This window comes from Vreelandella titanicae (assembly GCF_014697095.1).
GTDB lineage: Bacteria > Pseudomonadota > Gammaproteobacteria > Pseudomonadales > Halomonadaceae > Vreelandella > Vreelandella titanicae.
The window spans coordinates 739,717-970,402 of the sequence record NZ_CP059082.1 but is presented as its reverse complement, the minus strand read 5'-3'; the positions used below and the strand labels follow the sequence as shown (position 1 = coordinate 970,402).

The window sequence follows — 230,686 nt, the reverse complement described above, 5'->3', positions numbered from 1 at the left end:
AGTAGCACCCTCTTTTCTTGCTAAACTGAGTTTTATGAGTCTCTTAAGGTTGCGATAAGAATTGCGTGCAACTGTGGAGGTGCAAGGCGAGCCAGACACCCACGGCTCCCTCTTTTCTCCACATGGAGGTACCCTGATGAACCAAGTGACTTTTTCACCTAAACCCTTAATTCAACTAGGCTCAGCACCACTGCTAGCCAAGCCAACGGCGCGGCGGCTACTGCCTACTAGCCCAGCGATGACGGTACTGACCGACTTTTCCCAAGTCATGCCTCAATCCGTTGATGCCGACACGCCTATCGACGAGGCGCATCTCAAGATGCGTTATAGCGGTGTAAGACTGCTGTTCGTGATGGATCACCAAGCGCACTGCATCGGCATTATTAACTCAAAAGAAGTGATTGGTACGCGGCGTATCAACATCGCCATGCAGCAGCGTAACCTCAGCCGCGAAGAAGTGACCGCTGAAATGATCATGACCCCGTGGCACAAGCTTAGCGCCATGACCATCGCCCAGCTGGCATCGCTGACCATTGAGGATCTGGTGCTGTCGATGGAAGCCGTGACCGATCAACACCTGTTAATCACAGAGCAAAACGATAACCACGAACTTAGAATTCGCGGCATTATCTCAGCCAGTGATATACAGAGCGCGGTAGGTAAAGAAATCAACCCGGTGCCTATGGCGAAAAGCTTCGCTGATATTTGCCAAGTCATAACTGGCCACGATCTATAACGACTGATCGTTAACCCATTTAATTTACATCTAGAAACGCCCCTCACTGGTTACTCAGTGAGGGGCGTTTTCAGTTTGCTATACAGCGTTTAAAACAACGCGCCGTTAATCCAAAGATGCGTCGCAATGCTGGCGGCATAGCCCAGCAATATTGCCGGTACCCAGCGAAGGTGTACGGCAAAGGTATAAATACCTCGCGCCTGCCCCATAAGGGCAACCCCCGCGGCTGAGCCCATAGAGAGCAAACTACCCCCCACGCCTGCGGTTAAGGTAATCAACAGCCAGTTACCCTCCGTCATATCCGGGGCCATGGAAAGTACTGCGAACATCACCGGGATGTTGTCCACGACTGCCGAGATAAGCCCCAGCACCACGTTCGCCCACACCGGGTTCCAACTGCCGTAGAGCGTTTCGGAAAGCAGGCTGAGGTAGCCCATAAAGCCAAGGCCACCCACACACATTACAACCCCGTAGAAGAACAGCAGTGTATCCCACTCGGAACGAGCGATACGGCTGAAAATATCGAAGGGAACCACGCTACCCAGCTGCTCCAGCTTCTTCCAATCGCCCCGGCGGGAGTAGCGCTCACGCTTGCGTTCAAGCGAACGCGGCAGGCTGCGGCGTAGGTAGTAACCAAAGAACTGCAGCAGGCCTAAACCAAACATCATGCCCATGGCAGGCGGTAAGTAGAGGATAGAATGGCACAGTACCGAGATGGCCACGGTAATCAAAAACAGTACGATAATTCGCCGTGCGCCGCGCTTGAGCCAGACATTCTCTTTAAGCGAAGCAGGCTGACGATTGACGATAAAGAAATTCATGATAACCGCAGGCACCATGAAATTAACCACCGCCGGAAGCAGCAGCGCGAAGAAGCCTTCAAATGGTACTTGGCCCGCCTGCCACACCATCAGCGTGGTGATATCGCCAAATGGGCTAAAAGCACCACCCGCGTTAGAAGCTACCACCACATTGACACAGCAAAGGCCGATAAACTTATTATCACCCTCGGCCACTTTGAGTACCACGGCGCACATCAGCATGGCGGTGGTCATATTGTTGGCAATCGCCGAAATACCGAATGCCATGACACCGGTAATCCAGAACAAGGAGCGATAGCTGAAGCCTTTACGCACTAGCCAAGAACGTAGCGCATCAAATACCCGACGCTCTTCCATGGCGTTGATATAGGTCATTGCCACCAGCAAAAACAGCAGTAGCTCAGCGTATTCAAGCAGTGTTTCACGGAAGGCGGTTTCCGCCTCTTCCGGCATCCCCGCTTGTACATAGACCCAGGCCACTAGCGCCCAGATAAGCCCTGCCGCAACCAGCACCGGCTTAGACTTACGCATATGCAGTAGCTCTTCACTCATCACCAACGCATAGGCGAGCACGAAGATCACGACAGAAGAGATACCGGCAAGCGAAAGAGTAAGATCAAGGGGCCCAGCGGCGGCATAAGAGAGGGAAGGAAAGACAAAAAGCGTGCAGGCGAGCAACAACCAAGCGACCCGGCTAGCATAATGCCGGGTTACGTGGACGTTTGGTGGTTTCATGGCGATGTTATCCAATCAGAAGGGAAAAAGACCGCCACGATCATAAGCACCCTAATGACATGCTGCAACGCAACGGTTGCGCATAAGATGCGACTTATTGCCGCATCTCGTAAAGCGTTTTTATTAGTTCAACTACTCACAAGGTTTGGCGTCGTCGTCACTCCACCGTCACGCTCTTGGCCAGATTACGGGGCTGGTCAACATCTGTACCCTTGAGCACGGCCACGTGGTAACTCAATAGCTGTAGCGGCAGGGTATACAGCAGCGGCGCCAGCGCTTCGTGCACGTGTGGCAGGGTCAGCACACGAATATCTTCCTGAACGTCGATACCCACGCTTTCATCGGCGAACACAAACAGTTTGCCGCCGCGGGCACGGACTTCCTGAAGGTTGGATTTTAGCTTTTCAAGCAGATCATCGTTGGGGGCGACCGATATTACTGGCATTTCGCTATCCACTAGCGCCAGCGGGCCATGCTTTAACTCCCCTGCGGGATACGCCTCGGCATGAATATAGGAAATCTCTTTGAGCTTTAACGCCCCTTCAAGGGCAATCGGATAGTGAGCTCCGCGCCCCAAGAAGAGCGCATGATGTTTCTCTGCAAACGCTTGGGAAAGTATTTCGATCTGGCTATCCAACGCCAACACCCGCTGACACACCTCCGGCAACGTGCGCAGCGCAGCGATAATATCCAGATACTCAACCTGATTTTTGGCTTTACTGACCGAAAGCGTCAGCAGCATTAACGCCACTAACTGGGTAGTAAAGGCTTTGGTAGAGGCCACGCCAATTTCAGGGCCCGCGCGGGTCATCAGAGACATATCCGACTCCCGCACCAGCGAACTACCGGGCACGTTACAAATCGCCAGCGAGCCCACATAATTGAGGGTTTTAGCAAAGCGTAACGCGGCCAGGGTATCGGCGGTTTCGCCGGACTGGGAGAGGGTGACAAACAGCGTGCCTTCGGGCACGACCGGGTGGCGGTAGCGATATTCAGAGGCCACCTCGACCTGCACCGGCACCCCCGCATAGCGCTCCAGCCAATAACGTGCCACCAGCCCCGCATGGTAGCTGGTGCCGCAGGCAATGATATGCATGTGGCGAGTGCGCTGGAAAAGCGCCAGCGCATCGGGGCCAAAGCTCTCTATTAACACGCTTTGAGCACTCAGCCGCCCCTCTAATGCCGCCTCAATCACCGTTGGCTGCTCGAAAATCTCTTTGAGCATATAGTGGCGATAATCGCCCTTACTGGCCGCGCCATCGCCGTGCTCAAAGGTATGGATAGGGCGCTCGACGTCGTTACCGTGGCGATCCACAATGCGAATGGCACCCTGCTCGCGCAGCTCGACCAAATCGCCCTCTTCAAGGTAAATAAAACGATCTGTGACCGGCAGCAGCGCCAGCGGGTCAGAGGCTAAAAAGGCCTCATTAATCCCCACACCGACCACCAGCGGACTACCTTGGCGCGCGCCAACCACCACGCCAGGTTCTTGAGCACACATTACGCCCAGTGCGTAGGCGCCGCCTAAGCCGTTAACGATCTGCTGGGTAGCATCAAACAGGCTGAGCCCATCAGCCAGCTTTTCGGAGAGTAAGTGAGCAATTACTTCGGTGTCGGTTTCTGAGCTAAACGCATAGCCACTGCGCTGGAGGCTCTCTTTTATAGCCTCGTAGTTCTCAATGATACCGTTATGCACAACGGCAACCTGATCGCTACTGTGGTGCGGGTGCGCATTGGCCTCAGAGGGTTTACCGTGGGTTGCCCAGCGGGTATGCGCGATACCCGAAAAACCCGGTAGCGCGGCCTTATCCAATTGAGCGGTAAGCGCCGCCACTTTTCCAAGCGCACGATGGCGGGTTAATACGCCGTCGTTGAACACCGTCATACCGGCTGAATCGTAGCCGCGATATTCCAGGCGTTTTAGTCCTTCTAATAGAATTTCTTGGACGTTGCGCTGGGCAACGGCGGCTACAATGCCACACATAATCACTCTCCTAGTTTATTAACCAGAGCTCTTCACAAACGCTACTCGACCAACCCGCTGAACGGTAGAACGACGACCATTGATTATAAATACGTCTTTTTAATGATTCTTAGCACCATTTAAAAACGATTTTAAGCGCTGTTTTAAGGACTGACTCAAGAGCCCTCTTTAATTGCTTCCTTCCCGCCCTATGGCTTTGTCACTTTACTAGGACGCAGCCAATCAATTTTTTCTAGCTGACGGCCTCGCGTAACGGCCAACGCATAGTCGGTGACATCTTTAGCAATCGTAGATCCAGCCCCTATGGTAGCGCCTTTGCCTACCGAAACAGGTGCGACCAAGGCGGTGTTCGAACCGATGAAGGCGTTATCACCAATATCGGTGTGGTGCTTGTTAGCGCCGTCGTAGTTACAGGTGATCGTGCCTGCTCCCACGTTCACGTCACGCCCCAATCGGGCATCACCGACATAGCTTAAGTGATTGATCTTACTGCCCTCACCCACATCGGCATTTTTGGTTTCAACGAAATTGCCCACCTTGGCTTTTACCGCCAACCGCGTCCCTGGGCGAAGTCGCGCAAAGGGGCCAACCTGGTTCAGGCCAGCTGCCACGGTGCCGTCTATCACGCTGTGGGGTTCTATCACGCTCTCTGCACCAATGGTGCTGTTTTTGATCACACAGTAGGGGCCAATTCGTACGCCCTCACCTAGTTCAACCTCGCCTTCAAATACACAACCCACGTCGATAAACACATCGTGACCGCAGGTCAAATGCCCGCGCACATCGAGCCGTTCGGGGTCGGCAAGTGCCACTCCTTGTGCCATTAACTTATCGGCCAACTGGCGTTGATAAACGCGCTCCAAGCGGGCCATTTGCGCTCGATTATTAACCCCTTCCACTTCAACAGCGGAGGCCGGTTGGGCAGTGCATACCTTGATGCCTTCCGCTGCGGCCATGGCAATTACATCGGTCAGGTAGTACTCACCCTGGGCATTTTCTGCGGAGAGCTGCGGTAACCAGCGTTTAAGCTGGGCACTCGTCATGGCCATAATACCGGTATTGCATTCGGTAATTGCAAGCTCGGCGCTACTGGCATCTTTTTGCTCAACAATCGCCACTGCTTCGCCTGCGTCGTCACGCACAATTCGCCCATAGCCCGTGGGGTCAGCTAGCGTTACCGTCAACAGCCCCATGTGCTGCTCATCCACATGGGCCAACAGCTCGCTCAGGGATTCCCGCTGCAGCAGCGGTACATCGCCGTAAAGGATTAACACCTTACCGCTCCCTAACTGCTCGAGCGCTTGCGCCACCGCGTGTCCGGTGCCCTTCTGCTCGGCCTGAACGGCAAACTTTACAGGCTTTTCTGCCAGCACTTCGCGCAGTTGGTCAGCGCCATGACCAATAACGACATGGGTGCGATCCGGCTGCAACCCTGAAGCGGTATCCAGCACGTGCTGCACCATTGGCTTGCCGGCCAAGGGATGCAACACTTTAGGAATTTGTGAACGCATCCGCGTGCCTTTACCCGCGGCGAGAATGACAATATCCAGTTCTTGCATACTATTCACCTATTACTGATGGGTCAGCGGGCGCCGGGCTGTCTGTGGCGGGGCTGTTGGTCGCTGGGGCTCGTCGTTGTTCAATGCCCAACTCATTAACCAGTGTTTCCCCAAAATAATTAACAAATTCCGGGCTAGCAATGCTGCGCCACTGCTCGCCATCACGCACGAGCAAAAGCACTTTAAGGTTATTCTCAATGGCCAGTTGCATCGCCTCCTGTTCGCCAACCACCAGTAGCGCCGTCGCCCAGGCATCTGCCCAGGCATTGGAGGGATGGAAAACAGACACCGAGGCAAGCTGGTGGGTCACCGGCCGCCCCGTGCGCGGATCAATGGTGTGGGAAAAGCGCTGGCCATCCACTTCAAAATAGTTGCGGTAATCACCCGAGGTGGCCACCGACATACTCTCTAACGGGATAATATGCTGAGCACGCTGCTGGCCATTTTCAGGCACCTCAATGCCAACCTGCCAGGGCGTTTGTTCTTCCTCATCACGCAGGCCGCGGGCGATCAGTTCTCCGCCAATATTGACTAAGTAGTGCTCCAGCCCCTGCTGTTCCAGGTAAGCAGCTACGCGGTCAGTTCCATGGCCTTTGGCCACGCCGGAAAGGTCGACAAACACATCGCGGGTACGCCGCGCCTGCATATTTTGGGTGTCGATTTCTAGCGCATCAATGCCTACCTGGGCAAGCTCCTCGGACAGGGCATCGTCGGAAGGGACGGTTTCAGGCCGTGCACCGGGGCCAAAGCTCCATAAATTGACCAGGTCGCCTACAGTAATATCAAAAGCGCCGTGGCTGGCTTCCGCGACGGATTGGCTAATCGCAAGCACGTCAATAAGCTCATTGGAGAGCGGCTGCCACTCATCTAAAGGCGCTTCGTTGAAGGCGATCAGCTCCGAGTCATCCCGGTAGGTCGACATCGCCTGATCAACGCTCTCCAGCTCTGCTTTAAAGCCCTCTTCCAATTCAAGAGACTCGCCCTGAGTAAGCGGATCCATAATGGTCACCTGGTAGAAGGTGCCGAAAATATTGCCATCAAAGCGTACCGGTGGTTCCAGCGGTCGATCACTCTCTGAGCAGCCTGCCACGCCTAACCCCAAGCCCAGCAGTGAGCCCGTTACGATCAGTGCACGTCCCCACCTTGCTGTGCGTTCAACAGCCTTTTTCATCGTTGCTTTATCCTAAAAATAAAAGAACCACAGCAGCCAGGCGCCGAACAGCACGCGATAAATCACAAAGGGCTGCATTCCCAATTTTTTTATAACCACCAGAAAGTAGTGAATACACAAATACGCGCTTACTCCCGATAACAGGGTGCCCGCCAACATCGCGATCCAATCAATCGACTGTGGAGCGCTAAACAGCCCTACTGCTTCTAGGCCACCTGCCAGCACAATCACCGGGATTGATAATAAGAAAGAGAAGCGCGAGGCGCCTTCTCGGTTCATGCCCACCATCAGCGCCGCGGTAATGGTAATCCCCGAGCGCGAGGTTCCTGGGATGAGTGCTAGCGCCTGGGCACCACCAATAATAAGCACATCCTTCAAACGCAGTTGGTACTCGCTGCGCGTACCCTCTTTACGCCAATCGGCATACCCCAACAATAGCCCGAAACCAATTAAACTGAAGCCGATAATCAGCGTAGAGCGCATAAAATGAGAAATAACATCGTGCATTAGTAACCCAATAAGCCCCACCGGGATGGTCGCTAACGTCACCCATAAAGCCAGTCGTGCGTCTTCGTTCACTCCTTTGCCGCTGAGCGCAGCCAAGCTGCTAATGACCATCTGCCAAATTTCCTGCCGGAAATAGATAATCACCGCGGAGAGGCTGCCTAAATGCAGGGCAACATCAAAGGCTAGGCCTTGATCTTGCCACTCTGTCAGCACAGGCACCAAGATTAGGTGGGCAGAGCTTGAAACGGGTAAAAATTCTGACACTCCCTGAACAACCGCTAACACCACCACCTGGAGCCAATCCATAAAAAAATCCTGTGCATAGAAACAATTTAATGGTTGCAATGGCGCTTAAGGATACACATCCACCTATTCGTTGTCCGCCATTGCCTTTGCTGAGACTAGCCACCACTGACACACAAAGGTATCGTTTCACAGCCTGAAAGCAGTGGAGGCTATAGAGGATATAAGGAGTGCGCTACAATAGGCGTCTATTGAATGCGTGCGTCCTTGCAAGGTACCCATGACTCAGACCATCGATACGCCAGTGGTTCACGACCAAGCGCGACTTAGCCAAGAGGCCAAGCGCGTTACCTACATCGGAGCATGGCTGGATGCCCTGTTGAGCATCGTCAAAGTCGCGATCGGTTTTATGGTCGGCTCAGCGGCGTTGATTGCCGACGGCATTCACTCCCTATCAGACTTAGTCACCGACGGCTTTGTCCTGGCGGCCATTCACTATGGGCGTCAGGAGCCCGATAAAGACCACCACTACGGCCACGGCCGTATCGAAACCCTGACGACCCTGCTGCTGGGAAGCGTACTGATTTTCGTGGCTGGCGCGATTGCCTGGTCGAGCCTGGATCGCCTGTTTAGCGGCGCCGACGTTAACGCCCCTGGCGCGCTGGCAATCGTGATTACTGTCATCGCGCTGTTTAGCAAAGAGTGGATTTTTCGCTACACCATGCGGGTTGCCAAGCGGGTAAAGTCAAAGTTACTCGAAGCCAACGCCTGGCACTCGCGCAGTGATGCATTATCCACTGCCGTGGTGTTAGTAGCCTTGGTGGGCGCCCAGTTTGGTTTGGGTTGGCTGGATGCCGTGGCCGCCATCATTGTGGGTTTATTAGTCGGCAAGGTAGGTTTGGACTTGCTGTGGGAGTCGGCGCGGGAATTGGTGGATACCGCGCTACCAGAGGACGTACAGGATCAGATGCACGATGTTGCCTGCAGCGTTCCGGGTGTGGATAGTGTTCACGATCTGCGTACCAGGCAATCCGCCGGCTGGGTAATGGTCGACCTACACGTGGTGGTCGGGCCGAAAATTACCGTGTCGGAAGCCCACGAAATAGGTAATGAAGTCAGCCGTCGCCTACGCCATGAGTTTCCCGCACTCACCGACGTGATATTCCACGTTGACCCCGAAGACGACGCCGGGGCGGGTGATCCTAGCCGCCTTCCCGGCCTTCCGCTCCGCCCTGAAGTAGAGGCAGCCCTGGATGCACGCTGGTACAAACACCCTGTGTGGCGCACCCTGAACGAGCTCCAGTTGCACTACTTGGAAGATAAGGTGTCGGTATCATTGATCATTGATGACGCAGTGCATCAGCCGCCCCAGTGCCTCGCTAGCCAACTAAAAGCGCTGGCTAGCGATATTGAGTGGCTCGGCCACGTCGAGGTGCTGTTTATCACCCGCGCCGCCAGTAGCTCGATGCGCTAGAGCCTCTACCCGCTGGTTGTTTCCTCTTATAACCCTGTCAACAGCAGTGTGGCGATGCTGAAGTAGATCACCACCCCAGAAGCATCAATAAGCGTGGTCACCAGCGGTGCCGATGCCGTGGCAGGGTCGACCTTAAAGCGCTCGAGTACGAACGGCAGGCACATCCCCAACAGGCTGCCAAACAGCACGATGGTCACCATGCTCAAGGCGACCACCATTGCCAGCTCTTCTCCCCCGCGCATAATGCCAATAGGCGTTACCGCGATGGCCATGGTGATACCCAGTGACCCGGCGACAAGTAGCTCGCGGCCCAGTAGTTTGCCCCAATCTTTGACGCCAACGTCACCGGTCGCCATGCCGCGCACCATCAACGTGGCTGCCTGAGCCCCGGCGTTACCGCCACTACCGATCAATAACGGTAAAAAGAATACCAGCGCTACCTGGGCGGCAATGGTCTCTTCAAAATAGGCAATCCCGGCCCCCGAAAACAGATTGGCAAAGACCAGCAGTACCAGCCAGAACACGCGCTTACGGTAGAGGCTCCAGAGCTTCACACGGCTTACGCCATCTTCCAGTTGGCCGATCGACATCCCCTTGTGGAAATCCTCTGTCGCCTCGGATTCAGCGACATCCATCGCGTCATCGTGGGTCACGATACCGACCATGCGTTCATCGGCATCGATCACTGGCAGCGCCAACAGGTCATACTTCGCCACAATACGGGCGACATCTTCCTGGGCACTATCAACCCGTGTACTGATGACATCCTTGATCATAATGTCATCAACAATGGCGCCGGGGCGTGCCACCATAAGCTGACGCAGCGACATGGTACCGATCAGTTGTCCGTCGCTATCCAGGATATACAGCTGATAGACCGTTTCCGCATCCGGAGCGGTCTGGCGTACCCTCATCATCGCCTGCGACACCGTCATGCCACTGGCTATGGAGACATAGTCAGAGGTCATGATGGCGCCGGCGGTACCCTCTTCGTAGCTGGCAAGCCGCTTCAGGTCTTCTCGCTCGCGGTGAGCCATGCGACGCAGCAGTGCCTCACGACGGTCTTCGTTGAGAAGATTGAACAGATCGGCACGTTCGTCCGACCCCATTTCTTCGAGCAGCTTGAGAACCTGGCTGTCATCCAGCTTTCCTACCACCTCGAGCTGGCTCTCCCCAGGCAAATAGCCCAGCACATTGGCTGCCCGTTCCGCAGAAAGAATATCCAGAAGGGCGAGCGCCGCAGGCAGCTCTTCGTCATCCTCAATCATCTCTTCGAGCACTTCACCGATATCCGCGGAGCGGGTTTCGGCCAAACGCAAAGAGAGCACCGATTTACTGGGCACTTCCTTGCCCAACTCGTCGAGCAGCTCGGCTTTTAATTCCTGTAGGCTTTCATCATTCAGTGCCATGATTCTCCCCCCTTGCGCTTACAAGCGTCGTGCTGCCGAGCTAATCCATCACCCAGCCCATTCTACTGACCAAACTCATCATACTTACTTATTTGACTGCCAAACAAAAAAACGCCCCTTAAACCCTGGTAGCGGGTTTAAGGGGCGTTGGACACACGCCAAGTGCGTGAGTATTAGCCTTTACCCGCCTTTTTACGCAGCTGCTGAATCGTTCGCAGCTGTGCAACGGCTTCGGCAAGTTCAGCGGCAGCACGAGTATAATCGAGCTCCGATGACTTCTCATTAAAGGCTCTCAGCGCCTGCTGACGCGCTTCTTCGGCAGCGGCCTCGTTGAGGTCGCTGGCACGTGATGCAGAGTCGGCCAGAATCGTCACGACATTCGGCTGGACTTCCATGAAGCCCCCCGAGACAAAGAAGTTCTCTTCCTTGCCGCCATCGTGAATCACGCGTACCGGACCCGGCTGAAGCTCGGTCAGCAACGGGGCATGACCCGGCAAAACACCCAGGTCACCCATAATCCCGGAAGCAATCACCTGCTCAACGGTACCTGAGAAGATCGATGCTTCAGCGCTGACGATATTGCAAGTAAAGCTATTCGCCATAGCGAATCCCCCTAATGGACGGGATTACTTCTTCATCTGGTTGGCTTTCTCGACGGCTTCGTCGATGGAGCCGACCATATAGAAGGCCTGTTCCGGCATATCGTCGTATTCGCCAGCAAGAATGCCCTGGAAGCCACTGATGGTGTCTTTCAGTGAGACATACTTACCTGGTGAACCGGTAAATACTTCGGCCACGAAGAACGGCTGCGACAAGAAGCGCTGGATTTTACGCGCCCGGGAAACGGCCAACTTGTCTTCGTCAGACAGCTCGTCCATACCCAGAATGGCGATAATATCCTTAAGCTCTTTGTAGCGCTGAAGAACGTTCTGCACACCACGAGCGGTGGCGTAGTGCTCTTCACCGACGACCAGCGGATCCAACTGACGTGAGGTGGAGTCCAACGGATCGATCGCCGGATAGATACCCAGCTCGGCGATAGAACGTGCCAATACCACGGTAGCATCCAGATGCGAGAAGGTGGTCGCCGGCGACGGGTCGGTCAAGTCATCCGCAGGTACGTAAACGGCCTGTACGGAGGTGATTGAGCCGGTTTTCGTCGAGGTAATACGCTCCTGCAGAACGCCCATCTCTTCAGCCAGCGTAGGCTGATAACCTACCGCTGATGGCATACGACCCAACAGTGCCGATACTTCGGTACCCGCCAGGGTGTAACGGTAGATGTTATCGACGAACAGTAGAACGTCGCGGCCTTCATCACGGAATTTCTCAGCAATGGTCAGGCCGGTCAACGCTACGCGCAGACGGTTACCCGGAGGCTCGTTCATCTGACCATAAACCAGCGATACCTTATCGATAACGTTGGATTCAGTCATTTCGTGATAGAAGTCATTACCCTCACGCGTACGCTCACCAACACCGGCGAATACAGAGTAGCCACTGTGCTCGGTGGCGATGTTGCGGATAAGCTCCATCATGTTAACGGTCTTACCGACACCGGCGCCGCCGAATAGGCCAACTTTACCACCCTTAGCGAACGGGCAGACCAAGTCGATAACCTTGATACCGGTTTCCAGCAGCTCGTTAGAAGCTGCTTGGTCGGCATAGCTCGGTGCTTTACGGTGGATCGGCATACGCTCTTGCTCACCGATCGGTCCCGCTTCGTCGATCGGTTCGCCGAGTACGTTCATAATACGGCCCAGCGTTTCCTTACCTACCGGTACGGAAATGGCGGCACCTGTGCTGGTCACGTCCATGCCACGCTTCAAGCCCTCAGTGGAGCCCATGGCGATGGTGCGCACCACGCCGTCGCCCAGCTGCTGCTGGACTTCGAGGATGGTCTCAACATCGGAGACCTTCAGCGCGTCGTAGACCTTGGGCACAGAGTCCCGCGGAAACTCTACGTCAATCACCGCGCCGATGATTTGTACGATACGTCCGCTCATCTTGGTTCCTCTCTAAAACCTGCAAATGAAACCTGTCTGCCGGGAGCCGCTAAAAGCGTCGGCTCCCTAGGCGTTATACGGCAGCAGCGCCGCCGACGATCTCAGAAATTTCCTGGGTGATGGCGGCCTGGCGGGCCTTGTTGTAGACCATCTCCAGATCGTCGATTAGGCCGCCTGCGTTGTCAGTGGCACTTTTCATAGCGATCATTCGGGCGGCTTGTTCACAAGCGCCGTTTTCCACTACCGCCTGATACACCTGCGATTCGATGAAACGAACCAGCAGGCTATCGAGCAACGCCTTGGCATCCGGTTCATACAGGTAGTCCCAGCTTCCGGGACGGGCGTTTTCGTTGTCTTGCTCAGCGTCTGCGCCCATATCAGGCGACAGCGGAAGAAGCTGACGAACCACTGGCTTTTGGGTCATGGTGTTCACAAACTCGTTGTGCACCACGTAAAGCCGGTCGAGACGTCCTTCATCGTACGCTTCGAGCATGACCTTAATACTGCCAATCAAACCTTCAACGGTCGGGGCTTCGCCTAAACCACTCTTCGCCGCCACCAAATTGCCACCGTAGTTGCGGAAAAAGGTGCTGGCCTTAGCGCCCAAAGCGCAAAAATCCTGCTCTGCGCCCTGCTTTTTCCACTCGCTGGCCTGTTTGAGCAAGGCTTTGAAGAGGTTGTGGTTCAAGCCACCGCACAGACCACGGTCTGTAGAGACCACAATGTAACCAACGCGCTTAACCTCGCTACGCTCGACCATATAGTCGTGCCTGTACTCGGGGTTCGCGTCGGCAATGTGGCCGACCACATTGCGGATCTGCTTAGCGTAAGGCTGACTAGCCCTCATCAGATCTTGCGCTTTACGCATTTTAGATGCAGCCACCATTTCCATGGCGCTGGTGATCTTCTGCGTATTTTTAATGCTCCCGATCTGGGTGCGTATCTCTTTTGCAGCTGCCATAGCGATCTACCCTTCGTTCGTGGCTCTCAGAAAGCATGCAAACCCGCCCGCAGGCGGGCCAGACATTACCAGCTCTGAGTCGCCTTGAACTTCTCGAGACCCGACTTCAAGCTGTCTTGAATCTCACCGTTGTAATCGCCGGTCTGGTTGATCTTGTCGAGTAGATCACTGTGTTCAGACTTCATGTAATCGTGCAACGCACGTTCGAAGTCCAGCACTTTGTTCACTTCGACATCATCCAGGAAGCCTTCGTTGGCGGCATACAGCGACAGCGCCATTTCAGCGATCGACATCGGCGAGTACTGGTTCTGCTTCATCAGCTCGGTGACACGTTGGCCGTGCTCAAGCTGCTTACGCGTGGCTTCGTCAAGATCAGAGGCAAACTGCGAGAACGCCGCCAGTTCACGGTACTGAGCCAGCGCCAGACGGACACTACCGCCGAGCTTCTTGATGATTTTGGTCTGCGCCGAACCACCTACACGAGAAACCGATAGACCGGCGTTAATCGCCGGACGAATACCCGAGTTAAACAGGTTGGTTTCCAGGAAGATCTGACCATCGGTGATCGAGATCACGTTGGTCGGTACAAACGCGGAGACGTCGCCGCCCTGGGTTTCGATGATCGGCAGCGCGGTCAAGGAACCGGTTTTGCCTTTCACTTCGCCGTTGGTGAACTTCTCAACGTAGTCGACATTAACCCGTGCAGCACGCTCAAGTAGACGCGAGTGGAGATAGAACACGTCACCAGGATAGGCTTCACGACCCGGCGGGCGACGCAGCAGCAGCGATACCTGGCGGTAGGCAACAGCCTGCTTGGAGAGATCGTCGTACACAATCAGCGCGTTCTCGCCGCGGTCGCGGAAGTATTCGCCCATGGTGCAGCCAGAGTAAGCGGCCAGGAACTGCATGGGAGCCGGATCGGCAGCGCCAGCGGCGACGACGATGGTGTGCTCCATGGCGCCGTGCTCTTCAAGCTTGCGTACCACGTTGGCAATGGTCGACTGCTTCTGGCCAATCGCCACGTAGACACAGGTCACGCCTTTGCCTTTCTGGTTGATGATCGCATCAATGGCAATGGCGGACTTACCGATTTGACGGTCACCGATGATCAGCTCACGCTGACCACGACCGATCGGCACCATGGCATCGATCGATTTCAGACCGGTTTGAATCGGCTCATCGACGGACTGACGGGTAATAACGCCCGGCGCCACTTTCTCAACGGCGTCGGTCATGGTGGTGTTGATGTCGCCTTTACCATCAATGGGGTTACCCAGCGCATCGACCACACGACCAATCAGCTCAGGGCCTACCGGCACTTCGAGAATACGACCGGTACACTTGGCGGTCATGCCCTCTTCGAGCTGCAGGTAGTCACCCAGCACGACGGCACCCACGGAGTCACGCTCCAGGTTGAGTACCATGCCAAAGATGCTGTTGGGGAATTCGATCATTTCACCAAACATCGCGTCTTCGAGGCCGTGAATTTTCACGATACCGTCGGAAACGGTCACGATGGTGCCCTGATTATGGGCTTCGGATGCGACGTCAAGCTTTTCAATTCGCTGCTTGATGATGTCGCTGATCTCGGAAGGATTCAGTTGCTGCATGCCATGTCCCTCAGACTCAAGCGGTTAGCGCTTCGGAAAGGCGGTTCAATCGACCACGTACGGAGCCGTCAATAACGGTATCGCCAGCACGCAGGATGACACCGCCAATAAGCGACTTGTCCACCTGAGTAGTAATAGAGATTTCGCGATTCAGACGTTTCTTAAGCGCGTTCGCTAGTTTGGTCTTCTGCTTACTATCTAACTTGTAAGCAGAGGTGACGTTCACTTCAACCCGCTGCTCGTGTTCGGCACGCAGGTGCTCGAACTGATCAGCAATGGAGGCCAACGCCATCAGGCGGCCCTGGTCAGCCAAAACAGTCAAAAATCGCTGTAAAGCCTCATCCTGTTGCTCAGGAATAAGCTCGACAAGCAGCGACACTTTTTGCTCGCTGTCTAATTTGGGACTGCTTAGCCGATGGCGCACGACGTCATCTGCTACCGCAACACTTAAAAAACCTAGCGCTTGTGACCAACTATCAAGCGCCTCATGATCACGCGCGTATTCAAACGCTGCCTTAGCGTAAGGACGAGCGACGGTAAGTAATTCCGCCATGGTTCACCTCCTTACAGTTCAGCAGCAAGCTCATCGAGTAACTTGCGATGGGCTTGTTCGTCGACCGACGCTTCAAGAACACGCTCGGCACCCATAACGGCGAGATAAGAGACCTGGGCACGAAGTTCATCCTTAGCGCGATTCACTTCTTGCTCAATCTCGGAACGTGCACTCGCTACTAGGCGTTCGCCTTCGGCGCGGGCCTGTTCGCGGGCTTCTTCAACTATCTGGGCAGAGCGTTTGTTGGCCTGCTCAAGAATCTGAGAAGCTTGCTCCTTGCTTTCGCGCAGCGTCTGCTCTGCCCGCTCTTGAGCAAGCTCAAGATCACGGTTAGCACGGCTGGCTGCGTCCAAGCCATCAGCAATTTTTTTCTGACGCTCATGAAGCGCGTTGCTGATCGGAGGCCACACATACTTTAAGCAAAACCAGACAAAGATCGCGAAGGCGATCGTCTGCCCGATTAGCGTCATGTTGATATTCACAGGAATGTACCTCTGACAAGTTCGTGGCGACCGGAGTGAAACAAAACCGAGCGCTTAACGCTCGGCTGAGCTGTCATTAACCGGCAACAACGAAGATCAGGTACATTGCGATACCAACACCGATCATCGGAACGGCATCCAACAGACCTGCCATTAGGAAGGTTTTGGTTTGCAGCTGGTCGCCCAGTTCAGGCTGACGCGCTGTAGATTCCAGCAGCTTACCACCCAAAATAGCGAAGCCAATGCCGGTACCTAGAGCGCCGAGACCGATCATGATGGAAGCGGCAATGTAGATAAGTTCCATGGTAATGCTCCTAGTTTTTCAAGTTAAAGGTCGAGGGTTGAGGTTAAGGGTTAATGTGTTTCAAGCATTGCTCGGATTAGTGATGCTCGTGTGCAGCGCTTAGATACACCACGGACAGCACTGTAAAGATGAAAGCTTGTAGTACGACGATCAAAATATGGAAAATGGCCCACGGCACATCCAGCACCCAGATAGCCCAGAACGGCAGCATGGCGATCAAAATAAAGATCACTTCGCCGGCAAACATGTTGCCGAACAAACGCATCGCCAAACTAAACGGTTTAACCAGCAGCGCGACGATTTCCAGTAGGAGGTTGAAGGGAATCAGCGCCCAGTGATTAAACGGCGTCAGTGACAGCTCTTTGGCGAAACCACCTACGCCTTTAACCTTAAAGCTGTAGTAAAGAATCAATCCGAATACCCCTAGTGCCAAACCTAGCGTGGCGTTCACATCGGTGGTGGGGACAATTTTCATGTAGTCCACGCCCAGCTTACTGAACAGCACGGGGAAGTAGTCGACCGGAATAATTTTGAGCGTGTTCATGAACAGAATCCACACGAACAGCGTTAAGGCCAGAGGAGCAATGATCGGGTTATGCCCTTTGAATGTTCCTTTGATCATGTCCTCGACAAATTCAACAACCATTTCAACGGCATTTTGCAGGCCACTGGGTACACCCGTGGTGGCCATTTTGCCGGCTTTGCGGAAAATCCAGATAAACAGCAACCCCATGGCAATCGACCAGCCCATGGTATCCAGGTGAATGGCCCAAAAGCCCATTTCACTTGCTTCTTCTGCTGAATGCGCCAGCGACCAGCCGTTCTCAGGATGATTGCCAAAGGTCAAATTCTGTAAGTGGTGCTGGATATAGTAAGTCGTTGAGACTTCGTTTCCTGCGGCCATGGATGTGTCACCTCAATCAGTTGTGCAATTTTCTAGGCATTAGCGTTTTTTGGCATTAACCAAGGCGTAAGCCAATGCGTTAGAACAACTGCAACATAAGCATAAAAAAAGAAAGTAGGGTTTGAGGGAGGCGCTGCCACGAACACTGCAACAAACAGTGCCACCGTCAAACCAAACTTGCCTGCCTCGGCGCGAAACAGGCGCATCGCTGCCTTTGAAGGGCTACTCGCGCGTAAAACCCCCATTCGTTTGATAAAAAAGGCGTGCGGTAATAAGGCTACCAGCGCCCCTTTAAAAACCGATGACACGCCTTCTAAATCGGCGACTAGATAGGCGGCCAACATACCAACGAAGGTGATCATCAGTTGCGCGATCGTTAGCCGAACGATGTAGGCTTTTCGACGCTGGGTTTCGTATCGCTGCATACCGGCCCAGCCTCACTGATAAAAACCAATACCTCGACCAGCTAATAGCTAGACAAACCAAGGCAACCTGCACAAATCTTGCGCGATTATAGGGAAGCGCTATCACACCTTCAACCGAAGTCGCACCGATTTTGCCCGCTTAAGGGCTGATTTGCGACCAAAGGGGGAAAACGTGTGCGCTTCTTACGTGATATTGAATAGCCTGCTATTTAATATGATTCAAGATGCCATCCAATTCTTCGAGGCTGGTATAACGTATCGTTAACTTACCTTTGCCTTTTTGACCATGATCAATGGAGACAGGCGCACCGAGCAGTTCGCCAAGATGTGTTTCAAGCTTGGCCACATCGGGCTGCTTGCTTTGACGGTTAGGCGTTTTGGTTGGTGTTTGGCTGGTTTGGACTTTTTTCACCAGCGCTTCGGTGGCCCGCACCGTCATATCGTTATTGACCACCTCATGAGCCACCTGCCGCTGCTGGGTGCTGTTCAGCGTCAGCAAAGCTCTTGCGTGGCCCATATCCAGGTCACCCCGTTCGAGCAGGGTTTGCACTTCCGGATCTAACGCCAGCAGGCGCAACAGATTGGCCACCTGGGTGCGCGATTTACCCACTGCGTCGGCAATCTGCTGCTGGGTTAGCTCAAACTCTTCGCCCAGGCGCTTGAGCGCCATGGCTTCTTCGATGGCGTTGAGGTTTTCACGCTGAATGTTTTCGATCAGCGCCAGTGCCAGGGCAACTTCATCGCTGACTTCCCGGATAACTGCCGGGATAACGTCCAGCTCGGCGAGCTGAGCTGCCCGCCAGCGGCGCTCACCGGCAATAATTTCGTAGCGATCCACGCCGATTGGGCGCACGACGATGGGCTGCATCACGCCCTGGGCGCGAATGGAGTCTGCCAGCTCTTCTAGCGCTTCGGGCTGAATATCCCGGCGCGGCTGATATTTACCCCGCGTTAATTGCCCTAACGGCAGACGTTCAAGGCGATCTTCGCTAACGTCATCGGCCGCGGCACTACGCGCGGCGTCAGAAAGCTCCAACGGGGTGCCGCTACCGGCAAGTTCTAAGCTGTCACGGCGACGGGCACCGGCACCAATCAGGGCATCCAGGCCACGTCCCAGCGCGGGTTTACGCGTCATTCGCTTTTCCTCATTTTATAACGCTAGGCGACGAATCATCTCTTTCGCCAACACACGATAGGCCTGGCTACCACGGGAGAACCGGGCATATTGCGTAACGGGTAATCCGTGGCTTGGCGCTTCGGCAACTTTGACGTTGCGAGGAATGGTCGTTTTCAACAGCATGTCGCCAAAATAGTCACGCAACTGCTTATCCACTTCCCGCGTTAAGCTGGTGCGCTTGTCGTACATAGTGCGCAAAATGCCCGCAATGGCAAGATCAGGATTCACATTTTGCTTAATCTGCTCAACGGTATCGAGCAGGGCCGACAGCCCCTCCAGGGCGTAAAATTCGCACTGAAGAGGGATCAGCACGCTATCGGAAGCCGTTAATGCATTCACGGTCAGCATGTTCAATGAGGGCGGGCAGTCGATCAGCACTACGTCATACGCATCCGAGACCGAGGCAAGCGCGGTGGTTAAGCAACTCTCGCTTTTATCGCGATCTAGCAGCTCGACTTCGGCGGCGGTGAGATCACCGTTACCCGGCAGTACGTCGTACTTGACCGCCAGCTTTTTGACAATCGTATCAGCGGCCGTTGCTTCGCCCAGTAGAACGTCAAGCACGCTTTTATCGAGCTCGTATTTATCGATGCCGCTGCCCATGCTGGCATGGCCTTGGGGGTCAAGATCCACCAGTAGTACGCGACGGTCGAGCGCAGCGAGACTGGCCGCCAGGTTAACGGCCGAGGTGGTCTTGCCCACGCCGCCTTTTTGGTTGGTCAGGGCAATGATCTGGCTCACTTACTCAACTCCTTCTGGGGGTCAGAATCAACATTCAGCTTTCACATTTAGCTTTCAACATCCAAGATCAGCAGCTGCCGCTGGGCCGCTTCAAAGGGTACTTCCAATAGGTGACGCTGATATAAACGTATACCGGCGGGCAGGTCGCGCAGTTCATCATCCGCCCCCGGGCCTTTCATGGCTAACCACTGGCCATCGGCGCTGGGTAGCTGGCGGGTCAAGGTGACAAAATCGACCAAGCTGGCAAATGCTCGGGAAATCACCTGATCAAAAGCGGCGGCTTCAAACTGTTCCACCCGCGCCTGTACGGGAGTGACGTTTTCAAGCCCTAACTCCATTACCGCCTGACGCTGAAAGCGCACCTTTTTGCCATTACTATCCAGCAGTGTTACATCAAGCTGGGGGGCTAATATCGCTAATACGATACCAGGAAGCCCAGGACCCGCACCTACATCCAGTAGCCGCGGCCCCTGCACATAGGGCAACACAGCGGCGCTATCCAACACATGACGCGACACCATGTCGTCCACATCGCGCACCGCTGTGAGGTTATAAGCCCGATTCCACTTGTGCAACAGTGCCAATAAGCCTAGCAGCTGTTGGCGTTGATGTTCGTCAACGGCGATGCCTAATTGGGTAAGGCCTTGATCGAGCCGTGGTGCAACGCTTGTAGGTAGCGTCTTCAACAGTGGGTTCAACGAACTCATCCGTTAACTACCTCAGCTGCGGCTACCAACCGGCGCTTTTTCAGATGCACCAGCAAAATAGAGACGGCCGCCGGTGTAACGCCTGAAATCCGCGCCGCATGAGCAAGCGTTTCCGGCCGCGCTTCAGCCAGCTTTTGGCGAATTTCGTTAGACAAACCTTCGACTTTTAAATAATCCAGCTCCGCAGGCAGTGGCGTGGCTTCGTGGCGCTTGAGTTTATCGATCTCATGCTGCTGACGATCGATATAGCCTTGATACTTAGCCTGAATCTGCACCTGCTCGGCGACTGCTGGGTCAGTGACCAGGGTGCCCTCAATGCCGGGCAGATTGGCCAAATCGCTGTAATTCAATTCAGGGCGTTTAAGCAGATCACTCAAGCAATACTCGCGAGTGAGCGGTGCCCCGGTTTTTTCGGCCACTTGCTCAGCCGCTGGGCTTCCCGGTTGTATCCACAGGGTGCTTAGCCGCGCGCTCTCTTGTTCGATAGCCTCGCGTTTTTGGCTAAACGCTGCCCAGCGCGTGTCGTCGACAAGACCCAATTCCCGGCCCGCTTCGGTTAAGCGCAAATCCGCGTTGTCTTCCCGCAACAGCAGGCGGTACTCCGCACGGGAAGTAAACATCCGGTAGGGCTCTTTGGTACCCATAGTGATCAGATCATCAACCAGTACACCGAGATAGGCTTCATCGCGGCGGGGATACCAGGCGTCCAGCTCCTGAGCGCGGCGGGCGGCATTCAGGCCTGCGAGCAAACCTTGAGCACCGGCTTCTTCGTAGCCGGTAGTGCCGTTGATTTGACCGGCAAAAAACAGGTTGTGGATAAATTTAGTTTCCAGCGAGTGTTTTAAGTCTCGTGGGTCAAAAAAGTCGTACTCAATGGCGTAGCCAGGCCGGGTGATATGGGCGTTTTCCAAGCCTTTGATGGAACGCACCACCTGAATCTGCACGTCAAAGGGCAGCGAAGTCGAGATACCGTTGGGGTAGAGCTCATGGGTATCCAAGCCTTCGGGTTCGATAAACACCTGGTGGCTGGATTTATCGGCAAAGCGATGAACCTTGTCTTCTATCGATGGGCAGTAACGTGGCCCAATCCCTTCGATGACGCCGGAATACATCGGCGAGCGATCAAGATTGGCCAGAATCAGATCGTGGGTGTGCTGATTGGTGTGAGCAATGTGGCAACTCACCTGCTGAGGGTGCATCTCCCGCGATCCCAGGTAGGACATAACCGGCGTTGGGCTATCACCGGGCTGCTCTTCCAACTGGGAAAAATCCACGCTTTTGGCATCGATGCGCGGCGGCGTACCGGTTTTTAGGCGGTCAACCCGAAACGGCAGGGCGCGCAGACGTTCAGCCAGCGCGTTGGAAGGCGGGTCGCCCGCTCGGCCGCCTTTGCTTTGATCCAAACCAATATGAATCACGCCACCCAAAAATGTCCCGGTACACAGCACGACGCTGTCGGCATGAAAGCGAATGCCGGTTTCCGTGACGACGCCTCGTACGGTGTCGTTATCCACAATCAGATCACCAGCGGCTTGCTGGAAAATCGTTAAGTTGGGCTGGTTTTCCAGCATTCCGCGGATCGCTGACTTGTAACGGATGCGGTCAGCCTGGGCACGGGTGGCCCGAACGGCGGGCCCTTTGCTGGCATTGAGCACACGAAACTGGATACCACCCAAGTCCGTGGCAAGCCCCATGGCGCCGCCCAGTGCATCAATTTCCTTGACCAAGTGACTTTTGCCGATGCCGCCAATCGCGGGATTACACGACATTTGGCCCAGAGTTTCGATGTTATGGGTGAGCAGCAGGGTCTGACAGCCCATGCGAGCAGAGGCCAGTGCGGCTTCAGTTCCCGCATGGCCACCGCCGATGACAATCACGTCAAAGCGGTCGGGGTAATTCAAGAGACACCTCGTCTTGTGCCTGTCGGCACGGATGATGTGGCCAATGCAGTCGATTCTAGACGCAGCCACCTTAGATCAATGAGTCGGCAAGTATAAACCCCCTGTGGGTAACCGTCAGGTTTTTCCACACCCCAAATCGCTAAACCGCCTCTATTAATAACAACATAAATATAAAATAAGAGAAGTTCTGTAAATGTTGTAACTACTAGTGTGGACAATTTCTGTGTATAAGCGATTAATTATTAATTATTTCATCAACTTATATTGTTGACTTCTACATGTTTGAAGGCGGGAGTGCCTGGGTAGAAAGGGTGCTAAGCCTGTGGATGAAATAGCGCCTTATCCACAGATGCAATTGGCCACGGCTTATCCACCGGCCAGTACCTGGGTTGTTACCGCAGCTGTGAACAAGCAACGTTGGGTGTGGAGCTAACGCTGAGAGACGCCCATGGTAGTCCTTGCGGAGATAAAAACGATTAATGTAAAAAAAGTTTATCCACAGGCAAAAAAATGGCCTGTCGTGTCGACAGGCCGGTAAAAAAGCGTCATTTCGCATTAGCGAACGCGTTATTTAGGTGCCAAGCGCAGGTCTACGCGAGGGCATTGAGTGTTCACATCTAGTGTTTAAGCACCCGCGCAAGGAAGGATTGAGTACGTTCATGTTGCGGTGAATCGAACAGTTTTTCCGGGTGTCCCTGCTCGGTAATCTCGCCTTTATGGATAAAAATCACCCGGTCGGCAACCTCACGGGCAAAGCCCATTTCATGGGTAACAATCACCATGGTCATGCCCTCTTTGGCCAGTTCACGCATGGCATCGAGCACTTCACCGATCATTTCCGGATCAAGCGCCGATGTGGGCTCGTCAAATAGCATCAGCCGGGGTTCCATGGCCAAGGCACGAGCGAGCGCCACACGCTGCTGCTGGCCGCCTGAGAGCTGGCTGGGGTACTTATCGGCCTGGTCGGCGATACCCACCCGGTCAAGCAAACGTTTGGCATTGCTGACCGCGTCGTCACGGCTTAAACCGCGCACTTTCATCGGCGCCAGTGTGACATTATCGATGACGCTGAGATGGGGAAACAGGTTGAATTGCTGAAAAACCATGCCCACTTCGGTGCGGATGGTTTGCAGTGCTTGGGTGCTCTTTCCATAGGGCAGCAGTTCATTGTCATCGACCACCAGACTGCCTGATTGGAACTCTTCCAGGCCGTTAATACAGCGAATCAGCGTCGATTTACCTGAGCCACTGGCGCCGATGATCACGACAACTTCACCGGGCACAATCGTAAGGTCAATATCGTTGAGTACGTGAAGGCTGCCAAAGTGCTTGTTGAGCTGCTGCATACGCACAATTGGTTGCGTTGTGTTGTTCAATGTCTCGCTCATTGCGCGTGTCCTTATTGTCCGGCCAGGCCTCTGCGCTCAAGTTGGCGCAGGATGATGGAGAGCGTCCAGGTGATCGCGAGATACATCAGGGCGACCATAAAGTAGACCTCAAGGGCCGTGAAGGTGGTGGCGATATAGATCTGCCCTTGGCGCACCAGCTCACTGACGCCAATCACTGAAAACAGGGAGGTGTCTTTGATGCTGATGATGCCCTGGTTACCAAGAGGCGGGATCATGCGCCGAAACGCCTGGGGCCAGATAACGTAGCGAAACGCCTGAGTGCGGGAAAGGCCCAGAGAGAGCGAAGCTTCCCCTTGACCGCGCTCAATTGACTGCACACCGCCACGCACGATTTCAGAGATGTAAGCGCCGGAATTAACGGCGATCGCGGCAATACCGGCGACCAGGGCGTTAATTGGCCCACCCAGCAGTTGTGGTAAGCCGTAAAAAATAAACAGTACTTGAACCAGAATCGGCGTGCCGCGGAACACTTCGACATAAATGATGGCCGGCCAGCGTAGCCAGCGCAGGGGGCTAATGCGTAACAGGCCAAAGAATATGCCGATAAAAAAACCAATGGCCAAGCCGCCAAATGAGATAAGTAGCGTCCAGGGAATACCCGGCAGCAGGTAAGGGATAGACCCAAACGCCGCCGACCAATCAAACTGAAAATTGACGTCCACGCGTAGACTCCTGAAACAAAAAAGCAGTTGGCAAAAAACACATGATCAACGCAGCAGGGCCGGGGGTTTTGGCCACCCGGCCCTGTAATGGCGTTACGCTATTATAGAGGTTTTACACTCACTCTTCGCTGGGGGCTTCACCAAACCATTTGGTGTAGATCTCATCGTAAGTGCCGTCTTCTTTCATCGCGGCGAGCGCTTCGTTGGTGGGTTCCACCCACTCGCTGCCTTTGTGGAAGACGATGCCGTACTGCTGACCTTCATATAGCGGGCCAACAACCTTGGTACGGCCTTCGCCACGGGTTTGCGAGAAGTAGGCAACGTTAGGGGCGTCATAGAGCACCGCGTCAACGTTGCGGCCTAGCAGCGCCATGTACATGTCGGCAGTACCCGGGAAGGGGGTGATGTCAGCATCTTCTCCAAGCTCTTGCTGCAGGTAGTCGTAGCTGGTGGAACCAATTTTGGTACCAACGGCGAGATCCTGAAGGTCTTCTAGTGTTTCGACGCTGTCATTGTCGGCACGCACAATAATGCGAAGACCGGAATCGTAGTAGGGGTCGGAGAAGTCGACAACTTCGGCACGCTCTTCCGTAATGGTGGTACCGGCAATGGCGATTTCCTGGCTGCCGGTTTGCACGGCGGGAATGATGCCGGAGAACTCCATGGTCGTGAGGTTGACTTCAAAACCTGCGCGTTCGGCGACTTCGTTGATGATATCCATATCGAAGCCGACCATTTCGCCGGTCTCTTGATCCATCATTTCAAACGGCACAAAGCTTGGGTCAGTGGCCACGTTCACCGATGGCGTTTGGGCCATGGCGGCAGTGGCGCTGCCCAATCCCAGTGCAAGCGCCAGCGTTGTTTTGGTTAGGCTGAGTGGTAGTGCTATTTTCATAAGTTTCCCCGTGCTTTATATGGCTGATGGCGGGTTACAAAGCGGTTTTTTACCGTTTGATGCTCTTTATAAACCGTTATTTAAGCCGTTGTTGACCTATTAACCTTGGCGAGAAACCGTCAGGGCGTCAAGTCACGGGGAGCGCTGCGGGCCAACGCTGTTTAGACCATAAAGGAGGCGCCGCAGCCGCAGGTGGTGGTGGCATTAGGATTTTGAACGCGAAAACGTGCGCCCGCCAGGCCCTCTTCGTAGTCGACGGTGGAGCCTACCAAGTATTGGTAGGAGAGGGGGTCAACCACTAGGGCTGCGTTACCGAACTCTATTACGGTGTCATCGTCGGCGACGTTTTCTGCAAAGTCGAAACCGTACTGAAAACCTGAACAGCCGCCACCAGTTACATAGACCCGCAGTTTAAGGGATGGGTTATTTTCTTCTGCAATCAGCGCATTAATACGTTTTCGTGCGCTATCAGAGAGCAGTAGTGGAGTAGGAACAAAGGCTTCTGCACCGCTCATGGGTACCTCCCGCGAGCTTTAAGAACGAATAAATCGGCATTGGGGGATGATTATGGGTAATTCCCAGCAAATTGGTCAACTATTGCTGGGAATTAGTTAGGAACGTCTAGGTTAGCTACCGATCCCCTCGGTGGCGAGGACAGGTTTGCGCGAGGGCGCTGTGAACCCGTCCATGGGCGCTACTTTCGACATCCATGTCGAAAGACCCTCGCTCCAACCTGCCCTCGCATCACGTTAACTGCCTTGGTAAAGAACCCCTTTGAGGTATTCTCTGAATGCTGGTGTTTTGTTTGGTTCAAGGCATCAGCGCAGGGGCGGTGAGTCCTGTATTCTCGTCAAAACCGAACATCAGGTTGAGGTTTTGAATCGCCTGACCCGAAGCGCCTTTGACCAGGTTATCGATCACCGATAGCACGACCACAGTGTTGCCGTTGTTAGGCCGGTGGACTGCCAAGCGGCAGGTATTGATGCCTTTGACACTGCGCGTTTCAGGATGGCTTCCCGCAGGCATCACATCGACAAAGGGTTCGTCGGCGTAGCGCTGCTCAAAGAGCGCCTGCAGATCACCGGGGTCAGCGGTTAGTTGGCCGTAAAGGGTGGAGTGAATGCCGCGAATCATCGGCGTTAAATGGGGCACAAAGGTTAAACCCACCGTGGATTGCTGGATATCCCTAAGTCCTTGACTAATTTCCGGCAGGTGGCGATGGCCCGAGGCGCCGTAGGCCTTCATCGACTCGCTGGCTTCGGCAAGCAGTGAACCTACTTTAGCGCCACGGCCTGCGCCGGTAACGCCGGATTTGCAGTCAGCAATGAGTTGGCCTGGGTCGATCAAACCCGCTTCCAGAAGCGGCAGGTAGCCCAGCTGAACGCTGGTGGGGTAGCAACCGGGAACCGCAATTAAACGTGCGTTTTTGATTTTCTCTCGGTGCATTTCCGGCAGCCCGTATACTGCCTCTTGCAACAATTCCGGGGCACCGTGGGCCTGGCCGTACCAACGGCTCCACTCGTCAGCATCGCGCAGCCGGAAATCGGCCGATAGATCAATCACCCGAGTGCCGTTTTCGAGTAGCTCACCGGCTAGGGCATGGGCAACGCCATGGGGTGTGGCAAAAAATACCGCATCCATGTCGCCCAGCTGTTTGGCGTCCGGCTCGCTAAACGCCAAGGTGTCGTAATGGCCGCGCAGGTTGGGGTACATATCGCACACCTTGACGCCGGTTTCCGAGCGCGAGGTAATCATGGCTACGTTGACTTGGGGGTGCTGGGCGAGTAGCCGCAGTAGTTCAACGCCGGTGTAACCTGTACCGCCAACAATGCCGACCTTAATCACAAATCACTCCTTACGGATGCTGCTGAGTAGAAAACCAAATTCGCTATTAGCTTAAGCATAGGACACCAAGCTGTTTAAGCGTATCCAGCTATGATACACAAGAGTGTAAAGATACAAGAGTAAGGAAGGTCGCTGTGGCGCGTTTTTCCCGATCGGATTTTACCTTAGAGAGTTTTCGTCGCCAGTTGGCCAATGTCGACGCCCTTCCGCAACTCTGTTTGCTGGGCCTTGTCTCGGGGGTTATTACCGGCGCTGTGATGGTGGCGTTTCGGCTGCTATTGGAAGCGGGCGCCGCGCTCTACATGACCGATGGCGACCCAGAAGCGTTTGAAAGCATGGTGCCCTGGCTGCGTGCGCTGCTACCTATGTTGGCGGTTACCCTTGTGGGTGTGCTGCTGTACCGGCAAAAACCGGCAGCGCGCAAGCTGGGCGTTGGCCATGTAATTGAGCGGCTTACCTATCATCAGGGCCGTTTTCCGTTACGCAATTGGTTAAATCAGTGGTGGGTAGGTGTTGTGGTGGTATTGGGCGGGCTCTCTGCTGGGCGCGAGGGCCCGGCGATTCATTTGGGCGCGGCGGCGGCCAGTGGACTAGGCCAACAGATGCGTTTGCCCAATAATAGTCTCAGGGTACTGGTGGCGTGCGGTACCGCAGCAGCTATTTCCGCTTCTTTTAACACGCCTATCGCGGGTGTCATCTTTGCCATGGAAGTGGTGATGATGGAGTACACCTTGGTGAGCTTTATGCCCGTGATTTTGGCCTCTACCATGGGTGCGCTGGTAGCACAGTTGGCTTATGGCAATGAACCCGCTTTTCGTATCCCCGAGATAGCACTAGGTTCACTGATCAACTTGCCGTGGATTGTGGTTACCGGGCTGGTGATTGGTCTGTTAGCGGGGCTGTTTATTCATATTTCACGCAACCAGCGGATTATGCTGTGGCCGCTCTGGATGCGCCTTGGCTTGGTGGGTGTGGCAACTGGCGCGGTGGCTTGGTGGTTCCCTCAGGTTCAGGGCATCGGTTATGACAGCGTGGCGGCGGCGCTCAATAACCAGCTGGAAATTAAAGTGCTGCTGGCGCTGATGATCGTCAAACTACTGCTTACAGCGCTAACTGTCGCTGGCGGCGTACCCATCGGTATTATCGGCCCGGTGTTGGTCATAGGTGCTGCCACAGGTGCACTGTTTGGTTTACTGGGAGGCTGGCTTTGGTCTGATAAAGCCGCGGATCCTGGTATTTACGCGATGCTAGGCATGGCCGCAATGATGGGGGCGGTGTTACAAGCGCCTCTTGCTGCCCTAATGGCGCTTTTGGAGTTAACCCATACGCCGAGTATCATGCTTCCCGGCATGTTGGCGGTGGTGGTGGCGTGCTTAACCTCGCGTCAATTGACCGGCTGTGAAGGTTTCTTTATTAGCACGGTGCGCTACGGGCTTCACCCGCTTCAGCAGCCTTTGATGCAGGCACTCTCACGGGTTTCGGTGCCTGCGGTGATGGAGCGTCAACTGGTGCGCACCGAGCGAATGATCACCCCTGATCAAGCGCGGCTTTTATTAGAGAAGAACCCAGTGTGGTTAGTGATTGAGCGGTCAACAGAGGAAAAACCTGTGCTGGCGCTAAAAGCCGCTGAATTGGCACGCTGGCTACTTGAGCACGATGAGGCGCTGCAGGGGGATGAGCCGCCTGAGGATGAGCTGATTGATCTACTGGAAATCCCCGGCCAGCGTTTAGAGCTGGCGCCGATTGGTTTACAGGCGACGCTTTCCGAAGCGTTTCTAAAACTGCAGGATAACGCTCTGGGGGCGCTCTACGTCGTTCATGGCTATCGCCCAAAGCAGCGGCGTATTTCAGGTATTATCACCCGTGGCGCCATCGAACGTTATTATCACTACACTGACCCCCGTGGTGCCGACCTTCGTGACAATGAAGTACGAGAGAATGATACCCGTAAGAAGGACTCATCACTTTAAGGAGCGACAATGTACCTATGGGTAAAGGCCATTCACTTAATGGCCGTAGTGACGTGGTTCGCTGCGCTGTTCTATTTACCCCGCCTGTATGTGTATCACGCCACTGCGCGGGATAACGGCGACGAACAGGCCATCAGCTATTTCAAAACCATGGAGCGTAAGCTCTACCGTGGCATCATGACCCCATCGATGATTGCGGTACTCATTTTTGGTGGCTGGATGCTCTATCTGGTGCCCGAATGGTTTAGCCAGGGCTGGATGCATGCCAAGCTGGCGCTAGTGGTTCTGCTTATCGCCTATCATCACGTTTGTTTGATCTATTTGAAGCAGTTTGCCCAGGATCGTTGTACCAAAGGCCATGTGTTTTTTCGCTGGTTTAATGAGGCGCCGGTGATTGCGCTCGTGGCGATTATTCTGCTTGCCGTTGTGAAGCCCTTTTGATGCGCCAACCGCTTCCCCCCGTGGTGTTGGTACTCGCCGGACATGATCCGACTGGTGGCGCTGGGTTGATCGCTGACAGTGAAGCCATTGCGGCCTGTGGTGGTTGGGCGGTAACGATCCCCACTGCGCTGACGGTACAGAATTGTCATAATGTGACCCGCGTGATCCCTGCTGAGCCGACCGCGATGCGCCAAATGGCCGAGGCAATTAGTGAGATGCAGGTCGCGGCGATTAAGATTGGCCTACTCGCTGACGAAGACACCCTGCGCGCAGCGGAGCAAATTATTCGTCGTTTTCCAGGCATTCCCGTGGTGGCCGATCCGGTCTTTAAGGCCGGTGGCGGAACTGAGTTATCCACACCTGCTTTGCGACAATTGTTTATTGATCGCTTGTTACCGCTTGTGGATATCTTAACCCCGAATCGCGCTGAGTTGGCTCAGCTTACGCCCGACATCATCACTCCTTTCGATGATACGGCCCGTGCGGTGGCACTGATGTCACAGGGGTGCCAAGCCATTCTGGTCACTGCCACGGATGAGCCGCTGCCCGGCAACGACCAACAGGTGGTGCACACCCTGCACTCGCCTGATACTACTCGCCAGTGGCAGTGGCCACGTTTGCCTGAATTGTTCCATGGTTCTGGCTGCACGCTGGCATCGTCTCTAGCTGCTCGTCTCGCTGTTGGTGAGCGCTTACCAACAGCTTGTGAGCAGGCTCAGCACTTTACTTGGCAAAGTTTGTCTCAAGGCTTTCAACCGCCCAGCGGCCAGTGTTTGCCACATCGTTTTTCACGGGCTGCCCGTTTTTGATCCTATCTTCTGTACGCCATTGACCGAGAGGATGCCATGACTACATCAGCTGAACTGTTCGATCTTGCCAGTCGCCATATACCGGGCGGAGTAAACTCACCCGTCCGGGCGTTTAAAGGGTTGCACCGCCCGCCGGTCTTTATGGAGCGTGCTCAAGGTGCCTTTCTGTTTGACGTCGAAGGCAATCGCTACGTGGATTATGTCGGCTCCTGGGGGCCCATGATCACTGGGCATGCCGACCAAGACGTATTGGCAGCCGTACGGGCGCGATTAGACAACGGCCTGTCCTTTGGTACCCCTACCGCAGTCGAAACCACCATGGCGGATTTGATCTGCGAGATGATCCCCTCCATGGATATGGTGCGTATGACCAGCTCGGGCACCGAAGCCACCATGTCGGCGATTCGCCTGGCGCGAGGTACCACCGGCCGCGATAAGATCGTTAAGTTCGAGGGTAACTACCACGGCCACTCTGATTCACTGCTGGTTAAGGCGGGCTCTGGCGCGCTTACCCACGGCGAACCCAGCTCACCGGGCGTGCCCACGTCGCTGGCTGAACACACTATTACCCTGTCGTTTAACGACCCTGAAGGGGTTGAAGCGTGTTTTAGCGAAATTGGCGATCAGATTGCCTGCATCATTGTTGAACCCGTTGCCGGCAATATGAATTGTATTCCGCCTCAACCGGGCTTTTTGGAAACGCTGCGCCGAGTATGTAACGAGTATGGCAGCGTGCTGATTTTTGACGAAGTGATGACTGGTTTTCGAGTGGCATTGGGCGGTGCCCAAGCCCACTACGGTATAGTGCCTGATCTAACCTGCTTGGGAAAAATTGTCGGTGGCGGCATGCCGGTGGGCGCCTTTGGTGGCAAGCGCGAGATAATGCAAAACATCTCCCCCCTGGGGCCGGTTTACCAAGCGGGCACATTGTCGGGTAACCCGTTGGCGATGGCTGCAGGTGTGGCACTGCTAACCAAACTACAGGTACCGGGCTTCCACGATGCGCTTACCCAGCGGGTTAACACCCTTTGTGCGGGCCTTCAGGAGCGTGCCAATGCCGCACGGGTGCCGATGATGACGCAGTCGGCGGGCGGTATGTTTGGACTTTTCTTCACCTCTCAAAGCCGTGTGGATAACTTTGCCCAAGCCACCGCCTGTAACCCGGATGCCTTCCGCCGCTTCTTTGGCGCGATGCTCGATCATGGCGTTTACTTGGCGCCTTCTGCTTACGAAGCAGGCTTTATGTCCAGTGCTCATACCCCGGAAGACATTCAGTTCACGCTGGATGCAGCAGAAAAAGCCTTTGCGGTAATGTAACGGCACGTAACCTAAAGCCAGCTATACTGTCAAGAGCCGCTCAACTTGAGCGGCTCTTGGCTTATATGAGAGTTACACTCATGGCACGACCAACGGCTTGGCGATACATGATCTGCGCAGCGGGGCTGCTGGTTTGCTTCCCGCTGGCTGCTCAGTCGCCTCAGGAGCAGGACATGACCCAGATCCATATCACCATGAGCGGTTCGCCGGGGGCAGAGTTTTACGCCCACTGGCGAATTACCCATGAAGGCGAAACCACCGAACACGTTGAGGAGAGCGGTACAGTGCCTGCGGAGTACACCTTTACTGGTACAGAGCTTGAAGGCACCGTTAAATTGTTAAGCGATGACGAACGGTTAGAAGTAGATATTCAAAAAGGCAGCAATCGGTCGCGTTCGTCGACTCAGGGGGCCGGGGGTACATTAACGCTGATGATTCGTTAACTTTTGCATTCTTAAAGTAATAAAAAACCGCCCCAGAAGGGGCGGTTGGCAATCACTAATTTAACAGTTTACCACTGTAAGCTGCTGGCATAGTTATTAGATCCATTTACTTGAGTATGCGTAGCGACAGCGGCGCCACCCATATTGGTATTTTGACGAATCATAGAGAGGCTGTTAGATTCGTCACGTTGAACGACTGTTGCTGTATGTGCTTCGGTACCATTTTGGAAGATATACGAAGCTGAGTTATTAGCACGAATCTGCGTTACATCTGCATAATTACCGTCACCGGTTTGAGAAATATGACTCCAAGTGGTGTCAGAATTATCAAGCTGCGAGACATATGCATCATTATCATAACCATCTTGGAAGATAACTGAATCGCTTGAATCAGTGTTATTTAACTGTTCAACGTCTGCAGTGTTATCTCCAGTTCCTGTTTGACGAATATAAGAGTCGTTAAGGTTGCCGGTTTGTGTAACCCTTGCCAGGTTATTTTCACCACCAATTTGGAGCACTTCAGATTCATTTTGCTCGTTGCCGCCATTTAGGCCTTGATTGACAAACGCTTGGTTCCCAATGCCATCACTGATTTGACGAATACGGGAATACTGCTCCGTACCTTTTTGCGTGGCGTTGGCAACGTTATCACTGCCGCCATTTTGTAGTATGATTGAGTCCCGAGTATTTGGGTTAGTTGTCGTAGCATAACCATTTAAACCATTGCGAATTCCTGCTTGGGCGTCAAAAACACCCTTGCCACCATTGAAAGTATTACCATCATGGTCGTAATTAGGATCACGAGGGTCAGCAGATACGCCCATGCTTAATGCAACAGCAATAGCAGCAGCGATAGTAGTAATTTGAGTTTTCATGGTGTTTCCCCTGTATCACGATTTACTTGCTTTGGTTATAACTGAGAAGCTGGCTGCGACTCAGTTGGTATCGATAGTGACCGGTCGTGCATAGCCCGAATAATTTTGTTGTTCGACACTTATGCTGCGAAGGCCACTGCCCGATTGAGAAAGAGCTATATCACTGTTCCGTCCAAACTGGGTTACTTGTGCTTTAATTTCAAATTGGCCACCAGTTTGACTGATATTTGCGGTATGATTTGAACCTACCTGTTTTATTAAACCAATGTTAGCGCCATTATTTTGAGAAATACTGGCTTGATTGTTATATCCATCTTGATAGATATAGGCGATGTTACCCATTTGATAACTCGCTGAGCGAGACTGTGTAACATTAGCTTGGTTGTCATTGCCATTTTGACTAATAATGCTAACGTTACTTTTTAATAGATTGTTATGGTATGTACCTGCTGCATATTGAGTTATTCGTGCGTTTTCTTCAGACAAACGTGTAAAGTCATTACCAGCGGCTAATAAGGTGGAAGCGTTGGTTAAAGAAATAGCGGCCACTAACGCAGTAAAATAGATTCGCATGTGCTTACTGTAACTGAACGTTTTCATATTTTTCCCTTTGAAACTTTTAGTATCAGTTTGTATTCATGCGTTGAGTTTGGCTTGTTTTTAGAAATTAACCATAGCGAATTTTTTTGAGATGACTATTGTTTTTTTTAACAATTATTAAAACAATAATAACTATTAAAAACACCATAAGAGAATTAGTTTTTTAGTCACTTTAGGTATTGCTTACGTATGCAACGGCCACTTTTAATGTGGCCGTTGTTAATTTTTTATATAAGAAATATTAAAGCATGGGTGTTGGGGAATTTAGGTAGTCATTAAGTACAGTATCTTGAATATTCGTACCTGGTGCGAGGTTCCACAGTCGGTTTTCAACGCCTCTGGCGATAAGATGAATAACCGCCGACTCAATCGCTGACATGACCGCCAACTGTACAGGCTCATTCGTGGTAAGGCCTACTTCGGCCTCTAGCAAACGACGAAAATCAATAAAACGATAGACACCCGCTCGCATCTCTTTCGAGTAGATCGTTTTCGTTGTGGTTACGTTAGCCAGTACTTCGCCGGTGGATATTTCAACCGCGCGTAAATTGACCGTTACCTGGTCAACTTGGTACTGCCCTGAAGCACCAATACCAAAATACTCAGCGCCAGCGCCGCCAGTGCGCACGTTGGATTCGTAGGCGATGATACCGCCTTCCAACATCACCGAGGCAGCACGCAGGGATGGCAGCGTATCGGGCTGGCCAAAGCGTTCAAACTCTGCGCGTATAATGCGTCTTTCGGTAAGCAAGTTTTGTAAACCGACACGCTCAAGCGGTATAAACCAGCCTGAATCCGCCAGCGCACCGGTTAGCATTGCTGCCGCACCTTGGGTGACAGCGGTTGAAAAAGTACTGGCAGGCGCAGGGCGGTATTGGCCTGTTTGATCGCGAAAGTCATAAACAGACACAAAAATTTGCCCAGCTGTGGGGGGGAGTGAAATTAAATCTTGGTAGGTAGCTCCACGGGGGGTAAGCGTTGCGTCTGCACCTTCTAAATTTTCCGATGTAGCGACCATGCCGGCGCAGCCGCTTAGTAAACTAGCGACGATAAGTGATGCGATAATTTTCATGGTGTTCCCCTGAGATGACGGATAATTTTTAGTGAGCTATTTTGTTGTTTTAAGGATTGAATAGCCCACCCACGCTTATTTCAGTCACATCTCCAGTTAACTTATCGACTACTCTAACTACTAATTGACCACCATTGTCGCTAACCACTACGCCAAACTCATCACTATCAAAGCTACCTTCGCTAACATCGCCCGAACTGACATCCGCTATTAATTGAGAAATGAGTCGGCTCTCTAAACTTTGTAGTAATCTTTCTGTCGCGGAAGTGGGAGTTGATCGGCTAGCGCTGGAGTCTTTATTGGTATCTTGAGCCTGCGCTTTTCCTAGTAAATAACTACCCACAAAGGGATCACCTCCAAAAGAAGGATTAAGTGGCTTATAGATTAATTCCCCAGCTTGTGCTGTTGTGGATAGCACCAAGGCCATTCCCATAACGACTAAGCAAGTTCTTTTTATTGGGTTCATTAGAAAATCTCCTCTTTTCCCAAGTCTTTGTCGGAAGATAGCGAAGCGGATATTTGCCGTTCAATCAGGGCTCTTTCGACGGTTTGCACTGCTTCCTCAGCGGTACGATCGGCTTCATTGATCCTGGGGGAGAGCTGTGTACGGAAATACATACGGTTGCCCTCCATCACCCATACTTGGCTGCCCCAGCGTGCATCGGGGCGCTCTTTAATGGTGATGGTGGCATTGCCGATAATCAGGTTATCCATCGCCCGCTGGCTGAAGGCTCGGTAGAAGGTCTTACCGGCCATGGTGATTGTTCTATCTACCATCACGCCAGTTAGCTCACTTCCTCCATTAGCGCTTCCTTGCACTCCAGGCCCATCAGGACTGGAGAGCTGATTAATAGCGTCGATCGCTTCTTGTTCGTTGGCAGGCAATGCATCGGTTGGGGCTGTTGGTTCGTTAGCTAATGCTAAAGATGACCCGATCCATACCGCCATGAAGAAAAAGTTGATGGATAAACGGTGCATTGATGGCATGACAGTTACCCTTGCGCATTAGCGCTAACGATGTCGTTGAAGACTGCGTGCGGTCTCAATATTGGGCAGAATCGGGCCCAGGTTCTGATGAATCCAGTTGAGCGCTTGAATGCGGTTGTGAACGTTAATTTTGCGAAAAATGTTGTATAGGTGTGACTTAACGGTGTGTTCGCTAACAAACAGTTTTTCGGCAATTTGTTGATTGGAAGAGCCAGCACTAAGTAGGGAAATAATTTCCATTTCCCGGTTAGTGAGTCCGCAGGCTGGGCGGAAGGCATTACTCTGGTATTTGCGATAGAACAAAATCAAACGCGCCATCAAATCCCGCGACATCCACAGCTCTCCTTCAAGTAGCGCATGTATGCCTTTACAGATGACCTCGAGACTTTCATTACGATAAAACACGCCTTTTAGCTGTGCACATGAGAGTGCTTCAAGGGCGTGATCCATATCGTGAATGTTGAAGGCGGCGAGGGGGGTTTTAGTGAGCGCATCGGGTAGTTTGTCTTGCCACTCGGGCATTGCATCAATGCCGATATGATCACTATCGATAAGTATCAACATGTTGCCCGATGCAGAGATTGGTAACGCTGCGTGGGGGGAGTGGATACTAATTTGACAACCGGTGTGCTTGTTCAAGTATTCAGCGAACAGCTGGACTTGGGGACTTTTTTCGGTAACGACATACACCGTTCCGGTAGATTTTTCCTGCGACATTGGGTAGCCCTCGTGGAGAGAAAGAGTGAGCAGGTCACACTTGAAGTGTTGACTATAAGATACGTTCCGTAAAGTTTTGTTACTAATTATTTGGTCTATTTATAGTTTTAGACTCCTCTTATGTTTTAAGTTTATTTTAAAAAACAGATGCTTACTAATATTAATGGGTTTTAGTAATTATTTATACCTAGACACATTTGATAACATTGTGCTGGCTTTTGATACGTTCAATGAGCGCGTAAACTGATGCTCTACTGTTAGGAGTACATACCATGGCCGCCGTCAATACCCTTGTACTTGCCAGTGGCAATACAGGAAAATTAAGAGAATTCAATCAGTTACTTTCACCTTTGGGGTTCGATGTTCGCCCCCAGGCGGATTTTGGCGTCACGGATGTGGAAGAGACGGGGCTAACCTTCGTCGAAAATGCACTGTTAAAAGCGCGTGAAGCGAGCCTCATCAGTGGATTACCTGCATTAGCTGACGATTCTGGGCTTGAAGTAGACGCACTCAATGGTGCGCCCGGTATCTATTCCGCTCGGTATGGCGGTGAGCCGAGAAGCGACGAGAAAAATAACCAAACGTTGTTAGCCGCATTAAGTGACTGTGCGGAAGGGCAGAGAAGTGGACGTTACTGGTGTGTGCTGGTTTATTTGCGCCATCCGAAGGATCCGGTGCCGGTCATTGTGCAACGGAGTTGGGAAGGCGAAATTCTTGCTCATCCCCGAGGGAAGGAGGGGTTTGGCTATGATCCGCTTTTCTGGTTACCTGATCAGGGTATGAGCGTCGCCGAGCTGCCCAGCGAAAGTAAAAATCGCCTTAGCCATCGTGGTCGCGCGTTGCAGGGGTTGGTGGAGTTACTGAAGGTGGCGCATGGCTGATACGTTGCCGCCACTCTCTCTCTATATCCACACGCCATGGTGTGTCCGTAAATGTCCGTACTGTGATTTCAATTCTCATGAGCCGGGCACACACGGTTTTACTCCGCGGGATTTACCTGAAGCCGCCTATCTAGATGCGCTGTTACAAGACCTGGATAGTGATCTTGACCTGACGGCTGGTCGAGAAATTAAAACCATCTTTATTGGCGGTGGGACTCCAAGCCTGCTGTCGCCCGCGTTTTATGAACGATTACTGAAAGAGATCCAGATCCGTTTACCCTTCTCTAAAGAGATAGAAATTACCTTAGAGGCTAATCCAGGTACCACGGAGCAAGAGCATTTCATTGGTTACCGGAAAGCAGGCATTAACCGTCTTTCGCTGGGTATTCAAAGTTTTCAGCCTGATCAACTGCATGCGCTGGGGCGAATTCATAGCGGTGACGAAGCGATTACTGCGGTAGCGCAGGCGCGCCAGGCAGGCTTTACCAACATTAATATTGACCTTATGCACGGTTTGCCTGATCAAACGCCTCAATTGGCGATGGATGATATTACCCAAGCGCTGGCATTGGCACCTGAACATCTCTCTTGGTATCAGTTGACCCTTGAGCCGAATACCGCCTTTCACTCCCACCCCCCGATACTGCCAGAGGAAGAGGCGCTTTGGGATATTCAGGATAAAGGTCATCAGCTCCTGGAGCTGGCGGGCTTCAAGCGCTACGAGATCTCGGCTTACGCTAGTGCTGGTCACCAGAGCCGCCATAACCTTAATTACTGGCAGTTTGGTGACTACCTCGGGATTGGCGCTGGTGCTCATGGCAAGCTTAGCCGTATTGACTCAAATGGGGAGTGGCACATTGAACGGCGCTGGAAAACTCGCCAGCCAGACGCCTATCTAAAGCGCGTAGATGATCTGCGTGGCTTTATAGCCGGTAAACAGCTGATAAAAACGGATGAGCTACCGTTGGAGTTTGCCATGAACGCTTTACGGCTCACTGGCGGGGTGTTGCTTGAGACATGGAGAGCCAACACTGGGCAAGCGCCTGCAATGTTACTCACGCGTTTACAATCTGCCGAGAAAAAAGGACTTTTGATGCAAATGCCTGAAAAACTGCGTGCATCGCCTCAAGGTCTATTATTCTTGAATGAGTTGCTAGCTTTGATCAGCGATGATTGACCAGCAATCTACAGAAATTCTTTTTTTCTGAAATAACAGACTTGAACCATCAAGCTTGACGACTTACAAGGAGTGAGTGATGCGTATTTCTCGACTACTGACACCGTTGGCGGCTGCTATTCTACTGGCCGGTTGCGCTACATCGGATCCTTACGGTGGCCAAACGCAGCGCTCTAGCACCGCTATGGGCACCGGGATTGGTGCCGCCGTGGGGGCCGCTGCAGGCGCTCTGTCTGGCGATGGCAGCACCAGCCGCCGTGACCGTGCACTAATTGGTGCTGCCGTAGGCGCAGCAGCGGGCGCTGGTATTGGTGTCTATATGGATCGCCAAGAGCAGCAGCTACGTGACAACCTACAGGGGTCACGCATTGAAATCGATCGCCGTGGCGACGATATCGTGCTCAATATGCCCAGCGGCGTTACCTTTGGCTTTGACTCTGCTGAGCTGACTAGTGAAGCGCGTGGCTCACTCAATGAAGTTGCTAACGTACTTTCTCAGTACCAGGATACCCGCGTTAGTATCGCTGGCCACACCGATAGTACCGGTGACGCGAGCTATAACCAGCGTCTATCTGAGCGCCGTGCCCAAGCCGTCGCCAACTACTTGTCTCAGAATGGCGTTTCATCCATGCGCCTGAATACTTCTGGTTACGGTGCTACTCAGCCAGTCGCCAGCAACGACAATGAGCAGGGTCGTGCTCAAAACCGTCGGGTAGAAATTACCTTGACGCCTACCGGTAACGGCCAGGGCTAAGTAAGCCTCTTAAAGCTGCGCATTGCCGCTCAAAGCCCGCTATGCTCCTATAGCGGGCTTTTTTCGTTCACCTGTTTACGAGCTACCATGCTGTCCTACCAACACGCCTACCACGCCGGTAATTTTGCCGATGTACACAAGCATCTGACGCTTTACGCCGTCACTGATTACCTATTACGTAAAAAAACACCTATTACATATATAGATACACATGCCGGTAGAGGGCTTTATCCACTAGCCACCAAAGAGACCCAGCGACTCCAAGAGTACCGTGAGGGCATCTGGCCGCTGTGGCAGAAGCGTGAACAGCTAACCGACGCGCTGCTGGGTAGCTGGTTAAACGCTATTGTTGGGGCACAGCCAGATCGTAATGAATTGACCCTCTACCCAGGCTCGCCCTGGTGGCTGAGCCAGCCGCTGCGCGAGCACGATCGTCTGTGCCTGTTTGAGCTGCACCCGGGCGAACACCAGCACTTGAATGGCCAGGCGCTCCCTGCGCAGGTCAAGCGCGTGTATGGCGACGGGCTGGCAGAGCTTAGAGCGATGCTGCCGGTAGCAACACCCAGGGTATGCGTGCTGATTGACCCAAGCTTTGAGCGCAAGGTGGAGTACCAGGAGGTCGCTGACACTGCTATCCAGGCGCTGGAAAAGGCTCGCCATGCGGTGATGATGATCTGGTACCCGCTGTTGCCTGCCGGGCATCACCAAATGCTGCTGGACGTGCTGAAGGCCAGCGGAATACGCAAGATATGGCGCAGCGAACTGCTGCTGCGCGAACCTGGCGAGCAGGCTCACGGCATGTTCGGTAGCGGTATGCTGGTGATCAATCCGCCCTGGGGATTGGATAAACGCTTGGCAGCAGCGATGGCAGAAATTACCCCGCTGCTCGGCGCTGATAGCCGCTATCAGGCGGATTGGTGGGTGGGAGAGTAGTTGTCGAAAAAAGTAACTCTATTTGCCGATGCAAAAACTGCCAAAAATTTCGCCCAATAAATCATCGGCGCTGAATTCGCCAGTGATCTCGCCTAAGGCTTGTTGGGCGTCGCGCAAATCTTCCGCCAGCAGTTCCCCTGCGCCATATCCATCCAACTGAGCACGGCCGGTATCAAGGGCTGCCATGGCGCGATCTAGGGCGTCCAGGTGCCTTCGGCGGGCGGAGAAGCGACCCTCGGTGGTGGCGGCAAAACCCATCACATCCTTCAGATGCGCTTTCAAGTTATCCACACCCGTACCGGTTTTCGCCGATAGGCGCACAATGGGTATGGTTGTGGATAAATCAATGCCCGCCGGCTCGGCACTGGTATCGATTTTATTACGCACCAGGGTTAAGCGGCTCTGGTCGGGCAGGCGAGCGACAAACTCCGGCCAGATGGCCATGGGGTCGGTTGAAGTAGTGGTGCTGGCATCAACGAGTAGCAGCACTCGGTCGGCTTTCTCTATTTCGGCCCAGGCACGTGCGACACCAATTTTCTCCACCGCATCAGGCGTATCGCGCAATCCAGCGGTGTCGATGATATGTAGGGGCATACCATCAATATGAATGTGCTCACGGAGCACGTCCCGGGTCGTGCCCGCGATATCCGTCACAATGGCGGTATCTTGTTCGGTCAGCGCATTTAGCAGGCTCGACTTCCCCGCATTGGGTCGCCCGGCAATGACCACGCTCATTCCTTCTCGCAGCAGTGCACCTTGGCCTGCCGCCTGGCGTACGTCGCTCAGCGCTTGCTGGACGCTGCTTAAGTGCTGGGCAACGTGACCGTCGGCAAGAAAGTCGATCTCCTCTTCGGGGAAGTCGATCGCCGCTTCAACGTAGACGCGCAGTTCGATCAACCGCTCCACCAGCGCAGAGACGCGCTTCGAGAACTCACCCTGGAGCGAGCGTACGGCGTTTTCTGCCGCCGAGCGTGAGGTGGCATCGATGAGGTCGGCAATCGCTTCCGCCTGGGCCAGGTCGAGCTTGTCGTTTAAAAACGCCCGCTCTGAAAACTCTCCTGGCCGCGCCAAACGAGCACCCAAGGCGACACAACGCTCCAGCAGCATATCCATAATAATTGGGCCGCCGTGTCCCTGGAGTTCCAGTACGTCTTCACCGGTAAACGAATGGGGGCCGTTGAAGAACACAGCGATGCCTTCATCAATACTGCCTTCTGCGCCTTGGAAGGGGCCATAGTGAGCGTATCGTGGGGCAGGGCAATGCCCAACCATGGCCTGAGCGATTTCACGGCAGGCAGGCCCTGAGACGCGGATAATACCCACGCCGCCACGTCCGGGAGGTGTTGCCAGTGCCGCAATGGTGTCAGGCGTGTAGAGGCGTTCGGCCATGTTGAATCTCTTAGTCAATTGGCAGAAATAGCATTTGATCGGTCTAGTCTGGATTTATCGACCTTAAAACGCCAGACCCCCGCTCGGGGCGGGGGTCTGAAGGGCGATGACAAAGGCAGTCTATTTGGTTTTCATACCTTTGCCTATACTCGGATCATTTTCGATTTTGCGCGTAATGTAGTACTGCTGCGCCACCGAAATGATGTTGTTGACCACCCAGTAGATAACCAGACCGGCCGGGAACCACAGGAAGAAGAAGGTAAAGATGATAGGTAGCATCTTCATGATCTTCGCCTGCATGGGGTCTGGAGGTGTCGGGTTCAACATCTGCTGAACGAACATCGAAATGCCCATCAGAATCGGCAGAATGAAGTACGGATCCTTCACCGATAGATCCTGAATCCAGAAGATAAACGGCGCATGCCGCAACTCAACCGACTCCAGCAACATCCAGTAGAGAGCGATGAAGACAGGCATTTGAATCACAATAGGTAGACAGCCCCCCAGCGGATTGATCTTCTCCTTCTGGTAGAACTTCATCATCTCTTGTGACATTTTCTGCCGGTCGTCGCCATACATCTCTTTCAGGCGCTGCATTTCCGGGCCGAGTTTACGCATCCTACCCATGGATTTGTAAGCTTTGGCTGAAAGCGGGAACAGCACTGTCTTAACCAGTATGGTCAACAGAACAATCGACCAACCCCAGTTACCGACTACCTCGTGGATATGATCCAGCAGCCAGAAGAGGGGGTTAGCAATAAACCATAACCAGCCATAATCTACGGTTAATTGCAGGTTGGGAGCGACTTGTTCCAGGTAGTCCTGCACTTTTGGCCCGACGTACAGAGTGGCGCCTAGAGTGGTTTCACTATCGGCGGCCACAGTGCTGGTGGGGCCAGCAAAGGCTACGACGTTACGATTACTGGAGTCGGTGGTGACGTAGAAAAGGTTTTGCTGATCCTGCTGAGGCGCCCATGCCGACACAAAGTAGTGCTGAATAATGGCTATCCAGCCGCCCTGTGCTTCACGGTTTTCGAAGTTATGGCTTTGAATATCCTCAAAGTCGATCTTCTCGTAGCGTGCATCTGGCGTTGAGTAAGCGGCCCCTAAGTAGGATTTCATACCCATGGAGACACCGCTTGATGGGTCAGGGCTATTGTCGCGTGCCAACTGACCAATAAAGCGCGCACTAACCGGTGCGTCGGTGTTATTGGCCAGGTAGTAGTTGACGTTGACCGCATAGCTGCCGCGCTCAAAGGTAAGCCGCTTAATGACCTCAACGCCGTTAACATCAGCGGTTAGATCAACGCTTAGCTCGTCATCGTTATCGCCTAAACGATACTCCGAGTTTTCAGGCGTGAACGCGATACGGCTGGCTTGGCCATCGAGCTGCAGGCCTGAGCGAGCCACGTAACTACGGCTGCTGTTATCGGATAACAGCACATAGTTACGGTCTGAATCCAGAGAGAGTTTGTGCTGCGGTAACGCGGCATAAACAATATCGCCACCGTGTGGATCAATACGCACATCCAGAACATCGGTGGTCACGGCAATGAAGTCGCGGCTTGATGTCTCGCTTTCGGTATCAGGAATACCTTCACCTACCGCACTTTGCTGTGAAGACGTGCTCGGCACCGCTAAGCCGCTTTCTCCATCTTCAGCATTGCTAGGAGACGTGGAATTGCTGCGTTGCGTCGTTTCAGGCACTGAATCGTAATTCGGCTGCCCGTAATCCTGATTCCACTGGACGACTAGCAAGTAAGCGAGTACGGCTAGTGGAATCAGTAATAAAAGTCGTTTTACGTCCATGAGGGTTCTGCCCGCTGGGTGGTGAACATGCTAATGGCGCAGTGTCATTTACTCGACTCTTGACACACGAAAGCCTGCCAGTTGGCAGGCCGAGGTCGAGCGGCGAGGGGTGCACCAAAGGTCACGTGTCACGCTTAGGCGTTGGTGCTGCGATCACCGCCTGTGCGTCACGCTGTAGTCGTTTCCACATGCCGTGTAACTGGCGATGCAAGGTGTCGTTATCAAGATCCTGAACGCCACGTCGCGCAAGTACCACTATATCCACAGAGGGTAGGTGATCTTGACGAAGGCGAACGGATTCTCGAACCAGACGCTTGAAACGGTTGCGATCTACGGCGCGTTTAACATTTTTTTTGCTGACCACCAGTCCAAGGCGGGGGTGTCCCCGAGTACTAAAGCGAACTAACGCCATCATACCTTTGCCATGCACTTTCAGGTCGGCTTGCTCAAACACGTGACTAAAGTCCCCAGCATTTAGTAACCGTAATTGCCGGGGAAAGCCTTGCTGCGGTACACGCAATCTGAGATCAGGCGCTCAGACGCTTGCGGCCCTTGGCACGGCGACGTGCGAGGACGGCGCGACCGTTTTTGGTTGCCATACGAGCACGGAAGCCATGCGCGCGCTTGCGCTTGAGAACGCTAGGTTGAAAAGTGCGTTTCATAACTCGTTATTCCCACGTGGTTTAGGACGGAAAGTGAATTCCAAAAAGCCCGGTCCAGTGAGGAACTAGCCGGGGAGATTCAATTCAAGACCGGAAATTGTAGAGACTTCCTCTGCTGGGTGCAATTTTTCCTTGCATAAAAGCGTTATCACGCCTCAACCAGCGTGCTTGATACGGTAAGAGTAGCCATTAATAAAGTCACTATTATTACTAATAGGTAGTTCTAAACCTGTTGTTATTAATAGTGGGGATACTATTTGTGGATAAGTGGTTTTAAACGATATTTTTCAATTGCCTATAACAATAAAAAATCTGTGTGTAAGTCCCGTATAAGCCGTCTACAAGGTGTTGGCGAGATGTGATTAACCCGTGTGTAAGGCACGTATTTAAGGATTATCCCCGTCCCTCCACAAGGTTTTCCCATGGGCTCATCGCTAGTTGTCCACAGGCCAATATTGAGGGCTAAACCCGTGTGGATAACCGAGGCTTTGGGCGCTACAATGGTCGGCCGTTTTCAACCGATGGTGAGATGAGTGTCACTGACGCTTTGGCAACAGTGCCTGGACAACCTGCAGGATGAGCTGAATTCACAGCAGTTCAATACCTGGATACGCCCGCTGCAGGCAGAAGAAGGAGAGTCCAACGAGCTGCGCTTATTGGCGCCGAATCGTTTTGTGCGCGATTGGGTGAGCGATAAGTATGCCAAGCGGATTAGTGAGCTGATGCGTGAACTCGCACCGGCCAAGCCGCCAAAGGTCAGCCTGACGGTGGGTAGTCGCCGTTTGGCAACCCAGGCCCCTCAGCATCGTGATTTAGGTAATCCTGTATCGGCTTCGCTGTCGCGGCCAGCATCACCAGCGGTACATACGCCGCCACGCGGCGATATTGCTGATGAGCGTGAAATCGATAGGCTGCGCGATGAAGCGCCGAGTCGGCGTAATAATGAACGTCAGGTACAGGTAGAAGGCAGTCTGAAACATGGCAGCGGGCTCAATCCGAATTTTACTTTCGATACGTTCGTGGAAGGTAAGTCTAACCAGTTGGCTCGTGCTGCCTCCCGCCAGGTGTCTGAAAACCCTGGTGGCGCTTATAACCCCTTGTTTTTATACGGCGGCGTAGGCTTGGGTAAAACCCACTTAATGCATGCAGTGGGGAACGCATTGGCAACCCGGCGTGAAAACGCCCGGGTGGTATACCTGCACTCAGAGCGGTTTGTCGCCGATATGGTTAAAGCGCTCCAGCTTAATGCGATTAATGATTTTAAGCGTTTTTATCGCAGTGTTGATGCGTTACTTATTGATGACATTCAGTTTTTTGCTGGAAAAGAGCGCTCTCAAGAAGAATTTTTTCATACCTTCAATGCGTTATTAGAAGGTGGTCAGCAAATGATCCTGACCTCTGATCGTTATCCTAAAGAGATCAGTGGGGTAGAGGAGCGCCTTAAATCACGCTTTGGTTGGGGGCTTACGGTCGCGATAGAGCCGCCTGAGCTTGAAACCCGTGTGGCCATCTTGATGAAAAAGGCCGACCAGGCTAAGGTCGATTTGCCTCACGATGCGGCTTTCTTCATTGCGCAAAAAATTCGTTCCAACGTGCGCGAATTGGAAGGTGCGCTGAAAAAAGTCATTGCTGATTCGCACTTTATGGGTAAAACGATTACCCAAGACTTTATTCGTGAGTCTCTGAAAGATCTGTTAGCGCTTCAGGATAAGCAGGTAGGGGTAGATAATATTCAGCGTACGGTCGCCGAATATTACAAGATTAAGGTGGCGGATCTGCTTTCGAAGCGCCGTTCACGCTCAGTTGCCCGCCCTCGTCAGGTGGCGATGGCGCTTGCTAAAGAGCTCACCAATCACAGCTTACCTGAGATTGGCGATGCCTTTGGCGGGCGTGACCACACAACGGTGTTGCACGCTTGCCGAAAAGTGAAATCATTGCAGGAAGAGAGCGCGGATATTCGTGAGGATTACAAGAATTTACTGCGCCTGTTGACCAGTTAATCATTCCATGGGACGGGCCTGTTATACGCAGGTCTTTCAGGATATAGAACCGGAGTATTGATGAAATTTTCGATTTCCCGAGAGGCGCTGCTACGTCCGCTGACTCTGGTCGCTGGTGTTGTTGAGCGCCGTCAAACGCTGCCAGTACTGTCTAATGTGCTGATTCAGGTAGAGGGTGACCAGGTGTCGCTCACCGGTACTGACTTAGAAGTCGAGCTCGTGGGCCGCACGGTGGCAAGCCAGGTCGATCAGGCGGGCTCCGCGACAGTGCCAGCGCGTAAGCTGATGGATATCTGCAAATCATTGCCCGATCAGTCCGACATTCAGCTCGCCGTTGAAGAGGGCCGCGCGGTACTACGCAGTGGCCGTTCACGTTTTACGTTGTCGACGCTCCCGGTCGCTGAATTCCCCAATATCGAAGATGCGGACGGCAGCCAGGAGATTAGCGTACCCCGCGGTACCCTAAAGCACCTGATAGAAGCGACCTCGTTTGCCATGGCGCAGCAGGATGTGCGGTACTACCTCAACGGTATGCTGCTGGAAATTCAAAGCAATTTGCTTCGCACGGTCGCTACTGACGGGCACCGTTTGGCGATGTGCTCGCGGCCAATCGAGGTCTCTGTGAGCCAGTCTCAAAAGCTGATTGTGCCCCGGAAGGGGATTTTAGAGCTGTCGCGCTTGCTAGACGATAGCGATGAGCCTGTCAGCCTGACGCTTGGCTCCAGTCATGTGCGTGCTCATACAGGCGACTTTACCTTCACCTCCAAGTTAATCGACGGTAAATTTCCTGACTATGAGCGTGTCGTGCCGCGCAATGGCGATAAAGTATTGATTGCCGAGCGTGCGGAGCTTCGCCAAGTACTTTCACGTACTGCTATCCTCTCTAATGAGAAGTACCGTGGTGTGCGCCTTTATCTTGAAGAGAACAACCTTAAGGTAATGGCCAACAACCCCGAGCAGGAGGAAGCGGAGGAGAATATCGCCGTTGAGTATAACGGCGGGGCAATGGAAGTTGGTTTTAACGTCGGCTATTTAGTTGATGTACTAACAGTGCTAAATGAAGATCGCGTGCAGATTACCCTGGCTGATCCCAATAGTAGCGCGCTGCTGGAAGAGCCCGGCGGCGGTGATGCGCTTTATGTCGTTATGCCGATGCGCCTGTAAACGCTTTGGGCGGGTAACAGCAATACGTAAGCAAGCTACGTTAGCGGCGCTTCTGGTAGCAGAAGCGCCGCTAACGCGTTGGAATACTCCCTTTTTTCGAGGATATTTTAAGTGGTGATAATAGGATGAGCCTGACACTGCTTAATTTCCACGCTTTGCGCAATCTCAGGCCGGTTGAGATGACGCCCTCTTCGCATATCAACGTCATTAGCGGTGCTAATGGCAGCGGTAAAACCAGTCTGTTGGAGGGGGTACATATTCTTGGCATGGGCCGCTCTTTTCGTACTCGCCAGTTAAAAAGCGCGATCCAAACGGATGAGCCGTATATGACGCTGTACGGACGTTTAAGTGGTGAGCCTGAGGTTACCCTTGGTGTGCGTCGTTTAAGAGCTCAGCGGGAGCTGGAGCTTCGTTTAAAGGGAGATAAAAACGCTCGGTTGGCGGAACTGGTAGAGGCTATGCCGCTTCAATTAATTAACCCTGATGCTTTTCGATTGCTTGAAGGTTCTCCAGCCGGACGTCGTGAGTTTCTCGACTGGGGCGTGTTTCACGTGAAACATGACTTTTTAGCAATCTGGAAGCGCACCCGGCGTGCGTTGAAACATCGGAATGCACTGCTCAGGCGTGGTAGAATACTACCTCAGGAAATGGCGGTGTGGGAGCATGAACTAGCCCTTTGGGGTGAACAGATGGACTCGTTACGCCGTGCTTGGTTTAGTGACTTTTTGCCTGTCTTTGAAGAGACACTTAAGGTGTTGCTTCCCTTGCCGGGATTGTCGCTTCACTACGCCAGAGGTTGGGATAAAGATCGAACTCTTGCGACTGTGTTACATGATAGTCGGCCAACTGATCAGCAGATGGGGTTTACTCAGCAAGGTCCGCAGCGCGCTGACTTACGTATCAGGATAAACAAACAGCCTGCTGTAGAAGTGCTTTCCAGAGGCCAGCAAAAGTTAGTGGTGAGTGCATTAAAGCTTGCCCAAGGGCGGTTTCTGGAAAGAACAGCACAGCGGCACTGTATTTATCTTATCGATGATTTGCCCGCAGAACTTGACGAGCAAAATCGTTACCAGTTTTGTGGTTTACTCGAAGATATGCAGTGCCAAGCATTTATTACCAGTGTCGAACCTTCTGCATTGAAGAATGCCTGGCGAACTGATACCCCCGTAAATATGTTTCACGTGAAACATTGCAAGGAGGGGTTTAGTGGTTTAGAGAAAGTCAGCTAGCGCAGGAAGAAGGGTAGGACGATACAGGATGAGACAGACTTCACAACGGAGTGGTCAATGAGCGAGCAGGCTTACGATTCATCAAGCATCAAGGTGCTCAAGGGGCTGGACGCGGTGCGTAAGCGGCCAGGTATGTATATTGGTGACACCGACGACGGTACTGGGCTCCACCACATGGTCTTCGAATTGGTGGATAACTCCATCGACGAGGCGTTGGCTGGGCATTGCAGTGAAATTCGCGTTGTCATCCACCCGGATGAGTCGGTCACCGTGAGTGATAACGGCCGTGGCGTACCTACCGAGCTTCATGAAGGGGAAGGTGTTTCCGCTGCAGAAGTTATTATGACGGTTCTGCACGCAGGCGGTAAATTCGACGATAACTCCTACAAGGTTTCCGGTGGGTTGCACGGCGTCGGTGTTTCTGTTGTCAATGCGCTTTCCGCTGAGCTGCGCTTAACGATTTGGCGTCAGGGTGAAGTGTTCGAACAAATGTACCGTCACGGTGTTCCTCAAGCACCATTGGGCGTTGTGGGCAAAACCGAAAAAAGCGGTACCCGGGTTCACTTCCGCCCATCGCCAGAAACCTTTGGCAATATCGAGTTTCATTTTGATATTTTAGCCAAACGACTTCGCGAACTATCCTTCTTGAACTCTGGTGTGGCTATCCGTTTACTGGATGAGCGCAGCGGCAAAGAGGAGCTGTTTCACTACGAAGGTGGCTTGAGAGCCTTTGTTGATCACCTCAATACCAATAAGAGTGTGATTAATCCGGTATTCCACTTTAACGCTGTTCGTGATGACGGCGTTGAAGTAGAGGTAGCCATGCAGTGGAGCGAAGCCTTCACTGAAAATATTTTCTGCTACACCAATAATATTCCGCAGCGAGACGGCGGGGCGCACTTGGCGGGGTTCCGGGCAGGGCTTACCCGTACGCTCAATAACTATATTGAAGCTGAAAACCTGCTGAAAAAAGCCAAGGTGAATACCACGGGAGATGATGCTCGTGAGGGGCTAACAGCTATTATTTCAGTTAAAGTCCCGGATCCTAAGTTTTCGTCTCAAACAAAAGATAAGCTGGTCTCCAGCGAAGTGAAGACAGCGGTTGAGCAGGAAATGAGCCGTCTCTTTTCCGAGTATCTTGTTGAAAAGCCTAACGAAGCCAAGGCGATCGTCAATAAGATGCTGGATGCCGCGCGTGCACGTGAGGCGGCACGCAAAGCGCGGGATATGACCCGCCGCAAAGGCGCGCTGGATATTGCCGGTTTACCTGGCAAGTTGGCGGATTGCCAAGAAAAAGACCCCAGTCAGTCAGAGCTTTACTTGGTGGAGGGTGACTCGGCAGGTGGCAGTGCCAAACAGGGCCGTGACCGCCGTACACAGGCTATCTTGCCGCTTAAAGGTAAAATTCTGAACGTGGAAAAAGCACGTTTCGACAAAATGCTCTCCTCTGCAGAAGTGGGCACGCTTATCACTGCCCTGGGTTGCGGCATTGGCCGTGAAGAGTTTAACCCCGATAAGTTGCGTTACCACTCGGTTATTATCATGACCGATGCCGATGTCGATGGATCGCACATTCGTACGCTGCTGTTGACGTTCTTCTTCCGTCAGATGCCGGAGTTGATTGAGCGTGGTCATATCTTCATCGCTCAACCACCACTTTATAAAATTAAGCGCGGCAAGCAAGAGCTTTACCTGAAAGATGAACAGGCGATGGTGGATTATTTAACCACCACGGCCTTGGACGGTGCCGGCCTGCATGTTAACGCTAATGCACCGGGTATTTCCGGCTCACAGCTTGAAGCGTTAGTGAACCAGTACCGCAACGTGATGAAGCGGATTGATCGCTTGTCGCGGGTTTATCCTAATGAAGTACTTAAGCAAATCGTTCATGCTTCGGCACTGAAAGGTGAAGAGAGCCTGAAAGATCGTGTGACCATGCAGAACTGGATTGATGAACTCCAGAAGATCATGGATGACATGGTTGCCTATGAAGGCGGGCCCCGTTACCACTTCCATCTTCACGAAGATTCTGAGCGCGGGCTTTTCCTACCTACCGTCTCGCTGGTTGCTCACGGTGTGACGACTGAGTATAGGTGGGGCCTCGACTTCTTTGAAAGCGCCGACTATCGCGGTATCGCTGAGCTGGGCGAAACCCTGGATGGCTTCCTGGAAGAGGGCGCCTTTATTGCTCGTGGCGAGCGGCAGAAGCCGGTATCGCACTTCTCGGAAGTACTGGCGTGGCTAATGCAAGAGGGCCAGCGCGGGTTGTCTGTACAGCGCTATAAAGGCTTGGGTGAAATGAACCCGGATCAGCTCTGGGACACCACCATGGATCCCGATAGCCGCCGCATGCTGCGGGTGACGATCGAAGATGCCGTGGGTGCCGATATGATGTTCAACACCTTGATGGGTGACGATGTAGAACCGCGCCGTGACTTTATTGAGACCAACGCGTTGGTGGCCAATTTAGACGTGTAAGGTGGATTGCTTTCGTTAAGATGTTTCACGTGAAACACTGCTTTAACGATCATTAGCCTCAGTATGGTTTAATGCCACTATGACAGGCGTCGCTATGAAATTCATAGCGACGCTTTTTTTATTGATAGATAGATTGGCAGGATCAGGATACGTGTAGCAGAAGAGGGTAGTTAGTTTCAGCCAAATTTCTCATGCAACAGTTACTCATGCAACGCAGAGCGATCTATGACTACCAGCTCGGTGTCGCTTAGCTATTTAATGAGCCATTCAACAAATTGCGCTAAATCATCGAAGATATTGGTCTTTTCAAGACCAGCGCCTGCTTGCTCCGTTTTACTTCCCTTCCCAGTTCTCACCAGCGCTGTTTCGCAACCTACGGCTTCGCCCGCCCGGAGATCGCGAAGGCTATCACCGACCATCCAGCTTCCCGTTAAACTTTCTAGTCCCAGGATCTGCTGGATCTGTATTAGGATTCCTGGCAATGGTTTACGGCATTGGCAATTATCATTTGGCCCATGGGGGCAGTAAGCAATATGAGCAATATGCCCGCCTTCCGCTTCTACTAACGAAATTAAGTGTTCATGCATCGTATGGAGGGTTGCTTCATCATAATAGCCTCGGGCAATCCCGGATTGATTCGTTGCGACGGCAACGGTGTATCCCTCGCGGGTGAGGCGGGCAATGGCAGTGATTGAAGAGGGGTAGGGTACCCACTCCTCGAGAGATTTGATGTAGTTATCAGAGTCATGGTTGATGACGCCGTCTCGATCCAGGATGACAAGGTTATCGGCACTTAGCATAGTGATCCTATTGGTACGGTTGTCGGCGATACTTTCTGCCCGCGAGATTTAAGACTATTTTACCCCGATCTAACAAAGATGTTTCACGTGAAACACGTACTCCCCAAACAATAAAAAAAGCCCAGCCGTTAGGGCTGGGCTTGGGGATTTGCGATCCATTAGCCGACGACTACTGAGGGAGCAGCGAAATATCGGCGACTTCTAAAAACAGCGCTTGAAGGCTTGCAAGAAGCGCTAACCGATTACGCTGAATAGCCGGGTCATCCGCCATCACCATTACTTGGTCAAAGAAGGCATCTACTGGATCTCGCAGTGTGGCAAGTGCGTCGAGTGCACGCTGGTAGTCACCCGCAGCAAATAGGGGTGCCACCTGTGCTTGGCTACCTGTCACAGCGTCGAACAGTGCCCGCTCGGCATCTTCCTGCAGCAAGTGTTGATCGACCTGTGTGCTGCCGTCATGCTCCTGCTTGCTTAAAATATTCGAAACGCGCTTGTTAGCCGCCGCCAGCGCTGTGGCTTCGTCACGCTGGGCAAAGGCCTTCACAGCGCGCAGGCGGCGAGCGAAGTCGAGCGGGTTTGTGACTGGGCGCGCACGAACAGCAAGGTACATTTCTGCGCTGATGCCTTCATCCTGGCCCCAGGCGCGGAAGCGATCCAACATGTACGTCAGCACGTCCTCAACCAGCCCGTCAGCTTTGGGGAGGCCCTGGTGCTGCTCAGAGGCAACCGTAAGCAGCTCGCGCAGGTCAAGATCCAGCTCGCCTTTGACCAGAATGTTAAGCACGCCAATCGAAGCACGACGTAAAGCGAAAGGATCTTTCGCACCGGTTGGGCGTTGGCCTATCCCGAAGATGCCTACCAGGGTATCCAGTCGATCCGCCAGGGCTAATGCCTTGCCTGTAGCACTTTGGGGAATCGCATCAGTAGCAAAGCGCGGCAGGTATTGCTCTTCAAGGGCTTGGGCAACCTCCGTGGGTTCGCCATCTTGCTGCGCATAGTAGCGTCCCATAATGCCCTGAAGTTCAGGGAATTCGAGCACCATCTCCGTCACAAGGTCGCACTTGGCGAGTGCCACGGCGCGCTGAGCGTGAGCCACGTCGCCATTGATACGTTCGGCAATAAATGTCGCAATAACCGAACTGCGGCGAGCTTTATCCGCCAGGGTGCCTAGCTGCTGCTGGAATACCACGCTCTCTAACTGTGGGATGCGTGACGCTAATGTGTACTTGCGATCGGTGTCGTAGAAAAACGCTGCATCGGCTAAGCGCGGACGAATGACTTTCTCGTTACCGGCAATGACCTGGTCGGGGTCAGCGCTGTCGATATTGGCAATGGTGATAAATAGCGGTTTCAGCTTGCCAGCGTCGTCCAACAGGTGAAAATATTTCTGGTTAGCCTTCATCGAAGAGATCAAGCACTCGGCGGGCACTTTCAGAAAGCGCTCATCAAAGCTCCCGGTAAGGGCGACTGGCCATTCCACCAAGCCGCTCACTTCTACCAGAAGCTCTTCGTCGATAACCGCATTGGCCTCCTGCACTTCGGCCTCTGCTAATACCTGTTCGCGGATGCGCTCGCGGCGTTGCTCACGATCCACCAGTACATAGGCATTTTCCAGCGTAGCCACATACTCATCAGCGTGCGCCAACTGAATGGCATCAGGGGCGTGGAAGCGGTGACCGTAGGTCGTGCAGCTAGCCTCTAGGCCAAGTGCCTCGGCGGCCACTACGTCGCTACCGTAAATGGCTACCAGCCAATGAACGGGACGGGAAAACTCAACCCGTGAAGCGCCCCAGCGCATGTTTTTAGGCACAGGGAGGGTGCTGATTGATTTGCGGATAATCTCAGGCAGCAGCGCTTGAATAGATTCTCCCTGCTGCTGCTCACGAAAACCTAACCAAGTACCTTTATCGGTTTCTAAATGAATCAGCTCGTCGACGCTTACACCGCAAGAGCGGGCAAAGCCTTCCGCGGCTTTAGTGGCAACGCCATCCTTAAAGGCAGCCGCCAGCGCTGGGCCACGGCGCTCAACGTTACGATCAGGCTGTTTGTCGGCCAGTTCATGCACCTGTACCGCTAAACGCCGTGGTGTCGCAAAAGCGGTAACGTTGGTGAAGGGAACATCGGCTTCTTGCAGGCCTTTCTCGATGCTCGCGGCGAACGCATCGGAAAGAGCGTCCAGGGCCGTGGGCGGCAGCTCTTCTGCACCGAGTTCTAGTAAAAGCGTATTAACAGCCATTAGTCGTCTCCCTGATCGGCGAGTAGCTCTTGTAACAGTTCTCGGCGAAGTATTTCTGGCGCCATGGGGAAACCTTCGGCCTTACGCGACTCAAAGTAAGCAGTGGCGACATCCCGGGCCATAGTGCGAACGCGCAGGATAAAGCGCTGACGCTCGGTGACCGAGATAGCGTGACGGGCATCTAATAGGTTGAACGTGTGTGATGCCTTCAGGACTTGTTCGTAGGCTGGCAGCGGCAGGCTGGCAGCGAGCAGCTTGCTGCACTCTTTTTCCTGATGGTCAAAGTTAGCAAATAGCTGATCGACATCGGCATGTTCGAAATTGTAGGCGGACTGTTCGCGCTCATTTTGCAGATAGACATCGCCATAAGTCACTTTGCTGCCATCGGGGGCAATGGCCCAGACGAGGTCATACACACTGTCGACGTCCTGCAGGTACATGGCGATGCGCTCAAGCCCATAGGTCAGTTCGCCGGTGACCGGATAGCATTCGATGCCACCGGCCTGCTGAAAGTAGGTAAACTGGGTCACTTCCATGCCGTTTAACCAGATTTCCCAGCCCAGGCCCCAGGCGCCCAAAGTAGGAGATTCCCAGTTATCTTCGACAAAGCGCACATCGTGAACCAGCGGATCAAGACCCAGGCGTTTGAGTGAGCCCAGGTAGAGATCCTGTAAGTTGCTTGGCGATGGCTTCATCACCACCTGGAACTGGTAGTAGTGCTGAAGGCGGTTAGGGTTCTCGCCATAGCGGCCGTCAGTAGGGCGGCGGGAAGGCTGTACATAGGCAGCATTCCAGGTTTCGGGACCAATCGCCCGCAGGAAGGTAGCGGGGTGGAAGGTGCCCGCGCCGACTTCCATATCGAGCGGCTGAAGGATGACACAACCCTGTTCTGCCCAGTACTGCTGCAGAGCAAGGATCAAGCCTTGAAAGGTCGACACATCGGGTGTCGATTGGTTTGTCGAGACACTCATCGCGGAAAGCACCGTTGGCCATGAATTCATAAGGCGTCAAGTATACAATCCTAGGCAGATGGGTTATAGGCACGTATGCCAACAAGCTGCTTTAGGTAAGGAGAACAGTATGATTGTGGTAACAGGCGGTGCCGGTTTTATCGGGGCCAACATAGTTAAAGCATTGAACGCCCGCGGTCGAAACGATGTGATGGTCGTTGACGATCTACGCGATGGTACCAAATTCGTCAATTTAGCCGACTGCACGCTGGCGGATTATCTTGATAAAGATGATTTCCTCGCCAGGGTAAAAGCTGCCCTGCGCGGTGAAAGCGTCGAGCTACCTAAGATCGATGCTATTTTCCATGAAGGCGCCTGCTCGGATACTACCGAATGGGATGGCCACTACATGATGGAGAATAACTTCGAGTACTCCAAAGTGCTGCTTAATTACTGCGAGCAGCAGAGTATTCCTTTTTTATACGCCTCGTCAGCCGCCACCTATGGCGGCAGCGAGGTATTTAAAGAGGTACCCGAGTGCGAAAAGCCGCTTAACGTTTACGGCTATTCCAAGCTGCTGTTTGATCAGCACGTGCGTTCGCGCTGGAGCGAGTTAACCACTCAAGTAGTGGGCTTTCGTTACTTTAATGTCTACGGCCCCCGTGAACAGCATAAGGGCAAAATGGCCAGTGTGGCCTATCACAACCACTTGCAAATTCGTAATGGTGAAACGCTCAAGCTGTTTGGCGGCTATGACGGCTACGAGGCTGGCATGCAGAGTCGTGACTTTGTTTATGTGGGCGATGTAGTCGATGTGAATCTTTGGTTTTTGGATCATCCTGACAAGTCAGGAATCTTCAATCTTGGCACTGGTCGGGCTGAACCTTTTAAAGCCATTGGCGAGGCGGTTATCGACTTTTACGGTAAAGGTGAGATCGACTACATTGCCTTCCCCGAAGAACTCAAAGGACGCTATCAGAGCTATACCCGAGCTGACATTGGTCAGCTACGTGAGAGCGGCTGCGATGTTGAGTTTAAAACCGTTGCTCAAGGGGTGAAGGCCTACTTGGGGTGGTTAAATGGCTAATTCAGCTCAGCGCTTGCTGGTGATTGGCCCTTCGTGGGTCGGTGACATGGTCATGGCACAAAGCCTGTTTATGACCTTAAAAGCCCGCCAGCCAGGCGCGACGATAGGGGTGGTTGCACCAAAGTGGTCACAGCCTATTTTAGAGCGTATGCCCGAAGTGGATGAAGTGCTGCCGCTGGCAGTGGGGCACGGTGAATTTGGCTTGGCCAGCCGCCGTGAACTGGCCAACCGTTTGCGTGGCCGTTTTGACCGAGCCATTGTCTTGCCACGCTCTTGGAAGGCAGCGCTGGTGCCCTTTATGGCGCGCATTCCTGAACGCATAGGCTTTTTAGGCGAACACCGCTATGGGCTTCTCAAGGAGCGCCGCAAACTCGATAAACAGGTGCTGGATCAAACGGTAAAGCGCTTTGTATCGCTCGGCCTGCCTCTGGAAGAAGCGGCTAGCGGCGCCTTTGCGCTGCCCAAACCGAGACTGCAGATTGACCGTGATAACTTGGTCAATTTGCGGCTAACTCACTCGCTTTCTTCGCGCACGGCGATTGGTATGATGCCGGGCGCTGAATACGGTCCCGCCAAGCAGTGGCCGGTCAGCTACTTTCACAGCTTAGCCAAACGGCTGGTGGAAGAGGGTTTTGAAGTACGCGTACTCGGGGGGGCAAAGGATCACCCGGCGGGCGAGGAGATCACACAGGGGCTTTCCCATGCCCATAACCTGTGTGGTAAGACGCAGCTGGCTGATGCGGTCGATCTGTTGGCGGATTGCCAGCAGGTAGTCACCAACGACTCGGGGTTAATGCATGTGGCTGCAGCGGTAGGTGTTCGTGTCCATGCGCTGTATGGCTCCTCATCGCCCGCCTACACGCCGCCGCTGACTGATAACGCCGTCATTCACTACCTAGCGCTCTCTTGCTCTCCTTGCTTTCAGCGTACCTGCCCATTGGGGCATACCAATTGCTTGAATCTGCTCAGCGTTGAGCAAGTCTACCAACAGATTCACGCGGCTCATCAGTGGGAGAGCGTGATCGTTAATGGATGAGCTCGACTTCGTCTGCCGCGTCAGCAGGCGTCTCTAGGGTTTGCTCTTGAGTAACTTCTTGAGAAGGCTCGTCGGACTCACGCCGCTGAGGGGAAATGCCCTCCCAAAGGCGGTGCTGAAGCGCCGTCTCTTCCCGTAAACGCTCATTAAGCACTTCGATACCGTGGGCCTCTACCAGCGTACGATTATTACTGAAAAGCGAAGTGCCCAATCCAGCGCGGTCGCGCTCTAAACTAAAGCCCAGCGCATCGAGTATCGTGGGGAAAACATCCAGCATGGTAGCGTCTCGGCGAATACGCTGTGGCTCGATATCGTTGCCGAGCATTATCAGCGTGTTGTCGCGGTCTAGCGCGGTCAATTGATCCCACACAGAAACGCGCATCGTCAGATGGTCGCTCAGTATGACCACCAAGGTATTATCGAGAAGACCCTCAGAATCCAACCGTTCAACCAAATCTTGAGCCAGCCAAGTCGCGCATTCCACCGAATAAAGAATATCCTGGCCGTCAAACTCTCCTTGACGTTCCACGCACGACTGGGAGGGATAACCATTAGGCGCATGACCCGCCAGATTGAGGCTAATTACACCCCAGGGGCCGCTATTCTGGCTATCTAAATGCCGGATCTCATCGGCGGTGATGTCATACAGCGTGTCGTCATACAGGCCCCAGCTATTTACATACTCAGGATTCTCTAGCAGGGGCTCTAAATCTTCACGTCCTTTCACCGTATCGAATTGGTGGCCGCGATAGAATAGTCCTTTACCCGCGAATTGTGTGCTAGCACCGCCTAGATAGCTTAGTTGGTAGCCCTGTGCAGCAAGAATGTCGCCGAGACAATCGACCCCGGGAACAACCTTGGAAAGAGGCTCGAACTGGCTGTCGTGAAGGAGTCCAGCAGGCATCAATGGCACGCCGCACTGGCTGGCAATCATGCCCGCCATTGTCCAGCCCGTATTATCCATCTGGCGCACGCCCTCAAAAACGGCACCTCGTTCCCCTAGGGCGTTGAGACTGGCGTAGGCATCCCCAAATATGTCATTAGAGTAGGTACGCTCTATGCTTTCCAAATACAGAATGAGTAAGTTAGGGGCGTCCCTAAGTTCCTCGGCAGGGGGCGGCTTGTAGCGTCGATCCAGCCAGGCGCCGTCATCAGTGACAATGGCCGCGCTGCGTTGGCTTATGCCATAAAGTAGCGGGTTGCTAGCCAATAATATAATAGCGAAAAAGCGCTCGGCTAACCGCCAGCGCTGGTCGTGGCGTGATAGCCACGTCACGGCCGCCAGTACGCCAATCATTATTAACGTATAGAGCACCGCGGAAATCATTTTGCCTGCGCCACCATGCTTGGCTATGCCTGCCTGGAGGTGAAAAAACACCGCACCCAAATCGACAATGCCAAAGCTGTCCGCCAAGTAAACGTACACACCCCAAAGACTTAACGGTACAAGCGACCAGGGCCACATTTTACGATAGCGAGCATTGGCAGGCTGGCCCCAGCGCAGCTTAAGCCCCACACCAATCCATGCGGCCGCTACTAAAAATAGTGTCCACCAGGGCAGACGGGTCATTACCGTGACCGTGTAACCCAGGCTGAGGCCAATTAGTGTCAATGCAATGGTGGCTAGCCTAGCGGTATCCCATGCAATGAAAGAGCGATAACGTATGATGACATTTACCTAATATAAACAGTGAAAAAGGGGATGTTACAGAAAATTGATAGCTCTGATGATAACGGCTACTACGGGAGAAGTTGATGGGTGCGCTCGAAATATTTCTGCATAACCAAAAGACCCATCAAGCGTTCTTTATCAGCATTCATAAATTGAGCGAAGTAGCGGTTAGCATTACCGATAATTTTTTTTGCCGCCGCGGGGTTTTCAAGGTAATAGGTGACTTTCTCCTCAAGGTCTGAGTAATCATCTTTGAGCTGCACATAGTGATAGTCAGGTAACAAAGTGCCTTCCATAAACCATGTTTCAAAGCGCGGTTGTCGCATAAAACAGAGTGAATTAGAGGCCATTATCCATTTGAGATTCGTTGCAACATCTTTGCCTTCGATACTGAGTACGAACTTATATTTCAGTTGCTCCAGTACCGACATAAATTGGCTATGCCAGGGCTGACCTTGCGCATTTTTGTGAATATCGCCAACATTACATAGCGGGTGATCATAAAAGTCTCGAATGAATTGTCGCCGATGTTCTTGATGACAAGAACCACGCCATACCACAAGGTCAAGCTTGTCATCATAGCGGTGAGGATCTTTCACCGTGTAGTAATGACGAACACGGTTTAACTTAAGTAAAACTGAGTTTTGATTGTGGTCATTAATGGGCCGGCTTTTCACTAAGGTAGGTGCGTCTGGCACGGTAGTTACATCACCAAAGCGATGGCAGAAGCGTAGTTCAGGCGGAAAATAGCGCAACACACTGAGCAAATCCAAGTAATAAGTGCCGCTTTTCTCGCGTTTGAAACTAGATAAACTTATAGCCTCCTTAGGCAGTTCAACGTTGTTTTCCAGTTGATTACAGTAGTTAACTCGGAGAAGTAGCTGCTGCTGCTCCTCTTTTGACAATTGCTTTAATGAGCGAAGTAAATTTAATCTTTGCCGTTGCAGAAACGTACTGGGAATTAGGCGGTGAACGGTATGTTGCGCATAAAAGCCTAGTTTATGAAGATTTTTATGCGCTTTTGCAGAAGCTGCAAGCATAATCATTAACTCACTATTGTTTGATAGAGGTGCCAGTACGCTGCAGTCATTGACTGAGGGCTATAATGATCTAAACGTTCAGTGGCTCCTTGGGCCAATCGTTGCCGAAGAGCGGGATCCTGCCTTAATCGCATAATGTCGTTAGCCAGTGCATCGGCGTCGCCGGACGGTATCAGCAACCCCGTTTGTTCGTGCTTGACGATATCGGGTATGCCGCCAACCTTGGTAGCAATGACAGGAACGCCTAGCTGCATGACATCCAGCAGCACAGAGCCCAGGCCTTCATTGCGTGAAGGAAATGCAAACACATCCAGGCCAGCTAGATAGTCGGCAATATTGCTTTTAAATCCCAGCCAGGAAACATTGCTAAGTGACGAGGATTCTGCTTTTAGCGTTTCTGCATCTTCACCGTCACCTAGAAAAATAAACTGTATATCAGGCGCTTGATGCTCAAGCTTCTGCGCAGCCTGCAATAGCACTCGCTGACCTTTATGACGGTCAACCATGGCGCCTGCATGACCGACCAAAAATTTATCGGCAAAATCATTGCGAAAACTTTTGGTCGCCTCAGGCGAGGGCGTTAAGCGCGCATAGGCACTGGGTATCAAGGTAACGTCGCCACACTGATTGTCTTCCAGCAGACGCTTTATGACGTGGGAGAGGGCAACCCTGGCGGATGCTTGAGAGTAACACTGCTGATTAAACCACTTACGTTTGACGGGCGAGTCGACACGGCGTGTAATTAAATAGGGCGTGCCTTTTAAACGGTAGTGTAAGTAAGCCCAATGAACGCCTTTTGCATCGTGGGCATGTACCAGCTGTGTCCCGCCGAGATCAAAATGCCCCGCTAACTGGTGATTGGCTGCTTGAAAGTTGAGTCGCGCTACACTCTGCAGGTGCTGGCGCATGGGCGAGTCTCGACGGCAAACCAGCGTTTGTGCAATATCGTTTGGTGCATGCTCTGCTAACGTTTTAATTAATAACTCAGTTTGACGCTCTCCACCGCGAAAACCACGCGCCAAATTTACATGAGTAATATGCATCAATCACCAAACCTTATTAAAGTCTTCCGCTTCAAGCACTTTGGGATCGCGTTGATATTCGAGCAGCTTGGCATACTTTAAGTAGCTATTTAGCCCTGCGCTGATCGCAACGGTCATGCCATCTACTCCGCCCATGAAGCCTCGCTGAAATATATATTTGCGTACGAAGGCATTCAGGCCATGTGCAAACGGTGAAAAAGCGTTTGCCCGCTTCCCCTTTTGAAACATGATTTTGGCCGCACGACCGCTGAAGTTTCGCCCTGGCTTGGCAAATAACTGACCTAAGTTAGCAAAGGAGTAATGCACTATATCTGCGTTAAGTCGCTTGGGGTTGGCAGCCCCTATGCTGGCATGCTGTTTTACATCAGCAAAGCGAGCATGGTGCCGGTTGTAGAGCCGAATACAGTAATCGGGATACCAGCCACAGACTCTAATCCAGCGTGAGCCAATCATATTGCGGCGACGAAAGGCAAAGGCGTCATGCTCGGTTGCAGCTAGGTCTAGTTGTCCAATCGCTTCGACCATCTCCGGGGTTAGGCGTTCATCGGCGTCTAAGCTGAGCACCCAGTCGTACTTTACGTGCGCTAGCGCGATATTTTTTTGAACGCCGTCACCTAAATAGGCTTGTTGAACCACCTTGGCACCTAACTCACGCGCGATAGCGGTGGTGCGGTCCTGGCTGCCTGAATCCACCACAACGATGTCTTCACATACTTGGCGAGCGGAAGCAATACAGTCCGCAATATTGGCTTCTTCGTTAAAGGTAATAATATTAGCCGATATCATGAAGCAGGCATCTCTTGCAAAAAGGCAGTAGTAATGTGCGCTGGAGAAAAACGTTCCAGCCAACGTTCATCAATAGCATAGCCGTCAGCATCAAGAATGGCATCGACACGGGCTGCTAACGCCTCCGGTGTCATTTCACACAGATAAGCTTCCAGCTCACCGGTCATAATATCACGTACCCCGCCTGGGCAATCGACCGAGACAATAGGCGTTTGGCAGGCCAGCGCTTCAAGTAATACGATGCCAAGACCTTCGTGGGCAGAGCTCAAGATGAATAGGCGAGCATGATGCATCCAAGGGTAAGGGTTTAGTTGGCGACCGGTAAAAGTAACCCGTGCCGCAATACCCAGCTCAACGGCTAGCGCTTCCAGCTCTTTGCGCAGTGGCCCCTCGCCGACAATCACCAGCGGAAGCGTTGTGCGCATCTTGGCGTACGCCCGCAGTAGAAGGTGATGGTTTTTCTGCGGTACCAAGCGGGCTACATTGAGTAGATATGGAGAATTGGGCCGCTCTGGGAAGTCTTCGTACATAGCCTTTCGAATAGCCCCTAAAGGGCATGGATTGGTAATGGTTCTCAGCGAGGACGGTTTGACTTGTAGCGTCTGCATAGCAGTGGCGATTTGCTTTTCGACGCCGTGGGATACGGTTACTAAGTGTTTGTTATGAAACAGACAGCGTGCTTTTAGTCGCTCTAGCCAAGGGGCATGACTTCCGGTAGTTTTGACGATATTTTCCAGCACATAACAGGCGCGGGGGTCTTGGAAGGACCATACCGTTTCAAAGGTACCAATGCCGCGGAAAATAATCCGATCAAAAGCGCCATATTGGCGCTCAAGGCGACGTACTTCGCGACGAAAAAGTTTTCCACCCCACCAGCCTGATAATAAAAAATAGCTTTTCCTTAACACGCTATTGAGCAGGCGTGCTACCACCTCAATAATGCCACCCACACCCGATGTCCACATGGCACGAGACAGTGCGAAATGGTGAACTTTGACTTGCTCATTGCTTGGTTCTAACTGAGGGGGGCGCGGCTTAAAGTACATCAAATGGCTCTCATGGCCGTGTTCCGCAAAGGCGTCAGCAAGGTTTACCGCAACCCGTTCCATGCCACCAATTTTTAACGTACGCACGACAATCAATACCTTCATGTGGGCGAGTCCTTTTGGTGGGGCGGAAGTTGCATCACAGGGTGGCAATGCAATCGCTGGCGGCGCCGCCGATTCTTAAACCACGCCAGCATTTGCTTCAGACGTCGTTGCAAGGAAGGTCGAGTAGCTTGTACAGATGGCTGCCACGGTGTTAACGAAAGATAGTGCCGATACAAATAGGCAAGTGGGTGGCGGCTGTCGGCGTGCCATGGTTTACGTGCGCCAATAAAATGTATGATCGCGGGTTCACGGATAGCGTGTTCAAGTTCCTTCTGCCAATCAGCATAGTGAGCTGCTTTTTTTTCTACGGCCGGATAAGCGTACGGCTGCATATTCCAGCGCATGGGTAGTCGATACCAGTCTTGGAAAATGAGATTTAATGCGTCCTGATCGGGATAACTTAAGGTGTAATCGTGCTGCTTTAATATTTGCTCTACTTGATCTAGCACATTGCGAGCTTTCCATCCTTCTAGATCCACCAGAAGGACGCCGGAATTAAAATAGTGTTGATAACCAAGGCCCATTCTACTCTGCTCGGTTCCTTGTAGATTAGCCACACTAGCGATGGGAGCGCCCTGTATGTCGAATGCCAACAAATTGGCGATATCGTCTAGCACTACAAGGTCACAGTCTAAATAAATAACTTTCTGGCAGCTTGGTGGCAGCCAATTGTGCATGCCTAGGCGCAGCATGGCGGCAGGCCCAAAACGGCCCAATGTTAACTCGGGCCAGCGACTATTCTCAGCTTCAATGATCGTTAGCTCAGCAGGCAGTGTCGTAAACCAGTTGTGCAGCTTTTGATGAGTATTTGTAGATAGTTTGTATCCTAATATATAGAAATGCAGCGCCTCAGGTGTCTCGCTGTGACAAACGGTTGACGCTATCACGGCAGCGGCTTTATCTATATAAACCTCATCGGAGCACAGGACAATATTAATCATTTGCGATCCTTTTCTGATATAACAGAAGGTGTTGAACTGTTAGTGCGCAATGTGGGTTTCCATATATGGACGAGGCCGCCCGCCATAACAACATTAAACAGAAATACACCTGTCCAAAATATCAAATATGATTCAAAAAGATTAATCACACTCCAAAAACATAGAAAAGCATAGAGAAATAGCAGGACATCACCTGGCATATCCCCCCGCTTCCAAGCAAACCATGCGTTTGCTATAAACCACCCTAGTAGATAAAAGTAAGCAGCTAGACCTAACAAGCCATACTGTAGTGTGATTTCAAGATAGAGGTTATGTAGATGACCAAAATTTAAAGCTTGATAGTGTGCTTGATTATATTGGATGTTATCAAATAGATAATCAATTCCTTGCTCACCCCAGCCTAGCAAGGGGCGTTGGGCAATCATATCGATCGCGGCGCGCCAACTATATAGTCGCTCCCCTACACTAGAGCGTACTTCACTGGTTGATAGGGGAACAGAACTCCAGTCACCTCTCAGTAGTGCCTGAATGGTATCCAATTCTGCAGTAGCTCTTTCAATGACTAAAGAGCTATTGGTAATAATAAGAATCGCCAGGCATGCTGATAAAATAAAAAATATGAGTAGATATTTTTTTGAAAAACTTTTCCGATGCTCAATAAAGATTAAGAAAAGTGCCGTTAATAAGCCTGCTATCACACCCAGCCAAGTGGCGCGAGTTTGTGAAATGATAACGCCAGCTATAATGATAATAAAAGCGAGTACCCATAAACTTAGTTTGCCATAGTGTTGTAGAGGAGCCCTTAACAGCCGTGGTAAAAAAATAAGCAATCCAAGCAGTACTGTGCCGAAAAACATCGCTGAATGCTGAACGTTACGAATACCAAACCCAATGCGTTCGCCGAGAAAACCACGCTGAAAATCAGCGAGGCCATCGCCAGCGATCCATGGCGCCAATACGACAGCTGCGCTAGCAATACTCCAGAAAAGTAGCGTGTTCTGTGTGCTGCCAGCAAGCCACCATGCAAATATAATAAATACAAACAGTCGGGCAATGTGATCCAGTTTAGGGTAGTCACCTGCCAGATCAGGAAGTGCTAGTGTTAAAAAAAACCAATGACACACTGCTAATAGTAAGGCCCACCAAAACATATGAAAAACAGGGTGTTTCCATACTGGTGCGGCATAAATTTTAATGCTAATTAAACCAGAGACAGATAGTACTAATTTATTGAAGTCGCTAAAATCATCAAAGTGAGGCTTTGAAAAAACATAAAACAACGTAGTTAATACGCCTATCGCTATTAAGGGTAGGGGCGTTTTTCCAAAATAATGTGTTTCCCATAAGCCTGAAGGGATCTTTCTTAACATATACTCAGTTTCTCAGTTGTTTTCTGCATCTATGAAAAATTAATGTTCATTGGTGAACTGACAGGTATTTTAAAAGCTGTTTTAACGAGTCGCGATAAAAATTTAACTACAGTAGCCTTGTCGAATGCTGCCCATTAATTCTGAGCTGTGGGAGATGGCAGAAAACTTTCCTAGCGAGCGCTCTAAGCGAGCTAAATTCTTTTCCTGCCACTTTCCCGCCGCACGGAGGCGGCAGCGATCAAGGTCAATCAACCAAGGTGCGCTACTGGGGTCGATCAAAATATTGCGTGCGTTCAGGTCAACATGATCAAGCCCCGCTTGATGAAAGCGGTAAATCATAGCACCTACACGCTTTAACAACGCTTCATCCGCCAGATCGTCGGCGAGTAGCTCAGCGAATGCTTTGGCACCAGCAATGCGCACGGTAATCAACGCGGCTTCATACGTAAGCCCATAGCGAGTAACACAGCTTGCTACGGGGCGAGGTACCGGCAGCCCTTGCCCAAAAAGCGTGGCGGTTAAGCGCAGTTCACGAAATGCCCGGGTGCGCTCAGCGCCAGTCCATAGGTAGCGTTTCTCACTGAGTTTGGCCGCCATGCCCCCCCGGCAATAGGGCCTTAATACCCACTGCTCGGTCGGCGTTGCCTGTAAAAACAGACTGCTGCCCCGGCCTGGTGCTTCGCCCACAATTAATCCGCGCTCACGCCAGTAATCGCGCGTGAATAAGTCTGGATCAATTTGGTGTGTTCCCGGCCCGTCACATAAACTGTCTACATCATGTAAAATCAGCCAATTTCTCTGCCGGAGTGCCGCTAAGCGCATGAAGCCCTCTCTGCCTGTTCAGCCTAACCACATTGCCATTTTGCGCCTCTCCGCCCTAGGAGATGTGTGCAATCTCGTGCCCACGGTGCGGGCGTTGCAGCGCCAGTGGCCCGATGCGCGCATTACCTGGATTATCGGTAAGGGGGAGCACAGTCTACTGGCGGGGCTTTCCGGGGTCGAGTTCGTTGTTTACGACAAGTCGACAGGTATTGCCGGAATGCGCGCGTTATGGCGGCAGCTTGCCGATACGCGCTTCGATGTGTTGCTACATATGCAGCAGGCCATTCGGGCCAGCGTGCTGTCGCTTGGGCTGAAGGCCGACGTACGCGTGGGCTATGACAAGGCGCGTGCCAAAGATGCTCAGCACTGGTTCACCCAGCATCAGCTTGCGCCGCACCCCAATGCCCATGTGTTGGAGTCCTTTATGGACTTCGCCCGGGTGCTCGGGGTAGAGGATGACCGCTTAGCGTGGGATTTACCTGTGCCCGATACGGCACGTAATGAGGCTCAGGTGATCAGCGGTGAGACCCCTTACCTCGTCATTAACCCGTGTAGCAACGTTCGCCTGCGTAATTTTCGCAACTGGTCGGTAGAGGGCTACGCGAGCGTGATTGAACACGCTTGGGTGCAGCACGGTCTTAAAAGCGTATTGACCGGTGGCGGCAGTGCTCTGGAGCGTGAAATAGGCGAGCAAATTGAAGCACTCTGTCAGCCAGCCAGTGTCATTAACGCCATCGGCGGCACCTCATTGAAAGGGGTTTTAGCGCTGATCGATCAAGCCCAAGCGGTGATAGCGCCGGATACCGGCCCTATCCATATGGCCAATGCCATGGGAACGCCGGCATTGGGTCTTTATGCATCGACCAATCCCCAGCGTGCCGCACCCTATCTGTGGCGCGATTTTGCTGTCAACGCATACCCTGACGCGGTACGTACTTATCTGCATAAGTCGGTAGACGAGGTGAGCTGGGGCCAGCGGGTGCGTCACCCAAGCGCCATGATGCTGATTAAAGCAGACGACGTTATCGCTAAACTGGATACATTGCTGGCGCATACCGCTTTGACTGCCAGCGCAGGGAGCACCGATGAAGATTGATTTAACCGCGTTAGAACATGCCCGTGTACTGGTGGTCGGCGATGTCATGCTTGACCGCTATTGGCATGGAGGTACCTCGCGGATTTCCCCCGAAGCGCCTGTGCCAGTAGTTCGGGTAGAAGATGTTGAAGACCGCCCGGGCGGAGCGGCTAATGTGGCGCTGAACATTACCTCCCTGGGCGGCCACGCGGTGCTGGCGGGTGTGATCGGAGACGATGACAACGCGCAGATTCTACAAGCTAGTTTGATTGCTTCAGGTGTGAGTACTTACTTTCAACGTAGCGTTGAGATACCCACGATTACCAAGCTGCGTGTGATGAGTCGTAACCAGCAGTTGTTGCGCCTGGATTTCGAGCAGCGCTTGGACAGTGTCGATACCAGTGAGCTGGTGACTCAGGTAGAAAAGGTGCTCCCCGACTGCGACGTAGTGATCCTTTCCGACTACGGCAAAGGCACGCTGAACCAAGTGGAGAACCTGATAGCCAACGCAAGAGCTCAGGGCAAGCGCGTGCTAATCGATCCGAAAGGGCAGGATTTCAGCAAATACCGTGGGGCAAGTTTAATCACTCCCAATCTGACCGAATTTGAAGCCGTGGTGGGCCATTGTGCGTCCGATGCCGAGTTATCCCGACGGGGTGAAGCGCTACGTGCTGAGTTGGAGCTGGAAGCGTTGCTGATTACTCGCAGCGAAAAAGGCATGACGCTGATTCGTGAAGGGCATGCGCCGCTACACCTACCCACCCGCGCTCAGGAAGTTTTCGATGTAACAGGGGCAGGCGATACCGTTATTGGCTTAATGGGGCTAGCGCTAGCGGCAGGCCACGCCTTTCCCGAAGCAATGATGCTGGCTAATTTGGGGGCAGGGTTGGTAGTGGCCAAACCGGGCACGGCCACGCTCTCTATCGCCGAGCTCTACACTGCCTTACACGGCGATAAGCTGGCCGAGTTTGGGGTGATTGAACCGAATGTATTGATTGAGGCGGTGCGTGCTGCCCAGCTACGCGGTGAGCGGGTGGTCATGACCAACGGCTGCTTTGATATTTTGCATGCGGGCCACGTCGCTTACCTGGAGCAGGCCAAGCGCCTGGGTGACCGTTTAATCGTCGCGGTTAACGACGACGCCTCTATTGGTCGCCTGAAAGGGCCCAAACGTCCGATTAATCCGCTTAACCGGCGGATGCAGGTGTTGGCGGGGTTAGGGGCTGTCGATTGGGTTGTGCCGTTCAGTGATGACACCCCTCAGGCGCTGATCGAAGCGGTGCTACCCGATATTTTGGTCAAAGGTGGCGATTATCGTCCAGAAGATATCGCCGGGGGCGCGGCCGTTATCGCTAATGGTGGTGAGGTTAAAGTACTGGGCTTTGAAGATGGCGTTTCGACCTCGGCGATGATTAGTTCGATTCTAGATCGTGAACGCTAAGAAACCTCTGATGTCTTCACCTGCCTGGCCTCGGCTTGCCTACTCAGCGGCACTGTATGCGCTCTCACCGCTGATTGGCTGGCGCATATGGCGTGAGCAAGTACCCACTTACTCACGCCTTCAGCGGCTGGGTTTACGCCTCGAACCGCTGCCTTCCGCGCCACGTATTTGGCTGCACTGTGCCTCGGTGGGAGAAGTACGCGCTGCTCGACCGTTGATTGAGGGGCTACTAGCGCGTTATCCAACGCATAGCCTGCTGCTCACTACCATGACTGCGACAGGTGCTCAGCAGTCTCAAGCGCTTATTAGCGAGCAAACCCCAAGCGATCAAGCAAGGCTTACCCATCGCTTCCTACCGTTGGATTTTCCCGGTGCTGCCAGACGCTTTGTACGCAGCGTTCAGCCCGAACTTGCGATCCTGTTTGAAACCGAGCTGTGGCCCAACCTGATCCACGCCTGTCGCCAGCAGGGTGTGCCGGTGGCAGTGGTGAATGGTCGCCTATCGCCCCGCGCCTTTAAGCGCTACCAACGCCTGCGCCCGCTAATGGCCAGCACGCTCGCCAATATTAGCTGGCTAGCCGCAAAATCACCGGCAGATGCCGAACGCTTTAATGCCCTTGGCTGCGGCACGGATATTACACGCATCGTTGGTTCGCTGAAATTTGAAATAGCTTGCCAAGATAAGGTGTCTGAAGAGAGTGAGCGCTTACTTCAAGAATGGGAAGGGCGTCCGGTTTGGGTAGCGGGCTCCACCCGAGACGGCGAAGAAGCAGTGGTGCTTCAAGCCCATCGTCAGCTACTTAGGCGCTATCCGAACGCGTTGCTGGTGCTGGTGCCCCGTCACCCCCAGCGCTTTGAAGAGGTGGCTAAGCTCTGCCAAACAGAAAGCTGGACACTAAGCCGCCGCAGCCTACAGCAGCCTGCCACAAAGAAAACTCAGGTTTACCTGGGGGATACGCTCGGTGAACTGGCCGTTCTTTATGCAGCAGGTCGTGTGGCCTTTGTGGGGGGCAGCCTAGTGCCGTTGGGCGGGCACAATGTGCTTGAACCAGCGGCGCTCGGTAGGCCGGTGCTTAGCGGTTCCTCAATTGAGAACTTCGCCGATGTCGCTGAACCGCTTCAAGCGGCAGGTGCGCTAACGCTGGTCGATAGCTCGGATGCCCTGGCAGATGCCTTGGCGGACTACTTTGCTAACCCTGAGCGCGCCCAACAGGCTGGGCGCGCTGGCCGCGCGGTGATTGAGACGCAAAAAGGCGCACTTGATCGCACCCTGACAGGATTGGCGTCGTTACTGTCTCGTTAGCCAGTGCCTGTATCGAAGAATCTTTATTTAAGCGCTATGCGCTCCACACCATCTTCTTTGCCCAGCAGCAGAACATCGGCGCCGCGGGCGGCAAACAAGCCATTGGTCACCACACCGACGATAGCGTTGATACGCGCCTCCATGGCTACCGGGTCTTCGATCATAAATTCAAAGCAGTCGATGATTTGGTTGCCATTGTCGGTGACTACCCCCTGGCGATAAACCGGCTCGGCACCAAGCGCTACCAGCTCGCGGGCGACATAGGAGCGAGCCATGGGGATGACTTCTACCGGTAGCGGAAAATGACCTAGCTGAGGCACGTACTTTGAACCGTCGGCAATGCAGATAAAGCGTTCGGCACAGGCAGCCACGATTTTCTCGCGGGTAAGCGCAGCACCGCCGCCTTTAATCATATGTAAGTTAGCATTTACTTCGTCTGCACCGTCGATGTAAAAAGGAACTGTGCCAACGCTATTGAGCTCAAAAACTTCAATGCCCAGTTTTTCAAGGCGCTCGGCACTTGCCTTAGAGCTCGCCACCGCGCCTTTAAAGTGATGGCGCAGGGGCCCCAGGCGATCAATAAACAGGTTAGCCGTGGAGCCGGTGCCAATGCCTAAGATGGTATCCTTTTCCAACTGAGATTTAATTTCTGCAATGGCGGCGTCCGCCACGGCGGCCTTTAATTCATCCTGGTTCATAGCTTGGTTCATAAATAGCCTTGTGAGTCAGAGGAGAGTTAGAGAAAAGAGGTAGTGGCGTTAGTATAACGGCCTAAACGTTGCCTGCCGATGGAAACGCGGCTAGACGCCGCTATACGTAATCTGCTACCAATAAAAGCTTTGTCCGTTCACGTTCTTCCCTTGGGATACCCGCATGCTCGAAGCAACCGTCAAAAAGATCCTCCAAGCCCGCGTTTATGAAGCCGCTTGTGAGACCCCGATTTCCCCTGCACCCTTTTTGTCGCGTCGTTTCAACAACCAGATTTTGATTAAGCGCGAAGATCTACAGCCGGTGTTTTCGTTCAAAATCCGTGGCGCTTATAACAAAATGGCGCAGCTCACCCAGGATCAAAAAGATAAAGGCGTGATTGCCGCCTCCGCCGGTAACCATGCTCAAGGGCTGGCCATGGCCGCGAAGCTGATGGGTGTCAAAGCCGTCATTGTGATGCCGCGTATTACCCCCGATATCAAAGTGCAGGCGGTGCGCGCCCGGGGCGCCAAGGTCATCCTCAAAGGGGATGCCTTCGCTGCTGCAGCCGAGCATGCTCAAGAGCTGATCAAAGAGCACGGTTACACCTATATTCCGCCGTTTGACGATATTGATGTGGTGGCCGGTCAAGGCACCATCGGCGTGGAAATTCTGCGCCAACACGCTGGGCGCTTAGACGCCATCTTCGTGCCGGTTGGCGGCGGTGGTTTGATCGCCGGTGTCGCGGCCTATGTGAAGTACCTCCGCCCGGATATCAAAGTAATCGGTGTCGAAGCCGAAGACAGCGCCTGCCTCAAAGCCGCCTTAGAGGCGGGTGAGCGTGTGGTGCTCGAGCAAGTGGGTGTATTTGCCGAAGGCGTCGCGGTGGCACAAATTGGCGAGGTGCCGTTTTCGTTGATCAAAGATCTGATTGACGGCGTTATCACCGTCAATACCGATGAAATGTGTGCAGCGGTGAAAGATATTTTTGAAGATACCCGTGCCGTGGCGGAAACCTCTGGCGCGCTCTCGCTGGCAGGGCTAAAAAAATACGTGCAGCAGACCGGTGTCGAAGGCGAGACGCTGCTGTGCATTAACTCAGGCGCCAATACCAATTTTGATCGCCTACAGCACATTGCCGAGCGCACGGAGCTAGGCGAGCAGCGTGAAGCGATCCTGGCGGTGACCATTGCCGAGAAACCCGGCAGCTTTAAGAAGTTTTGCCGCACGCTAGGCAAGCGCATGGTAACCGAGTTTAGCTATCGCTACGCTGACAGCAGTGAAGCGCATATCTATGTGGGCGTGCAGGTTAAGCCCGGTGGTGAAGATCGACAGGCAGTGATCGACAAGCTGCGTGAGAGTGGCTATCAAGTAGAAGACTTGACCGACAATGAGCTGGCGAAACTGCATATTCGTCACCTAAGTGGTGGCCGCCCCAGCGAACGTTTCGAAGAAGAGGTATACCGTTTTGAGTTCCCCGAGCGCCCCGGTGCGCTGATGAACTTTTTGACGCAGTTACCACACGACTGGAACATCTCGCTATTTCATTATCGCAACCATGGCGCTGCCTACGGCCGAGTGTTGGTGGGAATGCAAGTCCCAAACGGTGACCGTACTCATGTGGCAGAGTACTTAGACGCCATCGGCTACCGTTACTGGCGTGAAAGCGATAATCCGGCCTACCGATTATTTATGGCTTAGCGCTGCCCTGCGGTAAGCATAAGACGTGCGTAAATAGTTGTGTGTAAGTGGTTGCTTACCTTTAACGTCAGAGCTGCTAGTAACATAACGTAACTTAATCCTCAGAAATGAGGCTAAAAAAGGTCGCTAAACTAGTTGTCAACGATGGCCTAATAGCCCTATAGTCGTGAACGAAATTAAGCAAATCTGCCACCCTTTTGAAACCGTAAAGTGTGGTGGATTTAGCACATTCGGCAACGGTAAAGGTGTTGGAGAAGCGGCATGCGGCGGAAGAAGCCTGATATGGTAATGGCGTTGATGGTGGTATTTGCATTAGGAGTGCTGGCTACCGGCTATGCGCAGGCGTTGTCGGGAAGCTAATTCCCCGCAAGGTGACAGATAGCAGACGAGAGGGGCTGATCCTTTATGGGGTCAGCCCTTTTTTATGGCCAGTTTTTAAGGACAGCGATTGCCGACGAACGTAGCCTTGGTCACTGACCACCACCTGTAAAGGCACATCCCATGGCTCCACAGGCAGAGAAGCCACCTGTTGGCAGGCATGGGCGACGCCAATCAAAGTAGGCGATGGGCCGGGGCGGTGCATGAACGCTAAGCTGCGGTCGTAAAATCCACCCCCCATGCCCATGCGGTTTGCATTAGCATCAAATCCGACTAGCGGCACAATCAGCGTATCTAGCGCCCAAGTGGGCAGCCGATTACGCCGCTGGGCACTGAATCTCACGTCAGGCTCCCAAATACCAAAACGGTTTTTTATCATTGGGGTGTCAGGACGGTAGGCAACAAACCACAGGCGGTTAGCGCTAAACGGACGTAAAACCGGGAGATAAATATTGACGTTACGCTGACGTAGCCAGGGAATAAGCGGGGTAGGATCGATTTCGCCGTTGACAGGCAGATAAAGACTTAAGCGCCGTGCGCGGCGTATTTCAGGCAGGGTTTTCAATCGTTGGCACAAGCGCTGTGCCGCAAGGCGTTGCTCATGCTCAGAAAGGGCTCGGCGTTGGTGACGTAAAGAGCGGCGGAGCGCGCGCTTATCGTCGTCCAGATAGAGGCTTTCCATGCAGATATTCTTTTATCCTCTATATTTTCGCATAGCCTAGACTTTGGGTGTTCTCCAGAGTGCCGCTGTCATTCTGGCCCTGAACCTACTGGTTCAGGTGGGTGGCCGCAGCCAGACCGTCAGGCTTTCCGACGCACGGACATGCACACGGGCCTGGCTAGCATTTGGCCCCCTGGGTATTACGCATAGGCTCGAGGGACTATAACGACTGGCGTACACCCCAGAGAACCCCGCCATCCTAACAGAGCGACGGCTAATGCCAAAGGTCTGGGTTAAACGTTCGCCGAGTCTTTAGATCGTTGACAGCGCTTTCAGGTAAAGCCTAAGACTGGCGCGTTTTGGATAATGCCCGCTCAAGGCGCTCATTTAAACGGTTCAGGCTCTCTTCACCGGCACGGTGCTCATCCATGGCTTCAAGAAGTTCGTGGGTGATATTGAGGGCCGCCATGATCGCCACACGCTCACTCCCCAGCACGCTGCTTTGGGCATTGATACCCTGCATGGCGCGGTCTAAGTAGCGCGCGGCGCGATCAAGTTTGGCTTCTTCGCCCGTGTCGCAGGCAATGATATAGCCGCGCCCTAATAGGGTTATTTCTTTGGTTGGCCGCTTGGCGTTGCTCATCAAAGACTCCAGCACGGGCCAGCAAGGGGCCCAATGCGTTAACATCACAGCATAGGAAGATAGGTGTCACTCACTATAAGAGAGGCACTTGTGCGCGGTCAACGCGCGGGCGAGTGCATCTCGTACCATTGCCGCCACCCTATCCCCCACACGCCCAGTAAATACGAGGTTATTAAATACTATGTCATTGATTGATGAGCGTCAGGACTTCTCCGATGTCGCAGATGTCTTTCTTCTCCATGGCAGCATGCAGTCGCCGGCGTTTTTGGATGGCCGCTTATGTGCGCTGCTGGCGTTACGCGATGTGAATGCAGAGGCTTGGTTGGACGAAGTCTGCCAGAGCCTTGGTGTTGAGCAGCCCCGCGATCAGGCAAGTGCCGAGCGGCTATTAGGCTGGCGGCGGCAAACCGTAGAGGCGCTTAGCGCCAGCGACCTGGACTATACCCCACTGCTACCCGACGAGCTGTTCTCCCTGGGCGAGCAGGCGCAGGGTCTTAAAGAGTGGACGCTGGGCTTTATTGAGGTGGTCGATGAAGTGGCCGACAACGAGCTGCGCGAGCGTTGGTCTCAGGCGCTCCGTGAGGCGATTGATGACTTGCAGGCGCTGGGTCGGATAGATACCGATATCGACGACAGCCCCGAAAACGAAAACGATCTGTTTGCGCTTACCGAACATGCCCGCATGGCCGCTATGCTGCTGTATACCGAGCAGCACCCCGGTATGCCGCAAGTCGAGCAAACTGACGCACCCGTTCACTAATCCCGTTGCCTAGATAGGAGCCGCTATGCTGTCCGACCCTGTGTTGCCTACGTTGTTACCTCGCCCCCCTGCGATCAGTATGGGCGAGTACCGCCACCGCCGTGACGCCTTAATGGCCCAGCTGCCGGATAACGCAGCGGTGGTGCTCCCCGGTGCCGGACTGATGACCCGCTCCCGGGACAGCGAATTTGCCTTCCGCCAGAACAGCGATTTTTACTACCTGACAGGCATACGTGAACCGGATGCGTTGCTATTGCTGCTACCAGGGCGCGCTGAAGGTGAAAGCGTGGTGTTCTGTCAGGATCGAGACCCTACGATGGAAGCCTGGACAGGGCGCCGTTTGGGTGCCAAAGGCGTGGTCGCTGAATACGGCATCGATCAGGCGTTTGAAAACGCAGTACGTGATGAACGGCTGCCTGAATTGTTGGCAGGTCGTGAGCTACTTTATCTGCCGCTAGACAATGCTGAAGCTGTCAGCATGGCTGAAGATGCTTTACATGAAGCCCTGGTCGGGCTTAGACGCGGTCGGCCACCGCTAAAAGGTTGGCTGGATATCAACCCGTTGGTTCACGCCATGCGGCTAATCAAAAGCGATGCTGAAATTGCCCTGCTCAGACATGCGGCGCTGATATCTGCCCATGCTCACCGGCGCGCCATGCAGGTGGCGCGCCCAGGGCTGAGCGAATTTCAGCTCCAGGCAGAGTTAGAGCATGAGTTTGTCTGGCATGGGGCCAGTGGCCCTGCCTACAGTACGATTGTGGGTAGCGGTGCCAACGCCTGCGTACTGCACTATATTGAAAACAGCGCACCGCTGTGTGAAGACGGCTTGGTGCTGATCGATGCAGGTGCCGAGTTTGAGTTATATGCTGGTGATATCACCCGCACATTCCCGGTGTCCGGGCAGTTCAATGATGCCCAGCGGGCGCTCTACCAAGTGGTGCTCAACGCCCAGCAGCGCGCTGTGAGTGCCGTCCAGCCGGGTGCCACCCTTGCTGATATCCACCAGGGCGTGGTGCATGACTTAACTGCCGGGCTGATTGAGCTTGGCCTGCTGGAAGGCGACGTTCAGGCGCGCATCGATGATGAGAGTTATCGACGTTTTTACCTGCACTCAACGTCACACTGGTTGGGGCTGGATGTGCACGATGTCGGCACTTACCGGTTGGATGAGCAAACACCTCGGCCACTGGTTGTAGGTATGGTGCTCACCGTGGAGCCTGGCCTGTATATTCCTAGTGAAGACGATATTCCTGATGCCTATCAGGGGATTGGTATTCGTATTGAGGACAATGTGGTCGTCACTAACGAAGGCCATGAAGTACTGACCGCAGACGTGCCTAAACAGGTCGTTGAAATCGAAGCATTGATGGCTAAAAAGTAACCAGTCATCAATGTCTATAAAAGTCTTTATGTAAATTACGTTACGAAATTATTATTACCTCTTTATGAGTCGGCGTCGTGGCCGGGAGAAGCCAATGCAGCAGTCTAATCAGGCGGTTAAGGGAGCGCTGACGCATGACATTGTGATTGTGGGCGGGGGGCTGGTAGGCGCCAGTTTAGGCTGCGCCCTGGCGCCGCTGATTGAACGCTATGGCTGGCGTGTGGCGATCATTGAGTCGGCGCCTATGGCTGTTCAGCCACAGGAAACGACCTGGCAGCCCAGTTTTGATGCCCGGGCCAGTGCGATTGCAGAAGGTTCAGCCCAGCGCTTCCAACAGTTGGGTGTGTGGGAAGCGATGCGTGATGAGGCCACGCCTATCAAGCGCATTCACATCAGTGAGCGAGGCCGCTTAGGAGCGACACGGCTGAGTGCTGACGAGCTGGGTGTCGCCGCGCTGGGGCATGTCATCCCCAATGCGTGGATGGGACGTGTGCTGCACCAACGGCTTGCCCAACTACCGCTGGAGTGGCACTGCCCGGCGAAGGTTGAGCAACTTACTCCCGTGGCTAATGGGCATGATCTGCAGCTCTCAGACGGTAGCCAGTTGACGGCAGGACTAACGGTATTGGCAGATGGGGGACGCTCTGGTCTTAAAGAGCAGTTAGGCATTGGCAGCCGCCATGAGTCTTACCAACAGACGGCGCTGATCGCCCACGTGGGGGTAAGCCAGCCCCACATGGGCGTCGCTTATGAGCGCTTTACCTCCCAAGGACCAATGGCGCTGTTGCCGCTCCCCGGCCAGGCCATGGAGTTGATCTGGACGCACCCCACTAGCAGTGAAACAGCGCGTATGGCGCTTCCCGAGCGTGAATTTCTGTTGCAACTTCAACGTGCCTTTGGTGATCGAGTGGGTCGCTTTACCCAGGTAGGCACCCGACACGCCTATCCGCTTTCACTGGTCACCGCTGAAGAACCGGTGCGTCCAGGGCTGGCGGTATTGGGTAACGCTGCTCATGCCTTGCACCCGGTCGCGGGGCAGGGGTTCAACTTAGCCCTGCGTGGGGTAATGGATCTTGTCGAGGCCCTGGAGCAGGGTGAGCAGGCCAAGCGGCCGTTGGGCGATATGAGTACGCTGCAAGCCTTTGAAAAGCAGCGCTCCCGAGACCGCGCCAATGTGATTCGCTTTAGCGACGGGCTGGTGCGGCTGTTCGGGCTCTCCTTCCCGCTGCTGCCCCATGCTCGGGCCGCGGGGTTAATAGGTTTGAATCTGGTTGGGCCCTTGCGGCGAGGGCTGGCTCGCCGCGCCATGGGCTTAGAACGTTAAGCTTATACATCCTAGCCCACGAACAAGGGAACGCTATGCATACGGACTCATCTATTGCGAAGCCGTCGGTGGAAAGCTTTGAAGCGATTATTGTTGGCGGTGGTATGGTCGGTACCGCGCTCTGCGCGCTGTTAGCCCAGGCAGGCATGCAGGTAGCGCTTGTTGAGGCAAAGCCCGCGCCGTTAAGCCTTGAAGATGCTACTAGCGTGCTGCCAGCCCCGCGGGTTAGCGCGTTAACGCCGGTCTCTCAGCGTTTGCTAACCCATTTGGGCGCTTGGCCTGCGATGCAGAAAACCCGAGTGACTCCTTACCAAGGCATGCAGGTATGGGATGCCGAAGGCAGTGGTGAAATTGCCTTTTCTGCCGACGAGGCGGGTGTCGCGGTGCTGGGCCATATCGTTGAGAACGCGGTCACGCTGGCCGCGCTCAATAGCCAGGTCGTTGACCATCCCAATGTCACCCCATTTTTTGGCGCTCGCCTACAGGCGCTGCAGCGCCCAAGCTCATATCCTTCAAAGCAAGCCTCAAGTGGCGACTGGCTGATACTTGACGATGGGCGACAGCTACATGCGCCGTTAATCATCGCCGCAGATGGTGCCCACTCGGTGCTACGCGAAATGGCCGGTATTGAGGTGGCCAGTGACGATATGCAGCAGGAGGCTGTGGTAACCACCGTTAAGTGCGCCAAGCCCCATGGTGGGGCGGCTCGGCAAGCGTTTATTGATGGTCGCCCACTGGCGTTTCTGCCGTTAACCGTGGAAGGGGATGACCATTACTGCTCAATTGTATGGTCGACTACGCCGGAGCACGCCGCTGAACTGAGTGAACTGCCCCGCGAAGCGCTTGGGGAGGCACTGGGGAGAGCATTTGGTCATCGCCTAGGTGAGGTAACGGTCTGCGATAAGGCCCACCGTTTTCCGTTAGTGCAGCGCCATGCCCGTCACTATGTGCAACCGCATTTCGCATTGGTGGGGGACGCTGCCCACAGCATTCATCCGCTGGCGGGCCAGGGCGTCAATTTAGGCCTTATGGATGCGGCGGTCTTGGCAGAAGAGGTGGTGTATGCCTGGCAGCGCGGTGCGCCCTGGGGAGAGTTAAGCACCTTGAAGCGCTATGAACGCCGGCGGCGCTTTGATAACAGCGCCATGCTGGGGCTGATGAAGGGGTTTAAAGTACTGTTCGGCAGCCACGACCCGGCGTTGACGCTGGCGCGTAACCTGGGAATGAGTGGCATGAACCAGTTGGTGCCGCTAAAACGGGTATTGATGCGGCAGGCGACCGGGGAGCGCGGCCGCCTGCCGCTTAGCTGTCGTTAAATCAGGTTGCCGTCAACGCCGTTGACGGTCGACTACGTTGAGTGCTTTAAGCAGATTAAGCGCCTCGCTGAGTTGGTAATCATTGAGTAGTCGCTCGGCCATCTCCTGGCGATCCCGTGGCGCCTGCTGAGCGCTTAGGTGGCCCTCGAGGTCGGCTTCACGAATCTCCCGGCGGCTCTCGGCGACTTCCAAGCGACCACGCACAACGTCTACATCGGGCTCAATGCCTTGGGCCTGAATGGAGCGACCGTTGGGAGTGTAGTAGAGCGCCGTGGTAAGTTTGAGTCCTTCGCCATTACCGAGTGGCATAATCTGCTGCACTGAACCTTTACCAAAACTATCGGTGCCCATAATCACACCACGCCGCTGATCCTGCAGCGCCCCGGCGACGATTTCCGCCGCTGACGCACTGCCACCATTGATCAACACGACCAGCGGCACATCGGCAGCGGGCGTGGTGGGTGAGGCAGAGAACGACATTTCGGTATCTGAGAGGCGCCCCTCGGTATACACGATCAAGCCCTCATCCAGGAACAGGTCGGCAATGCCGACGGCGGCCTGTAGCACCCCACCGGGGTTATTACGTAAATCGAGTACCAACCCTTCTAAAGGCTGTTCGCGAGCCATAAGCTCAAGCGCATCGCGCGCCTGTTCCGGTGTGCGCGCCTGAAACTGACTAACGCGCAGGTAGCCATAACCGGGCTCGAGCAGCTCATGTTTAACGCTTTCGCTGCGAATAACCTCGCGGGTCAGAATAAATTCCCGCGGCGAATCTTCGCCTGAACGCAGCACGCTAATGCGTAGATCGGTGCCCGGCTCACCGCGCATCAGGGTGACGGCCTCTTGCAGCGACATGCTGTCGGTGGGGGTGCCATCAATGGCGACGATAATATCGCGAGAAAGTAGCCCCGCGCGGGAAGCGGGGGTGTCGTCGATAGGCGTAATCACCATGAGCTGACCATTCTCGGTGCCCACTTCGATACCGATGCCGCCAAATTCGCCCTGAGTCGACTCGCGCAGGCTCTGATACTCCTCCTCATCCAAGTAGGCGGAGTGGGGGTCTAGCTCGCTCAGCATGCCACGCATAGCGTTGCGCAGCAGCGTACTGTCATCGACCTCCTCAACGTAGGCACGCTTAATGCGTTCAAACACCTCGGCGAAGGTCTGAATATCTTCCAGGGGTAGTTGGTCGTAGGATGGCTCATCCACCGCACCACTACCGGCTGGCTGGGCGAGCAACGGTAGCGGGGCCGCCAGTAAAGCAATCGGGAGCAGGGTAGCCAAGAAGCGCTTGGCGGGGGCTGATACCCCGGTAACTGATAGCGTCATGCAGACTCCGCAGGGCGATAGGTGGCGCCATAGCGCGCACCCTGTCGTGGAAAGTGTTTAGTTGAAAATGAACATTGAGACATCAATAGTCATGCAGCTTATCCCGTCAGCGACGCGCAATCCAACGCTGTGGATTAATTGGTTCACCCCCGCGGCGAACTTCGAAGTAGAGTGCCGCGCGGGTTTGACCACCGCTATCACCTACGCGACCAATTTCATCACCGCGACTGACCTGCTGACCAGGCCTGACGCTAAACTGTTGCAGGTGAGCATGCAGCGTCATGATCTGGTCACCGTGGTCGATAATCAACAAGTTACCAAACCCCCGCATCCAGTCAGCGAATACCACCCGGCCAGTGTGTACGGCAGTGACCGGGGTGCCCGCGCTGGCCTGAATCACAATACCGTTATAGTGCACGCCGTCGCGATGGTGAAAACTGCTGCTGATTGAACCCTGTACCGGCCAAGGCAAATCACCTTGGGTGCTTACAATATGCGTAGTAGGCGTGGGTTCAGCAAGTTTTGCCATCTCCGCCTGGATATTACGCAGTACCCTTTCGGCCTCTTCGCGGCTCTGATTGAGGTCGGCCAGCCGCTCCTCTTCGCTTCCGTAGCGGTCATCCAGATTGGAAACAACGCCTCGCCGTTCGGTGGTGCGTTGGGCTAACAGCGCGCTTTGCTCTTCTAACTCGTCGGCCAGCGTATCGAGGCGGGCCTGCCGCTCGCTTAGTTCCTCCTGAGTATCGGCGAGCGCCGTATCGAGGCGGGCGATAGCATTTAAGCGGCGATTGCGTGCTTCGGTCAGCCGATTCATATACGCCTGCATACGATCAAGCTCGGACGGGTCGCCCTGGTTAAGCAGCAGTTTGAGCTGCGGCGTTGGGCCAAGGCGGTAAAGTGCTGAGAGCTGCTGGCCCAAGGCTGCATATTGGTCGGCACGCTCGCTCTCCAGTCGGTCACGATGTTGACGGAGCTGGGTCGTTTCATCATTCAACTGGCGGCGCTCAGCTTGTAGCGTGTCTAAGCGCTGATGAGTCTCGGCAAGCTTGGTTTCGACTTCCTTGAGCTCACGTTCGGCGCTATCGCGAGCCTCGCCAGTGGCGCTGAGGCGTTGGGCAACGGACTCGATCTCTTGGCCAATTGCATCCAACTGCCGACGCGCAGCACTTTCATCCTGCTGGGCGAAGCCTGCTGGCGCATAACTTAGCGCCAGCAGGAGGGTCATTGCCAAATAGCGCCAAATAGACATTACTTGAAATGAATCAGTGCTTTACCCGTCATCGCCTCGGGCTGTTTCTGATCCATCATGGTCAACAGCGTGGGGGCTAGGTCGCATAGCTTGCCCTCCTCAAGCGAGGCTGGGCGCTTGCCAACGTAAATAAGCGGTACCACAAAGGTGGTGTGGGCGGTTTGTGGTGCACCCGTTTCAGGATGAACCATCTGTTCGGCATTACCGTGGTCGGCGGTAATTAAGCAGGCGCCGCCTGCACGCTCGATGGCTTCAACGACACGACCCACGCAGGTATCGACGGTCTCAATGGCTTTTACCGCCGCATTGAAGTCGCCGGTGTGGCCGACCATATCGCCGTTGGCGTAGTTACAAACGATCAGGTCGAAGCTGCCGCCGTCAATGGCATCGACAAGCTTATCGGTAATCTCAAAGGCGCTCATTTCAGGTTTTTCGTCGTAGGTGCGCACATCACGGGGAGAGGGCACCAGGATGCGCTCTTCGCCTTCGTACTCGGCTTCGTTACCGCCTGAAAAGAAGAACGTCACGTGGGGATACTTTTCGGTTTCGGCAATACGCAGCTGCTTCAAGCCACGCTTGGCGACGACCTCCCCCAGAGTGTCATTAAGATCAGATGGCGGGAAGGCGGATGGCGCAGGAATGTCAGCGGCGTACTGGGTCATCATTACCAGCCCTTTACCGGCAAGCTTAGGGCATGCCCGCCGCTCGAAACCGTTGAAATCCGGCTCGGCAAAGGCACGAGTTAACTCACGGGCGCGGTCGGAGCGGAAGTTAAGGAAAATTGCTGCATCGCCATCCTGCAAAGTAATTGCATTTTCTTTGGAACCATCTTTGAGCGGTATGCTGCTAGCCGATACGAATTCGTCGGTTTCACCGCGCTGATAGGCGTCACGCAGTGCGGTTTCAGCGCTGGTGGCGTAGTACTCTGCTTGGCCATCGGTAAGCAGACGGTAGGCCTGCTCGACGCGCTCCCAGCGGTTGTCGCGATCCATGGCGTAGAAACGGCCAATAATCGAGGCGACAAAGCCATTGTCAGCGCCCACCAGCTCGGCCAGGCGAGCATTGGCGCGCTCTATTGAGGCCAACGCACTTTGCGGTGGCATGTCACGACCATCGAGAAAGGCATGAATAAAAATACGCTGCGCCCCACGGCGTGCCGCAAGTTCGGCCATGGCAATGAAGTGGTCTTCATGGCTGTGGACACCACCGGGGGAGAGCAGGCCAATCAAGTGTACCGGCCGGCCATTGGCGACAGCTTCGTCAATCGGCTGGGTGAGGTTGTCATTAACATCCAGGTCACCGTCTTCAATCGCCTTGCTGATACGGGTAAAGTCCTGATAAACGATACGTCCGGCACCAATATTCATATGGCCAACTTCAGAGTTGCCCATCTGACCTTCGGGGAGCCCCACGTTAAGGCCATCGGTGTGAACGAAGGCGTGAGGGCGGCTTTCCCACAGTTTATCCATTGTCGGCGTATGGGCAGCGGCCACCGCATTATGGTCGCTCTCGGGGTTGTGGCCGTAGCCGTCGAGAATAATCAGCGCCACGGGGCGCGGGGTGCGAGAAGTATCCATAAAAAAACCTCGTTAAGATTGGCAAGCCGAACGACTCGAAAATTCGGGGTCGCGACAGGCGCACGCTTGGGGCATCATAACGCAGGCAACTGCCAGGCGTCATGATTTAGGAGCCTGTCCGGCTTAACACTGATCTACTGCGAATCCCGGTATTTTGGCCAACTTTAGTCGATCGATTTCGTTAAATAGCGCGCTATTCGCCTCAATCGATCGATAAATTTGGATCAGAATCCGTGCTTCTCGCGACGATCGGTCAAGCCGTACAACCTCCTGGCCTGCGCGGGAAGCTATCTGACGTGTATACTTGTCGCGTTTTGGCAGCGGTTAGGCCGCTTTTTTCTGCATAGACCAAGAGATTGTGTTCGCGATGATCGATCAGGTGTTCGAATTCGTACAGAACCACCCCCTGCTAGTTGGGGCATTTTTGCTGGTGCTGATAGCGTGGATTATTTATGAAACGCGCAGCGCCGCCACGAATGCACTGACTGCCTCGCAGGCCACTCAGCTTATCAACCGCGAAGACGCGGTGGTGCTGGATATCCGTGAAAACAAAGACTTCAAAGCCGGGCATATCGCGGGGGCGCGCAACATTCCGCAGAGCAACCTCGATAGCCGCATGAGCGAACTGGATAAAGTAAAAGCCCAGCCGGTCATCGTGGTTTGCAAGCACGGTCAGAGTTCTGGCGCCGCACAGGCCAAGCTCACCAAAGCAGGCTTTGAGCGTGCTTACAAGTTGAGAGGCGGTATGGCGCAGTGGCAAGGCGACGGCCTTCCGGTGGTTAAAAAGTAAGCAACGCTACCTTTATTTAATGAACAATCAGGAGTTTTCTCATGGCGGAAGATAACAACACCCCGCAGGCTGGTGCCGCGGCGGACGAAAAACCGCAGCTCAAATTCTCGCTGCAGCGTATTTATGTAAAAGATATTTCGTTTGAAGCGCCCAATTCGCCCTCGGTGTTTAAGCAGGCGTTCAAACCTAAGGTGAACCTGGATCTTAATACTACCAGCACTAAAATTGCTGATGACCAGTATGAAGTGGTGGTCAAAGTCACTGCCCAGGTGAACGACAACGAAACCGGTACCACCTCTTTCCTGGCGGAAGTAGAACAGGCGGGCCTTTTCCGTATTGCCGGTATTGAAGGTGCGCAGTTGGATCAGACCTTAGGTGCCTTCTGCCCTAACCTGCTGTTCCCCTACGCCCGCGAGTGCGTGGATAACCTGGTCAACCGTGGTGGTTTCCCGCCACTGATGCTGGCACCGGTTAACTTCGAAGCGATGTACGCTCAGCGTAAGCAGCGCGAAGCTAAGCAAGCCGCCGAAAACACTCACTAAGCGATGCCAAAAGCCATGTCAGAAACGCACGCCGCTGATTGGTACGCCCTGCATGGCAAAATGCCACGTCTCTATGTGCCTGCTGCTTTCGTAGCAGGCAGAGAACTTGCATTGCCTGATGGCCCGGCGCGCCACATCACCCGCGTGTTGCGCATGGGCGAAGGTGCACCGTTGGTGCTATTTGACGGCCAAGGTCTTGAGGCGGGGGTGCGCTTGGCGGACGTTAGCCGCAAGCAGGCGCTCGTGCGGGTCGAAGCGGTATGGTCGGGCAGTGGTGAATCGCCGCTGTCTGTCCATTTAGGCCAGGCCATCTCTAAAGGCGACCGAATGGATTATGCCATCCAGAAGGCCGTCGAGTTGGGCGTTGCGGCGATTACTCCGCTGTATACCGAGCGCGGTGATGTGCGCTTAAAGGGCGACCGTGAAGATAAAAAGCTAGCCCACTGGCAGGCAGTGGCTGCCAGCGCCTGCGAGCAGAGTGGCCGTGCGGTGGTGCCCCAAGTGAATTCACCGATGCCGTTATCAGCATGGCTTGAAGAGCGCCAAGAGCCGCTGCGCTTGATGCTGCATCTAGCGACCGGCAATGCGTTTGATCGCCAAGACCGACCGGCTTCGGTAGCGCTGCTTATCGGCCCTGAAGGCGGTTTAAGCGAGAGTGATATCGCCGCTGCCCAAACCGCTGACTTTACGCCGCTGACTCTCGGCCCACGGGTTTTGCGTACGGAGACGGCACCGGTGGTGGCGCTTTCGTTGCTGCAGCACTACTTTGGCGATTTGTAAGTACTTACTACCTGCCAAGGCCTTATCAAACTGCTTTTTCCCTTCGTTCGCTTGCCTCTGAACGCTTTGTCTCTGATTCCGGCCCATTTCGATATGCCTGCTGAAGGCCCTTAAGCACGATGGGTTTAAGCATCGGCAGCGGTTCACCTGATAGCCCACTGATCACCAGCAAGCGGTGTTGCCGGCCGCGCGCATAGCCCAGCCAGCAAGGCAGCCATATCGGCGTCGGGGTGCTACCCAGCACCTGGATTCGCCAGTGACGTGGTGTCGCCATACGCTCCCATAGCCACAGCCGGTTCAGTGCTTCTGGCGTTGGCGGTAAACCGCTATCAATGTTAAGTGCTGAGCTGGGTTCTTCGACCTGGGTGGGTAGTTCGGCACCCACTAATAGCAGTGCGCGGCGCATTTCCTTAGCACACAGTAGCCAAGCCCCCGGCGTGCCATTAGGCAGGCCAAGTGCGGTCGCCCAGAGGCCAACCCAGGCAGGTTCGCAAGCCGTCGCGCCAAGTCGCTGTAAGCACCGTTTAGCAGTATCTTCTTCAATCCGCCGCGCAAGTGTTAAGCGTTCAGCCATTTGCCCACCCCTGCAGCAGCGCTAGCATGCCCAGTATGAGACAAAACCAAGCGAATAGGCCGATACAGCGACGGCGCGTCAACCGTGCCTCTTGACCAATCACCTGGGCGTTATCGGCTCTCGCGGCCAATACGGCCTGCATATCCGGCGCGGCTTCGGCCATCATCACATCGCTTAGCTGATCTTGGCTGGGGGCGGGCGCTGTTAGGCTAACGAGGTAGCCAACGCTCATCGAAACCACTACCCCCACCGTGTTGTTATACAGCCACGAGATATCGAGGAGCGCAGAGACAGCCCATACGGAGAGCATACCGGCAATCAGTCCGGCCATCGCTCCTCGTGCGTTGGAGCGGTGGCTAAAAATAGCCAATAGGAAGGTACCTAGTAGCGCCCCATAAAACCACGAGCCGATTTGGTTGACCGCCTCGATCACAGGGCCAAGATTACCGGCGAAGAAAGCAAACAGGGTGGCATAAAGCCCCCAGAAAATGGTGGCCATGCGTGATGCTTTCAGATAATGAGCATCGCTGGCATTGGGGTTGATATAGCGACTATAAAAATCCCGCACGGTTACCGCCGAAAGCGAGTTGAGCGCCGAGTCGAGGCTCGACATCGCCGCGGCAAACACTCCGGCAATGACTAGTCCCGCCATGCCTGAGGGAAAGGCACTGACGACATAGCGGGGCAGCAGCTCATTGAGATCCTCGGGTGGTGTTAGCCCATGCTGCTGGTAATAGGTGGCCAAAATGACGCCAATAAATAGAAACAGCAGCATCTGCGGAATCAGCAGGTAGCCGCCAATCAGCAGCGAGCGCTGAGCATCGAGCACTGATGGGCTTGAGAGCACTCGCTGGATTTGGCTCTGGTCGGTGCCGAAGTAGGCCACATGCAGGAAAAAGCCACCGAACAGTCCGGCCCATAGCGAGTAGGTCACGCTGGGGTCGAAGGACAAATCGATGGCGTTGAACATCCCGCTGGCCGCGCCAAACTCGAAGACATCGCCCCAACCGCCAGGCAGGCTGGTCACTAAAAAGAAGATGCTTAACAGCGCGCCAAGCCAGAGCACGAACATTTGCACCACGTCAGTCCAGATCACCGCGCTGATACCGCCCAGCACGGTATAGCTGATCGCCAGTACCGCCATAATGATAATGGTGAGGTTCACGCTCCAACCGGTCACCACCGCAAGCACGAGCGCTGGCGCATAGAGCACCACGCCAGTGGCTAGGCCGCGGGCAATCAGAAACAGCAGGGCGGTAAGGGTACGCGTCGCTGGGCCGAAACGACGCTCCAGCAGTTCGTAGATACTATAGATGCCCGCGCGGTGGAAAATAGGTACCAGCACCAAAATCAACACGATCATGGCCAAGGGCACATTGATAAACGTCACCAGGCGTTCAAGGCCTCCCTCGAAGCCCCAGCCCGGCGCCCCGATAAAGGTGATCGCGCTGGCTTGGGTTGCCATGACCGAAAGACCGATGGCCCAGCCGGGGATTTTGCGACCGCCTAGAAAATAGTCTTCGGGGTTATGCTGATCTTTGCCGAAGCGTGAACCAATCCAGGCGATTAAGCTGATGTAACCAATCAAAACTACCGTATCAAAAAGCGTGAACCCTTCCATGTTCGCTCCTCTACGCCTAATTTTGTCTAGTGTTTTGAGAGTAGCAGGTTGTGTGGTGTTTGCTTTTTCAGGCGGCAGACATGCTTTCAACCACTAAAAAATGCTATCTCGCTTTGCCCTGTGGGTGTCAGGCACCATAATGTTGGTCTATTTTCTTGAAGGACGTTACCCATGGTGCGTGAGTCATACTCATCCCCCCGATCCGCCAGCGATGCAGCCGCCCAGTTGGGAGAAGTGGCGTACCTAACGGTTACGGCCGTCAATAACATCGGCGCGTTTTTGCAGTGGGGGCAGCCAAAAGATGTGTTGCTACCGTTTAGCGAGCAGCATTTTCGCCCTGATCCCGGTAAACGTGTTCTGGTTATGCTGTACAGCGACGACCAGGGGCGGCCAGTGGCGTCGATGAAGCTGGATCGTTTTTTGACCGATGACGCCTGGGCCATGGAAAAGGGCGACGAAGTCGCCGTAGTGGTGGCGGAGCGAACTGACCTGGGGATGAAGGTGGCGGTGAATCACCGCTACTGGGGGCTAATTTACCAGGACGACGTCACTCAGCCATTGCGCCGTGGCCAATCCGTTAAAGGCTATGTGAAGCAGCGTCGTGAAGATGGCCGCCTCAATATCTCGCTGCTACCGCCAGGCGCTGCGCGTTTAGATGTAGTCGGTGACAAAATTATGCAGGCGCTACGTGAAAGCGGCGGCTATTTGGCACTCGGGGATAAAAGCCCTGCCCATGAAGTTAAAGCACGCTTAGGGGTGAGTAAAAGTGCTTATAAACAAGCCATTGGGCGGCTTTATAAGCAGCAGTTAATCACTCTGGAGCCTAATGCTATTCGCATAGTGCCTAGCGCGCTCGGCGAGTAGTTAGCTGGGGCAGTTGGAGCCTAGCGGGCAGTACGGCATACTGGGCCTCTATTGTTCATGTTTGGATAGTGCCCCCGATGAGCCAATCAAATCTGCATCTCGGCGTTGTGATGGATCCCATCAGCGACATCGCTTACAAGAAAGACACCACCATGGCCATGCTATGGGCCGCCCAGGAGCGCGGTTATACCCTGCACTATATGGAGCAGGAAGACCTTTTCTTGAATGCAGGGCAAGCCTACGCACGTATGCGGCCGTTAACGGTGCATCGTGATCCGAACCACTGGTACGACCTGGGCGAGCCCTCTGCGCGTCCAATGGTTGAGCTGGATGTGGTGTTGATGCGTAAAGACCCGCCCGTCGATGCCGATTTCACTAACGCCGTGCATTTATTAGGTTTTGCTGAGCGTGAGGGTGTGCTGGTGGTTAACCCCACGGCAGCGCTGTTGCAGTGTAATGAAAAGCTGTTTGCGCAACAGTTTCCTCAGTGCTGCGCGCCGACGCTTGTGGCCAGCCGCGACGATGTACTGCGCGCCTTCCATGCGGAGCACGGCGATGTAATCTTCAAGCCACTGGATGGCATGGGCGGTACCGGCATTTTTCATATTGGCCCGGAAGGCCGTAATATCGGCGCGGTCATTGAGCAGCTTACCTTGCGCGGGCAGCGGCAAATTATGGCTCAGCGCTACCTGCCGGAAATTAAGAATGGCGATACGCGTATTCTGTTAGTCGATGGTGAGCCCGTTCCTTTTGGACTGGCGCGTATACCCTCTGCGGGCGAGACTCGTGGCAATCTAGCTGCCGGAGGGCGGGGCGTGAGTCGCGAGCTTACTGATCGTGATCGCTGGCTAATTCAGCAGGTACAGCCCATGATTCGGGACAAAGGCTTAATGTTTGTCGGCCTCGATGTCATCGGTGACTATATTACTGAAATCAACGTCACCAGCCCCACCTGTGTGCGTGAAATTGATGATCAGCGGGGCACCAATATTGCCGGTTTACTGCTGGATGCCATCGAGCGCCGCTTAGCCTAGGCACGGCTTCACTCTTATAATGACACTTATTACGCTATGTCTGCTGAGATGCCAGCAGGCAGTGGGAGACGCATGCAAAGTTTGAAACATCACTTTCTAATGGCTATGCCGCATTTAGAAGATCCTAATTTTGCCGGTAGTCTGATCTATCTTTGCGATCACGATAACAACGGCTGCATGGGGGTGATTACTAACCGACCGTTAGAGATCACGCTTGAGGCGCTGTTTGATCAGCTGGAATTAGGCGGTGAAACAAGCCCACATCGTAATGCGCCGGTTTATTATGGCGGGCCTATGCATAAAGACCGTGGCTTCATTCTGCATGTCGGCGATAGCCAGCAGTGGGACTCGAGTATCCAGGTGGAGGACGGTATTGCGCTGACCACCTCGCTGGATATTCTTCAGGCCTTTGCCGCTGGCGAGGGGCCAGAGCACTTTTTAGTCTGCTTAGGCTGCGCGGGCTGGGAAGTCGGGCAATTGGAAGAGGAGTTGAAGGAGAACAGCTGGCTAACGGTAGAAGCCGAGAGCAACGTGCTCTTCAATACCCCACCTATCGAGCGTTTAACCGCGGCGGCTGGTTTGTTAGGTATTGATCTTAATTTAATGACCCGAGACGCGGGGCACGCCTGATGGCCGAGGCGGGGCAACGCTTAATCCTGGCCTTTGACTATGGCACCCGGCGTATCGGTGTGGCGGTAGGCAACGAGCTACTGCACAGCGCTCGGGAGTTGACTCCCTTGACGGCACGGGATGGGATTCCCGACTGGAATGTCGTTTCACGGCTACTTAACGAGTGGCAGCCGGATCTGCTAGTGGTGGGGTTACCGCTGAATATGGATGGTAGCGAGTCAGAGATGAGCGCTCGCGCTCGTAAGTTTGGTAATCGTCTGCATGGCCGTTTTGGCAAGCCATGTGAAATGGTTGATGAGCGAGGCACCACGCGGGAAGCGAAAATAATCGCTCGCGAGGCAGGCCATAAAGGTAACTATCGTCAAGATAGTGTCGATGGTATTGCGGCTATTCTTATTCTTGAAGGCTGGTTTGCCCACCAGGAAGGTTTACCTGGCGGGCGTCTATCCCTATAACCGCTATCTTTAAATTCTCTTCTTAAGTTCTTGAGCTTTAACGATCCAGCGTGCCCGTTTGGCTTGGAACGTACCAGCGCACAGGGCGCAAATCTTGCTCGATCAATTTGTCGACATCTAACAACGTTGCGAAAATCGCCATCCGCATAGGAATGCCGTTATCGGTTTGTCGGAAAATCGCCAGACGTGGGTCGCCATTAAGATCCACATTTAAATCATTCGCGCCGGGTCGGCTATCTCTCGGCAGCGGGTGCATCACAATCGTGCTTTGACTGCAGCGGTGATCCAAGAAGTCGCGATTGACCATAAAGTCATCGGATAACCCCTGAAAGCTCTCATTCATTTCGTCGGTGAAGCGCTCTTTTTGGATGCGCGTGGTGTACACCACATCTAAATCTGCAAAGTCGGTGGCCAGTGAGTCGCGCTGCTCAATGCGGTGACCGCGAGACGCCACTAAGTCAATGAGCTTGGAAGGCATCTCAAGACCCGGCGGTGATACCAGGGTAATACGCAGCGGGTCATAGAGTGACAGGAGCTTAATCAGTGAATGGACAGTACGGCCGAATTTTAAATCGCCAGTGAGAAGAATGTGGGCGCCACTGAGTGATTTGCCCAGTCGCTGAAACTCCTTATCAATGGTATAGAGGTCAAGCAGCGCTTGGCTGGGATGCTCCCCTGGGCCATCGCCGCCATTAATTACCGGCACATTGGTCGCCGCGGCAAACTCAGCCACCGAGCCCTGGTCGGGGTGACGCATTACAATCGCATCACAATAACCGCTCATTACCCGGCTGGTATCGTATAGCGATTCTCCCTTGGCCATAGAGGAAAAGGTAAAGCCGGTGGTATCGCACACGCTGCCGCCTAAGCGGCAGAAAGCGGCATTGAAACTCACCCTTGTCCTGGTGCTTGCTTCAAAAAAAAGATTACCCAGTACTGCTCCTTCTAACACCCGCGTTACTTGGCGCCGCTGAGCAATCGGCTCCATGCGTGCAGCCACACGCAGTAAATGATCAACGCTTTCGCGGTTTAATGAGTCGACAGTTAGCAGGTGGTGGCTCATGGCGGACCTCAGTAAGGTGGTAGATAGCGCTAGTGTAACCGCCAATGAGGGTAGTGCCGAAGGGCTTTCATTCACGCATGGCGGACAATCTGTAATTTTTCTACAAAACCGCTTGCCAACCCGGCAGCGAATCCGTAAAGTACGCATCCGCTGCCGGGGACGCCAAGCGTTACCAGCGGTGAATGAAGGTGAAAACTTTCGGTTTGTCAGGAGGTTAGAGCAGGTTGTATCGCTCGCCTCGCTCGCTAAAAAAACAGCGATTGACAAACACCAGGAAATGCGTAGAATACGCCTTCCTCGCTGAGGCAAGCCAAGTCAACGGCAGCCCGGTTGCTTTCACAGCAACCTAACAGCGAAACAGCTCTTTAACAATTTGATCAGGTAATTCATGTGGGCGCTTGCTGATGTTGGTGACAAATCACCCAATATCAAGGCAAGCGACTCAAGCAATAAGGTTTTAAAGGATTCGTCCTTTGGGATCTGTTTTGAATGAATTCGTTTGAACCTTGAGCCAAGTTTGATCCGCTTTTGTTGCCTTCGGGTGACATGTAAGGATCACATAGATCTTAAACTGAAGAGTTTGATCATGGCTCAGATTGAACGCTGGCGGCAGGCCTAACACATGCAAGTCGAGCGGTAACAGGGGTAGCTTGCTACCCGCTGACGAGCGGCGGACGGGTGAGTAATGCATAGGAATCTGCCCGATAGTGGGGGATAACCTGGGGAAACCCAGGCTAATACCGCATACGTCCTACGGGAGAAAGGGGGCTTCGGCTCCCGCTATTGGATGAGCCTATGTCGGATTAGCTAGTTGGTGAGGTAATGGCTCACCAAGGCAACGATCCGTAGCTGGTCTGAGAGGATGATCAGCCACATCGGGACTGAGACACGGCCCGAACTCCTACGGGAGGCAGCAGTGGGGAATATTGGACAATGGGGGCAACCCTGATCCAGCCATGCCGCGTGTGTGAAGAAGGCCCTCGGGTTGTAAAGCACTTTCAGCGAGGAAGAACGCCTATCGGTTAATACCCGGTAGGAAAGACATCACTCGCAGAAGAAGCACCGGCTAACTCCGTGCCAGCAGCCGCGGTAATACGGAGGGTGCAAGCGTTAATCGGAATTACTGGGCGTAAAGCGCGCGTAGGTGGCTTGATAAGCCGGTTGTGAAAGCCCCGGGCTCAACCTGGGAACGGCATCCGGAACTGTCAGGCTAGAGTGCAGGAGAGGAAGGTAGAATTCCCGGTGTAGCGGTGAAATGCGTAGAGATCGGGAGGAATACCAGTGGCGAAGGCGGCCTTCTGGACTGACACTGACACTGAGGTGCGAAAGCGTGGGTAGCAAACAGGATTAGATACCCTGGTAGTCCACGCCGTAAACGATGTCGACCAGCCGTTGGGTGCCTAGAGCACTTTGTGGCGAAGTTAACGCGATAAGTCGACCGCCTGGGGAGTACGGCCGCAAGGTTAAAACTCAAATGAATTGACGGGGGCCCGCACAAGCGGTGGAGCATGTGGTTTAATTCGATGCAACGCGAAGAACCTTACCTACCCTTGACATCTACAGAAGCCGGAAGAGATTCTGGTGTGCCTTCGGGAACTGTAAGACAGGTGCTGCATGGCTGTCGTCAGCTCGTGTTGTGAAATGTTGGGTTAAGTCCCGTAACGAGCGCAACCCTTGTCCTTATTTGCCAGCGAGTAATGTCGGGAACTCTAAGGAGACTGCCGGTGACAAACCGGAGGAAGGTGGGGACGACGTCAAGTCATCATGGCCCTTACGGGTAGGGCTACACACGTGCTACAATGGCCGGTACAAAGGGCTGCGAGCTCGCGAGAGTCAGCGAATCCCTTAAAGCCGGTCTCAGTCCGGATCGGAGTCTGCAACTCGACTCCGTGAAGTCGGAATCGCTAGTAATCGTGAATCAGAATGTCACGGTGAATACGTTCCCGGGCCTTGTACACACCGCCCGTCACACCATGGGAGTGGACTGCACCAGAAGTGGTTAGCCTAACGCAAGAGGGCGATCACCACGGTGTGGTTCATGACTGGGGTGAAGTCGTAACAAGGTAGCCGTAGGGGAACCTGCGGCTGGATCACCTCCTTAAACGATGCGTCACAGTCGGTAAGCGTCCACAATGAATTACCTGATCAGAATACTGTTGATACGCAGTGATAAGTGGCTCTGTTTTTTTCACGTTAAAAAGAAAAAATAGCTTTTAAGGTCTTAAAGGTCTTTTTCTTTTTTAATATGAAAGAACGCTTATCACTGCTTATAGCAGTCGCTCTTTAACAATGTATATCATGCTGACAAGAACACTTCGTAAGAAGTGGTCTTAAATTGTGATACGTCTCAAGCGTATCCGGCAAAATGAAACGTGATCATTGCGAGATGCCAGACTCCTTCGGGTTATAGGGTCAAGCAATGAAGCGCACACGGTGGATGCCTAGGCAGCCAGAGGCGATGAAAGACGTGGTAGCCTGCGATAAGGCTCGGTGAGGTGGCAACAACCTGTGACCCGGGCATTTCTGAATGGGGAAACCCACTCATCACAAGATGAGTATCGTGCACTGAATACATAGGTGTACGAGGCGAACCAGGGGAACTGAAACATCTAAGTACCCTGAGGAAAAGAAATCAACCGAGATTCCCCTAGTAGCGGCGAGCGAACGGGGACCAGCCCTTAAGCATGAGACTGATTAGGCGAACACGCTGGGAAGCGTGGCCGTAGCGGGTGATAGCCCCGTAGTCGAAAATCTGATCATGTGAAATCGAGTAGGTCGGGGCACGAGAAACCTTGACTGAAGACGGGGGGACCATCCTCCAAGGCTAAATACTCCTGGCTGACCGATAGTGAACCAGTACCGTGAGGGAAAGGCGAAAAGAACCCCGGAGAGGGGAGTGAAATAGATCCTGAAACCGTGTGCGTACAAGCAGTAGGAGCAGACTTGTTCTGTGACTGCGTACCTTTTGTATAATGGGTCAGCGACTTATATTCAGTGGCGAGGTTAACCGTATAGGGGAGCCGTAGGGAAACCGAGTCTTAACTGGGCGACACAGTCGCTGGATATAGACCCGAAACCGAGCGATCTATCCATGAGCAGGGTGAAGATTGAGTAACATCAATTGGAGGCCCGAACCAGGATCTGTTGAAAAAGATTTGGATGACTTGTGGATCGGAGTGAAAGGCTAATCAAGCTCGGAGATAGCTGGTTCTCCTCGAAAGCTATTTAGGTAGCGCCTCACGTAGTACCGCCGGGGGTAGAGCACTGTTTCGGCTAGGGGGTCATCCCGACTTACCAACCCGAGGCAAACTCCGAATACCGGTGAGTAGAGCGTGGGAGACACACGGCGGGTGCTAACGTCCGTCGTGAAAAGGGAAACAACCCAGACCGTCAGCTAAGGTCCCGAAATCCTGGTTAAGTGGGAAACGATGTGGGAAGGCTCAGACAGCTAGGAGGTTGGCTTAGAAGCAGCCATCCTTTAAAGAAAGCGTAATAGCTCACTAGTCGAGTCGGCCTGCGCGGAAGATGTAACGGGGCTAAACCAGGTACCGAAGCTACGGGTGAGTTTCTATTTCGATAGGAATTCGCGGTAGAGGAGCGTCGTGTAAGCCAATGAAGGTGAATTGAGAAGTTCGCTGGAGGTATCACGAGTGCGAATGCTGACATGAGTAACGATAAAGGGAGTGAAAAACTCCCTCGCCGGAAGACCAAGGGTTTCTGTTCGACGCTAATCGGAGCAGAGTGAGTCGGCCCCTAAGGCGAGGCCGAAAGGCGTAGTCGATGGGAAACGGGTCAATATTCCCGTACCGGACATGGTTGCGATGGGGGGACGAAGAAGGCTAGGTGAGCCAGGCGTTGGTAGTCCTGGTGAAAGTGAGTAGGCCGAGACCTTAGGTAAATCCGGGGTCTTAAAGCCGAGACACGAGACGAACTGACCACGGTCAGGAAGTCACTGATGCCACGCTTCCAGGAAAAGCCTCTAAGCTTCAGATCATGTGCGACCGTACCCCAAACCGACACAGGTGGTCAGGGTGAGAATCCCAAGGCGCTTGAGAGAACTCGGGTGAAGGAACTAGGCAAAATGGTGCCGTAACTTCGGGAGAAGGCACGCCGGCGTAGGGTGAAGAGACTTGCTCTCCTAGCCCGAACCGGTCGAAGATACCAGGTGGCTGCAACTGTTTATTAAAAACACAGCACTCTGCTAACGCGCAAGCGGACGTATAGGGTGTGACGCCTGCCCGGTGCCGGAAGGTTAAATGATGGTGTTAGCCGCAAGGCGAAGCTCTTGATTGAAGCCCCGGTAAACGGCGGCCGTAACTATAACGGTCCTAAGGTAGCGAAATTCCTTGTCGGGTAAGTTCCGACCTGCACGAATGGCGTAATGATGGCCACGCTGTCTCCACCCGAGACTCAGTGAAATTGAAATCGCCGTGAAGATGCGGTGTACCCGCGGCTAGACGGAAAGACCCCGTGAACCTTTACTATAGCTTCACACTGGACGCTGATGTTGCCTGTGTAGGATAGCTGGGAGGCTTAGAACTCTGGACGCCAGTTCGGAGGGAGCCAACCTTGAAATACCAGCCTGGCATCATTGGCGTTCTCACTCAGGTCCGTTATCCGGATCGAGGACAGTGTGTGGTGGGTAGTTTGACTGGGGCGGTCTCCTCCTAAAGAGTAACGGAGGAGCACGAAGGTACCCTCAGCACGGTCGGACATCGTGCAATGAGTGCAAGAGCATAAGGGTGCTTGACTGCGAGACAGACACGTCGAGCAGGTGCGAAAGCAGGTTCTAGTGATCCGGTGGTTCTGTATGGAAGGGCCATCGCTCAACGGATAAAAGGTACTCCGGGGATAACAGGCTGATACCGCCCAAGAGTTCACATCGACGGCGGTGTTTGGCACCTCGATGTCGGCTCATCACATCCTGGGGCTGAAGTCGGTCCCAAGGGTATGGCTGTTCGCCATTTAAAGTGGTACGCGAGCTGGGTTTAGAACGTCGTGAGACAGTTCGGTCCCTATCTGCCGTGGGCGTTGGATGTTTGAGAAGGGCTGCTCCTAGTACGAGAGGACCGGAGTGGACGACCCTCTGGTGTTCCGGTTGTCACGCCAGTGGCATTGCCGGGTAGCTATGGTCGGACGGGATAACCGCTGAAAGCATCTAAGCGGGAAGCCCCCTTCAAGATGAGACATCCCTGAGGCCTAGAGCCTCCTGAAGGGCCCAGCGAGACCAGCTGGTTGATAGGCACGGTGTGGAAGCGCTGCAAGGCGTTGAGCTAACGTGTACTAATGGCCCGTGAGGCTTGACCCTATAACACCCAAGGGGTCTGGTCGCGATGATGACGTCAATGAAAACCGGATACGCAGCGTGTGGCCCAAGCGACATAACGCCAGGGCGACAGGCGATGAGACGCACACAATTAGCAAGCAACGCTAGAGTCAGCATGATGTACATTAACAGTTACGCCTGACGACCATAGCACGCGTGAACCACCTGATCCCTTGCCGAACTCAGAAGTGAAACCGCTTAGCGCCGATGGTAGTGTGGGGTCTCCCCATGCGAGAGTAGGTCATCGTCAGGCACTTATTTGAAAAAATCCCCCAGGGCTGATGCCCTGGGGGATTTTTTTTGCGTGAGGGGTAAATAGTGAGGAGTGAGTAGAAAACGTTGGCGAATGGCTATCTCCCGAATATCCTGTTCCGCCTCACGCCTCACGCCTCACGCCTCACGCCTCACGCCTCACGCCTCACGCCTCACGCCTCACGCCTCACGCCTCACGCCTCACGCCTCACACCTCACACTAACGTGCGGTTTTCCGGCGTTTTATGTCAGAATGCACTCCTCAGGAGGAATGCCCATGACTCAGATGCGCTGGGAACAGTTACTTTCCCCACGACGTCTTCACGATCAACGCTCAACAAGTACCCGTGAAATCGGTCGTAGCCCGTTTCATAAAGATCACGACCGTATTGTTTTCTCAGGTTCATTTAGACGCCTAGGGCGCAAGACCCAGGTGCATCCGCTAACCGAAAACGATCATATTCATACGCGCCTAACTCACTCGCTGGAGGTTGGCTGTGTAGGCCGCTCCTTGGGCATGATTGTGGGGGAGTTGCTGCGCGATCGCCTGCCTGAATGGATTACGCCTGCTGACCTTGGCGTCATTGTCCAAACAGCGTGCCTGGGACATGACATCGGGAATCCCCCTTTTGGCCATGCGGGAGAGTATGCAATCCGTGATTGGTTTCAGCGCGCTCAAAGCAGTGGCCTGTTAGAAGGCCTTTCAAACGCTGAGCGCGAAGATCTGTTGACCTATGAAGGCAACGCCCAGGGTTTTCGGGTGATTACCCAGATCGAATATAACCAGTTTAATGGCGGTATGCGGCTTTCTGCGGCCACCTTGGGTGCATTGCTTAAATACCCTTGGACGGTTCGTTATGGTGGTCGAGCGGGCAAGTTTGGCGCCTATCAGTCAGAGCAGGTGCTGCTCAAAGAGGTGGCTGAAGCGGTAGGGTTGTTGCCCCAAGGCGAGCAGCGCTGGTGTCGCCATCCACTGGCGTGGCTGGTCGAGGCGGCAGATGATATCTGCTATGCCCTGTTGGATCTGGAAGATGGTTTGGAGATGGGCATCTTGCGCTATGAAGAGGTTGTCGAAATACTGCGCCAAATTGCCGGAGAGTTTCCGCCCGAGTATGCCGAAATGCAAGATCGTAATGTGTCACAGCGGCGCCGCATTGCACTGCTGCGAGGAGCTGCGATGGAGCGCGCGGTCAATGATGTTGGCACGGTGTTTGTGCAGCACGAGCAGGCCCTGCTGAGCGGCACACTCAGTGAGGATCTGTTGGAGCTGTGCCACCCTGACCTGGGATGGGGTGTTCAAGCGGCGAAGCAGTTGGCTCGAGAGCGCATTTTCCAGAATGAGCGTAAGGCGAAGCTCGAGATTGGCGCCTATACGACACTGGGTATCCTGTTGGAAGCCTTTATTGGCGCTGCACACGAGCTTCACCACACAGGGCACTCATCGTTTAAACACCAGCGTGTACTGGCCCTGATAGGTGAAAACACGCCCCTGCCATCTTGGTCACTCTACGATAGCTATCGGCGAATGCTGGACTTTATCGGTGGGATGACAGACCACTACGCGGTGGATCTAGCCCAGGAGATGGGCGGCCGACTGCGCGGTGATTGAGTACTGTTTAATTAAACCGAAGGTTGGCTCAGGTGCTTCAACTCCATCAACTGAGCGCGCTCAAGAAGCACATTAATGACCTTGTCATGGATGGCATCGTTGAGTGGGCCTGGGGTCAGCTCGGTCAGCTGCTTAGCAAGCGTGTCCCCGCTGACCACTAAAATATCAGGAGCGGCTTCGCTGTTATCTATTTTCCAACCCGGCAGCACCAATACGCCCCGTACCGGGACGGGCACGCCACAGCGCCGCTCTAACCAGTGAGTCAGCCAGTTAACCCCTTGGCGAGTTTTATGCAGTGGCCGACGTTCTTGCCCATGGGGAAAGCGCAACCGCTCGCGTTCCACCGCGACTGTATTGAGCTCATTGCCATCGGTGCCGATAGCGAGTGTTCTTGCCCGTGTCTCAACCACAAATACGCCATGGGGCGTTACTACGACGTGATCGATCGTGAAGCTATCGGTAGGCACATCGTGGAATACATAGTAAGGGTGTGCATCAGGGCGGACTAAGCGCTCCAGCTCTTGGCCAACGGCGAGCTCACAGGCTAAGCCTAACTTTAGCCGTCGGATACGCTGATAGTCGCGTACCAGCAATAATGAAAAAGTCAGTACCAGCAACGTACTAAGCAGCCCATACAGCGCCCACTCAACCCAGTCCTGCTTATCCACAAACAACATACGGCCCATTCCGTAAACTAGCGGAGCGAGGCTGATAATGGGCCCTAATGCACCATTTAAAAAAAGGCTGGAAAACGCTTGGTCAAGGCGGTGCCGTAGCGCTTGACCCGGCTCATGAAGGGGGGCGTTGAATGGAGAGTGAACGCGAGCATCGTGCAGGCTGCGCAGCGCGAGGACAATACTGGCCATTGCCGCCATGGGGAATAAAAAAATCAGGGGTAGCACGTATTCCAGCCAAGCCATTGCAGTGCCTTGCTCTATAGTGACTTACCCGATGGTAAGCCCCGATGGAAAGTTATAGTGGCGTAGAGGAGGCTAACCCCCAGCGAGTTTAACTTGGTAGCCAAGGGCGCTTAACTCCTGACGCAGGGTGTCGCGGTGGTCGCCTTGAATTTCAATAATACCCTCTTTAACTGCCCCACCCGTTCCACACCGCTTTTTAAGCGTTTTAGCTAACGTTTTAAGCTCTTCGCCAGGCAGAGGAATGCCACTGACGGTGGTCACGCCTTTACCTTTACGGCCACTCGTTTCGCGGCGAATGCGTACTACGCCATCAAGCGCCGCCAGCCGCTGCTGTTCGCTCAGATCATCGCAGTGGCAGTCATTGAGTGGCTCGCGGCAAGTGGGGCAGGTTTTGCCATGTTCGGTGGAATAAACCAGCCCACCGAGCTGGTCTCGTAAAGAGGCCATTTTTATCCTCCAATTGAGTGTTGGGGCACAGGGGTTTGCCAATACTCACGGGTGAGTCGCTCCACTACAGCGGGTAGCTGATACATATTACTGATCATGATAGCGTTTTCAGGCGTTGTCTCGGCATCCGGGAAACGGTTTAAGTGGATCACCGTCATTCCCGCCTGAAGCGCCGCGCGTACGCCTACTAAGGCATCGTCTATGGCAATGCAGTCATGCGCTGAATAGCCCATGATACTCGCTGCGTGTAGATGTAAACAGGGTTCGGGCTTCCAGCAATTAGCGGTATAGCCACTGAAAAAACGTTTACCGAAGTAGTGGCTGAGCCCTGTCGCTTCTAAAGCCGTATGAATTTTGCTTTCAGGCCCATTAGAAACCACTGCACTGGGATAAGCCGCCAGAGTATCCAGCGCTTCTTGGGCGCCGGGGATGGTGGTCAGCTCTTGGGCAAGCCGGGTGGCTAGATTGGCTCGCATAGAGACTTCCATGCGGTCAAGCTGGTCAGGGTCAACGTTACCGTAGCGTTGTTGCAGTTCAGCAACGATGCGTCGAAAGCGCGCTCCACGAAATTCGCCAAGATAATCAGTAGACGCGAAAGGCAGGCCTACTGAATTGAGCCCGGCAGCCATCTCTTCAGCCAGTAGCGGCTCGCTATCGACAAGAGTGCCATCACAGTCAAACAGCAAAAGTGGGAGCGGCATTGTGGTTCCTTGCAGCGGCTTATGCACTGCCAGTGTTAGTTGAAGCCATCCATACTGCTATTGAACGGGATTTTACGTCATTTGTGAACACTGTTTTGTTATTTTTTGCTTGCCTGAACGTGACTCTTGAGCCAGCTTAAATGGCTACACTCATTTTGCTGGCTACTGTTGTAGGCCATCTAGCGTCAGCAGACGCAGTAGTACAAGCGATGGAAATGCCTCAGCTGCGCTGAAGAGATAGTGGGGATGCACTATTCTTTCATAATCACAACATGGAGAATGCCTAATGCGATTAACCCCTTGGTTTCTACCCTTTGCACTTAGCGCTGCCTTATTAACGACCACTGGCTATGTGTTTGCTGATAATCATGCGTCTGAGGGTGAACAGCACGAACCTCTGGATGATGAAACGCTTGAAGAGGAGTACGGCATTAAAGCGGGATCAGTAAAGCGTGATGAAGGTGAAGGCGCTTCTTCTAGCGATTCCGAAGGCGCTGATGAGCAGGCACGCGTCCGTGAAGAAGAAGAGGAGGAAGAGAAAAACGAAGAAGTAGCCACTAGCGAGGGCGAGGCTGACGTCGAGTTAGAATCTGGTGAGAGTGAAGAGCGAAACCCAGAGGCGGGCACGGGCGGCACTGGTAGTCCCGACGATGCTATTCACAGTAGCGAAGAAGAGAATAGCGAAGATGACGAGGATGACACCGACGATAATGAATAACGTCAGTGCCTAAGCGTTACTGGGCGAGTCGGCGCGAGTTAGCGCTACTACGCTGATGGTAAGGCTTCATTGTGCGCTGGCTGGTCACCCACCAGGGAGCCTGCTTGCCGCTCATTGAGTTGAGCAGCGCTTTTTGCATGACGAGGCCAGCTTCCATGCTGGCCTCGAGTTTTTCGGTGACCATACGTTGATTTTCTTGCATCATTTTGGGGCTGAAAAACGGCTGTGTTTGCCATAAATGATTTCGCATAGTGATCGTCGACAAAGACGTCGACCATAGCTCAAAGGCCATGATACCGACTTTCCATATATCGAACATCGCTACCGGGGGAGTGGGCATTAGGGGAAGGGAAGTTGTGGGTTTCATCAGCGTTGTGGCCTCCTTGCTGGAACACGAGACATCGTGACCTCATCTCCAGTGTTAGCGCATCTATGCTGCATTGCAATATCTATTTAATTAGCCACAAAAAAAGACGACCGGTTGGTCGTCTTTTTCGAAAGTGGGCCAATTACAAGCTTATTTTACCTTGGGAGCCAGTTCGCCGCGCTCATAGCGCAGGAACATCTCTTCCAAGCTGATCGGCTTAATCTTACTGGCATTGCCGGCCGTACCAAAGGCTTCGTAGCGGGCGATACATAGATCGCGCATCGCGGTAACGGTCTCTTTCAAGAACTTACGTGGGTCGAATTCTGACGGGTTCTCAGCCAGGAAGCGACGCACGGCACCGGTAGACGCCAAGCGTAGGTCGGTGTCGATGTTGACCTTACGCACGCCGTGCTTAATGCCCTCAACGATCTCTTCGACTGGCACGCCGTACGTTTCGGGGATCTCACCGCCGTGCTGGTTAATCACTTCCAGCCACTCCTGGGGAACAGAAGAAGAGCCGTGCATGACCAGATGGGTGTCCGGAATTCGCGCGTGGATCTCTTTAATACGCTGGATAGAGAGCGTGTCACCGGTAGGCGGCTTAGTGAACTTGTAAGCGCCGTGGCTGGTGCCAATGGCAATCGCCAGTGCGTCCACATGGGTCGCTTTCACAAACTCTGCGGCTTCTTCTGGGTCGGTAAGCAGTTGCTCCATATCCAGCTTGCCTTCCGCGCCAATACCGTCTTCTTCACCGGCCATGCCGGTTTCCAGGCTGCCCAGGCAGCCCAACTCGCCTTCGACGGAAACGCCACAGGCGTGAGCCATTTCCACCGCGCGGCGGGTAACATTGACGTTATAGTCGTAGTCGGTGGGCGTTTTACCATCTTCACCCAGCGAGCCATCCATCATCACCGAGGAGAAGCCGAGCTGAATAGAACGCTGGCAGACCGCAGGGCTGGTGCCGTGATCCTGGTGCATGACCACAGGGATATGCGGAAACTCTTCGACGGCCGCCAAAATCAGATGGCGCAGGAAGGGCGCACCCGCGTACTTGCGTGCACCGGCAGATGCTTGCACGATGACCGGCGAATCGGTGGCATCAGCGGCTTCCATAATGGCGCGCATCTGCTCAAGGTTGTTGACGTTGAACGCCGGAATGCCGTAACCATATTCGGCGGCGTGGTCGAGCATCTGGCGCATGCTGATCAAAGCCATGAAGTTACCTTATCTATGTTGTAAAGACTGGGTTGTCAAAATTGGGTTTAAAGACTGAGCTACCAGTTTGAACGATGGTGAGTGTTTAGATTCAAGTCGTGTAATGTTAACCGCGTTTGGCGGCGGCTTCGAGTGCAGCAACGGCAGGCAACTGCTTGCCTTCGACATACTCAAGAAAGGCGCCGCCACCGGTTGAAATGTACGAAACGCGATCCGCAATAGCATATTTATCAATGGCCGCTAAGGTATCGCCGCCACCGGCAATAGAGAAACCTGCGCTATCAGCGATAGCCTGGGCGATTACCTGGGTACCTTTACCGAATTGATCGATTTCAAAGACGCCGACAGGCCCATTCCATAAAATAGTGCCAGCATCCTTAAGCATGCTGGCCAAATGTGCAGCGGTGTCTGGGCCAATATCCAGAATCATCTCGTTATCAGCCACCTGGTCGACCGGCTTGACAACGGCCTTGGCCGACTCAGAAAACTCGGTGGCAACGACAACATCGGTAGGAAGTGGAATCGAGACCTTCTCCATCAGTGCTTTGGCTTGGCCCACCAAATCAGCCTCATGGAGTGATTTACCGACATTGTACCCCGCGGCGGCAATAAAGGTGTTGGCGATGCCGCCGCCGACAATCAGTTGATCACATTTATCAGCCAGCGCGGTGAGGACATCCAGCTTGGTAGAGACCTTCGAGCCGCCGACGATGGCTGCCATGGGCCGAGCCGGGTGTGCCAGCGCTTTCTCAAGTGCATCGAGTTCCTGGGCAAGCAAAGGGCCAGCGCAGGCGCTAGGGGCAAAACGCGCCACGCCATGGGTAGAGGCTTGGGCACGGTGGGCGGTGCCAAAAGCGTCCATCACAAAGATATCGCACAGCGCGGCGTACTGTTTCGCCAACTGCTCATCATCTTTTTTCTCGCCGCTGTTAAAGCGCACGTTCTCTAGCAGTACGACGTCGCCATTGGCGAGATCCAGCGTTTCGCCGACCGTTTCACCGAGATAGGCTTTGATCAGCGGCACTGGGCGGCCTAACAGTTCACCCAAGTGCTCAGCCACCGGCGCGAGGGAAAACTCCTCAGCGGGTTCACCTTCGGTGGGGCGCCCTAAATGGCTCATCAACATCACCTTCGCCCCAGCCTTTGCGGCGGCTTGAATGGTCGGCAGTGCGGCGCGCAGGCGGGCATCGCTGGAGACGCGGCCATGTTTGATGGGCACATTCAAATCTTCACGAATCAGCACGCGTTGTCCTTCCAGGGGAAGGTCAGTCATCTTTTTTACATTCATGGAAGCGGTTTCCTCGTGTTTAGGCCGTGGAACTCAATATAAACAGTTAATGCAAATAGGTTACGTTTCTGTCGAAAGTCTGGCCAGTCGCTGGCTAATATCGAGCATACGGTTAGCGAACCCCCACTCATTGTCGAACCAGCACAGCAGTTTGATAAGGCGCTTGCCAGCCACTCGGGTTTGGGTAGCGTCCAGGATGCCTGAGCGAGGGTCGTGATTAAAATCAACCGACGCCATAGGCGCTTCAGTATAGCCAAGCACGCCCTTTAAGCGCTGCTGACTGGCGGCCAGCAGCAGGTTATTTACATCGTCGCGGTGAGTGTCGCGGCTGACGGTGAGTGCCACGTCCATGGCAGAGACATTGATAGTGGGAACACGTACGTGCAGGCACTCAAAGCGGTTCGCAAGATTGGGCATCAAGCGGCTAATACCCAGCGCCAAGCCGGTATCCACCGGCACAATGGAGTGCATTGCCGAGCGGGTCAGACGCAGGTCGGTCTGGTGGTAGGCATCGATCACCGGCTGGTCATTCATCGCCGAATGAATCGTCGTGGTGACACCGTGCTCAAGGCCGAGAGCTTCATCCAGAACGGTCAACAGCGGCACCAGGCAGTTGGTGGTGCACGAAGCGGCAGAGAGTATGCGCTGGGAAAGCGCCAGCTCACCTTCATTAATGCCCCACACAATGGTGGCATCGACATCATTTTCCGCTGGCTGGGAAAACAGCAGCCGCTTAGCGCCTGCCGCTAAGTGCAGCTCAGCGGTGGCACGATCTTTAAAGCTCCCGGAGCACTCCAGCACCAGATCCACATCAAGCGCCTTCCAGGGTAACTTGTGTGGATCTTGTTCGCAGAGTACCTGGATGCGCTGGCCGTTGACGATAAGGTACTGACCGTCGTTATCGACGTCACCGGGAAAGCGGCCATGGGTGGTGTCGTAACGGGTTAGATAGGTGATGGTCGCGAGATCAGAGAGTTCATTAATGGCGACCACTTCAAGTTCGGGATGTCGCCGCTCGACGAGCGCCCGCAACACGCATTGGCCAATGCGTCCGTAACCGTTAATGGCGATGCGATACTTGGGAGCAGAATTAGCCATGCAGAAGGGTGGCTCTTAAAAGTGAATCAACAATAATCGAAATAGGCTAGAACTCGTTGCGATGATAACGTATTTCAGCGGACGATTCTTATCAACTGCTGGTGCCTATCAGCTGCCCATGCTTATTAATCGCCAGGCGAGTGGCAGCAGCACTGCAGTGAAAATACCGGTAAGGCTCATGCCCAGTGATGCAAAAGCCCCAGCGGTGGGGCTGATCTCAAATGCTCTTACCGTGCCAATGGCATGGCCGTTAAGCCCCAAGGCGAAACCGATCAAGCGCTCATCGTCAATATGCAGCCAACGCGCAGCGAGGCTGACACAGGGAATCGTGATCACCCCGGTGACCAACAGCGCACCCAACAGCAGGGCTACCGTACCACCAAGCTGTTCCGTAATGCCGATAGCGATAGGCGCGGTTACCGATTTAGCGGCAATGGAAGCGAGTATGGTGTCCGAGCTGCCCAGTAACCAAGCAATTGCCAGTGAATAGCAAGCCGCCAGCGTTGCGGCGATGGGTAAACAAATCGCCAATGGTCGCCATAATTCAACAATCCGCGGCAACTGTTGATAAAGCGGCATACCCAGCGCCACCGTGGCTGGCCCCAATAGCACCGTTAGCCATGTGGCCCCCTGCTGATAGGTAGCGTAAGGCAGCCCTATCAGCGCTAACGCTCCCGCCAGTAGCAGCGCCGCGATCAAAATAGCGGGAAGCCAAGAAGGGCGCTTTAAACGCTGGAACAGAGCACTACCAAGCAAATAAGCGGCGAGCGTTAACCCCACCGCAAATAGCGGGGTGGTGGTTAATAGAGTGAGCAGCGGTGTATCAGCGGACATGCGGCTGCCCGATTAGTCGCTTGAGCAGCCACAGCGTGGTTATCACGCTGAGTAACGTACCCAACACCAAGGCAATAAGAATGGCACTCCACTGCCCGGCCAGTTCACCGATGATGAAAAACACACCCACAACGCCAGGCATAATCAGCATGGCGAGTAGCGCAATGAGTGGTTGGGCGGCAGCGGCAATGCTAGTAGGGACTCGGCCTCGAACGGCGAGCGTAGCGCAGAGCAGCAACATGCCGATCACGCCTGACGAGATCGGCAAAGCGGTGAAATGGATTACCACTTCACCGATAAGCCAGTAGCTAATCAGCCATAGAAAGCCACTGAGTGCTGGCATGGCTTAGCCGAGTAGTTCGTTGGCTTGCTTGACCACATTGTCGACGGTAAAGCCGAAGTGCTTGAACAGATCCCCCGCTGGTGCGGATTCACCGTAGGTGGTCATGCCGATCACGCGGCCGTCAAGACCCACATACTTGTACCAGTAGTCGGCATGGGCGGCTTCGATGGCGATACGCTTGGTGACCGCCTTAGGCAGTACGCTCTCACGGTACTCGGCATCCTGGCCGTTAAAGCGATAGGCCGAGGGCATGGAGACCACGCGTACCGCTTTGCCTTGCTGCTCGAGCTCGGCGGCGGCGTCCATGGCCAGGCCGACTTCAGAACCAGTGGCAATCAGAATCAACTCCGGCGTACCTGCGCTATCTTTCAGAACATACGCCCCGTTTTGAATCGCTGCCAACTGCGCCTTCGTGCGCTGCTGGTGAGGCAGGTTCTGGCGTGACAGTACGAGCGCCGTGGGGCCGGAGTGACGCTTAATCGCCGCATCCCAGGCGGCGGCGGTTTCGACCGCATCACAGGGGCGCCAGGTGTTTAGATTCGGCGTGGTGCGCAGGCTGGTGAGCTGCTCAATGGGCTGGTGAGTCGGGCCATCTTCACCCAGGCCGATGGAGTCGTGGGTAAACACGTAAATCACCTGTTGGCCCATCAGCGACGCCATGCGAATCGAGTTACGCATGTACTCCATAAAGATCAGGAAGGTTGCACCGTAAGGTACCAGACCGCCGTGCAGGGCGATGCCGTTCATGACCGCCCCCATGCCGAACTCACGCACACCGTAGTGCAGGTAGTTGCCGCTGGCGTCTTCCGGGGTGATCGCTTTGGCGCCTTTCCAGAAGGTCAGGTTAGACGGCGCCAGGTCGGCACTGCCACCCAGCAGTTCCGGCATTTGTGGGCCAATCACATTGAGTGCTTCGAACGAGGCTTTGCGTGACGCAATGGTCTCGCCACGCTCTTGGGCCTGCTCGATCAAGGCTTCGGTGGGCAGTTCCGCGGGTAACTGGCGCTTCATCCGGCGGGTGAACTCCCGCGCTTCCGTGGGGAAGGCTTCAGCATAGCGGGCAAACCGCGCGTCCCACGCCTGCTGAGCCGCTTTGCCCGCTTCACGGGCATCCCAGGCGGAGTAGATCGGCTCGGGAATATGGAAGGGCGCATGGGGCCAGTCGAGCTGAGTGCGTGCCAGGGCCACTTCGTCGTCGCCTAAGGGGGCGCCGTGGGCGTCTTCCTTGCCCTGCTTGTTGGGGGCACCAAAGCCAATGATGGTCTTGCAGATAATCAGGCTCGGCTTATCGTCGTGGCTCTTGGCCAGCTCAATAGCGGCTTTAACCTCTTCAGGCTTGTGGCCATCCACATTGGGCACCACGTGCCAGCCGTAAGCTTCAAAACGCTTGGCGGTATCGTCGGTAAACCAGCCTTCCACTTCGCCATCAATGGAGATGCCGTTATCGTCGTATACAGTGATCAGCTTACCCAACTGCTGGGTACCGGCCAGAGAGGCCGCTTCGTGGGAGATACCTTCCATTAAGCAGCCGTCACCTACAAAGCACCATGTGTGGTGATCGACGATGGTGTGGCCGGGGCGGTTAAATTGCGCCGCCAGGGTTTTTTCCGCGATGGCAAAACCCACGGCGTTAGCAAAGCCCTGACCCAGCGGGCCAGTGGTGGTCTCAATGCCCGGCGCGTAGCCGAATTCCGGGTGTCCGGCAGTAGGCGAGTGCAACTGGCGGAAATTCTGCAGCTGTTCCAGGCTCAGCTCGTAGCCGCTGAGGTGGAGCAGCGAGTAAAGCAGCATGGAGCCGTGGCCATTGGAGAGCACAAAGCGGTCGCGATCGGCCCACTTGGGGTCTTCGGGATTGTGCTTGAGGTAGTCATTCCATAGCACCTCGGCGATATCAGCCATACCCATGGGGGCGCCCGGGTGGCCGGATTTGGCCTTCTGAACGGCATCCATGGACAGGGCGCGAATGGCATTGGCTAGCTCAAAACGGGACGGCATGGGGGTGCTCCTCGCCTGAAAACAGAAATTATAAAGGCGCTATTGTCGCTGACTTCCCATGTTGCGGCAAATGTAGCGGCAAATTCTGGGGATCACGTTCTGGGAAGCATCGCCGACAGCGTGTAGACTCTGCCTCCCGACGCGGTAGAAAAGTAATGCTATCGCTTCACTAATACGGGCAGGGGACACCTGCCATGATTTCCTGCTGATGCTGTGGATTAAATACAGCCGTCATACAGAGGGTAGAGTGCGCGATGAGCGAATATTCCCTGTTTACCTCCGAGTCCGTCTCCGAAGGTCATCCCGATAAGATTGCCGATCAGATCTCTGACGCAGTGCTAGATGCCATTATCGCCCGCGATAAACAGGCCCGCGTTGCCTGTGAAACCATGGTGAAAACCGGGGTGGCGATCATTGCCGGTGAAATTACCACCTCCGCCTGGGTCGATTTAGAAACCCTCGTGCGTGATGTGATTATCAGCATTGGTTATAACTCGTCCGACGTGGGCTTTGACGGCGCGACCTGCGGCGTGGTTAACCTGATTGGCAAGCAGAGTGTCGAGATTGCCCAAGGCGTTGACCGCAGCAAACCGGAAGATCAGGGCGCTGGCGACCAGGGCTTGATGTTTGGCTACGCGACTAACGAAACCGACTCTTTTATGCCGGCACCGATCCACTACTCTCACCGGCTGGTCGAACGTCAGGCCGAACTGCGTAAAAATGGCCTGTTGCCGTGGCTACGCCCGGATGCCAAGAGTCAGGTAACCTTCCGCTATAACGCCGAAGGCCAGCCCTGCGGTGTCGATGCCATCGTTCTCTCTACCCAGCACGACCCAGATATTGATCAGGAAGACCTGCGCAAAATGATCAAGCGCGAGGTCATCGAGCAGGTGATCCCCGCTGAGTGGTTGGATGACAGCACCCAGTACCATATCAACCCGACCGGCAAATTCGTGATTGGCGGCCCGGTAGGTGATTGTGGGCTGACTGGACGTAAAATTATCGTCGACACCTATGGCGGCATGGCACGCCACGGTGGTGGTGCGTTCTCGGGCAAAGACCCCTCTAAAGTGGATCGCAGCGCTGCCTATGCGGGCCGCTATGTGGCCAAGAATGTGGTGGCCTCAGGCCTGGCTGACAAGTGTGAGATTCAGGTCTCCTACGCGATTGGCGTTGCCGAGCCGACGTCGGTCTCCATCGATACCTTCGGCACCGGTAAAATTGACGATGCCAAGATCGTTGCACTGGTTCGCGAGCACTTTGATCTGCGCCCCTACGCGATCACCAAAATGCTTGACCTGCTGCACCCGATGTATCAGCTCACCGCCGCTTACGGCCACTTTGGCCGGGCACCGTTCGAGCACAGCTACACCTGGAACGATGATAAAGGCCAAGCGCATACCGAAACCTTTACCGCCTTCCCGTGGGAAAAGATTGATAAGGCTGAAGCACTGCGTAAGGCCGCCGGTTTGTAAGAGATTCGCTACACCGTTTGTAAGAAATGGATTAAATCGCCCCTTTGGCTTCGGCCGAGGGGCTTTTTTTATGTCCGTTGCGTTAGGCTAAGCCTAAAAGCTGATGTGTTACCGCGGGGGTAAGCAATGTTGTTGAGTGTACGAACTTGGCTATTGGGTAGCCTTATCTGGCTTGTCACTTTTTCCGCACAGGCTGCCCAATGCCCTGATTGGCCGGAGGAGCGCCTAAGCCGCGAAAGCAAGGCGCTGGCTGAGCAGGTTCACCGCTGGGACACTGCCTACCATGACGAGGGCGCCGCGCTGATCGATGATGCCCTTTACGACCAAGCGGTTGAGCGCCTAGCCACTTGGCAGCGTTGCCTGGGCACTGTACCGGATCATCGCCCGCTTACACGCGTTACACGTAGCAGCGGCACTCTTGAGCATCCGGCTGCGCAGCGTGGGCTTGATAAAGCCGATGACGATGGCGTCAGACGTTTTACCAGCCGCCGCGAAGACCTGTGGATCCAGCCCAAAGTGGACGGCGTGGCGATTACGTTGCGCTATGAAAATGGCGAACTGGTCGAAGCCGTTAGCCGTGGCGATGGCGAGCGGGGCCAGGATTGGACGGCCCGTGCCCGGCAACTCCCAGCCATTCCCAATACGCTACCCGAGCCTATTTCTGCAGTACTCCAAGGCGAGCTGTATTGGCGGTTAAGCCAACACGTGCAGTCGCGTTCACCCGCATCGGGTGCACGGGGTGCCGTGGCGGGAGCAATGGCACAAGCCTCCCCCACAGCGGCCACCCTTGAGCGTATTGGCCTGTTTGTCTGGGGCTGGCCCGATGGCCCTACCGCAATGCAGGAACGTTTAGCACGGCTAAGTGAACTGGGCTTTGATAGCGCTGACTACACTCATCCGCTGGATGACCGCCATGATGCCGGTTATTGGCGCGATAGTTGGTTTAACGGGCCGTTGCCGTTTGCTACCGACGGGGTGGTGATTAAGCAAGCCGAGCGACCCGGTGTACGCCGCTGGTCATCATCACCGCCTGAATGGGCCATTGCCTGGAAATATCCCGCCCAGCAGGCGCTAGCGGAAGTGCGCGGCATTGAGTTTCGCGTTGGGCGCACTGGGCGTGTGACGCCGCTGGTGTGGCTTAATCCGGTGCTGCTGGAGGGGCGGCGTATTAGCCGCGTCTCGTTAGGCTCACTGGAGCGCTGGGAGTCACTGGATGTCCGTCCCGGTGACCAAGTGGCGATTTCGCTAGCGGGATTAACGATTCCCCAGTTAACCGAGGTGGTGTGGCACACCCAGGAGCGCTCGCCGCTGTCACCGCCTTCACCCCAGCGCTTTAACCTGCTGAGCTGCTTTGAATTAACGCCCGGCTGCGATGATCAATTGCTGGCGCGGCTTAGCTACCTTGGCGAGCAGCTTGGTATGCAGGGTATCGGTGAAGGTACTTGGCAAGCGCTAATGGATGCGGGCGTAGTCACGCATTTACTGGACTGGCTGGATGTCGAACCGCGCCAGCTGCAACAGGCCTACGGCATTGGTGAGGCGACCGCTGAAACGTTACTGGAACAGTTTCAAGTCGCCAAGGGCAAGTCGTTTTCGGCCTGGTTAAGCGCGCTGGGGGCGCCGCCAGGTAGCGAGTCGGTTCGCGGGGATTGGGATGAGCTAGCGGGCTACCAGCGCGAACAGTGGCAAGCCGTTCCCGGCGTTGGCCCGGTTCGCGCTGACGCGCTGGTAGCATTTTTTAGCCACCCCGAGATACAGCACATGGCTCGACAGCTTAACGAAGCAGGTGTGGCTGGTTTTTAGCCTAGTCCTGTGAGACGCAGCATCAAACCCAGATAAAGCGGAATCAGCAGCGGCGCGAGCAGTGTCGTCACCAGCACCGCTAATGCGCCTTTTTGCGGTTGAATGCCCAGCTCCATGGCCACCACCACTACGTTGGAAGCCATGGGTACTACGCCTATCAACAGCAGCGCCATGGCCAGTTCCGTGGAAAGAGGCGCCGCCCACTGTAGTATTAAAGCGGCCCCCAACATAACGAGCGGCCAGAGCAGGTAGCGAAGACCCAGGCAGGTGGCTACAAAGCGTGAATCCCAGGCGGCAAGCGTTACTTGGCTAAGCGTCATGCCAATAATCATCATGCCCAGCAGCGTGTAGGTGGCGGGGAAGACTTGCAGCGAACTCATTACTGCAGCGGGTATGGTTATTTCAAGGGCGCTAAGCAGTAACGCGAATAGGAACGCATAGATAAGCGGTAAGCGAGAAATTTTGATCAGACTCTCACGTACGGAAAAACGTCCGCGTGCGCTAAGGTAAAAGCCCACGGTGAATTCGTAAATATTAATCCCCAGCATACAGAACAGGTAAAGAGTAACGCCTTCAGGGGGGAGCAAAATCAGCGCAATCGGTAGGCCGAAATAGCCGGTATTACCCGTTCCTGAGGAGAACGCCAACAGAGCAGCCTCCTGTTCACCAAAACGGTGGCGAGTAATACGCTGTACCACCAGTGCCATCAGGCTTGCCAGAATGAACAGTGCTAATGTGAGTAAGAGGTAGTCAGGTGTTGGGCCGCCGTTCATCAGCGCGCGAAAAATCGTAAAAGGCGCTATCAGGTAAACCAGCAGCGTCGCAATCGGGCGAGGATCTAGCTTGAGTCGTTGGGCGGCGAGCCAGCCTAGCCCCACGTAGCTGAGTAGCATGAGTAGCGGCCCAACGAGCGCCCCAGGTGCAAGATCCATTTATCCTCCCGTCGTATGTGGTGGCCCGCTAACATGAGCCGAATTAAAGGCCAAGCGTGGAATCTTTCATTAGCCCCAGCGCGCTGGAACAGCGAGAATACCTCAAAATATCATCACTTTTGATCACTAATAAGGAAACCCCATGAGCAGCCATGAGCATCCGCTAGGTATCAGCTTTGAATTCTTTCCGCCCAGTACCGATGCTGGGCGCGACAAGCTGATCCACGTTCGCGATGAACTGGCCGCCCGAAAACCACGTTTTTTCTCAGTTACTTACGGTGCTGGTGGGTCTACCCAAGCGCGTACTCGTGAGGTGGTGCGTGCGGTCGGTGAAAGCGGTATTAATACCGCTCCGCATCTCTCCTGCATTGGCAGTGAAAAAGCGCAGTTGCGTGATCTGCTGGCGCAGTACCGCGAGGAAGGGATCGAGAGCCTCGTCGCGCTGCGTGGTGATATGCCCTCAGGTATGGGAAGCATTGGTGAGCTACGTTATGCCAACGAACTGGTTGAGTTTATTCGCACGGAGACGGGCGACCATTTCGACATCGCAGTGGCTGCTTATCCTGAATCTCATCCACAGGCGCCTAATCTTGATAAGGATGTGGAAAACTTTGCGCGTAAAATGAAGGCGGGCGCCAATATGGCCATCACCCAGTACTTCTTCACCGCTGACGCCTATTTCAACTTCGTTGATAAAGCCCGTGCGCTGGGCGTCGAGCAGCCGATTATTCCCGGTATCATGCCGATTACCAACTACACCAAGCTGGCGCGTTTCTCTGACGCCTGTGGAGCCGAGATCCCGCGCTGGATTCGCAAGCAGCTGGAGTCCTATGGCGACGACAGCGAAGCGATTGCTGCCTTTGGCACCGATGTAGTGAGCCGTCTTTGCCAGCGATTGCTGGAGGGCGGCGCGCCAGGCCTGCACTTCTACACGCTTAACCAAGCGGCGCCGGTGCTGAAAATCGTCGATAACCTGGCTGGTTAACCAAGCCTCTTTTCTTTGCCTACCTTGCAGCCATTAAAAACCCCGCTCAACAATTGTTGAGCGGGGTTTTTTTACGCTTAGCATTTAACGGCTTAAATCAATCAGCCAGCTTGCGCCGTTTTGCTACCACCACCGTGCATCTTACGCTGCATCATGAATAGCACGATACCAATCGCAAGGCCGGCAATGTCGGTATAGATACCGCCGTAGATTAAAAACAGCGCGCCCACCAGCATGACGACACGCTGCACTAGGTTAACGGGGCCAAAGAACCACGCTTGAACCATACCAGAAAGCAGCACAATGCCCAGCGTCGCGGTTAACCCAACGCGCAGAATCTGCATCGGTGAGCCTTCCATCAGCATGGCCGGGCTGTAGAAGAACATAAACGGCACAATGAACGCGGCCAAGCCAATCTTGAACGAGGCCACCGAGGTGCCCATGGGGTTGTCGCCGGAGATACCGGCCGCGGCATAGGAGGCCAAGGCAACAGGGGGTGTAATCGCGGAGACGACCGCAAAATAGAACACAAAGAAGTGAGCAATTAGCGGTTCAATGCCGATATTGATCAAGCCGGGAGCGACCACGGAAGCGGCCACCGCATAGGCAGCGGTAGTAGGCATACCCATGCCGAGTAGAATACTGATCAGCATGGCGAACACTAGTGCCAGCAGTTGGCTCACGCCCGCTAAGCCAAGTAGCAGTGACGAGAAACGCGCGCCCACACCGGTCAGCGAGATAACCCCGACGATTAAGCCCGCGCAGGCGCACACAGCGATAATCTGAATCGACATAGTGCCCGCTATTTGCAGCGCTTTAAGAATCGCCCGAAAGCCCATTTTATTGGGTGAGAGCCAGCTAACCACTGCGGCTGACGCCGTGGCCAAGGTGCCCGCGCGGATCACCGAGTAGCCCATAAACAGGGCGACAATCAGGATAATAATCGGCGCGAACAGATAGACCTGTTTTACCAGCTTCGAGAACAGCGGAATCTCATCTTTGCGCATGCCACGCATGCCTTTACGGGCGGCTTCAAAGTCGACCATAAAATAGATAGAGGCAAAATACAGAATCGCCGGAATAACAGCGGCAAGGGCGATTTCGGTATAGGGAATACCGGTCACTTCGGCCATGATGAACGCGCCCGCGCCCATAATCGGCGGCATGATTTGCCCACCGGTTGAGGCGGCTGCCTCAATCGCGCCTGCGCTACGTGATGGGTAGCCGACTTTCTTCATCAGGGGAATGGTCAATGAGCCGGTGGAAACCACGTTACCTGCCGAAGTACCGTTAATCATACCCATCAAGCCAGAGGCAAAAATGGCCACCTTGGCAGGGCCTCCACGGGCACGGCCAGCTGCGGCAAAGGCAAAGTTAACGAAGTAGTCGCCTACTTTAGAGGCCTGTAGGAAGGCAGCAAAAATAATGAACAGAATAATATAGGTCGACGACACGGCGGTGGTGGGGCCGAGAATGCCTGCGTCGGTATACACCTGGCTAAAGAAGCGCTGTAGTGACAGCCCCGGATAGCCTAAAAAGCCTGGCAGATAGGGCCCGGCGAAAACGTAGGTCAGGAAAACCGCAGAAATAACCACCAGGGCCAGGCCTGCGACCCGGCGAGTGAGCTCCAGAATCAGTAGTGAGCCCGCAATCGCCGCCCAGGAAATGCCTGACGGTGCGAAAGAGGTACCCGTCGACATGCGGATATTGGTGTTGTAAGCCACTAACAAATAACCAGCGCTGGCCAGCGCGCAGACCATCAGTACCAAGTCTGCAGGATTGAAGCGATGCCGTGCCTGACGATAAAACCATGACAACACAACAGCCGCCGCTGTCGTCGCCATTAGCGGGTAGCCGTAGTGCCAGTTTTCAATGCTCGGGTCGATGCGCATGGCGCCGCCGCTGAGCGTTTGATACATCAACAGAACTTGCGCCAGAGTATAGGCGGCAGGAATCAGTAACGCGTAGCTAATCCATTTGATCCAGGCACCTGACGCCTGGTGATCGTCGTCGGCAAAACGGGCACCAGAAAAGAGCCCGTAACCGAGAATAAGCGCACCGGCAATATGCACGATACGAAACGACCAGGTTTCCATCGGATACACGTTGAGTGAAATCAGATGGAAACTTGAGTAAGCGATCGCTAATGCCGCAAACAGTAGGAACTGCCAGCCCGTAAACAGGCGGCGATTGGGTTCAACAACGTCTTCATCGACACCATCGGCAATGGACTCTGGTATCACTGACGCCGCGTGGGCATCATCCTTGAGATCATTGGGGTCTTGGTCGGTTTTGTGACTCATTAGAGTTCACCCTCACAGCAAAAGCAGACAAAGGGGTAGCAGCAGCGAAAGCTGCCCCGCCCGGCTGGGCCGGAAACGGGGCAGTCAGAACGGTAAACGTTGCTTAGTTGATCATGTCATCAGCAATTTCATAGCCGTTCTCTTCGTACCAGCGTGCAGCGCCGGGGTGAAACGGCAGCACGGTGTTGTGCTTGATGTTTTCTGGAATGGTGGTTTCAGCGCTGCGGTGCACAGAGCGCATGCGGTCGTTGTTTTCCATGGTCGCCTTGGTGACTTCATAAACGAAATCTTCCGGCAGGTCGCAGCCTGCGATAGCGAAGTTCCACATGGAGACAGCGCGGGCATCTTCTTCCAGCGTCGTATAGGTGTTGGCCGGAATCATGAATTCAGCTACAGGGAAGTTTTCCAGCACCGTGGCCAGCTCTTCCTCGTTAAACTCAATAATGTTGACGTCAGTTTGTACTTCTAACTGGCTAACGGCGGGAATCGGAATACCGGCAGCGAAGGCGACCACGTCAAGCAGGCCATCCTGCAGTTGACCGCCCAAGTCTGACCAACCGCCGTTGCGACGCTCAAAGTTAACGCCCAGGGTTTCTAGAATCGCTGGGAAGTAGGTGTCAGAGGTTGAGGCAGCCGGGCCAAAACCGATGCGCGCGCCATCAGGAATATCGGAAATTGACTCAATACCGCTGTCAGAAAGCGCGGTAATGGAGAACGGCGTTTCATACATGGGGAACATGGCGCATACATTGTCCATCTTCATTCCAGGCGCTAGCGGACTTTCACCTTTAACGGCATCAGAAGCCGGGCCCATGGTGGTTAAGCCAAATGCCATATCGCCTGTGTGCACCAGTGCCAGGTTTTGAGTCGGGCCACCGGTGACTTCACCACCGCCAGATACACCCAGCTCATCAGCGATAAAGTTGGCCCAGCCTGAACCGTAGACGAAGTAAGTGCCGCCTTGGCTAGCGGTGCCCACGGTAAAGTTGTCGGGCCAATCAGAACGGTCTGCTTGCGCTTGGGCACTGCTGGCAGCGGCTACAAGCAGGGCGCTGCTGGCGAGAAGAGTGAACGTTTTAGGCATATGTTTGCGCATGGCGAAAATTCCTAGCTGTTATTGGGGTTATATACTGACAGCGTCGATAAATGCGGCCAGTCGATACTGCGTTAAGCAGGGTATCCAAGGTATATAACAGCGATAGTTGTGCCATTTAAGGGTTATGATTTTTAAATCAGATGCTTATGATTTTTTTATTCAACTTTGGTGGAAAGCACTTTTTGTCATAGTGTCCGATTGTTCGCACGACAATGGTTATTTAGTGTGCGGATAACCGCACACTAAATGGTGTTGCCTGTACGCTATCGGCTTGTGGGGCGTTAAGGAAAGAATGAACACGCCATCCTTGGCGGGGAGGGAGTTAACGCGAGGATTTACCTGGATCCAAAATACGTACGGGTTGCACATCCTGCTGCTTCTGATCGTCACGTACCTGGTTGACCCGGGTGGTCATTTCGGTAAGCGCATCCTCTTCGATGGGCAGTTGCTCGAAGAAATCGCAACTGACGCATTCTCGGTAGCGAATACCGTTTTGCTCCCAGGCACGGATCCGATCCATCGCTGCGCAGCGCGGGCAAGTAACACCGGCGATAAAGCGTTTCACACTAGACATCATTAGACTCCAAGAGCGCGCTCTCTAAGTGGAGGGCGCGCATAGGTTTTGCAGATTTAAGCAGCGCGAATGCCGCTATGGCGCAGTAGCGGTTCGACGCTCGGCTCTCGGCCTCGAAAGGCGACAAAAAGGTCGGCTGCATCGCGGGCGCCGCCCTGCTCCAGGATTTCGCGACGAAAGCGCTGGCCCGTTTCAGGATCGAAAATACCGGTCTCTTCAAAGGCGCTCCAGGCGTCCGCCGAGAGCACTTCAGCCCACTTGTAGCTGTAGTAACCAGCCGCATAGCCACCGGCAAACACGTGGCCAAAACTATTTTGGAAGCGGTTGAATGGCACTTTCGGCAGCACAGACACCGCTTCGCGCACCTCATCTAACAAGGCTTGCACATCGCTGGCGCTGGGGGCGCTAAGTTCATGGTGCAGACGCAGATCAAACAGCGAGAACTCGATTTGGCGCATCATACCCATGGCTGACTGGAAATTCTTGGCTGCCTGCAGGCGCTCAAGCAGCTCTGCTGGCAGCGGTTCACCACTATCCACGTGTTTGGCGAGTAGATCTAAGCCTTCACGCTCCCAGCAGTAGTTTTCCATAAACTGGCTGGGCAGCTCTACGGCATCCCAAGCGACGCCGTTAATGCCGGAAATATCGGCGATCTGCTGCTGGGTCAGCATATGGTGGAGGCCATGGCCAAACTCATGGAACAGCGTGGTGACTTCGTCGTGGGTGAGCAGTGCCGGGCGGCCGTTTACCGGGGCAGTAAAGTTGCAGGTCAGGAAGGCGACGGGCAGTTGCAGACCCTGCTCGGTTTGACGACGCACCCGGCAATCGGCCATCCAGGCACCGCCACGCTTACCTTCGCGGGCGTAGAGATCCAGATAGAAACCGGCAATGGGTTGGCCGTTTTCGGTGATGCGGAAATAGCGCACGTCATCATGATAGCGGGGTGCTTGGGTATCTTCTTCAAAGCGCACGCCGTAAAGGCGTTCAACCACCTGAAACAAGCCATCGATTACCTGGGGTGCTGGAAAATAGGGGCGTAATTGCTCCTGGGAGATCGAGTGGCGCGCTTCGCGTAGTTTTTCGCTGGCATAGGCAACATCCCACGGTTCCAGCGTCTCTAGGCCGAGTTCTTTTCGGGCATAAGCACTGAGTTCTGCAAACTCCTCTTTCGCCTGAGGCAACGCACGGCGGGCTAAGTCGTTGAGAAAATCGAGCACCTGCTCGGGAGATTCCGCCATTTTGGTGGTGAGAGAGTAATCGGCATAGGTGGCAAAGCCGAGCAATTGGGCCATTTCATTGCGCAGTGCCAGGATCTCTTCCATGATCGCCGCGTTATCGAATTTGCCCGCATCTGGGCCTTCATCAGACGCACGGGTAACAAAAGCGGTATAGACCTCCCGGCGCAGCTCGCGGTTATCGGCATAGCTAACCACCGGGAAGAAGCTGGGGAAATCCAGGGTAATACGGTAGCCCGCAACGCCTTTCGCCTCGGCGGTGGCTTTTAAGGTGTCGAGAGCACTTTCCGGCACCCCCGCTAACGTCTCTTGGCTATCGATGTCCTTGTGCCATGCCTGGGTAGCATCCAGCACGTTATTGGAGAACTGATTTGACAGCAGTGAGAGCCGCGACTGAATCTCGCCGTAGCGGGCTTTCTGGTCAGCAGGAAGATCAACACCGGCAAGGCGGAAATCGCGTAGGGCGTTCTCCACGGTGCGCCGCTGTGCGGCATCCAGGTGCTTCCAGGCCGGGCCATCTTTCAATGCTTGCCAGCCACGAAACAACCCTTCGTGCTGGCCTACCCAGGTGCCGAAGTCGGAGAGCTTCCCAAGGCATGCCTGATACGCTTCGCGCATTTCCGGCGAGTTCATGGTGCCATTGAGGTGCGAAACCGGTGACCACGCCTTGGTGAGCCGATCATTCACCGCTTCAAGGGGCGCTGCAAAAGTGTCCCAGGTAGGCGGGGTAGCGGCTGCCTGCTCGGCGAGGCGATCAATGGCCTCTCGGCTTTCGCTTAGCAGTGTCTCCACGGCAGGCTCCACGTGCTCGGCGCGAATCTCAGCAAAGGGGGGCAGCGCGTGCGTTTCAAGCAGCGGATTGGTGGACATGGGCACCTCGATTGGCATCGTTTTAAAAACCGTTAGTGAGCGCAAAACGCGCAATAATAATGACACAGTGCGGGCGGTGGTGCTGTGTTTCAATGTTAGCCTCAACAACTATGTTTAATGCCAGGGTTTGGCCTGCACGCAAGCGCCTGCTAGTCTTGCCGCCTTTTAATGCCACCAATGGCAGGAGCATGTGATGAGCGAAACGCTGGAGCGCTGGGGGTCGAAGCGGGCCTTTATCTTGGCGGTAACAGGTGCTGCGGTGGGGTTAGGCAACATCTGGCGCTTCCCTTACGTGGCCGGAGAGAACGGCGGTGCGGCGTTTTTACTGATTTATATGGCGTTTGTGCTGCTGCTGGGTATTCCGGTCATGATGGCGGAGATTCTGATTGGCCGTGCCGGGCGACGCGGGCCAATGCAAGCGTTGAGTGTCTTGGCGGCCGAGGCGGGGGCTTCGCCTCGCTGGCGCTGGTTGGGGCTATTCGGGGCGTTCACCGTGTTCTGTATCTTGTCGTTCTACTCGGTTGTGTCGGGCTGGTCGATTGAGTTTTTGGTGGCCTCTGTTAACGGCCATTTCAATGGCGCGAGTGCCGCAGAGATTGGCGCCGGTTTTGAAGCCTTCTTGGCCAACCCTGGGCTGCTGATCTTCAACCACTCGCTATTTCTGTTTATGACCATGACGGTCGTGGCGGCGGGTGTTGCCAAGGGGTTAGAGCGGCTCAATAACCTGCTGATGCCTCTGCTGTATCTGTTGTTGCTGCTATTAGCGGGCTATGCCGCGACGACTGATGGCTTTGCCCCCGCCTTGGCGTGGCTGTTTTTACCCTCTTTCGAGGCGATAACCCCCGCGGTGGTGGTGCACGCCATGGGGCACGCGTTCTTTACGCTGGCGGTGGGCGCCTGTGCTTTGATGGCGTATGGCGCTTATATGCCGGAAGAGCAAAGCCTGCCTAAAGCCGCTGTGGCAGTCGCCGTGCTCGATATTAGTGTGGCGTTACTGGCGGGGATCGCTATTTTCTCGGTGGTGTTTGCTCAAGGCATGGATCCCACTGATGGCCCAGGGTTAATGTTTGTCACCCTGCCCATTGCGTTTTCTGAGCTGCCCTGGGGCTCTGTATGGCTGAGCGTGTTCTTCTTACTGCTGCTACTGGCCACCTGGACATCGGCCATTAACCTCGCGGAGCCGATGGTCGCAACGTTACAGGGTTTGGGGCTGCGTCGCAGTATCTCGACTGCCATTGTGGCGCTCAGCGTCTGGTTGATCGGGCTGTTATCGGCCTTCTCTTTTTCAACCCTGGCGGAATTTCGGCCGCTATTTGGACGCAATGTCTTCGAGCTTGTCAGCAGTATACCGCCGGATGTTTTCCTGCCTTTGGGCGGCCTATTGATAGCCGTTTTTGCGGCTTGGGTAATGCCTCGCGATAAAGTGGTGAGCGCGTTAGGCATTGGTGAAAGTGGCTATCTGGTGTGGCGTAATATCATTCGCTGGGTGTCGATTCCGCTGACCTTTATTGTTCTGCTGGCCGGGTTGCTATAGTGGGGTAACTGAATTCTCTAAGCTATCCAACAACCCTAGGAGCGAGTTATGAGTAGTGCATTAAGGCCCTATCAAGGTATGGAACCCCAATTGGGTGAGCGCGTTTATATTGATCCGGCCAGTGTGGTCATTGGTGATGTGGTGATGGGTGACGACTGCTCTGTCTGGCCGATGACGGTTATCCGTGGCGATATGCACCGTATTCGTATCGGTGCGCGTACCAGCGTGCAGGACGGCAGCGTGCTACATATTACCCACGCCAGCGATTTTAGTCCGGAGGGGTTTCCGCTCACCATTGGCGATGATGTGACCATCGGCCATAAAGCGATACTGCATGGCTGCACCTTGGGAAGTCGGATCCTGGTAGGGATGGGCGCGATTGTAATGGATGGCGCGGTCGTTGAGGACGAGGTCATTATTGCTGCAGGCGCCGTGGTAACGCCGGGTAAGCATTTGGAGAGTGGCTATGTGTATGCCGGTAACCCCGCCAAAGCAATGCGACCACTCAAAGACAAAGAGCGTGCTTTCTTTCCCTATACCGCAGGTAACTACGTTAAATTGAAAGACCGCTTTCTGGCCGAAGTCACCCGCTAGCGACTTTTTCTAGGCTTTCCCTAAGCGATTGCTAAGCCAACCTTTTTTCTTAAATTAGTCATGTCGCGAACACTAAAAGTCTGTTAATTTATACAGTTTTCTGTTTTGCAGACTTTAGGATGCCGCGTCATGGCTAATTTTCGCACGCATATTACGGTGGCAGCGGCGGGCGGCATGCTGATAGCTTACGTAGGTTGGAAAGGCCAGTGGTGGCCACCCTCCCAAGCGCTGGTGATGATTGCATTAGTCACCTTTGGCGGCATTTTGCCCGACATTGATGCTGATCGTTCCCACTCTATCCGTTTGATATTCAATCTGCTTTCGGTGCCCGCCTTGGTATTAGGCGCCTTGTTGTTACAGCCATGGCTCACGCCGGGGGCGTTGTTGATTGCCTGTGGCGGAATCTACTTCTGTGTGCGCTATTTGGCGGGGGTGCTGTTCTCGCGTTTTACCGTGCACCGCGGTATTTGGCATTCACTGCTAGCGGGCGGGCTATGCAGCCTGCTCACCGCCGCGTTAAGTTTTAATTTGCTCAGCCAACCAGCGTGGCTAGCGTGGTCTCACGGTGCGGCCACCTTAGTAGGGTTTTTGATCCACTTGAGTTTGGATGAGATATACAGCGTTGATCTTGAAGGCGCGCGGCTAAAACGCTCGTTTGGTACGGCGCTCAAGCTAGGCGACAGCCGGCGGCCAATGTCTAACCTGCTAATGTTGATTGCCACATTAACGCTGGTGCCCTGGGTGCCGCCCTGGTCTGTCTTGGGGGAGTTGTTGCATCAAGGCTCGCTGCTGTGGCGATAGTCGTCGGCATTGAGGCCGTGCTTTTTAAGTTTGTCGTAAAAGGTTTTGCGCGGAATGCCCAAGTGGTGACAAACATCGGTTACCCGTCCATGGTAGCGCGACAGAGATTGGCTGATCAGGCTCTTTTCAAACAGCTCTACCTGGCGCGGCAAAGTAGGCTCTTCGGTGTCGGCGTTGACCCCTTCCAGCAGCGCATCCAGACGATAGTCAAAGGCGGCGCCCAGTAGCACGTAACGCTCGGCAAGGTTCCGCAGCTCGCGCACGTTGCCGGGCCAATCATGGGCCAGCAGGGCGGCAATGGCGGGGCTGTCGAGGGTCGGTGCTTCTAGCCCGCTACGATTGGCAGCGACCACGGCAAAGTGCTGGAACAGCAAGGGGATATCCTCACGCCGCTCGCGCAGAGCAGGCAGCGGCAGGGTGACAACGTTTAGCCTATAGTAAAGGTCTTCGCGAAAACTCCCCTCTTCGGAGGCGGCTTTGAGATCCACCTTGGTGGCCGCAATCACCCGAATATTGAGCGGAACTGTTTCATTGGCGCCTAACCGCTCAACGCTGCGTTCCTGCAGCACCCTCAGCAGCTTGACCTGCAGCGCCATGGGCATCGATTCGATCTCATCCAGAAACACGGTGCCGCCGTTAGCGTGTTCAAACTTGCCGATTCGCCGCTCTACTGCACCCGTGAAAGCGCCTTTTTCATGGCCAAACAGCTCGGACTCAATGGTGTTTTCGGGCACCGCGCCGCAGTTGATCGCCATAAAGGGGCTGTTGCGCCGGCCGCTGCGTTCGTGAATTGCACGGGCCACGAGGTCTTTACCGGTACCTGTTTCACCGAATAGCAGAACGTCGGCTTCTACTTGGCTGATACGCTGAATCATCGCCGCGAGCCTGGATATGATGGGTGTGCGCCCAACGAGTCGCGGTCCCAACGCGGCTTGTTGCACTTCAAGTTCAGCTTTAAGACGGTGGTTTTCCAAGCTGAGTTGGCGCTTCTCTATGCCTCGGCGTACTACGTCCAGCAACTGATCACCGGCAAACGGCTTCTCAAGAAAGTCCCATGCTCCTGCGCGCATGGCTTCTACGGCCGTGGAAATGTCGCCGTGACCGGTGATTAAAATAATCGGCAGAGTGGCGTCGCGACTGTGTAACTCATGGAGCAGTGCCATACCATCCATTCCCGGCATGCGGATATCACTGACAATGACACCTGGGAAGTCCGGTGTTAATGCTGCCAGGGCTTGTTCCGCTGATTCGAAGCAGTAGGGCGTGTAGCCTGCAAGCTCGAGGGTTTGGCTGGCGGTGATCCGCAGATGCGGTTCGTCGTCGATCACCATGACCGGCAGCGTCGACGGCTCATGCATACGAGGAGTTCTCCTGGGGGTGAGTTAGCGGTGAGTGGGGCAGGGCGATAGTGAAGCAAGCGCCGCCTTCGGGTCGATTAGTTGCCTGTAACTTGCCGCCTAAATCGTCCATGATACGCGACGAAATCGAGAGTCCTAGGCCTAAACCACTCCCCGGCGCTTTGGTGGTAAAAAAGGGTTCAAAAATATGCCCTAAGTGCTCCTCGGGAATGCCAGGGCCATTATCGGTAACGCTAATAATGACCTGCTGCTGGTGTATTTGGGCGCCCAGAGTAAGTTGTGGCGCAGGTACGCCTTTCATGGCCTGCAGCGCATTACCGATTAAATTGACCAACACTTGTTCCAGACGCACTAGATCGCCTTGCACCCATAGTGTTTCATTGGGCCACTCCTGAGTAATGGAGATGTTGCCTTCGCGCAGGCGGCTTTGAAACAGGCGAAGAGCATAGTCGATACAGGCTTGTACCGAAATCGCCTCCTGGTGCTCGCTGCTCTTACGTGAAAACTGGCGCAGCTGAGCGCTGATGTCCGCCATACGCTCGGTCAGTTCAACAATTTGTTCAAGGTTGGCATCCGCTTTTTCGTGGCGTGCTAATGCCATAAAACGGCGGGCGTTTTCCGCGTAAGCGCGAATAGCCGCCAGTGGTTGATTAAGTTCATGGTTGATGCCCGCGGCGAGCTGCCCCAACACAGCGAGTTTGGCGGCTTGAATAAGCTCGTCTTGGGTCTGGCGTAAATTGGCCTCTGCACGGCGGCGCTCTTCAATTTCATCCGATAGGCGTTGGTTGCTGGCCACCAGATCACGGGTGCGGCGCTCTACGCTTACCTCAAGTTCGTCACGCACGCGTGCCAAGGTATTGCGCTCGCGCTCGGCAAACGCTTCGCGTTCACGGCGCAGCCGTAGGCGCTGCCAGCCAATACCTGCGCCGAGAGTGACCACTCCGTAGAGGCCGCCTGCCATGAGGGCGGCAATCCACTGAGCGCTAATCACCGGTGTTAGCGGCTTTAAAATATGCATTTGCCAGCCAAATTCAGGGACATGTCGGGTCAAACTAAGATAGTCGCTACTGCTCAATGGGCCTTGGGAGAAACTGACCAACTGGCTTCCCTGTCGGTAAGGTGCATTGATTTCAATACCCGAGGGTGACAATGGCTCCATGGCATAGCGGCGCGTTTCTCTTAGGGCTTGACGCTGCTCATCGGTGAGTGGGTAGAGCGCGTTCATGCGTAGTTCGGGGTGGCTGGCCATGAAAATGATGTCGTCGCTATCAGTGACAAATAGCTCGGCATCCTGCTCAGCCCAGCTCTCTTCAACATCATCTAAAAGCACTTTAACTACTAGCACGCCGTCTGGCTGTGCATCGGGCGAGGTGTCGTCTAGCCATATGGGCGATGAAAAGTAGTAGCCCCGTTCAAGAGACTTGATGCCCAAACCAAAAAAGCGCCCCTGGCCTCCGGCAATGGCATCGGTGTAGTAGGAGCGGAAAGCATAGTTCTGGCCAATAAAGGTGTTAGGGCGGTGCCAATTGCTGGCGGCGATCGTGTCGCCATCGTGATTGAGTAAATAGACGTCTGAAACCCCCGCTGTAAAGCGGAAACGATCCAGTAGCATATTTAGCGGCATCGGGTCTTGGCTATCGGGAGAGGCCAAAAAACGCTGCACGCCTTCCCGAGTGGCAAGCATTTGCGGCAAGTAGTCGTAGCGCAGTAAATAGCCGTTTAAGTTGGCGGCAGACAGCCGCAGCTCGTTTTCGGCATCATCCTGTAAGTTGGAAAGCGCTTGTTCACGCGCCAACTGGGCGGCCTGCCACATGCAAAACAGCAAGCCGAGTGAAATAACCAGCAGCCACAGGCGCCGCCAGCGTGGCGGCAAGGGGGTGGGCGCTTGGTTATTCATACCAGCGCTGTTCATGCTGACGTCTTACTACTGCCTTGAGCGCGGCGAAGGGCACGCTGGGCGCGCGTCTCAGCCCTCGCCATCTCAAGTAGACCTTCTTCGACAAACACTAAGTGCTCATGGGCGCGAGTGCGGGCATCCTCCGCGCGGCCTTCCAAAATGGCATTGAGTAGGGCGCGGTGCTGTTGCATTAACTGACTGCGCGAACCCTCCTTGGCGAATAAATGGGCCAGGTTATTTACAATGCTCTTCTCTAGCAGGTGAAAAATGCCGCGAATGGTATGCAGCAGTAGAACATTGTGAGCAGCTTCGGCAATCGCTAAGTGGAACGCTGCATCTAGTTTGGCTTCTTGGATAGGGTCGGCACCGGCAAAACCGCCGTCGAGCTCTTCAAAGCGCTGAATAAGCACGGACTTATCGGCGGGTGTTGAGCGCAGCGCAGCGTAGTAGGCGGATATACCTTCCATAGCGTCGCGGAATTCAAGTAAGTCTAGGTTAAATTCGCCGTGACGAGAGAGCATCTCCAGCAAGGGGTCGGTATAACCATTGCTGAGGTCATCGTTAACAAAAGTGCCGCCGCCTTGGCGGCTGGTTAGTAGGCCACGAGCGGCTAGTTTCTGAATAGCTTCCCGTAAAGAGGGGCGCGAAACACCAAACCGTTCGGCTAATTCACGTTCGGGAGGTAAGCGCTCGCCTGGTTTTAGGCTGCCTTCTAGCATCATAGCTTCAAGGCGTTCAGTAATTACATCGGCCAAGCGCTGCTGGCGGAGCGGTGGGTAGCTCATATTGAATAGCTCATGTCGATTTGCGTCCGCAATTGGTAAGACCAATATTAAGATCTTTGAGGTTTGATCTCAAGCGTCTGCGAAGTAGGATTTAACGCTAATAAAACGCATTAATAGCGACTTTAAACTAAAGTATAGCGGGATGAGGTGCTAAGGAGTGATATCACCGTTTGACACACTTAGGGCGGCTCACTACTGTTGGTGCTAGTTTTTTTGTCAATTGGTAAAACCAATTTTCCACTTTGGGGCGCCGGTGTATAGCGCATCCATTGTATAGGGCTATTACACAGGGCTATCCATGATCATTTCTGCTTCCACTGATTATCGCCAAGCGGCCAAGCGTCGTATCCCCCCTTTTCTATTTCACTACGCTGACGGTGGTTCCTACGCGGAGCATACGCTGCGACGCAATGTTGAGGATCTTGCTGGTGTCGCTTTGCGTCAGCGTGTGTTGAAGGATATGTCTTCACTATCATTGGAGACCACACTGTTCGGCGAAGCGCTTGCTATGCCGGTCGCCTTGGCGCCGGTGGGGTTGGCAGGAATGTATGCTAGGCGTGGTGAAGTGCAAGCTGCGCGGGCAGCTGCTAATAAGGGGGTGCCGTTTACACTGTCGACAGTATCGGTGTGTCCAATCGACGAAGTGGCCTCTGCGGTTGATCGGCCTATCTGGTTTCAGCTTTATGTGTTGAAAGATAGAGGATTTATGAAGCATGTCTTGGAGCGAGCCAAAGCCGCTGGCGTCAAGACACTGATCTTTACCGTCGATATGCCCGTGCCGGGGGCACGCTATCGAGATGCACATTCAGGCATGAGCGGCAAGCGCGGCCCAATGCGGCGTATGCTTCAAGCAGCAACACACCCTTTTTGGGCCTGGGACGTGGGTGTTAATGGCCGTCCCCATGACTTGGGTAACGTGTCTGATTATCGCGGCAAGCCAACGGAGCTAGAAGACTATATTGCCTGGCTGGGTGACAACTTTGATCCGGCCATCTCATGGAAGGACTTGGAGTGGATTCGTGAGCTCTGGGAGGGTCCAATGATCATCAAAGGGATTCTCGACCCCGAGGATGCTCGTGATGCGGTTCGCTTCGGCGCGGATGGTATCGTTGTTTCCAATCATGGTGGTCGTCAGCTAGACGGTGTCCCCTCTACCGCGCGTGCGCTGCCTGCTATCGCTGATGCGGTTAAGGGCGATTTGGCCATTCTAGCCGACTCCGGCGTACGCAGTGGACTTGATGTTGTGCGCATGATCGCCATGGGGGCGGATACCGTATTGATTGGGCGTGCTTTTATCTATGCACTTGCTACAGCCGGAGAGGCGGGCGTTTCCCATCTGCTTGAGCTGTTTGAAAAGGAGATGCGGGTTGCAATGACGCTCACCGGGGCGCGTAGCATTGCCGACCTAGGGGCTGATTCGCTGGTGCCAGACTCGCTCCGCGGTATCTGAGGGCCATTGTCAGTACCTCTATCAGTATTAGGGTTAAAAACCGCTTGCCAACCCGTCAGCGAATCCGTAAAGTACGCATCCGCTGCCGGGGACGCCAAGCGTTACCAGCGGTAAATGAAGTGTAAAATCTTCGGTTTGTCAAAGAGTTAGCGGTTTTGGATGTGGTCAGGTTTGCATCGAAAACAACGCCCTTGACAACCGCCAGGAAATGCGTAGAATACGCCTTCCTCGCTGAGGCAAGCCAGTTCAACGGCAAGCCGGGTGGCCCAGTTGGTTTATTAGCTAGCCACCGCAGCGAAACAGCTCTTTAACAATTTGATCAGGTAATTCATGTGGGCGCTTGCTGATGTTGGTGGCAAATCACCCAATATCAAGGCAAGCGACTCAAGCAATAAAGGTTTTTCGGAACCTGTTTTGAATGAATTCGTTTGAACCTTGAGCCAAGTTTGATCCGCTTTTGTTGCCTTCGGGTGACATGTAAGGATCACATAGATCTTAAACTGAAGAGTTTGATCATGGCTCAGATTGAACGCTGGCGGCAGGCCTAACACATGCAAGTCGAGCGGTAACAGGGGTAGCTTGCTACCCGCTGACGAGCGGCGGACGGGTGAGTAATGCATAGGAATCTGCCCGATAGTGGGGGATAACCTGGGGAAACCCAGGCTAATACCGCATACGTCCTACGGGAGAAAGGGGGCTTCGGCTCCCGCTATTGGATGAGCCTATGTCGGATTAGCTAGTTGGTAAGGTAATGGCTTACCAAGGCAACGATCCGTAGCTGGTCTGAGAGGATGATCAGCCACATCGGGACTGAGACACGGCCCGAACTCCTACGGGAGGCAGCAGTGGGGAATATTGGACAATGGGGGCAACCCTGATCCAGCCATGCCGCGTGTGTGAAGAAGGCCCTCGGGTTGTAAAGCACTTTCAGCGAGGAAGAACGCCTATCGGTTAATACCCGGTAGGAAAGACATCACTCGCAGAAGAAGCACCGGCTAACTCCGTGCCAGCAGCCGCGGTAATACGGAGGGTGCAAGCGTTAATCGGAATTACTGGGCGTAAAGCGCGCGTAGGTGGCTTGATAAGCCGGTTGTGAAAGCCCCGGGCTCAACCTGGGAACGGCATCCGGAACTGTCAGGCTAGAGTGCAGGAGAGGAAGGTAGAATTCCCGGTGTAGCGGTGAAATGCGTAGAGATCGGGAGGAATACCAGTGGCGAAGGCGGCCTTCTGGACTGACACTGACACTGAGGTGCGAAAGCGTGGGTAGCAAACAGGATTAGATACCCTGGTAGTCCACGCCGTAAACGATGTCGACCAGCCGTTGGGTGCCTAGAGCACTTTGTGGCGAAGTTAACGCGATAAGTCGACCGCCTGGGGAGTACGGCCGCAAGGTTAAAACTCAAATGAATTGACGGGGGCCCGCACAAGCGGTGGAGCATGTGGTTTAATTCGATGCAACGCGAAGAACCTTACCTACCCTTGACATCTACAGAAGCCGGAAGAGATTCTGGTGTGCCTTCGGGAACTGTAAGACAGGTGCTGCATGGCTGTCGTCAGCTCGTGTTGTGAAATGTTGGGTTAAGTCCCGTAACGAGCGCAACCCTTGTCCTTATTTGCCAGCGAGTAATGTCGGGAACTCTAAGGAGACTGCCGGTGACAAACCGGAGGAAGGTGGGGACGACGTCAAGTCATCATGGCCCTTACGGGTAGGGCTACACACGTGCTACAATGGCCGGTACAAAGGGCTGCGAGCTCGCGAGAGTCAGCGAATCCCTTAAAGCCGGTCTCAGTCCGGATCGGAGTCTGCAACTCGACTCCGTGAAGTCGGAATCGCTAGTAATCGTGAATCAGAATGTCACGGTGAATACGTTCCCGGGCCTTGTACACACCGCCCGTCACACCATGGGAGTGGACTGCACCAGAAGTGGTTAGCCTAACGCAAGAGGGCGATCACCACGGTGTGGTTCATGACTGGGGTGAAGTCGTAACAAGGTAGCCGTAGGGGAACCTGCGGCTGGATCACCTCCTTAAACGATGCGTCACGCGTTAGTAAGCGTCCACAATGAATTACCTGATCAGATATAGAGCAAACGGTAAAAGCACGATCCCCTCTTGGGTCTGTAGCTCAGTTGGTTAGAGCGCACCCCTGATAAGGGTGAGGTCGGCAGTTCAAGTCTGCCCAGACCCACCAAATTTTATCTATCGCTGCGTTATTTTATAACTCGCATAGTAGGCTATGCGTCGTCATAAAATGCCTTGCGCTAAATAAAATTGGCCAGAGGTGAGTGTGACTAAGAGTGACTAGATGGGGCCATAGCTCAGCTGGGAGAGCGCCTGCCTTGCACGCAGGAGGTCAGCGGTTCGATCCCGCTTGGCTCCACCATTACGTTACTACCCTGTTTAATCTTCAATGCCGTTTGTGAATGTTTCGTGACCATTGATAAGTCGCTGTGCTGTAGCCGTTGTTTTAGTTATCGCACGCCGCCTTATCACTGTTCATTGAACAGCTGCTCTTTAACAATGTATATCATGCTGACAAGAACGCTTCGTAAGAAGTGGTCTTAAATTGTGATACGCGTCAGCGTATCCGGCAAAATGAAACGTGATCATTGCGACATCCAGACTCCTTCGGGTTATAGGGTCAAGCAATGAAGCGCACACGGTGGATGCCTAGGCAGCCAGAGGCGATGAAAGACGTGGTAGCCTGCGATAAGGCTCGGTGAGGTGGCAACAACCTGTGACCCGGGCATTTCTGAATGGGGAAACCCACTCATCACAAGATGAGTATCGTGCACTGAATACATAGGTGTACGAGGCGAACCAGGGGAACTGAAACATCTAAGTACCCTGAGGAAAAGAAATCAACCGAGATTCCCCTAGTAGCGGCGAGCGAACGGGGACCAGCCCTTAAGCATGAGACTGATTAGGCGAACACGCTGGGAAGCGTGGCCGTAGCGGGTGATAGCCCCGTAGTCGAAAATCTGATCATGTGAAATCGAGTAGGTCGGGGCACGAGAAACCTTGACTGAAGACGGGGGGACCATCCTCCAAGGCTAAATACTCCTGGCTGACCGATAGTGAACCAGTACCGTGAGGGAAAGGCGAAAAGAACCCCGGAGAGGGGAGTGAAATAGATCCTGAAACCGTGTGCGTACAAGCAGTAGGAGCAGACTTGTTCTGTGACTGCGTACCTTTTGTATAATGGGTCAGCGACTTATATTCAGTGGCGAGGTTAACCGTATAGGGGAGCCGTAGGGAAACCGAGTCTTAACTGGGCGACACAGTCGCTGGATATAGACCCGAAACCGAGCGATCTATCCATGAGCAGGGTGAAGATTGAGTAACATCAATTGGAGGCCCGAACCAGGATCTGTTGAAAAAGATTTGGATGACTTGTGGATCGGAGTGAAAGGCTAATCAAGCTCGGAGATAGCTGGTTCTCCTCGAAAGCTATTTAGGTAGCGCCTCACGTAGTACCGCCGGGGGTAGAGCACTGTTTCGGCTAGGGGGTCATCCCGACTTACCAACCCGAGGCAAACTCCGAATACCGGTGAGTAGAGCGTGGGAGACACACGGCGGGTGCTAACGTCCGTCGTGAAAAGGGAAACAACCCAGACCGTCAGCTAAGGTCCCGAAATCCTGGTTAAGTGGGAAACGATGTGGGAAGGCTCAGACAGCTAGGAGGTTGGCTTAGAAGCAGCCATCCTTTAAAGAAAGCGTAATAGCTCACTAGTCGAGTCGGCCTGCGCGGAAGATGTAACGGGGCTAAACCAGGTACCGAAGCTACGGGTGAGTTTCTATTTCGATAGGAATTCGCGGTAGAGGAGCGTCGTGTAAGCCAATGAAGGTGAATTGAGAAGTTCGCTGGAGGTATCACGAGTGCGAATGCTGACATGAGTAACGATAAAGGGAGTGAAAAACTCCCTCGCCGGAAGACCAAGGGTTTCTGTTCGACGCTAATCGGAGCAGAGTGAGTCGGCCCCTAAGGCGAGGCCGAAAGGCGTAGTCGATGGGAAACGGGTCAATATTCCCGTACCGGACATGGTTGCGATGGGGGGACGAAGAAGGCTAGGTGAGCCAGGCGTTGGTAGTCCTGGTGAAAGTGAGTAGGCCGAGACCTTAGGTAAATCCGGGGTCTTAAAGCCGAGACACGAGACGAACTGACCACGGTCAGGAAGTCACTGATGCCACGCTTCCAGGAAAAGCCTCTAAGCTTCAGATCATGTGCGACCGTACCCCAAACCGACACAGGTGGTCAGGGTGAGAATCCCAAGGCGCTTGAGAGAACTCGGGTGAAGGAACTAGGCAAAATGGTGCCGTAACTTCGGGAGAAGGCACGCCGGCGTAGGGTGAAGAGACTTGCTCTCCTAGCCCGAACCGGTCGAAGATACCAGGTGGCTGCAACTGTTTATTAAAAACACAGCACTCTGCTAACGCGCAAGCGGACGTATAGGGTGTGACGCCTGCCCGGTGCCGGAAGGTTAAATGATGGTGTTAGCCGCAAGGCGAAGCTCTTGATTGAAGCCCCGGTAAACGGCGGCCGTAACTATAACGGTCCTAAGGTAGCGAAATTCCTTGTCGGGTAAGTTCCGACCTGCACGAATGGCGTAATGATGGCCACGCTGTCTCCACCCGAGACTCAGTGAAATTGAAATCGCCGTGAAGATGCGGTGTACCCGCGGCTAGACGGAAAGACCCCGTGAACCTTTACTATAGCTTCACACTGGACGCTGATGTTGCCTGTGTAGGATAGCTGGGAGGCTTAGAACTCTGGACGCCAGTTCGGAGGGAGCCAACCTTGAAATACCAGCCTGGCATCATTGGCGTTCTCACTCAGGTCCGTTATCCGGATCGAGGACAGTGTGTGGTGGGTAGTTTGACTGGGGCGGTCTCCTCCTAAAGAGTAACGGAGGAGCACGAAGGTACCCTCAGCACGGTCGGACATCGTGCAATGAGTGCAAGAGCATAAGGGTGCTTGACTGCGAGACAGACACGTCGAGCAGGTGCGAAAGCAGGTTCTAGTGATCCGGTGGTTCTGTATGGAAGGGCCATCGCTCAACGGATAAAAGGTACTCCGGGGATAACAGGCTGATACCGCCCAAGAGTTCACATCGACGGCGGTGTTTGGCACCTCGATGTCGGCTCATCACATCCTGGGGCTGAAGTCGGTCCCAAGGGTATGGCTGTTCGCCATTTAAAGTGGTACGCGAGCTGGGTTTAGAACGTCGTGAGACAGTTCGGTCCCTATCTGCCGTGGGCGTTGGATGTTTGAGAAGGGCTGCTCCTAGTACGAGAGGACCGGAGTGGACGACCCTCTGGTGTTCCGGTTGTCACGCCAGTGGCATTGCCGGGTAGCTATGGTCGGACGGGATAACCGCTGAAAGCATCTAAGCGGGAAGCCCCCTTCAAGATGAGACATCCCTGAGGCCTAGAGCCTCCTGAAGGGCCCAGCGAGACCAGCTGGTTGATAGGCACGGTGTGGAAGCGCTGCAAGGCGTTGAGCTAACGTGTACTAATGGCCCGTGAGGCTTGACCCTATAACACCCAAGGGGTCTGGTCGCGATGATGACGTCAATGAAAACCGGATACGCAGCGTGTGGCCCAAGCGACATAACGCCAGGGCGACAGGCGATGAGACGCACACAATTAGCAAGCAACGCTAGAGTCAGCATGATGTACATTAACAGTTACGCCTGACGACCATAGCACGCGTGAACCACCTGATCCCTTGCCGAACTCAGAAGTGAAACCGCTTAGCGCCGATGGTAGTGTGGGGTCTCCCCATGCGAGAGTAGGTCATCGTCAGGCACTTATTATGAAAAATCCCCCAGGGCTGATGCCTTGGGGGATTTTTTTTGCGTAACACCTCACCAGTCGATAGATTTGCCATCCCAGGCCCAGAAGGTTCCACTATCTTCGGGCGTTCGCTGAGCGATGACTGCCAGCAGCTTCTCTGCTACAAATGCGGGTGCAAATAGCTTTTCGCTAGGTACTCGGTTTTGAAAAGGTTTAGAGAGGGCTGTGTCGGTGGTGCCAGGATGAAGACAAAGCACTAGCGATTGCTTATTCAGTCGCTTGAGCTCAATGGATGCTGTCTTAAGCAGCATGTTATGCGCTGCTTTGCTGGCACGATAGCTGTACCAGCCTCCTAACTGATTATCTTCGATTGAGCCAACGCGAGCCGAAAGGCTGGCAATCACTGCAGGGTGTGACCCTTTGAAAGAGTCTTTCAGTGCCGCTAGCAATAAAATTGGCACATAGGCATTGATGTTCATTGTTTGTGCAAGGCTTTCGACACTAAGCTGGTCGAGGCACTTCTCGGGCAAGAGTCGTTGCGCGTCATCATGAAGGGTGCCGATGGCATTGAAAAAGAAGTGGATTGGCTGCGAGGCTAGTTCTGTTTTAAGCGCCTGCCGGCCCTGCTCTTGAGAAACATCGAGCATTAGGTGTGTAAGATGGGGGTTGTCAATTCGTGGTGGCTGCCGGCTTACCGCAATAACATGGCCGACCTGAGAGGAAGAGAGTAGCTGATTAATAATAGCAGCACCTATTCCCCCCGAGGCGCCTACAACCACCGCTGTATAATGATGAGGCAATAAATTGAACATGATCGTCTTTTGATTTGCCGCTGAGAGTGGGTTTTCATTGAAACGTCATGCTGATGGCTTGTCGAGGGAGGTATCAGGCGGAAGCGTTGATTCTGCCGGGTTGGGCGCTGTTGCGTCCATCAGGCTTATAGAGTGTTTTTTCAGCGATTTGACGAATATAATCAAGCATTGCCTGATTATGCTTCATTCGTACGGACAACATCTGGCCCGTTAGGTCATTCATACGCGCGGCTCGCTCGCTTTTTTCAAGCAAGCTTTCCCAAGCTGCCAGGCAGCCGGCATCATGAGCTGCCGCTCTGGCGCCGTTTGCGCCTTCGGCATAACCAAGACGTTTTTGCACATTGCGCCGCACAGTCTCAATGCGCTCGAGTTCGGCCAATAAAGACTGTTTGTCTAGTGCAACTTGCGATAATGCATCACCGTCAATATCACCTTGCGTCAATAAATTTTGCTCGCTGGACAACAACGAAATTAACGCCTCAAGGCGCTGTTGCTGGTCGGTAAGCAAGGATGCAAGGCTCATTTACAGCGTCCCCTTATAGATCTTTAAGATTGGCAATTAAGCCCTCGGCGATACGGTCGGCGCGCATTTCAAGGCGACCTTCACGTATAGCATCGCGAATTTCTTCAACTTTAGCAGTGTCGACGTCCTGAGATTCATCGATACTTGATTGGCTCAGTTGAGTCGATTCGCGAGCTGCGGCGCCCGGTGCGACGGGTGATACGCTATCAGCCTTTTGCGTTTCATCACGCTGCTGGGCCTGGCTTGAGCGTAATAGCGAATTAATGTTATCAATTTTCACGTTGTCTGCCTCATCGTCAACGTCGATGCGCTTGGCGCTTAGTGTAGCTTGTATAACAGTATATCGGCAGCATTGGGCCTAACTTTAGGCTGCGAATTAAAAATCCACTACCAAAAGACCACGCTCGGCGACACGAGCGGTCATGATTTCTCGTGGGCCAAAACGAACTCTAATTTGCTCACCAAGAGCACCATCTTCCAATGCTTCGCCTTCGCGTGAAACTCGGAAGGCAGAACCTTGAGCTATGACAGTAACGCGCTGTCCGCGTTCAACTAAATGAGGCGCTTGTAAGTAATGCGCTAAAAAGACACTACCACTACGAATAGGACGCTGAGCTATTTTACCCACGATATCCTCTTCAGCTGTCAAAGCCTGAGCTGAGAGATCGCCGAGATTGCCCCCGCGTTCGCTAAGCATGCTTGATGTAATCAGTGTACCTCGCTCAATATCCCTGGCTGCCACCACATAATCACCAATGACATCAATCTGCGCCTGCAAATAGCGAACTTGCCGGCCATCTTCACCGCAACGCACCCCAACGGAAACGCGGCCCAAGGGTGCTTGATTGGCGTTGGCCAAAAAAGGTTCTGGCTGAACGCACTCTGGCAAATGCGGAGAGGGTGGTCGTAGGTCAATGACCACTTCCTCGCCTAATGCCTGTGTCTCTTCGTACAAAAATTGATGCACTTGTTGGAGAAGATTGTCGTCATCAGCTTGAATCCTGGTGAAGGCAGTAACGCTTAGGATTGCCCAGAAGAAGGCTAATTGCCAAAAACGAAGCGTGCTTGGCTTAGTAAAGCGCAGTCGGAGCATGGGGGAGGCCGCTTACTTGGGAGCTGAAGAAGAAGGAACGTAACGAGGAGAATCCATCGTTCAGTGTAGCGAAAAGGTAGTAGCCGTATCACGCGAAATGCTGGTGGAAACGCCAGCTGTTCCATGCTTTAGGCTGACAGCTCCAGACGTATTCTTCACCATCAACAAAATCCATTTTATTTTTTGCCTCAACGCGAGGGTCGGCATGATTGATCAACTGGAATCTGCCTTTAATTTTCATCAGCAAGCAGTAGGGTTACGTCAAGCGCGTCACGAGGTGTTAGCGGCTAATATCGCCAATGCCGATACGCCTAACTATAAGGCGCGTGACATTGACTTTGCTAGTGAGCTGAAAAAAGCAGTCGAAGGTACTCAGAGTGCATCTAGCCATACCGGAGGCGGTCTGACTTTAGCGCGCACTTCTGGTAGCCATATTGCTGGAGAAGGCCCTGCATGGCGTGGAGCGGGCAACCCCGATTTGCTTTACCGCATTCCCGACCAGCCCAGTTTGGATGGAAATACGGTCGATATGGATCGTGAGCGCACGCAGTTTGCAGATAACGCTGTTCGTTATCAAGTCGGCCTCACGATGCTCAACAGCCGTATTCAGGGGCTGAAGAATGCCATGCAGCCCGAATGATTCTGTCTAAATTAGTGAGGAGTTAATCCACGATGTCGATGTTCTCTGCGTTTGATATTGCCGGGTCGGCAATGAGTGCCCAATCCCAGCGCATGAATGTTACTGCTAGCAATATGGCCAATGCCGACAGCGTTGCCGGGCCCGATGGTGAAACCTATCGAGCCAAGCAGGTGATGTTTGAGACCCAGTCACAAGGTAACCGCTATGGCGTTGGCGGTGTGCGCGTCACCGAGGTAGTGGAAGATGACTCACCTCTGCGGATGGAGTACATGCCCAACCACCCGGCGGCAGATGAAGAGGGTTATGTGGCAAAGCCCAACGTTGAGCCAGTGCATGAGATGGTCAATATGATTTCTGCCTCGCGTTCCTATCAAGCCAACATTGAAGTATTTAATACCAGCAAGCAGATGTTGATGCAGACGCTGTCGCTAGGTGAGGGGTAACCGATGAGTAGTACTATTGATTCTAGCTTAGTAGACAAAATAAATGGCGGTGGTGCCAATGGCCTCTCTGCCCGCCAGTCTGATGAGCTGCGTGAAAGCTTTATGACGTTGCTAATTACACAGCTGGAGAATCAGGATCCGCTCAATCCGATGGAAAATGCGGAGATGACCTCCCAGTTAGCGCAAATTAACACGGTGAGCGGCATTGAAGAGCTGAATAGCACGCTAGAAGGCATTACCAGCCAAATGGATGCCAATCAGGCTCTGCAGGCGAGCGGCCTAATTGGTAAAGGCGTTATGGTGTCCGGCAAGGATGTTTTAGTAGAGAAGGATGGCGACGGGAATTCTTACACCACGCCCTTTGGCATAGAGCTAGCCGAGCCGGCGGCGAATGTTAAAGCGACGATTGTGGGAGAGGGGGGGCAGGTCATTAGAGTTCTTGACCTCAAAGCGCTAGATGCAGGCGTTCAATCTTTCCAGTGGGACGGTCTCAATGAGCAGAAAGAGGCGGCTGCCAGTGGTCGATATTCGGTTCAGTTAGAGGCGACCGACGCTGAAGGTGAAAAAATCGAATCCACAGCTCTGCAGTACGCCGTAGTCAACAGTGTTACGCCTAATGACGGTAGTGGCAGTGTTCGGCTTGATTTGGGCGCTATTTACGGTCAAATCAATCTAAATGACGTTAAACAAATTCTTTAACTGCTGGCTAAACACAGTCATAAACCACAGCATTTGATTAAACACAGCTTTATTAGGGGAGCATCATGAGTTTTTCACAAGCACTCAGTGGTCTAAGCGCACAGCAACAAAAATTAGGTGCGGTGGGTAATAATATTGCCAACTCGCAGACGGTTGGTTTTAAAAGTTCTGGCGTCCAGTTCGCTGATGTATATGCTGAGTCGCGTATTGGACTTGGTGTTCGTACCTCTACGGTGCTGCAGAATTTTAGCCAAGGTAATGTGGAATCCACTAATCGCAATATGGATCTAGCCATTGCGGGCGAAGGCTTCTTCCGCTTTCAGCAGTCCAACGGTGAAGTGGGTTATTCCCGCAATGGCCAACTGACCATGACTGCTGATGGACGTCTAGTGAATGCCCAAGGTGCTCAGATCATGGGTTATGCAGCCAACGCCGACGGTGTTGTTCAGGCGGGTGGTGATGTAAACCCATTAACGGTTGAGGCTGGCGACCTACCTGCAAGCGCTACCACTGAGCTAAATGTATCGCTGAATTTAGACTCGGGTGAGGGTGAATTGGTTGCTCCTACCGAAGCGGAAATTTTGGCAGGCTTAGATTCGGATGATTACTCCTATTCAACCAATGCCACAATTTATGACTCTCAAGGTAATGCGCGTAATCTGACCTACTATTTTACTAAAACTGATGCAGCAACTAACCAGTGGGATGTCAGTCTTAGAATGTCAGGTGGGCCTGAGGGCGCTGGAACCTACGCTGTTGCAGGGCTTACGACGCTTGATTTTGATGCCAGCGGTAGGCTTGAAGGTGGTGAGCAAGCTACATTTACGTTTACAGCAGATGAGTTCGATGGAACTCAGCTTGAGAATCTTGAAGTTGCCGTGGATTTCACTGGCTCATCACAATCTGCCAATAACTCTACAGTTAATAATATTGAACAAGATGGCTACACGGCGGGTTCTCTTGTAGGCGTTACTATCGAAGATGATGGTACCGTCATGCGTAATTATTCTAACGAAGAGTCGCGTGCTGCGGGTCAAATAGCATTGGTTAGCTTCCGTAATCCTGAAGGCTTAAAGCCTGATGGTGATAACCTGTGGACGGCTACCGGCGCTTCGGGCCAAGAGCTGGTGGGCGCACCCGGTACCGGTCAGCGCGGCTTAATTGAGCCAAGTGCAGTTGAAACATCCAATGTCGATATGGCTCGTGAGCTAGTCGATATGATCGTTGCGCAGCGCGCTTATCAGGCTAACTCACAAACGATCAGTACCCAGGACGAGCTCCTGCAGACCATCATTAACCTTTAATGATCGGTCACTAAGTTAAGGAGTAAGTACCGTGGATCGAATGCTCTATACCGCCATGAGTGGTGCTAAGCACACCATGGATCAGCAGTCGGTGGTGAGTAACAACCTGTCGAATGTGAGCACTACCGGTTTTCGTGGGCAGCTACAGGCTGCCCGAGCGGTGCCCGTTCAGGGTGAAGCTCTGCTTGCCACGCGTACCTCAGCGGTGACCACCACGCCTGGCAGTGATTTTTCCCAGGGCCCGGTCGAGTATACCGGGCGCACGCTTGATGTCGCTATGCAGGACGATGCATGGATGGCCGTGCAAGCGAATGACGGTACTGAAACCTATACACGGCGTGGCGACCTGCAGATAGACAGTGACGGTGTGCTGCTCAGCGTTGGGCGACCGGTAATGGGCGAAGGTGGCCCCATTGCTATCCCGCAAGGGGCGCAAGTATCGATTGGTGCCGACGGGACGATTAGCGCCATTCCCGAAGGTGTAGGGCCGGAAGCGCTGGTCGAGATAGGCCGAATTAAGCTGGTGACGCCTGAAGAGGGGGCGTTAACGCGTGGTGAGGACGGGCTCTTCCGTGCGCCTCCTAATGAAGAAGGTGAGCCAGGGGCCTTGCCTGCCGATGAAAATGCCAAGTTGGTGAGTGGTGCACTGGAAGGCAGTAATGTCAGCGCTGTCGATGCTATGGTCTCAATGATCGATGTGGCACGCCGCTATGATATGCAGATGAAAGTGCTGAGCACCGCTGACGAAAACGCTCAGCGCGCCAACGGGATTCTATCCATTCAAGGTTGATGTTGGCCACTCAGTGCTGATGTGAGTCAGTCGGTCAAGGGAGCATAATTATGATTAAGTCCTTATGGACAGCTAAAACGGGTTTGGAGTCTCAGCAAACCAAGTTAGACGTGATTTCGAACAACCTAGCTAACGTAAGCACCAATGGTTTCAAACGCTCACGTCCGGTGTTTGAAGATCTGCTATACCAAAATATGCGTCAACCCGGCGCTCAAAATAATATCCAAGATCGGTTGCCGTCCGGCATGCAGGTGGGCACCGGCGTACGTGCCGTGGCCACTGAGCGTTTGCATACCCAAGGTGGGCTAGAGCAGACTGAAAATTCGCGCGACCTCGCGATCAATGGCGAAGGTTTCTTTCAGGTGTTGATGTCAGATGGTACGACTGCCTATACACGTGACGGCAGTTTTCAGCTTAATGAGAATGGCCAAATGGTCACTGCCAATGGCTACCCTGTTGAGCCTGCCATTTTCTTACCGGCCAATGCGTTGTCGGTAAATGTTGGTGAAGATGGCACGGTGAGCGTACGCCAGCCAGGCGTTACAGTTGATAATGAGGTGGGGCAAATCAGCGTCAGTACCTTTATTAATCCAGCCGGTCTACAAAGTATTGGTGGCAACCTCTATCTAGAGACGGGAGCCTCAGGCGCACCCAATGAGAATATACCGGGTATGAATGGTGCGGGGCGGCTGTTCCAAGGCTATGTGGAAACGTCTAACGTCAATGTCGTTGAAGAGATGGTCAATATGATTCAGACCCAGCGAGCCTATGAAATTAATAGCAAAGCGGTGTCCACTAGCGATGAAATGTTGGCACGCTTAAGCCAGTTATAACGGTTGTTACTCACCGGGCTTACTTATAGGTTGCGTTATGCTGGAGTTGCACCACATGTCACGTCGTATTGCGCTAGCAGGACTGGTGCTTTTTTTATTGGTTGTAGCCGGCTGCGCTCAAGTTCCAAGAGCTTCAGTGGTGGGTGAGCAAGAGCAGATCAGCATTGTTGATCGCCCGCCACCCATCCCCAATGGCTCTATTTACCAGGCTAGGCAAGGTTATCAGCCACTTTTTGAAGATCGTCGGCCGCGCGCTATGGGCGACATCTTGACCATTGTGTTGGATGAGGAGGTCAGTGCGAGCAAAAATTCGCAATCCAATGCAGGGCGTAGCGGTAGCGCTAGCCTGGAGTTAACACAGTTGCCTGATGTCCTTGATACGCTTGCAGAATATGGCTTTGATATTTCAGGTGAAAACGACTTTACCGGTAGTGGTGGGTCGCAGGCCAATAACTCCTTTACCGGTACTATCACGGTTTCGGTGTTAGAAGTAATGAATAACGGCAATTTACGTGTGCGTGGCGAGAAGCAAATTGCCATCAATCAAGGTACTGAGTTTATTCGTTTTTCCGGCGTGGTTAACCCACGTACGATTACCGCTCAAAACACCGTTCCTTCCACTCAGGTAGCGGATGCGCGGATTGAGTACGTCGGTGACGGCTATATTAATGAAGCGCAGCACATGGGTTGGCTACAACGTTTCTTCTTAAACGTCTCGCCGTTCTAGCTCTATGGGGAGCCATCAATGACAGAGCTACGCCAGGCAGGCCCTTCAATGGCAGGTCGACCAATGAACGCGGGACAGCGGGTTATCGTGATGCGGTTAAGAAATGTGTGGATTAATTGTCGGCAAGCCATCAACGCCGGGCTTATTCAACTGACCACCTTAGCGCTAATGTGCGCGCTGGCTATGCCTGTTCAGGCGGAAAGCGTTCGTGAACTGGCGAGCTTTGCCGGCGTTCGAGATAACCAACTGGTCGGCTATGGCTTGGTCGTCGGCCTCGACAGTACCGGCGACCAAACGACCCAGGCGCCCTTTACCAGCCAAAGCCTGACTAATATGTTGTCCCAGCTTGGGGTGACCGTGCCTGCAGGCACAAACTTGCAACTGCGCAACGTAGCTGCGGTGATGGTGACCGCTGATCTCCCGCCGTTCTCAATGCCGGGCCAGCGTCTAGATATAGTCGTTTCGTCGATAGCCAACGCACGTAGCTTGCGCGGCGGCACGCTGTTGATGACACCTTTAAAGGGGGCCGATGGTGATACCTATGCTATTGCCCAGGGCAACATGCTCGTGGGCGGCGCTGGCGCCCAAGCGGGTGGCAGTAGTGTGCAAATCAATCAGCAGGCATCGGGGCGTATTCCCAATGGCGCACTGGTTGAGAAGGAAGTGCCGCTTAACCTAGGTGGCAATGGTGGCATGCTTGAATTACAGCTTAACGACTCTGATTTTGGCACCGTTCAGCGCATGGTAACGGCGATCAATAACGAGTTTGGCCAGTCGGTGGCATATGCACGTAATGGCCGAGTAATCGCCCTGGACGGTCCTGCTGATGATAATGCGCGGGTCAACTTTATGGCGCGCATTGAAAACGTTCAGGTCACACCAACGGAGGCTCCGGCACGCGTTGTGCTGAACTCACGTACCGGTTCGGTAGTGATGAACAGTGCCGTCACACTGCGGGAAGCAGCCGTAGCTCACGGCAGTCTGTCGATCATGATTGATACTCAGTTTGGCGTTAGCCAGCCGAATCCGTTTGGCGAGGGTGAGACAGTTGTGGTGCCCGACGCAGATATTGATATTGAGCAGCAAGAGGCTTATCTGCAAATCGTAGAGGGTGCCCAGCTCAACGAAGTGGTCAATGCATTGAATGCGTTAGGCGCTACCCCTCAAGACTTGATGTCGATTCTGGAGGCGTTAAAAGCATCGGGATCGCTACGTGCAGAACTGGAGGTCATTTAATGAGCGCGAGTGATATGACCAGCCAGTTTGCCCTGGACATGAACGGTTTTCAGCGGCTCCAACACACTGCACGCGTCGACCCTGAGGCTGGCGTGGGTGGCGCAGCCCAGCAGTTTGAAGCGCTATTTATTCAGATGATGATGAAGAGTATGCGCGACGCGACACCCAGTTCAGGACTAATGAACAGTAGTGCGACGGATACCTATCAATCAATGCTGGATCAACAGTGGTCACAGGTGATGGCTTCGCGTGGAATGGGCCTTGCGGATGTGCTTGTTGAGCAACTGGAGCGCCAAGGAGCCATCTCTAAAGCGCGGCCAGATGCGGATCAAGAGTTACAAGCACTGATAGCAGGCATCCCCCGTGGCACCCCGCGTGTGCTTGACGGTTCATTCGCGGCTAATCCTGACACGATTGAAACCCAGCGTGAGCAGGGCAGCGGTCGATTCTTAGCCGAGCTAGAGGCCATTCGCCAAGGCGTCGAGAAGGGGAATGCGGTAGATGAGTCTGCGTTAAACCCGCGAGCGCAAACGACGGCTTCTGCTCACGTAGATCAATTTATTCAAACGTTAGCGGCACCCGCCCAAGCGGCCAGTGAGTCCACCGGCGTTCCTGCTGAACTCATTTTGGCCCAGGCGGCGCTAGAAACAGGCTGGGGACGGCACGAAATCGCGACTCGCAATGGCAACAATAGTCATAACCTGTTTGGTATCAAAGCCGGTAGTCATTGGCAGGGTGAAACCACCGATATTGTGACTCATGAATATATTAATGGTCGGCGAACGCAGGTGGTTGACACCTTCCGTGTTTATGACTCGTTTGAACATGCTTTTACTGATTATGCCAGCCTAATCGGCAATAACCCTCGCTATGCTGGGGTTGTTCAAGCACCCACCGCTGAGCAGGCCGCGCGTGAGCTGCAGGCCGGCGGGTATGCGACTGATCCGCTCTACGCTGAAAAGTTAGTCGCAGTGATGAATACCATGGGGCCGCTTAACGCTGAGGGAAATTTCCTGGCTGACGCTCGCTAGCCCTTTCCTCAAGTTTTTCTGTGCAGCGCCGATAATTGCATTAGTGATAGGTATCGGCCTAAGGAATTGAACCATGAGCATGTTTTCGATCGGCTTAAGCGGCCTCAATGCCGCGCAGAATGCCCTGAATACAAGCAGTAATAATATTAGTAATGTCTATACGCCTGGCTATAACCGAGAGTTGGCCCAGTTGGGTGAGGGGCGTGTAGGTGGCGGGGTTCGTGTCAATGATATCGAGCGCCAGTTCAATACGTACGTAGCTGATCAGTTAAATAGTGCAAAAACTCAGTCAAGTGCCTTAAACACTTACTATAGTCAGGTAACGCAAATCGATAACCTGCTGGCTGATCGCGCGGCAGGCTTAGCCCCTCTGATGCAGAATTTTTTCTCATCGCTAGAAGACCTGGCGGCCTCACCCTCTGACCCAGCGGCTCGCCAGGGCGTGCTTGGCCAAGCTAATACGCTGAGTTCACAGTTCCGCTCCTTTGATGGCTACCTGCAAGATATGCAGGGTAATATTAATGGCCAGATCAAAGATGAAATTACCCAGATTAATAACACCACCGAGCAGATCGCTGGTTTAAATAAAGAGATTGCTTTGGCTCGCGCTCGGAGTGGGGAGGCACCCAATAGCCTGCTCAACCAGCGCGATCAATTGGTATCAGAGCTTAATGAGCGTATGGATTTGCGCCTTAATATTCAGGATGGCAAAACCTACAATATTAGCCTGCCCAATGGTCAGCCGCTGGTGACAGGAACCAATTCGTTCCAACTAGAAGCAGTTCAAGCGGATTATGACCCTCAGCGCACGGTGGTGGGGTATCGGGATGGTGGTGGTAACGTCGTTCAGTTAGATGAGTCGACGATAACAGGCGGGGCATTGGGGGGCTTGATGTCCTTCCGTTCAGAAACCTTAGATAAGACGCAGAACCAAATTGGTCAACTGGCTGTGTCGTTGGCGACTGCTTTCAATGAACAGCATAAGCAAGGTGTAGATCTTAACGGTGACCAGGGCGAAGACTTCTTTGCAGTGCGCGCCCCGCAAACGTATGCCGATAAGAATAATAGCTTACCCGCCGTCAATATCACTAGCGCTGAATTTAACCCCGATCAAGTTGATGCCCTGAGGGCAACTGACTATACCGTCAGCTTTGAGGCTGGTGAGCCCGTGGTTACCCGTAAAGACAATGGGCAGGTTGTAGATTTTGATCAAGACGCCTGGGATGACGATGGCGAATTAAATTTTGGTGGTGTCAGCATTGAGTTCAGCGGTGTGCCGCAAGATGGTGATCGCTTTGAAATTCAGCCGGTACGGCGCGCCGCCAATGGTATGGATACTAATATCGCTGACGTAGACAAGATTGCTGCAGGTGACGCAGGTTTTATTAATGTAGGAAATAACACGGGTAACTCGTTTGAACGTGAGGGTGATTTAAACGTTAGCGATTTGGGTATATCTTCAGACGCTTTTGCGGATAACAGAAAATATCAATTTGAGGTAGATTCGGACGGTAGCCTGACGCTGACTCCGGCAGTGAATATAATGGTTAACGGTACCAATGTTGATGCATCAGACTTATCTGACGTTGAGTTGGAAGCGGGCGATGAGATTGAAGTTGATGGTATCAGCTTTACGGTTGACGCCCTTCCTGATGCAGGTGAAACATCATCATTAACCGTTAGCCAGACTATTTTTGCCAGTGGCGATAACCGTAATGCTTTAGCGCTGCAAAACCTGCAGTCCCAATCTATTGTCGGTGCTAGCGCAACGGTCACCGGTGCATATGCATCCATAGTCAGTGATGTTGGTAACCGAACCAACATTACAGAAGTTAATTTGGATGCTCGTCAAGGCCTTACCGATCAATTGCGTGCCGTACAGCAATCAGAGTCTGGAGTTAATCTAGACGAAGAAGCTGCTAACTTGATCCGTTACCAACAGTACTATCAGGCCAATGCGCGTGTGATTGACACCGCAGGTACGCTGATGGACACCATCTTGAACCTGCGCGGTTAATTCGGGAGCTTAAGTGATGCGTATTAGTACCGTAACCATGTTTGAGCAAAGCACGGCGTCCATGAACCGCCAACAAAGTGACCTGATGAGGGTCAGTCAGCAGATTGCCAGCGGCCGACGTGTGGTTAACCCGTCCGACGACCCACAGGCCGCCTCGCGGGCGATTGGCGTTGATCAGGCAAAGGCAGTTACTGAACAATTTTCAGATTCTCGTGTATCTGCCCGTAATTCCCTGTCGCAGACTGAAAGCATTATCAATAGCGTTAGTGATGCAATAACAAGTGCCAAAGGATTGTTGATTCAGGCGTCTAGCGACACGCTAACTAGCGAAAACCGCGAGTCCATCGCCAGCGAGCTTAAAGGCGTTTATGAGACACTGATAGGCCAAGCGAATTCTACCGATGGTAACGGTCGTTATTTGTTTGGTGGTTATAAAGATAATACTCCACCCTTTGTGAAGTCTGCTGACGGTAGTGTGGAATATAGAGGCGATACGAATACACGCGAACAGCGTGTAGATTCTACGCGCTTGATACCGGTAGCTGATAATGGCGTGACTATCTTCCAAAGTGTACCCAGCGGTGCTGGATATGTAGCAGAAGCAAAGAAAGAAGATGGCACTCTGAATCAAGGTAATGTGACATTTCGCGGGCCCCAAACTCTTGACGTCAATGACGCTGATTACGGTAGTGATTACCGTGTCAGTTTTGATGGAACTGCTGCTGATCCAACATATCAGGTTCAACGATTTGACAATGAAACGGATACTTGGGTGGACAACGACACGGATGGGGCAGCATTAAGCTCTGGCAACTGGACAGATGATATTAGCGAAGAGGGTTCTCTCTCATTAGAGTTCGGTGGCTTATCGATTAGCCTTGAAGGTACTCCTGCGCCTAATGATGAAATACTGGTTGCTAAATCAGGGGGGGATGTTCGTGGCGCCGACCTGTTTCGCACTATGGAAGAAGCCATTCGCGTATTAGAAAACCCTGCTGATAATGCCACCAAAAAAGCCGATCAGCGCAATACTTTGAATACTGCTATGCGCGATCTGGACAACAGTTTGGATAATGTTCTGACTGCGCGCGCTTCCGCAGGGGCCCGTTTAAATGAGCTTGATGTTATCGATTCGGTAAGCAGTAATCGAATGCTGAACTACGAACAAACGCTATCGGATTTAGTCGATTTGGATTATACCGAAGCAATTTCTGAGTATAGCTTGCGCCAAGTAGGTATGCAGGCAGCACAAAAAGCGTTTGTAGATATTAAAGGCTTATCGCTGTTTAACTATATGTAGTAGTTCAATTATATACGACATTTTATCACTTACGTGTTGTAGAGTTCTGCTTATTCCCTTGTTTTTATGGCTAAAACGTCATGAAAACAGGGGACTTTTAGTTTAAGGGCGCCATCGTTTCGATTAACGTCTGCATAAACCCTAGGCCTTGCGTAAACAACCGCTGTAGAAAGCGGTTAATGTCGGTCATGAGCACCATCATTAATATTAGCCCCACGATAAGAGAGGTAGGAAAGCCGATATTGAAGACGGTGAGCTGGGGGGCAGAACGGTTCAGTATGCCCAGTGCCAGGTTGATGGTCAGCAGGGAGCCCACCAGCGGTAGCGCCAATAACATTCCTGACGCAAAAATCGTGCCCGCATAACGAGATAACAAAATAAACGCATCTGGGTTGAATGTCCCAATGCCAATGGGCAACGTTTGGAAGCTCATAATCAAGGTTTCAAGCACCATCAGATGACCATTCATGGCCAAAAACATGAGCAGAGTGATCATGTAGAGAATGCGCGAGAGCACCATAATATTGGTACCACTCGAGGCATCAAAAAAGCTCGCAAACGCCAAGCCCATTTGCAGACCAATAAAATCCCCTGCCGCTTGAACAACCGCAAACATGATATGCATGACGAGCCCCATCGCCAAGCCGATCAGAATCTGTTCTATCATAATCCCCATGCCTGCCCAGGACATTACAGCTATATCCGGCATGGCTGGTAAAATCGGCGCGATGACAATGGCAATTAGGGCGGCCAGGCCCACTTTGGCTTGGTTGGGAACGCTGGAGTGGCCCCATAGAGGCGACGCTGCCATGAAAGCTGTAATGCGCGCAAACGGCCATAAAAAAGCCACTAGCCACCCTTGCAGCTGTGCGAAAGTGACTTCCACCATAGCGCTACATCACCATGCTGGGGATATTAGTAAATAGGCGGTGAGTAAAATCGGTAATTAAGCCAATCAGCCATGGGCCTGCTAATACCAGCACCGCGAACACAGCCAGAATTTTAGGAATAAAGGTTAGTGTCATTTCATTTATCTGAGTCGCGGCTTGGAACAAGCTGATGATAAGGCCGGTGAATAGCGCCGCCAAAAGCATGGGGCCAGCAAGCAGAAGCGTTACTCGCATTCCTTGATAAGCAATGCTCATCACCATCTCGGGTGTCATAGCTGGGTTCCTGTGGGCTGTATAAACAATGTGCGGTATAAAGCGTTATATCATGTAAAAGCTTTCTGCCATTGAGCCAATAATAAGCTGCCAACCATCCACTAAAATGAACAGCATCAGTTTAAAAGGTAATGAGATAGTGATGGGCGGAACCATCATCATCCCCAATGCCATCAATGTGCTGGCCACCACGAGGTCAATGATCAAAAACGGAATGAAAATGGTAAAGCCGATTTGAAAGGCCGTTTTTAGTTCACTGGTGACAAAGGCGGGCAGCAAGACACGCATTGGCAGTTCTTCCGGGCCTTGCATGGGGCCCACATCGGCTAGGCGAACAAACAGTGCCAGATCCGGCTCTCGGGTTTGAGCGAGCATAAATTCCCGAAATGGATCCTGAGCCAGCAGTAAAAACTCTTCAAAATTTATCGTCTCATTAGTCAGCGGCACCCAGGCGTTGTCATATACCTGGGCCAATACGGGTGACATGATAAAAAAAGTTAAAAACAGCGCTATCCCTAACAGCACTTGGTTGGGCGGCGTTGCCTGGGTGCCCATCGCTGTCCGCAATAGGCTAAGCACAATGATGATACGAGTGAAGCTCGTCATCATCAGCAGCATGGAGGGCAAAAACGCTAGAGAACTTAGGAAAAGCAGGGTTTGCAGCGACAATGACCACTGCTGGCCCCCGTCATCAAGCGGCTGAGAAATAATGCCGGGAATCTGTTGTGCATGCACAGGGCTGGCTATAAAACACGCGACAGCAAACACAAGCCACATCATGAACGGTTTAGCCGTTTTGCTATTCAAAACATGGCTCTTCAAAAAAAGGTTCTTCAAAACACAGGGCCAAAAAAGGTGCATCCGGTACCTCATGGCGTCTGATGTGGATCGGTGGGCGCAGACGAGTCGCGACGGCCTGCGGCTAGCGCTTTGGATAAACGACGCGCAAAGCGTGAGGAAGGCGGAGCTGATGCGGTTGGCGGGCGCTCTTCAGGGGCCGGGCGCTCGTGGAGTTTAGTAATTCGGCCACCTCCCACTCCAACAACCAACCAGGTATCTTCTACTTCAACAATCACGATACGCTCACGATTTCCCACAGCCGTACTGCCCACAATGCGCAGGTGGGCGCCATGGCGAGTGGTATGGTTGCTCCAGCGCTTTAAAAGCGCTGTACAGATTAAAATGATCGCAATAACGAGAGCTAAAGCCGCGGCAGTCTTGCCCAAAACGGCCATCCCTACCAATGCCTCGCCACCGTTACCTAGTGCATCGAGCGAACCATTCTGCGCCGAAGAGGTTGCAACGCTCATCGGTTCAATTTATGAATACGTTCAGAAGGCGTGATGATTTCAGTAATCCGAATGCCGTACTTATCTTCGATCACAACAACTTCGCCTTGAGCAATCAAGTAGCCGTTAATCAAGATATCCATCGGCTCTCCGGCGAGTCCTTCGAGCTCAATAACAGACCCTTGTGCCAACTCCAGTAACTGCTTAATAGTTAGCTTTGTACGGCCGAGTTCCACGGTGAGCTTCACCGGGATATCCATGATCATCTCAAGCTCACGCGCCTGGGAAGAGCCGCTGTCTGGGCTCAACGGACGGAAGATATCCTCACTTGCCGCTTTCGCTGCAGGTGCTTTGGGCTCTTCTGGGGCAGCGGCTGTCTCTTCTTCGCTCTCTTCAGCAGCTTCTTGTTCCGCCATTGCGGCTGCCCAAGGATCTTCCTCTTCGCTGGCAGCATCGGCGCTGGAGGTAGGTTCTTCTTGCTCGGACATGGCATCCGCCCAATCGTCGTCAGAGACGTTCTGATCAGGCTTATTGGGATCAGTCATGCTTTGGATTCCTTGGCTTTCTGTCGCGTAGACCCTTTAATGAAGTCCTTGGACGATGCATTATTCATAGCGGCATGGTCAATCATATGTAACACACGCAGTGCATGCTGTTGACGTTGACTTCCGTACTCGCACTCCATGACGGGCACCCCGTCAACGCTTGCGGTGATTGAACTTGGAATGTCTAACGGCAGCACGTCGCCTTTTTTCAATCCCATCACATGGGCGATACGGCTGGGTATCTGAGCAAATTCAGCGACTAGCTCCACTTCCGACTGACGCAGCTCACTTGCCATTCGGCGTGACCAACTGCCGTCTTGGTCGTGATTGCTGTCATTAATTGGGTTAGCTAGTAAGTCGCGTAGCGGCTCAATCATGGCGTACGGCATGCATATCTGAAAATTGCTAGATAGGTTGCCCACTTCAATGTTGAACTTGGTGTTCACCACAATTTCATTGGGTGAGTTGGTAATGTTGGCAAACTTTGATTGCACTTCTGAGCGTAAAAAACTGACATCCAGCGGATAAACGACTTTCCAGGCCTCTTGGTATGCCTCAATAGCGAGATTGAGCAGGCGCTGGATAATACGCTGTTCAGTATTAGTGAACTCCCGGCCGTCCGATTTAGTGACAAAACGACCGTCACCACCGAAAAGGTTATCCACCACCATAAAAACGAGATTGGGGGGGAATACGACGAGTGCTGAACCCCGCAGTGGCTTCATCGACACAATGTTCAGGTTGGTAGGCACGGGAACATTACGTGAGAACTCGCTAAAGCTTTGATAGCGAACTGACTCGACGGTAATGTCCGCGCTACGCCGCAGTAGGTTAAACAGGCCAGTACGAAAGTAGCGAGCAAAGCGCTCGTTGATAAAATCAAGCGCATGCAAACGCTCACGAATAACGCGATGCTGGGTCGACGGATCGTAAGGGCGAACCCGGGCTTCATCTGACTCATGGGAAGATGAAGCCGATGGCTCATCGTCTCCACTAACGCCCTTTAGCAGGGCATCTATTTCTTCCTGGGACAGTAGATCGTCCTGTGACATGAACGGCTCCAGTTCCCGAGGTTATTGCACAATAAATTCGGTGAATAAAACTTCACGCAAATCAAGTGGCGGCTGATTCTCCGTCAGCGGGACGTTGAGTCGATCAACAATCGCTTGTGCAAGCTGCTGCTTACCTTCCGAGGAAGTAAGTTCATCAGCCTGCTTGCCGGATAGCAGCATCAGCAAACGGCTGCGCACTTGAGGCATATGCTCTTCTAGAATGGTTTTACTCTCTTCATCACCCACACGAAGAGTCACGCCTGTATAGAGCAAGCGTGAACCATAACTGTCATCGGCAAGATTGACGGTAAAGGGTTCAATACGCATAAAAATAGGCGGCTCGCGCTCCATCGCTTGCTGCATCTCAGCGTCTTCTGAACCGTCATCACGCTGATCCATTACCATATAAATAGCTGCCGCTGCGCCTGCTGACGACAGCAAGACCAGGATGATCATTATCCAGAGCAGTTTTTTTGACCCGCCGCTTTTTTCTGCCATTTGCGATTCCTGTGAACTCCATGCGTATCACTAGCAATGTATTATGCCTAAAGCGCATGCTGGTGATGAAATGAACAGGCTTATTTGGCAAGCCTATCTTTTGGTTTAGCTATTTCACGTACGTATTTATGAGCGTATTAATCGATGTAGTTCTAGAATGGTCATGCACTCTGTCAATGCTTAGGCGTATAGATCGACCCGCCCATCCAGTCTTAGCGGGCTGCGCTCGGTGCTTTGGGTAAGTGATTCATCCAAGCCTATATCGCCGTTGCCGCTCCCAGCCTCGGCACCCTGTTTGCCGCCTGATTGAGCAAAAGCCTGCTCGTTGGGGTCACGCTGTTCGCCAACCGATGTCTCGCCTAGCGAAATGCCTTGCTCAGCCAGCGCTTCCCTCAGCTGGGGAATCGCTTGTTCGAGCACTTGGCGTACCTGGGCATGGGCGGACAAAAAGTGCGCTTGCGCCCCCTGTTCACCAAACTTCAGGGAGATAGACAGCGGCCCTAATTCTGCAGGGTTTAATTGCATCTGAACGTGCTGTTCGCCACCACGCTGTGAAATCTGTACTAACTGCTGGCTCAACTGTTGTGGCCAGGCGGGGCTGTTGACAGGTGTCGCTAAAGTGGCCGCTGTCGGTGTGACATTGGGCGAAAAGCCTTGGGTAGATTGCGATGTAGCTAACGGACTGCTGCCGGTATTTAACGATAATCCAGTAAGTAAGTGCTCACTGCTTGGGCTTGCTTTCGAAGCCCCGTCTCCTGTCAATAGAGCGGACATTAGGGCTTCGCTGCTGATCTGGGTGGCTGCAGTGGGGGAGTTAATCTGCTGAGCTGCATTACCAGTGTTCATTTGAGCAAAGAAAGTATCAGGTTGTGGCCTTAGGGCTGCCTGGAGCTCGGCAACAGGCGAGCGGACATTGGTTAACTGAGCCGACTCTGCTGATTGGGGGGAGGCACTTTGTAGCTGACCAGCCAGCGCATTTAGCGCGGAGGCAAGCTGTGCTGCTTCCGTTTGACTAATATTTAACTGCTCAGCGACGACCTTCAGCTCTGCTGGGACGATAGGCTGCGCAGCATCCGTTTGATTAATATTTAACTGATCGGCAATGGCTTCCAGCGCGGCTGGGTCGATAGACTGCCCAGGCCCACTTTTATCCATACTTAGATACTGGGCAATTGTCTTGAGTCCCTTGGAATCGACCAGCTGTGCCGCTTCCGATTGACTAATATTTAACTGTTCAGCGATTGCTTCCAGCGTGGCTGGGGCAGCGGGTGAAGCCAACTCAGGCCTGTTTTCCGTAAAAGATGCCATTAGCGCGAGACGGCCGGCAATTTCGTCAAGGGGAGTCGATGCTTCTCCAGCATCTAGACCTAGCGTTTCTAGGCTGACCTCTGAGCTTGGCTGTTGCAACTGAGCCAATAATTCAGACAAATCGCGCTCACTGACATCCAGTCCCAGGGTTTGCAGGACTTCGTGCAAATTTTCTACATCGTCAGCTGATGCATTCGACAAAAGAGAGCTGAGTTCATTTAGCTGAGCTTTCGATCGCGGCGTATGAGAAGCAGCAGCTTCACTGAAAGCAGACGCTGATAATCGCTGAGTGCCAGACGCTTGCAACAGCGTTTGATGAAATACGCCCTTAGCTGTGTCTTGTTGGCCGAAAGTGCCTTGAGACTGCGTCTGAGGCGAATTTTGGTTGACCGAAAGCAACTGGTGAATGTTCATGTTCAGTTCCCTGGCCCCGCTAATGCGGAGTGTCGTTATGCTGACGAGCCGCGCGGCTTGTCACCAAGTCATCGTTAGTTTTTTGTTCATGACGTTCACTGCGGCGGTGCTCTTCAAGTAGTCGACGCGACGCCAGTGTATCGTAGGAAGAGAGCTTTCGCTGCTCTTGTTGCCAGTTCTTTTTACTCTGTTCAACGCTTGTCTGTTGAGACGCTAACGCTTGTCGAGCGCGGCTTAGGGCCGCGTCCAAAGAGGCTAAGAACTGCTGATAGTTGTACATAGTGGCAGGGTCAATGCCGTCACGCATCGCTTTCTGTAAGCGCTCAGCGTACTCCGCCCGATAGCTCAGTAGCGACTGTAACTGAGCGGTCGTTTGTTGCTCCGTTTGTCGCTCTTGTGCCAGTACTTTACCCGCTTGGTCGCGGGCGCCTCTGGCTAGGTCGGTTAACATTTCAAGCTGGGAAGTACTCATGCGCGTCCTCCTACCAGTGCGTGTAGCGCTTGGCGAGCATCGGCAAGCGTTGCACACTCATCAATATTCTGTTGAAGGAAGTTTTCCAACGAGGGAAAGCGTTTCACTGCTTCGTCGAGCTGTGGATCATGGCCAGGGCTGTAGGCTCCCACGCTGATCAGATCCCGGTTACGCTGGTAGCGTGAGAATAGTTGCTTGAAAACCCGCGCCTCCTGAAGCTGGTCTGCTGAGGCGATGGAGGTCATTGCTCGGCTAATTGAAGCTTCAATATCGATGGCCGGATAATGACCTGCTTCCGCTAGCGTTCTCGACAGCACGATATGCCCGTCTAGAATGGCGCGAGCAGAATCGGCAATAGGATCTTGTTGATCATCGCCCTCGGTTAGCACGGTATAAAACGCCGTAATGGAACCACCACCACGCTCAGCATTACCTGCGCGCTCCACTAAGCCGGGTAGCTTTGCAAAAACCGACGGCGGATAACCTTTAGTAGCGGGTGGCTCACCAATGGCCAGGGCAATTTCCCGCTGTGCCATGGCGTACCGGGTTAACGAATCCATGATCAGCAGGACATCGCGACCTTCGTCACGAAAACCTTCTGCCAGGCGAGTCGCATACGCGGCACCCTGTAAGCGCTGTAGCGGTGAGGTATCAGCGGGGGCGGCGACGACAACAGCACGCCGTCGACCCTCAGGGCCCAAAATGTTATCGATAAAGTCTTGTACTTCACGGCCCCGCTCACCAATCAAGCCCACCACAATGACATCGGCCTTGGTGTAGCGTGCCATCATGCCTAGCAATACTGACTTGCCCACACCGGAGCCTGCAAATAGCCCCATACGCTGACCGCGACCTACGCAAAGCAGCGCATTAATAGCGCGAATGCCTACGTCAATTTGCGCATCAATTGGCGCGCGAGAAAGCGGATTAAGCGGCGGCGAGCTGAGTGTTGCTCGAGGTATCTCATCGATGCCCTCCCGATCATCAAGCGGATTGCCATTGCCATCCAGTACCCGGCCCAGCAGACTATCGCCCATAGGGAAGCGGCGGGCACTGTTGTTGCCGCTTTCATCAAGAGGCGCGACGCGAGCGCCAGGCATTAGCCCTATGACCTCTTCCAAGGGCATCAGGAATAGCTTATCACCAGAAAAGCCGACGACTTCCGCTTCGGCATGCCTATCGCTGTCGGACAAGCGACCGTCGCTGCCCGGCAATTCAATCCGACAGGCGCTACCTACGGCGACACGTAGCCCAACCACTTCAATCACCATTCCCGTCGCACGAATGACGCGGCCGTTATTGCGGTAGCGAGGCAGATGGCTAACACGCTGCTGCGTGCGTCGCAATGCCTTATTCCAGCGATGTTGATGGGGACAGGTGGTATCTGCCATAGCGTATCCGCCTAGGATGAAGGGACGTTAGAGGAGGGTGGAGAATTGAGACCGCGTTTGCGCGATTGGGCTTGAATAGCGTGCCAACGGCTTTCAAAGGTTGCGTCAATTTCACCCTGAGCACTGGTTACCCGGCACCCGCCACGGGCCAGTTGGTCATCAGGCTGGAGCTTCCAATTGGCGGCCCTGAGCTCATTACCCAAGTGCTCCTCTACTAAAGCGTGATCATCGGGGTTAAGCCAAAGACGTTGCTGGCCTACCAAGGGAGGCTCGGTGTGCAGAAGCTCGCGGACAATGGCCAAAACTTGTTCAGGTGTGTCCTGTAGGGCATCGCTAGCAAGTTGTTTGCCGGTGGCCAGTGCTAACTCAACCAGGTCGTAGGCGATGGTGTCATCAAGGCGTTCAAGCGCATTTGAAAACTGTTTGCCCAGTGTTTCCAGCGGCGCAACGGTCTTGTGGATTTGTGCTTCTAGCTCTTTTTTGGCCTGTTCGGCAGCGTCTGCTAACCCCTTTTCCAACCCCTCTTTGCGACCCTGCTCAAAGCCTGCGTCATAGCCCTCTTTTTCGGCTTGCTGACGAATACGCTCGTGCAGTGCCTGGCGCTCATCCTCTTCACGTTGGCGTGCCAGTTCAGCCGCTTTTTGTGCCGCCTGTACTTTGCGTTGATGGGCCGTGGGTACCTCGCCCTCTGAGGCATGGCTACTCTTCGTGGACGCCAGTTCTTCCATTTGCCAGCGGCGCCAATCGCCATGGCGATCAAATTTCGGCGAGTGAGTATTAGACATACTCGTCGTCTCCACCTGCCAAGACGATTTCACCAGAATCAGCTAAGCGCCTAACGACCTGCAATATAGCCTTCTGCTCGGTTTCCACCTGAGAGACGCGGATCGGGCCGCGGGCTTCCATATCTTCACGAACTAAATCGGCAGCGCGCTGTGACATATTGCGCAGGAATTTGTCCACCAAGGCGTCCTGAGCCCCTTTAAGGGCCACCACCAGCGAGTTGGTATCGACTTCTTGGAGCACCATTTGAATAGCGCGGTTGTCGAGGTCGAGCAGATTCTCGAACAAGAACATTTCGTCGATAATTTTCTGAGCCAAATCCTCGCTGTGCGCACGCACGGTCTCGATGGCGGTCTCTTCTTGGGAGGAGTTCATCAAGTTGAGGATCTCGGCCGCGGTTCTTACGCCGCCCATTTTGCTGCGCTTGAGGTTCTGACCGTCCAGCATGCTAGTGAGTACTTCGGTCAGCTCTTGCAGTGCGGCGGGCTGAACGCCGCTGAAAGTAGCGATACGAAGAACCACGTCATTGCGCAGTTTTTCCTCGAATAGCTCAAGGATGTCGGAGGCTTGATGACGATCCAGGTGAACTAGAATGGTTGCGATAATTTGCGGGTGCTCGTCGCGAATGAGTTCGGCCACCATGGAGGCTTCCATGAGGTTAAGCGCGTCAATGCCCGAATTATTGCCAGTGGTCTCTAGAATATCTTCAATCAGACTCGTCGCGCGTTCGCTGCCCAGTGCTTTGGTCAGCACTGAGCGAATGTGATCGCTGGAGTTAAGATTAAGCGCTACAAACTCTTCGGTCTCTTTATGGAATGCTTCGAGCACCGCCTTCATGTCGTCATGGGAGACCTGGTTCAGCCGGGCCATCTCCATACTGATTTCTTGCACTTCCGCAGCGCCGAGGTATTTAAAGACCTCAGCGGCACTGTCTTCATCGAGTGCAAGCAATAAGATGGCGCTCTTGCGAGCCCCGTTCATTTCAGCAATTGAACTACTCATTGGCATTCATCCAGCTACGAATGATCATCGCGACCATGCGGGGGTCTTCTTGAGCCATTTCACGCAGGTCATTGAGGTTATGCTCATAGAGTGAGGTTTTACGCCGACGCTTCGGCTTGGCGTAGGTCTCATCGCTCTCGCCTGATGGCTCTTCGCCTTCTTCGTCATCATCTTCACCGCCTACGCTGGCGGCCAGCGTGCCGCCGGGCGTTGCTGCCGCCATAACCGGTGTTTGGGTATAGCGTTTAATTAAGGGGCGCAAAATCAGCAGGTAGAGCAATAGAATCGCCAGGGCAACCAATAGGTAGCGACCTACCTTGCCAGCCAGTGACAGAACGCTGGGATCTTTCCACCATTCGACCTCCGCGGTTTCCTCGACACTGCGCGCGAAGGGAGAGTTGACGACCTCCACTTCATCGCCTCGCAGTTGCGAGAAGCCCATTGCTTGACGAACTAGACGCTCAATCTGGGCAATTTCTTCATCGGTTAGCGCAACGTCGACCCACTCGCCTTCATCGTTCATTTCCGAACGGTAGTTTACGACCACCGCGGCGGATAGCCGCTCTATCTGACCAAGGCGATGCTGGACATGCTCAATGCTGCGATCAACTTCGTAGTTGATGACGTCATCCTGACGCAAGTTGCGCAACGCTTCGGGGGGCACATCCTCTTGCTGATTAGCATCCTCTTCCTCGCCCTCCGGCTGGTTGATGGGGGAGGGCAGTGTGCCTGGCGGCGTGTTGCTCAGCGCGCCTGGAATGCCGGTGGCCAATGGGTCTTCACCGTCAAATGTAAGGCTTAGCTGGCGGCTACGTACGGCTGCTTCGTTGGGGGGTTGATTGGGCCCGTAGCGTTCAGAGGTCTGCTCGCGTCGAGAGAAGTCGATTTGCGCTGCAACCTGGGCGCGCACATTATCACGACCCAAGATGGGCGTTAGAATATGCTCAATACGCTGCTGGTAAGAGCGCTCAACCTCGACAATATATTCAAGCTGTGAACCATCCAGGTCATTACCGTTGCTTGTCTCGGCAGACAGCAGTCGGCCATCCTGATTAACCACCGTGACATCTTCAGCGGCTAGGTCAGGCACGCTGCCCGAAACCATATGAACGATCGCGCTGACCTGACCTTCACCTAAAACCCGGCCTGGTAGAAGAGTCATCACAACGGATGCTTTAGCTGGCTCACGGTCGCGAATAAAGACTGATGGCTTGGCCATGGAGAGGTGCACTCTCACGCTTTCCACCGGCCCCAGCGATTCGATTGAGCGCGCAAGCTCACCTTCAAGACCTCGCTGGTAGTTAATTTGCTCGGCAAACTGGCTAATCCCAAATGCCTGGCTGTCCATTAGTTCAAGGCCAAGGTTGCCCCCGCGGGGTAACCCCTGCTCAGCAAGCTGCAGGCGCAGTGTGTGGACTTGATCACTAGGCACCATTAATGCCTGGCCACCTTCGCTGAACTGGTAAGGAATGCCGCGGGTATCGAGCTCATTGATGATGCTGCCACCATCAGCTTCGCTTAGGTTGCTATACAGCACGCGGTACTCAGGGCTACTGGCCCACATAAATAGAGCCGCCACAATAGCAATTGAGGCGGCGCCTGCGATAAGCAGTGCGACTAGCGGATTGCCACGCAGCTGTTTCAGCGTACGCTCAAAAGCTGAGCCGCTGGTGTCGCGTTCGGTATTTCCACTACCGGTGCTTCCACTATTGATATTTCCACTGCGGGGAGCGGCTTGATTCGTACTGTTTTGACGGCCTGCCGTTGCACCGGTTTCGCTCATGCGACCCTCCAGAGGGGCAGGCAAAACTGGTGTCGGCCCAGGCGCATCACCAAAGAAGGCATAGGCTATATCCGTCGATCGCGGTTATCCGCCAAAAAGATGAGGCGGAATTGTGATGACAGTCATTATCCGGTGACTAGTCGAGCATAAAGGAACGATAAGCTTCGCTTTTTATGCGCATTTGTCCGTATGAGGCGGGGCGCTTTGGTGTTAGGCTTTTTGCATTAGATATTTTTTGCGAATTGAGGTGAGCGTATGAGTACTCCCGCAATACAGGCTGCGCTACAGCAGATGCAAGGCATGGCGACTCAAGCGGCATCCACGCAGCCCCTTAGTGGTGCGCAGGCGTCAGCGGCTGTCGGGCAGGGCGGTTTTGGTGGTGAGCTGCAGGCCTCGATTCAGCGCATTAACCGACTTCAGCAGACGGCTAACAGTCAGGCGATGGCTTTTCAGGCGGGTGATCCTGATTTGCAGCTCAATGACGTGATGGTTGACATGCAGAAGGCCAGCGTTGCGTTTCAAATGGGGCTTCAGGTTCGCAATCGTTTGGTATCTGCATATCGTGATGTTATGAACATGCAAGTGTAGGGTTGTCTACGTCACGCATTAGGCTTCAATTGAGATTATTCGTCCCTGCATTTCTTCAAGTCGCTCGGCAATCTTGAGTACTTCTTCTGCTGGGATCTGGCGTATGACGTCGCCAGACTCCCTGTCTACGACTCGCGTGATCACGCGTGATGTTTCTTCGCTTAATTCGAATTCTAAGCCATGTGGGCGCATTATCTCGTTGATGCGTTGAATGGGTGCGACGAGTTCGTTGGCAGAAGTTTTCTGTTTGACAGAAGTTTCCTGTTCGGTGGTATCTGCGCTTATAAGCTGAGTGTTGGTTGTCGCTAGCTGAGCCAGTGTGTTTTCTAGCCGCTGGCGGGGATTTAAGTGAGTTAGGGGCGATGACAGTGGTGTTATTACTTCGGTGGGTAGTGAGCTCATGGGGCACGTTCCTTTTTAATGTCAGCTTTGGCAGCCAGTTAGTGGTGCGATAGCGTGAAACGGCAGCCATAGCTCGGTTTTTTGCTAGTTAGTAAGCGTTTCTACATTGGTATCGGCAGGATGCTGAAAAACTTTACGCTTACTGGCATGGCATTGTGTTTGCTTGTTATTGGTAGCGTCGACACTACACGCTCTGTCTCTTTGCTTTTCTATAGCCCGCCTAATAAGCATGAGAAAGATGGCTTTTTGTGCATACGCCATGCTGTGGGCATCTGATATGCTTCTCGAGTTTGCGGTGAACTAATTAACGCATAAGAGTAAGCGAGGCGAGAATGGTGGCGCAGCAGGATGAGTTTGAAACAATAGTAAGTACAACAGTGATCGAGTCTCTGCTGAATACCTTGATCGAAACCGGTGGCGTTTCGCTCTGTCTTGCTGCGACGGGAGCTCGTCCAGAGCCCATTGTCTTGATGGAGCAGCACCAGGGCCAAGCATTGGTGATGGATCTTTCCTCTGTTGACTATTTACTTCACCATTTACAGGGTGGTGCTGCGTTTTACTTGCGCGGGCAGGCGCAGGGGAAAGTGCTGCAAACGCCGCTCCTGCAACTGACGGAGACGCGTCAGGCCGGGGGGCGCTTTTTGTGTTGCAGTGATTATCCTGCATCGTTGGAAGTGCTGCAGCGTCGTGAGTCCTTCCGTGCTGAGCTGCGCATGGGGATGGTGGTGTCGACAGGTTTGTATGGTGGTGATGCCGAGATAGAGGGTGAGTTGAGGGATTTGTCCCAGGATGGCTGCCAGCTTGAATTGCCATTGGCCGCTAGCGGGCTGCTGGCGGGAGCCGCTAGCCCCCTAAAGTTGGCGTTTACCTTTCCCGACGGCACCTACTTTGAAGTGCTTGGAGAGGCTCGTCATCAAAAAACCGACGCTGAGCGTCATCTACTGCGCGTCGGTTTTAACTTCGTTGAGTGTAGTGCGGAGCAAGAGCGGCAAATTTGGTATTTCGTGTGCGAAATAGAGCGCGAAGCGGCACGCTATAAAAAAGAAGAACAAAACGAGCGTCAGCCCTCACCGCTGTTCGCGCTGCCAAGCAAGCGACCGGGTGCAGGAGAGTTGCTTGGGCGGCGTGATGTCAAGCGCTACGCGACCCCTATGGCGCGTCGGCTTGTCAAGGTCGCTGCCTATCTGGATACACAGTTGCTGTCGTTACAACAAGGTAGCGATATCGATGGGCGTCAGCTCTCCCGCTATGCTGATCGCATATTGGGTCTTCATGAAGAGGATCGTGAGGCGTTGCTGTTCGCTTCACGTTGCTTATCTCCCGAGCCTTTAATAGTGCGCCACGGTATTGCTGTGGCTGTGCATTTGCTCGATTTTGTGGGAGCCAGCATGCCTCGCGAGTTGCGCAAGGCGATAGTGGCCAGCGGTCTTATTCACGATCTTGGCAAGGCGCTTGTGCCTCAGGTGCTGTTCAAGGCGCCGCACTTTGAAGCTAAGCATCGAGAGGCGATCAGTGAGCATGTCCAGCTGTTGCTAGACCGTTTACATAACTGCCAATGGCTGTCGGCGGGTATTGTCCAGGCGGTGATTGGGGGGGTTAACGAGCGTATGGATGGTAGTGGGTATCCAAGTGGGTTGAGTGGGGCTGACCTCAGTGAGCTGGCTAAGGCGAGTGCCGTTGTCGACGTAGTAGAGGCTATGCGGCGTGATCGTGCAGATCGTCCGGCTAAAACAGCACAGCAAATTTACCGGCATTTATTGCAGCACCCACACCATTTTGATATGCGCTGGGTTAAACGCTATATCGATCATTTCAAGGGATTGCCAATAGGTTCGCTGGCGCACTTCTCTAGCCAGCAGAAGGGGTGGATCTTACGTCTTGATGCTAAAGGTAACCCCACGGAGGTATTGCTTGCGCCACAGGTCGAGCCGCCAATGCGTGACAATGTGGGAGTGGTCGTGCAGAGCAATATCGCTGAGCGACTTGGGCGAACCGTCGGTGAGATCGCAGTGTCTACTTGAGTGGCAATGAAGTGAATGCGTGATGGCAGTTGGTCGATGTCATGGGCTGCGCTGAAAAAAGCGTTGTAAGCCGTTAAAGTCCCCCAGACTCACGCCGATAGTTACTAGTAGTGCCGTTTATTTTTACCTTTTAATAATCGTGGTCTCACCCAATCGAGGGTGAGCATAAAATCACGCACAGGAGTTCCGCTTATGACTTACTCTCGCGGTGGCGCCGCCTATGGGCGGGGAGCTAACGCTTATGCGCGTGTTGGCGTAGAAAGCGGAGTGATGTCGGCAGATCCTCATCAGCTTATTGTGATGTTGTTTGACGGCGCCCAGGCCGCTATTCGTGCTGCACGCATCCATATCCAGGCGGGTAATACAGCCGAAAAAGGCAAGTCGATAACGAAGGCGTTGGATATTGTGAATAATGGCCTCGCAGCGGCTCTTGATCAAGAGCAGGGCGGCGAGATTGCTGAGCGCTTAGCGTCGCTTTATGACTATATTTCGCGCCTACTGTTGGCGGCGAATCTGCGTAACGATGAAGAGAGCTTAAATCAGGCCGAACGCCTGCTCGAAGATATCGCCTCAGCCTGGCGTGATATTGGTCAACAGCAGAGCGCGTGAGGCAATAATGTCAGCTCCTATATCCGCTCGTGATAAAAATGCTCAACAGACGCTGCTCACTAGCTATGAAACGCTATTGAGCCGCGTTGAGCACATGCACGAACTGGCTAATGGCGAACAGTGGGCAGAGCTAATTGATCAGCGTACCAACTATGTAATGCTGGTGGATCAGTTGCGTGAGCTGGATACCACCGTTGTGCTTGATGCCGCTGCTCAGCAGCGTAAGGCAGAACTGCTGGAGCGCATCCTTGAGCACGATGTGGAAATACGGCGTCGTTTGGTGGCGCGCCGTGATGAGCTGGGTAAGCTCATAGGGGTATCCCAGCGTCAGCGGAATTTACATAGGGCCTACGCACCACAGCAAGGGGCTCCGGTAGCTTATGACGCCGATGATGCTGATTCCACGAGGTCATCGTGAGTGGTATTACCCCTCTGATTGATACGCTCTTGCACCAAGTGCTTGGGCGCCAAGGCGAGTTGTCGCTGCAGCGAGCATTGAGTCAGCCTGTGAAGCCCGTTTCACCCGGCGAGGGGCCGCGTGCCGTAATGGGTGATGCCAATCTGGATGGCCGTGCGTCGACATCGCCGCTAGGCGACCTAAAGCGTTTACCGCATCCTCTTGATGGGGGGCGAACGTTACCCCGAGGTGAGGCGCAGCCTTCGACGACAGGTTCAACACAGACCCATTTTAGTCCTGCAGCGCGAACAATCGCCGACGTGCTGCTGCGCTTTCCAGCCCCTCCCTCGGTAATGCGGCCCGAAGCACCTCTTATCACCAGTCAGGACGCGCCAGCAGCGAGTACAGTGGCAACACGCTTAGAGGCAAGTATTCGCGATAGTGGTTTGTTTTATGAGTCGCATCTAAAGCGCTGGTTTCAAGGTGAGGGAACCCGCCAGCAGCTAATGAACCAACCGCAAATGCAGCCCGGCCCTCGCCCGCTTACTCCTCTTTTATCGGCAGGCCCGAATGTGTCGCTCCCAGCTGCAGCGCCTTCGACGGCGTCTGCTTTGTCTACAGCTGTCTCAGTTGGGGTGCCACTGACCCCACAAATGCCTACGCAGTCAGCTGGAACGCCCCTGACAGCACAGGCGCTTATGCAGGTGGGGGCGGGGGCGCCTTTGGCAGCTCCCCCGGTAGGGCAGGGAGGCATGGCTATTTTACCCAACGTGCCGCTAGTGCCTGTTACTCATGAACAAGGCTTAGCGGTTCGGTTGGCGAGCGCGTCCCATTTTTTAGCAACTGGCTCGACGGCTGCTGCCCCCACTACCCCCGCTCAAGGGGCTGCTTCGCAGGTGTCGACTAATCCTGCCCAGCCGGCCCCTATGCCTGGCGAGGCGCGCGACAGCCATCAAGCAAGGGCGGAGTATAGCCAGGCTAGGGAGATGAGCGATCTGATGGCCAATCGACCGGCTCGCGAGGTCGTTCACGAAAGTCTGCAGAGCCTGGTGCGCCACCAGCTTGAAATGTTGGTGATGCCGTCTATTCGCTGGGAAGGTGATGTCTGGGCAGGCATTTTTATGGCTTTAGTAATCAATTTGCCTACTCGTGAAGAGGGCCAGGAAGGAAAACAGCAGGGGGGAGAGCCAGACGGTGGATGGCGTTCTGATATGCAGCTCGATGTTCCCAGTTTAGGGGCATTCAGCGCGTCGCTATGGCTCTATCGAAACGTGTTAAGCATCGATTTCACCACCGAAAGTACGCACGTTTATCAGCGTATTGACGCTGGACTGCCCGCGTTAGAGAAGCGCCTTAGCGCCTTGGACTTACAAAAAGTGCAGCTTCGCGCGCGCCATATCGAAGCGGAGGCACCCCATGGCTACGCCGGGTGAGCGACGCCGTCAAGCTGTTGCTCTGGCTTACCAGGATAATGACCGTGCTCCACGGGTAGTGGCGAAAGGCTATGGTGATCTGGCCGAACGTATTATGGCTGAAGCTCAGCGTCAGGGTATTTATGTGCACGATGCGCCTGAGTTGGTAGCGCTTTTAATGCAGCTAGATCTGGATGCGGAAATTCCGGCAAGTCTCTATCAAATTGTCGCAGAACTGCTGGTGTGGGTGTTCGAACTATCAGAGGAAGGGCTAACTCATCGTGAAACGCCTGAGTAGCCATTTACAGACATTGTATGCAACCATGAGGGTAGGTAATAAAAAGTCATTAATGGCGCCAGTATAATGGTCACAACACCGCGCCTGAGTCGTTTAATGGGACATTATGAGTCAAACCAACTTTCTCGATGAAATTCAGGAAATTAATTTAGCTTATTTGCTTCTGGCGCAGCGCTTGCTTGATGAAGATCGTGAGGCTGCTATGTTTCGCTTAAAAATAGACAGCGATGTTGCCGAGCTGATTGTCTCGCTTAATGCTCGCCAGCTTACCAAGTTGGCGCGAACCAGCCAATTATTGTGCCGGTTTAGCCAAACGAGTGCCGAGCGGCTTCGACAGCTTACAGATAATCCCCGCGATCAGGGGTTGGCAGGGCTTCATGCATCACTGCTGTTGGCAAGCGATGCATTTGAGCCAATGCCATCGGGAGGCGAGAAGTGAGCCAGAAAAGCTTGGTCGATGAAATGCACCAAGTGCAGCTGGCAATCGAATTGATTGAGCTGGGTGCGCGCCTTCAGGTGCTGGAAACAGAAACGGAATTAAGCCGCACGCGTTTGATCAAGCTGTATAAGGAAGTGCGTGGCATGTCACCGCCTAAGGGCATGCTGCCTTTTTCCACCGACTGGTTTATTACTTGGCTTCCCAATGTTCATTCGTCGCTGTTTTACAACATTTATTTAAGCCTGAAGGAGGCGGCAGGCTGTGATCGCATCGATGCCTTTGTCAAAGCATATCGGCTCTATGACGAGCAAATGTCGCTGGAAAAGGTGGAGCCGGTTCTCGGGTTAACCCGTGCGTGGACGCTGATACGCTTTTTCGAGAGTGATTTGCTCCAGCTTAATCAGTGTACGCGTTGCACTGGGCAGTTTGTGGCGCACGCTCATAGTCCCGCTCAACACTATGTGTGCGGTATTTGTCAGCCCCCCTCAAGAGCGGGTAAAACGCGCAAAGCACAGCGGGAGAATAGTGAAAAAATGTAACAATCTCTGCGATTACATCACTGATGGTGTGAAGTAGGGTATAAGACAGTAATGAGTACTAACAAGAAATAAGTGTATTGGCTTAGATAGGCCTAAAAGCCAGTGGTGCTTTTTCATTAAACAGACGTCTGACCCTAGTATAATAGGGCTAAGACATGCTTGGAATGGAACATTGCTTAAACATCAGATCAGGTGGCTAAGTTTTGGTTCCCTAATTTAATACTGAATACCGCAAGGATCCTGCTTGTGCTGATACCTCTAGGTTATGTAATCGTATTGCTATCTGTGTTTGGTGGCTATGTGCTGGCAGGTGGCAGCTTAGGCCCCTTGTATCAACCTCTTGAGCTGCTGATTATTGGCGGAGCCGGGGTTGGTGCATTTATCGCAGCGAACAATGGCAAAGCGATTAAAGCGACCTTTAAAATTTTGCCCCGGCTCAAGCGCGCCAAAAAATATAACAAAGAACTTTATATGGAGCTGATGGCGCTGCAGTATAAATTACTCTCCAAAATTCGCCGTGAAGGCATGTTAGGCATTGAACGGGATATTGATAATCCCGAGGAGAGCCCGCTGTTTCAAGAGCATCCTACGGTATTGGCTGATCCTCATATCATGGATTTTCTAACGGACTATCTGCGCTTAATGGTAAGCGGTGGTATGGAACCCATGGAAATTGATGAGCTGATGCTGCACGAGATTGAGGTCTTTGAGCAGGAAGCTCATATTCCTGTCGATGCCATTGCCAAAGTCGGCGATGCCATGCCTGCCTTCGGCATCGTGGCGGCAGTAATGGGGGTCGTTAAAACACTCACCTACGCCGATGCTACGCCGACTCAGATGGGTGTGATGATCGGCCAAGCGCTAGTGGGCACCTTCTTGGGTATTTTGCTGGGCTATGGTTTTGTTAGTCCGCTGGCAAGTTACATCGAACGGCAGGCGAAAGAAGCCGAAAAAATGCTCCAGTGTATTCGCATTACGCTGCTCGCTAGCTTGCACGGTTATGCGCCGCAGTTGGCTGTTGAATTTGGTCGCAAGGCACTGTTTGCCGCCGAGCGTCCTAGTTTTACGGAGCTTGAAGAGTATGTAAGGGATGCAAAAAAGGCCGGTAACGCATGAGTAAGGGTGGTGACAAGCGTCCGATTGTCATTCGACGCAAAAAAGTCGTCCATGCCCATCACGGTGGTGCCTGGAAAATTGCCCTAGCGGATTTTATGACTGCTCTGATGGCCTTTTTTTTGGTGCTATGGCTTTTGAGCGTTTCCAGTGAAGAGACGCGCAAGGGGGTGGCAGAGTACTTTAGCACCCCCCTGGTGACGGCGATAACCGGTGGCGATCGTTCGGGCAGCACCAGCGCGATTCCCGGCGGCGGGCCCGATCCCACTCATAGCGATGGGGAGCGGGCGCGCATTGATAGCCTTCAGCGCACTCGTCCAAGCATGCAGGAACGAAACTTTTTCCGGGATTTACAAGAGCGTATTGAACGGGCCATTGAGCGAGATCCCGAGCTGCGCCAGTTGCGCAATCAAATGCGGTTTGACTTGACCCGCGAAGGGCTGCGCATACAGCTACTCGATACCGACCAGCGCCCCATGTTTGAGCTGGGTAGCGACCAAGTGGCGCCTTATATGCGCAGCTTGTTACGTACCATCGCACCGCTGCTAAATGAGCTTCCCAATGAGCTAAGTATCAGCGGGCATACCGATAGCGTTCCCTATGCGGGAGGCTATCGTGGTTACAGTAACTGGGAACTTTCCAATGATCGCGCTAATGCGTCGCGCCGCGAGCTTATTGCGGGTGGCTTTGATCCAGGTCAGTTACTTCGCGTGTCGGGCTTTGCAGATCGTGTGTTATTGCCCGAGACTGAGCCAACCGATCCTATCAATCGACGCATAGAGCTGGTGGTGTTGTTTCCGGAAATTGCTGATGCGATTCGCAATCCTACTGTAATGGAGTCGGGAGATGCATCGCCAGAAGCTTCAATCGAAGCACTAGAAGCTTCAGCCGAAGCGCAAATTGAATCAACACAACAAGACGAGCCTCAGGTTCAAGCGCAAGAGTAATCTGAGCCTGTCATAAAAGACGACGTTAAGGTGGAGCGGTGTATGGATATAGCGGATTTTTTTGACACCTTTTTTGAAGAGGCTGAAGAGCTGCTGTCGGATATGGAACAGCATTTACTGGAACTGGATGTTGATGATCCAGACAGTGAGCAGCTCAATGCTATTTTCCGTGCCGCCCACTCGATCAAGGGGGGTGCGGGAACCTTTGGTTTTACCGTGCTACAGAAAACCACGCACATTTTGGAAAACCTCCTCGATTACGCACGTAAAGGCGAACTGACGCTGCGAGCCGACCTCGTGGATACCTTTTTAGAGGCTAAAGACATCATGCATGAGCAACTCGATGCCTACCGCAGCGAAGAGGAGCCTAATCAAGAGGCATTTGAACGTATTTGCCAAACGCTGCAGCAAATTGCCTTGGACGAAATTGGCCAACAGCTCGATGGGCCGACTATTCCTGCTGCTGAGCCCAAGGCTGCGCCGACGCCTGCGCCAAGTGAAAACGACGCACAAGCAAACAGTAATAATGCAGAGGCGCCCTCGAACGGCCATCTGCTAGTGGCACTGCTCAACGTTGAAGATAAAGACCGCATTTTGCTGGTTGAAGAGTTAGAGCAGCTCGGTGAAGTGCAGTCCCAGTCAGGCGACGCAAAGCGTTACGAGGTAGTGCTCAAAAGCAGCGACAGTGCTGACGATATTGAAGCGGTCATGTGCTTTATTATCGAACCTGATCAGATTGAGATTACGGCTGTTGAGGGCGTCGCTACTGAGCCAGCCCCAGCCGAGCCAGAAGCCTCGACGCCTGCAGCCCCAGCGCCGCAAGCGCCGGCAGAAAGCACGGCCTCTAAGGCAAGCGCGCCAAAGCCTGCTGCCAAAGAGAAGCCCAAAAAAGCTGCCGCCGAGTCTTCGTCAATCCGCGTATCGGTAGATAAAGTCGACCAAATTATCAACTTGGTGGGTGAGCTGATTATCACCCAGTCGATGCTCGATCAAACGGTTAGCGATTTAGAAGATCAGTCGGTGGGCAATGCCTCACTGCAAAATGGCATGAGCCTACTGCAGCGCAACGCCCGTGATCTCCAAGAAGCGGTCATGTCTATTCGCATGATTCCCATGGAGTTTGTATTCAGTCGCTTCCCCCGCGTGGTGCGCGACACCGCCGGTAAGCTGGGTAAAGAGATCGAATTAATTACCGAAGGCAAGTCGACCGAGCTGGATAAGAGTTTGGTCGAACGGATCACTGATCCGTTAACGCACCTGGTGCGCAATAGCCTCGATCATGGCGTGGAAATGCCCGATGTGCGCGAAGCCATTGGCAAGCCGCGTGTCGGCAAATTAACCCTCTCCGCACGTCACCAGGGTGGCAATATCTTGATTGAAGTGCGCGATGATGGTGCCGGCATGGATCGTGAACGCCTGCTAGCCAAGGCGCGCGAAAACGGCCTCAATGTGTCGGACACCATGTCGGACGAAGAGGTCTTCCAGCTCATTTTTGCTCCCGGCTTCTCAACGGCGAATGAAGTGACCGACGTATCTGGGCGTGGCGTGGGCATGGATGTAGTGAAGCGCAACATTCAGAGCATGGGCGGTCGGGTTGAAATCCAGTCGAAGCTAGGTGAAGGCACCAACACCCGTATCGTGTTGCCGCTTACGTTGGCCATTCTGGACGGTATGTCGATCAAGGTCGGCGGCGAGACGTTTATTCTTCCGCTCTCTACCGTACTTGAATCACTGCAGCCCGCCAAAGACGATATGTACGCCATGGCCGGTGACGACGTGGTGATCAAAGTCCGCGACGAATATCTGCCCGTGATTGCCATTCACGAAGTGCTGAACGTCGAGAATGCGATTACCGACCCGACCAAAAGCATCGCTGTCATTGTGCAGGGCGAAGGCCGTCGTTACGCCATGTTGGTCGATGAGTTGATCGGACAGCAGCAGGTCGTGGTCAAAAATCTGGAAGACAATTACCGCAAAGTACCAGGGATCTCGGCCGCGACCATCTTAGGTGACGGTAGTGTAGCGTTGATTCTGGATATTACTGGTTTACACCGCCTGAGCCGATATAAAAAAGAGGCAGGCAAAAAAGTAGTAAACAATCAAAACCTTTCATCTTTTAAGGAGGCTGAGCCGTCATGAGTCAAGCCAACAATGGTGCGGTACTAGCCGCAGAAGCCGAAAACCGCGAATTCCTAGTGTTCTCATTAGGCGATGAAGAGTACGCCATTGATATTTTGAAAGTGCAGGAAATTCGTGGCTACGAAAACGTAACCCGGATTGCCAATGCACCTGAATTTATCAAAGGGGTCACTAATCTGCGCGGCGTCATTGTGCCAATCGTAGATCTCCGCATTAAGTTTCACTTTGATAAAGTCGAATACGGTGGCCAAACAGTGGTGATCGTGGTCAATGTTGCAGACCGGGTGGTCGGCATCGTAGTGGACGGCGTTTCCGACGTGATGACACTGACCCCTGATCAGATTAAACCGGCGCCAGAATTTGGTGTCACGCTCTCGTCTGACTTCCTGAGCGGTTTGGGTAGTCTGGATGACCGCATGCTGGTACTCGTGGATATCGATAAGTTGCTCACCAGCGACGAGATGGCACTGGTGGAAAGCACCAGCAACCAGTAAGACTAAAAAACATGGCACAAGGAGCGTGCCAAATCAGTTCTACTCAATGATGCATTCTCGCGCTACGGAAAGTGCCAGCGAGTGCCGGTTGTGCGTGGAGAAAAGGGCGTGACACAGCGAATGCGGCAATTAATGAATAATATGACGGTGCGCTTGAGTTGGGGCTTAGTGCTAGCGACACTTTCGGTGCTTGTTTTAATTGCCAGTGGTATTGGTCTTTATGCCCTGCACCATGGTGCAGCAATCGTGCAGGCCTCTGACGATGTGCAGGCACAACAGGCCGCTTTCAGTGCTTTTGCCGCGACAATTCGCTGGGCACTACTCGGGATAGTCGTAATGACTATCGCCACGGTAATCGTGGTTATCTGGGGGGTGACGGCCAATGTGTTGCGCCCGCTAGATCGCTTGGTGGGCTATTTTGAGCGTATGGCCCAGGGGGATCTAAGCCAGGCCATTACCTCTCCGGGTAATAACGAAATAGGGCGGCTTTATAGCGCCATGGCCCATATGCAGAGCTCACTCTCGCAAACGGTAGGTACCGTGCGCACCAGCGGTACATCGATTTATGAGCGCTCTCAGCAAATAGCCAGCGGCAATAACGACCTTTCTTCGCGCACCGAGCAGCAGGCCACCTCGTTAGAGGAGACGGCTTCCAGCATGGAGCAGTTAGCCTCAACGGTGGGTCATAATGCTGAAAATGCCCGCCAAGCCAGCCAATTGGCCGGGAGCGCGACCCTGACAGCCCGCCGTAGTGGCGAAGAGGTTGGTGAGATCGTCAGCACCATGCAAGACATAAGCGCAAGTTCTCATCAAGTCGCTGATATTATTACCGTTATCGATAATATTGCCTTTCAGACCAATATTCTGGCGCTGAATGCTTCGGTGGAAGCGGCGCGTGCTGGCGAGCATGGCAGAGGCTTCGCCGTGGTGGCACAGGAAGTACGTAGCTTAGCCAGTCGCAGCGCCACTGCCGCCAAAGAGATTCGCACGCTGATTGATGCATCGCTCAGCAAGGTAGATACCGGCACTCAGCGGGTCAATCAAGCTGGACAAACCATGCAGGATCTCGTGGGTGCTGTGCAGCGCGTCAGCGATATCATGGATGAAATCGCCGCCGCTTCTGAGCAGCAGAGTAGCGGCATTGGCCAAGTGAATCAGGCCGTGGCGCAAATGGATCAGGTTGTGCAACAAAATGCTCAACTGGTGCAGCAAGCCGCGCGCAGCGCCAATGAACTTGAAAGCGAAGCCGCACGCTTACGCGAGGCGGTTGAGCGCTTTCGGGTCACTGAATTATCTGCCCCGTGCACTCCGGCTGTATTGCCAGCGGCAGCGTCAAAACCCGCAACAAGGCGTCCACAGCCAGTAGCAGAAACAGAAGAGTGGTCATCGTTTTAATTTGCTTGGTAGGGCAGGCGCACTCTTTTTGAAAAATAAAACATTAAAAAAAGGCACACCATGCGTAACAACCAACCAGTCTCTCAGCGTGAAATCGAACTAAAAGAAGACGACTTCCTAGTCTCGCGTACCGATACCAAGGGACGCATCACCTATGCCAACCCTGCGTTTATCGATATTAGCGGCTTTGAACACGCAGAGCTGATAGGTGCGCCGCATAACCTGATACGCCACCCGGATATGCCGCCGGCAGCCTTTGAAAACCTCTGGAAAACCGTCAAAACGGGGGAAACGTGGCGAGGGCTGGTCAAAAACCGCTGCAAAAATGGCGACCACTACTGGGTAAATGCCAGCGTTACGCCGATTATTGAAGATGGGCAAGTCGTGGGCTACACCTCGGTACGTGTACAGGCCAGCCGCGCAGCCATTGAGCAGGCCGAGCGGGCCTACGCTGAAATACGCGAAGGCCGCAACAAGCGGCTTTACTTAGATAAAGGCCGGTTACGCCAGAAAGGTGTGATTAAGCGTTTGGCCCGGGTACGCCTCGACACCATTCGTGCCAAATTGGTAGGCATGATTGTCGTTGCAGGGCTGTTGTTATTAATCAGCGGTGGGCTTGGTCTGTATGGTTTGAATGTCTCCGGCGAGCGCTTGGGGCAACTGAATAATGACGGTCTGCGTGATGTTATTCGCCTGCAGAAAATCGATCAAACCATTGCCCAAACCCGCCAGGCGATGATTGAGCCAGAGCGTATGGAACTGATCAATCAACGCTTCGAGATGGGTGAAAGCATTGAGGAGAGCGCCGCAGAGGTTGCTGAGGTGTGGCAGGAGTATTATTCCCGTGAGGTCAATGCGACTGAGCTTGCCACCGAGTTTGACCAGCAGCTACAGACCTTCCTGCAGAACGGCATGGGCCAGGCGGCCAGCGTGCTTCAGGCAGAAGAGACCTACCAAGCCTTTACCGGTCTCGATGCTGTGATTAGCGTCATGACCAGCGAGGGCCGCATCCTGTCAGGCATGGTTAATCAACTGATTTCCCAGAAACAGCAGGCAGCTGAGGCCATGGCCGTTGATGCTCAGCAAGGTCAAACTACGATGCTGAGCGCTCAAGCCATAGTACTTGGAATTGGTTTACTGCTACTTATTTTGATCGGCATGGTTACTCTGAGGGCGATTACCAGGCCGCTAAAAAGTGCTGCAGGTTTTACGCTGCAAATTGCTGGCGGTAATTTGGCCGCTAAAGTCCCCACCCAGAGACGCGATGAAGTGGGCCAATTGATGGACTCGCTGAATACTATGCGCAAAAGCCTCAGCAGTATCATCTCCGATGTCAAAAGCGGTATTGATGTGGTCACTCCGGCTGCCCAGGACATTGCCAGCGGCAACGAAGAGCTGTCGTCGCGTACTGAACAGCAGGCGGCCTCTTTGCAACAAACCGCCTCCAGCATGGAAGAAATGACTGCCACTGTGCGGCAAAACAGTGAGAACGCTCAAGAAGCCCGTCGTCTAGCCGATAACAATGCTATCCAGGTAACGAATACTGGCGAGTTGATGACACAGTTAGTCGACAACATGCAGCGGATTACCCAAAGCTCCCAGCAGATGGCCGATATTATCAATGTTATCGATTCGATCGCGTTTCAGACCAATATTCTGGCGCTGAATGCATCGGTAGAAGCGGCTCGGGCCGGCGAGCATGGGCGTGGTTTTGCGGTGGTGGCCGAAGAAGTGCGTAACCTGGCTGGCCGTAGCGCTGGTGCCGCCCAAGAAATTCGCGGTCTGATTGATGGCTCTAACCGTGAGGTAAGTGCGGGTGCCAGTATGGTCACCAAAGCCGAAGCTGCGATTAGCGAAGTGGCGGAAGCCGCGCGCAGTGTGACGCAGATCATGCACGAGATTTCAGCCGCCTCCGAAGAGCAGAGCCATGGTATTGCCCAGGTTAATCAAGCAGTAGCAGAGATGGATCAAGGTACCCAGCGTAATGCGGTGCGGGTACAGGAAACTGCACGCGCGGCGGTCTCGCTTGAGAAGCAGGCGGGGCTATTAGCGCTATCGGTGGAAGCGTTTCGATTAAACAGTCAGGGGACGCTACGTCCGCCAGCAGTGACAGCGACTAAGCACACTGCTCAGTTGCCTAGCACATCGTCGCCGAATTCGCCCGTTAAACGGCAGGCAGCCTCAGCAGAGGAGTGGGAAGCGTTTTGACCGAACAACGTGAACGGGTGGTAGACGCAGGTCAGTGGACATCGAGCAGTCAGATTGAGCGCGATCTAGTACTGACGGATGCGGATTTTACACGGATTCGCGAGCTGATTTATCAGCGCGCCGGCATTGTGCTGGCTGAGCATAAACGTGAAATGGTCTATAGCCGCCTAGCAAAGCGGCTACGCCATCATGGCATGACACGCTTTACCGACTATTTGGTGCGCTTGGAGCGTCAGCCAGAAGCCAAGGAGTGGGAAGCGTTTACCAATGCACTGACCACTAACCTCACGGCCTTTTTTCGTGAGGCGCACCATTTTCCGCTGTTGGCTGAGCATATAAAGAATAAACAAGACCCGGTCACTATTTGGTGTTCGGCCGCCTCCACCGGGGAGGAGCCTTACTCGCTGGCAATGACATTGTTAGAAACGTTGGGCGCTAAAGCGTCGCAGGCCAAAGTGATCGCCACCGATATTGATACGGATGCGTTGGCCAGGGCTCGCGCTGGCGTTTATCCCCTGGAACAGGTGCGCAAGATCGATGAGGCACGGGTAAAGCGGTTTTTTCAGAAAGGAACGGGTAACCATGCGGGCTTTGCACGGATTCGCCCAGAAGTATCCGCACTGGTGGAGTTTTTGCCACTGAACCTGCTAGCGCCGCAATGGCCAATTAAAGGCCCTTTTGATGCCGTGTTCTGCCGAAACATCATGATTTATTTTGATAAAGATACTCAATCAAAAATTCTTAAACGCTTTGCACCACTGATGAAGCCCGATGGCTTGCTGTTTGCAGGCCACTCGGAAAACTTCTCGTATATCAGCGACGCATTCAAGCTGCGTGGTCAAACCGTTTATAACCTGGCCAAAAAATGAATAACTATCGTGTCTTTATAATCGCTTTAGGCGCTGTGGCTCCGGCGGTTGCAATAACACATCAGGCGTCTACAGCAAGAGGAGGCGTGCTTTGAGCGCAGCCAAGATCAAAGTGTTGTGTGTCGATGATTCGGCGCTAATTCGCGATTTGTTAACGGAAATTATTAATTCCCAGCCCGATATGGAAGTCGTTGCGGTAGCGCCTGACCCCATTGCCGCCAGGGATTTGATCAAGCAGCACAATCCTGATGTGCTCACCCTTGATGTGGAAATGCCACGCATGGATGGTTTGGATTTTCTTGAGCGTTTGATGCGCCTGCGTCCTATGCCGGTATTGATGGTGTCGTCGCTCACCCAAAGCGGTTCGGAGATTACCCTGCGTGCGCTAGAGCTTGGCGCGCTGGATTTTGTCGCCAAGCCGAGTCTGGGCATCCGCAATGGGATGATGGAGTATGCTGACGAGATTGCCGAAAAACTGCGCGCCGCTGCGCGCTCGCGGCCTCGTCAGGCGCGGCATAAAAACACTCCGCCACCGGAAGCCCTGAAAGCCCCGTTAGTGTCGAGTGAAAAGCTGATCATTATTGGCGCGTCTACGGGGGGCACCGAAGCGATTCGTGCGGTACTTGAGCCGCTGCCTGCCAACGCCCCGGCGATTTTGATTACCCAGCATATGCCCGGCGGTTTTACCCGTTCGTTTGCGGAACGCTTAGACCGGCTGTGCCGGATTACGGTGAAAGAGGCCGCCGACGGCGAGCGGATTCTACCTGGGCACGCTTATATCGCCCCAGGGGATCAACACCTTAAGTTAGCGCGTAGCGGTGCCAACTACGTAGCGCGGTTAGATAGCGGCCCACCGGTTAATCGCCACCGCCCCTCGGTAGACGTGCTGTTCCATTCAGCGGCTCAGCATGCGGGCAAGAACTCCATCGGTGTTATTTTGACCGGCATGGGTAAGGACGGTGCGGCAGGGCTGCTAGAGATGCGCCAGGCGGGTGCGCCCACCATTGCCCAGAATGAGCAGACCTGTGTGGTCTTCGGTATGCCCCGTGAAGCTATTGCTGTCGGGGGGGCTGTGGAAGTGGTGGCGTTAGATGACATTCCCTCGCGAATGATGGCGCTGATCGCCGCCTCCGGCCGCGCCCAGCGTGTGTAGTGCAATTCATAAAAAGTTAGTAATCATAAAAACTAAATAAGCTCGCAAGGGAAATCACAATGAACCGTTTACTGCGCAACTTGAGTATTCACGCCGCCGTGGTCACATCGCTTTGCTGCTTTGTCGTGCTGGTTTTAATGATTTCGGGCTTGAGTGTGGTGGCCGATCGCAATTCACAAAATAACTTAGCCACGCTAAGCGGTATCAGCGATGCGCAGTTAAATGAGGTTAACCGTGCCGATTCGTTGCTTAACCAAGCCATGTTGGCTATGGAAACTGCCTCCAACTACCTGATGGTAGGGCAGACCCAGCAATCCAATGAGCAGGTTGCCGTTGCCGCTGATCGCATTGAGCGTTCTGAAAAGCGTTTCGAGCGCTTTGCGGCAAACTCATTTTCACCGCAAGGCGAGGCATTGGCGAACACCCTAATTGAAGATTTTAATACCGTAATGGGGCTAGTTAAACAACAGCACGACACCTTTGAATATATGGATTTAACCAGCTACAACAACCTGCGCGATGAGCTGGTAGAGCCGATAAATAGCTTATCTGAAAGTATGACGGCGTTTGTCGCCTACGGCTTCCAGCGGGTAGATACCATTCGCGCTGACGCGGATGCCCAAGGCAATCTGTTTGCCATGATCAATGCTGGAGCGGTGATTTTTGCCTTACTGATGACTTTGGTAATCTACCTAGGTTTACGCCGTACAGTGATTGCGCCGCTAAGAGGCGCAATCCAACGGCTGGATGCGATTGCTGAGGCGGACTTGACTAACCCGCTGCCGGAAGCAGGTAAAAATGAAATTGGCCGTTTGTTTGGTGCTATGGGCACCATGCAGCAAAACCTCACCAATATCGTTGGCCGGGTGCGTGAAGGCAGTAACGAAATTCACCACGGCACCCGTGAGATTGCCAGCGGCAACGCTGATCTCTCCTCACGTACAGAGCAGCAGGCGGCATCGATTCAACAAACCGCGGCCAGCATGGAAGAGATGACCGCGACGGTAAAACAGAACGCCGACAATGCTCGTCAAGCCAGCACCCTGGCAGCAGACGCCTCCACCACGGCTGAGCGCGGTGGACAAGTGGTGGAGCAAGTGGTGCAAACTATGCACGGTATCTCCACCAGCTCGAAAAAAGTCGCCGATATCACCAGCGTTATTGACTCAATTGCTTTTCAAACCAATATTCTGGCTCTCAACGCCTCGGTAGAGGCCGCCCGCGCCGGCGAGCAAGGTCGCGGATTTGCGGTGGTGGCGGGGGAAGTGCGTAATTTGGCCAGCCGCAGTGCGGATGCGGCCAAAGAGATTAAAACTCTGATTGATGCTTCGGTAACACAAATTCAGCAAGGCTCCACTCTGGTCGAGCAGGCCGGTACCACGATGTCGGATGTGGTTACTGCAGTGCGCCGTGTTACCGATATCATGGATGAAATCTCCGCTGCCTCCCAAGAGCAGAGTGACGGTATTGAGCAAGTCAGCCAAGCCGTGGGCCAGATGGATCAAGTTACCCAACAAAATGCCGCGCTGGTACAGCAAGCCTCTGCGGCGGCGGCCTCCCTTGAGGAACAGGCCAACCGGTTGGAGCAAGCCGTAGCCGTGTTTAAGCTGTTAGGTATGCAGGGGGCGTCCCATCAGGCGCTGCCTTCCTCATCGCCAGCAACGAACGTTATGCCTGCGCCGAGGGCTGAACAGCAAGCTCGTCGCCCAGCCCCAGCCCCAGCCCCAGCCTCTCAGCGCAGCGACCACGAAGAGTGGGAGGAATTCTGAAGAACCGTTTTGAAGAACAGTTTTGAAAGAGCTGTTTCAAAGTAACCGTTTTAAACCCTGACTGTACTTTTCAGTCGCCCCTGTGCCATATACTGATTGATTAGAGGATGACCCATGGCAGATAAGAATATGAGTTTCCTGGTTGTAGACGACTTTCCCACCATGCGTCGGATCGTACGTAGTCTGCTTAAGGAGTTGGGCTTCACCAACGTGGATGAAGCCGAAGATGGACAAGATGCGCTCAATAAGCTGCGTGCCGGCAAGTTTGAGTTCGTCGTTTCCGATTGGAACATGCCGAACCTTGATGGCCTGGAGATGCTTAAGGAGATCCGTCAGGATGACGCCTTGAAAGACCTTCCTGTGTTGATGGTGACCGCAGAAGCGAAGAAAGAGAACATTATAGCGGCCGCTCAGGCGGGCGCTAACGGCTATGTCGTCAAGCCGTTCACTGCCGCTACCCTCGAAGAGAAGCTCAATAAGATCTTCGACAAACTGGGTATGTGAGCAACTGGGCCTATGTGCTTGGTTAACGAGGAGACAACGTTATGAGCCAGAATGAGCAGTCCGATTCTGCCCAATCGTCCGAACAAGCCGCCGAAGACTTAATTCATCGCATCGGTAAGTTGACGCGCATGCTGCGCGAAAACATGCGTGAACTGGGGCTTGATAAAGAGATTGAGAAGGCGGCCGAAGCCATCCCCGATGCACGCGACCGCTTGCACTATGTCGCCACCATGACGGAGCAGGCAGCAGATCGAGCGCTCAATGCCGTTGACCGTGCGCAGCCGCTGCAGGATCAGTTGTCAGACCGGGCGGAAGCGCTGGATAAGCGCTGGGCCGAGTGGTTTGAAGCACCGAAAGAGCTGGATGAGGCGAAAGCGCTCGTTGTCGAGACACGCACTTATCTTAGCGAAGTGCCCGATGTGGTTTCAGCGACTAACAAAGAACTGATGGAAATCATGATGGCTCAGGACTTTCAGGACCTGACCGGCCAAGTGATTAAGAAGATGATGGACGTGATCCATGAGATCGAACATCAGTTGGTGCAAGTGTTGATCGATAACGCGCCGGGCGCCCATGCACGAGAAACGCTGCAGCGCAAGGCCGAGGATCAGTGGAAAAGCGACAGTGCACGGCGTAACGAAGAGCTTTTGAATGGGCCGCAAGTGAAGGATAATGTCCCTGATACCGTCTCTGGGCAAGATCAAGTAGACGACTTATTGGACGAATTAGGCTTCTAAGATGCGTTATTAAACGCCCTCTGGGCACGCAAGTACGCCATTCAGCCGTCCCTATGGACGGCTGAATACGTGATAAGCTTTGCTTCACCTGGCCGGATACCCGTATGGCAGATAACGATAGCGACCAGGAAAAGACCGAAGAGGCCACGCCCAGGCGGAAAGAGAAAGCCCGTGAAGAGGGCCAAGTTGCCCGTTCCCGCGAGTTAAATACGTTTTTACTTTTGCTGGGTGGTGTGATTGGCCTCTATAGCATGGGCAACATGCTCTACGACCAATTGGGTGCGGTGATGGAACAAGCTTTCTTGTTTGAGCGCCGCCAGGCAATGGAAAGTACGCCGATGCTGGTCAATGCGCTGGATCTTGGTCAGCGCACGCTATTTGCCATGATGCCGCTGTTTTTACTGTTAGCCATCATTGCGTTAGTAGCCCCTGGGCTGATGGGGGGCTGGCTGATATCGGGTAAATCGATGCAGCCCAAGTTTTCCAAGTTAGACCCTATTAAGGGCGTAAAGCGTATCTTCTCCACCCAGGCACTGATCGAATTGGCAAAAGCGATTGCCAAATCGTTTCTGGTGGGGGGCGTGGCTGCGACGTTTTTGTATTTCAACATCGGCAAATTTATGGCGCTAATGGATCAGCCTATCCAGCAAGCGCTGACCAATGCCCTAAGCATGGCGGCTCAGGCAGCTGGGCTAATGGTGTTGGTGTTGATCGTGGTCATTTTGATCGATGTCCCTTTCCAGCTCTGGGACAATGCTAAGAAGCTGCGCATGAGTCAGGAAGAGATTAAGCGTGAGCACAAAGAGTCCGAAGGCGACCCGCAAGTGAAAGCACGCATTCGCCAGCAGCAGCAGGCCATGGCGCGGGGCAGGATGATGAGCAAAGTACCCGAAGCGGATGTCATCATTACCAACCCTACGCACTACGCGATAGCACTGACTTATCAGGAAGGCAGTATGGGCGCCCCGCGGCTGGTGGCAAAAGGCGCCGACGCAGTGGCTGCGCGCATTCGCGAAATCGCTGAAGAGGCAGGCGTGCCTCGCTTGCAGGCAGCACCATTGGCGCGGGCCCTGTATCATCACGTCGATCTAGATGCAGAAGTACCTGCCGAACTGTATACCGCGGTGGCGGAAGTAATGGCCTGGGCCTACCGCCTCAAGCAAGTATCACAACAAGGAGGCGAGGTGCCCCCAACCCCCGATAACCTGCCGGTTCCGCCGGAGATGGAAAGCCCCGGGCATGGCGCCGGTGGTAATGAGGCGCAACCATGAAAGGCTTGAGTCAACTAGTAGGTCGGCGCGACTGGATGGGTGATGTGCGCATGAAGCTGCTGGTCGGGCCGCTGCTCATCCTAATGATTTTGGGCATGATGATTGTGCCCTTGCCTCCCTTCGCCCTGGATTTACTCTTCACCTTCAATATCGCTCTGGCCATTATGGTGTTATTGGTCAGCATGTTTACCCAGAAGCCGCTGGACTTTGCGGCATTCCCTGCCGTGTTGCTATTTACTACGCTGCTGCGCCTGTCGCTCAATGTGGCCTCTACCCGTGTGGTGCTCATGGAGGGCCACCAAGGCGGCGCCTCTGCGGGTAAGGTCATTGAAGCGTTCGGGGCGTTCCTGGTCGGCGGCAATTTCGCTGTCGGCCTAGTGGTCTTCCTGATCCTTGTCATCATCAACTTTATGGTTATCACCAAAGGTGCTGGCCGTATTGCCGAAGTGGGTGCGCGCTTTACGTTGGATGCGATGCCGGGTAAGCAGATGGCCATCGATGCCGATCTGAATGCCGGCTTAATCGGCGAAGACGATGCCAAAAAGCGCCGCGCAGAGGTCTCACAAGAGGCTGATTTCTTTGGTTCGATGGACGGCGCGAGTAAATTTGTCCGTGGTGATGCCATTGCCGGTTTGGTGATTATGGTGGTCAATATCATCGGCGGGTTGATGATTGGTATGCTGCAGCACGATATGAGCTTTGGTGCGGCAGGCCAAACCTATATGCTGCTGGCGATTGGTGATGGCCTGGTGGCGCAAATCCCTGCTTTGGTGATCTCCACCGCCGCGGGTGTCACGGTATCCCGGGTCAGCATGGATACGAACGAAGATATTGGCCAGCAAATGCTCAGCCAACTATTCGTTAATCCCCAGGTGCTGATATTAGCCGCCATAGTGATGGGGCTACTGGGCATGGTGCCCGGCATGCCCAATGTCGTATTTCTGCTCTTTACCGCACTATTGGCGGGTTTGGCGTGGTTTATTATGCGCCAAAAAGAACAGGCGTTGGTCAAGGAGGAAATTGCGACTGCGCCTGTACCTGTACAAGAGACACCCGAAGCGAGCTGGGAAGATGTGCAACTGGTCGATACCCTCGGCCTGGAAGTGGGCCATCGCTTAATCCCGCTGGTGGACTCGCGTCAAAAAGGCGAGCTGCTTGGGCGCATTAAGAGCGTGCGTAAGAAGTTTGCCCAAGAAGTGGGTTTCCTGCCGCCAGTGGTGCATATCCGCGATAATTTGGAGCTGCCGCCGAACGCCTATGTGCTCTCCATGAAAGGCGCCGAGATTGGTCGCGCTGAGGCACAGCCGGGCAAATGGCTAGCGATTAACCCTGGGCAGGTATCGGGCGAGCTGCAGGGCACCCATACTCAGGATCCCGCCTTTGGCTTGCCCGCTGTCTGGATTGATAGCAACCAGCGTGAGCATGCCCAGGTGTATGGCTACACCGTTGTGGATGCCAGTACCGTCATAGCGACCCACTTGAACCACTTGTTGCACCGTCATTCACCCGAGATGCTGGGCCGTCAGGAAGTACAGAAGTTGCTGGATAAAATGGGCGATGATCAAAAAGCGTTGGTCGAAGAGGTGATCCCCAAAGCTATTTCCTTGACGGTACTGCAGCGTATCTTGCAAAACCTGCTCGACGAAGATGTCTCTATCCGCGACATGCGCACTATTCTCGATACCCTGGCCGAGTACGCCACACAGCAAAAAGATCCTAATGAGCTGACGGCGCTGGTGCGAGTCTCGCTGGGGCGCGCCATTGTCCAGCAGTGGTTTGCGGGGCAGGAGACACTCAATGTCATGGGGCTGGATGCTCAACTGGAACAAGTGCTGGTACAGGCCATGAATGGCAACGGCGCCATGGAGCCCGGGTTGGCAGAAACGCTGATGACCCAGGCCCAGCAGGCGCTGGAGCGTCACGAAAGTTCCGGCGAGCCGCCGGTGCTGGTCGTGCAACATTCGCTAAGGGCGGTGCTATCGCGCTTCTTACGCCGCCGGTTACGCCATATGTCGGTACTGTCCCAGGCTGAAATTCCCGACGATCGCACATTAAGAGTGACCACAGTGGTCGGCGGACGTTAAAGATGGCACGCCGTGATAGGCTAGCGTCGTCCATTTTCAGAACAGGCAAGGGTAAATCATGAGCGTTAGACGTTTCGTGGGAGCCAATAGTCGTGATGTGATGCGCCAAGTGCGTGAAACGCTCGGTGAAGACGCCTTGATTGTCGCAAATCGGCGTACCGAAGGGGGCGTTGAAATTTTAGCGATGGCGGATGAAGCCATTGACCACTTTGAACCCTCACCAGAACCTGCACCACCCGAAACGCCGACAGCACCTTCAGCGCAAGACCCCATGCAGGCGATGAGCGAGCGCTTACTGCGCGAAATGCAGGATATGCGAGCGCTGCTGGCAAACAGCCAGTCAACCCATGCGGCTTCACCATCGCCAGCAGAGCCCTCCGGAACGGCTGCGCGGCTGCGCCAACTGCTATGGAATGTGGGTTTTAGCAGCGAAATTGCCGATGAGCTGCTGGCAGGGTTACCTGCATCGCTAACCAGGTTAGACGGCGATAGCGAAGCCCCACTGCAGTGGCTGCGACAGCAGTTAATGGATCGCCTGTGCGTACTCAACGATGAAGCAAGCTTTTTCGACCAAACAGGCATTGTTGCTCTGGTGGGGCCAACGGGGGTAGGTAAAACCACCACCACCGCCAAGCTGGCCGCTCGTTTTGTGATGCGCCACGGCACGCGCCCGGTAGCGCTGGTTACCACCGACAGCTTCCGGATTGGTGCCCATGAGCAGTTGCGCATTTATGCGCGCCTGCTGGATACCCCGATGTACGCCTTGGATGCCGAACAGCCCATCGACGATTTGCTGGGCCGCCTGCAGGGCAAGCAGTGGGTAATTATCGACACCGTAGGCATGAGTCAGCGTGACCAGCGGGTGATAGAGCAGATTGCCCACCTGCAAGGCGGACGCTCGCGGGTACGTTTGGTGCTGCTACTCAATGCTGCCAGCCAACCGGAAACCCTCGAAGAAGTGGTGCTGCGCTACCGTCAGGCCGCGCGGGCGGCGGGCGCAGAGTTAGATGATTGCATTATCACCAAACAGGATGAGGCGGGACGTCTGGCTCCAGTGTTAGATATTATTATGCGTCACGGGATGCGCGTACTGTTTGGTTCTAATGGCCAGCAGGTGCCCGAAGATATGGCCCTTGCCGCCCCCGATGCGCTAGTGGATCAAGCGCTGAGTACCGCGACACCTCAGCGTGAACGGGTGCAAAGTGCCGATGCGCCGATGGGAATGCCGCGCTGGTCGCGGGATGTCCTGGGCCAAGGGCGTCGTTTGTCGTCGCTACTGGCGAGGTTGCGCCAACGCGTCACGGGGTTTGCGGAATTAGAAGAGATCTGGAACCTAGCTTCGCTGCCTAGTCGTTTGCAGGAAACACATTTGGATGCATTACTTGCCGGTTATCCAGCGGCAAAGACCACCTTAGGGATGGCGTGGTTTCCGCGGCGCAATGAGCGCGGCTGCGACTGGGCAATGCCGGACATTGGCCTGGACACGGATGGTGCCTGGCTGGCGCTACCCTGGCTGCAGCATCGCCACGCCGCAGGGTGGCAGCCACGCTTAGCCGCTCTGTCGGCATCGAGCGGCGTTGCGGTGCACTTACTACCGCGCTTCCCTGAACCGGATGCACTAGCGTGGCTGGAAGCCGAGCACTTGACCTGGGTCAGCCAAGTGGCCCCCAGTCATCGGTTACGCTTTCACCACGAACGTCAATCTATCCGCCAGCTATTTAGTGACAGTGTGCTAACGCACCATGTGGGCGTGCGTTTTCGTGGCCAATCGGTGCAACTGTGGACTGCCTACGCCGAAGTCGAGGACGCCAGCGGCACGGCGCTACTCGCCTGGTTCGGTGAAGTTCGCGATCCGGAAAGCGCCAAAGTAGTGGCGCGCCGCTACTGGCTTACCCCCGCTCGGCTAGGAGCAGAGGTGCTCTCACTGCTGTTAACCCAGCTGCAAAGCGAAGGCTTGGCCGCCTTGACGCGTCGCGCGTGGCAGCAGTTAAAAGAGGCCGATAGCGGGGATCTAAATGCTGAAGTTCGCCTATTGATGGCCAGCGGTGTGGCATCGGTCGCCGGGCATCTCGATGTTGCTGATGATGAGGAGGCGCAGACGCTGCGTGGCGATCTGCTCAACCTATTAGGCAACAGCCGTCGCCGCCGCGATACCGGCATGCTTGATGCACTGGTCTACGCCTTTATGGCACGAGATGCGATTCGTCAAATGGGCAGTGTTAGTCGAGAGGGCGTGGCGTGAGCGAACAGGATCAAGCATCGGGTCTACGCAAGTGGGCAAACCTGCAGCGCCAACAGCAGCAAGCTGAGGGTACAGTTGATGTTGCGGCGGCAGAACACGTGCCGGAATCTGAACAGCCTAGCTCTCTGTTAAAGCCGACAGCTGCAGCGGTGGAAGAGCCAGCAACGGTGGTAGCGCACCGGCCCAAAATTCCGCTTATTGTGGTCGGACTACCGGGTAGTGGTGCAGCCCAGGTGAACAAGGTTAAAGCACGATTAGGGCAGTGGTCGACGTTAGGTCGAAGCTGGGCCGGTGATCCTGAGGATTGGGATATTCATATCGTCATGGCCGAAACGGCCGACCTAGCCCAACTTTGCGATCAATACAGCCGTTGGGCACTGTGGATCAGTAGCGATGCCGATACCTTTGCTTCCATGTTCCGTACCTTGCGTCAACTACATGAGCGTGGCGGGCCGCGCCGTTTGCTGGCGCTCCACGAGCCGCACTTGCCGCGTCAAGGGTTGCTCAATAACTTGCGTGAGGCAGCTGATTACTACTTAAATATGGAGCTGTTGGTACTTGCACGATGAGCGCACTCTGCCGAGGAGACCAAGCATGCTAAGCTGGCTATTAAGAGGGAGACTGCTACTGAGCCCAGTACTGCTGACAGGGTGTCTACTAGCAGGGGTAACGGGAAACGCCCAGGCGACACCCGGTAGCTGGAGCAGCCAGATACCAGGTCTGATGGTAGCGATGAGTGATCGGTCAAGCGCTAGCCAAAACGCTACCCCACCTGCTGCTGCTAACAATGTGGAGTCAGCACAGCTCGGGCGTATTCATTGGCAGTTTCAATATCCCCCTGGTGCGTTATTAAACGCTTGGCTGTGCCATCCTGAGCAGTGCGTTGCGTTAGCTGGCATGCGGGGGACTACCACTGCCCTGGCGGGGTTTGCCGCGGATGCGCCGTTGCATTTTCGCTTCGCTTTACGTCCGGGGCAGCGGCCTGTTCGTGTCCAGGGGCTGCAAATGATTGTGAACTATCAGTGAAGGCTGGATAGACGCGAGGCGAGAGGATGTACACAGCACAAGGCAGGATCAAACAGAGTGAGCTGTTGACGCAATACATGCCACTGGTACGACGTCAGGCCTTGACGCTTCAGGTCCGTTTGCCAGCCAGTATTGAGCTCGACGACCTTATTCAAGCCGGGATGGTAGGGCTGCTGGAAGCGCTGGGGCGCTTCGATGCCACCCAGGGGGCAACGTTCGCGACGTTTGCCAGTCAGCGTATTCGCGGTGCAATGATGGATGAATTACGTACCCGCGACTGGTTGCCCCGCAGCGTGCGCCGCTCAGCGCGAGCGGTTGACAGTGCCGTTCGTCAATTAGAGCAACAGCTCGGACGGGCACCAGAAGAGAACGAAATCGCCCAACACCTTGAAATGCCGTTGAGTGAGTATCAGCAGCTCCTCAACGACACCAACAGTGGTCAACTGTTGCCGTTTGAAGAGCTGGTGGCCGACGGTGGCGAGCCTAGCAATAATGAATTGGCTAATTCACCGTTCGAGCAGTTGCTAGACGGCCAGCAACGACAAACGTTGATTGAGGCAATTGAAGCGCTGCCAGAGCGTGAAAAGCTGCTAATGGCTCTGTACTACCAAGAAGAACTCAACCTTAAGGAAGTAGGGGCTGTGTTGGGTGTCACGGAGTCACGCGTTTCACAACTGCACAGCCAAGCCGTCAGCCGCTTACGCGCGCGTTTACACGACTCGGCATAACACCTCTTTTTACTCACTTGTGACCGGCAAGGAGCCGTGGATGAACCCTTCGACGCTGATAGGCATATTTGCCAGCATACTACTGTTGGTGAGCGTGCTGTTTTTCACCGCAGAGTCCCCTGAAAGTTTTATCAATTTGCCGGGTTTGGCCATTGTGGTGACCGGTACCCTAGCGGCAACCTTTATCAGCTATCCGCTGAAAGAGGTGCTCCGCGTCGTACGGTTGGTGGGCTTGGTATTCCGGCGCGAAAATACCTATATGCGTGACGATATCCGCGAATTGGTGGATATGTCGCGACTCTGGTTTAAGGGCGATGTACGTGCGGTCGAGCGCGAGTTGGAGCATACCCGAAACCCGTTTTTGCGTACCGGGATCCAACTGGTCATTGCCAACACCAAAGAGGATGAAATTTTTGACATGCTGCGTTGGCGCATTGCCCGTCTTAAAGCGCGTGAGCATGCCGAGGCACAAATATTCCGTACCATGGCCACCTATGCACCCGCATTTGGCATGATCGGCACCCTGGTGGGGCTGGTCAATATGCTGGAAGTCATGGACGCAGGCGACCTGCAGGTGATCGGCCCGCGCATGGCGGTGGCCCTGCTCACCACCTTCTACGGCATTTTACTCGCCAACTTGGTGTTTAAGCCGATTGCGGTGAAACTCGAGCGCCGCACCGAAGAGCGGCTGATTACCATGAACATGGTGCTGGAAGGTATTTCGCTGATTACCAAGCGCCGCCTGCCGTCGTTTATTGAAGAGACCCTCAACTCGTTTGTAGCTAACTATCACGATGAGATCCGTGATAACAGCGTCAAACCAAGGCCTGATTCGTCGGTTAGTGCGGCGGCGAAGGGGTAGGCCAGATGCTTGACCGTGATACGCGCCACGCACTGGAAATGACGCCGTCGCCAGGCGATGGTGACGAGGGTTGGCTAACCAGCTATTTGGATGTGCTGACGCTGCTAATCACGCTCTTTGTGCTGCTGCTTTCACTGACACCGCCGGGAGGCGGTGAGGCGGCTGATACTGCTTTCATGCGCTCGGCTAGCGCTGTATCATCATTGCCGCTGGCGTCTCTAGCCACTGGTATTCAGCCCCGCCATTCAGGGGTTCAGCCGCAGTTTGATGGGCTCGACATCCCCGGTGTCAGTGTTTCGCAAGGGAGTGAAGGGGTCACGTTACGTATTGATACCAGCCTTTTATTTCCCAGCGGTCAAGCTGTACTGACTTCCCGTGGGCAAGAGGTGGTAGAAAGCCTTATCGATGTGCTGACCCGTTTTGACGGTCAGATTTCGGTAGAAGGCCACACCGACAGCGTGCCTATTTCAACGGCCCGCTTCCCCTCTAATTGGGAGCTTTCATCAGCGCGGGCTATCGCTGTGGTGAGGCATTTAGAGCGCCAAGGATTCAATATCTCTCGTATGCGGGCCGTCGGTTATGCCGACACCCAACCCATGGAACCGAACGCAACGGCGGAGGGCCGAGCTGCCAACCGTCGCGTAGAGTTGTTGCTAAGGCAGCAGGTCGAGGGTGAATAGATTGCGAGGCCACGTTTGTGTCCATGTACCACCCGCGGTTGCAGTCGTTTGGAGCTCTGCTGGTTTTAGATGCCGATTGTCGCCGCATTCAAGCCAGTAGCACCAACTTAACCCGCTTGACCGGTATTGAGCGCCCTGAAAATGGGCCGCACACTCTTGCCTATGTGTTAGGAAAACGGCTAAGCCAGCGGGTGCGCCGCGAGTTGCAGGGGCAGCAGAAACTCTCCGGCCCGCTGGTGTTTATTCGTTCCAAGCATAGCAACATGCGTTTTCAGCTCTATGCTTACCGAGCAGGTGGGAAGGTCATCGTCGAGATTGAGTCACTCAACCCCCAAGGTAAGCGCCGCCTGCTTGGCACAGTCAATGAGCGGCTGATGCATTTAGCCGACGCAACCCACCAGGAAGAGCTGCTCGACTGCTTGGTTAACGCTATTCAACAGCTCACTGGCCATGATCGCGTCACCGTGTGCCATTTCGACAGTGATTGGCATGGTTTAATGGTTGCCGAAGCGCTGGGCAACCAGCTGCCCTCGCTGTTGGGTCAGCGCTTCCCCTCAAGCGACTTCCCTGTCGCCTTACGCAAAAGTTACCAACATTACCCCGTTCGGTTAATTGAAGACGTCGATGCGCCGCCTGAAACGCTGACTCCCGCCTACTCGGGAGTGAGCCTTAGCGGCAGCTTTTTACGCGCCCCTGCCCCTGAGCGGCAGCGATATTTAAATCGCCTGGGGGTGCGTGGGTCATTCAGTTTGGCCATGCAGGGGGATACTGGCTTATGGGGTCTAGTGTTTTGCCATTCGCCAGCACCGCACTCGGTTGAACCCCCCGTGCGTGATGCCGTTCGCACCCTCGTGCAAATGGCCACCCAGCGCATGCTGTTGCTACGGGCGCGTCAAGAAGCCCGCTACCTACAACGGGTTCAGGATAGCCTCGTGCTCAGTGCGCGAGCGCGCAGCGAGCCGCAAAGTCCCCAACAGTTACTTCATGAGCAGGCGGCTATCTGGATGAAGCTGTTTCGCGCCCATGGCGTGGTGCTGTGGGTGAATGGTGGCGCTTATCAAGCGGGTGTGACGCCGACTCCAGAAGCGATAAGCCAGTTTGTGCTGCGCCTGGAAAGAACTCATGTACATAGCGGCCCTTGGTGCACGCGCGAAATCGGCAAAGAGACGTTAACCGCTTCGCTAGCCATGCCCGAGCAGTGTGGGGCTCTAGCAGTGCCGCTGCCAATGAGTTCGACCCAGCGCGCCTGGCTGATTTTTTTTCGCCCCGAGCAGGTGGAAACGCTGTATTGGGCGATGCAGCCTACAACCAACCCTAAACCGGCCGTGATATTGGCTCCATCGGTTGCTTGGTCTGAAGAGGTAGTCGGCAGAAGTGAAGCGTGGCTGCGGGTAGAGCGCTTAGCGGCGGTAGACTTGGGGGAAGACCTGACGCTGGCGATTTCTGCCTATGAAATTAGCTCACTGAATATGCACCTGGAGCACGAACGCAAAGCCCTTGCCGAAGCCAACCAACGTCTTGAGCAATTAGCCCATTTCGATCCTCTAACCAAGGTGTGGAACCGTTACCGCATCGAAGAAGCGATCAATGCAGAGCTGGTGGCTGCCAGGCGCTATGCGGCCGCTTTTGCCTTGCTACTGTTCGATGTGGATAACTTTAAGCAGATCAACGATGCTCACGGCCATAGCGTGGGTGACGATGTGCTGGTGGCCCTGGCGCGCTTAGTGGAAAGCTCGCTGCGTGGCTGCGACCACCTGGGCCGTTGGGGAGGCGAAGAGTTTATTGTGCTGGCGACTCATTCCGATGTTGATGCCGCCACTGGCCTGGCTGAGCGGCTGCGCTCGCTGGTAGAAGAGCTGCGTATAGAGGGCGTTGAGCAAACGGTTACAGTGAGTATCGGTGTCGCCGTTTGGCAGCCGGGTGACAGCTGTAAAACCCTTATCTCCCGGGCTGATGACGCCATGTACCGCGCTAAGCATGGCGGACGCAACCGCGTTGAAATGGCGCTTGAGCCTGTGGTGCTGATTTAAGCAAACCTTTAGGTGCCACTACCTTCACACTGGGTGAGCATCCGGTTGATCGCCGCATCGGCGCCTTTTAGGCTAAAGGTCATATACCACGGCTCGCGCTCGTCCTGGTCGAAGCCGAGAAATAGCTGCTCCCCCTGGCGCATGTCGGCCATCAGTGATGCCAAGTCACTTAAATAAAAGTGAGCATAAAACCCGTCATCGCCGCGCTCAGTGATAAATTCCGCCATGGTGTCGATAACGGGCCGCTCATCGATGCGCAGCCGAGTGGGCACCAGGCTTACTGTACGGCTCTCTCCCTGCTGTTGCTCAAGGGTGACGCGCATCTCCAGCCAGGGTAAATCGCAAACGCCCGAGGTGGCATTTAAGCTCAGCGTCGCATCCGAGTAGCTGTGGGTTTCTACCGCCCGATAGTGGCGTTCGCCCCCCAGTGAGAGCGTCATTGACTGCCAATGGTCGTGGGTGGCCACATCGTCGGTATTGAAGGTGGTCGCGTTAGCGACGGGCGTAGCGACCATCCACATGGTCGCTATCGCCACAACGGTAAACGTGAGCGTGCAAAGATACTGGGATGGAGAGCGCAGGAAGTGAGTTGCGGACATGATTAAAGCCATTTAACCCAAAACCCCAGTCTATATCGTGTTTGGGATTGGCAAAATAGTAATGCGCTGATTTTCCTATATATGGTAGAAAAAATTAAAAAAAAGTGCCTCATATGGTGGGAGGTCACGTCTATACTTCACTTCGATGCTACGTATAATCGCCCTATTTGAGCGCTATAATTCACCCTCGCTGTGAAGGAGTTTTGCGACATGAGCACCGCTGCCAAGGCTATGAAGACCTCTAACGATGTCCCTATGCAGGCCCCCTCGCGGGAAATATGGGACGCCAAATACCGTCTCAAGGATCGTCATAGCCAACCCGTTGATCAGGACGTTGGTGCTACGTTTGAACGGGTTGCTCGTGCCCTGGCAGCGGTGGAGGGAGATAAAGCGGAAGAGTGGTTGCCCAAATTTCGCTGGGCGTTGGAAAACGGCGCCATTCCTGCCGGTCGTATTCTCTCCAACGCGGGGGCTGAGGCCTACAAGCCTGCGGTGAGCCTGATTAACTGCACTGTCTCCCGCACCATTCGTGACTCCATGCGCGATATCCTCGACTCAGTGGTCGATGCGGGTATGACGCTGAAATCCGGGGCGGGCATCGGCTACGACTTCTCGACGCTGCGTCATAAGGGCGCGTTCGTATTCGGCGCTGGCGCGGGCACCAACGGCCCACTGGCGTTTATGGATATCTACGACAAGATGTGCTTCACCGTCGCCTCTGCTGGTGGTCGGCGTGGTGCTCAGATGGGTACTTTCGATGTGGGCCACCCAGATGTGCGCGAGTTTATTCAGGCCAAGCGCGAAGCGGGGCGCCTACGACAGTTTAACCTCAGCTTGCTGATCACCGACGAATTTATGGAAGCGGTCAAGAACAATGCTGACTGGCCGCTGGCTTTTCCGCTGCACCCCGGTGAGAAAGAGGATGTCAAAGCGGAAGACCTGATCTACCGCGACTGGCCGGTGGTTGAAGAAGGCTACACGGTCGATGCCGAAGGCCGCGTCGCCTGCCGCATTGTTGAAGTGATTAAAGCGCGGGAGTTGTGGGACACCATCATGTCCTCCACCTACGACTACGCTGAGCCCGGCTTTATCCTCATCGACCAGGTTAACCGCATGAACAATAACTGGTTCTGCGAAGATATCCGTGCCACCAACCCCTGTGTGACAGCGGATACTTGGATTCATACGTCGAAGGGGCCGCGTCAGGTTTCGCAGCTTATTGGCCAGCCTTTTACGGCAATCATTGATGGCCAAGCTTACCAAAGTGGCTCTGATGGCTTCTTTTTAACAGCTAAAAAGCCTGTGATTCGACTGCAAACGGCTGAAGGTTATGCGCTCAAGCTGACCAGTGACCATCGGGTGCGTCGTGTGTCAGCTTTTACTAGATATCGCACAGAAACCGAGTGGTGTGCCGCAGGCGATCTGCAGGTTGGTGATCGCGTGCTACTCAATGATCATCGCGATGCTCCCGAGTGGGGGGGCAGACTTAATGAAGCACAAGGGTATCTGTTGGGGCTGCTCGTCGGTGACGGCACGCTCAAAGCTGACAAAGCGGTTTTATCTGTGTGGCCGCAAGCAGCGGTTGCTAACGGTAGCGACAGCTTTTTCGGGAAGGGTGTCAGTTCCATAATGGCGCTAGCAGAAGAGGCTGCAAAGAGCCTTCCTCATCGTGCGGATTTCGCAGGTTGGCAGAAGGTAAGTGGCCGTAACGAATACCGTCTTTCAACCGCGGCACTGCGAAATCTGGCGATAGAAATGGGCATGCAGCCCGGCAATAAGGCGATTACACCTGAGCTGGAACAGGCGTCGTCGGATGGTTATGTTGGCTTTTTGCGTGGCTTTTTTGATGCAGATGGATCGGTTCAAGGTACTCAAGAAAAAGGTGTGAGTGTTCGCTTGGCTCAGTCCGATCTTGCTCGCCTTGAAGCTGTTCAGCGGATGCTGCAGCGCCTGGGCGTTATCGCCACTCTATATCAAGACAGGCGTAGTGCAGCGAAGCGACATCTTCCTGATGGTAAGGGGGGGCATCGTGCATATAACACCTTGCCTCAACATGAATTAATGATAAGCGGTGATAACCTCCGGCGCTTTGAAGACCTTATTGGTTTTGGCGATCATGATAAGCAGATTAAGCTGGAAAAATTGCTAGGCAGCTATCAACGCGAGTTGAATCGTGAGCGCTTTGTGGCTCGGGTGGTGGGGCATAAAGAAGAAGGCGTTGAAGAGGTTTACGATGTCAAGATACCTGGAATCAATACATTCGACGCTAATGGCTTTCATGCGCACAATTGTGGCGAACAGCCGTTACCGCCAGAAGGCGCCTGCCTACTGGGTTCTGTCAACCTAACCAAGTTTGTGATCGACCCCTTTGGCGCCGAGCCTCGCTTTGACTGGGAACGCTACCGCAAAGTGGTTGCGATCTTCACGCGTATGCTCGATAACGTGGTCGAGATTGCCGGTTTGCCGCTGCCCCAGCAGCAGCGTGAAATAGAAGCCAAGCGCCGTCACGGTATGGGCTTTTTGGGCTTAGGCTCAACGCTCACCATGCTCAAAATCCCTTACGGTTCTAAGCAGTCGTTGGTGTTCACTGATGAGGTGAGCCGGCACTTAGCGATAGAGGGTTGGAAGCAGGCGCTGGAGCTCTCCCAAGAGAAAGGCATGGCGCCGGTGCTTGAGCAGGAGCACACCATTACTCCCAAAATGTTGCGCGAGCGGCCTCAGTTGGCCAAAGATGGCTACGAAGTGGGCGATCAAGTGCCGGGGCGCATTCTGCACGCCCGTTACAGCCAATATATGGCCCAAGTGGCCGAGCTGGAGCCGGAGCTTGTGTCACAGCTAGCCGAGCACGGTGCGCGCTTCACCCACCACAGCTCGATCGCGCCGACCGGCACGATCAGCCTGTCGATGGGTAACAATGCCTCCAACGGTATCGAACCCTCCTTCTCGCACCGCTATTTCCGCAATATTATTCAGTCGGGCAAGAAGACCAAAGAACAGGTCGAAGTCGTCTCCTTTGAGCTTGCCGCCTACCGTCACTTTATCGCATCTGATGCGGTGGACAGCGACCTGCCTGACTACTTCGTTACCGCCGATGCGATATCTCCCGAACAGCACGTTGCCGTTCAAGCCGCCGCCCAGCACTGGGTGGATTCAGCGATCTCGAAAACGGTCAATGTGCCTACCGAGTTCCCCTTTGAACAGTTCCAGAACCTCTATTTGCAGGCTTATGAAAGCCGCTTAAAAGGCTGCACTACTTTCCGCTTTAATCCCGAAGCTTTCCAGGGCGTGCTCGTGCGGGAAGATGATCTTAAAAACACGACCTACGTATTCGAACTGGAAAACGGTGAAACCCTCGAACTAGCCGGGGATGAGAAGGTGATTTACGACGGTGAAGAGCATAACGCTGCCAACCTCTTTGATGGCTTAAAAGAAGGCACCTACGGCAAATGGTGATGCCGCGTTAAGCGCCATCTGTTTAAAAACGCACACCTTTGCTAAGTGGAGAACACCATGGCTGTAGAAATTACCTCAAAAATTGTTGGTTACCGTATCAAGCAGCAGGAGCAGGCCGTTCCCGTTCCTGAGCTACAAGATGAAGATCCGCTAACGGTACGTATACCTTCCCGTCCGGAAGGCACTTTGGAAGCCGTGTCTGAAAAGATTTCATACGTAGGCGCGGAAGGGCGTAAAAAAGTCTATTTGCTGGTGTCGTTTATGCCAGTGGAAGGCGTGATTGGCAGTAAGCGCGTGGTGATTGAGCGCCCGGTGGAGTTCTTTTTTCCGTCAGGGCAGCTCTCCAGCGAGCACCAGTGGATCACCGCGACCATGCGCAGCCTTTCGCTGGCGGCCCGCGGTGGTTACGTCACCCAAGCGGTGGCGGATCTACGCAAAGTGGCCTGGGACAAAGGCTTGGTACGCTGTGGTATGAACCGTTGGAATAAGCCAATGTTCCACGATTCGGAAGTGGCGGCGATTGCCTGGTCGATTCAGCAGATTCTTTATCGCCGCGGTTTTCTAGATCGGGATGGCAACCAGGTGCCGGTTGAAAAGCTGGTAGAGCGTTATGCTCATCGTATGGCTCACGGCCACGCTTGGCAGCCCGGTGCTGAAGACGAAGCTAATGATGCACCCATTGAAACAGGCGCGGTGGAGTCGATTGGCGGTGATAAGGCAACGAAGGGAAAAAAGCCTGAAGGCAGTGGCCCAGCCATAGTGGGTAACTGCCCCGAGTGCCGCGGTGAGCTGATCATGATGGATGGCTGCCCGACCTGCTATGCTGGCTGCGGCTGGTCAAAGTGTGGTTAGTTTTCTCAGGCGGAATCGCCTAACAGTGGCCGGACATTGTCGGTGAGGTAGCAATCGTCAAATTCACCTTCGGTGCATAGCGCGGATAAGTCTGGAATGGTGACATGGTGGCGGTCGCGAAATACTAGGCCGTCTTCACTAAGCGCCGTAAAGGTGCGGCTAACGTGTACCGGGCTTAGCCCGAGCACATCGGCTAACTGCTCCTGTGAGAGCGGCAGGCGGAACTGGTTGCTAATATCCGGGTTGGTTTGGCGCAGCCTTAAATACATTTCATACAGAAAATGCGCCATTTTCTTACGTGCACTGCGTCTGGCCAGAGTGACGAGGCGCTCAGTGAGCAGCGCCTGCTGACGGCTGCCAATGGCAAACATCACCGAGGTGAGAGGCAGCGACTGGCGAAATATTTCCAGCATACGTTTATGCGGGAAATGGCAAATCACGCCATCATCAATCATGCGCACATTTTCAAGCCGCTGCGAGAAGGCAAACTCGCGCAACCCGATGATATCGCCCGGCAAAAACACTTCGAGAATCTGTCGGTCACCATTCTCTAAGTGACGGTAGGAGTAGGCCCAACCACTTTTTAGCGTGCAAAACTCATTGGCCGCATCGCCCATCTCCCAGAGTAGCGTGCCCGACTTAATATTGGTTGGGCTCTCCTCTAGCGCCATGAGCAATCCCTTCTCATCATCGCTTAATGAGCAGTAGTGATTGAAGTGCTTAATAATACAGCTGTTTTCCTGACCCACGACGTATCCCTCCAGCACAGGATTGGATAATACTGCTAACGATTATCTGCCCGCCACTATAAACGATGTGGCCATCTACTGCGTCGCCCAAATAGGCTAACTAGCGTACCTATTTAGCCTGGGGTGAGCAGCGCTCACCCCTCGAAAACCAGCGTCAACGCTTCGTTGCACGCTTGCCTCGCGCGAGCAGCGGCGCTAAGAAGCGGCCGGTATGCGAAACGTCCTGTTTGGCGAGCTGTTCCGGCGTGCCCTCGGCGATGATCTGTCCGCCACCTGAACCCCCTTCGGGGCCAAGATCGACAATCCAGTCGGCGGTTTTGATCACATCCAGGTTGTGCTCAATCACCACGATGGTATTGCCGTGATCGCGCAGACGGTGAAGTACCGTCAGCAGTTGGCGAATATCCTCAAAGTGCAGGCCGGTGGTGGGCTCATCCAAGATATACAGCGTTTTGCCGGTATCACGCTTGGCCAATTCACGGGCGAGTTTAACCCGCTGCGCTTCGCCACCGGAAAGGGTGGTGGCGCTCTGCCCTAAGCGAATGTAGGAAAGGCCTACATCTAGCAAGGTTTGCAGGCGACGTGCAATGGCGGGCACTGGGCTAAAGAACTCCAGGGCGTCTTCCACCGTCATGGCCAGTACTTCGTGGATGGTTTTACCCTTGTAATGAATGTCCAGGGTTTCGCGGTTGTAGCGTTTGCCCTTACAGACATCGCAGGGCACGTAGATATCCGGCAGAAAGTGCATCTCTACCTTGATCATGCCTTCGCCCTGGCACGCCTCGCAGCGCCCACCCTTGACGTTAAAACTAAAACGACCGGGCTTATAGCCCCGGGAACGCGCTTCTTGGGTGCCCGCAAACAGCTCGCGAATCGGCGTAAAAATACCCGTATAGGTGGCCGGGTTGGAGCGTGGCGTGCGACCAATCGGGCTCTGGTCGATATCGATGACTTTATCAAGCTGGTCGAGCCCCTCGATCTTCTCATAGGGCGCGGCGGTCAATGTTGTCGCACGATTTAATTCGCGCGCCGCAATCGGCATCAAGGTGCCGTTGATCAACGTCGATTTACCTGAGCCAGAAACGCCGGTGATGGCGATAAACAGCCCCAGCGGCAGGCTAAGGGTGACGTTCTGCAGGTTATTGCCGGTAGCGCCGCGCACAATCAGCTGCTTTTCTGGATTGCCGGGTATGCGGTAGGGCGGCACGGCAATTTCCCGGGAGCCAGATAAGTATTGGCCGGTCAGCGAGTTGGGGTTGTCCATCACGTCTTGCGGGGTGCCCTGGGCAACGATTTCACCGCCGTGCACACCCGCACCTGGGCCGATATCCAGCACGTGGTCGGCGGCGCGAATAGCGTCTTCATCGTGCTCTACCACAATCACGGTATTGCCTAAGTCACGCAGTCGCTCAAGGGTTTTCAGCAGTCGGTCGTTGTCGCGCTGATGCAAGCCAATCGACGGCTCATCGAGAATATACATGACCCCGACCAGGCCTGCGCCGATTTGGCTGGCTAAACGGATACGCTGGGCTTCACCGCCGGAAAGGGTATCGGCACTGCGCTCCAGGTTGAGATAGTCCAGCCCCACGTTGACCAGAAACTCTAGCCGGGCGTGAATCTCATGGACGATTTTATCGGCGATCTCACCTTTGCGTCCTGGCAGGCTTAGGTTGGCAAAGTAGCGCCACGCCTCACCAATCGGAAAGCGCACAATCTCGGCGATATTGTGATCATCCACGTAAACATGGCGTGACTCTTTACGCAGGCGAGAGCCATTACAGGTGGCGCAGGGCTGTACGGCGATGTATTTGACCAGGTCATCGCGCACCATATTGGATTCGGTTTCCCGATAGCGGCGCTGCATATTGGGCAGTACGCCTTCGAAAGCGTGTTCGCGGGTCACTTTACGGCCGCGATCACCCACGTACACAAACGGTATCTGTTCGTCGCCGCTGCCGTTTAAGATAACCTCCCGCTCGTGGCGGGCGAGCTCTTGCCAGGGCGTTTCCAGCTCAAAGCCGTAGTGCTTGGCCAGTGCCTGGAGCTGGGTGAAGTAGTAAATATTGCGCCGATCCCAGCCTTTGATCACGCCTTCGGCAAGCGATAGCTCCGGGTGGCTGATGAGCTTGTCCGGGTCGAAGTACTGCTGTACGCCTAGCCCGTCGCAGGTAGGGCAGGCGCCCGCAGGATTGTTGAACGAGAACATGCGTGGCTCAAGTTCCGCCAGCGAGTAGCCGCACACCGGGCAGGCAAAGCGCGATGAAAAGGCAATATCGTCGCGTTCACCGTCCATAAAGTGAATCATGGCGGTGCCGTCGGCGAGGTTCAGCGCGGTTTCAAAGGACTCCGCCAAACGTTGGGCAAGGTCGTCGCGCACTTTGAAGCGGTCAACGACGACGCTGATATCATGCTTTTTGCGCTTATCCAGTGGTGCGATGTCGTCCAGTTCCAGCACTTGGCCATCGACCAGGGCGCGTACGAAGCCCTGGGCGCGCAGCTCGGCTAATAACTGTAAATGTTCGCCTTTGCGGCCTTTGACTACCGGCGCCAGCAGCATCAGCTTGGTGCCTTCGGCGAGGTTCATGACTTGGTCGACCATTTGCGAGATGGTCTGGGCTTCCAAGTCTTCGCCATGTTCTGGGCAGCGGGGCGTCCCGGCACGCGCAAACAGCAGACGCAGGTAGTCGTAAATTTCGGTGATGGTGCCCACGGTCGAGCGCGGGTTGTGGGAAGTGGACTTCTGCTCAATGGAGATCGCAGGTGACAGCCCTTCGATGTGATCCACATCGGGCTTTTCCATCATCGACAGGAACTGGCGCGCATAAGTGGAGAGCGATTCCACGTAGCGGCGCTGCCCCTCGGCGTAAAGGGTGTCGAATGCTAACGACGATTTACCCGAGCCGGAGAGGCCGGTAATCACAATCAGCTTGTTACGGGGCAGCTCCACATCGATCTGCTTGAGGTTGTGGGTGCGGGCACCCCTGACCAGAATGCTGTCCATCAACACCTCGAATCGCGCGGCAAAAGCGTGATTATACGTTTGTCGGCACCCTCCCGGCAAAACCGCTTTCATAACCCAAGATAACCTGCGGCAACTCGCGACGTTTCCAGCGCCAGCCCAAACCGCTAGAATAGAGGATTGTCACAATCCACACTGACTCACCACATGCTTAACCACCATATAAAAGGGCATTATGCGCAAGGTTTCCGCACTATTGCTGGCCTCTGAACGACGTGCGATCAGTGGTTTGGCCGGGCTTTATGCATCGCGCATGCTGGGTCTGTTTATGGTGCTGCCGGTGTTGGCGCTGTATGCCGACACCCTTGAGGGTTCGACCCCGCTACTCGTGGGCGTGGCGCTGGGGATTTATGGTTTAACCCAGGCAACGCTGCAAATCCCGTTTGGCTTACTCTCTGACCGCATTGGTCGTAAGCGGGTGATTGCCATGGGGCTATTGATATTTGCACTCGGCAGCGTGGTCGCCGCTCTATCCGATACCATTATTGGTGTGATTGCCGGGCGAGCGCTGCAGGGTGGCGGTGCCGTTGCCGCGGCGATTATGGCGCTGCTGGCGGATCAAACCCGTGAAGAAGTGCGCACCGCCGCTATGGCCACCATTGGGCTCTCTATTGGCGTTTCGTTTGCGATTGCGATGGTGCTGGGGCCATGGCTTGCCGCCTGGGCCGGGCTGGCTGGGGTCTTCTGGTTTACCTCGCTACTAACGCTGGTGGGGCTGCTGGTGCTATGGCGCTGGGTGCCTGCCGCGCCGCGGCGGCGACGTCACCGCGATGTGGGCATGGATCGCCAGCAGTTTAAAAGTGTCATCACCCGCCCCGATTTATGGCGGCTGGATATGTCGATTTTTGCCCTGCATTTAGTGCTGATGGCGATATTTGTCGCGGTACCTTTTCGCCTGCTAGACGCCGGTGTAGCGATTGAGTATCACGGGCTGGCATATCTTGGCATTATGGCGCTATCGTTTGTGGCCATGGTGCCGCTGATAATTGTGGCCGAGAAGCAGCAGCGCATGCGTTTGATGTGCTTGGTTGCGATCGGCGCTATTGTGATTAGTTTGGCCGGGCTGGGGTTACCACTCTCGCCAAGCTACTGGTTGTTTGTATGGCTGTTTGTGTTCTTCACTGGCTTTAACTTGCTGGAAGCGACGCTACCTTCCATGCTCAGTAAGTTGGCCCCGGCGGGCGCCAAAGGTACCGCGATGGGGGTCTACTCCACCAGCCAATTTTTAGGCGCTTTTTTAGGCGGTACGCTAGGCGGTTTACTGGCGCATTACGGTGGCCTCAACGCGGTTTTTATTGGCTGTGCTGGGCTTGCGCTATGCTGGTGGATCGCCATGTGGCGGATGCCCGCACCGCCCCCGCTCTCCAGCGAAGTGGTGGCGCTACACGAGACCCAGGCAGATGCGCTCGACCTGTTGATGGAACACTTAGCCGATGTGGTCGGCGTCGAAGACGTAATGGTGGTGCCAGAAGAGCGTTTGGTCTATTTAAAGGTGAACCGCCAGCAGCTCGATCAGGCGGCGTTGAACAAGCTCATGGCACCCCCCAAATCTTAATCCAACCGTGCCGATGAAGTGTGGCGGCGGTTGGCAATAAACACTACATGACAGCTATTAAAGGAGCGCCTTATGGCTCGCGGCATTAACAAAGTCATTCTGATTGGCAACCTCGGGCAGGATCCAGAGGTGCGTTTCACTCCCAGCGGCACCGCTGTGGCCAACCTAAACCTGGCCACCACTGATACCTGGATGGATCGCCAAAGCGGTCAACGCCAAGAGCGCACCGAATGGCACCGCGTGGTGATGTTCAATAAAACCGCTGAGATCGCCCAGCAGTACCTGAAAAAAGGCTCCAAAGTCTATATTGAAGGGCGCCTGCAAACCCGTAAGTGGCAGGATCAGAATGGGCAAGATCGCTACTCGACGGAAATCGTTGCCAACGATATGCAGATGCTTGATGGCCGTAGCGGTGATTACCAGGGCGGTGGCGCTCCGCAAAATAACTATTCCCAGAACGCTCCTCAGAACGCCCCCCAGAATGCGCCGGCTCAAAATAATCCTGCTGCTAATCACCAAGGCGGCTATCCCCCTCAGGGTGGTGCGCCTCAAGGCGGAAATAACTACCCTGGCGGGCAGAGCCCACAACAGCCACCACGGCCCGCTCAGCCAGCACCGCACCAGGGCAACCAAGCTCCACCGCCCAACCAGCAGAACAGCAGCTACGGCGCTCCGGATCCGGGTAACTTCGACGACTTCGACGATGAGATCCCGTTCTAAAGACGCAAAACGCCTAAAACGATTAACGAGATCACAATATAGCCCGCTAAAAAGCGGGCTATATTGCGTACCAGGCTTGGTAACCGCGGTTAGAACAACAGCTCACTCGTTGATGGCTCTTGAACTCCCGTCACCCCCAGGGCATCTTCACCGCTATTAAGGCTTAGTGCTGAGGGCTGGTTCTCGCTTTGCTCAATGATGAGTGATTGAAGATCCATTGAGCCACCATTGAAGGTTAACCGTACTACTTGTTCCCCCTCCTGCAAGTTGAGCGTCACCTCCGGCCCTTGGACATAGTTTCCCCAGTCGCCGCTATTGGGAACGCTAAGCGGGGAGGCTTGTGCGTAGAACACGCCATCTTTCTCAGCGGCGACCGTTATGCTGCGGCCATTAGAGGGTGACGCGGTGATAAACGAGAAGCTGTGTTCGCCAGCTTCAGCGACATCAACGGTGTACTCTAGCCATTCGCCGTCGTCGATCCAGCCAATGGCCTCACCGTCACCGACGATATCCACGCCCCCTTCACGGAAGTCGCTACCAATCTGAAATTCATCGGCATCGTTGTAAGCAACCCCCTGACCGCCAGTGTCGAACAGGGCTGCATCCAGCGTAAGGCCATCTTCACCGATCTCCCAGGGATTGCCTTCGTCGTTGAAGGCTTGCTGCCCCGTTTCGCGCTCAAGCATTAGTGACTGAATGTCCATGCCACCGCCCTCAAAGGCGAGGCGCAGCACTTGCTCACCGGCCTGCAGGTCTAACTCCAGCGTGTCGGTTGCCACGAAATTGTTCCACGAGCCGCTATTGGGCACCGCCAGCGGTGATGACGTGGAATAGACCGGTCCGCCCTGTTCGACCGAAGCGGTAATGCTACGACCATCCTCGGGTGTTGAGGTCATGAAGGACAGATTGTAAGTGCCGGCCTGATTAACGTTGATGGTGTATTCAACCCATTCGCCGTTATCCACCCAGCCGATCGCTTCACCCTCGCCGACAATATCCACACCGCCTTCACGGAAGCCACTACCTAACTGCTCGGCGTCGGCATCGTTGTAGGCAACGCCTTGGCCACCGGTGTCGAAGAGCGCCGCGTCGAGCGTGAGGCCATCGGCACCGACCTCCCATGGAGTCCCGGTATCGTTGAAGGCTTCCTGCCCCGTTTCGCGATCAAGCGTCAGCGATTGAATATCCATACTGCCGCCATTAAAGGTCAGGCGCAGTACTTGTTCACCGGCCTGTAAATCGAGATCCAAGGCACTGGTTGACACGAAATTGTTCCACGAGCCGCTATTAGGCACCGCCAGTGGTGACGAGGTGGTGTAGACCGATCCACCCTGTTCTGCCGAGGCGGTAATGCTGCGCCCATCTTCCGGCGTTGAGGTCATGAAGGAGAGACGGTAGGTACCCGCCTGGTTAACGTTAATGGTGTATTCCACCCACTCGCCGTTATCGACCCAGCCAATCGCTTCGCCGTCGCCGACGATGTCCACACCGCCTTCACGGAAGCTATTGCCCAGTTGCTCTGCATCGGCATCGCTCCAGGAGATACCCTCGCCCCCCACGTCGAAAAGCGCAGCATCCAAGGTCAAGTTATTGCCCACAGCCCAAGGGGTTTCTGTGTCATTGAACGGTGTTTGCTCATCGGCAATGGGCGCCGTTGCCACATTCAGCGTAAAGCCGGTATCAATACTCACGCTGCCATCCGAGGCGGTCACGATAATATCGAAGCTGCCCGCCGCAGAAGGCGTACCAGTGATTACCCCCGCCGCCGAGATGGAGAGCCCTGCCGGAAGGCCGCTGGCGGTGTAGCTCAGGGTATCGCCATCGGCATCGCTGAAGGCATCCGTTGGGATCGTAAAGGTAAACGGCTCATCGGCCGTTGCCTCAAGATCATCTAGCCCCGTGTTCACCACCGGTGCCGTATTGGTGTCGATGGGTGATAGGTTAAAGGAAGCCAGGTCTTGGGAGCCGCCGTTAAAGGTTAAGCGCAGCACCTGTTCACCGGTTTCCAGTTCTACCTGTACGCTGTCGGTGGGTACAAAGGTCGTCCAACTGCCGCTGTAGTTCACGCTGACCGGCGAGGCGGTGGTGTAAGGGCTATCCCCTTGGGCGAAGGACGCAGTAATGGAGCGTGCGGCACCACCGGTCGACCCCAGCGCCGAGAGGAAGGAGAGCTCGTAAGTGCCTGCCTGAGCCACATTGAGCGTGTACTCGACCCACTCATTGTTTTCGATCCAGCCGATGGCCGAACCGTCACCGACGATGTCCACGCCATCGCCCCGGAAGTTGCTACCTTCCTGATTCTCGCTGCTGTCGTTGTAGGCAACATTCTGGCCGCCGCTATCGTAGTTGACGGCATCCAGCACGAGGCCTTCATCCTCTACCAGCCATGGCGTTTGGTTAGTGTTGAAGGGCTGTTGCTCCTCCTCTCCCAGGTCGATCGCCTCGAAGCTGAACGACTGCAGGTCAAGCTGGCCGCCGTTGAACGTCAGTCGCAACACTTGCTCGCCAGCATCAAGATCGAACTCCAGTGGGCCAACCGTCTGGAAGCTGGTGAAGCTGCCGGTATTGGGCAGGTTGATCGAGGCACTGCTCTGGAAGTTGCCATCCTGCTCAAAAGCGGCGGTGATGGATTTTCCATTTGATGTTGCCGAGGTGAGGAAGCTCAGTGCATAGGTGCCTGCCGTTTCAACATTGAGCGTGTACTCGACCCACTCGCCATCGGCGATATAACCCAAGGCTTCGGTGCCGTTGGAGATATCCACCGCTTCGTCGGAGCGGAACGCTGCACCCTGATGGGCGGTGGTGGTGTCGTTGTAGGCCACGCCCTGGCCACCGTTATCGAACAGCTTGGCTTCCAGCGTCAATCCATCCGCCCCGAGTGTCCACGGCGTTTCGCCTGTATTGTAAGCAGTTTGCTCTACAGGTGCCTGGTCATCCAGGAAGTTCGGAATGCCATCGCCGTCACTGTCGTCATAGAGATCGATGCGGCCGTTGCCATCGGCATCCTCCACCCCGGTGGGGTCATAGGTCTGAACATTCTCGACCAGGAAGATATTGTCGTTGTAGTCGTAGTTCACCCCCGCATAGTCCTGAATCACGATATAGGTATTGGGAATGACGTTGCCTGCTGCGTCTTTCGCTACGTAGACGCGAATCAGGTGGCCGTCGTTTTCGTCCCAGTTCAGGTTGGTGCCGGGGCTGCCGATAGCATCGATGGTGTCTTCGTAGAGGTTGGCATCGGGGTCAGACCAGGAGATGTAGCCTTGGCGACCGGTAATGTCCGCAAAGAAGCCAAAGGGCGCGTCCCGATCCAGAGTGGTGGTGGTCAGCAAGTCGCCACTATTGAGTGCCCGCGGCAGCAGCGTTTGCCCATCCTGCTCGTCGTGGGCCAGTACCTCGTCACGATCCCGGCTATCCACATCGTGGATAAACAGTCGCGCCACATCGCCTTGGGTATGATATGCCGCCAACTGGGTGATCTTGATCGGCGATTGACCGTCGGCACGCTGGAAGTAGGGCGAGAGAATCTCATCCCCGTTCGCTTCCACCAGCCCGCCCTGATTCATCTGCCCCTCGGCCACATTGGTCGAGAAGCCGAAGGCGTCGATGATCTCCTGTACCAGCGGCTCCTGGCCATTCTCCGACTGGCCCTGGGCAATCCCCGCCAGCTGGATCGTTTTGGTTCCCTCATCACCGTCGTTTGAGTTAATGATCAGCGTGGACTCATACAGCGTACCGTCATCGAAATCCTCGGCGATAAAGCGAACGGTGACATCCAGTGTGCCGCCGGCGGGAATGATCAGGTTTTCGGTGGCTCCCACGATCTCAAATAGGCTCGGATCGGAAATTGCCAGGCTGCTGATCTCCAGGTCGGCGAAGCCATCGTTGGTGATGGTAAAGGTCGATTCGTCGTGGAACACCTGGCTGGCGTTGGCCGGGTTTTCTATTCGGCTCATCACCAGGCGATCATCCGAGAGTACCCCATCCAGGTTGGTGATGGAGATCTCGCCGCCGGAAACCGGTGAGATCCCTTCAATGACAAACATGTTGTCGTTGTAGTCATAGTTGATGCCGGTGTAATCCATCACGCCCAGGTAGGTGTTAGGGATTACGTTGCCATTGGCATCCAGTGCCTGGAATACCCGCACGGTATAGCCACGCTCAATGTCTTCCGCCCCTGGCGGTACCGTGCCGCCTCCAGTGGGATTGAGCGACGGGTCGGTTGAGAGATTGGCAACCTCGATACCAAAGATATCGTTACCGATCCAGCCGTCGGGGATTTGGTCGCGAGTGAACGTTGCCGTCGCGAATTGTCCATTGGCCTTGATAGGCAGTAGCGACTGGTTATTGTCGCCTGCATGATCGGAAAGGATAATATCCTGGTTTTTATTGCCGGGATTATGAATCCCCAGCGTTGCTCCCCCGTTGCCGTGGTAGGCCGCCAACTGGGTAATCGTGGCCGACTCGAAGCCATCGGCTATCTTCCAGTAACGTGACATCACCTCGTCATCATTGACCGGCCGGTAAAGGTCGAAGTCGTTGAGAACCGAGTTCTCGCCACCACCTACGGTGGTTAGCCCCTGGATGACGTTGCCAAAACCGAACACTTCCCAGACCTCGTTGACGTTGGGCTCCCAGCCGCCTTCGTCACGCGCCTGCCAGAAGCCTGCCAGGTGCACCTCGGCGACGGGGGTGTCCGCATCGTTGGTGACCAGGCGCAGCGTTCCCTCGAAGACGCCGTCGCCGGCATCGTTAGTGGGTGGCGTATAGGCCGCGCGGTCAAACAGCACTTGCACGTCAATCGATTCTCCTGCAGCCAGTGTCAGGCCAGCGAAGATATCGGGATCGACGAGAGTGAAGGGGCCATCAAGATCGGTGTCAATAAAGACCAGCTCATTGGTGCCGGTATTGCTGATGGTGACCGTGGCATCCTCTTTATAGTCACGGTTAGGGTTGGAGGCGCTGTCGTTCTCCAGGTAGCTGAAGTGCAAGCGGTCGGAGTAGTAGGCCGCATCGTTGCTCTGGATACCGATATCCGCATCGGGGTTGCCGGGGGCGGGCGAGATATCGAGGTAGTCGATTTCATCGACGCCATCCGCCGTGGAAACAACCCGCAGGTTGTAGGTGAGTCCCGCCTGAAGCTCGATATAGGCGGACTGCTCGCCGGCCTCGCCAACGCCTGGGAAACTCATCTCATCCACCGGCTGCCCGTTGAGCAGCAGCGTCAACGCACCACCATCCGGTGCGCCCGCATTGGCGGCCAGGTCAAGTTTGTAGGCGCCGTCCTCATTCACCGTGAAGTAGAAGTCGGCGGTACGGTCATTGACAGCCCGGGCACTATCGCCGCTTTCAAGCTCGATACGGCCACTGCCATCAATGTCTGCGTAAACGGGCTCGAAGGTATCCAATGGGGTATCCGCGATGCGCAGCAGGTCGACATTGGGGCCATCGGCCCCCGGGGCTGTGACGGTAATAGTATTGCTGCCTGTGCCCAGGGTTAACTCGGTTGACTGGAAGAACCAGTTATCCTCAGCTTCGTTACTCTGACCTGGGAAATTGAGCGTGCCAATATCGATACCGTTGACGGTGACTACCATTGGACGGTCAGCCTTGGAGGCTGCCAGGGCATAGCGGAAGCCAACGTCGTAGGTGCCAGCCTCATCGACCTCTACTGTCCAGGTAATACTCTGGTCGCTGGTGCCATTGAAATCGACGAACCCTTCACCCGAGGCGTTGCGGTCATCCTCACTGTTGGTGATAATCACCGGCCCATCGAGCTGAGCGTTTTCAGCTTCGTAGTTGGTGTAGCCGGGCGATGTGTCTTCGGGGGCCTGTAGGATCTCCAACTGGTCGATATTGGGGCCCGTGTTATTGACGGCCTGGAAGCGTACCGTATTAAGCCCTGATACCAGCGACGCTGGGATATCCAGCGTTAGCCACTCGTTCCAGGCATCATCGCCAGTGACGCCAGCGGGTGGGCTGAAGCCGAAGGTACCTACGCTAACGTTATTGACGAATACTTCCAGCGGGCGATTAACCGTGTCGCCGTTACCGTAGCGAACTCGCAGCACTGAATCACCCGCATCGGCCCCTGATAGCTCGAAACTGAAGGTGATAAAGTCGCTATTCGTACTGCCAAAATCGGCATAGCCGCCTAATACGCCATCGGTATCATCATTGTTACCGTCCAAACCGAAGGCACCAGGTCGCACGCCGGTGGGCTGGTTGGCTTCAGGATTATCAGTGGTACGGATCTCTATTTCCGCGCCACCGCCTTCGGCCACCGATACGCTGGTGCCATCGTCGGGAGTGTTATCTTCCGCCTGGATAGCAAATAGCGACACCAGGTCTTCATCAGGCTCTTCAGGATCGACAATGACGCCACCTGGCGCTGGGTCAAGGCGAATGATCTGGCTCTGACCGTTGTTGCGGTTCAGCGTCAGCAGGTAGAGCTGGCCGGTGGCCGGGTTTTCGATAATATCCAGCGGGTCTATGTAGGTGATAACGTTACCATTCACATCGCGGAGCACTTCGTCCCCAGTGATGTTGCCTGCGGCGTCGAAAGTAATGGAGCGTATATCGTCACCACCAGAATATTCGGTGAACAGCACACTACCTTGCAGGTTGCCGCCAAACACGCCGCTGGTGTACTCGGTGACGCCGTTGGGAGAACGGTTCTCGCCTAGCGAATAGACGCCCTCAATATCGTAATTGGGATCAGGCTGCTGGCCGACCGGGTAGTTGCCCACCTGGTTAGTATCGTTGCCTGCGGTTGGGTTACCGCCATTGAGGATAAATTCATCGCGCAGGGGATTGGGATGGCCGTAATAGCCCCCTTCCTTAACCGTAAACAGGTAGTCGTCCTATTTTTCGACGTTACCTGCGTATTCATTTTGCGGCGTCGAGGGGTCATCCGGTACGTTACCGCCAGCCGCCGAACCGTTGGTCGGGACATAGAGGTTGCCATTGGAGTGCCAGACCAGATCGTAGGCATTGCGTACGCCGGTGGCAAAAATTTTGACCACGGCGTCATCGGCGAAAGGGTTATAATAACTTTCGATCAGATTACCATCGGAATCCTCTACGGTTGCAGTACCGTTGGCCGCGAAGACCAGAAAACGGTCATCACCCATGGCAATCGGGTCTGCCTTGAAATCAACGCCGTCATCGTCGGTGAAACGGCGGTTGAAGCCATCCTCAGGCAAGGGCTCGGTGGTCACATCAAAGCCACCTGCTGGCGCTTCACGGGTCGGATCTATTTCCATGACAGCGGCACTGAGCAGGCGCTCAGGACGGTTACCCCAAGCACTATCGGGTGCCCCCATCGCCGAGTTCGATCCTTGCAGCAGGTAGAGCAAGTGGCTCGGTACGTCTGGGTTGGTGTTGGCATCGAATTCGGGGTTGGCGCGGAATTCGAGGCTATTGGTAACGTGGTCGCCGTTGGAGCGCGGCAGTCCGGTGATATAGGCTTCAGCAGTGGCGTTGAAAGCGTCACCTTCTTCCAGGGTAATCTTGGAAATGCGTCCACTGAAATCGGGGACGCCATTATCACGCCCTTCAAGTGGAATCGGATAGTTATCGCTTACCCACAGGACATTGGGATCGGTAGGGTCGAAGGTTAGGCCGATAATGCCCCGCGATCCTGCCGAATCCCCTGCAAAATAGTCGAGTGCCAACACTTGCTCATTGGAGAGCGCACCGGTTTGCGGGTTAACGTCGTAACGCTTGATCTCGCCCAGCATATTCGAGATGTACATCTTGCTGCCATCAGGGGATAGCTCCAGCGAGGTGAACTGGTAGGCGTTGTCGGCAGCGCCGTTGAGCTCAATGACATCGTTGAATGCTACTTCTCTTGGCACAATTTCAGAGGCTTCACCGGTGACAAAAGTGTTGGTGAATTTCTGAAATTCCCGGGTCGGTGCGTCTGGGTCGTCATTGGCGCCACGATCCTGAAAGCCTTCGATGACCAAGGTGTAGCTGGTGAACTCTTTGAGCATGCTGTTGGGAGAAATAGTCAGCGAATCGAAGCCACCGGTGGTATTGACGTTGAGTGCTACCTCTTCGCCAGTAACGGTTTCAAATAACCGCACCGACCCATCACCCAGGCTTTCGAGCAGGGCGCCGCCGCGGCCATCGACGACCGAGATGCCCACGAAAATATCCGAATCGGGATCGACACCGGTAGGGGGAGTGCCGTCCTCGGCGTCTAATTCGACCCGGATCTCGTTCTCACCCACCCCAGCGATGGCACGCGGGTCGGTGAAGAAGGCGTAATCTTCCGGTGCCTCACGGTCATCCTCCGGTGTCAGGTCGGGAAGCGACTGGATTTCGATATACTGGATCTCGGTATTCTCACCCAGGCCAATCGAATCCAGGGTCAGGCGCCCATCGGTAACTTGCACCACCCGGGTGACCAACTCGGAGCGGAAGCCTTCGGTGTCGTTGCTGGGGTTGCTGTCCGCGGGGAAATCATCCGGCCGTAGCGGTGAGAAGGGCGTATTGAACTGCTCTCCCTCTGCGTTGATCAGGTTGACGCTGTCATATGGGCCTGAGGTATCGCCGATAGCAATGGTGACCTCGTAATAGCCGTCGTCCAGTTCCATTTCCCAGCCGGCGCGGACATAGCCTTCCGCAGGCTGGTCAAAGTGGGCGTAGGTGCCCTGGCGGGGGTCAAGACCGACGATGTCGTCGGTACGATCGTTAACGGCGACACTGGAGAGGGTATTGATCGCCATCGGTATAGTGCCATTTTCGGTGCCATCGGCGATGGAGGCCTCGGTAACCCAGCCGTACTGGTAAACTTGGCCATCGATCTCGACGGATTGATCGCCAAACGCTAAGCCGGTATCGGCGATATAGCCTTCCGGGGTGGCAAAGCCATCGGGCTCGAAATTAATCTTGACGGCAAAGCGCTCCCCCGGTTCAACGAAGGGGGGCTCCTCTTCTCCCTCGCGGCTAACACTCAGACTATCGATATTGGGGCCAGCATTACCTATATTCTCAAGTCGTATGGTGTTGTTGCCCGCCATCAGTTCCAGCTCAATGGTGGCGTCTTGCCAATTCACCCAGCCGTCGTTGCCTGCGCCAGTGGTGGGGAAGGCCAGTTCGCCCTGGGGGGCGCCACCTACCAGGAGAGTCATCGGTCGGCTAGCCCCGGCGCCATCACCGTTGGCATAGCGCACATTCAGGGTATAAGTGCCCGCTTCTTCGACGGCTACCTCAAAGAAGGCCGCATCACCGGCTTCGTTGCCCATATCGAGGTAGCCGCTGCCGGTAAAACCATCCCATAGGCCGTCCGGGCCAGCGGCTGCATTGGTTTCTGGATTGCTAGCGTCGCGAACCACTGTATCGGGGGTGGGCTCATCATCATCGATGGTGAGCGCTTCACCCTGAATCTCAAACAGGAAGGGCTCGGTGGGTGTTTCACCGCCGTCGTCCTGCTGGTAGTTGAAGATAATCTGATCGATATTGGGGCCGTTGTTGACACCGCCATCGGCCACTGCCGGTATGGCAAATGAGACGCTGTTGGGGCCAGCTTGAAGCTCCATCTCCACTTCAAGCTCTAGCCAGCTATCCCATGGATCGTTGACGCCATCATTGACTGCCGGCGGGAAAGCCGCTTGGGGAGCAGGCGTTCCATTGATCATTAGGTCAAGGGGGCGGGGCCCTGCGCTACCGTTGGCGTAACGAATTACCGCGGTGTAGGTGCCAGCTACCTCGGTTTCAACGTTGAAGATAACTTCGTCGCCGGGGTTTGTGCCAAAGTCCATATAGGCACCACCGACGGCTCCTTCGCGGTAATTAGTGAAGGCATCGGGATTATTAGGATCTACCACCCGCGTGAAATCGGCATTGGAGGGTAGGCCACTATCATTGACGGTGACCAGAGCAGCATCCTCTGCCTGGATAACGATGGGCGCGACAGTGTCTGGAACGGCATCATCCTCGCTTACGCTACCGCTGGCCGTCGCGGCGGCGCTGTCGATGGCGAAGCTGTCACCGGTGGCGCCGATAAGCGCGACCGTGACGGTTTCGCTACCGTTATCTTCGTCGTCGTTGGCGACATCAACCGCTAGGGTGGCGGCACCGTCGATAAAGGTGACCGTGCGGGTATCGGCAACGCCATCAATTTCCAGGGCAAGCTCCACGTCACCGCTAAAAGCGTTTGAGGCGCTCAATGCAAAGCTCAGCGTAGTGACGCCCTCATCGTCACTCTCTACCACCGGATCGGCATCGGCGATGCCCAGCAGGATAGTCGGCTCCGGCTCGCCGCTGTCCGTGGGCACAAACTCGATATAGTCGATGCGCGCATACTCCAACGCCGTTGAGCTGGCGCTGAGCGACAGCGTAGAGCCATCGCCCACGGTCACGTCGGTAAAGGTGGTGGTGCGGAAGTTTTGCGGCTGAACACCGTTGCCGCTGTCGGCATCGTCATCGAAGATCCAATTGCCGCTGAAGCTCTCGCCTGTGGCGTCACTGATGCTCAGTTGGGCAGTGCTTTCGCCGTCGCTCTCGTCGACGTAACCGACGATGACGGTATAGGTACCGGCAGCCACCTTGCCATCAAGGGCGTAATTGGCGGTACCTTCGCTGTTCCCGGGCAGGCGGATAGCCTGACCGCCATCGGCGGCGACGATGTTCTCGATGGTGAAGGTCGTGGCAGTGTCGAACGCTTCCGCCTGTAGGCGAATTGATTCAACGGGGGGCTCTACTTCGTCATCTTCGCTTACGCTACCGCTGGCCGTCGCGGCGGTGCTGTCGATGGCGAAGCTGTCACCGGTGGCGCCGATAAGCGCGACCGTGACGGTTTCGCTACCGTTATCTTCGTCGTCGTTGGCGACATCAATCGCTAGGGTGGCGACCCCGTCAGTGAAGGTGACCGTGCGGGTGTCGGCAACGCCATCAATTTCCAGGGCAAGCTCCACGTCACCGCTAAAAGTGTTTGAGGCGCTCAATGCAAAGCTCAGCGTGGTGACGCCCTCATCGTCACTCTCTACCACCGGGTCGGCATCGGCGATGCCCAGCAGAATAGTCGGCTCTGGATCTACGCTGCCCGTGGGCACAAACTCGATATAGTCGATGCGCGCGTACTCCAACGCCGTCGAGCTGGCGCTGAGCGATAGGGTAGCGTCATCGCCCACGGTCACATCGGCAAAGGTGGCAGTGCGAAAGTTTTGCGGCTGAACACCGTTGCCGCTGTCAGCGTCGTCATCGAAGATCCAATTGCCGCTAAAGCTCTCGCCGGTGGCGTTACCGATACTCAGCTGGGCACTACTTTCACCGTCGCTCTCGTCGACATAGCCGACGATGACGGTATAGGTACCGGCAGCCACCTTGCCATCGAGTGCATAGCTGGCCGTGCCTTCGCTGCTGCCGGGTAAGCGAATAGCTTGGCCGCCATCGGCGGCGGCGATGTTCTCGATGGTAAAGGTCGTGGCAGTGTCGAACGCTTCCGCCTGTAAACGGATAGGATCGGCGGGCTCGGGAGGAGGTGTAACGCTATCTTCAACATCACCAACGGCTATGACGAATGTTTCGTTGACACTCGCTCCCACCGGGTCGGTAGCAGTGACCTCAACGCTGACCGAAGTTGCCGTTTCAAAATCAAGGCTATTGCCACTTTTTAGACGCAATACGCCGTTGGCACTGACTTCGAAACGTTCGTCGCTAACGGTAAAACTGTGGGTATCGTCGTCTTGGTCTTCCACAATAAGTTGACCAATAACGGCGCCCTCCTGGTTCTCCAGCACGCTGTTGTTATCCAGCAGTAGGGCGGTGGGCGCTGAAGGCTCTGCTGATACTAATGCCATTTCAATTTTGTCGATATTGGGGCCGTTGGCCCGCCCGCCCAGCCGCAGCAGGTTTTCGCCTGCGGCCAGGGTGAATTCGAGCGTTTCGGTAGTCCAACCTTCCCATTCAGAGGCCGCGGGTGTGCTGGTAGTTACGCCACTGGGCAGATCATCGAGATCATCAGGCATATAAAGAGGGGGGGGCGTCTCCACAAACGCGAAGGTGCCAAGGGCGGTTACGTCATTACCTTCTATTAGAGATAGATCAAGTGGCCTGTCATTTTGACTAGCATAAGTGACGGTCATTGAGTAGGTGCCCGCGACGGGCGCTTGATATACAAACTCCCCATAGGCATCGGTGTTACCAAACGCCCAATCCAAGTAGCTAGCCCCTTCGGCACCCACTCGGAACGTGTCGTTTAGAGCAGCGATATTATCAGTGGTGATAGGGCGATTGGTATTGTTTCCACCTGCAGACATGTCAGGATCCGGTGACGTAATCAGGTCTTCTCCCTGGATAACCTGACTGCCGGGTGCGGGTTTGCGGATTTCGAGGTAATCTACGTTGGGCCCGCTGATGCCATTAGAGGTAAAGCTAACGCTGTTTTGCCCTTCCTGAAGCTGCACGATAATGGTTCGCTCAGCAAAAGTGGTAAAGTCGCTCGAATTATTATTTCCTTCAGCGCTGGTGCTGCGAAGATCAAACATGCGATCAACGAGCTGATCATTCACTTCTAGCCGCAGAGGGCGATTGCGTTCGCTGGCGACATCGTCGTTGTTCCGACTCAAGGCGTAGCTTACTGCCAGCTCGTATTCACCCGTCTCAGGAACATCGACATTGAAGGTAAGGGTTTCACCACTTGATTCAACAAAATCCGCGTAGGCATTGCCATCAGCATTAACGGCGTTGGGCTCGCCGACGGCGGACGTGGTCACGCCGCCCGTCATAACAGCATAATTGCTGTCACCATCTGTATTGTCGGTATCTTCTGCCTGAATACGAAGGGGGGTAAAAACAGGAGGCACGGGAAGGCTTGCGGTGACTTCAAAGGTGACAGTCTCATTGCTATCTTCAATTAAGTTACCTTCACTATCGAGGGCGCTAATCAATAGTTGAACGTCACCATTGGTAAAGTTAGGGAGGTCATCGAAGATAAAAGGTGGAGATGTTTTCGTGAGCGTTAATGACTCACCCTCGCTATTAATGATGGTTAATTCGATTGAGTCCGTAAGAGATAACGAATCAAGGGGTGTATTAATGATAGGAATGATACGAATTGCACTATTTTCTATTTCATCTACTGCCACTGTCTGTGCGTTGTTTAAGCCACGCTGGGCTTCACCGCTTGCTGCTTCGACCCAAGAAATAGAGAACATAAGACACCCCTGTGATGTAATTAGCTAAGTGCAGGTAACACCTGGCATATTAGGTTTGTTGGTATTGAGAAGGTGCTGAGCATAAGATCCCCACGAGCCGTGTAGTGGCCACTCTGGCCCAATGCTCGTTACAATTGTTTACCTTAGTTAACATCTCATATCTCACAAGGGTTAAATTTCTAATATCGTTGTATTGCTAGGTTCGTTTCTTAAAGATTGTTTTTAGAAAGTAGGGAGTTATAGCTAATGCAATATGAGTGCTAGATAATTTTCTCAGCGACGGAGCTAAAAAAATGATTATTTTGTAATGAGGATTTGGTTTTCTTGAGTTGAAGAGTGACTAATGTTTGAGCTCTTTTGTTGCCTATATAGTCAAGAATGTCATTAGGCAGTTATTAGCTTTTTAAGCAGTAAACCGTGGTTGATATCATCTCGCTCCAGCTGTTAAGGAGATTTAGCCTGATAAAATTCCTTATGCAGCTATTTAAGATTGGTTTTTCATACGGTTTATTCTTGCCGTAATAGCGGCCAAATTCGTTGGTCACGGCAGTGAGGAGGCTTCCTACGGGGGGCGAGAACCAGTAAAGTGTATCGCGCCTGCCGCCGAGCGGCAGCCATGAGCCTTATCTTGTACGGCAGTGCCTAGACCTTGGGTGGAGGCACCAATGTTTGTAAATTGTGCAGAGGATGGTTGTGAAACTTTTGATATTGGATGCCGGCCACTGCTTAAGCTTGGCACTGGCTCGGGAAGCAAGCCGTCGCGCCGATACGGAGTTAGTCATTGAACAGGGCACAATTATTACCGCTTCGCGCCTTGAGGCGATAGCCCCTGATGCCGTGATTATCCCACCATTGGCCCATCCACTGAATATGGCGCCAGCGGATGTGACGGCGCATGCCGATGCGGTAGATAGTTGTCTGGATGCCTGCCAGGCGCAAAACGTAGCGTTGATATGGTGTGTCTCCGATCAGCTCTACGAAGATGGCTTGGATGTCCCCATTGATGAACATGTGGTGCCCGCGCCAAGGGATGACAGCTTGCGCCGTCTGGTGCAGACCGGTGATCGCATCCGTGCAGAGTTTCAGCGTCATTTGATTGTGCGCTTAGGCCCGCTGTTTGCGCTGGAAGGCAGCCATGCGTGGCTAAATGAGATCATTGGTAATTTAGTTCTTGGGAAGGCTGTGCGTGCTGCAGAGGACGTAATTTTTTGCCCGACCTCCGCGGATGCCGTCGCCATGGCGCTGATTGGCATGCTACAGCAGCAGGTCAGCGGTGCTGAGGCTTGGGGGGCTTACCATCTTGCTGGTACCGAGCCGGTCAGCGCCTTTACCTTTACCTCCATGGTGCGTACTCAGCTGTTAACGCACCTTGAGGGGCGCGGTGAGCAGATTACCCTCGGCGAGGTTCAGCCGCTTAAACATCATCATGATGCAAAGCTACGGCGCGTTTTGAACTGCCGGCGTGTGCTGGATGTGTTTGGCGTTCATCAAAAACCGTGGCGGTTAGAGGCTGGGCGTATGTTGGATACGTGGTGTTTAACCCGTGAAAGTAACCGTGTCAGCGATACAGGAGCGTCGGCTTGATAAATGTGGTTCGCAGCTTGGTCTTTTATGCTGGCTACTTTTTGGCCATGCTGATGATCGGCATTCTGTTTCTGCCCATTGCGCCGTTTCTTCCACTGTCTGGCCGCTACCGATTGCTTAATTTGTATAACTACTTTTTGATGGTGTGGTTTCGTATTGCCTGCGGGGTGCGCTACGACATCCAAGGACGGGAAAACCTGCCCAGTGGCCCGTGTGTGATTCAAGCCAACCACCAGTGTGAGTGGGAAACCGTGTTTCTACAGGTGATGAAGCCACCGGTATGTACCGTGTTAAAGCGCGAATTACTGCGCCTGCCGATCTTTGGCTGGGGGTTGCGTCTGCTTCGCCCGATTAGTCTGGACCGCTCGAAACCAGCACGGGCGATGAAGCAAGTGCTTACTCAAGGCGTCGAGCGTTTGGGAACGGGGCTTTCAGTACTGATTTTTCCTGAAGGGACACGGGTAGATCCAGGCATCCGCAAACGCTATAACAAAAGTGGCAGCGTGGTGGCGTGTCGGGCAGGGGTGCCGGTATTGCCGGTGGCTCATAATGCGGGTGAACGCTGGCCAGGCCGCCACTGGGTTAAGCGGCCAGGCGTACTGCGTGTGCGCATTGGTAAGCCGATTGAAACAGCCGGGCGTATGCCCGATGAAGTGCTCGCAGACGTCGAGGCGTGGATTGAAGCGCAGTTACAGGAAATTTCAGACGTGCCACGGCCTACCTCTCGGTAACCGTCTTTTGCGTATACGTTACGCCTGTACATAAAAGCCTGAGCATAAAAACGGCGCCCAATGGGCGCCGTTTTTATGCTTATCATGCGAGTAGCCGTACTAGCGTTAGTCGTTGAAACGCTGGAAGACTAAACACGCATTGGTACCGCCAAAGCCGAAGCTATTAGACAAGGCACGTTCTATCGTCACGTCATCGCGGCGTTCGGTGACAATATCAAAGCCGTCGGCCTGCTCATCCAAATCGGTGATATTCGCTGAGGCGGCAACAAAGTTGTGTTGCATCATCAGCAGTGAGTAGATCGCTTCCTGTACACCGGTAGCCCCCAGGGAGTGGCCGGTGAGCGATTTGGTCGAGCTCATGGCAGGTGTTGTATTCCCAAACACTTCGCGTATCGCCTTCAGTTCGGCAACATCGCCGACGGGTGTCGAAGTGCCATGGGTATTGATGTAGTCAATATCACCATCGACCGTTGCCATCGCCTGACGCATGCAACGCGTAGCACCTTCTCCCGAAGGGGCGACCATATCATGGCCGTCAGAAGTCGCGCCGTAACCCACCAGTTCGCCATAGATCTTGGCGCCGCGGGCTTTAGCGTGCTCGAGTTCTTCCAACACCAGCATGCCACCGCCGCCGGCGATAACAAAGCCGTCACGAGCTTTATCGTAAGGGCGTGAGGCCTTTTCAGGGGTATCGTTGTAGTGGGTAGAGAGCGCACCCATGGCATCAAACAAACAGGAGAGGGTCCAGTGCTCCTCTTCTCCGCCACCGGCAAATACCACATCCTGCTTGTTAAGCTGAATTTGTTCCATCGCGCTGCCAATACAGTGTGCGGAGGTCGCGCAGGCAGAAGAGATGGAGTAATTGACGCCTTTGATTTTAAACGGCGTTGCCAAGCACGCTGACACAGTGCTACCCATTGTCCGAGTGACGCGATAAGGACCAACGCGGCGCAGACCTTTTTCGCGCAGTATGTCGGCTGCTTCAACCTGATTAGCGCTTGAAGCACCGCCAGAGCCCGCAATAAGCCCCGTACGCTCGTTGGAGACCTGCGCTTCGCTTAGCCCAGCGTCTTCGATGGCTTGGGCCATAGAAACGTAAGCATAGGCCGCCGCGTCGCCCATAAAGCGGAGCAGTTTGCGGTCAATGAGTGCTTCAAGATCGATATCGACGCTGCCTGCCACATGGCTACGGAAGCCACGCTCGGCATACTCTTCCTTAAAACGAATACCGCTACGCCCAGTTTTGAGCGCGTCCAGGACCTGTCGTTGGTCGTTGCCAAGGCACGATACGATGCCAAGGCCGGTGACTACCACTCGTCGCATGGGAGCCTCCTGTTCAGAAATTCGCAGTGGAGGTAAATAGGCCAACGCGCAGATCATTAGCCTGATAAATGTCGCGTCCGTCGACGGTTACGGTGCCGTCGGCGATACCCAAGATAAGACGTCGGGTAATAATACGCTTAATATTAATGCTATAGGTCACTTTTTGTGCATCCGGCAGGATCTGTCCGCTGAATTTAACTTCGCCGCAGCCAAGCGCACGTCCGCGACCAGGGTGGCCTAGCCAGCCCAGGTAAAACCCGACTAGCTGCCACATGGCGTCTAACCCTAAACAGCCAGGCATAACGGGATCCCCAGGGAAGTGGCAGTCAAAGAACCACAAGTCAGGCGTGATATCCAGCTCGGCGATCAGTTCGCCCTTGCCATGCTCACCGCCCTCTTCGTGAATGTGCTTGATGCGATCAAGCATCAGCATGTTAGGAGCCGGGAGCTGTGCATTTCCGGGGCCGAATAGCTCGCCGCGGGAGCAGGCCAGCAGTTCTTCGCGATCAAAGGAATGTTGCTTGGTCACTGAATCGTTCCGAATATCAAATTGGTTGTGTGGCTAGTCTACTTCCCGAAACCGCTGAATGCACGTAACAGGCTATTTATCGTCCATCGCTAGAGATTTTAGCGGGTTGGCCGATAGCACTAAAAGTGAGCGGCTTGGCTCATTAATAGCCGATTATGCACAATAAGTGTTCCATTGCCGTAATATAGAGTATCCAAGTGACTTATTAGGCGGCATGATCAGCATGGCACCTAACGCTAATTTTTATCTGAGTTAATTTGTATAGGGTATAGCGAATCGCCATGTGGCTTCCTGTTTCACTCAATCGTCCGTTAGTTTGGGTCGCACTGACGGCGCTTCCCGCCTGTGTTTGGATACCTGATGCGATGCTACGTCTGGTGGCAGCATCGCTGGTCGCGCTTGGGCTGTGGGACGCCTGGAAACAAGTGCGTCAACAGCAGCTACGTCTGCGACTGTCGCAAGATACGTTAAGACTTGCCAGCGATGCCATGGTGATTAGCGATGCGCAAAATCGCGTGATGGTGGTTAACCCAGCATTTACCGAAATTACCGGCTATGCCAGCCAAGAGATTCAAGGGCTGAAGCTGGAGACACTGGCAGCCCCGCGCCATGACAAAGCCTTTTATCAAACGTTTTGGAGTACGCTAAAAAGCACCGGCCGCTGGGAAGGTGAAATGTGGAGCCGCCGTAAACACGGCGACGAGTACCCCGAGTGGCTAAAAGTCCGTGCCGTGACCGACAAACGCGGCAACATTACCCATTTTATTAATTTGTTTGCCGATATTTCGGCACAAAAAGCTCGTGAGCGCGATTTACGCCGTATCGGCTATGAGGACCCTCTCACTGGGCTGCCTAACCGTCGCCGTCTCCACGATCTGCTTGCCTCTCGGCTGCGCCATTTACGCGCAGGTGAGAGCCTGGATATGGCGCTGGTGGATATAGATGGTTTGAAATCAGTCAACGATAGCCTGGGGGTTGAGCAGGGTGATCGGCTGTTAGCACGTTTTGCCCAGCGGCTAACAGGCTATGTAGCAGGGAGCGTGGTAGGGCGCCTGGGCGGCGATGAGTTTATGGTAATCCGTACCACCACTTTTGACGATCACGACCAGTGGGTAGCCACCCTGCGTGAGCATATGAGTCGGCCCTTTGAAATTAACGACCAATCGCTGCGCTTAGGGCTCACGATTGGCAGCTGTCGCGTGCCTGAAGATGGTAACGACTCCGGCGTACTCTTCCAGCGCTTAGAGTCGGCGCTTTATAGCGCCAAACGGCTAGGACGTAACTTAAGTCAGCGCTTTCGCCCGGCGCTGGATAAGCAGGATAATCCTCAACTGGCGCTGGTCAGTGACCTGCGCGCCGCGCTTATTTCCGGTGACCAGTTGGAACTGCATTATCAAACCCAGCATGACCCTGCCAGCGGCGAGCTGGTGGGCATGGAGGCGTTACTGCGTTGGCGCCATCCCAAGGATGGCATGATTTCCCCAGGCGACTTTATTCCGTTGGCCGAGAGGCATGGTTTAATGAGTCAACTGGGCGCCTGGGTGATCGAAAAAGCCTGTGCCCAGCAAGCCCATTGGCGTAATAGTGCTATGCCCAAGCTAACAATTTGGGTCAATATTTCGGCACTGCAGCTGTTTCAAGGTGACCTGGAGAGCCAACTGACGACCTGCCTAAAGCGTTACCAACTGAAGTCTTCGCAAATTGGCTTAGAGCTGACGGAGTCGGTGCTACTCGACGAGCGTGCGGGGGATATGGGGCCACGCTTGCAGGCGCTACGGGATCAAGGCTTTGCGATTGCCATCGACGACTTTGGTACGGGCTATTCGTCGCTTGGCTATTTGAAGCGCTTGCCGGTGGACAAAATTAAACTCGATCGGGCCTTCATTAAAGAGCTGCCGCACGATCAGGCGGACGCCTCGATTGTTAAGGCGGTGCTAGCGATGGCGGAAGGCATGGGGCTAGGAGTGATTGCCGAAGGTGTTGAAACCAAAGAGCAGTGTCAGTTCTTGGTTAATGCCGGGTGCACGTCCGTACAGGGGTTCTACTTTGCTCGGCCGCTTGCCGCCGCTGAGTTGGAAAAACGTCTGGTGCCTGCACCAGTCACCGTCCCCTCTGCCTCATAGGCTTAAAATAGCTAATACCCACACAAAGCAACGCCCAAACGAGCGCCTGAGCGGGCAGTAACCAAGCCGACAGGGTCACCTCTGCCAGTAGTGCGCCGCCATAATAAGAGAGTGGGCCGCTAATGGCACCACATAGCGCGGCTAGCAGCGGGTAGCGCCACAGCCAGGCCAGTGAGTGATAGACCAGGGTGGCAAACAGCGGCCAGAGCATCCATAGCCATAGCGGCAGAAGCCCTAGCACCAGCGTTTGATCGTTAAAATCGAAACCACCTAGTAATTGCAAGCCTCCATCAATCACTAGTCCCAGCAGCGCAAATCCGGCGATAAAGCGCCACTCTCCGGGCCACGCGCAGCGCCATAGATGCCAGGCCAACAGGCTGCCCCCTGCAAAGGCTGCTACCCATGAACCACCGAGTACGCATAGTAGCCAGCCAGCCTCAAAGCGCAGGGCATTCAACACCAGCGTCTGCCACTTGCACGATACCATTTAGAGCGCGCCTGTGAGCGGAAGGGGTTTCGCCGCGGGTTTCGCCAGCAGTAGGTGGCAGGTGCCGATGGAGCGCTCGATAAAACCACCCTCGCAGTAGCACAGGTAGTAACGCCACATGCGAATAAAGCGCTCGTCGTAGCCCAGTGTTCTCACCTGCTCCAGGCTGGCTTCGAAGCGGTGGCGCCACTCGCGTAATGTGCGCGCGTAATGCGGGCCAATTTCATCCAGCGCGACGATGTTCAGCGACGTTTTACGCATAACGCTGGTTAACATGGCGTGGTGCGAGGGAAGAAAGCCGCCAGGAAAAATGTAGCGCTTGATAAAGTCCATATCGCGTTTAGCTTCTTCAAAGCGCTGATCGCGGATGGTGATGGCTTGCAGCATGGCCTGCCCATCGTCGGTCAGCAGGCTATCCAGCTTGTTGAGGTAGGTATCGAGGTACTGATGCCCCACCGCTTCAATCATCTCTACCGAAATGAGCCGGTCATAGCGGCCGGTCAATTCCCGGTAATCCTGCTTAAGCAGGGTGATTCTGTCCCCCAGCCCCTCTTCCATAATGCGTTTTGCTGTATGGGCGTGCTGCTCGTCCGAAATGGTGGTTGTGGTGACACGGCAGCCACGGGTTTTGGCGGCGTGAATCGCCAGTCCTCCCCAGCCGGTACCAATCTCTAGCAGGTGATGCTCGGGCTGTACATCGAGCTTTTCAAGCATCAAATCGAGCTTATAGGTAGAAGCCTCTTCCAAGCTGGCTTCTGGATAGGGGAAAACGGCGCTTGAATACATCCAGTGATGACGATCTAAAAACGTGGAAAACAGCTCGTTGCCGATATCGTAATGGGCGGCAATATTGCGTTTCGAGCCGCTTAAGCTGTTGCGCTGAAATCGGTAGGTGGCGCCCAGTAACCAACGGGTAAAGCGGGCACTGCCGTTCTCCATTTTAGTATTCACCTGCTCAAGGTTTGCGGCGAACAGGCGCACCAAGGCGACCAGATCGTCGGCGTCCCAATCGCCGTCCATGTACGATTCTGCAGCTCCTACCGTGCCGCCAAAGGCGAGACGTTTCCAAGCGCGGGAGTGGCGTATCACCACGGTCACCTGCAGCGGGCCTTGCTGACCCAAGTGATGACACTGATTGCCCTCAATCAGGGTGATACGTCCGCCGCGAAAGGTGTCCAGTTGGGCCATTAGGCGTGGCTTTAGCCACTTGGTTAAGCGGCTTTCGGCAACCGGTTGAAGGTTAGGGGGCGTGGAACGCAGGGTCGTCACTTTGAAGTCTCCTTGCGCTTGGGGTGGTTATAAACGGGGACGCGCTTCAGCCACAGGCGAAGTGCTTCAAAATGAATACCCGCAATGGTTTTCAGGCTCATCCATGGCTGGCGAGCCAAGGCTTTTAGCAACGTGCCGCGGGTGGCGGGTGAGGCGTCAAGGGTCAACGTGGCATCAAAATGGCACTGCTGATCCTGCCAATTTTCCATATGCAGAAAGAGCTTTTCGCCGGGTGCATTAAACTTCCAACGGTAAGTCATCTCCATGGGGTTAAACGGCGAGACGTGGAGGTCTTTATCGAAATGTGCTTGGTGACTATGGCGTGAGGGATCCACCGCGCTGGCGTAGCAGGTGCGCTCACGCCAGGGCATATTGGTGACCTCACTTAATACGGCTGTCAGTCGCCCCAGGTGGTCGTAAGCGTAGTAGACGGAAATAGGGTTAAACATGCAGCCCAGCGTGCGTAGCTGGGTAAGCACGCAGATACGGCCATTAGGCGCGCTTCCCAACTGCCGAATTAGCTCTTCGCGAACGGCGGTTTTCAGCGGGCGATCAACCGGCCCCAGATAGTCTTCGCGACGAAAACGCGCCAGCGCAGGGCGACGGGCACTAAAGCCGGGCACTTTGTCGAACAGCTCGGGCAGCTCGTCCAAATCCAGCCAGGCCATCCATAGCTGGTAACTAAAGGCGTGGGATTTGGGCGTAAAGCGCCGGTGGCGTAGGGTGCCACGATAAATACGCGAGCGTGGCTGGGTGGTTATCCCAGCTGTCATTTCAGTCAGCATGCTAGCCATCAACTCAGCCCCTCGACACCTTGCGGCGTTAGCAGCTCATGGGCAGGTAGCGCGGAAGGTGGCGCAGGCGGCGGGGCGGCTTCATCACAGCCTAACGCTTGCGCCACCCGCAGTGCGCTCCACACGCCGTCTTCGTGGAAGCCGTTACGCCAGTAAGCACCGCAAAAGTGGGTGCGATGGGCCGTAGACGAAATGTCGGCGTGTCGTGCCTGAGCCGCCTGGCCAGCCAGGGTGAACTGGGGATGTGCGTAAGTGTAGCGGCCCAGCACCTTGTTTGGATCAATGCTGGCGCTGTCGTTCAGGGTCACGCAAAAAGTGGTGTCGCTCTCTATCCGTTGAAGGATATTCATAGCGTAAGTGACCGATACCCGTGCTTCGCTATCGCGCTGATCCAGGCGGTAATTCCAGCTCGCCCAGGCGCGCTTGCGCCGCGGCAGCAGGGCGGTATCGGTATGTAGCACCACTTCGTTATCCTGGTACGGCATGGCGCCGAGGATCGCTTTCTCGTCGCTGCTGGCGTCGCCCAGCATGGCCAGGGCCTGGTCGGCGTGGCAGGCGAGCACTACTTGGTCAAAGCGCTGGGTTCCGGAGGGCGTGGTGATACTAACGCCGGTACTGTTGCGGGTAATTCGGGTGACCGGTGTATTGAGGTGAATACGCGATGCATAGGGCGCCGTCAGACCGGGGATATAGCTTTTCGAACCGCCCACCAGGGTGTACCACTGGGGGCGATGGTTGACCGATAGCAGGCCGTGATTGCGAAAAAAACGCACAAAAAACGCCAGCGGGAAAGCGCGTAAATCACTGATGCTGGCCGACCAGATGGCAGCCCCCATGGGCAGTAAGTAGCGCTGCTGAAAATCGCGGTTGTAGTGGTTGCGATCCAGGTATTCACCCAGGGTTATATATTCGGGAAGCTGTTGGCTCTCCAGCGCGTTGGTGGCCTGCTTGTTAAAGCGCAGAATGTCGCCCAGCAGGCGATAAAAAGAGGGATTAAACAAATTGCGTCTTTGGGCAAACAGCGAGCCCAAGGTATGACCGTTGTACTCAAAATCCCGCGCTGTTTCATGTACCGAGAAACTCATTTCGGTGGCTTGTGAGGCGACGCCCAGGGTGGCCATAAGGCGCTGAAAGTGCGGATAGGTCCAGTCGTTAAAGACAATAAAGCCGGTATCAATAGCGTAGGAGTGTTCCGCAACGTTCACGTCCATGGTGGCGGTGTGCCCTCCCAGGCGTGAATCTGCTTCAAACAGCGTGACGTCATGTTGGGCGGAGAGGTACCAGCCCGCTGCCATGCCGCTAATACCGCTGCCAACAATGGCAATACGTTGTGATGCCCCAGAACTTTGCGATGCCATGGCGCTCATGACGACTCCTTTTGGCTGCGGGTCATGCGCAGGCCAATCTGACGGCGCACAGTGGGGGGCAAAATGCCCAGCAATTTGACCAGATAGGTAAACCGGCGTGGAAAGTGGATATCCAGCCGCCCCTTCACCAGCCCCGCGATAATGGCATCAGCTGCTTGCTCTGCCGTTACCTGCATCGGCATAGGGAAGTCATTACGTTCGGTGAGCGGCGTTTTAACAAAGCCAGGGTGGATCAGGCTGACCTCAATGCCCTCCTGATCAAGGTCTAAGCGCAGCGACTCTAAAAAGTAACTTACCGCGGCTTTAGACGCCCCATAGGCTTCCGCACGAGGTAGCGGTAAATAGGCTGAAGCGCTGGAGGTGGCGGCTAACCGAGCCAGGAGGCCCTCTTTGCGCGCCGCGCGCAACAGCGGCAGTGCGGCTTCGACGCCGTACAAAGTGCCGAATAGATTGGGCTTCAAAACCCGCTCGACTAAGTCCATATCGAACTGCTGAGCATTCAGATATTCGCAGGTGCCGGCATTAAAGAGCGCCAAATTTAACGCCCCGAGCTGCTCGCGGATGTCGTTACCCGCCTTGAGCACTGCTTGACGGTCGCTGATATCCAGCGGGAGAGGGTGGGCATTGGGGTGGCCCCGGCACAGAGCTTCGAGTGCTTCGTCACTGCGCGCGCTAAGCACTACCTGGTGGCCTTGGGCGATGAGCTTACGCGCAAGCGCTTCACCAATGCCGGAGGTGGCACCGGTTAACCAAATGCGTTGGGGCGTTTTCCATGTGCTCATTAAGCCTCCTCGGGTTCCCTGCGGTGATGTTATCGCTTAGGCAAGGCGTTTTTTTAACCAGCGAATGGCGCTTCCCATCAGCGGTAAATGTTCGTAAAGCATGGCGCCCGCATCAAAATAATCGCGATGACGCTCAACGCGCCCATCGGCGGCAAAGGTAAGTGCGCTACAGCCTTCCACATTGACCGGCTGGCCACCTGCCAATCGGGGATGAATAAACGTCATGCTCCAGGTGACAAATGCTTGCTGACCCTGTAACTGTCGAGTGTGGTAAGTGAAGTGGCACTGCTCGACATTTTCATACATGGTTGAAAAATAAAGCGCTAACGCGTCGCGACCTTCAATATGGTGCAGTGGGTCACTAAAAATTATATTTTCAGTATATACCTCGTATAGCTTTTCTGTACAGGTATTGTCTAGTTTATTGAAAAAGGCGCAGAACGCCTCTAATACCGCAGGCTCAGCCATCACGGTCTCCCTAGTAGTTGCTACAACAGATTTATTTAGAGAGCGATTTAAATGCCTCTAAGGCGCGCTGACGTGCTGCCTTGTGATCGACAATAGGCGCTGGATAATCGACGTCGCTAAGCAGATCCTGAGGTGGCGCGTGGCGCGCTTTGGCGGGTAGTTTGGCAAGCTCAGGCAGCCAGTGGGCAATAAACTCACCGTCCGCATCAAAACGGGTGGATTGGGTGGTGGGATTGAAAATACGGAAGTAGGGCGCAGCATCAGTACCCGTAGAGGCCGCCCATTGCCAGCCGCCGTTATTGGCGCAGAATTCACCATCCACCAAATGCTTCATAAAGAAAGCCTCGCCGCGCCGCCAATCAATCAGGAGGTGCTTGCTTAAAAACATCGCCGTGATCATGCGCAGTCGGTTATGCATCCAGCCGGTGTTCACTAATTGGCGCATGGCGGCATCAACAATGGGATATCCCGTACGCCCCTCGCACCAAGCCTGAAAGCCTTCGTCATCGTCACGCCAAGCTAGTTGCTTGGTATGCTCCTGAAAGGGCTGGTAACGGCATACCTGCGGAAACCCCACCGCTACGTGCTGATAAAATTCCCGCCAGACCAACTCGTTGACCCAGGTCGTAAGGCCAATATCGCCATCGGCTAAATCCCCGCCGTTCTCTGCCATCACTGCTTGTAGACACTGGCGATGGGAGATCATGCCGAGTGCCAGGTAGGGCGATAGTTCGCTGGTGCCGCGCACCTTGGGTAGGTCGCGCTGGGCGTTGTAGTGGCGGCCCCGAAAACGCAGAAAGCGGGCTAGGTTATCCGCCGCGGCATTTTCACCGGCAGGCCACAGCCGCCCATCGATAGGGGAGCTATCAAGTTCGGGCAGTTCAGGCAGCAGGTCGCTTTGAATATCCAGCACCGCTTGTACCTGTGGCGTCGCGCGCAGCGCCAACTGATCAGCGCTGACCTGCTTGTGCCACGCCTTGGAGAACGGTGTAAATACCCCGTAGTAGTCGCCCTTCCCGGTTAGCAGGCTGCCGGGGGCAAAGGCGACGGCGTCGTGGTAACCATGGGCGGCAATACCGGCCTGCTTAAAGGCGTCCTGCACTGCTTGGTCACGGTGCCGCTCATTGAGCGCGTACTCATAGTTAAAGTGCAGCTGTTCAGCGGCATATTCGCGAGCGATGTCGAGCAGTGCCTCGGGCGCTTGGTCATAACGTTCAATATCGCGATACAGCAGCGGAATATTCAAACCGTTAAGCGCCGTTTTGACGCTAGCGACGCCGCGCGCCCAAAAATCCAGCTTATTAGCGCCGTGGCCATGTTGTTGCCACTGGGCATTGCTGCGCAAAAACACCGCTATCACAGGGCCCTTAGCCGCGGCGGCGGCGAGGGCACTGTTGTCGTCAATACGCAGGTCACTGCGCAGCCATATCAACTGATGTTTCATACGCTCACCTGTCATAGGGGGCTCCTGCGGCACAAAAAAATGGCCGGTCGCCACATGGGCGAACGGCCAGGATAAAAGCGTGCTGGCTAGAGTACGCCCGACTCGCGTAATAGCGGGCGCAACCGGGCAATCGCCTGAGGCAGGTCATCGCCCAGCATGTGTACTGGCCCATCGCGCAAATCGTTTTCGCGCAGACGAGCCACTTCGCCGCATACGCCGATGGGTACGTTAAGCGTCTCAGCCGCTTTAGGCAGCGCCTGGTTGATATAGCTATCGCTCTCCCGCTGACCGCTAGAGAGCAGCACCATGGACGAGTGCAGCCGCGCCACTGCCTGTGGAAGATCCTCAAGCGGCAGCGAGTGGTCAAGCATCTGCACCCGGTAGCCTTGCTCGCTGGCCATTAGCGCCGACATCAGTACCCACAGCGGGCCGGGGTCGTCGGGCATGGCGTTGAGTAGAATCAGCGGGCCACGGGTAGCCTGATTGGCATAGTGCAAGCGGATGCCCACCTGGCTGCGCAGAAAGGCTTCCAACGTGCGGCGAACAAGCTGGTCTGCCTGAATGGCCCACTTGGCTTCTAAGGTCAAAATAACTGGCTGCCAGAGTTCATTAATGGCCACGCTCAGTGGGTAGAGCGCCAAACTCTGATGATAAAACGCCTCCAGCTTGGCGAGATCCAACGCTTCGATAATAGCTTGCAACTGCTGGCGCTGGCTCGCCCAGTCTCCGGCATCAGGTGACGGGGCTTCAATTGTTTCTGGCTGGTCAAGCAAGTCGGCGACTTGACTGACCGGCACACCACGATTGAGCCACTGCAGGATGCGTTCGATGCGGGTGATGTCGTCCTGAGCGTAAAGACGATGACCTTTCGGAGTGCGCTGGGGGCGAATTAGCCCGTAACGTCGTTCCCAGGCGCGAAGCGTGACCGAATTCACCCCAGTTAAGCGAGAAACCTCGCGTATCGGATAGAGTGGCGTATCGGGGGGGTGGGTCGCCTTAAGACTCATGGGCGCCAGTACCTCTTCGTTGACTGCAGTGCGGCGCTGCAGGGGCTTGTTATTGTTCGCCGCGGCGAAGGTGATTCATGTTCCATTTAAAGGTTGCCTGATTTAAAAACTAAACATTAGCACGATACTGTATGCCCATTTGTACAACTTGTCGCTACCCGGTACAACCTTTATAAGAATCCTTCTTAATCATTTAAGCTCGCTCTTTATTGAACCGACCGGCCTATTAGCGCCTTTCCTAAACGGTGGCCGGATAGCCAGGCATCCTCAACGCGGCCGTCGCGGAAGCTGTCGCCGCACAGAGCCAGGCCACTTGCATTGTATAAGAAATCATGTGCGCAAGTAGTTGATGGCTGCGCATAGCGCCAGCGATAAGCAGCGCTTTTGATCATCATTGTGCGCCTGCCGGCCGCGTGAACTAGCCTGATAGGTAAGTGTCGGCCAGGCGGCTATGCAGGATTTCAACGATGCCACCAACAGGAGCAAAACCCCATGCGTGTATTAATCACCGGAGGCAGTGGCTTTGTCGGCCAGCGACTATGCCGGCAGTTAGTTGAACAGGGTCACGAGGTGCAGGTGGTCTCCCGCTCGCCTCACCAAGTGCGGGATCGTTTGCCGAACAATTGTGACATTCGCGATAGCGCCCAGGCGTTTATTGAATCGCCGCCGGACGCCTTGGTTAACCTGGCCGGTGAGCCGATTGCCGCCAAGCGCTGGAGCGATGAGCAGAAAGCCAAGCTGATTAACTCCCGGGTGGCGGCGACCAAGCAGTTGGTGGCGCTTTGCGAGCAGCTCAAAGCTAACGGCCAGCCGCTGCCCAAGGTGATGGTATCGGGTTCAGCGATGGGCTACTACGGCGATCAGGGCAAGCGCGTGGTGACTGAGAAGACCATGCCTAACGATGAGTTTGCCCATCGGCTGTGCAAACAGTGGGAGGCAGCCGCTAAGCCTATTGAGGCCATGGGCGTGCGGCTGGCGATTGTGCGCATTGGCCTAGTGCTAGAGGCGGGTGGAGGCAGCCTGGAGAAGATGCTGCCGCCGTTTAAGTGGGGGCTGGGTGGCCGCTTTGGCAGCGGCGAGCAGTTTATGCCGTGGATCCACCGCGACGATTTAGTCGCGGCGATCCTGTTTCTCATCAATCAAGAGGGCTTGAGCGGTGCCTTCAATGGCTGTGCCCCGCATCCAGTGACTAATGCCACCTTCACTAAAACCCTGGCCAGTCACCTCAATCGCCCGGCCATTTTCCCAGTACCCGCTTTTGTATTAAAAGCGGGCTTTGGAGAAATGTCGCGGTTACTGCTGACCGGAGCAGATATGCGCCCCGTGCGCCTGGAAGAGGCAGGGTTTAGCTTCCAATACCCCACCCTGGACAAGGCGCTTGAGGCGATCCTTTAGCGGTCGGCATCAACGGTGATAATCACCCGTACTGAGTCCAGCCGCAGGCGGGTGTTTTCAATGGCTTCGCTAAGTGCCTTGCGCTCATCTTTTAGCGCGTCGATTTCCGCACTGCGCACCGCCGGGTTGTGCTCAGCCAGGGCGGTTAAGCGGGCAATCTCGGCGTCCAACTGAGTGCGCATACGCGCTTCGGCGTTCTCGACGATGCTGGGCAACTGGCGCTCGGCTTCGCCTTCACCCTGCGTTAGCAGTTCACGCAGCTGGTCGTGGCGGCTCTTGATCAAATCCCGTGCCAGCGACTTGTTGACCTTCTGCAGGTTTTTGCCCAAGCCGGTGAAGGAGATCTTGCTGGTCAGGTTGGCGCCCGATTCATCCAGCAGCAAACGCACCGCGGTGGGTGGCAGGAAGCGGTTAAGGTGCAGCTTCTTGGGTGCCGGGCAGTGAGTGCGAAACACCAGCTCGGCCATCAAGCGGCCGCTGGGAATGGCGTCGTGGCGCAGCAGAGCCAGCGCCGAGTTGCCCATGGTGCCATCCAGCACCCGACCCATCATTTCACGCAGCAGTGGGTGTTCCCAGGAGAGCCGCTGCACATCGTCACGGGCCAGCGCCTGGGAGCGGCTGTAGGTGGCGGTAAAGCCCTCTTCACCTTTAACCAGGCCCGGCAGGCCATCCAGCATATGTTGGCTGGGCTGCAGGTGCATTAAGCCCTTGCCGATCTCCTGGCTATCCACGCCGAAAATATCCAGCGCTCGCTCAAGATAGCGCGGCAGGGCGGCGTCATCGTCAAGCTCGCGCACCGCGTCGATCACCTGCTGAGCGCGGGCGGGGCGGCAGGCGTTGAGCTCCAGCAGTCGGTTGCGGCCCGCATCGTGCTCCGCCAGCTTGGCGCTAAACATCGTGCGGGTTTCGGCGATGATCTCGTCAAGTGCCTCATCATCCAGCAAGGCATCAGCCAGGGCGTCACCAAAGGCATCAAACAGCTCGTTGCCGACCCCATGGGGGGCACTGAACGCATCCATACCTTCGTGGTACCAGCGCAGCAGGCGCTCGCCGGGGCTACCCTCAAAAGTAGGAATATGCAGCTCAATAGCGTGGCGCTGACCGATGCGATCCAAGCGGCCGATGCGCTGCTCCAGCTGATCTGGGTGCTGGGGCATATCGAACATCACCAGGTGGCGGCAGAACTGGAAGTTGCGCCCCTCTGAGCCAATTTCCGAGCAGACCAGCACCTGTACGCCCTCATCCTCATCGGCAAACGCCGCCGCCGCGCGGTCACGCTCGATCAGGGAGAGGTCTTCGTGGAACACCGGAGCGTGGTAGCCGCCCAGCACCCGTAGCCCTTCAGCAAGGCCTTCAGCGGTTTCCCGGTGGTGGGCAATGACCAGGACTTTTTCGTTGGCGAAGCCGCTCTCACTGTCGTCGCTAAGCTTCTCCAGTAGCCAGTTAACCCGCGGGTCGATGTGCCACCAGTCTTCGCCATTGAGCGGATCATTGCTGAGCTCGCGGTAGGCCGCGTCGGGGTAGA

195 protein-coding genes, 2 tRNA genes, 6 rRNA genes and 1 other RNA gene (2 of these 204 running past the window's edge) are annotated in these 230,686 nt (G+C 54.3%); 97 read left to right on the top strand and 107 right to left on the bottom strand.

The features are described 5' to 3' along the window. Positions 1-5, top strand: the 3' end of a protein-coding gene (locus tag HZS52_RS04600) for an ATP-binding protein (RefSeq protein WP_009286329.1). The gene continues 1,381 nt to the left of window position 1, outside the view; the window shows 5 of its 1,386 coding nt (coding positions 1,382-1,386); its start codon lies off the left edge, out of view; the stop codon is at positions 3-5. Positions 6-136: 131 nt separating this feature from the next. Then, positions 137-736: a CBS domain-containing protein gene (locus tag HZS52_RS04595; RefSeq protein ID WP_027958514.1), complete on the top strand. Its 600-nt coding sequence runs from the start codon at positions 137-139 to the stop codon at positions 734-736. Positions 737-825: 89 nt separating this feature from the next. On the opposite strand, the gene nhaD is transcribed toward HZS52_RS04595, so the two are convergent. The 5 genes from nhaD to HZS52_RS04570 form a co-directional block, all read right to left on the bottom strand. Then, positions 826-2,292 carry a sodium:proton antiporter NhaD gene (gene nhaD / locus HZS52_RS04590; protein ID WP_022521061.1) on the bottom strand — a complete coding sequence of 489 codons (1,467 nt, stop codon included), beginning with the start codon at positions 2,290-2,292 and terminating at the stop codon, positions 826-828. A gap of 157 nt (positions 2,293-2,449) precedes the next feature. After that, on the bottom strand, positions 2,450-4,276 hold the full coding sequence (gene glmS / locus HZS52_RS04585) for a glutamine--fructose-6-phosphate transaminase (isomerizing) (RefSeq protein ID WP_039857837.1): 1,827 nt from the start codon (positions 4,274-4,276) through the stop codon (positions 2,450-2,452). Between the two features lie 188 nt (positions 4,277-4,464). Next, entirely contained in the window at positions 4,465-5,835 is a 1,371-nt protein-coding gene (glmU, locus tag HZS52_RS04580; protein WP_190374218.1) for a bifunctional UDP-N-acetylglucosamine diphosphorylase/glucosamine-1-phosphate N-acetyltransferase GlmU, read from the bottom strand. A 1-nt stretch (position 5,836) separates the two neighbouring features. Beyond that, positions 5,837-7,006 (bottom strand): FAD:protein FMN transferase, encoded by a 1,170-nt coding sequence (locus tag HZS52_RS04575; RefSeq protein WP_022521058.1) that lies wholly within the window; start codon positions 7,004-7,006, stop codon positions 5,837-5,839. 12 nt (positions 7,007-7,018) lie between these two features. Continuing rightward, positions 7,019-7,819 (bottom strand): undecaprenyl-diphosphate phosphatase, encoded by an 801-nt coding sequence (locus HZS52_RS04570; protein ID WP_027958510.1) that lies wholly within the window; start codon positions 7,817-7,819, stop codon positions 7,019-7,021. Between the two features lie 217 nt (positions 7,820-8,036). On the opposite strand from HZS52_RS04570, the gene HZS52_RS04565 reads away from it, so the two are divergent. Further along, on the top strand, positions 8,037-9,230 hold the full coding sequence (locus tag HZS52_RS04565; RefSeq protein WP_039857842.1) for a cation diffusion facilitator family transporter: 1,194 nt from the start codon (positions 8,037-8,039) through the stop codon (positions 9,228-9,230). 26 nt (positions 9,231-9,256) lie between these two features. On the opposite strand, the gene mgtE is transcribed toward HZS52_RS04565, so the two are convergent. The 19 genes from mgtE to argC all read right to left on the bottom strand — a co-directional run bounded on the left by mgtE (position 9,257) and on the right by argC (position 27,221). After that, positions 9,257-10,639, bottom strand: coding sequence for a magnesium transporter (gene mgtE, locus HZS52_RS04560; protein WP_009286337.1), 1,383 nt, complete (start codon positions 10,637-10,639; stop codon positions 9,257-9,259). Positions 10,640-10,812: 173 nt separating this feature from the next. Further along, positions 10,813-11,241: a F0F1 ATP synthase subunit epsilon gene (locus tag HZS52_RS04555; RefSeq protein WP_027958509.1), complete on the bottom strand. Its 429-nt coding sequence runs from the start codon at positions 11,239-11,241 to the stop codon at positions 10,813-10,815. Between the two features lie 24 nt (positions 11,242-11,265). Beyond that, positions 11,266-12,645 (bottom strand): F0F1 ATP synthase subunit beta, encoded by a 1,380-nt coding sequence (atpD, locus tag HZS52_RS04550; protein ID WP_009286338.1) that lies wholly within the window; start codon positions 12,643-12,645, stop codon positions 11,266-11,268. A gap of 73 nt (positions 12,646-12,718) precedes the next feature. Beyond that, positions 12,719-13,606, bottom strand: a complete 888-nt coding sequence (gene atpG / locus HZS52_RS04545; protein ID WP_141440222.1) for a F0F1 ATP synthase subunit gamma — start codon at positions 13,604-13,606, stop codon at positions 12,719-12,721. Between the two features lie 65 nt (positions 13,607-13,671). Beyond that, entirely contained in the window at positions 13,672-15,216 is a 1,545-nt protein-coding gene (gene atpA, locus HZS52_RS04540; RefSeq protein ID WP_190374217.1) for a F0F1 ATP synthase subunit alpha, read from the bottom strand. A gap of 16 nt (positions 15,217-15,232) precedes the next feature. Further along, positions 15,233-15,769 (bottom strand): F0F1 ATP synthase subunit delta, encoded by a 537-nt coding sequence (locus tag HZS52_RS04535; RefSeq protein WP_027958508.1) that lies wholly within the window; start codon positions 15,767-15,769, stop codon positions 15,233-15,235. Positions 15,770-15,780: 11 nt separating this feature from the next. Further along, positions 15,781-16,251 carry a F0F1 ATP synthase subunit B gene (locus HZS52_RS04530; RefSeq protein ID WP_022521052.1) on the bottom strand — a complete coding sequence of 157 codons (471 nt, stop codon included), beginning with the start codon at positions 16,249-16,251 and terminating at the stop codon, positions 15,781-15,783. A gap of 76 nt (positions 16,252-16,327) precedes the next feature. Then, positions 16,328-16,555, bottom strand: a complete 228-nt coding sequence (gene atpE / locus HZS52_RS04525; RefSeq protein WP_022521051.1) for a F0F1 ATP synthase subunit C — start codon at positions 16,553-16,555, stop codon at positions 16,328-16,330. Positions 16,556-16,631: 76 nt separating this feature from the next. Beyond that, the gene (gene atpB / locus HZS52_RS04520) at positions 16,632-17,459 is read right to left on the bottom strand and encodes a F0F1 ATP synthase subunit A (RefSeq protein WP_009286341.1); all 828 of its coding nucleotides are present in this window, start codon (positions 17,457-17,459) and stop codon (positions 16,632-16,634) included. A 32-nt stretch (positions 17,460-17,491) separates the two neighbouring features. Further along, complete coding sequence (locus HZS52_RS04515) at positions 17,492-17,884, bottom strand: ATP synthase subunit I (RefSeq protein ID WP_022521050.1); 393 nt, start codon at positions 17,882-17,884, stop codon at positions 17,492-17,494. Positions 17,885-18,089: 205 nt separating this feature from the next. Beyond that, entirely contained in the window at positions 18,090-19,019 is a 930-nt protein-coding gene (locus tag HZS52_RS04510; RefSeq protein ID WP_009286342.1) for a ParB/RepB/Spo0J family partition protein, read from the bottom strand. Positions 19,020-19,034: 15 nt separating this feature from the next. Next, a complete protein-coding gene (locus HZS52_RS04505) occupies positions 19,035-19,802 on the bottom strand; it encodes a ParA family protein (RefSeq protein WP_190374216.1) in 768 nt (255 codons plus the stop codon). Positions 19,803-19,849: 47 nt separating this feature from the next. After that, a complete protein-coding gene (gene rsmG, locus HZS52_RS04500) occupies positions 19,850-20,509 on the bottom strand; it encodes a 16S rRNA (guanine(527)-N(7))-methyltransferase RsmG (RefSeq protein WP_009286344.1) in 660 nt (219 codons plus the stop codon). Then, positions 20,506-22,410 (bottom strand): tRNA uridine-5-carboxymethylaminomethyl(34) synthesis enzyme MnmG, encoded by a 1,905-nt coding sequence (gene mnmG / locus HZS52_RS04495; protein ID WP_039857846.1) that lies wholly within the window; start codon positions 22,408-22,410, stop codon positions 20,506-20,508. Before mnmG ends, rsmG begins: the two co-directional genes overlap by 4 nt. 617 nt (positions 22,411-23,027) lie before the next feature. After that, positions 23,028-23,798, bottom strand: a complete 771-nt coding sequence (locus HZS52_RS04490) for an amino acid ABC transporter ATP-binding protein (protein WP_022521047.1) — start codon at positions 23,796-23,798, stop codon at positions 23,028-23,030. 11 nt (positions 23,799-23,809) lie between these two features. Then, positions 23,810-24,481, bottom strand: a complete 672-nt coding sequence (locus HZS52_RS04485; RefSeq protein ID WP_009286346.1) for an amino acid ABC transporter permease — start codon at positions 24,479-24,481, stop codon at positions 23,810-23,812. Positions 24,482-24,599: 118 nt separating this feature from the next. After that, complete coding sequence (locus tag HZS52_RS04480) at positions 24,600-25,376, bottom strand: transporter substrate-binding domain-containing protein (protein ID WP_009286347.1); 777 nt, start codon at positions 25,374-25,376, stop codon at positions 24,600-24,602. Positions 25,377-25,537: 161 nt separating this feature from the next. Further along, the gene (gene erpA / locus HZS52_RS04475; RefSeq protein WP_007112206.1) at positions 25,538-25,891 is read right to left on the bottom strand and encodes an iron-sulfur cluster insertion protein ErpA; all 354 of its coding nucleotides are present in this window, start codon (positions 25,889-25,891) and stop codon (positions 25,538-25,540) included. A 295-nt stretch (positions 25,892-26,186) separates the two neighbouring features. Continuing rightward, on the bottom strand, positions 26,187-27,221 hold the full coding sequence (gene argC / locus HZS52_RS04470; RefSeq protein ID WP_190374215.1) for an N-acetyl-gamma-glutamyl-phosphate reductase: 1,035 nt from the start codon (positions 27,219-27,221) through the stop codon (positions 26,187-26,189). 134 nt (positions 27,222-27,355) lie between these two features. On the opposite strand from argC, the gene HZS52_RS04465 reads away from it, so the two are divergent. The 5 genes from HZS52_RS04465 to HZS52_RS04445 all read left to right on the top strand — a co-directional run bounded on the left by HZS52_RS04465 (position 27,356) and on the right by HZS52_RS04445 (position 32,201). After that, positions 27,356-29,191, top strand: coding sequence for a chloride channel protein (locus tag HZS52_RS04465; protein ID WP_190374214.1), 1,836 nt, complete (start codon positions 27,356-27,358; stop codon positions 29,189-29,191). 9 nt (positions 29,192-29,200) lie between these two features. Then, complete coding sequence (gene hemJ, locus HZS52_RS04460) at positions 29,201-29,632, top strand: protoporphyrinogen oxidase HemJ (protein WP_022521043.1); 432 nt, start codon at positions 29,201-29,203, stop codon at positions 29,630-29,632. Beyond that, positions 29,632-30,441: a bifunctional hydroxymethylpyrimidine kinase/phosphomethylpyrimidine kinase gene (gene thiD / locus HZS52_RS04455; RefSeq protein ID WP_022521042.1), complete on the top strand. Its 810-nt coding sequence runs from the start codon at positions 29,632-29,634 to the stop codon at positions 30,439-30,441. The genes hemJ and thiD overlap by 1 nt, the downstream gene beginning before the upstream one ends. A 36-nt stretch (positions 30,442-30,477) precedes the next feature. After that, positions 30,478-31,758: a glutamate-1-semialdehyde 2,1-aminomutase gene (gene hemL / locus HZS52_RS04450; RefSeq protein ID WP_009286351.1), complete on the top strand. Its 1,281-nt coding sequence runs from the start codon at positions 30,478-30,480 to the stop codon at positions 31,756-31,758. A gap of 80 nt (positions 31,759-31,838) precedes the next feature. Further along, positions 31,839-32,201: a hypothetical protein gene (locus HZS52_RS04445; protein ID WP_223828047.1), complete on the top strand. Its 363-nt coding sequence runs from the start codon at positions 31,839-31,841 to the stop codon at positions 32,199-32,201. Positions 32,202-32,269: 68 nt separating this feature from the next. Here HZS52_RS04445 and HZS52_RS04440 read toward each other — a convergent pair whose 3' ends face one another. From HZS52_RS04440 to HZS52_RS04415, 6 genes are all read right to left on the bottom strand, one after another. Next, on the bottom strand, positions 32,270-33,076 hold the full coding sequence (locus HZS52_RS04440; protein ID WP_041157456.1) for a hypothetical protein: 807 nt from the start codon (positions 33,074-33,076) through the stop codon (positions 32,270-32,272). A gap of 60 nt (positions 33,077-33,136) precedes the next feature. After that, positions 33,137-33,676, bottom strand: a complete 540-nt coding sequence (locus HZS52_RS04435; RefSeq protein WP_190374213.1) for a hypothetical protein — start codon at positions 33,674-33,676, stop codon at positions 33,137-33,139. A 241-nt stretch (positions 33,677-33,917) separates the two neighbouring features. Further along, positions 33,918-34,748 carry a CsgG/HfaB family protein gene (locus tag HZS52_RS04430; protein WP_022521038.1) on the bottom strand — a complete coding sequence of 277 codons (831 nt, stop codon included), beginning with the start codon at positions 34,746-34,748 and terminating at the stop codon, positions 33,918-33,920. A gap of 49 nt (positions 34,749-34,797) precedes the next feature. Further along, a complete protein-coding gene (locus HZS52_RS04425; RefSeq protein WP_022521037.1) occupies positions 34,798-35,214 on the bottom strand; it encodes a curli assembly protein CsgF in 417 nt (138 codons plus the stop codon). Next, positions 35,214-35,735, bottom strand: coding sequence for a CsgE family curli-type amyloid fiber assembly protein (locus HZS52_RS04420; RefSeq protein WP_190374212.1), 522 nt, complete (start codon positions 35,733-35,735; stop codon positions 35,214-35,216). Before HZS52_RS04420 ends, HZS52_RS04425 begins: the two co-directional genes overlap by 1 nt. Positions 35,736-35,759: 24 nt before the next feature. Continuing rightward, positions 35,760-36,452, bottom strand: a complete 693-nt coding sequence (locus HZS52_RS04415) for a response regulator transcription factor (RefSeq protein ID WP_190374211.1) — start codon at positions 36,450-36,452, stop codon at positions 35,760-35,762. Positions 36,453-36,724: 272 nt separating this feature from the next. Here HZS52_RS04415 and rdgB point away from each other — a divergent pair, with 272 nt between their 5' ends. The 4 genes from rdgB (at position 36,725) to HZS52_RS04395 (ending at position 40,197) form a co-directional block, all read left to right on the top strand. Then, positions 36,725-37,333 carry an RdgB/HAM1 family non-canonical purine NTP pyrophosphatase gene (rdgB, locus tag HZS52_RS04410; protein WP_141440215.1) on the top strand — a complete coding sequence of 203 codons (609 nt, stop codon included), beginning with the start codon at positions 36,725-36,727 and terminating at the stop codon, positions 37,331-37,333. Next, a complete protein-coding gene (gene hemW, locus HZS52_RS04405; RefSeq protein WP_190374210.1) occupies positions 37,326-38,510 on the top strand; it encodes a radical SAM family heme chaperone HemW in 1,185 nt (394 codons plus the stop codon). The genes rdgB and hemW overlap by 8 nt, the downstream gene beginning before the upstream one ends. A 79-nt stretch (positions 38,511-38,589) precedes the next feature. Next, entirely contained in the window at positions 38,590-39,264 is a 675-nt protein-coding gene (locus tag HZS52_RS04400; protein WP_190374209.1) for a YiaD family glycine zipper/OmpA-like lipoprotein, read from the top strand. Between the two features lie 87 nt (positions 39,265-39,351). Beyond that, positions 39,352-40,197 (top strand): 23S rRNA (adenine(2030)-N(6))-methyltransferase RlmJ, encoded by an 846-nt coding sequence (locus tag HZS52_RS04395; protein WP_190374208.1) that lies wholly within the window; start codon positions 39,352-39,354, stop codon positions 40,195-40,197. An 18-nt stretch (positions 40,198-40,215) separates the two neighbouring features. On the opposite strand, the gene mnmE is transcribed toward HZS52_RS04395, so the two are convergent. The 4 genes from mnmE to rpmH form a co-directional block, all read right to left on the bottom strand. Next, positions 40,216-41,586, bottom strand: a complete 1,371-nt coding sequence (gene mnmE, locus HZS52_RS04390) for a tRNA uridine-5-carboxymethylaminomethyl(34) synthesis GTPase MnmE (protein ID WP_190374207.1) — start codon at positions 41,584-41,586, stop codon at positions 40,216-40,218. Positions 41,587-41,706: 120 nt separating this feature from the next. Further along, positions 41,707-43,395 (bottom strand): membrane protein insertase YidC, encoded by a 1,689-nt coding sequence (gene yidC, locus HZS52_RS04385; RefSeq protein ID WP_009286358.1) that lies wholly within the window; start codon positions 43,393-43,395, stop codon positions 41,707-41,709. Positions 43,396-43,516: 121 nt separating this feature from the next. Next, positions 43,517-43,915, bottom strand: coding sequence for a ribonuclease P protein component (rnpA, locus tag HZS52_RS04380; RefSeq protein ID WP_027958493.1), 399 nt, complete (start codon positions 43,913-43,915; stop codon positions 43,517-43,519). Positions 43,916-43,922: 7 nt separating this feature from the next. Continuing rightward, the gene (rpmH, locus tag HZS52_RS04375; protein ID WP_008959105.1) at positions 43,923-44,057 is read right to left on the bottom strand and encodes a 50S ribosomal protein L34; all 135 of its coding nucleotides are present in this window, start codon (positions 44,055-44,057) and stop codon (positions 43,923-43,925) included. Positions 44,058-44,590: 533 nt separating this feature from the next. Between rpmH and dnaA the strand changes: the two genes are divergently transcribed. The 4 genes from dnaA (at position 44,591) to gyrB (ending at position 50,928) form a co-directional block, all read left to right on the top strand. Beyond that, complete coding sequence (gene dnaA, locus HZS52_RS04370; protein ID WP_190374206.1) at positions 44,591-46,057, top strand: chromosomal replication initiator protein DnaA; 1,467 nt, start codon at positions 44,591-44,593, stop codon at positions 46,055-46,057. A 60-nt stretch (positions 46,058-46,117) separates the two neighbouring features. Beyond that, entirely contained in the window at positions 46,118-47,221 is a 1,104-nt protein-coding gene (dnaN, locus tag HZS52_RS04365; RefSeq protein WP_022521028.1) for a DNA polymerase III subunit beta, read from the top strand. Positions 47,222-47,346: 125 nt separating this feature from the next. Continuing rightward, positions 47,347-48,450 (top strand): DNA replication/repair protein RecF, encoded by a 1,104-nt coding sequence (gene recF / locus HZS52_RS04360; protein ID WP_190374205.1) that lies wholly within the window; start codon positions 47,347-47,349, stop codon positions 48,448-48,450. Positions 48,451-48,507: 57 nt separating this feature from the next. Then, positions 48,508-50,928, top strand: a complete 2,421-nt coding sequence (gyrB, locus tag HZS52_RS04355; RefSeq protein WP_009286362.1) for a DNA topoisomerase (ATP-hydrolyzing) subunit B — start codon at positions 48,508-48,510, stop codon at positions 50,926-50,928. Between the two features lie 251 nt (positions 50,929-51,179). Here the strand turns inward: gyrB and gmhB are convergent, their stop codons facing one another. The 3 genes from gmhB to glyQ all read right to left on the bottom strand — a co-directional run bounded on the left by gmhB (position 51,180) and on the right by glyQ (position 54,935). Then, the gene (gene gmhB / locus HZS52_RS04350; protein ID WP_190374204.1) at positions 51,180-51,728 is read right to left on the bottom strand and encodes a D-glycero-beta-D-manno-heptose 1,7-bisphosphate 7-phosphatase; all 549 of its coding nucleotides are present in this window, start codon (positions 51,726-51,728) and stop codon (positions 51,180-51,182) included. 169 nt (positions 51,729-51,897) lie between these two features. Next, complete coding sequence (glyS, locus tag HZS52_RS04345; RefSeq protein ID WP_190374203.1) at positions 51,898-53,964, bottom strand: glycine--tRNA ligase subunit beta; 2,067 nt, start codon at positions 53,962-53,964, stop codon at positions 51,898-51,900. After that, a complete protein-coding gene (glyQ, locus tag HZS52_RS04340; protein WP_190374202.1) occupies positions 53,964-54,935 on the bottom strand; it encodes a glycine--tRNA ligase subunit alpha in 972 nt (323 codons plus the stop codon). The genes glyS and glyQ overlap by 1 nt, the downstream gene beginning before the upstream one ends. 109 nt (positions 54,936-55,044) lie before the next feature. Here glyQ and rfaD point away from each other — a divergent pair, with 109 nt between their 5' ends. After that, positions 55,045-56,001, top strand: a complete 957-nt coding sequence (gene rfaD / locus HZS52_RS04335; RefSeq protein WP_039857862.1) for an ADP-glyceromanno-heptose 6-epimerase — start codon at positions 55,045-55,047, stop codon at positions 55,999-56,001. Further along, the gene (gene waaF / locus HZS52_RS04330; protein ID WP_190374201.1) at positions 55,994-57,037 is read left to right on the top strand and encodes a lipopolysaccharide heptosyltransferase II; all 1,044 of its coding nucleotides are present in this window, start codon (positions 55,994-55,996) and stop codon (positions 57,035-57,037) included. The genes rfaD and waaF overlap by 8 nt, the downstream gene beginning before the upstream one ends. Here the strand turns inward: waaF and HZS52_RS04325 are convergent. From HZS52_RS04325 to HZS52_RS04290, 8 genes are all read right to left on the bottom strand, one after another. Next, on the bottom strand, positions 57,027-58,607 hold the full coding sequence (locus HZS52_RS04325; protein ID WP_101148389.1) for a sulfatase-like hydrolase/transferase: 1,581 nt from the start codon (positions 58,605-58,607) through the stop codon (positions 57,027-57,029). The genes waaF and HZS52_RS04325 overlap by 11 nt on opposite strands. A gap of 170 nt (positions 58,608-58,777) precedes the next feature. Next, entirely contained in the window at positions 58,778-59,755 is a 978-nt protein-coding gene (locus HZS52_RS04320) for a glycosyl transferase family 90 (RefSeq protein WP_190374200.1), read from the bottom strand. Next, positions 59,755-60,792: a glycosyltransferase family 4 protein gene (locus tag HZS52_RS04315; protein ID WP_041157465.1), complete on the bottom strand. Its 1,038-nt coding sequence runs from the start codon at positions 60,790-60,792 to the stop codon at positions 59,755-59,757. The genes HZS52_RS04320 and HZS52_RS04315 overlap by 1 nt, the downstream gene beginning before the upstream one ends. 3 nt (positions 60,793-60,795) lie before the next feature. Continuing rightward, a complete protein-coding gene (locus tag HZS52_RS04310) occupies positions 60,796-61,578 on the bottom strand; it encodes a glycosyltransferase family 2 protein (protein ID WP_138800894.1) in 783 nt (260 codons plus the stop codon). Then, on the bottom strand, positions 61,575-62,729 hold the full coding sequence (locus HZS52_RS04305; protein WP_190374199.1) for a glycosyltransferase: 1,155 nt from the start codon (positions 62,727-62,729) through the stop codon (positions 61,575-61,577). The genes HZS52_RS04310 and HZS52_RS04305 overlap by 4 nt, the downstream gene beginning before the upstream one ends. Then, positions 62,726-63,670 carry a glycosyltransferase family 8 protein gene (locus HZS52_RS04300; RefSeq protein ID WP_190374198.1) on the bottom strand — a complete coding sequence of 315 codons (945 nt, stop codon included), beginning with the start codon at positions 63,668-63,670 and terminating at the stop codon, positions 62,726-62,728. The genes HZS52_RS04305 and HZS52_RS04300 overlap by 4 nt, the downstream gene beginning before the upstream one ends. Continuing rightward, the gene (locus HZS52_RS04295; protein ID WP_009286370.1) at positions 63,667-65,040 is read right to left on the bottom strand and encodes an O-antigen ligase family protein; all 1,374 of its coding nucleotides are present in this window, start codon (positions 65,038-65,040) and stop codon (positions 63,667-63,669) included. Before HZS52_RS04295 ends, HZS52_RS04300 begins: the two co-directional genes overlap by 4 nt. Before the next feature lie 102 nt (positions 65,041-65,142). After that, the gene (locus HZS52_RS04290) at positions 65,143-65,862 is read right to left on the bottom strand and encodes a 3-deoxy-D-manno-octulosonic acid kinase (protein WP_190374197.1); all 720 of its coding nucleotides are present in this window, start codon (positions 65,860-65,862) and stop codon (positions 65,143-65,145) included. Here HZS52_RS04290 and HZS52_RS04285 point away from each other — a divergent pair. Genes HZS52_RS04285 through waaA form a run of 3 tightly spaced genes read left to right on the top strand, consistent with a single transcriptional unit; the run spans position 65,861 to position 69,681 of the window. Beyond that, positions 65,861-66,958 (top strand): glycosyltransferase family 9 protein, encoded by a 1,098-nt coding sequence (locus tag HZS52_RS04285; RefSeq protein ID WP_053856930.1) that lies wholly within the window; start codon positions 65,861-65,863, stop codon positions 66,956-66,958. The two genes, HZS52_RS04290 and HZS52_RS04285, sit on opposite strands and share 2 nt — an antisense overlap. After that, positions 66,948-68,378 (top strand): bifunctional D-glycero-beta-D-manno-heptose-7-phosphate kinase/D-glycero-beta-D-manno-heptose 1-phosphate adenylyltransferase HldE, encoded by a 1,431-nt coding sequence (gene hldE / locus HZS52_RS04280; RefSeq protein ID WP_190374196.1) that lies wholly within the window; start codon positions 66,948-66,950, stop codon positions 68,376-68,378. The genes HZS52_RS04285 and hldE overlap by 11 nt, the downstream gene beginning before the upstream one ends. Before the next feature lie 10 nt (positions 68,379-68,388). Then, positions 68,389-69,681, top strand: a complete 1,293-nt coding sequence (gene waaA / locus HZS52_RS04275; protein ID WP_190374195.1) for a lipid IV(A) 3-deoxy-D-manno-octulosonic acid transferase — start codon at positions 68,389-68,391, stop codon at positions 69,679-69,681. Between the two features lie 23 nt (positions 69,682-69,704). On the opposite strand, the gene rpiA is transcribed toward waaA, so the two are convergent. Further along, positions 69,705-70,379 carry a ribose-5-phosphate isomerase RpiA gene (rpiA, locus tag HZS52_RS04270; RefSeq protein ID WP_027958479.1) on the bottom strand — a complete coding sequence of 225 codons (675 nt, stop codon included), beginning with the start codon at positions 70,377-70,379 and terminating at the stop codon, positions 69,705-69,707. Between the two features lie 175 nt (positions 70,380-70,554). Here rpiA and ilvA point away from each other — a divergent pair, with 175 nt between their 5' ends. Then, complete coding sequence (ilvA, locus tag HZS52_RS04265; RefSeq protein WP_190374194.1) at positions 70,555-72,069, top strand: threonine ammonia-lyase, biosynthetic; 1,515 nt, start codon at positions 70,555-70,557, stop codon at positions 72,067-72,069. A gap of 403 nt (positions 72,070-72,472) precedes the next feature. On the opposite strand, the gene HZS52_RS04260 is transcribed toward ilvA, so the two are convergent. From HZS52_RS04260 to HZS52_RS04250, 3 genes are all read right to left on the bottom strand, one after another. Then, complete coding sequence (locus HZS52_RS04260) at positions 72,473-73,129, bottom strand: 5-formyltetrahydrofolate cyclo-ligase (RefSeq protein ID WP_009286373.1); 657 nt, start codon at positions 73,127-73,129, stop codon at positions 72,473-72,475. A 47-nt stretch (positions 73,130-73,176) separates the two neighbouring features. Next, positions 73,177-73,359, bottom strand: a non-coding RNA gene (gene ssrS / locus HZS52_RS04255) — 6S RNA. Between the two features lie 92 nt (positions 73,360-73,451). Beyond that, positions 73,452-73,751, bottom strand: coding sequence for a cell division protein ZapA (locus tag HZS52_RS04250; protein ID WP_022521011.1), 300 nt, complete (start codon positions 73,749-73,751; stop codon positions 73,452-73,454). Positions 73,752-73,932: 181 nt separating this feature from the next. On the opposite strand from HZS52_RS04250, the gene HZS52_RS04245 reads away from it, so the two are divergent. The 4 genes from HZS52_RS04245 to HZS52_RS04230 all read left to right on the top strand — a co-directional run bounded on the left by HZS52_RS04245 (position 73,933) and on the right by HZS52_RS04230 (position 78,532). Next, positions 73,933-74,511, top strand: a complete 579-nt coding sequence (locus HZS52_RS04245) for a UPF0149 family protein (protein ID WP_022521010.1) — start codon at positions 73,933-73,935, stop codon at positions 74,509-74,511. Positions 74,512-74,551: 40 nt separating this feature from the next. Beyond that, positions 74,552-75,892, top strand: coding sequence for a Xaa-Pro aminopeptidase (pepP, locus tag HZS52_RS04240; protein ID WP_190374862.1), 1,341 nt, complete (start codon positions 74,552-74,554; stop codon positions 75,890-75,892). Between the two features lie 94 nt (positions 75,893-75,986). Further along, the gene (gene ubiH, locus HZS52_RS04235) at positions 75,987-77,216 is read left to right on the top strand and encodes a 2-octaprenyl-6-methoxyphenyl hydroxylase (protein ID WP_190374193.1); all 1,230 of its coding nucleotides are present in this window, start codon (positions 75,987-75,989) and stop codon (positions 77,214-77,216) included. A gap of 35 nt (positions 77,217-77,251) precedes the next feature. Next, positions 77,252-78,532: a UbiH/UbiF/VisC/COQ6 family ubiquinone biosynthesis hydroxylase gene (locus tag HZS52_RS04230; protein ID WP_190374192.1), complete on the top strand. Its 1,281-nt coding sequence runs from the start codon at positions 77,252-77,254 to the stop codon at positions 78,530-78,532. A 12-nt stretch (positions 78,533-78,544) separates the two neighbouring features. Here HZS52_RS04230 and HZS52_RS04225 read toward each other — a convergent pair whose 3' ends face one another. From HZS52_RS04225 to gpmI, 3 genes are all read right to left on the bottom strand, one after another. Next, positions 78,545-79,861, bottom strand: a complete 1,317-nt coding sequence (locus tag HZS52_RS04225) for a S41 family peptidase (RefSeq protein WP_190374191.1) — start codon at positions 79,859-79,861, stop codon at positions 78,545-78,547. A gap of 106 nt (positions 79,862-79,967) precedes the next feature. Continuing rightward, positions 79,968-81,086, bottom strand: coding sequence for a murein hydrolase activator EnvC family protein (locus HZS52_RS04220; RefSeq protein ID WP_223828046.1), 1,119 nt, complete (start codon positions 81,084-81,086; stop codon positions 79,968-79,970). Between the two features lie 23 nt (positions 81,087-81,109). Continuing rightward, entirely contained in the window at positions 81,110-82,687 is a 1,578-nt protein-coding gene (gene gpmI, locus HZS52_RS04215; RefSeq protein WP_159177869.1) for a 2,3-bisphosphoglycerate-independent phosphoglycerate mutase, read from the bottom strand. Between the two features lie 367 nt (positions 82,688-83,054). On the opposite strand from gpmI, the gene HZS52_RS04210 reads away from it, so the two are divergent. From HZS52_RS04210 to HZS52_RS04200, 3 genes are read left to right on the top strand one after another with little or no spacing between them, the layout of a single operon-like run. Next, positions 83,055-83,477, top strand: a complete 423-nt coding sequence (locus tag HZS52_RS04210) for a rhodanese-like domain-containing protein (RefSeq protein ID WP_027958472.1) — start codon at positions 83,055-83,057, stop codon at positions 83,475-83,477. 41 nt (positions 83,478-83,518) lie between these two features. Continuing rightward, positions 83,519-84,019 (top strand): protein-export chaperone SecB, encoded by a 501-nt coding sequence (gene secB, locus HZS52_RS04205; protein ID WP_027958471.1) that lies wholly within the window; start codon positions 83,519-83,521, stop codon positions 84,017-84,019. 15 nt (positions 84,020-84,034) lie between these two features. Continuing rightward, on the top strand, positions 84,035-84,799 hold the full coding sequence (locus HZS52_RS04200) for a 16S rRNA (uracil(1498)-N(3))-methyltransferase (protein ID WP_414120777.1): 765 nt from the start codon (positions 84,035-84,037) through the stop codon (positions 84,797-84,799). Positions 84,800-84,824: 25 nt separating this feature from the next. Here the strand turns inward: HZS52_RS04200 and HZS52_RS04195 are convergent, their stop codons facing one another. After that, on the bottom strand, positions 84,825-85,373 hold the full coding sequence (locus tag HZS52_RS04195) for a hypothetical protein (RefSeq protein ID WP_159177871.1): 549 nt from the start codon (positions 85,371-85,373) through the stop codon (positions 84,825-84,827). Beyond that, positions 85,366-86,994, bottom strand: coding sequence for a sodium:solute symporter family protein (locus tag HZS52_RS04190; protein ID WP_159177872.1), 1,629 nt, complete (start codon positions 86,992-86,994; stop codon positions 85,366-85,368). Before HZS52_RS04190 ends, HZS52_RS04195 begins: the two co-directional genes overlap by 8 nt. Before the next feature lie 171 nt (positions 86,995-87,165). On the opposite strand from HZS52_RS04190, the gene HZS52_RS04185 reads away from it, so the two are divergent. From HZS52_RS04185 to ruvX, 4 genes are all read left to right on the top strand, one after another. Further along, positions 87,166-87,858: a CvfB family protein gene (locus HZS52_RS04185; RefSeq protein WP_159177873.1), complete on the top strand. Its 693-nt coding sequence runs from the start codon at positions 87,166-87,168 to the stop codon at positions 87,856-87,858. A 77-nt stretch (positions 87,859-87,935) separates the two neighbouring features. Continuing rightward, positions 87,936-88,892 (top strand): glutathione synthase, encoded by a 957-nt coding sequence (gene gshB / locus HZS52_RS04180; protein ID WP_027958467.1) that lies wholly within the window; start codon positions 87,936-87,938, stop codon positions 88,890-88,892. Positions 88,893-88,964: 72 nt separating this feature from the next. Continuing rightward, entirely contained in the window at positions 88,965-89,522 is a 558-nt protein-coding gene (locus HZS52_RS04175; protein ID WP_159177874.1) for a YqgE/AlgH family protein, read from the top strand. Next, complete coding sequence (gene ruvX, locus HZS52_RS04170; RefSeq protein ID WP_144810127.1) at positions 89,522-89,977, top strand: Holliday junction resolvase RuvX; 456 nt, start codon at positions 89,522-89,524, stop codon at positions 89,975-89,977. The genes HZS52_RS04175 and ruvX overlap by 1 nt, the downstream gene beginning before the upstream one ends. Positions 89,978-90,014: 37 nt before the next feature. Here the strand turns inward: ruvX and HZS52_RS04165 are convergent, their stop codons facing one another. Continuing rightward, on the bottom strand, positions 90,015-91,040 hold the full coding sequence (locus HZS52_RS04165; RefSeq protein ID WP_159177875.1) for an aspartate carbamoyltransferase: 1,026 nt from the start codon (positions 91,038-91,040) through the stop codon (positions 90,015-90,017). A 568-nt stretch (positions 91,041-91,608) separates the two neighbouring features. On the opposite strand from HZS52_RS04165, the gene HZS52_RS04160 reads away from it, so the two are divergent. The 4 genes from HZS52_RS04160 (at position 91,609) to HZS52_RS04145 (ending at position 98,227) form a co-directional block, all read left to right on the top strand. Continuing rightward, positions 91,609-93,141, top strand: a 16S ribosomal RNA gene (locus HZS52_RS04160). 309 nt (positions 93,142-93,450) lie between these two features. Further along, positions 93,451-96,348: ribosomal RNA gene (locus tag HZS52_RS04155) — 23S ribosomal RNA — on the top strand. Positions 96,349-96,503: 155 nt separating this feature from the next. Beyond that, positions 96,504-96,619, top strand: a 5S ribosomal RNA gene (gene rrf / locus HZS52_RS04150). The 16S, 23S and 5S rRNA genes sit together here, the layout of an rRNA operon. A gap of 276 nt (positions 96,620-96,895) precedes the next feature. Continuing rightward, positions 96,896-98,227 (top strand): deoxyguanosinetriphosphate triphosphohydrolase, encoded by a 1,332-nt coding sequence (locus tag HZS52_RS04145; RefSeq protein WP_138801697.1) that lies wholly within the window; start codon positions 96,896-96,898, stop codon positions 98,225-98,227. Between the two features lie 11 nt (positions 98,228-98,238). On the opposite strand, the gene HZS52_RS04140 is transcribed toward HZS52_RS04145, so the two are convergent. The 3 genes from HZS52_RS04140 to HZS52_RS04130 form a co-directional block, all read right to left on the bottom strand. Beyond that, positions 98,239-99,147 carry a nuclease-related domain-containing protein gene (locus tag HZS52_RS04140; protein ID WP_138801698.1) on the bottom strand — a complete coding sequence of 303 codons (909 nt, stop codon included), beginning with the start codon at positions 99,145-99,147 and terminating at the stop codon, positions 98,239-98,241. 72 nt (positions 99,148-99,219) lie between these two features. After that, positions 99,220-99,594, bottom strand: coding sequence for a translation initiation factor Sui1 (locus HZS52_RS04135; RefSeq protein WP_027958965.1), 375 nt, complete (start codon positions 99,592-99,594; stop codon positions 99,220-99,222). A gap of 2 nt (positions 99,595-99,596) precedes the next feature. After that, entirely contained in the window at positions 99,597-100,295 is a 699-nt protein-coding gene (locus tag HZS52_RS04130) for an HAD family hydrolase (RefSeq protein ID WP_027958964.1), read from the bottom strand. Between the two features lie 286 nt (positions 100,296-100,581). On the opposite strand from HZS52_RS04130, the gene HZS52_RS04125 reads away from it, so the two are divergent. Next, on the top strand, positions 100,582-101,013 hold the full coding sequence (locus HZS52_RS04125) for a hypothetical protein (protein ID WP_138801699.1): 432 nt from the start codon (positions 100,582-100,584) through the stop codon (positions 101,011-101,013). A gap of 16 nt (positions 101,014-101,029) precedes the next feature. Here HZS52_RS04125 and HZS52_RS04120 read toward each other — a convergent pair whose 3' ends face one another. The 7 genes from HZS52_RS04120 to tkt all read right to left on the bottom strand — a co-directional run bounded on the left by HZS52_RS04120 (position 101,030) and on the right by tkt (position 108,153). Continuing rightward, on the bottom strand, positions 101,030-101,380 hold the full coding sequence (locus HZS52_RS04120; RefSeq protein WP_223828045.1) for a hypothetical protein: 351 nt from the start codon (positions 101,378-101,380) through the stop codon (positions 101,030-101,032). Between the two features lie 150 nt (positions 101,381-101,530). Beyond that, positions 101,531-102,595, bottom strand: coding sequence for a class II fructose-bisphosphate aldolase (gene fba / locus HZS52_RS04115; protein WP_009288694.1), 1,065 nt, complete (start codon positions 102,593-102,595; stop codon positions 101,531-101,533). A gap of 106 nt (positions 102,596-102,701) precedes the next feature. Further along, entirely contained in the window at positions 102,702-103,883 is a 1,182-nt protein-coding gene (locus HZS52_RS04110) for a phosphoglycerate kinase (protein ID WP_041159554.1), read from the bottom strand. Positions 103,884-103,943: 60 nt separating this feature from the next. Further along, positions 103,944-104,981 carry a type I glyceraldehyde-3-phosphate dehydrogenase gene (locus HZS52_RS04105; protein WP_190374190.1) on the bottom strand — a complete coding sequence of 346 codons (1,038 nt, stop codon included), beginning with the start codon at positions 104,979-104,981 and terminating at the stop codon, positions 103,944-103,946. Between the two features lie 108 nt (positions 104,982-105,089). Next, the gene (locus tag HZS52_RS04100) at positions 105,090-105,815 is read right to left on the bottom strand and encodes an LrgB family protein (protein ID WP_009288691.1); all 726 of its coding nucleotides are present in this window, start codon (positions 105,813-105,815) and stop codon (positions 105,090-105,092) included. Further along, a complete protein-coding gene (locus tag HZS52_RS04095; RefSeq protein ID WP_159175972.1) occupies positions 105,805-106,158 on the bottom strand; it encodes a CidA/LrgA family protein in 354 nt (117 codons plus the stop codon). Before HZS52_RS04095 ends, HZS52_RS04100 begins: the two co-directional genes overlap by 11 nt. A gap of 3 nt (positions 106,159-106,161) precedes the next feature. Beyond that, positions 106,162-108,153 (bottom strand): transketolase, encoded by a 1,992-nt coding sequence (gene tkt, locus HZS52_RS04090; RefSeq protein ID WP_190374189.1) that lies wholly within the window; start codon positions 108,151-108,153, stop codon positions 106,162-106,164. Between the two features lie 254 nt (positions 108,154-108,407). Between tkt and metK the strand changes: the two genes are divergently transcribed. Continuing rightward, complete coding sequence (metK, locus tag HZS52_RS04085) at positions 108,408-109,628, top strand: methionine adenosyltransferase (protein WP_027958904.1); 1,221 nt, start codon at positions 108,408-108,410, stop codon at positions 109,626-109,628. Positions 109,629-109,754: 126 nt separating this feature from the next. Continuing rightward, positions 109,755-111,431 carry an NAD-dependent DNA ligase LigB gene (ligB, locus tag HZS52_RS04080; RefSeq protein ID WP_190374188.1) on the top strand — a complete coding sequence of 559 codons (1,677 nt, stop codon included), beginning with the start codon at positions 109,755-109,757 and terminating at the stop codon, positions 111,429-111,431. Here ligB and HZS52_RS04075 read toward each other — a convergent pair. After that, positions 111,428-112,363 (bottom strand): AEC family transporter, encoded by a 936-nt coding sequence (locus HZS52_RS04075; protein ID WP_159175975.1) that lies wholly within the window; start codon positions 112,361-112,363, stop codon positions 111,428-111,430. The two genes, ligB and HZS52_RS04075, sit on opposite strands and share 4 nt — an antisense overlap. A gap of 142 nt (positions 112,364-112,505) precedes the next feature. Between HZS52_RS04075 and metF the strand changes: the two genes are divergently transcribed. Next, positions 112,506-113,348 (top strand): methylenetetrahydrofolate reductase [NAD(P)H], encoded by an 843-nt coding sequence (metF, locus tag HZS52_RS04070; protein WP_190374187.1) that lies wholly within the window; start codon positions 112,506-112,508, stop codon positions 113,346-113,348. 101 nt (positions 113,349-113,449) lie between these two features. On the opposite strand, the gene HZS52_RS04065 is transcribed toward metF, so the two are convergent. The 4 genes from HZS52_RS04065 to prlC all read right to left on the bottom strand — a co-directional run bounded on the left by HZS52_RS04065 (position 113,450) and on the right by prlC (position 119,426). Further along, positions 113,450-115,651, bottom strand: a complete 2,202-nt coding sequence (locus HZS52_RS04065; RefSeq protein WP_138801676.1) for a TRAP transporter permease — start codon at positions 115,649-115,651, stop codon at positions 113,450-113,452. 103 nt (positions 115,652-115,754) lie between these two features. Then, positions 115,755-116,747: a TAXI family TRAP transporter solute-binding subunit gene (locus HZS52_RS04060; protein WP_138801677.1), complete on the bottom strand. Its 993-nt coding sequence runs from the start codon at positions 116,745-116,747 to the stop codon at positions 115,755-115,757. 322 nt (positions 116,748-117,069) lie between these two features. Next, a complete protein-coding gene (locus HZS52_RS04055; protein WP_027958898.1) occupies positions 117,070-117,321 on the bottom strand; it encodes a YheV family putative zinc ribbon protein in 252 nt (83 codons plus the stop codon). A gap of 56 nt (positions 117,322-117,377) precedes the next feature. Next, positions 117,378-119,426, bottom strand: a complete 2,049-nt coding sequence (gene prlC, locus HZS52_RS04050; protein ID WP_190374186.1) for an oligopeptidase A — start codon at positions 119,424-119,426, stop codon at positions 117,378-117,380. Positions 119,427-119,619: 193 nt separating this feature from the next. Here prlC and HZS52_RS04045 point away from each other — a divergent pair, with 193 nt between their 5' ends. The 3 genes from HZS52_RS04045 (at position 119,620) to HZS52_RS04035 (ending at position 122,355) form a co-directional block, all read left to right on the top strand. Then, positions 119,620-120,960 carry a sodium-dependent transporter gene (locus HZS52_RS04045; RefSeq protein ID WP_190374185.1) on the top strand — a complete coding sequence of 447 codons (1,341 nt, stop codon included), beginning with the start codon at positions 119,620-119,622 and terminating at the stop codon, positions 120,958-120,960. Between the two features lie 48 nt (positions 120,961-121,008). Then, the gene (locus HZS52_RS04040) at positions 121,009-121,554 is read left to right on the top strand and encodes a gamma carbonic anhydrase family protein (RefSeq protein WP_027958895.1); all 546 of its coding nucleotides are present in this window, start codon (positions 121,009-121,011) and stop codon (positions 121,552-121,554) included. 129 nt (positions 121,555-121,683) lie between these two features. Beyond that, positions 121,684-122,355: a metal-dependent hydrolase gene (locus HZS52_RS04035; protein WP_027958894.1), complete on the top strand. Its 672-nt coding sequence runs from the start codon at positions 121,684-121,686 to the stop codon at positions 122,353-122,355. On the opposite strand, the gene HZS52_RS04030 is transcribed toward HZS52_RS04035, so the two are convergent. From HZS52_RS04030 to HZS52_RS04020, 3 genes are read right to left on the bottom strand one after another with little or no spacing between them, the layout of a single operon-like run. Then, a complete protein-coding gene (locus tag HZS52_RS04030; RefSeq protein WP_009288649.1) occupies positions 122,331-123,713 on the bottom strand; it encodes a sigma-54-dependent transcriptional regulator in 1,383 nt (460 codons plus the stop codon). The two genes, HZS52_RS04035 and HZS52_RS04030, sit on opposite strands and share 25 nt — an antisense overlap. After that, positions 123,706-125,625 carry a sensor histidine kinase gene (locus tag HZS52_RS04025; RefSeq protein WP_159175978.1) on the bottom strand — a complete coding sequence of 640 codons (1,920 nt, stop codon included), beginning with the start codon at positions 125,623-125,625 and terminating at the stop codon, positions 123,706-123,708. The genes HZS52_RS04030 and HZS52_RS04025 overlap by 8 nt, the downstream gene beginning before the upstream one ends. Then, entirely contained in the window at positions 125,622-126,395 is a 774-nt protein-coding gene (locus tag HZS52_RS04020; protein ID WP_027958892.1) for a GntR family transcriptional regulator, read from the bottom strand. Before HZS52_RS04020 ends, HZS52_RS04025 begins: the two co-directional genes overlap by 4 nt. Before the next feature lie 298 nt (positions 126,396-126,693). On the opposite strand from HZS52_RS04020, the gene lldD reads away from it, so the two are divergent. From lldD to rrf (HZS52_RS03990), 6 genes are all read left to right on the top strand, one after another. Then, entirely contained in the window at positions 126,694-127,845 is a 1,152-nt protein-coding gene (gene lldD / locus HZS52_RS04015) for an FMN-dependent L-lactate dehydrogenase LldD (RefSeq protein WP_009288646.1), read from the top strand. Between the two features lie 497 nt (positions 127,846-128,342). Next, a 16S ribosomal RNA gene (locus tag HZS52_RS04010) occupies positions 128,343-129,875 on the top strand. 84 nt (positions 129,876-129,959) lie between these two features. After that, positions 129,960-130,036 (top strand) — tRNA-Ile (locus HZS52_RS04005). 116 nt (positions 130,037-130,152) lie between these two features. Continuing rightward, positions 130,153-130,228 (top strand) — tRNA-Ala (locus tag HZS52_RS04000). Between the two features lie 256 nt (positions 130,229-130,484). Then, a 23S ribosomal RNA gene (locus HZS52_RS03995) occupies positions 130,485-133,382 on the top strand. Positions 133,383-133,537: 155 nt separating this feature from the next. After that, a 5S ribosomal RNA gene (rrf, locus tag HZS52_RS03990) occupies positions 133,538-133,653 on the top strand. 59 nt (positions 133,654-133,712) lie between these two features. Here rrf (HZS52_RS03990) and HZS52_RS03985 read toward each other — a convergent pair. The 4 genes from HZS52_RS03985 to flgA all read right to left on the bottom strand — a co-directional run bounded on the left by HZS52_RS03985 (position 133,713) and on the right by flgA (position 136,069). Next, the gene (locus HZS52_RS03985) at positions 133,713-134,453 is read right to left on the bottom strand and encodes an SDR family NAD(P)-dependent oxidoreductase (protein WP_190374184.1); all 741 of its coding nucleotides are present in this window, start codon (positions 134,451-134,453) and stop codon (positions 133,713-133,715) included. Between the two features lie 73 nt (positions 134,454-134,526). Continuing rightward, complete coding sequence (locus HZS52_RS03980; RefSeq protein ID WP_190374183.1) at positions 134,527-134,976, bottom strand: flagella synthesis protein FlgN; 450 nt, start codon at positions 134,974-134,976, stop codon at positions 134,527-134,529. A gap of 13 nt (positions 134,977-134,989) precedes the next feature. Next, complete coding sequence (flgM, locus tag HZS52_RS03975; RefSeq protein ID WP_190374182.1) at positions 134,990-135,256, bottom strand: flagellar biosynthesis anti-sigma factor FlgM; 267 nt, start codon at positions 135,254-135,256, stop codon at positions 134,990-134,992. 96 nt (positions 135,257-135,352) lie between these two features. Next, positions 135,353-136,069, bottom strand: a complete 717-nt coding sequence (gene flgA, locus HZS52_RS03970) for a flagellar basal body P-ring formation chaperone FlgA (protein ID WP_190374181.1) — start codon at positions 136,067-136,069, stop codon at positions 135,353-135,355. A 205-nt stretch (positions 136,070-136,274) separates the two neighbouring features. Here flgA and flgB point away from each other — a divergent pair, with 205 nt between their 5' ends. From flgB to flgL, 11 genes are all read left to right on the top strand, one after another. Next, positions 136,275-136,709 carry a flagellar basal body rod protein FlgB gene (gene flgB / locus HZS52_RS03965; protein ID WP_027958738.1) on the top strand — a complete coding sequence of 145 codons (435 nt, stop codon included), beginning with the start codon at positions 136,275-136,277 and terminating at the stop codon, positions 136,707-136,709. A gap of 32 nt (positions 136,710-136,741) precedes the next feature. After that, a complete protein-coding gene (gene flgC / locus HZS52_RS03960; RefSeq protein ID WP_159175884.1) occupies positions 136,742-137,152 on the top strand; it encodes a flagellar basal body rod protein FlgC in 411 nt (136 codons plus the stop codon). A 3-nt stretch (positions 137,153-137,155) separates the two neighbouring features. Then, positions 137,156-137,851 (top strand): flagellar hook assembly protein FlgD, encoded by a 696-nt coding sequence (locus tag HZS52_RS03955; RefSeq protein WP_190374180.1) that lies wholly within the window; start codon positions 137,156-137,158, stop codon positions 137,849-137,851. 65 nt (positions 137,852-137,916) lie between these two features. Beyond that, positions 137,917-139,155 (top strand): flagellar hook protein FlgE, encoded by a 1,239-nt coding sequence (flgE, locus tag HZS52_RS03950; protein ID WP_190374179.1) that lies wholly within the window; start codon positions 137,917-137,919, stop codon positions 139,153-139,155. A 31-nt stretch (positions 139,156-139,186) separates the two neighbouring features. Then, positions 139,187-139,945, top strand: a complete 759-nt coding sequence (gene flgF, locus HZS52_RS03945) for a flagellar basal-body rod protein FlgF (RefSeq protein ID WP_190374178.1) — start codon at positions 139,187-139,189, stop codon at positions 139,943-139,945. 50 nt (positions 139,946-139,995) lie between these two features. Then, complete coding sequence (flgG, locus tag HZS52_RS03940; RefSeq protein ID WP_159175888.1) at positions 139,996-140,778, top strand: flagellar basal-body rod protein FlgG; 783 nt, start codon at positions 139,996-139,998, stop codon at positions 140,776-140,778. 37 nt (positions 140,779-140,815) lie between these two features. Further along, on the top strand, positions 140,816-141,505 hold the full coding sequence (locus tag HZS52_RS03935; protein ID WP_159175889.1) for a flagellar basal body L-ring protein FlgH: 690 nt from the start codon (positions 140,816-140,818) through the stop codon (positions 141,503-141,505). 168 nt (positions 141,506-141,673) lie between these two features. Then, entirely contained in the window at positions 141,674-142,741 is a 1,068-nt protein-coding gene (locus HZS52_RS03930; RefSeq protein ID WP_263365988.1) for a flagellar basal body P-ring protein FlgI, read from the top strand. Next, positions 142,741-143,772: a flagellar assembly peptidoglycan hydrolase FlgJ gene (flgJ, locus tag HZS52_RS03925; protein WP_190374177.1), complete on the top strand. Its 1,032-nt coding sequence runs from the start codon at positions 142,741-142,743 to the stop codon at positions 143,770-143,772. The genes HZS52_RS03930 and flgJ overlap by 1 nt, the downstream gene beginning before the upstream one ends. Before the next feature lie 73 nt (positions 143,773-143,845). Continuing rightward, on the top strand, positions 143,846-145,789 hold the full coding sequence (flgK, locus tag HZS52_RS03920) for a flagellar hook-associated protein FlgK (RefSeq protein ID WP_190374176.1): 1,944 nt from the start codon (positions 143,846-143,848) through the stop codon (positions 145,787-145,789). A gap of 16 nt (positions 145,790-145,805) precedes the next feature. Continuing rightward, entirely contained in the window at positions 145,806-147,089 is a 1,284-nt protein-coding gene (gene flgL, locus HZS52_RS03915) for a flagellar hook-associated protein FlgL (protein WP_190374175.1), read from the top strand. A 97-nt stretch (positions 147,090-147,186) separates the two neighbouring features. Here the strand turns inward: flgL and fliR are convergent, their stop codons facing one another. From fliR to fliF, 13 genes are all read right to left on the bottom strand, one after another. Beyond that, positions 147,187-147,978 (bottom strand): flagellar biosynthetic protein FliR, encoded by a 792-nt coding sequence (fliR, locus tag HZS52_RS03910; protein WP_190374174.1) that lies wholly within the window; start codon positions 147,976-147,978, stop codon positions 147,187-147,189. Positions 147,979-147,982: 4 nt separating this feature from the next. Further along, positions 147,983-148,252 (bottom strand): flagellar biosynthesis protein FliQ, encoded by a 270-nt coding sequence (gene fliQ, locus HZS52_RS03905; RefSeq protein ID WP_027958744.1) that lies wholly within the window; start codon positions 148,250-148,252, stop codon positions 147,983-147,985. A gap of 45 nt (positions 148,253-148,297) precedes the next feature. Further along, positions 148,298-149,032, bottom strand: a complete 735-nt coding sequence (fliP, locus tag HZS52_RS03900) for a flagellar type III secretion system pore protein FliP (RefSeq protein WP_051052194.1) — start codon at positions 149,030-149,032, stop codon at positions 148,298-148,300. Positions 149,033-149,121: 89 nt separating this feature from the next. Beyond that, positions 149,122-149,562 (bottom strand): flagellar biosynthetic protein FliO, encoded by a 441-nt coding sequence (fliO, locus tag HZS52_RS03895; protein WP_027958746.1) that lies wholly within the window; start codon positions 149,560-149,562, stop codon positions 149,122-149,124. Next, positions 149,559-150,086, bottom strand: a complete 528-nt coding sequence (gene fliN, locus HZS52_RS03890) for a flagellar motor switch protein FliN (protein WP_027958747.1) — start codon at positions 150,084-150,086, stop codon at positions 149,559-149,561. Before fliN ends, fliO begins: the two co-directional genes overlap by 4 nt. Then, positions 150,083-151,138: a flagellar motor switch protein FliM gene (gene fliM / locus HZS52_RS03885; protein ID WP_190374173.1), complete on the bottom strand. Its 1,056-nt coding sequence runs from the start codon at positions 151,136-151,138 to the stop codon at positions 150,083-150,085. The genes fliN and fliM overlap by 4 nt, the downstream gene beginning before the upstream one ends. Positions 151,139-151,159: 21 nt before the next feature. Further along, the gene (fliL, locus tag HZS52_RS03880; RefSeq protein WP_141440176.1) at positions 151,160-151,636 is read right to left on the bottom strand and encodes a flagellar basal body-associated protein FliL; all 477 of its coding nucleotides are present in this window, start codon (positions 151,634-151,636) and stop codon (positions 151,160-151,162) included. A 180-nt stretch (positions 151,637-151,816) separates the two neighbouring features. Beyond that, positions 151,817-153,358 (bottom strand): flagellar hook-length control protein FliK, encoded by a 1,542-nt coding sequence (locus tag HZS52_RS03875; protein WP_190374172.1) that lies wholly within the window; start codon positions 153,356-153,358, stop codon positions 151,817-151,819. Positions 153,359-153,377: 19 nt separating this feature from the next. Beyond that, on the bottom strand, positions 153,378-153,830 hold the full coding sequence (gene fliJ, locus HZS52_RS03870) for a flagellar export protein FliJ (RefSeq protein WP_190374171.1): 453 nt from the start codon (positions 153,828-153,830) through the stop codon (positions 153,378-153,380). Continuing rightward, the gene (gene fliI, locus HZS52_RS03865) at positions 153,827-155,221 is read right to left on the bottom strand and encodes a flagellar protein export ATPase FliI (protein ID WP_141440174.1); all 1,395 of its coding nucleotides are present in this window, start codon (positions 155,219-155,221) and stop codon (positions 153,827-153,829) included. The genes fliJ and fliI overlap by 4 nt, the downstream gene beginning before the upstream one ends. 11 nt (positions 155,222-155,232) lie before the next feature. After that, positions 155,233-156,006 (bottom strand): flagellar assembly protein FliH, encoded by a 774-nt coding sequence (locus tag HZS52_RS03860; protein WP_027958751.1) that lies wholly within the window; start codon positions 156,004-156,006, stop codon positions 155,233-155,235. Further along, positions 155,999-157,006, bottom strand: a complete 1,008-nt coding sequence (gene fliG / locus HZS52_RS03855) for a flagellar motor switch protein FliG (RefSeq protein ID WP_027958752.1) — start codon at positions 157,004-157,006, stop codon at positions 155,999-156,001. The genes HZS52_RS03860 and fliG overlap by 8 nt, the downstream gene beginning before the upstream one ends. Then, complete coding sequence (fliF, locus tag HZS52_RS03850; protein WP_027958753.1) at positions 156,999-158,789, bottom strand: flagellar basal-body MS-ring/collar protein FliF; 1,791 nt, start codon at positions 158,787-158,789, stop codon at positions 156,999-157,001. Before fliF ends, fliG begins: the two co-directional genes overlap by 8 nt. 255 nt (positions 158,790-159,044) lie before the next feature. On the opposite strand from fliF, the gene fliE reads away from it, so the two are divergent. Then, positions 159,045-159,377, top strand: coding sequence for a flagellar hook-basal body complex protein FliE (fliE, locus tag HZS52_RS03845; protein ID WP_039860567.1), 333 nt, complete (start codon positions 159,045-159,047; stop codon positions 159,375-159,377). A gap of 18 nt (positions 159,378-159,395) precedes the next feature. On the opposite strand, the gene HZS52_RS03840 is transcribed toward fliE, so the two are convergent. Beyond that, a complete protein-coding gene (locus tag HZS52_RS03840) occupies positions 159,396-159,779 on the bottom strand; it encodes a flagellar protein FlaG (RefSeq protein WP_022520938.1) in 384 nt (127 codons plus the stop codon). 332 nt (positions 159,780-160,111) lie between these two features. On the opposite strand from HZS52_RS03840, the gene HZS52_RS03835 reads away from it, so the two are divergent. The 27 genes from HZS52_RS03835 to HZS52_RS03705 all read left to right on the top strand — a co-directional run bounded on the left by HZS52_RS03835 (position 160,112) and on the right by HZS52_RS03705 (position 189,745). Continuing rightward, positions 160,112-161,800, top strand: coding sequence for an HD domain-containing phosphohydrolase (locus HZS52_RS03835; RefSeq protein ID WP_022520936.1), 1,689 nt, complete (start codon positions 160,112-160,114; stop codon positions 161,798-161,800). Positions 161,801-161,992: 192 nt separating this feature from the next. Then, positions 161,993-162,409 carry a flagellar export chaperone FliS gene (fliS, locus tag HZS52_RS03830; RefSeq protein WP_022520935.1) on the top strand — a complete coding sequence of 139 codons (417 nt, stop codon included), beginning with the start codon at positions 161,993-161,995 and terminating at the stop codon, positions 162,407-162,409. A 7-nt stretch (positions 162,410-162,416) separates the two neighbouring features. Beyond that, complete coding sequence (fliT, locus tag HZS52_RS03825; protein WP_022520934.1) at positions 162,417-162,827, top strand: flagellar protein FliT; 411 nt, start codon at positions 162,417-162,419, stop codon at positions 162,825-162,827. After that, positions 162,824-164,239, top strand: a complete 1,416-nt coding sequence (gene fliK / locus HZS52_RS03820; RefSeq protein ID WP_022520933.1) for a flagellar hook-length control protein FliK — start codon at positions 162,824-162,826, stop codon at positions 164,237-164,239. The genes fliT and fliK overlap by 4 nt, the downstream gene beginning before the upstream one ends. Then, entirely contained in the window at positions 164,223-164,516 is a 294-nt protein-coding gene (locus HZS52_RS03815) for an EscU/YscU/HrcU family type III secretion system export apparatus switch protein (RefSeq protein ID WP_022520932.1), read from the top strand. The genes fliK and HZS52_RS03815 overlap by 17 nt, the downstream gene beginning before the upstream one ends. Before the next feature lie 106 nt (positions 164,517-164,622). Next, entirely contained in the window at positions 164,623-164,955 is a 333-nt protein-coding gene (gene flhD, locus HZS52_RS03810) for a flagellar transcriptional regulator FlhD (RefSeq protein WP_022520931.1), read from the top strand. Beyond that, the gene (flhC, locus tag HZS52_RS03805) at positions 164,952-165,494 is read left to right on the top strand and encodes a flagellar transcriptional regulator FlhC (protein WP_009288432.1); all 543 of its coding nucleotides are present in this window, start codon (positions 164,952-164,954) and stop codon (positions 165,492-165,494) included. Before flhD ends, flhC begins: the two co-directional genes overlap by 4 nt. 246 nt (positions 165,495-165,740) lie before the next feature. After that, a complete protein-coding gene (motA, locus tag HZS52_RS03800) occupies positions 165,741-166,610 on the top strand; it encodes a flagellar motor stator protein MotA (protein WP_022520930.1) in 870 nt (289 codons plus the stop codon). After that, entirely contained in the window at positions 166,607-167,554 is a 948-nt protein-coding gene (gene motB / locus HZS52_RS03795; protein WP_022520929.1) for a flagellar motor protein MotB, read from the top strand. The genes motA and motB overlap by 4 nt, the downstream gene beginning before the upstream one ends. A gap of 42 nt (positions 167,555-167,596) precedes the next feature. Continuing rightward, positions 167,597-169,693 carry a chemotaxis protein CheA gene (gene cheA / locus HZS52_RS03790; RefSeq protein ID WP_190374170.1) on the top strand — a complete coding sequence of 699 codons (2,097 nt, stop codon included), beginning with the start codon at positions 167,597-167,599 and terminating at the stop codon, positions 169,691-169,693. After that, positions 169,690-170,187 carry a chemotaxis protein CheW gene (gene cheW, locus HZS52_RS03785; protein WP_009288435.1) on the top strand — a complete coding sequence of 166 codons (498 nt, stop codon included), beginning with the start codon at positions 169,690-169,692 and terminating at the stop codon, positions 170,185-170,187. Before cheA ends, cheW begins: the two co-directional genes overlap by 4 nt. 132 nt (positions 170,188-170,319) lie before the next feature. Continuing rightward, positions 170,320-171,582 (top strand): methyl-accepting chemotaxis protein, encoded by a 1,263-nt coding sequence (locus HZS52_RS03780; RefSeq protein WP_223828044.1) that lies wholly within the window; start codon positions 170,320-170,322, stop codon positions 171,580-171,582. A gap of 60 nt (positions 171,583-171,642) precedes the next feature. Continuing rightward, complete coding sequence (locus HZS52_RS03775) at positions 171,643-173,790, top strand: methyl-accepting chemotaxis protein (RefSeq protein WP_190374169.1); 2,148 nt, start codon at positions 171,643-171,645, stop codon at positions 173,788-173,790. Beyond that, positions 173,787-174,659, top strand: a complete 873-nt coding sequence (locus tag HZS52_RS03770; protein WP_022520925.1) for a CheR family methyltransferase — start codon at positions 173,787-173,789, stop codon at positions 174,657-174,659. The genes HZS52_RS03775 and HZS52_RS03770 overlap by 4 nt, the downstream gene beginning before the upstream one ends. 91 nt (positions 174,660-174,750) lie before the next feature. Beyond that, entirely contained in the window at positions 174,751-175,812 is a 1,062-nt protein-coding gene (locus HZS52_RS03765) for a protein-glutamate methylesterase/protein-glutamine glutaminase (RefSeq protein WP_009288439.1), read from the top strand. Positions 175,813-175,871: 59 nt separating this feature from the next. Then, entirely contained in the window at positions 175,872-177,581 is a 1,710-nt protein-coding gene (locus tag HZS52_RS03760) for a methyl-accepting chemotaxis protein (RefSeq protein ID WP_190374168.1), read from the top strand. A gap of 114 nt (positions 177,582-177,695) precedes the next feature. Further along, positions 177,696-178,085, top strand: a complete 390-nt coding sequence (gene cheY / locus HZS52_RS03755) for a chemotaxis response regulator CheY (protein WP_022520923.1) — start codon at positions 177,696-177,698, stop codon at positions 178,083-178,085. Positions 178,086-178,126: 41 nt separating this feature from the next. Further along, a complete protein-coding gene (gene cheZ / locus HZS52_RS03750; protein WP_009288441.1) occupies positions 178,127-178,822 on the top strand; it encodes a protein phosphatase CheZ in 696 nt (231 codons plus the stop codon). Positions 178,823-178,926: 104 nt separating this feature from the next. After that, positions 178,927-180,093 (top strand): flagellar biosynthesis protein FlhB, encoded by a 1,167-nt coding sequence (gene flhB / locus HZS52_RS03745; protein WP_190374167.1) that lies wholly within the window; start codon positions 178,927-178,929, stop codon positions 180,091-180,093. Continuing rightward, positions 180,090-182,177, top strand: coding sequence for a flagellar biosynthesis protein FlhA (gene flhA, locus HZS52_RS03740; RefSeq protein WP_022520921.1), 2,088 nt, complete (start codon positions 180,090-180,092; stop codon positions 182,175-182,177). The genes flhB and flhA overlap by 4 nt, the downstream gene beginning before the upstream one ends. A 58-nt stretch (positions 182,178-182,235) precedes the next feature. Next, positions 182,236-184,419 carry a flagellar biosynthesis GTPase FlhF gene (flhF, locus tag HZS52_RS03735; protein WP_190374166.1) on the top strand — a complete coding sequence of 728 codons (2,184 nt, stop codon included), beginning with the start codon at positions 182,236-182,238 and terminating at the stop codon, positions 184,417-184,419. Beyond that, the gene (locus HZS52_RS03730) at positions 184,416-184,988 is read left to right on the top strand and encodes a C15 family peptidase (protein WP_022520919.1); all 573 of its coding nucleotides are present in this window, start codon (positions 184,416-184,418) and stop codon (positions 184,986-184,988) included. Before flhF ends, HZS52_RS03730 begins: the two co-directional genes overlap by 4 nt. Before the next feature lie 25 nt (positions 184,989-185,013). Beyond that, positions 185,014-185,445: a flagellar protein FlhE gene (locus HZS52_RS03725; RefSeq protein ID WP_022520918.1), complete on the top strand. Its 432-nt coding sequence runs from the start codon at positions 185,014-185,016 to the stop codon at positions 185,443-185,445. Positions 185,446-185,471: 26 nt separating this feature from the next. Further along, positions 185,472-186,173: an RNA polymerase sigma factor FliA gene (locus HZS52_RS03720; RefSeq protein WP_009288446.1), complete on the top strand. Its 702-nt coding sequence runs from the start codon at positions 185,472-185,474 to the stop codon at positions 186,171-186,173. Between the two features lie 40 nt (positions 186,174-186,213). After that, entirely contained in the window at positions 186,214-187,035 is an 822-nt protein-coding gene (locus tag HZS52_RS03715; RefSeq protein WP_022520917.1) for a motility protein A, read from the top strand. A 5-nt stretch (positions 187,036-187,040) separates the two neighbouring features. After that, complete coding sequence (locus tag HZS52_RS03710; protein WP_022520916.1) at positions 187,041-187,715, top strand: OmpA/MotB family protein; 675 nt, start codon at positions 187,041-187,043, stop codon at positions 187,713-187,715. A 23-nt stretch (positions 187,716-187,738) separates the two neighbouring features. Further along, positions 187,739-189,745 carry a sensor domain-containing diguanylate cyclase gene (locus HZS52_RS03705; protein WP_423250068.1) on the top strand — a complete coding sequence of 669 codons (2,007 nt, stop codon included), beginning with the start codon at positions 187,739-187,741 and terminating at the stop codon, positions 189,743-189,745. Positions 189,746-189,753: 8 nt separating this feature from the next. Here the strand turns inward: HZS52_RS03705 and HZS52_RS03700 are convergent, their stop codons facing one another. Next, positions 189,754-190,356, bottom strand: coding sequence for a hypothetical protein (locus tag HZS52_RS03700; protein WP_190374164.1), 603 nt, complete (start codon positions 190,354-190,356; stop codon positions 189,754-189,756). Between the two features lie 198 nt (positions 190,357-190,554). On the opposite strand from HZS52_RS03700, the gene HZS52_RS03695 reads away from it, so the two are divergent. Both HZS52_RS03695 and HZS52_RS03690 read left to right on the top strand, forming a co-directional pair. Further along, entirely contained in the window at positions 190,555-193,797 is a 3,243-nt protein-coding gene (locus HZS52_RS03695) for an LAGLIDADG family homing endonuclease (RefSeq protein ID WP_190374163.1), read from the top strand. Between the two features lie 57 nt (positions 193,798-193,854). Next, positions 193,855-194,649: a hypothetical protein gene (locus HZS52_RS03690; protein ID WP_022520913.1), complete on the top strand. Its 795-nt coding sequence runs from the start codon at positions 193,855-193,857 to the stop codon at positions 194,647-194,649. Positions 194,650-194,654: 5 nt separating this feature from the next. Here the strand turns inward: HZS52_RS03690 and HZS52_RS03685 are convergent, their stop codons facing one another. After that, positions 194,655-195,398, bottom strand: coding sequence for a Crp/Fnr family transcriptional regulator (locus tag HZS52_RS03685; protein ID WP_022520912.1), 744 nt, complete (start codon positions 195,396-195,398; stop codon positions 194,655-194,657). Positions 195,399-195,552: 154 nt separating this feature from the next. Next, positions 195,553-198,399, bottom strand: a complete 2,847-nt coding sequence (uvrA, locus tag HZS52_RS03680; protein WP_190374162.1) for an excinuclease ABC subunit UvrA — start codon at positions 198,397-198,399, stop codon at positions 195,553-195,555. Between the two features lie 193 nt (positions 198,400-198,592). Here uvrA and HZS52_RS03675 point away from each other — a divergent pair, with 193 nt between their 5' ends. Together HZS52_RS03675 and HZS52_RS03670 are read left to right on the top strand one after the other, a co-directional pair. Next, complete coding sequence (locus HZS52_RS03675) at positions 198,593-199,972, top strand: MFS transporter (protein WP_009288452.1); 1,380 nt, start codon at positions 198,593-198,595, stop codon at positions 199,970-199,972. A 72-nt stretch (positions 199,973-200,044) separates the two neighbouring features. Next, positions 200,045-200,692: a single-stranded DNA-binding protein gene (locus HZS52_RS03670; RefSeq protein WP_022520910.1), complete on the top strand. Its 648-nt coding sequence runs from the start codon at positions 200,045-200,047 to the stop codon at positions 200,690-200,692. Between the two features lie 89 nt (positions 200,693-200,781). Here HZS52_RS03670 and HZS52_RS24330 read toward each other — a convergent pair whose 3' ends face one another. Then, positions 200,782-207,441 carry a carbohydrate-binding protein gene (locus HZS52_RS24330; protein WP_223828043.1) on the bottom strand — a complete coding sequence of 2,220 codons (6,660 nt, stop codon included), beginning with the start codon at positions 207,439-207,441 and terminating at the stop codon, positions 200,782-200,784. A 114-nt stretch (positions 207,442-207,555) separates the two neighbouring features. Beyond that, positions 207,556-213,858, bottom strand: a complete 6,303-nt coding sequence (locus HZS52_RS24325; RefSeq protein ID WP_223828042.1) for a CBM35 domain-containing protein — start codon at positions 213,856-213,858, stop codon at positions 207,556-207,558. Between the two features lie 693 nt (positions 213,859-214,551). Between HZS52_RS24325 and HZS52_RS03660 the strand changes: the two genes are divergently transcribed. Both HZS52_RS03660 and HZS52_RS03655 read left to right on the top strand, forming a co-directional pair. Beyond that, entirely contained in the window at positions 214,552-215,442 is an 891-nt protein-coding gene (locus tag HZS52_RS03660; RefSeq protein ID WP_190374161.1) for a sugar nucleotide-binding protein, read from the top strand. After that, positions 215,439-216,173 (top strand): lysophospholipid acyltransferase family protein, encoded by a 735-nt coding sequence (locus tag HZS52_RS03655; RefSeq protein ID WP_022520897.1) that lies wholly within the window; start codon positions 215,439-215,441, stop codon positions 216,171-216,173. The genes HZS52_RS03660 and HZS52_RS03655 overlap by 4 nt, the downstream gene beginning before the upstream one ends. Before the next feature lie 105 nt (positions 216,174-216,278). Here HZS52_RS03655 and fabB read toward each other — a convergent pair whose 3' ends face one another. Next, entirely contained in the window at positions 216,279-217,496 is a 1,218-nt protein-coding gene (fabB, locus tag HZS52_RS03650) for a beta-ketoacyl-ACP synthase I (protein ID WP_022520896.1), read from the bottom strand. A gap of 13 nt (positions 217,497-217,509) precedes the next feature. Continuing rightward, positions 217,510-218,025: a 3-hydroxyacyl-[acyl-carrier-protein] dehydratase FabA gene (gene fabA / locus HZS52_RS03645; RefSeq protein WP_022520895.1), complete on the bottom strand. Its 516-nt coding sequence runs from the start codon at positions 218,023-218,025 to the stop codon at positions 217,510-217,512. A 281-nt stretch (positions 218,026-218,306) separates the two neighbouring features. On the opposite strand from fabA, the gene HZS52_RS03640 reads away from it, so the two are divergent. Continuing rightward, entirely contained in the window at positions 218,307-220,148 is a 1,842-nt protein-coding gene (locus tag HZS52_RS03640) for a putative bifunctional diguanylate cyclase/phosphodiesterase (protein WP_190374160.1), read from the top strand. On the opposite strand, the gene HZS52_RS03635 is transcribed toward HZS52_RS03640, so the two are convergent. From HZS52_RS03635 to HZS52_RS03600, 8 genes are all read right to left on the bottom strand, one after another. Further along, positions 220,126-220,635, bottom strand: a complete 510-nt coding sequence (locus tag HZS52_RS03635) for a DUF2878 domain-containing protein (protein ID WP_022520893.1) — start codon at positions 220,633-220,635, stop codon at positions 220,126-220,128. The genes HZS52_RS03640 and HZS52_RS03635 overlap by 23 nt on opposite strands. Next, positions 220,636-221,904, bottom strand: coding sequence for an SAM-dependent methyltransferase (locus tag HZS52_RS03630; RefSeq protein ID WP_190374159.1), 1,269 nt, complete (start codon positions 221,902-221,904; stop codon positions 220,636-220,638). Continuing rightward, on the bottom strand, positions 221,901-222,698 hold the full coding sequence (locus HZS52_RS03625) for a DUF1365 domain-containing protein (protein WP_241254316.1): 798 nt from the start codon (positions 222,696-222,698) through the stop codon (positions 221,901-221,903). Before HZS52_RS03625 ends, HZS52_RS03630 begins: the two co-directional genes overlap by 4 nt. Next, positions 222,698-224,065: an NAD(P)/FAD-dependent oxidoreductase gene (locus HZS52_RS03620; RefSeq protein WP_022520891.1), complete on the bottom strand. Its 1,368-nt coding sequence runs from the start codon at positions 224,063-224,065 to the stop codon at positions 222,698-222,700. Before HZS52_RS03620 ends, HZS52_RS03625 begins: the two co-directional genes overlap by 1 nt. Beyond that, complete coding sequence (locus tag HZS52_RS03615) at positions 224,062-224,847, bottom strand: SDR family NAD(P)-dependent oxidoreductase (RefSeq protein ID WP_022520890.1); 786 nt, start codon at positions 224,845-224,847, stop codon at positions 224,062-224,064. Before HZS52_RS03615 ends, HZS52_RS03620 begins: the two co-directional genes overlap by 4 nt. Positions 224,848-224,883: 36 nt before the next feature. Next, positions 224,884-225,315, bottom strand: coding sequence for a nuclear transport factor 2 family protein (locus HZS52_RS03610; RefSeq protein WP_022520889.1), 432 nt, complete (start codon positions 225,313-225,315; stop codon positions 224,884-224,886). Between the two features lie 31 nt (positions 225,316-225,346). Then, a complete protein-coding gene (gene phrB / locus HZS52_RS03605) occupies positions 225,347-226,759 on the bottom strand; it encodes a deoxyribodipyrimidine photo-lyase (protein WP_190374858.1) in 1,413 nt (470 codons plus the stop codon). Between the two features lie 86 nt (positions 226,760-226,845). After that, positions 226,846-227,766, bottom strand: coding sequence for a MerR family transcriptional regulator (locus tag HZS52_RS03600; protein WP_009288159.1), 921 nt, complete (start codon positions 227,764-227,766; stop codon positions 226,846-226,848). A gap of 492 nt (positions 227,767-228,258) precedes the next feature. Between HZS52_RS03600 and HZS52_RS03595 the strand changes: the two genes are divergently transcribed. Further along, positions 228,259-229,161, top strand: a complete 903-nt coding sequence (locus tag HZS52_RS03595) for a TIGR01777 family oxidoreductase (protein ID WP_190374158.1) — start codon at positions 228,259-228,261, stop codon at positions 229,159-229,161. Here the strand turns inward: HZS52_RS03595 and rapA are convergent. Further along, on the bottom strand, positions 229,158-230,686 hold the 3' portion of the coding sequence (gene rapA, locus HZS52_RS03590) for an RNA polymerase-associated protein RapA (RefSeq protein ID WP_027958784.1). 1,417 nt of this gene lie beyond the right edge of the window; 1,529 of the gene's 2,946 nt are visible here — the last part of the coding sequence; the start codon falls outside the window, past its right edge — the gene reads right to left on this strand; its stop codon occupies positions 229,158-229,160. The two genes, HZS52_RS03595 and rapA, sit on opposite strands and share 4 nt — an antisense overlap.

Coding starts and splice junctions, on each gene's coding strand:
- HZS52_RS03760 (WP_190374168.1), top strand. CDS start 175,872: ATGAACCGTTTACTGCGCAACTTGAGTATTCACGCCGCCGTGGTCACA.
- phrB (WP_190374858.1), bottom strand. CDS start 226,759: ATGAAACATCAGTTGATATGGCTGCGCAGTGACCTGCGTATTGACGAC.
- fliE (WP_039860567.1), top strand. CDS start 159,045: ATGAGTACTCCCGCAATACAGGCTGCGCTACAGCAGATGCAAGGCATG.
- HZS52_RS04595 (WP_027958514.1), top strand. CDS start 137: ATGAACCAAGTGACTTTTTCACCTAAACCCTTAATTCAACTAGGCTCA.
- fliO (WP_027958746.1), bottom strand. CDS start 149,562: ATGAGCGTTGCAACCTCTTCGGCGCAGAATGGTTCGCTCGATGCACTA.
- HZS52_RS04305 (WP_190374199.1), bottom strand. CDS start 62,729: ATGAAGGTATTGATTGTCGTGCGTACGTTAAAAATTGGTGGCATGGAA.
- HZS52_RS04285 (WP_053856930.1), top strand. CDS start 65,861: ATGAAGCCCTCTCTGCCTGTTCAGCCTAACCACATTGCCATTTTGCGC.
- HZS52_RS04435 (WP_190374213.1), bottom strand. CDS start 33,676: ATGAAAACGTTCAGTTACAGTAAGCACATGCGAATCTATTTTACTGCG.
- rdgB (WP_141440215.1), top strand. CDS start 36,725: ATGGCCGCCGTCAATACCCTTGTACTTGCCAGTGGCAATACAGGAAAA.
- fliM (WP_190374173.1), bottom strand. CDS start 151,138: ATGTCACAGGACGATCTACTGTCCCAGGAAGAAATAGATGCCCTGCTA.
- flgC (WP_159175884.1), top strand. CDS start 136,742: ATGTCGATGTTCTCTGCGTTTGATATTGCCGGGTCGGCAATGAGTGCC.
- HZS52_RS04220 (WP_223828046.1), bottom strand. CDS start 81,086: ATGACCCTCCTGCTGGCGCTAAGTTATGCGCCAGCAGGCTTCGCCCAG.
- HZS52_RS04075 (WP_159175975.1), bottom strand. CDS start 112,363: ATGGATCTTGCACCTGGGGCGCTCGTTGGGCCGCTACTCATGCTACTC.
- glyQ (WP_190374202.1), bottom strand. CDS start 54,935: ATGAGTGTCTCGACAAACCAATCGACACCCGATGTGTCGACCTTTCAA.
- ruvX (WP_144810127.1), top strand. CDS start 89,522: ATGGCCGAGGCGGGGCAACGCTTAATCCTGGCCTTTGACTATGGCACC.
- HZS52_RS04095 (WP_159175972.1), bottom strand. CDS start 106,158: ATGCCAGCACTCAGTGGCTTTCTATGGCTGATTAGCTACTGGCTTATC.
- flgA (WP_190374181.1), bottom strand. CDS start 136,069: ATGCTCCGACTGCGCTTTACTAAGCCAAGCACGCTTCGTTTTTGGCAA.
- HZS52_RS04200 (WP_414120777.1), top strand. CDS start 84,035: ATGTCAGAAACGCACGCCGCTGATTGGTACGCCCTGCATGGCAAAATG.
- HZS52_RS03610 (WP_022520889.1), bottom strand. CDS start 225,315: ATGGCTGAGCCTGCGGTATTAGAGGCGTTCTGCGCCTTTTTCAATAAA.
- glyS (WP_190374203.1), bottom strand. CDS start 53,964: ATGGCTGTTAATACGCTTTTACTAGAACTCGGTGCAGAAGAGCTGCCG.
- gmhB (WP_190374204.1), bottom strand. CDS start 51,728: ATGCTAAGTGCCGATAACCTTGTCATCCTGGATCGAGACGGCGTCATC.
- HZS52_RS04025 (WP_159175978.1), bottom strand. CDS start 125,625: ATGAACAGCGCTGGTATGAATAACCAAGCGCCCACCCCCTTGCCGCCA.
- glmU (WP_190374218.1), bottom strand. CDS start 5,835: ATGCAAGAACTGGATATTGTCATTCTCGCCGCGGGTAAAGGCACGCGG.
- HZS52_RS04490 (WP_022521047.1), bottom strand. CDS start 23,798: ATGAGCGAGACATTGAACAACACAACGCAACCAATTGTGCGTATGCAG.
- atpE (WP_022521051.1), bottom strand. CDS start 16,555: ATGGAACTTATCTACATTGCCGCTTCCATCATGATCGGTCTCGGCGCT.
- fliS (WP_022520935.1), top strand. CDS start 161,993: ATGACTTACTCTCGCGGTGGCGCCGCCTATGGGCGGGGAGCTAACGCT.
- flgK (WP_190374176.1), top strand. CDS start 143,846: ATGAGCATGTTTTCGATCGGCTTAAGCGGCCTCAATGCCGCGCAGAAT.
- fliR (WP_190374174.1), bottom strand. CDS start 147,978: ATGGTGGAAGTCACTTTCGCACAGCTGCAAGGGTGGCTAGTGGCTTTT.
- atpD (WP_009286338.1), bottom strand. CDS start 12,645: ATGAGCGGACGTATCGTACAAATCATCGGCGCGGTGATTGACGTAGAG.
- atpG (WP_141440222.1), bottom strand. CDS start 13,606: ATGGCAGCTGCAAAAGAGATACGCACCCAGATCGGGAGCATTAAAAAT.
- fabB (WP_022520896.1), bottom strand. CDS start 217,496: ATGCGACGAGTGGTAGTCACCGGCCTTGGCATCGTATCGTGCCTTGGC.
- flgL (WP_190374175.1), top strand. CDS start 145,806: ATGCGTATTAGTACCGTAACCATGTTTGAGCAAAGCACGGCGTCCATG.
- HZS52_RS03935 (WP_159175889.1), top strand. CDS start 140,816: ATGCTGGAGTTGCACCACATGTCACGTCGTATTGCGCTAGCAGGACTG.
- HZS52_RS04400 (WP_190374209.1), top strand. CDS start 38,590: ATGCGTATTTCTCGACTACTGACACCGTTGGCGGCTGCTATTCTACTG.
- HZS52_RS04420 (WP_190374212.1), bottom strand. CDS start 35,735: ATGCCATCAATGCACCGTTTATCCATCAACTTTTTCTTCATGGCGGTA.
- HZS52_RS03955 (WP_190374180.1), top strand. CDS start 137,156: ATGAGTAGTACTATTGATTCTAGCTTAGTAGACAAAATAAATGGCGGT.
- HZS52_RS03695 (WP_190374163.1), top strand. CDS start 190,555: ATGAGCACCGCTGCCAAGGCTATGAAGACCTCTAACGATGTCCCTATG.
- waaF (WP_190374201.1), top strand. CDS start 55,994: ATGGCTAATTCAGCTCAGCGCTTGCTGGTGATTGGCCCTTCGTGGGTC.
- HZS52_RS04290 (WP_190374197.1), bottom strand. CDS start 65,862: ATGCGCTTAGCGGCACTCCGGCAGAGAAATTGGCTGATTTTACATGAT.
- HZS52_RS04515 (WP_022521050.1), bottom strand. CDS start 17,884: ATGCAGCGATACGAAACCCAGCGTCGAAAAGCCTACATCGTTCGGCTA.
- gyrB (WP_009286362.1), top strand. CDS start 48,508: ATGAGCGAGCAGGCTTACGATTCATCAAGCATCAAGGTGCTCAAGGGG.
- hldE (WP_190374196.1), top strand. CDS start 66,948: ATGAAGATTGATTTAACCGCGTTAGAACATGCCCGTGTACTGGTGGTC.
- fliF (WP_027958753.1), bottom strand. CDS start 158,789: ATGAGCGAAACCGGTGCAACGGCAGGCCGTCAAAACAGTACGAATCAA.
- flgE (WP_190374179.1), top strand. CDS start 137,917: ATGAGTTTTTCACAAGCACTCAGTGGTCTAAGCGCACAGCAACAAAAA.
- fliJ (WP_190374171.1), bottom strand. CDS start 153,830: ATGAGTACTTCCCAGCTTGAAATGTTAACCGACCTAGCCAGAGGCGCC.
- HZS52_RS03860 (WP_027958751.1), bottom strand. CDS start 156,006: ATGTCTAATACTCACTCGCCGAAATTTGATCGCCATGGCGATTGGCGC.
- HZS52_RS04245 (WP_022521010.1), top strand. CDS start 73,933: ATGTCATTGATTGATGAGCGTCAGGACTTCTCCGATGTCGCAGATGTC.
- HZS52_RS04210 (WP_027958472.1), top strand. CDS start 83,055: ATGATCGATCAGGTGTTCGAATTCGTACAGAACCACCCCCTGCTAGTT.
- HZS52_RS04130 (WP_027958964.1), bottom strand. CDS start 100,295: ATGCCGCTCCCACTTTTGCTGTTTGACTGTGATGGCACTCTTGTCGAT.
- HZS52_RS04195 (WP_159177871.1), bottom strand. CDS start 85,373: ATGGCTGAACGCTTAACACTTGCGCGGCGGATTGAAGAAGATACTGCT.
- HZS52_RS03620 (WP_022520891.1), bottom strand. CDS start 224,065: ATGAGCGCCATGGCATCGCAAAGTTCTGGGGCATCACAACGTATTGCC.
- HZS52_RS04100 (WP_009288691.1), bottom strand. CDS start 105,815: ATGTCCGCTGATACACCGCTGCTCACTCTATTAACCACCACCCCGCTA.
- HZS52_RS03700 (WP_190374164.1), bottom strand. CDS start 190,356: ATGGCTTTAATCATGTCCGCAACTCACTTCCTGCGCTCTCCATCCCAG.
- HZS52_RS04105 (WP_190374190.1), bottom strand. CDS start 104,981: ATGGCTAATTCTGCTCCCAAGTATCGCATCGCCATTAACGGTTACGGA.
- HZS52_RS03985 (WP_190374184.1), bottom strand. CDS start 134,453: ATGTTCAATTTATTGCCTCATCATTATACAGCGGTGGTTGTAGGCGCC.
- fliQ (WP_027958744.1), bottom strand. CDS start 148,252: ATGACACCCGAGATGGTGATGAGCATTGCTTATCAAGGAATGCGAGTA.
- HZS52_RS04190 (WP_159177872.1), bottom strand. CDS start 86,994: ATGGAAGGGTTCACGCTTTTTGATACGGTAGTTTTGATTGGTTACATC.
- ligB (WP_190374188.1), top strand. CDS start 109,755: ATGTTGTTGAGTGTACGAACTTGGCTATTGGGTAGCCTTATCTGGCTT.
- HZS52_RS04570 (WP_027958510.1), bottom strand. CDS start 7,819: ATGGATTGGCTCCAGGTGGTGGTGTTAGCGGTTGTTCAGGGAGTGTCA.
- HZS52_RS03705 (WP_423250068.1), top strand. CDS start 187,739: ATGTACCACCCGCGGTTGCAGTCGTTTGGAGCTCTGCTGGTTTTAGAT.
- ubiH (WP_190374193.1), top strand. CDS start 75,987: ATGCAGCAGTCTAATCAGGCGGTTAAGGGAGCGCTGACGCATGACATT.
- HZS52_RS04430 (WP_022521038.1), bottom strand. CDS start 34,748: ATGAAAATTATCGCATCACTTATCGTCGCTAGTTTACTAAGCGGCTGC.
- HZS52_RS03715 (WP_022520917.1), top strand. CDS start 186,214: ATGAACCCTTCGACGCTGATAGGCATATTTGCCAGCATACTACTGTTG.
- HZS52_RS04120 (WP_223828045.1), bottom strand. CDS start 101,380: ATGAAACCCACAACTTCCCTTCCCCTAATGCCCACTCCCCCGGTAGCG.
- HZS52_RS04175 (WP_159177874.1), top strand. CDS start 88,965: ATGCAAAGTTTGAAACATCACTTTCTAATGGCTATGCCGCATTTAGAA.
- yidC (WP_009286358.1), bottom strand. CDS start 43,395: ATGGACGTAAAACGACTTTTATTACTGATTCCACTAGCCGTACTCGCT.
- HZS52_RS04140 (WP_138801698.1), bottom strand. CDS start 99,147: ATGGCTTGGCTGGAATACGTGCTACCCCTGATTTTTTTATTCCCCATG.
- HZS52_RS04480 (WP_009286347.1), bottom strand. CDS start 25,376: ATGAAAATAGCACTACCACTCAGCCTAACCAAAACAACGCTGGCGCTT.
- dnaN (WP_022521028.1), top strand. CDS start 46,118: ATGAAATTTTCGATTTCCCGAGAGGCGCTGCTACGTCCGCTGACTCTG.
- HZS52_RS04300 (WP_190374198.1), bottom strand. CDS start 63,670: ATGATTAATATTGTCCTGTGCTCCGATGAGGTTTATATAGATAAAGCC.
- HZS52_RS03625 (WP_241254316.1), bottom strand. CDS start 222,698: ATGGCTAGCATGCTGACTGAAATGACAGCTGGGATAACCACCCAGCCA.
- fliN (WP_027958747.1), bottom strand. CDS start 150,086: ATGACTGATCCCAATAAGCCTGATCAGAACGTCTCTGACGACGATTGG.
- HZS52_RS03635 (WP_022520893.1), bottom strand. CDS start 220,635: ATGGTATCGTGCAAGTGGCAGACGCTGGTGTTGAATGCCCTGCGCTTT.
- HZS52_RS24325 (WP_223828042.1), bottom strand. CDS start 213,858: ATGTTCTCTATTTCTTGGGTCGAAGCAGCAAGCGGTGAAGCCCAGCGT.
- flgG (WP_159175888.1), top strand. CDS start 139,996: ATGATTAAGTCCTTATGGACAGCTAAAACGGGTTTGGAGTCTCAGCAA.
- atpA (WP_190374217.1), bottom strand. CDS start 15,216: ATGCAGCAACTGAATCCTTCCGAGATCAGCGACATCATCAAGCAGCGA.
- HZS52_RS04440 (WP_041157456.1), bottom strand. CDS start 33,076: ATGAAAACTCAAATTACTACTATCGCTGCTGCTATTGCTGTTGCATTA.
- HZS52_RS04135 (WP_027958965.1), bottom strand. CDS start 99,594: ATGGCCTCTTTACGAGACCAGCTCGGTGGGCTGGTTTATTCCACCGAA.
- recF (WP_190374205.1), top strand. CDS start 47,347: ATGAGCCTGACACTGCTTAATTTCCACGCTTTGCGCAATCTCAGGCCG.
- HZS52_RS04045 (WP_190374185.1), top strand. CDS start 119,620: ATGAGCGAAACGCTGGAGCGCTGGGGGTCGAAGCGGGCCTTTATCTTG.
- thiD (WP_022521042.1), top strand. CDS start 29,632: ATGCGCCAACCGCTTCCCCCCGTGGTGTTGGTACTCGCCGGACATGAT.
- HZS52_RS03690 (WP_022520913.1), top strand. CDS start 193,855: ATGGCTGTAGAAATTACCTCAAAAATTGTTGGTTACCGTATCAAGCAG.
- mgtE (WP_009286337.1), bottom strand. CDS start 10,639: ATGGCACTGAATGATGAAAGCCTACAGGAATTAAAAGCCGAGCTGCTC.
- flhF (WP_190374166.1), top strand. CDS start 182,236: ATGAGCGTTAGACGTTTCGTGGGAGCCAATAGTCGTGATGTGATGCGC.
- HZS52_RS04250 (WP_022521011.1), bottom strand. CDS start 73,751: ATGAGCAACGCCAAGCGGCCAACCAAAGAAATAACCCTATTAGGGCGC.
- waaA (WP_190374195.1), top strand. CDS start 68,389: ATGTCTTCACCTGCCTGGCCTCGGCTTGCCTACTCAGCGGCACTGTAT.
- secB (WP_027958471.1), top strand. CDS start 83,519: ATGGCGGAAGATAACAACACCCCGCAGGCTGGTGCCGCGGCGGACGAA.
- HZS52_RS04415 (WP_190374211.1), bottom strand. CDS start 36,452: ATGTCGCAGGAAAAATCTACCGGAACGGTGTATGTCGTTACCGAAAAA.
- HZS52_RS04395 (WP_190374208.1), top strand. CDS start 39,352: ATGCTGTCCTACCAACACGCCTACCACGCCGGTAATTTTGCCGATGTA.
- HZS52_RS03840 (WP_022520938.1), bottom strand. CDS start 159,779: ATGAGCTCACTACCCACCGAAGTAATAACACCACTGTCATCGCCCCTA.
- HZS52_RS04055 (WP_027958898.1), bottom strand. CDS start 117,321: ATGTCTAGTGTGAAACGCTTTATCGCCGGTGTTACTTGCCCGCGCTGC.
- HZS52_RS03595 (WP_190374158.1), top strand. CDS start 228,259: ATGCGTGTATTAATCACCGGAGGCAGTGGCTTTGTCGGCCAGCGACTA.
- HZS52_RS04425 (WP_022521037.1), bottom strand. CDS start 35,214: ATGAACCCAATAAAAAGAACTTGCTTAGTCGTTATGGGAATGGCCTTG.
- fba (WP_009288694.1), bottom strand. CDS start 102,595: ATGGCTTTGATCAGCATGCGCCAGATGCTCGACCACGCCGCCGAATAT.
- flhD (WP_022520931.1), top strand. CDS start 164,623: ATGAGTCAAACCAACTTTCTCGATGAAATTCAGGAAATTAATTTAGCT.
- HZS52_RS04320 (WP_190374200.1), bottom strand. CDS start 59,755: ATGATTATGCTTGCAGCTTCTGCAAAAGCGCATAAAAATCTTCATAAA.
- fliL (WP_141440176.1), bottom strand. CDS start 151,636: ATGGCAGAAAAAAGCGGCGGGTCAAAAAAACTGCTCTGGATAATGATC.
- HZS52_RS04225 (WP_190374191.1), bottom strand. CDS start 79,861: ATGACGCTATCAGTTACCGGGGTATCAGCCCCCGCCAAGCGCTTCTTG.
- HZS52_RS03600 (WP_009288159.1), bottom strand. CDS start 227,766: ATGAGTCTTAAGGCGACCCACCCCCCCGATACGCCACTCTATCCGATA.
- flhB (WP_190374167.1), top strand. CDS start 178,927: ATGGCAGATAACGATAGCGACCAGGAAAAGACCGAAGAGGCCACGCCC.
- atpB (WP_009286341.1), bottom strand. CDS start 17,459: ATGGCCGCAGGAAACGAAGTCTCAACGACTTACTATATCCAGCACCAC.
- nhaD (WP_022521061.1), bottom strand. CDS start 2,292: ATGAAACCACCAAACGTCCACGTAACCCGGCATTATGCTAGCCGGGTC.
- HZS52_RS04555 (WP_027958509.1), bottom strand. CDS start 11,241: ATGGCGAATAGCTTTACTTGCAATATCGTCAGCGCTGAAGCATCGATC.
- metK (WP_027958904.1), top strand. CDS start 108,408: ATGAGCGAATATTCCCTGTTTACCTCCGAGTCCGTCTCCGAAGGTCAT.
- fliG (WP_027958752.1), bottom strand. CDS start 157,006: ATGAGTAGTTCAATTGCTGAAATGAACGGGGCTCGCAAGAGCGCCATC.
- cheZ (WP_009288441.1), top strand. CDS start 178,127: ATGAGCCAGAATGAGCAGTCCGATTCTGCCCAATCGTCCGAACAAGCC.
- HZS52_RS04030 (WP_009288649.1), bottom strand. CDS start 123,713: ATGCATGAGCCGTCGACGCTGCCGGTCATGGTGATCGACGACGAACCG.
- erpA (WP_007112206.1), bottom strand. CDS start 25,891: ATGAGCGGTGCAGAAGCCTTTGTTCCTACTCCACTACTGCTCTCTGAT.
- hemJ (WP_022521043.1), top strand. CDS start 29,201: ATGTACCTATGGGTAAAGGCCATTCACTTAATGGCCGTAGTGACGTGG.
- glmS (WP_039857837.1), bottom strand. CDS start 4,276: ATGTGTGGCATTGTAGCCGCCGTTGCCCAGCGCAACGTCCAAGAAATT.
- HZS52_RS03875 (WP_190374172.1), bottom strand. CDS start 153,358: ATGAACATTCACCAGTTGCTTTCGGTCAACCAAAATTCGCCTCAGACG.
- HZS52_RS04230 (WP_190374192.1), top strand. CDS start 77,252: ATGCATACGGACTCATCTATTGCGAAGCCGTCGGTGGAAAGCTTTGAA.
- HZS52_RS03710 (WP_022520916.1), top strand. CDS start 187,041: ATGCTTGACCGTGATACGCGCCACGCACTGGAAATGACGCCGTCGCCA.
- HZS52_RS04185 (WP_159177873.1), top strand. CDS start 87,166: ATGGTGCGTGAGTCATACTCATCCCCCCGATCCGCCAGCGATGCAGCC.
- HZS52_RS04020 (WP_027958892.1), bottom strand. CDS start 126,395: ATGAGCTACCCACCGCTCCGCCAGCAGCGCTTGGCCGATGTAATTACT.
- HZS52_RS04040 (WP_027958895.1), top strand. CDS start 121,009: ATGAGTAGTGCATTAAGGCCCTATCAAGGTATGGAACCCCAATTGGGT.
- metF (WP_190374187.1), top strand. CDS start 112,506: ATGAGCAGCCATGAGCATCCGCTAGGTATCAGCTTTGAATTCTTTCCG.
- fliT (WP_022520934.1), top strand. CDS start 162,417: ATGTCAGCTCCTATATCCGCTCGTGATAAAAATGCTCAACAGACGCTG.
- gshB (WP_027958467.1), top strand. CDS start 87,936: ATGAGCCAATCAAATCTGCATCTCGGCGTTGTGATGGATCCCATCAGC.
- HZS52_RS04110 (WP_041159554.1), bottom strand. CDS start 103,883: ATGAATGTAAAAAAGATGACTGACCTTCCCCTGGAAGGACAACGCGTG.
- cheW (WP_009288435.1), top strand. CDS start 169,690: ATGAGTCAAGCCAACAATGGTGCGGTACTAGCCGCAGAAGCCGAAAAC.
- HZS52_RS04145 (WP_138801697.1), top strand. CDS start 96,896: ATGACTCAGATGCGCTGGGAACAGTTACTTTCCCCACGACGTCTTCAC.
- HZS52_RS04510 (WP_009286342.1), bottom strand. CDS start 19,019: ATGACGCGTAAACCCGCGCTGGGACGTGGCCTGGATGCCCTGATTGGT.
- HZS52_RS03670 (WP_022520910.1), top strand. CDS start 200,045: ATGGCTCGCGGCATTAACAAAGTCATTCTGATTGGCAACCTCGGGCAG.
- HZS52_RS03640 (WP_190374160.1), top strand. CDS start 218,307: ATGTGGCTTCCTGTTTCACTCAATCGTCCGTTAGTTTGGGTCGCACTG.
- hemW (WP_190374210.1), top strand. CDS start 37,326: ATGGCTGATACGTTGCCGCCACTCTCTCTCTATATCCACACGCCATGG.
- HZS52_RS03725 (WP_022520918.1), top strand. CDS start 185,014: ATGCTAAGCTGGCTATTAAGAGGGAGACTGCTACTGAGCCCAGTACTG.
- rsmG (WP_009286344.1), bottom strand. CDS start 20,509: ATGAGTTCGTTGAACCCACTGTTGAAGACGCTACCTACAAGCGTTGCA.
- flgJ (WP_190374177.1), top strand. CDS start 142,741: ATGAGCGCGAGTGATATGACCAGCCAGTTTGCCCTGGACATGAACGGT.
- fliP (WP_051052194.1), bottom strand. CDS start 149,032: ATGATGTGGCTTGTGTTTGCTGTCGCGTGTTTTATAGCCAGCCCTGTG.
- HZS52_RS04315 (WP_041157465.1), bottom strand. CDS start 60,792: ATGCATATTACTCATGTAAATTTGGCGCGTGGTTTTCGCGGTGGAGAG.
- fliI (WP_141440174.1), bottom strand. CDS start 155,221: ATGGCAGATACCACCTGTCCCCATCAACATCGCTGGAATAAGGCATTG.
- HZS52_RS04065 (WP_138801676.1), bottom strand. CDS start 115,651: ATGAGTCACAAAACCGACCAAGACCCCAATGATCTCAAGGATGATGCC.
- cheY (WP_022520923.1), top strand. CDS start 177,696: ATGGCAGATAAGAATATGAGTTTCCTGGTTGTAGACGACTTTCCCACC.
- HZS52_RS03615 (WP_022520890.1), bottom strand. CDS start 224,847: ATGAGCACATGGAAAACGCCCCAACGCATTTGGTTAACCGGTGCCACC.
- motB (WP_022520929.1), top strand. CDS start 166,607: ATGAGTAAGGGTGGTGACAAGCGTCCGATTGTCATTCGACGCAAAAAA.
- rpiA (WP_027958479.1), bottom strand. CDS start 70,379: ATGAACCAGGATGAATTAAAGGCCGCCGTGGCGGACGCCGCCATTGCA.
- HZS52_RS03930 (WP_263365988.1), top strand. CDS start 141,674: ATGTGCGCGCTGGCTATGCCTGTTCAGGCGGAAAGCGTTCGTGAACTG.
- HZS52_RS04260 (WP_009286373.1), bottom strand. CDS start 73,129: ATGGAAAGCCTCTATCTGGACGACGATAAGCGCGCGCTCCGCCGCTCT.
- HZS52_RS04035 (WP_027958894.1), top strand. CDS start 121,684: ATGGCTAATTTTCGCACGCATATTACGGTGGCAGCGGCGGGCGGCATG.
- tkt (WP_190374189.1), bottom strand. CDS start 108,153: ATGCCGTCCCGTTTTGAGCTAGCCAATGCCATTCGCGCCCTGTCCATG.
- HZS52_RS04165 (WP_159177875.1), bottom strand. CDS start 91,040: ATGAGCCACCACCTGCTAACTGTCGACTCATTAAACCGCGAAAGCGTT.
- gpmI (WP_159177869.1), bottom strand. CDS start 82,687: ATGGATACTTCTCGCACCCCGCGCCCCGTGGCGCTGATTATTCTCGAC.
- HZS52_RS03835 (WP_022520936.1), top strand. CDS start 160,112: ATGGTGGCGCAGCAGGATGAGTTTGAAACAATAGTAAGTACAACAGTG.
- HZS52_RS04325 (WP_101148389.1), bottom strand. CDS start 58,607: ATGACCCGTCTGCCCTGGTGGACACTATTTTTAGTAGCGGCCGCATGG.
- HZS52_RS04445 (WP_223828047.1), top strand. CDS start 31,839: ATGGCACGACCAACGGCTTGGCGATACATGATCTGCGCAGCGGGGCTG.
- uvrA (WP_190374162.1), bottom strand. CDS start 198,399: ATGGACAGCATTCTGGTCAGGGGTGCCCGCACCCACAACCTCAAGCAG.
- prlC (WP_190374186.1), bottom strand. CDS start 119,426: ATGTCCACCAATCCGCTGCTTGAAACGCACGCGCTGCCCCCCTTTGCT.
- lldD (WP_009288646.1), top strand. CDS start 126,694: ATGATCATTTCTGCTTCCACTGATTATCGCCAAGCGGCCAAGCGTCGT.
- HZS52_RS03775 (WP_190374169.1), top strand. CDS start 171,643: ATGCGTAACAACCAACCAGTCTCTCAGCGTGAAATCGAACTAAAAGAA.
- HZS52_RS03675 (WP_009288452.1), top strand. CDS start 198,593: ATGCGCAAGGTTTCCGCACTATTGCTGGCCTCTGAACGACGTGCGATC.
- HZS52_RS04060 (WP_138801677.1), bottom strand. CDS start 116,747: ATGCGCAAACATATGCCTAAAACGTTCACTCTTCTCGCCAGCAGCGCC.
- HZS52_RS04575 (WP_022521058.1), bottom strand. CDS start 7,006: ATGAAAAAGGCTGTTGAACGCACAGCAAGGTGGGGACGTGCACTGATC.
- rfaD (WP_039857862.1), top strand. CDS start 55,045: ATGATTGTGGTAACAGGCGGTGCCGGTTTTATCGGGGCCAACATAGTT.
- HZS52_RS04535 (WP_027958508.1), bottom strand. CDS start 15,769: ATGGCGGAATTACTTACCGTCGCTCGTCCTTACGCTAAGGCAGCGTTT.
- HZS52_RS04125 (WP_138801699.1), top strand. CDS start 100,582: ATGCGATTAACCCCTTGGTTTCTACCCTTTGCACTTAGCGCTGCCTTA.
- HZS52_RS03720 (WP_009288446.1), top strand. CDS start 185,472: ATGTACACAGCACAAGGCAGGATCAAACAGAGTGAGCTGTTGACGCAA.
- HZS52_RS04295 (WP_009286370.1), bottom strand. CDS start 65,040: ATGTTAAGAAAGATCCCTTCAGGCTTATGGGAAACACATTATTTTGGA.
- HZS52_RS03815 (WP_022520932.1), top strand. CDS start 164,223: ATGGCTACGCCGGGTGAGCGACGCCGTCAAGCTGTTGCTCTGGCTTAC.
- ilvA (WP_190374194.1), top strand. CDS start 70,555: ATGCTCGAAGCAACCGTCAAAAAGATCCTCCAAGCCCGCGTTTATGAA.
- hemL (WP_009286351.1), top strand. CDS start 30,478: ATGACTACATCAGCTGAACTGTTCGATCTTGCCAGTCGCCATATACCG.
- cheA (WP_190374170.1), top strand. CDS start 167,597: ATGGATATAGCGGATTTTTTTGACACCTTTTTTGAAGAGGCTGAAGAG.
- HZS52_RS03980 (WP_190374183.1), bottom strand. CDS start 134,976: ATGAGCCTTGCATCCTTGCTTACCGACCAGCAACAGCGCCTTGAGGCG.
- rpmH (WP_008959105.1), bottom strand. CDS start 44,057: ATGAAACGCACTTTTCAACCTAGCGTTCTCAAGCGCAAGCGCGCGCAT.
- HZS52_RS04565 (WP_039857842.1), top strand. CDS start 8,037: ATGACTCAGACCATCGATACGCCAGTGGTTCACGACCAAGCGCGACTT.
- flhA (WP_022520921.1), top strand. CDS start 180,090: ATGAAAGGCTTGAGTCAACTAGTAGGTCGGCGCGACTGGATGGGTGAT.
- HZS52_RS04310 (WP_138800894.1), bottom strand. CDS start 61,578: ATGATATCGGCTAATATTATTACCTTTAACGAAGAAGCCAATATTGCG.
- flgB (WP_027958738.1), top strand. CDS start 136,275: ATGATTGATCAACTGGAATCTGCCTTTAATTTTCATCAGCAAGCAGTA.
- HZS52_RS03780 (WP_223828044.1), top strand. CDS start 170,320: ATGAATAATATGACGGTGCGCTTGAGTTGGGGCTTAGTGCTAGCGACA.
- mnmE (WP_190374207.1), bottom strand. CDS start 41,586: ATGGCCGAACGCCTCTACACGCCTGACACCATTGCGGCACTGGCAACA.